Source organism: Flavobacterium sp. GNP008 (assembly GCF_056428965.1).
The window spans coordinates 173,015-403,700 of the sequence record NZ_JBWJVL010000003.1; the positions used below are offsets into that span (position 1 = coordinate 173,015).

Consider the following 230,686-nt stretch of genomic DNA (forward strand, 5'->3'; position numbering starts at 1 on the left):
AGATTTAGGGTTCAATCCCTTGACTGATACGTTAATCAATGAAAATGGCGAAGAAGTAAAATTAGACGCGCCAACAGGAAATGAATTGCCTCCAAAAGGATTTGATGCTGAAGATCCAGGTTTTCAAGCACCAGCCGAAGATGGTTCAGGTGTTCAAATTGCGGTTAGCGAAACTTCAGAAAGACTACAATTATTAGCTCCGTTCTTGCCTTGGGATGGAAAAAACATCACAGGGGCTAAATTGCTTATCAAAGCATTCGGAAAATGTACTACAGATCACATCTCTATGGCTGGACCATGGTTGCGTTTCCGTGGGCATTTAGATAATATTTCTAATAATATGTTGATTGGTGCGATCAATGCATTCAACCAAAAACCAAATACAGTTAAAAATCAGCTGAATGGTACTTACGATGCAGTTCCTGCTGTAGCACGTGCTTACAAAGCAGCTGGCGTTCCTTCAATTGTGGTAGGGGATCATAACTATGGTGAAGGGTCTTCTCGTGAGCATGCCGCTATGGAACCTCGTTTCTTAGGTGTGAAAGCAGTATTGGTAAAATCATTTGCTCGTATCCACGAAACAAACCTTAAAAAACAAGGTCTTTTAGGATTGACATTTGCTACTGAAGCCGACTACGATAAAATTCAAGAAGATGATACTATCAACTTTACTGATTTGGTTAATTTTGCTCCAGGAAAACCATTAACATTAGAATTTGTTCACGCGGATGGTACTTCAGATATTATCTTAGCAAACCATACCTACAACGAAGGGCAGATTGGTTGGTTCATAGCTGGCTCCGCATTAAACTTAATTGCTGCTGCTGGAAAAGCATAAGTACATTAAATAAATAACTATACTCAAAACTCTCAGGGCAACTTGAGAGTTTTTTTGATTTATTTTCAATTTATCTCAAGAGCTACTTACAGCTGACCGTTTCAAGCTTTTCATAGCATTACCTTTTTTATAAGAAAGATAGGCGCTTCTTTCAGTTGCTCTTTGTTTCATTAAAAAGTGACTAATTTAGCTTCTAAAGGCTTTTTACGTGCATCAGGGCAAAGAAAAAAAAGACGAATTGTAGTCTTATCTGGAAATAATTATGAATAAATAGTTAGTCTATAAACAATCTTTTTTAATATATAAAAATAGTAAAAAATCAAAAAAAAGTCATATTTCCCTTTAAACAACGTTAAAATTGAAAAAAAATAGTTGTTTTCTGATATTATAGTTTAAATTAGCAAATAAGAAAAATAAAATTATAAGCGAGCTTTTTTGATTTTTAGTACAAATCAGTTCTCGAATTAATAATTTACTTTCTGCGCAAGAAGAAAATAAAGTTGACTTGCGTTACTGTTCAAATTGCTTTTACAATAAGAACAAAAAATCAGCAAAAAATTAAATAGCACACATTTTTCCCTCTTTTTATTAAAGAGACTAGGATCTTTTATACTTTTTTGAAAGGAAAGTGTCAAAAAAAACCGAAGCGAGATTTAATAATTATATCCCGAAATCGCTTTGAATAATACAATGGGGTAATTAATTTGAAACAAATGAATATGAGGTTAAGGGCAACAGTAACATTAACATTAGTTTTTTTAAATAGTATCGTTCTTTTTTCACAAGAAAAAATCACAAAGCATACCATAGTAAAAGGGGAAACGATATCAAGTATCGCGGAGCAGTATCAAGTTAAGCAAAGCTCCATCTTTAAATTAAATCCTAGTGCCAAGAATCTTTTAAAACTTAATTCCGTTTTATTAATTCCTACTACTTCTGCAAAGAATACTGTCTCTTCAAACAAGGTTGCTAACAATCATTCCAATAAAGAACACGAAGTACAACCTAAAGAAACACTTTACGGAATCGCAAAAAAATATGGAATCTCTGCTAAAGAATTAAGTCAGTTCAATCCAACACTAGCATCATCGGAATTAAAAATTGGTCAAAAAATAATGATTCCTAATAGCGCAATTTCACTTGAAACAGCGAGCATGTTACCAAAAAAAGAAATCGCTGTTTTACCTCAATTAAGCGAAACAATCACTACTGGTTCTGTTTCCGAAACCTTTATTTGGGAAGTATTGCCAAAAGAAACGAAGTATTCTATCACCAAAAAATTTGGAATTACAATCAAGGAATTTGATCAAGCCAATCCAAGTTTAGGCCTCAAGACCCTTAGAGTAGGTCAGAAAATCAATGTTCCTGGAACTCCTTTAGTAAGCGTTGAGACAGGATTAGTTTCTCAAGATAATAAGGAGTTATCTAAAGTGATACTAAAAAGTGATCCGCCACTTCAAACCAGTATATCAAAATTAAAAGAAGTTGTAGTTTTAGAATCTGTTTCGGATTTATCAAAAACGGATAATAGTTTAGTTTTTCAAACGGAATCAATTGAAAACAAGGCCTTACAGATTATTCTTCGAGAAGTGTTACCTAAAGAAACTAAATATGGTATTGCAAAACAATATGGTATTACGGTTCAAGAATTAGAGCAACAAAACCCAGAGGTCAAAAATAGACTTCCCGTAGGATATAAATTGAATATTCGTGCGGGTAATTTGACTAATGAAAATAAAGTTGTTCTCAACGAAGAACTTCGAAATGATAATACTGTTACCACTGCTAAAATTGATTTTAATAGTTCCGTACAACCTACTTTTAGCCATGAATTTTTAGATCAGTTAATAGAACGTGCATCAGAAAATATTGGATCACGGTATCGCACGGGGGGAACTACAAAATCCGGATTTGATTGCTCTGGTTTAATGTGTACTACTTTTGGCGCATTCGATATAAAATTACCAAGGACATCTCGTGAACAATCTAGTATAGGAACTAAAATTAATACAGAAGAAGCTCAAAAAGGCGATTTAATTTTCTTTAAGACTAACGGTAGAAGTCAAATTAATCATGTAGGAATGGTAGTTGAGGTGTGTGAAGGTGAAATTAAATTCATTCATTCCTCGGTGAGTAATGGAGTTATTATTTCCTCAACAAAAGAAAAATACTATGAGAAAAATTTCTCGCAGATAAATAGGGTTTTACAGTAAGATGTAATACACTTTATCGAAACGGCTCCATGTTTGGGGCTTTTTTTGTGCCTTTTTAAATATTGATTTCTCCTTCATTATTGTTAAGTAAATTGGCACCTGTTACTACGGATGCAGCCATTTTTAGAAAATTTATCATTTTGCTATCATCAGTATCCCAATAGTAAGCACTGGATGGTATTACTTTTATTAGAGAAACATTGGGATCAGACTTCCCTTCTTGGAACCATATATTTACTACAGGAGTCCATAGTTTATCAATATTTTCTCGTTCGGTATTGATTTTTGCCTCGCCATTTACAACCATATAACTTCCAATTCCTGGATGTGCAAAAAATAATTGTACTACAGCGTCTTGTTCTATTTCTTTATTTTTATCACTGCCTTTCTCGCTAAAAAACCAAATGTTTCCTTCTTCACATACTTTTACGGCACTCATTGGTCTAGTAGTTGCACCATCATTGGTTTTCAGATTAGTACAAAAAAGGCATGTATTAATTTCCTCGACCAGAGTTTTAAGTTTTTCAATTCCTTCACTGGTATGCTTGCTTGTTGTAGTACTCATGATTGTAGATTTTATTTGGATAAAACAATGGTAAACTTAAAGTACAAAGTTGAGCAATAAATAAGAAGTAGACATTACACAATTCCATGTAAGAGTTTCAATTTTCACACATCTGATAATTAGACGGTTATTGTTTTTTATATAAAAGATACTTCTTGATATAAGATACTTACAGATAAGGATTAATCTAAATATTAGTATTACTTTTCTAGACTATTTATTTCAATCCAATATCCATCAGGATCCTGAATGTAGATTTGTTTGATACCATCTGCTCGAACAGTAATTTTGTCAAGTGTCCCCGGCCAGTCAGAATATGTAATGTTCTGGTTGTTTAATACTTTTATTAGCGTATCAAAATTAGTAGTTTTAAAAGCCAGATGAACCGCTTTATTTAGGGCAACAGGTTCTTTAATGGTAGAGACAAGATGCAATTCTTTACCTTCACCTAATGACATCCATCGAATGCCTTCTTTTTTTGTTAGGTTAGTGATTTCTGAAAGTTTTAATACGTTTTTGTAAAAAGTAACAGAACGATCTAAATCTTTAACTGAAAGTGCCATGTGATCTAACTTTAAAGTAAATGAATCTTGATTTTGTGACCAAATTGTGCTCGAACAAATAAAGGTAAGTAGGATTGATAGTAAATAGGGAATTCTCATAAGCTTTAGTTTTTATGTTTTGTGTTCAATAATTTTATCTAAAAGATAATGTTTAAGAATATTTATTCTCTAATAAAATTAGCCTTCTATAAGGACGCTATTTATTATTTTGATCCAAGCCTTTTTATCGCCAATATTCGTATTTATAGCTATACTATTGTTGTTATATGGTTTATAGGTGTTTATATTCTCGCGGGAGAAAAGCCCAATTGTTGGCTTTAAGGCGGAACTGGCCAAATGCATAATGCCACTATCGGCGCCAATAAAAATTTCAGTATTGGCAATTACAGCTGCAATTTCACGAATGTCTTTACTGTAAAAGGAAGGTGCTTTAAATCCAATTTGTGAAATGTTTTCAACTGGTAAAACTTCAATAATATTGTAATTTGGGTATTCTGTTTTTAAGAGGTCATAAAATTCTTCCCACCAAGTTTCTGAATAGCATTTGTCATCCGTGGCAAAAGTGAAAATAGAAATTGTCTTACTGTCATTTTTTACTATATTTTGCACTATTTCTTGGCCTTGAGCAATTTCAGAGGGCCTTAGCTTAAGGTCTAGTGATGGAACTGGATTGGCATTATTTTCATATCCTAATTGGATCAGGAAATTCCTAAATTCATACACTGGATATTTTGCAATGTGCTCATAATCGGTGTGTTTTAATTGCATTTTATCATCAACTTCTCCGAAAAATTTGTATTTTGCATCTGCAAATTGTGCCGATAATCGTCCTGAGGAGGAGTTCTTATCTACGTTGATAACAATGTCATATTTTTGCTTTTTGATTTTTATCCAAACCTTAAAATAATCAATTAAGTTTTTGAAAGGTTTTTTAGGAAGTGCAATGATGTGATTTATGTTTGCATAATTTTCAAATACAATTGGAGCTAAACCTCCTTTTACAAACAAATCAATTTTACAGTCCGGAAAAGTAGAAATTACATCTTGTACCAGTGGAGTAATAAGCAGTAAATTTCCCAGTCTATGATTGGGTCTGGATATTAAAACCCTTTTAATTTCGATTTTTTGAGCTAAATCTATTTTCTGATTCTTTTGTGAACTGCCAATATTTTTGGTCAAGGCATGGGTTGCAATTCTCCTGTAAACATTTATTTGTTGTAAAATACTCATGCTTTTGAAATATTATGGGGTATTGAATTCTTATTTAGTTAAAATTAATTAAGGGTGTGAATATTCATTCAAAAAAAACTCAAAATAATCAATCGCCACCCAATAGGTACTGTCTTCTTGACAAATGTACAATTTAGATGGAATCATTCTGCTTATACCATAAAATAAAAAGCCGCGAAGTATCGATTTAGATCCTATTTGAAGTTCGCTTTATCCAAAAGGGAAATGTGGATACAGTCGATTTGGTATGAGATCAAATCAAATTCTGCCAGCTAGTACTTTTTTCATTATTTAAATTTCACATAATATAGAATTAATGTAAATTAGCTTTATATGCCCTAAAAAAAGCACGATTTTTAAGCTGTCAGAATATATTTTGCAATCTTTGAACTCAAAAAATAAAAAGTATTATGAGTAAGACTAAACTAACAATCAATCGCAACGGTTCTATAAAAATAGAAGGTGATTTCGAAATAACAGACTGCGAAGGAAAAACATACGGATTAGAGGGTAGAACGGCTTTGGGTCTTTGCCGTTGCGGATTGTCAGTAAACAAACCTTTTTGTGATGGTTCACATCGCAATGGTTTTGAGCATGAATCAGCTGCATTTGACTTGCCACCAGTAAAAACGAAGTAATATCATTTTGTAATTCGATTAAACAAGAAAAGCTAGATCCGTAAAGATGTAGCTTTTTTGTTTTATACGCGTTTTTATAAAATTTTATCTCAATGCTTTTTCAAACTACTTATAATCGCCATAACATCTTGATCGCCCAATCCTTCTTGTTGTGCTGCAGCATAACTGTCGTACAAAGGATGTATCAATGGGGAATCGAGTCCGGCCTCTTTGGCCAGTCTTAAATCTTTGACTAAATGTTTCAAAGCAAATGCTGCCGGATAGGAATCGTTCAAAATAGAAGGTGTTTTGATATTCGTAATTCCGTTGCCACATGCGCCTTGATTGATGATGTTGAGCATGTCTTCTTTGCTTACGCCGTTTTTCTCGGCAAATAAAACCGTTTCGGCTACTCCTTGAAGGTTCAATCCTAATAGGTAATTGATGGCTAATTTAGCTGAACTCGCCACGCCAGGCCCGCCTACGTGAATCGCAATTTTACCCAAAACGTCAAATATGGGTTTGGCTACTTCGTAATCTTCATTCGAAGCGCCCACGAGAATAACCAAAGTTCCGTCTTGTGCCGGTTTTACACTTCCAGAAACGGGAGCATCTATAAAATGTACCTGATGTTGGTTGCAAATGGTGTTTAAATAACGCGAGGTTTCCGGAGCAACCGTACTCATATTGATGATGGTTTTTCCAGGATTAGTTTTAGACAATAAACCAGTTGGTCCTTCAAAAACTTCTTTGACAGCTGCGTCATTGGATAACATGGTCAAAACTACGTCACAGGTTTCCATTAGTTCTTGTAAACTGCTTGCTGATTTTGCTCCTGCAGCCAGTAATGGGGCTTCTTTATCTTTGGTGCGATTGAAAACGGATACTTCAAAACCTGCTTTGAGTAGATTCATCACCATTGGGTTTCCCATGTTGCCAAGGCCAGTCCATCCTAATTTTAATGTATTCATAATTTTTAGTGCTAAATGATACGTTTCCTGTTTTGGTGTTAAAGCTATACTAACATCAGGAAAGCGACACTAAAGTACGTTTAATTTCTGGGAAAGAAACATAAAATTGCGAGTCGAACGGATTATTAACATCCAAGCGAACGGGTTTTATAAATTCAGGTATTCCTAAAGTAAATTTAGAAGTTTAGAGAGTGCGATTCCTGTAGCGACCCCAATTAGCATCCAAAAATATCTTTGTTTTTTGTCTATTTTTACAAATTGTTCCTGGAGTAATTCACCATTTTCTTTCAATTCAAGTTTGATTTCTTTTTTGTCGAATTGTTTGTATTTGGATTCTAATATTAAATCTCTGGCGTGTAGTTTTATTTCATGGGTAATTCCAGAAAAAGAAAACTTTTTAGAAATTATTTTTCCATTCAGTAAAACACTTTCAATTCCAAAAATAGAATTCCAGAATTCTATTTTATTCGAGTCAATGTTGAATTCAGCGTATTTCATTTTGTTTTGATGTTTATATAATGTTGTGTAATATGCTTTTTTTAAATCAAATTAAGCTCTGTTTTCGGTCTGCCAGATCATCCATAATGCAAAACCAATACGATAGCGCGGATTTGCAATCCGTGCCCGTAACGAATATCAAAATATTTCTAATATAAGTACTTCTAATTCACTTTCTAAACTGGCATAATTTCTGGCGGAACTAAAATAATAATCTTCTGGTACAGAAACTATTTTATCTTTAACGGGGTTGTTATGGATGTATTCTACTTTTTCTTTGATAAACGAATTGCTAAATATATGTTCTGCATGATAACCATCTTGCCATACTTTATAGTGTTGTTCTTTTTTTAAATGTTCACATGATTTTTTAAAATAATCCAACAGCCATTCTCTTCTGCTTTCTGGTTCCTCTTTTATTGTTTGTATTATTTTTTTGGAAGTAAACTTTTTAAAATCCCGAATTATGTCAGATAAAATGAAATCATTTGTTGCTTTACAAAATAAATGTAAATGACTACTCATTAAACAATACGCATAAATTTCTAAACCTTTATGTGCTTGGCAATGTTTTAAAGAATCGGTTATGATAAATTTTTGATTTGGTCTAGTAAATATATCAACCCAACCTACAGTGGTTATTGTGATAAAAAAAGCTTCTTCTGTAGTTGTGGCTTTGTATTTAGTAGACATCGTTTTTTTTAATTTTATGGGAGAATTTAATTTATTTAGCGAATCTCTGGAACACCCAATATATTAGTTACACTTCTAATTTTTAAATTGTTTTATTCTCTTTGTGGGCACGGATTGCAAATCCGCGCTATCGTTGTCCGAAAATTAGATATCCGCGCTATCGGGGTTTTTACTTTTCGTGCTTAATAAAATCACCATTTTCATCAAATAAATAATTTCGTTTTCCTTCTTCTAATTCTTTCAAAACTTTATCTCGATTTTCTACGTCTCCAATCATTGGCTCAACATAATATTTCAAAAATTGGCCTGGTGATACAAATCGTTTTTCCTCGTCTAGTAAATATAGAGTTTCTGGAACAGTTGCTTTTATTCGATATTCACCTTGATAAGTTATTACAGATTTATATACTGGCCTTTCTTTTAAACTTAAATTTATAAAGTTTAAATGAGCAACTATTTCTCTTAATTGAAAAGGGGATAATGGTGCATTAATCCTTTTTATTTGCTCCATAAAAATTGTAGAACTTGCACAAGAATCGTTTAACACTGATATAATAGTGAATTCCCCCAATTGCAACATTATGGCTTTTCCAGCTTGACTATCAATAAAGTCAAAGCCACCAAATCTATCAACTACCATAGCTGGTAGAATAAATATTGTTCCATAAACGTTACTATCTATTTTTGCCTTGGTGTAGTGACTCCTTGCAACACAATGAATATGATGAATATCTTCCCAATAATAGTCATCGGATAAAAATCCAGCATTAATTCTAGTGTCTCTTTCTGCGAGTAATAATTTGTCTTTCAAATGAGTTTTTAGAAATATTAGACTCAACCATTTAAATAAAAAATGAACAATTTTTGGATCTTTATTTATTTCTGTGACAATATCATTATAGGATTTACCCAATAATTCACTGATCGGTTCTTCATAAGTTTTACCTAATTCAGAATTACAGTCCTTACAACAAGGAACTTTATACTGACTATACTTGAACTTAGAGCCGTTTGGCAAGGTTACGTATTCCTTATGAAGTTTGTGCTTTCTTAAAATCCAATCGGGAATAATGTGTTCATCATTAAATTCTTTAGAGTCTGGTTTTGCTCCACAAATGAAGCAACAATCACCATTAGCTATATCATCTAAAAAATGCTTAAGACCAAAGAAAACAATTTCTCCTTTTCCGTTTATTATCGTTTTACTTATGTTCGGTTCTTTTTCCAAATTCTTTTCGGTTCTGTTTTAAAATTCTGGCAACTAGTATATAGGCGAAACAAACCTTCGTATATACACCCAAAATCAGGTAGATTGTCGCTATTGATTTTCTTTTTTATATTTCTCAAATATATTCAATTTTTCTTACAATTTTCCTTAAAAAGATAAACGTTTAGTTATTGCGGTTTGCGTGAGGGAGTGAAGCGGCATCCTTTATTTTCTTTCTTTAAGAAAATAAAGATACAGCGTACCGCCCGCCCCAAAGTGGCGAGGAGGAACGACAAATCCACTGAAGGGTCACGCCCAAATGAACAATCGGTTTATTAATTCTCACGCTATACTCTTGTCTCTTGTTTCTATATTCTTCAGTCTAAACTTCTCACTTTTATCCTCCCTTTTATGAAATTTCCAAAAAAAGTATATCTTTAGCCAACAAAAAACCAAAAAGTCACTTTATGGAAGACCAAAAACCAGACGATTTTAAAAGAGAATTAGGATTACTCGACGGAACCATGCTTGTGGTGGGTTCTATGATAGGTTCCGGGATATTTATTGTCAGCTCCGATATGGTTCGCCAGTTGGGATCAGCTGGTTGGTTGATTGCTATGTGGGTGCTCACGGGTACCATTACGGTGATTGCCGCCGTGAGTTATGGCGAGTTGAGCGCGATGTTTCCTAAAGCGGGGGGTCAATATGTGTACATCAAGGAAGCTTACGGGAAACTGGTGGGTTTCTTGTACGGTTGGAGTTTCTTTGCCGTGATTCAAACGGGTACCATTGCTGCCGTGGGTGTGGCTTTTGCTAAATTTGCCGCCTATTTGTATGCACCTTTAAGTGATAAAAATATTTTATGCGAGATCGGGGATTTCAAACTCAATGCGGCTCAGATTGTTTCTATTTTTACGATTATTTTGCTGAGTTACATCAACAGTCGTGGGGTGAAAAACTCGAAGATTTTACAAACAGTTCTAACGGTTATCAAAATTTTATCGTTGGCAGGTTTGATTATTTTTGGTTTTATGGCTGCCAAAGCGGAAGTTTGGGATGCGAACTGGACGAATGCTTGGACGTCACAAACACTGAATGTAGACACGGGTTCGTGGTTGCCCATCAGCGGAACGGCTTTGATATCTGGAATTTCGGCAGCCTTAGTGGGTTCAATGTTTTCTAGTGTGGCTTGGGAAGGAGTAACTTTTATCGCTGGCGAAATAAAAAATCCAAAACGCAACGTAGGATTGAGCTTGTTCTTAGGTACCTTAATCGTGAGTGTGATTTATATTTTAGCTAATATTATGTATTTGGCGGTAGTGCCATTGTATGAAATTGCTACGGCAGAATCGGATCGTGTCGCTGTTGTGGCTTCGCAAAGTATTTTTGGTTCAGTCGGAACATTGATTATTGCTGTGATGATTATGATTTCGACTTTTGCCTGCAACAACGGATTGATTATGGCGGGAGCCAGAGTATATTATACGATGGCGCAAGACGGTGTTTTCTTCAAGAAAGCGGCTGAATTGAATCATGCCAGTGTTCCGGCTTGGTCTATCTGGGCGCAGTGTATCTGGGCTTCGGCGTTGTGTCTTACGGGAAAATACGGAGATTTATTGGATTTTGTGGTTATCATCGTTTTGATATTTTACATACTTACTATCTTGGGAATATTTATTCTGCGCAAGAAAATGCCAAATGCCGAAAGACCATATAAAGCTTTTGGATATCCATTTTTGCCAGGATTATACCTTATTATTGCCTCGGCAATTTGTATTGCTTTGTTGTATACAAAAACCAGTACAAGTGGATGGGGAGTTTTGATAATGTTGATTGGGATACCGGTGTATTATTTGACAAAAGCTAAGGAGTAGTTTTTAAGTTATGAGTTATTAATTATGAATTTATGGCTTTATTATATCATTTATGAATTCAAAATAGTCGAACCTAAAGGAACTTATATTCCTTATATGTTTAAAAAGACTCGTAATTAATTTATGTTCAAGATTTTTTTAAAATCAGTGAAAATCCCCTTAATTTGTGTTCCAATAGGGTAGAATAAAACCTAAAACAAAAAAATCCGTCTCGTTTTATAACGCGACGGATTTTTTATTTAATCCAGGTTGGGCTGCTGTTAATACAATCTAAAACTAAAACTAAAAATTACAACTACTTGCAACCCATAACCTGTAAGCTGTATGCTAGTAGTACGTGAATCGTCTTACTTTGGCAATGTATTTTGCTAATCGGATGACTTGGTGGCTGTAGCCGTACTCATTGTCGTACCAAATGTATAGTACGATATTTTTTCCATCGGCAGAAACGATTGTGGCATTACTGTCATAAATAGCAGGAGCTGAGGTTCCTACAATATCCGAAGAAACCAATTCGTTATTCAAAGAATATTTGATTTGCTCTACTAATTCGCCTTCCAAGGCATATTTTTTCATGATAGCATTGATCTCTAAGAGCGAAGTTTCTCTCGATACTTCAAGATTCAAGACCACCAAAGAACCGTTAGGAACCGGCACCCGAATCGCATTGGAAGTTAATTTCCCGGCAAGGCTTGGTAATGCTTTTGCAACTGCGCTTCCTGCACCCGTTTCGGTAATGACCATGTTTAATGCGGCTGCTCTTCCGCGACGGTATTTTTTGTGCATATTATCCACAAGATTCTGGTCGTTCGTGTAGGCATGTATGGTTTCCAAATGTCCTTTGACAACACCCAAAGTATCTTCAACAACTTTCAGGATTGGTGTGATTGCATTGGTTGTGCAGGATGCTGCCGAAAAGATGTTAATTTCGTCTGGATTGTATTCATTTTGGTTTACACCATGAACAATATTAGGAACTCCTTTTCCAGGAGCTGTAAGCAAAACTTTATCTACACCTTTAGAAACTAAATGCCGGCTCAAGGCTTCGTGTGTTGTAAAGGCACCAGTATTGTCAATGACTAAGGCTCTATCAATACCAAAATGGGTATAATCTATTTCTTCTGGAGCATTTGCCGTGATGATGTGAACGGTAGTTCCATTGATAATCAGAGCATTGTTTTCAGGATCAGCCGTTACAGATCCTTGAAAATCACCGTGAATAGAATCATAACGCAACAAGGAGGCTCTTTTTTCAAGTGTGGTAGCGTCATTTTTGTCACGGGTCACAATTGCTCGCAACCGCAATTGACTTCCTTTTCCAGTCTTAGACATTAATTCGCGGGCTAATAAGCGTCCTATACGTCCAAAACCATACAGCACAACATCTTTCGGATGAATTTCCTCTGAGTTTTTGGCGTTTTTTAATTTGTCTATCACAAAATATTTAGCATCAGGATATTTATCCTCTTCTAAACCATATTCATACGTAAGTTTACCAATGTCGAGTTTTGCGGGTGGTAAATTCAATTCTAAAATAGCTTTTGCAATTTTAACCGAATCAAACACAGAAATGGGTTTGCCTACAAACTCGGCCGCATATTCATGCAGGTTGATAATGTCACTGACATTTCTATCAATTAATTGATTTCGGAATAAAACCATTTCTATGGATTTATCATACCATAAATCGCTGATTATTTTAATCAGTTTTACTCCTGCACGTCGCCTGTCGGCCTGAAAAGAAACTTCCTTTTCGTATAAAGTTGTGATTGCCATGTTGAAAATTTAATGAAAATAAGTAATTGTATTTTTTAAAATTTGCGCAAAAATACCCATTTCAATCGATTTCGTAACGCATTTTGCGATTTATTTATAAAATAAAAAAGCCACCTTGTTTTTTCAAGATGGCTTTGATTTTTAAAATTAGAGTAACTTATAGGATTACGCGAAGTACCTCCCCATTTTTAGTGATCATTTCGATACGTACCGTTTGATTTTCCTCTTTTTTGTTCAAAAGTTTAGCGACTGTTTCAATATCTGTCGCTTTTACATTGTCAATGCTCAGGATGATGTTTCCTCTTAACTCAGCATCATATTGTTTTAAATTTTCAGCAGTGATGGATTTGATTTTTACCCCATAATCAATTTTGAATTTCTTTTTGTCAGCAGCATCAATGTTCTCTAATTCAATTCCTTTAAATTCCGTACTAAAAAATTCATTTTTGCTTAAAATTACAGGAATCATTTTTGTCTTCCCTGCTCTAATATAAGTAACTTGAACTTTATCATTTGGTCTTTTAGTATTGATATATCCGGAAAGATCAGCAAAAGTAGCTACGTTTTGTTCGTCTAGTTTGATAATGATATCTCCTTTAGTAAGACCTGATTTTTCCGCACCGGAATGTTGGGTAACCTTATTTATATAGAATCCTTGGGTTTGGGAAATTCCCAATTCTTTCGAGGCAGTTCCGTTTAACTCGCCCCCCTCAACACCCAAAATTCCGCGTTGAACATTACCAAATTCCATAAGGTCTTCGATGATTTTTCGCGCAATATTCGAAGGTACGGCAAACGAATACCCTACATAAGAACCTGTCATGGAGGAAATCATGGTGTTGATGCCTATTAATTCTCCCCTTGTGTTAACCAAGGCACCACCACTGTTTCCTGGGTTTACGGCAGCATCTGTTTGTATAAAAGACTGTATTCCACTAGTGTCTAAGTCTCGGGCCTTTGCCGAAACAATTCCTGCAGTTACTGTTGAAGTCAGATTATAGGGATTTCCAACAGCCAAAACCCATTCGCCGACTTTCACCGAATCAGAATTGGCAAAAATGGTGTACGGTAACTTTTCCTCTGTATCAATTTTCAACAAAGCAATATCCATTTTAGAATCGGTACCGATAAGTTTTGCCTGATATGATTTTTTGTTGTTTAAGGTAATTTCAATTTCAGAGGCCCCTTTGATTACGTGATTGTTCGTTACGATATAGCCATCTTCAGAAATAATGACTCCGGAACCGGTTCCCACTTGTTCTTGGGATTGCCCCCCTTTGTACCCATAAAAATATTCTAGCATAGGATTGGTTATGGTTCTGCGGGAAACGTTTTTAACATGCACAACCGTATGGATTGTTTTCTCTGCAGCTTCAGTAAAATCAATAACTTCTGCTGACAATCCTACTTTTTTACCGTAGGAATCAGATGCTACTGTCACCGCCGAACTTTTTTCATTAGAAAAATATCCATTGGTGTCAAAGAATACTTTGTAAGCACCTAGTGTTACCACTCCGCTTAATAAAGAAACCAAAAAAAGAGTTGAAAATTTTTTCATAATAAAGTTTGTTTTTATGATATCCACATGTAAAAATAAAACTAAATTGCTTTTTTAAAATACTCTTTAACGCTCTTTAACAATGATTAACATTTCATTAATAGTTCGTACTTTTGTTGGACTTAATTATAACTATAATGCTACTAGAATTTTATAAATACCAGGGAACGGGGAATGATTTTGTAATGGTGGATAACCGTTTGGGTTTTTTTCCAAAAGAAAATACGAAGCGCATTGCGCATTTATGTGACAGACGCTTTGGTATAGGTGGCGATGGGCTTATTTTATTAGAAAATGACGCAGAAACTGACTTTAAAATGGTCTATTACAATTCTGATGGCAATCAAAGTTCCATGTGTGGTAACGGTGGCAGGTGTTTAGTGGCTTTCGCCAAAAAGCTGAACGTAATTCAAAACAACACTACTTTTATCGCAACAGATGGTGTGCACCACGCTACAATTACGGAGGATGGATTAGTTTCGCTACAAATGATTGATGTTGCTGAGGTAAAAGTGAGTGACGATCATGTGTTTCTGAATACTGGTTCGCCACATCATGTGCAGCTGGTGGATGATTTAGAAAATTATAACATTAAGAAAAACGGAGCAGCGATTCGATACGGTGATTTATATGGAGAAGTAGGTAGTAACATTAATTTTGTCAAACAAATTGACGATACCACTTTTTCGCTCAGAACCTATGAACGAGGCGTAGAGGACGAAACGCTTTCATGCGGAACAGGAGCCACAGCAGTGGCTATTGCAATGAATGTCTTAGGAAAAACAAAGGCCTCTTCGATCGACTTAAATGTTGAAGGTGGAAAATTAGTCGTTTCTTTTGATAAAAAAGAAGGGCAATTTACCCGAATTTTTCTGAAAGGACCAGCAGAATTTGTATTTAAAGGGACTATTGATCTATAAATAATATTCCAAATAAAATGAAAACATTAAATGGGGATTCAATCTATATCCGCGCATTAGAACCCAATGATTTAGAGTTTGTTTATGGGATTGAAAACGATCAGAGCATTTGGGAAGTCAGCAATACTCATACACCTTACAGCCGGTTTTTAGTCAAGCAATATTTAGAAAATGCCCATCAGGATATTTATGAAGCCAAGCAATTGCGATTGGCGATTTGTCAGGATCAGGATTTTCCTGCCTTGGGTCTAATCGATTTATTTGATTTTGATCCCAAGAATAATAGGGCTGGTGTTGGTATTGTTATTCAAGCGAAAGAAAATAGAAAACAGAATATTGGGTCAGAAGCATTGGAGCTATTAATACAATATGCTTTTTACAATCTTAATTTACATCAATTGTATGCAAATATAGGTACCGAAAATGAAGCAAGTAAAGCTCTTTTTACTAAATTTGGATTCGAATTGATCGGTGTAAAAAAAGAGTGGACCTTTGTAAATGGTAAATACAAAGACGAAGCGATTTTTCAATTGATTAATACTGAATTTTAAACGCTTTAGTTTTGATTCACGACCCTTTCAAAAACAAATAAGACACAAAGAATAGTTGTGTGCTATACCTATAAAAAAATAACACTTATGAATATTAAGAAAATTATCACAATCGTATCAGTAGTTTTGATAACTATATTAATGATTTACGGATTGGTTATTTTACGCCAGATCTTTTCTTCGAATACAAAATTTTCGGAAAAAGAAGTCTTTATTTTTATTCCAACAGACGCTAAATACGAGGAGGTCAAAAAAATAGTGGCACCATATATTGAGAATTTAGAACGTTTTGAAATGGTAGCTAATAAAAGAGGCTATATTGATAATGTTATACCAGGTCGTTTTTTATTCAAAAAAGGAATGAATAGTTATGAATTGGTAAAAACATTGCGACTTAATTCACCGGTAAAACTGGCATTCAACAACCAGGAACGTATAGAAAATTTAGCAGGGCGAGTTGGCTCTCAGATTGAAGCGGATAGTTTATCCTTATTGACTACATTCAAAGATTCTATTTTCTTACAGGAAAATGGTTTTAATGAGGAAAACATTTTAGCGATGTTTATCCCAAATACCTATGAGATTTATTGGAATACAACAGCTGAAAAATTCCGAGATAAAATGATTAAGGAATATCGTAATTTTTGGAATAAGGAAAGAGTAGCAAAAGCTCAAAAACAAGGACTCACTCCAATTGATGCAACAATTTTAGCTTCGATAGTTCACAAAGAGTCAGTAAAAAAAGACGAAAGACCTAGAATAGCCGGGGTATATTTGAATCGTTTGAGAGCTGGAATGCCACTTCAAGCTGATCCAACCGTTATTTACGCTATAAAAAAGAAAGCAGATGATTTTGATCAAGTGATTAAAAGAGTTTTCTATAATGATTTAACCATGGCGCATCCATATAACACGTATATGAATTTAGGACTTCCTCCAGGGCCTATTGCAATGCCCGATATCACAGCATTAGAAGCCGTTTTGAATCCTGAGAAGAATAATTTTATTTATTTCTGTGCCAGTGTGGAACGTTTTGGGTACCACGAATTTGCGGCTACTTTGGAAGAGCACAATAAAAACGCAAAAAAATATTCAGATTGGATCAACAGCCAAGGTGTGAAAAGATAGTGTTGAGAGTAAAAAAATTAGTTCTATTTTTATTCTTGTTTGGATTTCAAATTGGCTATTCACAAAATAAAGTAGAACGTTTTCTGAAACCTTCGGACTCTTTAAATAAAAAAAGGCAAAACGGAGTTGCTGTTGCTGAAGCAGTGCTTTTTGCAGGGACTTTGATAGGTTTAAACCAACTTTGGTATGCGGATTATCCCAAATCTGATTTTCATTTTATAAACGATAACTCAGATTGGCTTCAAATGGATAAAGCAGGACATGTGTTTTCGTCGTATCATTTAGGACGGTTTGGTGCTGAGATGCTAAAGTGGAGCGGTACTAGTGAAAAAAATCAATTGCTTTACGGTTCAGGTCTAGGTTTCGCATTTCTTACAGCTGTTGAGGTATTGGATGGTTATTCTTCTGAATGGGGAGCTTCGCCCGGAGATATTATTGCGAATGCATCTGGAACCGCACTTTACGTTTCCCAAGAATTAATATGGAAGGAACAGCGTATTATTCCAAAGTTTTCTTTCCACACCACACCCTATGCAAGATACAGACCCGAAGTATTAGGGAGTTCAGTATCAGAGCAAATTTTGAAGGATTATAACGGTCAGACATATTGGTTGTCAGTTAATCTGCATTCTTTTGCTAAAGAGTCAATAGTACCAAAATGGCTCAATTTAGCGATAGGGTACGGAGGCGAAGGAATGGTTACTGCAAGCAAAGGGAACACCCATCCATTCTTGGCGATGAGTCCCGAGCGATTTAGACAATTTTACTTAAGCATTGATGTCGATTTGACTAAAATTAAGACCAATTCTTCTTTATTAAAGACTGTCTTTTCTGTTTTTAATACCGTTAAAATTCCTGCACCAACAATTGAATTTGTGCGTTTTAACGATGTAAAATACCACTTCATCTATTTTTAGAAAAGTTTAACTAACTGATTATCAGCATTATTATTTTTATTGTATCTTTGCCCGTAGAAATTTCACAACGGGACAGCGTTTGAAGAAAAACAATTTATGATAAAGAAATGGTATTTTTATACAAGTTTGACTGTAATAACAGTTTTTTTGAGCTCAGGTTTTAGACCTTTTAATTTAGAAACCAACCCATGGTTTCTTATCAATGAAGAAGATGGAACACACTACTTATATCCATCAGAAGAACAAGGCGAATACACGAATTTGAATATCCCTTTTACTGGAAATTTCTTTATAGGCTTTAAAGAGGCTATAGGTTATAGAGAATCGGAAAGTAAATATAAAAAAATCAATTCTCTGGGCTATATGGGAAAATACCAGTTTGGTATTGAAACATTAAAATCAGTTGGAATATCCAATCGCTCCGCTTTCTTGAACAGTCCAGAACTACAAGAAAAAGCATTTTTGGCTCTTTTAGCGAAGAATAAATGGGAGCTAAAAAAAGAAATCGAAAAATACGAGGGTACTATTTTAAATGGAATTCAGATAACGGAGTCTGGAATATTAGCTGCTGCGCATCTTGGAGGTGCAGGATCCGTAAAAAAATACTTTAAAAATAAAGGTCAACGTAATTTTAGAGATGCTTATGGCAGTTCTTTAAGAAGCTACATGAAAATGTTTGGGGGCTATGATACTTCTTTTATTGTGGCGGATATCAATGCAAAAGTTAATAATAAATAATTTATTTTACATAATATAAAAAATAGGCTGTCAAAACATTTTGGCAGCCTATTTTTATTAAAATTAGATTATTTTTCTTTTAGAATTTGTCCATCAGGACGTACCACTAGTTTCATGGTCTCTTTATCTTTTTTAATTTTAATGTTGTATTGTTTTTTGATGATGTCTCCATCTTCCTGTGTATAAAGAAAACTATCATTTACAATAGACCATCCAGGATAAGTTCTGTAAATAGAATAGATAACTTCACTAGGTAGTTTTACGTTTTTAAAATTCTCAACTACACGAACTAATTTTCCGTTTTCATTATAAGTTGCTGTTAAAGATCCGTTTTTCACTTCCATTACTACTAGGTATTCTTCAAAACCTTCCGCATCTTTTCCTAAATCATAAGCAATGAATTTTTCTTCAACCATTTTAACTCTTTGATCTGGATTATTATCGGGTATATAAACGGAAAAATCAGATCCAACTCTTTTAATTACCACTCCGGGTAACTCTTCAATTTTAATTTTACCTTTTTCAGTTTCTTGGGAATAGGACATTATTGTAAAACTTAAAAAAAGTAAAATGATAAATGATTTCATAATATTTAGTTTTAAATTAATAAATAAATAAAGCATATCATTTTATTAATAGAATAACCTAAAAATCAGTATTATAAAAGGCCTATAATTTAGTAAATAAAAAATATGCTTATGTAAATTTAGCAATTTTATGAAGTTATTACCGTTAATGCATCCATTATTTTATGTTAATAATAGGAGCTAAATGATCTTTTTTTTAATAGGAATATTATATTTTAAATTGAATTATATAAAAAAAACACCAACCTTTTGATTGATGTTTTAAATTATAAAGTCAAGTTATTTATACCGTGTTTTATTCAAAAGTTTCCATTAAAATTTCTAATATTTTAATAGCAGCCTCACTTATTTTTGTACCCGGTCCAAATACAGCTACGGCGCCAGCATCAAATAAAAACTGATAATCCTGTGCTGGAATCACCCCTCCCACAACCACCATGATGTCTTCGCGTCCATATCTTTTAAGTTCTTCAATTACCTGTGGGACAAGCGTTTTATGTCCTGCAGCAAGTGATGAAACACCAAGAATATGGACGTCATTTTCAATAGCTTGTTTGGCAGCCTCAGCTGGGGTCTGAAACAGTGGGCCAATGTCAACATCAAAACCTACATCCGCATACCCAGTTGCCACAACTTTAGCGCCACGATCGTGGCCGTCCTGACCCATTTTAGCAATCATAATTCGAGGTCTGCGACCTTCTTTTTTAGCAAATTCATCTGCTAATAGTTTTGCTTTTTCAAAACTTTTGTCGTCTTTTATTTCTTTACTATACACACCGCTAAAGGATTTAATTTGTGCTTTGTATCTTCCAAAAACCGTTTCCAGTGCATCACTGATTTCTCCTAATGTAGTTCTGTTTCTGGCAGCTTCAACAGCAATTTCAAGTAAATTACCCTCGCCGGTTTGAGCACAAAGGATTAGTTTTTTTAGAGAATTTTGTACTTTTTCCGAATCTCTGCTTGCTTTAATTTGGTCTAATTGTTCCAATTGCTGTTTGCGAACCATTTGATTATCCACATCGAGAATCTGCAAGGGGTCTTCTTTTTCCAATCGGTATTGATTGACTCCTACAATAATATCCTGGCCACTGTCTATTCTTGCTTGTTTTCTGGCTGCGGCTTCTTCGATTCGTAGTTTTGGAATTCCGGATTCAATGGCTTTGGTCATACCGCCCAATTCTTCCACTTCTTCGATAAGTTTCCACGCATTTTGGGCAATCTCATTGGTTAAGCTTTCTACATAATAACTCCCAGCCCAAGGATCTACTGTTTTAGTGATTTTAGTTTCCTCTTGCAAATACAGTTGCGTATTTCTAGCAATTCTTGCAGAGAAATCTGTGGGTAAAGCAATAGCTTCATCCAAGGCATTAGTATGTAAAGATTGCGTTCCGCCAAATGCAGCTGCAGCGGCTTCTATGCAAGTTCGTGCCACATTATTGAAAGGATCTTGCTCTGTTAAACTCCAACCTGAAGTTTGGCAGTGAGTGCGCAAGGCTAATGATTTATCATCTTTTGGTTCGAATTGTTTGACCAGTTTTGCCCAAATCATTCTTCCGGCGCGCATTTTAGCAATTTCCATAAAATGGTTCATACCTATTGCCCAGAAAAAGGATAATCTGGGGGCGAATTCATCAATCTTCATTCCGGTTGCTAAACCCGTCCTGATGTATTCCAGTCCATCTGCAAGCGTATAGGCCAACTCAATATCAGCAGTAGCTCCAGCTTCTTGCATGTGATAACCCGAAATCGAAATGGAGTTGAACTTAGGCATTTTTTTGCTGGTGAATTCAAAAATATCAGCAATTATTTTCATCGAAGGTGTTGGTGGGTAAATATAGGTATTACGCACCATGAACTCTTTCAGAATGTCATTTTGTATCGTTCCGGAAAGTAATTCGGGTTTAACGCCTTGTTCTTCGGCAGCGACAATATAGAAAGCCATAATGGGCAAAACGGCGCCATTCATGGTCATGGAAACAGACATTTCGTCCAGTGGAATTTGGTCGAATAATACTTTCATGTCTTCTATTGAGTCAATCGCAACTCCCGCTTTCCCTACATCACCCACTACACGTTCGTGATCGGAGTCATATCCACGGTGTGTAGGCAAATCAAAAGCTATGGAAAGTCCTTTTTGACCTGCAGCAAGATTTCTTCTGTAAAAAGCATTGCTTTCTTCGGCAGTCGAAAATCCGGCATATTGACGCACGGTCCATGGTCGGCGCACATACATTGTTGCGTAAGGTCCACGCAAATTAGGTGCAAAACCAGCTCCAAAATCAAGATGGGTAAGATTCTGGATGTCTTGTGCGGAATAGGTTGGTTTTAGTTCGATTCCTTCGGCTGTTATAAATGGAGTAGTCACAGAACTATCATCCGCTATTTTGAACGTTGTGCTTTCTAATTTTATATGTTGTAAATCTTTTCTTTTCATTTCTTTAGTACCAAATTACACGAATTCTAATGGTTTTTTTATTTTGATTAGTCGAAACCTCTGAATATTATTCTAGACCAAGCCGTTCCTGCTCTATTTTTTCTGCTAGACGTTTTTCGATTATTGGTGTAATCAAGGTTTTTCTTGGTTTGACTTTTACAAAAGGGAACAGTTCTAAATCGTGTTTCATCTTATCCTGTTTGTTGGGATGTTTGTTGGTTCCTAATAAAATTTCTTTACCAGAATCAAATAATTCTTGTGCCGTATCAGCACTTTCCTGAATTTTTCTTTTGATGATTCCATCATTAAGCTGTTTAAGAAAGCCCCCATTTGCCTCGATATCTTTGAATAAAGCCAACGATTTCTCGGCTAATTGGTTAGTGATATTTTCTATATAATAACTGCCGTCAGCCGGATTATTGACTTTGTCAAAATAACTTTCATTTTTGAGAATTAATAGTTGATTTCGAGCAATTCGATCCCCAAATTCATTGTCTTTATGATAGAGCGAATCGTATGGTAAATTGGCAATAGCATTTGCTCCACCAATAATAGCACTCATGCATTCAGTAGTGGTGCGCAACATGTTTACATTGTAATCATACAGTGTTTTGTTTCGTTTTGTAGGCGAAACAATGATGTTGCAATCTAAGTTGTGATTGTATTCTTTGGCAATCAGATTAAAAAGTAATCGCAAAGCGCGCAGTTTTGCAATTTCAAAAAAGTAATTTGTCCCAACGGCAACTTCAAAAACAATCGGTTGATGAACAGCCTCAATTCGGTTGAAATATTCATTGGCATGCCCTAGACTATAGGCGATTTGCTGTACCATAGTAGCACCCGCATTTTGATATAAAGCGGCATTGATACTCAATAAAGAAAGAGTTGCCGTTTCTTTTGAAAGTAAATCCAGTGTTTCAAAATTATTTTTTTCTTTGGTTACAAACCAATTCCCGTCTTTGGCCAACTGTCCAATAGGATCCAGACTGCAGAAAATGGTAGTATTGTTTTTCTTTGCAAAGGCATCAATTTTTTTGACGAAATCGATTGAAATAAATCCCAGATTAAAATATACACTGACATTTTCTAAAGGTAATTTCTCAAGTAGGTAGGTAATGTCAATTGTTTCGTTTTCTATTGAAAACCGAAGGCTGTCTGCACCACGACTCAATGTGTCTAGGGCTCTTTCGATAGATTTGTCAACATCATAAACAAATATATTTTGGCAAATTCTGAATTGAGTTGCTTGCGTAGGCATCGGAAAAGTTTTGGTAAATTCATCTTTATGATAAAAAGGTTTTACCTGAATGTCTTCGGGTGAATTCCAAACTACCGTTTCATTATAATCGGCTCCACTGAGTTCAAATTGGATTTTTTGTTTCCATTGTTTGGAAGAAATGGGATTAAAATCATCGAAAAGATTTGTTGTCATTTTGTTTGTGGTTTTCCTAGTTCCAGCTTCGCCAAAGGGAAGTGAGCAGGAACAGGGTGTTGTATTTCAATAATTACTATAAATTGTACATTCCCTTCCTTTTAGGAAGGGTTGGGGATGTGATTTTATTTTTCAATAGTGTCGCCTTCAAATTCAATGATATAAATATCTTCACTATCTTTTTTCATATAGTATTTTTCGCGGGCGTATTTTTCTATTTGCTCTGAATTTTTTAATTGCTTGATATTCTCCTGATCCTTTTTTATTTCCTGTTTATAATAAGTAGCATTCTCTTCTAAATTTTCGATCTGTTTGTCTAAAACACGATGGCCAAAATAGGAATAGTTATCCAAAAAAATCATCCAAGTACAAAAAAACAACAGAACCCAAACGTATTTGTTACTCAATAATTTAAACCAAGATTTATCTTTATACGGATTTGTCATTTTATTTTTTTTAGCCCCGATTAAAGTGAAAATGCTTTGAGTGATGATGACGAAGGAAGATTCACCAACTTAAAGATTGAAACGGAAAGCGGGAAATAGCTTCAAATAATTAGTACGCTAAAATTACAATTAAATTATAGAATTTTTTGATTTATTACGGCACGTACCACATCAATCGCTACAGTGTTGTATTTGTCGTTTGGTATAATAATATCTGCAAATGCTTTAGTGGGTTCTATAAATTGTTCATGCATTGGCTTTAATGTTGTTTGGTATCGGTTGATTACTTCATGCATATCTCGACCACGTTCAGTGATATCGCGTTTCATACGGCGGATTAATCGTTCGTCAGAATCAGCATGAACGTATATTTTTACGTCAAATAATTCTCTTAATTCTGGATTTGCCAAGATTAAGATCCCTTCTACAATCATCACTTTTCTTGGATGTGTAAAAACAGTATCGTCTGTTCTGTTATGTGTTACAAAGGAATAAACAGGCTGATGAATGTTGTTTCCATCTTTTAATTCTTTAAGATGAGCGACCAATAACTCAAAATCAATGGCTCTTGGATGATCAAAATTTATCAACGCTCTCTCATCAAATGAAAGTCCATGGTTTTCTTTGTAATACGAATCCTGAGAGATGATTCCAACTTCAGTTTCTGGTAATTCATTCATAATTTGATGTACAACGGTTGTTTTTCCGCTTCCTGTACCACCTGCAATTCCTATAATGAGCATAAATTTTTTGTTATGTTTTTATCTGAACAAAAATAGGAATTTATTCGAGAGCAGTTTTTCTTTTTCTAACAAATATTGCTAATTTATTATATTTTTTGGACAGTAGTGATTGCCATTTTTTCTATCTTTATTTTTTAAAAATAATAATAAGCGGTGTATTCCCAAATAAATAAAAATATAAGCAGGTACGTCACTTTTACCCCAGAAGAATTAGCCCTGTTCCATTCTTTGTTGGAGTACAAAACCGTTCCGAAAAAAACTATTTTACTGCACGAAGGGGAGAATTGTAATTTTGAAGCCTTTGTGGTCAAGGGGTGTGTCCGGAAATATTATATTGATGCCAATGGCTTTGAGGTTATTCTTCAATTTGCTATAGAGAATGCTTGGGTCAGTGATATTTCTTTTAGCATTTATGAAGAGAAACCAAGTAGAGTATATATTGAAACCTTAGAGGATTGCGAGTTTTTTATGTTTAATCCTGAAAGTAAAGAATCCTTATTTATTCAAGCACCCAAGTTTGAACGTGCTTTTCGTATCTTGATGCAACGAAGCCTAGCGGCTACCCAAGATCGTTTGTTTAATACTATTTCTAAAACTGCCACTGAAAAATATTTAGAATTTTTAGAAAAATATCCAGCGCTTTCTCAGCGTGTTACCCAACATTACATCGCCTCTTATCTAGGAATTTCAGCTGAGTTTCTTAGCAAAATAAGAACCAAGATAGCCAAACACTAAATTTTCGTTATTTTTAATTTCTTGTCCTAGTTCAATGTAAGCGGGTTTTTTTTGAGCCAACTTTGTACTCTATTAATTAAGAAAATGACAATGGAAAATTCAAACAAAATAAAAGAGGAAGGATTAACTCATACCGTTTTACATAAAGCCAATACAAGAGGTCATGCCAATCACGGATGGCTAGAATCGTATCATACCTTTAGTTTCGCAAATTACCAAAATCCAGAGCGTATGAACTTTGGAGTATTACGTGTTTTGAATGATGACCGAGTAAATCAGGGAATGGGTTTTGGAAAACATCCGCATGATAACATGGAAATTATTTCGATACCGTTAGATGGAGATTTAGAACATCAGGACAGTATGGGGAATACAACTGTAATCAAACAAGGCGATATTCAAGTTATGAGTGCTGGTACCGGAATTTTTCATAGTGAATACAATAAAAATAAAGACCAGTTGGTTAAATTTTTGCAGATATGGATTTATCCAAATCAGAAAAATGTGACACCCCGTTATGATCAACTTACTTTGGATCTAGATGACCGTCACAATAGACTACAGCAAATTTTATCCCCAAATCCTGAAGACGAAGGGGTTTGGATTCATCAAGACGCTTGGTTTCATATTGGGAAATTCGATAACGATTTTTCTACTTTGTATGAATTGAAAAAATCAGGAAACGGAATTTATGCTTTTGTTTTAAAAGGAGATTTCACCATAGGCAAAATCGATTTAAAGGAACGTGACGGATTAGGAATTTGGGATACCAGTACTATTAAAATTATTGCTAATTCAGCCGATGCCGAAATCTTATTGATGGAAGTGCCAATGAAATTATAATCAAATAAATTAATAATAGAAATAACTAATAATAAATAAGAATACTATGTCATCAACAAAATGGGTAATTGACCCGACACACTCAGAAATTGGTTTTAAAGTGAAACACATGATGTTCACCAATGTTTCCGGTAAGTTTTCAAAATTCGATGCAACAATTGAAACCGAAGATACTAATTTTGAAAATGCAAAAATTGAATTCACTGGAGCGATTGATTCCATAACAACAGGGAATGCAGATAGAGATACTCATTTATTGAGTCCGGATTTTTTTGATGCAGCACAATTTCCTGAAATAAAATTTAGCGCTACTTCATTTACTAAAATCAAGGAGGGAGAATATCAATTGGTTGGCGATTTAACCCTACACGGTGTTACAAAATCAGTAAAATTAGCCACAGAATATGGTGGGTTATTGAAAGATCCTTGGGGAAATACTAAAATGGCACTAGCATTAGAAGGGAAAATTAACAGAAAAGATTGGGGATTAAACTGGAATTCAGCTCTTGAAGCTGGAGGTGTCTTAGTTAGTGATGAAGTTCGATTGAATATTGAATTGCAATTTATCAAACAATAAATTTTAGAAATAATAAAAGCATGGCTTAAAAATCATTTTTGAGTCATGCTTTGCTGTAAATGAAGGACGATGAAAACCATAAATATTTTATACATAGGAAGACATCTTGAAATTTCAGCAACTGTGGTCCGATTAATAAATGCGACTGATACTTGGTTTGGAGTAGGGGTACTGAATGATGAGGAGGCTAAGGGAATTTTTCTAAAAAATAATTTCTCCATAGTATTATTAGGCTCTGGAATTGAAGATGAAAGTGAAACTAATTTGTGTGATTTTTTCAAAAAACAAAATCCTAATATTATAATAGTTCAACATTACGGTGGCGGAAGTGGTCTGCTAAAAAGTGAAATTTTAGTTGCCTTGGACTGTAATAAGACATAAAAAGTTATTTTTAAACCATACGGAAATTAGGAAAAAGCACCTAATTTTTCTTAATTTCCGAATGGTTTAATTTTTAAAAATGATTATGTAAAAACAAAAAGTAGAGCTAATTAAAAACTTATTTGTTCTTTTTTGCCTTAATCATCATCTCTAATTGATCCCAAAGTTCTTCTGGGATTGCTTCCAAAATATTAAATTGCCCTGCTCCTTTCAACCACTCACCTCCATCAATCACTACAACTTCACCATTGACATAAGCGGAGAAATCAGAAACTAAATAAGCCGCTAAATTGGCTAATTCCTGATGGTCACCCACCCGTTTTAACGGTACTTTTTTAGCCATGTCAAATTTTTCTGCTAAATCTCCAGGCAACAATCGGTCCCAAGCCCCTTTAGTAGGGAATGGTCCGGGTGCAATCGCATTTGAACGAATTCCGTATTTTGCCCATTCAACAGCAAGGCTTCGGGTCATGGCCAAAACTCCAGCTTTTGCAGTGGCGCTAGGCACTACATAGGCAGAGCCAGTCCAGGCATAAGTTGTCACAATATTCAAAATGGTAGATGATTTTTGTTTAGTGTCAATCCAGTGTTTTCCAAAAGCAAGTGTGCAGTTTTTGGTGCCTTTTAAAACAATATCAATCACAGTATCAAAAGCATTAGCAGATAATCTTTCGGTCGGAGAAATGAAATTTCCTGCAGCATTATTTAGTAAAACATCTACTTTTCCAAAAGCTTTCAAAACTTCTTGCAGCATGTTTTCTACTTCTTCGTAATGACGTACATCACATTGAATCGGAAGACAAGTTCCGCCTGTTTCCGTTTCCAGTTCTGAAGCTGTATTTTTAAGCTTTTCTAAATCTCTGGAAGTGATGGCAACTTGCGCGCCCAATTCTAAGAAATATTTAGTCATAGCTTTTCCTAAACCACTTCCTCCTCCAGTTACTACTATCACTTTGCCTTGAAGTGCATCGTCACGTAACATTTTATCGGTATAATTCATAGTCTGATTTTTTTAATGTAAATGTAATAAAATAAATAGTATGCGTGCATAATAAAAAATTAAAAGCAATATTTTTATATGGCGCACAGTCTTTTAGCAGCTTCTTCCAGTGTTGCATTGTCTTTGGCAAAACAAAAGCGAATTAAATTGAGGTCTTTGCCATCTGCATAAAAAGTAGAGATAGGAATTGCGGCCACACCGTGTTCCTTTATTAACCGTTTGCAAAAATCAATATCATTCTCCTTTGATATGTTTGCATAACAAACTACCTGAAAGTAAGTTCCTTCACAAGGCAGTAGTGTAAAGCGGCTATCCTTTAATAATTTTCGGAAATAGTCTCTTTTTTCTTGATATAATTCTCCAATTTTATCAATGGATACTATGTCTAGATAGTCACTGATGGCAACCTGACAAATACTATTGACACTAAAAACTAGAAATTGATGTACTTTTTTAATTTCTGTCATAAGGTGTTCAGGTGCTACGAGATAGCCGATTTTCCATCCCGTTACATGGAAGGATTTTCCAAATGAAGATACCATAATACAGCGATGTAATATTTTTCCCCGAGTATGAGCTGAAATGTATTTTTGCTCGAAAGTGATGTGTTCATATACTTCATCTGATAGCACTACAATTTTAGAATATTTATCTAAAAGAACTTCCAATGCTTCAAAATCGGATTCACTTAGGATTTTTCCTGTAGGATTGTGCGGATTATTAATGATAATCATGCGGGTTTTGGGTGTGCAGGCTTGTTCTATAATTCCCCAATTTGGGGTGTAATCATCGTTTAATGCTACTCGAATCGGATGTGCGTTGCATAACAAAATAGGTGCTTCATAACAATCATAACTAGGGTCTAGAATAAGTACTTCCTCATTGGTTTGCACTAAAGCTAGAATAGTCGTAAAAATTCCTTGTGTGGCACCAGCTGTGATCAATAGCTCAGTTTCAGGTAGAACGCTCCTGTGGTATGAATGATTAATGAGTGTTGCAATTTTTGATAAAAGAGGCGGATATCCTGACATGGGAAGGTACTGGTGTGCATTTTTTGTAGCAAGAATGGAGACTAAATTTGTAAGCCTTTCGTCAACAGGAAAATTTGGAAAACCTTGTGACAGGTTAATAGCATTATACTCAGCTGCCATTTTTGACATGATAGTAAAAATACTCGTGCTGATATTTGGAAGTTTACTCATAATAAATGAACATAGATTGCTTCATAAATGTACTGTTTTTTACTGGAATTGTTTTTTAAAAGGAAAAGTTACAAAAATGATAGTTGATTACGATTGGTTATTATTTTTCTATGTGCAAAAAAGCCACCATAATGGTGGCTCTTTATAAATAAATTATTAAAGTTTAATTTTGACTAACAATTTCTCCTTTTGGAGTGACTACTAATTTGCGATTTTCTTTGTCTTTTTTTATTCGGATATTATATTCCTTTTTGATGATATCACCTTCTTTTTGAGAATACAAATATTTATCATTTACAATTTGCCAACCGGGGAATGCTTTATAAATAGAATAGATGACACTATTTGGTAATTTTATATTTTTATAATTCTCAACAACACTTGTTAGTTTTCCATTTTCATTATAAGTGGCAGTCAACGACCCTTTCTTGGTTTCCATAATAACTAAATAATTTTCGAAACCTTCAAAGTCTCTTCCTAAATCATAGGCTATGAACTTGTCTTCAATAGCTCTTACATTTGGATCGGGATTTCTATCTGGCAAGTATACAGAGAAATCCTTTCCTGCGCTTTTAATAACAACTGCGGGCAGTTCTTCCATTTTAATATTTCCTTGCCCAGATCCACTTATCTTTTCCTGTGCTAAGGATGCTGTAGTTATACTTAGAAAAAGTAAAACGAATTGATATGCTTTCATGACATTTTGCTTTAATTTATAATTTAATACACTTTTAGTAATGATTAAATAAATTCAGCAAGGCTTGTTTTTTTCTCCCCCTTTTATTTTATGAGTTATTTAAATCATTAGACTTAAAAACAGTAGTAGTTTTAGATTTTAAATTTATATTTAAAAAATGATTTTTGGGACAAGTAAAATTACCTCTTTTTAAGAAATAGGTGGGTTAATTTTTTTGTAAATAGTGTTAATTTAACAGGGCATTCTAAAGGCTTTTTTAGCAGGAAAATCCATTTCAATAGCTATTATGGGAGATCTGTAGAGATGTGTTTTAGAACAAAGTGCTTTGCAAGTGTTTGTATTCCTGTATTTTGGTGTAAATTATAAAAATAAAAAACTGACTTTTAGAATTTAAAAGTCAGTGTCGGGGTATTATTTAAAGGGAAATAGGAAGTGTAGGTATAAATCTAAATAGAATTAATGCATTTTATGTATAATAAAGATAGTTGGACGATTGTGTAAATCTACTTTTACTTTTTTCCAATCATTGGCTTTCATAGTTTTGATATATTCTGAAGGTAAAGTGATATCAGTTGCAATACAAAGATGAGTTGTAGGATTAAGAGCTTGTAAAATATCCTCCAGCATTTTATTGTTCCTATAAGGTGTTTCTATAAAAATTTGAGATTGGTTTTTGTCGTGAGATAATTTTTCAAGATTTTTCAGTGCTGTTTTCTTTTCTGCTTTTTCAATAGGTAAATACCCATTAAAGGTAAAGCTTTGTCCGTTCATTCCAGAAGCCATCATAGCCAAAAGGATTGAAGAAGGACCTACTAAAGGAATAACTTGAATTCCTTTTTCGTGGGCTAATTTTACAATTACTGCACCAGGATCAGCTACTCCAGGGCAGCCTGCCTCACTCATTAAACCGATGTTGTGACCTTCTAATAAGGGTTTAATAAAGTCTAAGTGTTCTTTGGTCTCGGTGTGTTTATTTAATACAAAAAGTTTTAGCTCCGATTGTTTTTTTTCAGGATGCACCCCTTTAATAGATTTACGCGCTGTTTTTTCATTTTCAACAATATAATAATCAATAAAATCAATGCTTCTTTTTATGGTTTGGGGTAAAACATCCATCGGGTCACTATCGCCTAAAGTAGTTGGAATTAAATAGAGTTTACCTAAAAAAGTACTTGTTTTCATTGTTTTATAATTGCATTTTAAAGTAGAATGTATCTTAAAATTATTTCTTTAAAATTAAGGATTGAAAAATTATTGGTGCTTGGCTATTAATTTTTTAGCAATTACTTCGCAAACTTCATCCAGCATGTTATAAACAATTTCGAATCCATTGGGCAAACCAAAATAGGGATCAGGGACGTCTACTTTTTCATCTGGAAATAATTCATTCAGAATAAGTTGCACTTTTTCTTTTTGTTCCTGACTTTTTGCCAACTGAATTACATCGTCATAATTAGAATTATCCATTACATAGATATAGTCAAACGAATCAAAATCAGTCGTGCTGAACTGTCTTCCTTTTTGATCAGAAATACTGATTTTGTTTTTTTTTGCTACAGCAATAGAACGGTCATCCGGTGTATGGCCAACGTGCCAAGAACCAGTTCCTGCTGAATCCACTTTGAACTTATTTTTGGGGAGCTTTGAGGCTAATATACCTTCGGCCAATGGAGACCGACAAATATTGCCTAGACAAACCATTAAAATTTTTATGGGCATAATGCTTTTATAGCGTTAATTTTTTATTGATATCTTCAACAAATTTTTTGAATTGTTTGTCAGTAGCAACTAAATTGTCAACGGTTTTACAAGCATGTAATACGGTAGCGTGATCACGATCTCCAATTTGAGAGCCTATATTAGCCAAAGATGCTTTTGTGAACTTCTTTGCAAAAAACATTGCCAACTGTCTGGCTTGAACTACGTGTCTTTTTCTGGTTTTTGATTGAAGTGTTTCTAAATCCAATTGGAAATAATCCGATACAATTTTTTGAATATAATCGATAGAAATTTCTCGTTTTACATTTTTCACAAATTTCTCCACGACACTTTTAGCAAGTTCTAGGGTAACTTCTTTTTTATTAAATGAAGATTGCGCAATCAGGGAAATAATTGCTCCTTCTAATTCTCTAACATTCGATTTAATATTTCGTGCAACGTATTCGATGATCTCTTCTGGAATTTCCACACCATCTCGGTACAAAATATTTTTTAGAATAGAAATTCTAGTTTCATAATCTGGTTGATGCAATTCAGCTGACAATCCCCATTTGAAACGAGATAACAAACGTTGTTCAATATCTTGCATGTCAACAGGCGCTTTGTCAGAGGTCAAGATGACCTGTTTGCCGTTTTGATGGAGATAATTAAAAATATGAAAAAATACATCTTGAGTTCCTGATTTTCCAGAAAGAAATTGAACGTCATCAATAATTAAGACATCAATTAACTGATAGAAATGTATAAAATCATTTCGATTATTCTTCTTAACGGAATCTATATACTGTTGTGTAAAAATCTCAGCAGAGATGTATAAAACGGTTTTTTCAGGATGTTTGTCTTTTATTTCTACACCAATGGCATGTGCCAAGTGTGTTTTTCCAAGGCCAACTCCACCAAAAATTAATAACGGATTAAAAGAAGTTCCCCCCGGTTTATTAGCAACTGCCATCCCTGCCGAACGGGCCAGTCTATTGGAGTCACCTTCTAAAAAATTATCAAAACTATAATTAGCATTCAGTTGAGATTCAATCTTTAAATTCCGAATTCCAGGAATTACAAAAGGATTTCGTAATTCAGGGTTTAAATTTTTAAAGGGAGCGTCTACTTCTTGGGGCTTCATAGGAACTCTATTGGCGCTTGGCAACTGTTCTGTAAACGGTTGTTTATTGCCATAAGTATTTTCCATTCTGATTTTATAAAGTAACTTAGCGTTTTTTCCAAGTTCTTTGGTCAAGGCCACTTTTAATAGTTTTACATAGTGTTCTTCTAACCATTCATAGAAAAATTTACTTGGAACTTGAATATATAATGCGTTATCGGTAAGTTCAACTGATTTGATTGGTTCAAACCAAGTTTTATAGGCTTGGTCTTGGATGTTGTCTTTTATAAAAGACAAGCAGTTTTCCCATACTGATTGAGCAGTTTTGTTCATATATTCTATTAAATTGTTTTTTATTGGTAATTGTTATCTTACTAAAAAAAAGATGTTTTATTATTATTTATCGGGGTAACAAATATGTGAACAAATTTCTGTAAAAAAAAATATATAGGGTAATAATTTCACGAATTATTGTTGTAAGGAGCTTTTAAAATTTAAATTTTTAATACATAATTAATGAAAGATCATCAAATTGAAGTGAGGGTTAGGTACTCAGAAACAGATCAAATGGGCGTTGTATATCATGGGAATTATATCCCCTATTTTGAAATAGGAAGAGTGGAATGGCTAAGAAACAAAGGGGTTTCGTATAAAAGTATGGAAGAAAACGGGATTGCGCTTCCTATTGTTTCGATGAATATAAATTATAAAAAATCAGCTCGGTATGATGAGTTGCTCACCGTACATACAATTTTCAAAAGTCAGAGTTCTGTGAAGATAGAATTTGATTGTGCTATATATAATGAATCAGATGAGTTATTAACAACTGCCCAATTTATTTTGGTTTTTGTGTCCTTAAAAACAGGTCGTCCTACTGCGCCACCGGATTATATTTTAGAATTGTTAAAAACAATAGAATAAATTGTAAAAGGAGCAATTTTATATTGGAATTAGAGTCGTTTTATATCGATTTCAAACATCAAATTAAAAATGTCGAATACCATTTCGGCATTTTTTTTTCGGGTTTTTATCTCAATTATGCCCATAGGAAGCATAGTGATTTCATTTATGGTCATGTGTTGAGATACAATATTCAATCTCTTTTCCTTAATAACCCGCATTACTTTATTCATATTAGTGTAATCAAAGGAGATCGTAAAGCGAATATCTATGGTTTTTTCAACAATCTGACTTGTTTCTAGTACCATTTGGGCGGTAGTTTTATAAGCGGAAATTAATCCACCAACGCCTAATTTGATTCCGCCAAAAACCCTAACAACTACCAGTAATATATTGGTAACTGTGAAGGATTGAATTTGCCCATATATTGGCATCCCTGCACTATTGCTTGGTTCTCCGTCGTCATTTGCTCTGTAGGTGATGGCATCGACGCCAATTTGGTATGCATAGCAAAAATGTCCGGCATTAGGGTGTTGTTTACGTAAAACTTCAAGGAGTGGTTTTACTTCTTCCTCGGAGTGAATGGGAAAGGCATATCCATAAAATTTGCTGTTTTTTTCTTTATATAGAAGTGCCTCCGTAGGAAATTCAATGGTATTGTAAGTATCTTTCAATTTGAATTTTAAAAATGGGAAGGGAGTTTATACCTTACGTGGATTTTAGATTAATTTTTTGTCTAAGAGATGAATTACATCTTCTTTTCCAACTTGTAAATTCCAAACCTCAAAGCCTAAAGCCAGAGCAGCATCAGTATTTTCTTTTTTGTCATCAATAAATAACGTGCGCTTTGGTGACAAATCATGGTTGTTTATCAAATGATTGAAAATTTCAGGATTTGGTTTTCTGATGCCAAGTTCGAATGAAAAATAGACTTTTTCAAAACATTGATAAAAATCTCGGTAAAACGATATCCCGTTTTTTTGCTCAAAAGTTTCGATATGGATAGCATCAGTATTAGACAATAAAAACAAGCGGTATTTTCCGGAAAGCAATTGAAGGAATTCCAACCGGTATAAAGGAAAGTCCAAAAGAATGGCATTCCAGGCGGCTAATATTTGTTTAATACTGGCCGTTGGGATGTATTTTTGAATCCCAAAAAGGAAATTTTCGCGAGAGATTTGCCCCGTTTCAAACTGCAAGTTCAATAGGTCTAAATCTTCATTCCATTCCTTTAAGCCTAATTTTTCAAAAGCATTTACAGTGGCTTGTTTATCTAAATTGATAAAAATATCTCCAAAATCAAAAATTATTGCATTAATCATGGTTTCTAGAAATTATAAGTTCGTCAGCACCAAGTATGTGTTTTTTAAACTGTTTTTTTATAAGAATTGGCGCGTTGATTCCTTTTTTAAATTGGATGTCTCCAATGAATATTCGGGCTTCATCCCAAAGATTGGCATTGATAAAAGTGTCTAATGTTTGTCTTCCACCTTCAATAATAACAGATTGAATCTGATGCTCATACAGCAATTGGATTATTTGTATGGCTAAGTTATTTTGAAAGTCAATTGTTTCAAAGATACTATTTTCTTTTTCAACAAGAGTTTTATATTTAGAAAATAGGATAGTTTTAACTTGATTGTCAAGGATGTGGCTATCTTTTGGGATGCGATTATTTTGATCTAAAAGCACACGGATGGGATCGCTTCCAAACCAGTCGCGTGCGTTTAATTTTGGATTATCATCAATGGCAGTTTGAGTTCCTATCAAAATGGCTTGTTCTTCAGTGCGCCATTTGTGTACCAATTGTCTGGAATACGCATTGGTAATCCAAACAGGTTTTTTTTCTGTTTTCTGCTCTGGGGCTATGAATCCATCTTGACTTTCGGCCCATTTCAATATAATGTAGGGTCTTTTCTTTTGGTGGTAGGTAAAAAAACGTTTGTTCAGTTCGTTACACTCTGCTTCCAAAACACCAACGGTAACCTCAAGTCCAGCTTCTAGCAATTTTTTGATCCCATTTCCAGCTACTTGTATGTTGGGATCCACCGTTCCGATAACCACATTTGGAATTTTATTTTGGATAATCAAATTGCAACACGGAGGTGTTTTTCCAAAATGGCTGCACGGTTCTAAACTAACGTAAATTGTTGCTTTAGTTAGCAATGATTTGTCTTTTACCGCATGGATGGCATTTACTTCAGCATGTGATTCTCCTGCTTTTTTATGCCAGCCTTCGCCAATGATTGTGTCATTATAAACAATAACACAACCTACTAGTGGATTTGGATAGGTTGTCCCTAATCCGTTTTTAGCCAATTCAAGGCAACGGTTCATGTATTTTTGATGTATTTTCACATTGTAAAAGTAGTAATTTTTGAGTTTAAGATTTTGTTTTAAAAACTTCTAAAAATAATAGTAAACAATTTCTATTTTTGCAACTGTAATTATATTTAAAGAAAAATGGAAAACTTCGTAATTAGAAAAATAAATAAAGAAGACAATCAAGAAGTTGCTCAATTAATTCGAGCTATTTTTGATGAAATGGATATACCAAAAGTAGGTACAGCTTATGAAGATCCGTATTTGGATTTAATGTATGAAGAGTACAATAAGCCCCGATCTGTTTATTATGTAGTAGAAAACAATGGAAAAATTGTTGGAGCTGCAGGGATTGCTCCGCTCGCGAATGAAGCAGTAACCATTTGTGAATTGCAAAAAATGTATTTTCTTCCTGAAACTCGTGGAATTGGACTAGGTTCAGAAATGATGGAGGTGTGTTTGCAAAGTGCTAAAAGCTTTGGTTTTGAAAAGTGTTATTTAGAAACGATGCCATTTATGCTAGATGCTCAAAAACTGTATAAAAAAGTAGGTTTTGAAAACATTTCTAATCCTATGGGCAGCACAGGTCATACAAGCTGTCCGATATGGATGTTAAAAGAGTTATAAGTTTTGACTAATCAATGGATTGTTGTTTCATAGATTCAATTACCGAGTAAAATGAAAATAAAAGAATACAGAAGGTTTTTTATTGAGGAACTTACGTCAGTTTATGAGGCGGGAGAAGCAGAAAGTTTTTTCTATTTGATTTTAGAAGACAAACACCACTTGAAACGTATTGATTTAGCTTTGAACCCTGATTTGTTTTTTTCAGAAGTAGATATTGCGGGTTGGGATTTAATTTTAGTAGCATTAAAACAGGAAATTCCGATACAATATTTGTTAGGGAAAACTAATTTTTATGGTTTGGATTTCCAAGTCAATTCAGATGTTTTGATTCCAAGGCCGGAAACCGAAGAACTAGTTGATTGGATTTTAGAAAGTCAAAAGTCGAAAGTCGGAAGTCAAAAGATCCGTATTTTGGATGTTGGAACAGGAAGTGGCTGTATCGCCATTTCATTGGCAAAAAATCTTCCAAATGCCACTATTTTTGCAATTGATGTTTCTGAAAAGGCTTTGGCTACAGCCAAAATAAATGCGGAAAATAATTCTGTAACGGTTACTTTTATCAATCAAAACATTCTTGAAACGGAAGATTTAAGGCAACAATTTGATATTATTGTTTCTAATCCGCCCTATGTTCGAAATCTGGAAAAAGAGGAAATTAAGAAAAATGTTTTAGATCATGAACCGCATCTAGCCCTTTTTGTAGAAGACAATGACGCATTGATTTTTTATAAAAAAATAGCCGAATTAGCACAAAAAAACCTACCCAAAAACGGACTGTTGTATTTTGAAATCAATCAATATTTAGGGAAAGAAATGATTGATTTACTCGAAAAAATGAACTTTAAAAACATCGAATTGAAAAAAGACATCTATGGTAATGACAGGATGATTAAAGGAAGTGTATAGGAAACAGTTCCAGTATCAATTGCTTATAAATTGAAAACGGTTTTACTTTTTATGCCTAAAGAGTAAATTATTCGTATCGTAATGCTTCTATAGGATCAAGTACTGCAGCTTTTACAGCAGGATACAAACCGGACGCGATTGCTACAATAAAACTTGTGATAAAAGCCGCCATAATGGCTCCCCAAGGTATTACAAATACAAAATTCATTGCGGTAGCGATTCCAAATCCAATTAGAATTCCAAAAATAATTCCTACGAGGCCCCCTAATTGACCAATAAGTAATGTTTCGATAAAAAACTGAAAAGCAATTGTGGTTTTCTTTGCTCCCAATGCTTTTCTGACTCCGATTTCTCGAGTGCGTTCTGTAACCGAAACAATCATAATGTTCATCAATGCAATAGAAGATCCCAATACGGTTATAATACCGATTAGCCATGAGGCTAAGCCTAGATATTTTGTAATTCCTAAAATCCTGTTAATAAGATCATCACTTCGGACCACACCAAAATTATTGTCTTCTACAGGACTTAATTTCCGGACCCTTCGCATGGTGCTGTTTGCGTTGTCAATGGCTTGATCAAGCAACTCTTTTTTGCCTGCCATGACGCTCACAGTATAGTTAATATTAGGTGCGGTAAATAATGAGCGCGCTAATTGAATAGGGATTAAAACCCTTAAATCTTGACTGTTGCCAAAAGTGGATCCTTTCTCTTTCAAAACACCAATAACTTTGAATTTAGCGCCCCGGATAGAAATTATTTTATCAATTGGGTTTACATCTTTCAACAGACCTTTTTGAAAATCAGAACCGACTACGCATACATAAGCGTTATTATCAATATCAAATCCTGTAAAATTACGTCCAGCGCTGGTTTCCAATCCGGAATTGGTCATGAAATATTCATCGACGCCTACAATTGAATTCTCGGGATCTGTTTTGGTAGCTTCATATTTTACTTCGGCTGCTGATGTTGCCGTAAAAGAAAGAGAGGTTTCTGTAAAAGGATATTTGTATTTATTTTTGAAAGCCACAGCTTCAGGATAAGAAATAATCGGATTTATTACTTCGCGTTCACTGCCTCCACGATTTCGCGTGGTGTTTTCATATTGCTTGATGTTAAAAGTATTGGCTCCCATGGATGCGAAATCAGAGGATATTGTATTTTCAAGAGCTGAAACAACGGTAAGGATACTAACTAAAGCCGTAATCCCAATAGCGATAATCATCACTGTAAGAACCGTTCGCAACAATTGCGTTCTAATAGAACCTAATGCAATCCGAATATTTTCTTTGAATAATTTTAACATCATGTAAGTTTGACACGAAAATACAATTTTTGTTACAAATTTTCTTCAGGTAAAAACTATTTTAATTTGGCGGCTTTTTTTTGGGGCGCTTTTTCAAGCTTCCAGATACAAACGAAGTTCACTGAACTCAAATAAAAATAAAAAATACGTGAAGTAATCGCTCCGTAAAAATAAGTTGTTTTTCAGTTACCTAAAAGGAGCTTGCTCTGGTCGCTCTTTCCGGCAAGAAAATACTATTATTTTTTACGTCCCTTTTTCCACTATAATCGGGTTTAGGCACCGGAGAATAAAATGCTAAAATTTGTAAACAGAATAATTTTAAAAATAAGATATTTGCAAAGAATTAATTTTTGGAAATTTTTCAACACTTCCAAAATCGTAACATCCAATAATCATATAATGGCATCAAAACCGAGCATTCCTAAGGGTACCAGAGATTTTTCACCAACAGAGGTGGCAAAGCGGCAATACATCATTCAAATTATAAAAAGTAATTTTGAGAAATTTGGTTTTCAACCCATAGAAACGCCTTCCTTCGAAAACTCCGAAACTTTAATGGGGAAATATGGGGAAGAGGGCGATCGTTTGATTTTTAAAATATTAAATTCCGGGGATTATTTAGCAAAAGCCAATGCAACACATCTTGAAAACAAAGACAGTACAAAACTGACAGCAAGTATTTCAGAGAAAGCCTTGCGGTATGACTTAACCGTTCCGTTTGCTCGTTATGTGGTACAGCATCAAAATGATATAGAGTTTCCATTTAAAAGATACCAAATTCAACCCGTTTGGAGAGCTGACCGACCTCAAAAAGGGCGTTTCAGAGAATTTTTTCAATGTGATGCTGATGTTGTGGGATCAAAATCATTGTGGCAGGAGGTAGAATTAGTACAGTTGTACGACACTGTTTTTTCGGCTTTGGGTTTAAAAGGAGTAACAATCAAAATCAATAATAGAAAAATTTTGTCCGGTATTGCAGAAGTAATTGGTGCATCCGATAAATTAATAGATTTCACAGTAGCACTGGATAAGCTGGATAAAATAGGGGAAGAAGGTGTCAAAAAAGAAATGATCGAGAAAGGCATTTCGGAAGAAGCGATCTCAAAAGTGCAGCCATTATTTAATTTCACAGGAACGATTTCGGAGAAAATAACCCAGCTTTCAATTTTGCTTGCGGAATCTCAGGAAGGGATGAAGGGCGTAGAAGAATTGCGTTTTATTTGTGAGAATGTGATGAATCTAGGATTAAACAATTCGATTTTAGACTTGGATGTGACCTTAGCAAGAGGATTGAATTATTACACAGGCGCTATTTTTGAAGTGGCTCCGCCAAAATCAGTCGCCATGGGCTCCATTGGTGGAGGCGGACGCTACGATGATTTGACTGGTATTTTTGGACTCAAAAACATGAGTGGTGTAGGAATTTCTTTTGGATTGGATCGAATTTATCTGGTTGTCGAAGAATTAGATTTATTTCCGGACACAGTAACAGCAACCTCCAGCGCATTGTTTATTAATTATGGAAACGCAGAAGCTTTTTACGGGTTACAGGCCATCCAAAAATTACGAGATTCAGGTGTAAAAGTAGAATTATATCCAGATAATGTAAAGGTAGCTAAACAATTCCAGCATGCTGATAAGCGAGGAATTCCTTTTGCGGTGCTAATTGGAGAACAGGAAATGGAATCAAATATGTTCTCTCTTAAAAATCTAGGTACAGGCGAACAGCTGTTACTGGATTTTGAAGGTTTAAAACGGGCATTGTTGCAGTCTTAAAAATTTGTAAATATAAAAAAAGCTTCATTTTTCAAAACGAAGCTTTTTTTAATATACGGTAATAGTGAATTAATAATTGTTTGGAATAATATTTTTAATCTTTACTTAGAAATACTTTTCTAAAGAAAGGTTTAACAAAGCTAAAGAAACAATATCAAGATAATCTTAAAATAATCTTAAAATTTTATGTTGTTAGGAGTTATATTGAAAAGAAAAGTGAAATCAGTAAAAAGATGACAATTTGACATTTTGAAAGAATTGGCAGTACTTTTGCAATCCATAGAAAAGAATAAAAATGAAGTTTAAGAATATTTTTAAAAACACTAGTAATATGACTACTGAAAATACAGAAATTGATCAAGAAATAGATGATGTGACATTAGAGAATAATGCCAATGGAGAGCAAATCATTATTGAGGAATTAAGTCTGGAAGAGCAATTGACTCAAGACTTAGCCAAAGAGAAAGACAAGTATTTACGATTATTTGCTGAATTTGAAAATTATAAAAGAAGAACTTCTAAGGAGCGTATAGAATTGTTTAAGACTGCAAATCAAGAAGTTTTATTAGCAATGTTACCTGTTTTAGATGATTTTGACAGAGCTATAGTAGAAATTAGCAAATCCGATGATGAACTTCTTTTAAAAGGTGTAGAGCTTATTCATGAGAAATTAAAAAACACTTTAGTTTCTAAAGGATTAGAGCAAGTTGAGGTTAATGCTGGAGATGCATTTGATGCTGATTTTGCTGAAGCAATTACTCAAATTCCGGCGCCTTCAGAAAAAATGAAAGGTAAAATTGTAGATGTTCTTGAAAAAGGATACAAATTGGGGGATAAAATCATTCGTTTTCCAAAAGTTGTTTTAGGGCAATAAATAGGATCTTGAATTAATAATGTCTTTGATATTACGCCTAGAGATGCGCTGCTGTGTGACTCTACAAAAGAAAAAATAAAAATGAAAAAAGATTTTTACGAAATATTAGGCATTTCAAAAAATGCAGATGCTGCTGAAATTAAAAAAGCATATCGAAAAAACGCGCTACAGTTTCATCCTGACAAAAATCCTGGAGACAAATCGGCAGAAGATAAATTTAAATTAGCTGCTGAAGCGTATGAAGTACTGAGTGATCCGCAAAAGAAAGCTAAATATGATCAATATGGGCATCAAGCTTTTGATGGTTCTGGAGGATTTGGCGGTGGTGGTCACGGCGGAATGAATATGGATGACATTTTTAGTCAGTTTGGGGATATTTTCGGAGGCGGTTTTGGTGGTTTTAGTGGCGGCGGCGGAGCTCGTCGTGCTAAAGGAAGTAATCTTCGTATAAAAGTAAAATTAACATTGGAAGAAATTGCCAATGGTGTTGAGAAAAAAGTAAAAGTAAAACGTAAGGTTCAAGCGCCTGGAGTTACCTATAAAACGTGTGCTACCTGTAACGGCCAAGGTCAGGTAATGCGCGTAACCAATACTATTTTGGGTAGAATGCAATCTGCTTCTACTTGTCCTACTTGTAGTGGTTCAGGTCAAATATTAGATAAAAAACCAGCAGAAGCCGATTCACAGGGAATGATTCTTGAAGATGAAACCGTTTCAATAAAAATACCTGCAGGAGTTGTTGACGGTATGCAATTGAAAGTTTCTAATAAAGGGAATGATGCTCCAGGAAATAGTATTCCGGGAGATTTAATTGTTGCAATTGAAGAATTAGAGCATGAATTTTTGAAACGTGAAGGAGAGAATCTCCATTACGATTTATACATCAGTTTTGCCGAGGCTGTTCTTGGAATTTCAAAAGATATTGAAGCTATTAACGGTAAAGTGAGGATTAAGCTGGAAGAAGGAATTCAATCCGGTAAAATTCTCAGATTAAAAGGAAAAGGAATTCCGAGTATTAATGGATATGGAAACGGAGATTTACTGGTTCATGTAAATGTTTGGACACCAAAAACATTGAACAAAGACCAAAAGCAGTTTTTTGAAAAAAATCTTACGGATGAGAATTTTATTCCAAATCCGGAGAAATCTGACAAATCCTTTTTCGAGAAAGTAAAAGATATGTTTTCGTAAATTTTTTAGACACTCTTTATTGCGTTTAAACCAGATGATACCTAAGCCATTTTAATATGGTATTTAAAATTTAATCCCCATTCTTGCTAAACAAGGATGGGTTTTTTATGTAATAATTCTAAGGATATCGGTACTTATTATTTACTTTTACCCCAATTAAAAATCCAGCATGAGTAACATACTTGAAGTTAATAAAGTAGTCAAGCAATATGGTGATTATGTAGCACTTAATGGTGTTTCATTAGCTGTTCCTAAAGGGAGTATCTACGGACTTTTAGGTCCAAATGGTGCAGGAAAAACATCACTAATACGGATAATAAACCAAATTACATTGCCAGATAGTGGAGAAATTATTCTGGATGGTGAAAAACTGCAACCCAAGCATGTTCAATACATAGGATATTTACCAGAAGAACGGGGCTTGTATAATACAATGAAAGTAGGCGAGCAATGTTTGTATCTGGCTCAAATGAAAGGACTTTCAAAGGCTGAGGCCAAAAAACAACTGGAATACTGGTTTGAAAGGCTTGAGATTCAAGGGTGGTGGAACAAGAAAATTCAAGAACTCTCTAAAGGGATGGCTCAGAAAATTCAATTTGTAGTGTGTGTGTTGCATAAGCCAAAATTATTGATTTTTGACGAACCCTTTTCCGGTTTTGATCCTGTAAATGCCAATATTATAAAAGATGAAATTCTGGCACTGAGAGAAGATGGCGCTACTATAATTTTTTCGACTCACCGAATGGAAAGTGTTGAAGAATTGTGTGACCATATTGCGTTAATTCACAAATCAAATAAGTTGATAGAAGGAAAGTTAAGTGATGTTAAAAGAGAGTTTAAAACTAATAGTTTTGAAGTGGGTATCTTGTCTGATAATGTTGAGGGTTTGATGTATGCGATTACGCAAAAATTCACTGTTGGCCCCGCTAATTTTAAATCACTCAACAACGAATTAAAACTGGAAATTCACCTTGGGACTGCTTCGCCAAATGATTTATTACACGTCCTAACACAACGCGGACAGGTAACGCACTTTGTAGAAAAAATACCAAGTGTAAACGATATTTTTATTAGAACAGTAACACAATAGATATTTCGATATTCAAAAAATCTAAGAATTCAATAAATCAATAATCGAAAATAAAATAAATGAGTATCATATCATTAATCATAAAAAGAGAATTTATTGCTAAGGTGCGTAATAAATCTTTTATCGTTATGACCTTTTTAAGTCCGTTGCTATTTGTAGGACTTGCGGCATTTGTGGGGTACTTGAGTTCGATGAAGGCGGATACGAAACGAATCGCTATTCACGATGAATCCGGTTTATTTGTAGAAGAATTTACAGCTAAAAATGATGAAAAAGCAGAATGCAAATACCTAAATTTATCTCTCATCGATTTAAAATTTTTGAAAGACAGCATCACTAACGAAAGCTATGAAGGGCTGTTATACATTCCAAAATTAGAAAACATAAAGGATTTTGAAAATAAAATACAATTCATTTCAAATAACAGTCCCAGTATTTCATTTATAGAAAATGTTCAGGAGGTGATTGCAGGAAAGCTTACTAAAATTAACCTTGTACAAGCCAATTTAGATACTTTAGCCATTAATAAGGCTCAAGCCAAAGTGAATATTAATTTGGCCAAAGCATCGGGAGAAGAAAGTATAAAAGGGCTTAACGAAATCAAAATAGGGATTGGAGGTGCTTTTGGGTATCTCATTATGATGTTTATTATCATTTATGGCAATATGGTAATGCGAAGCGTCATAGAAGAAAAAACCAGCCGAATTGTAGAGATAATCATTTCTTCGGTAAAACCATTTCAATTAATGATGGGCAAGATTATAGGGACAGCGTTAGCGGGATTGCTACAATTCTTTATTTGGGCAATAATCGGATTATCATTAATGTTTGCTGCTTCGGTATTTTTTGGTGTAAATGTGGGCCCAACAGCTAGAATTTCACCGGAGTTAATGCAAGCTGCACAACAAGAAATGACCGGAACCGCACAAATGTATATTAGGGAGTTATGGAATTTGCCTATTGCAAGCATATTGATCGGATTTGTGATTTATTTCATAGGTGGATATTTTCTATATAGTTCCTTTTACGCAGCCATTGGTGCCGCAGTTGATAACCAAACCGATTCGCAACAATTTCTATTACCCATTATCATGCCCTTAATGTTGAGTGTTTATATTGGTTTTTTTACCGTTATAAATGATCCTCACGGTACAATTGCCGTCATCTTCTCCATGATTCCGCTTACCTCACCAATTGTAATGCTAATGCGTATTCCGTTTGGCGTACCTTTGTGGCAAATTACCATTTCAGTGGCATTATTATTTTGTACTTTCTTTTCGGTAGTTTGGTTTGCCGCAAAAATATACCGGATAGGAATTTTGATGTATGGTAAAAAACCAACCTGGAAGGAAATGTACCGATGGTTAAAATATTAATAGAACTTTAATTGTTTAGTTGGTTGACCCATTAGACAATTTATCCATTAAACAAAAAATTAAATGAGTAAAATACTTATCATAGAAGATGAAGCTGCAATTCGAAGAGTATTAACCAAAATACTTTCCGAAGAAAACGATACCTATCAAGTTGAAGAAGCGGAAGATGGTGTTACAGGTTTTGAAAAAATTAAAAACAATGATTACGATTTGGTTTTGTGCGATATCAAAATGCCAAAAATGGATGGAGTAGAATTACTAGAGGCCGTCAAAAAAATCAAACCTGAAATTCCTATGGTTATGATCTCCGGTCATGGTGATATGGAAACGGCTATCAATACGATGCGTTTGGGGGCGTTTGATTACATCTCAAAGCCACCGGATTTAAACCGATTGTTGAATACGGTACGCAACGCTTTAGACAAAAAACAACTTGTAGTAGAGAATAAAATTCTGAAGAAAAAAGTCAGTAAAAACTATGAAATGATTGGCGAAAGCGATGCTATTAATCACATTAAAGTGATGATTGAAAAAGTTGCTCAAACTGAAGCCAGAGTTTTGATTACAGGGCCAAACGGAACTGGAAAAGAGCTTGTAGCCCATCAACTTCACGAGAAAAGTGAAAGAGCAAATTATCCATTAATCGAAGTGAATTGTGCTGCAATTCCGTCAGAATTGATAGAAAGTGAATTATTCGGTCACGTAAAAGGAGCGTTTACATCGGCGGTGAAAGACCGCGCAGGAAAATTTGAAGCGGCTGATAAAGGAACTATTTTCTTAGATGAAATTGGTGACATGAGCCTTTCGGCACAAGCCAAAGTATTACGAGCTTTACAGGAAAGTATGATTACCAGAGTGGGAGCGGATAAAGACATTAAAGTGGATGTTCGTGTCGTTGCTGCAACCAATAAAGATTTAAAAGTAGAAATTGCAGAGGGACGTTTTCGGGAAGATTTGTACCACCGTTTGGCTGTGATCTTAATAAAAGTCCCATCGTTGAATGATAGGCGTAATGATATACCAATGTTGATTTCGCATTTTTCTGAAAAAATTGCTTCCGAGCAAGGAAATGCAATCAAACGATTTTCAAAAGATGCTGTTCGTCTTTTACAAGAATACGATTGGACGGGTAATATTCGGGAACTGCGAAATGTAGTAGAACGCTTGATTATTCTTGGCGGAAGCGAAATTTCCGAGAATGATGTGAAGTTATTCGCATCGAAATAATTAAATAATTTAAAGATTAAATAATTTAAAAATTAGTGGAGTTCTCTTTTAATTTTTGAATATTTAAATCTTTCAATCTAAAATAAATGAAACTAAAAAAAATAAACGAAGCGTTACAAGAAGCCTTAATTGAAAATGGTTTAAAAGACGCCAATGCCATGCAAAAAGAAACCTTTTCAACAATGAAAAGCGGTTCGGATTGTATTGTTATTGCACCAAAAGGAAGCGGGAAATCGACTACAATAGTATTAAATGTAATTCAGCAATTGGTTCGAGAAGGGGAAGAATCACCTCGGGCTTTGATAATCGTTGAAGATAAAGCCAAAGTACTGGAAATGGAAGACCTTTTCGAGAAGTTTGGAAAATACACAGATTTAAGAGTATATGGTGTGCATGACAAAGGAGATATGGAATATGATAAAAATTATATTTCAACTGGAATTGATGTGTTGATTGGAACTCCGAATAAATTAAGTGAAATGTTTACTACAGCCGGTTTTAATGTAAACCGATTAAAAATGTTTATTTTGGATGATGCAGATCCAATTTTGAAGTTGCGTCATGAAACTAAAATCATGCGTATTTCAAATAGCATCACTAAAACGCAACGTATCATTTTCTCAGAACAATTCACCGAGCGAATAGAAATTCTTGCTGAAAAAATGCTGGTAGAGCCTTTTGAATTCGATTTTGATGCAGATGAAGAGGATGCAGAAAATTTTGAACTTGAGACTGGAGATGAGTTCGAAGAGCAAGAAGGAGATGAAGAAAATGGTACTAAATAATTAAATAAAGACAAGATGGGATTAATGAAAGTGTTTTCGGGAAGTGAAATTTTAGCTTTAGCATTGCAACAGAGAATTGAAGCAATTGGAGTAGATACCGTTTTAAAAAATAACATACAATCAGCTCGATTAGGAGGTTTTGGAAATTCAGATTTAGCAGTAGAATTGTTTGTTCAAGAAACTGAGTTTTCAAAAGTGAATCCAGTTATTGAAGAATTCAGAATGAGTATTTAAAAGCATTCACAATAAAAAACAGAATGAAATATAAAATGTTAGTTTTGGACATGGACGACACTTTGTTGACCGATGACCATATCATTTCAAACGAGAATAAAGAAATGTTGTTTAAGGCCCAAGAGCTGGGAGTTTATGTTATTTTGGCATCTGGAAGACCAACACCTGCAATGATTGCTTACGCCAAAGAATTGCAATTGGATAATTCCTATATGATATCGTATAACGGCGCTGTTATAACGGATTTAAAAGAAGATAAAATCATTTTTGAGCAAACGTTAACCCAAGAACAAATTCATGATTTGTATGATTACAGTTTAAAAAACAAGACCCATATTATCACGTACCTTGACGGGAAGATTGTGAGTGAGACGGATTCAGAATACATTGAAATCGAAAAAAACATCACCGGTTTAGAGCATAATAAAGTACTTAGTTTTAAAGCAGAGGTTAAATCAGCAGCTATAAAATGTATTTTATTGGAAGCCCCAGACTATCTCAAAGAAGTAGAAAAAGACTTGAAAGCAGCCATGCCGCATCTCAGCGTATGCATGTCAAAACCCTTCTTTCTGGAAGTAGCACAAAACGGAATTGATAAAGGAGCCAGCATTAAGTTTCTAGCCGAAAAACTGAACATTCTTCAAAGCGAAATTATAGCTGTTGGCAACGCAGGAAATGATTTAACCATGATTGAATATGCTGGATTGGGGGTTTGGGTTGATAATGTAGATCCTGAATTAAGGGATAAAGGAGATGTGATAGTAGGCTCAAATAATGATCACGGTGTGGCTGAGGTGGTGAGGCGATTTATTCTCAACTAAGATTTTTTCTTAGGAGGTTTGCAATTTTTACAAAAATCTGGATATTCTTGTATTCTTTTAAGTACATCTGTTCGAATTTCTAATAGCTTTTTCTCGTTTTGACCAAGGTCAGTTATTTTTGATGTAATGGCATGTTCTTCAGTATATTTTTTTTCAATGTCATTATAGATAAGTTGTAAAAAACTGGCGTCAGAAAAGGTACCTTTTCGATCGTAAATCTCTTTTCGCAATTTACGTGCGTAGAGTTCAGACAAATCAAATTCATATTGAGCAAAATTCATTAAATAGTTTGCTGTAGTAGTATCAGTTGCAATAATTGATGCCGCATCACGCTTGAATGTAGAATTCACTTTAGAATTAAAATTTTTAGTAAACATAAACTCAATATTGCTCATTTGGAACGCAAAATCAAGACTTGAAGCAGTATGAATACTATTGATTTTTACATTCCCAATTTGAGTAGCACTAGATTGAAAGTCCGAAACTTGCAATTGGTATTTACCATCCCATTCAATAGTATTTTGAGCATTTATCTGAACTGTAATTAAAAGAAACGTAATTATAAATATTTTTTTCATTTTTTAAAGTCTAATTATTTACATACAAGAGGCTAATATATAGAAAATTATTGATTTCGTTTTCCAAAATATTGTGCGTAAATTTGCACTCTCAATTTTTTGACAACGATTTCATTAATTGAGTTATCTTATGGAAAATAGAAAAAAAGTTGCTTTTTATACGCTTGGTTGCAAACTGAATTTTTCGGAAACTTCTACAATTGCCCGTAATTTACAAGACGAGGGTTTTGATCGGGTAGATTTTGAAGAAGTCGCTGATATGTATGTGATTAATACCTGTTCGGTTACGGAAAATGCAGACAAACAGTTCAAGCAAGTCGTGCGAAAAGCAATGAAATTGAATGATAAAGCATTTGTCGCGGCAGTAGGTTGTTATGCGCAATTGAAACCGGAAGAATTAGCAGCCGTTGATGGTGTAGATTTAGTTCTTGGTGCAACAGAGAAATTTAAATTGGCGGATTATATCAATGATTTGTCCAAAAACGATATGGGCGAAGTACATTCTTGCGAGATTTCGGAAGCGGATTTTTATGTGGGAAGTTATTCGATAGGAGATAGAACCCGTGCTTTCTTGAAAGTGCAGGACGGTTGCGATTATAAATGTACCTATTGTACCATTCCATTAGCAAGAGGAATTTCGAGAAGTGATGAGCTGGAAAATGTGCTCAAAAATGCTAAAGATATTTCTGCTCAAAATATCAAAGAAATTGTTCTTACCGGTGTAAATATTGGAGATTACGGAAAAGGGGAATTTGGAAATAAAAAACACGAACATACCTTCTTAGAATTAGTTCAGGAATTAGACAAAGTACAAGGAATCGAAAGATTGCGAATTTCTTCAATTGAACCAAATTTATTGAAAAATGAAACGATCGAATTTGTATCAAAAAGCAGGACTTTTGTACCACATTTTCATATTCCGTTGCAATCCGGTAGTAATGATATTTTGAAATTAATGAAGCGTCGTTACCAACGTGAAATATATACGGAACGGGTAAATAAAATACGGGAAGTAATGCCGCACGCTTGTATTGGTGTGGATGTGATTGTTGGTTTTCCTGGTGAAACGGATGAGCACTTTTTAGAAACCTATCATTTCTTGAATGATATGGATATTTCGTATTTACATGTTTTCACGTATTCAGAACGTGATAATACCGAAGCGGCAGTAATGGAAGGTGTTGTTCCTGGAAATGTTCGGGCAAAACGTAGCAAAATGTTGCGCGGATTGTCCGTTAAAAAACGCCGTGCTTTTTACGAAAGCCAATTGGGTACAAACAGAACTGTTCTATTTGAAAGTGAAAATAAAGAAGGATACATTCATGGTTTTACCGAAAACTATGTGAAAGTAAAGACGCCTTGGAATCCAGAATTAGTAAATACATTACACGAAATCAATTTGACTAAAATTGATGAAGACGGAAGTGTGCGAATGGATTTTGTAAAGACTATGGTTTAAGTTTTTTTTACCATATTAGTCATGTAAGATTTTAAACCATTAAGATATTAAGGGAAAGCTTAATCTCTCAATGGTTTTTTATTAGATATTGGTGATTCGACTTTAAGACTTTTGACCTTCAACCATTACTATGGATTCGTAGACCAAATACTACTGTTTTTGATGAAAACGCGTCGGTTTAGTTTGAGTTGCGCGATGATTAATTCGGCCATATCTTCGGCTTGCATGACTTTTTCCGGATTTCCATCAGTCAGTTTTAAATCTTTGGCCATTTCAGTGGCAACTGTGCTTGGTGTTAATGCCGTGACACGAATATTATGTTTACGCACTTCTTGCATTAAGGATTCCGTTAATCCTAAAACAGCAAATTTAGAAGCACTGTAGGCACTTGTTAACGCATTTCCGCTTAATCCGGCTGTTGAAGAAATATTAATGATATCACCCATTTGTCTTTCGATCATATTGGGTAATACGGCGCGGGTTACATAATAGGTTCCCATCAGGTTTACCTGAATGATGCGTTCCCAATCGGTTGGTTCTAATTCTAAAAATTTACCAAAAGCCGCTATTCCGGCATTGTTAATTAAAATATCAATAGATCCAAATTCGGCCAATGCTTTAGCAACTGCGGCGTTCACTGAATTAATATCGGCAACATCAGCGGTTATTGCCAGCGCTTTTACTCTTAAAGAGCGTACTTTTGCAGCGACGCTGTCAATCTCTTCTTGTGTTCTGGCAACCAAAATCACATTCACACCTTCTTTGGCTAAGGCCAAAGCTATGGCTTTTCCAATGCCTTTTCCAGCTCCCGTAATCAGGGCATTTTTATTTTTTAAGTCTGTCATTTTATCAATTATTGGGAAGCCAATTATAAGGCTTCGTTTACTGTAAAAGTACCTCGTTTTATATTTGAAATCTATTTTGGGTTTCTATTTAATTTAAATTTAACGTTATGGTATTTTGAATGAAACGATTATTTTTAATCTAGGAGACTCTTTTTTAAATCCAAAGTCAATTTGTAAATGTCTGTTTCTAAAACTTCGGTGTCTTTGTCTTCACAAAGTAGGAACTCGATTTTTTCTTTTGAATGTGTAAATACAGTTAATCCTTCAAATTTATGGGTACTGCTAATTTTTTGGGTGAAATCGATTTTCATGGTTTTGAGGTTAATTCTCCCTATAAGGCTTCCTAAAACTTCGCCATCATCGTAAGTAGATGCAGTATCTTCGGCTGTTGCCAAAAAATAAATGCTATCATCGACTAAAACACCATCGGTAAAACTACTGCGTACTCCTTTTATTTTAGGGAGTTTGTAGTTGTTTGAGAGAATACTAAAATCGTTGGTCAGATTTTCTCCTTGAATAGTGAAAATAACATTTTTATTGGCACTTCCGTTGCCACGATTCAATAACAACCAGTTTTCACCATTATAAATTGCACCTTCGATGTTGAAATCTTGGGGTTTAACATCGCCAAAACTTTGCATTACGGCATATAAATTGGAAAGATCTGTTGTAGTATTCATTTTTTTATCTTGGGTATCAAGTTGCACCATGGCGTTTCTTTTTTTGGTTGAACCAGAACCAAAAACATACAGCTTATCTTCAAAATGGGCGATTGCCTCAAAATCAGGTTTTTCTTTTTTTAGAATATTTTCGGATGGATTTTCAATTAGAGCATGGCGCTTTAAATCATTCGAATTCATATGATACGCATAAAGGTACCCACTGTTATCTCCAATGATGTAAAGGGAATCCTCTTTGTAAATAAGTCCTGATGCGGAACCAATGCCAATGATTTGAAATAATAATTCGAGTGTAAATTTTTCCATTATTTTTTATGTAAACGAATGCCTAGCCCAGATAGTAGTAGAAATCCTTTTGTTATTTTTTTTTAAAATAATAAAAGATTGCAACGAATAGCTGGAAAATGCTCCTGAAATTCATCAGGATTAATCCTCATTATTTGTTATATTTGAGTTCGCTAAGATAAATTATTTGATATGAAGTCTATAAATCCCGACGATTTTAAAGTGATTGGCAAAATTAATTTGGCCAATATGGCTACTAACCTTTTTAATGGGAATAGTAACGATGAAAAGGAAGATAAATTAGATAAAGTTCAAGTGAAATTGAGTGAAATACAAGACGTGATGTATGCACACAATCGGTATGGAGTTTTGATTTGTCTGCAAGGGATGGATACATCAGGCAAGGATAGTTTGATTCGGGAAGTTTTTAAGGAATTCAATTCCCGTGGAGTGGTAGTACATAGTTTTAAAACGCCAAATTCGAATGAATTAGAGCATGATTACTTGTGGCGGCATTATTTAGTTTTACCTGAAAAAGGAAAATTTACGGTTTTTAATCGATCACATTATGAAAATGTTTTGGTTACTCGAGTGCATCCGGAATATTTGTTAAAGGAAAATTTACCTGAAATTGAAAATATAGCGGCTGTTACGCCCCAGTTTTGGGAAAATAGAATGGAACAAATCAATAATTTTGAAAAGCACATTACACAAAATGGGATTATCATGCTGAAATTCTTTTTGCACTTAAGTAAAGAGGAGCAACGGAAACGCTTGTTGCGTCGCTTAGAAGAACAAAAGCACAATTGGAAATTCTCTACAGGTGATTTGAAAGAGCGAGAACGTTGGGATGATTATATGCATTGTTATGAAGAAGCAATTAATAAAACATCGACTGATTATGCGCCATGGTTTGTGATTCCTGCAGATGATAAGGAGATGGCGCGCTATATTGTAGCCAAAATTATTTGGGAAGAAATGCGAAAACATGCGGACATTCAAGAACCAAAAATGGACGATAGTATTAAAGCAAATATTGAAATGTATAAGGAGATGCTTAAGAAGGAAAAGTAGTTTATAACACCTCTTGGGGCAAGGTTAATTAAAGTTTACTATTGTATTAATATAAAGTTACTACGTAAATTTATTGTTTTTTTAAGCAAAAAAACGCTCAAATTGTTAATTTTTTCTTAATAATTTATTCGTTTAAAGTTAAAACTCAGTGCATTTCTTTGCAATGAATTTAAAACTATTAACCAAAATGAAAAAAATTATTCTACCAATGTTGTTTTTAGCATCACTAATTTCTTGTGAAAGTGATTCTAAATCTTCAAATGAGACTACAAGTGTAGTTTTAGCCAATCAATCACTCACACCAGTATTATTAAAAAAACAAGCGGGATTTGAAGGTTTATCGCTTTTTTCATTGATCACATCAGATGATGTTTTAGCGGGAAGCCCAAATTTTGTTTTTGGAGGTTCAGCCGATGGATCAGGATTATTGAAAAATGCGGATGGAACATTTACTTTTTTGGTAAATCATGAAGATAACTTTGCCGTGTCAAGAGTCACTTTTGATAAAACATTTAAACCAACAAAAGGGGAGTATTTATTGAATTCTAATGGAGGAACTTGGAGGTTGTGTGGAGCCACTATGGCTACTGTTGCTGAGCATGGTTTTGGTCCTTTGTATTTGACATGTGGAGAGTCTGGTGAAGAATCTCGTACACATGCCGTAAATCCTTTTGGAGATGTGGGTTCTGCTTCTGTTTCAAAAGAATTACCAGGTCTAGGACGACTAAGTGCTGAAAATGCATTACCATTGAAGGCAACTGCTTTTACTGGGAAAACGGTTGTAGTTATTGGTGATGATGACTCAGGGACTAATGGGGGCCAGGTATTTATGTATGTCTCCAATACAGTTGGAGATTTAGCGAATGGTGCTTTGTATATGATGAAAAGAACGGATGACAACCAAAGAGAGAAAGATATGGTTGCAAACCAAACGTATAATGTGTCTTTCGTAAAAATTGATAATCATACTACAATGACTGGAGCGGCAATAAATGCATCTGTCAATTCCTTGAAAGCATTAAAGTTTGGTAGAGTTGAGGATCTAGATTATAAAAAAGGGAGTGATGCCGGAGCAAGAGAAATATATTTTAACGTTACTGGACAAAATACAACAGGTTCAAATGCAGATGGTTCCAGAACTAAATATGGCAGAGTTTATAAGTTAAATCTAGATGCTAATAATCCGTTAATTGGAACTTTACAAGTGATTCTTGATGGCGATGATCGAACAGGAATTGCAGGAAAATTTCAAAATCCAGATAATATTTGTGTGACAAAGAACTATGTTTATGTTCAGGAAGATGCAAACGGTTATGGTGACGAAACACATGATGCTTATATTTATCAATACAATATGGCAACAAAACAATTGAAGGTAGTTGTTGAATTAGACCATCGTCGTACTGAGATTGATGCTGCTAAGTATAATGTTGGTGGAGTTAGTAAATTTGGAGACTGGGAGTATGGAGCGATGATTGATGTGTCAGAGGAGTTAGGAATTGAAGATACTTTTTTATTGAGTGTTCAGCCTCATACTTGGAGAGGAACAAAATATAAAGGTGTCGATGGAGGAACCAATCGTCCCAATGAAGATCAGGCAAGTCAAATCGTATTAATCAAAGGATTAGCACGATAGTTAACCCAATTACAATAGTTACAAATATCCACGGTTTCTTATTGGGAACCGTGGATATTGTTTTTAAATTTATTAAAGTTTATCATGAAAAAGAGTTGTATTTTATTGGTTCTAATTATATTGATTTCTTGTCAGAAAGCAGTACCAAAGCATGAATCTGTAAATGATTTATTTAAATCAGATATCCTGAAAGTTATAGATAACGTTTCTAAGCTAGAGCACTTAATTCAATCGAATACTTCAACGCCTAAACTTCAGCAACAATTTCTGGATGCTCATGCCAGTTATAAACAAGTAGAAATGATCAGTGAATATTATTTTCCGGTTGTTTCCAAAGCTATCAACGGTCCCGCCTTGTCTGAATTTGAAGAAAATGATGGAAAGACTTTGCCTCCAGAAGGATTTCAAGTGATTGAAGAATTCATTTTTCCAGTTTATAATTCCCAAACTAAAGGGAGTTTATTGAAAGAAATAGGCATTCTTTCTGCTAATTTAAAGCGGCTGGACAAAGTGTCTCAAACGAATGAATTAACAGATTCACATGTTTTTGACGCAATGCGATTAGAAGTATTTAGAATCATAACCTTGGGAATAACAGGCTTTGATTCCCCAATTGCTCAAAATTCTATCTCAGAAGCGATTTCAACATTAGAAAGTATTGAGCAATACCATACAATTTATGTTGGCGATTCAAGCGATAAGACATCTCTATTGGTTTTGAAAATCATTGGAAACGGAAAGAAGTATCTAAAAAAAAGTAATAAGTTCAATGAATTTAATCGGGCTGTTTTTATTCGAGAAATTGCCAATCCTTTGAGTAAGGCTTTATATAAAAGTCAGGGGAATTTAAAAATTCCTTTCATAAAAGAAACAAGAGGTTTAAGATCTACTGCACAAACACTTTTTGATGAAAAAGCTTTTGATGTTGAGGCTTTTTCAGCATTCCCAGATTACAAAACAACCTCTGAAAAAATAGAATTGGGGAGATTGTTGTTTAATGATCCTGTTTTATCTGGAGATAATTCTCGTTCGTGTGCTTCGTGTCATCATATTGAAAAAGCGTTTACAGATGGTTTGGAGAAATCAGTTTCCTTAGATGGTAACTCTCTGGTTAAAAGGAATACGCCTACACTTACTCATATTGCCTTTCAACGTTCATTTTTTTTAGATTCCAGAGTTAGTTATCTGGAAGATCAGGCAGTAGCAGTAATAACTAATGAAAATGAAATGCACGGCTCTTTAGAAAAATCAGTTATAGCTTTAAAAAAGAATGTTAATTACAATGCAAAGTTCTTAAAGGCATTTCCTAAAACAGGAATAGATGAATTTGCTATAAAAAATGCATTGGCTTCCTACATAAGATCATTGAGTACTTATGATTCAAAATTTGATGGTTTTATGCGAGGAGAAGAGAAATTTGATTTAGATGAGATTGCTGGATTTAATCTCTTTACTGGAAAAGCAAAATGCGCGACCTGTCATTTTATCCCATTAACAAACGGAACGGTACCACCAAGTTTTATGAAATCGGAAAGTGAAGTATTAGGTGTTCCTGATAAGAATAAAAAACTGGATGCTGATTTGGGAAAATTTGAATTAACAAAAGCGTCAATTCATAGAAATTCATTCAAAACACCTACTTTACGAAATGTTGAATTGACAGCCCCATACATGCACAATGGTGTTTTTAAAACACTAGAGGAAGTCATTGATTTTTATAATGATGGCGGTGGAAACGGATTAGGTTTTAATTTGCAGAATCAAACTTTACCCGAGGACAAATTAAAGCTGACTGACAAGGAAAAAAAACAACTTATAGCTTTTATGAAAAGCTTAACGGATAAAAAGTATTCCCAATATTAAACAAAAAATGCGCTGAATTTCAGCGCATTTTTCTTAACTAATTCAATATTTTTTTACAATTGAAAACCATAAGCTAAACGTACACCTACTTGTCCAACTCCTCTTCCAAGAGAACCGTTACTGTTTAAACGATCAAAATGATTATAGTGAGTATAGTTCAAAGAAATATCTATGTATTTCGTAGCATAACCTATACTTGGAGATAATAATAAAGAAGTTTTGTCTCTAGTATTGTCTACATTACTTACTGCAAATGCTGCACCAGCTTCTCCCATAACGTAAAATTGATCTTCCCAAATAAAAGCTTTGAAACCCGCTTTAGCTGGAATAATACCTAAATCTTTTCCTTCTGTTTGACCAGGAAACGCATCAGCTTTACTTACAAATAAATTAGTGTAACCTGTAGTCAACGTCAAAGAGTATCTTTGTGATAAATCATATTGTCCTCTTACATCTGCACCAAGTGATAATTTGTAAGGATCATTAGTTGAGTACCCTGCATTTGCACCAAATCCTAAACGGAATCCTTGATCGTAATTTGTAACATCTTTCGCTTCTTTTGTTTCTTGTGCTTCAACATTGCTTGCAAACATTATTGATATTGCTACTACCAACACAGTTTTAATTTTTCTTGTAATTCTCATAATTCTACTATTTTAATTAATTGTTTTTGTCGTTGCTTGTATTAGTTTGAAAACGACTTTACAAATGTATAGCCCGCATCAGGCTGTTTTGTTATACAATTGTTTGGTTTTGTTACAGAATTCCTTGTTATGTGTAAATAAGTATTAAAAAAAAGACTGTTATATATGCAATAGTATGAATACAATTGAAAGCTTCTAATTATATTTGCCATCAAAAAAGTAAAAGTGAATTTATCTCAGTACTTCAAAGAGTTCTCCTATAATATTAAATTAGCCTATCCAGTAATTTTAGGAATGTTAGGGCATACTTTAATAGGGATAGTCGATAATTTTATGGTCGGTAAACTGGGGTCGACAGAGTTAGCGGCTGTTTCGTTAGGCAATAGCTTTATATTTATTGCTTTGTCTTTAGGGATAGGTTTTTCTACGGCAATTACTCCGTTAGTTGCCGAAGCTGATGCCGAAAAGGACAATCAAAAAATCCGCACTACTTTTCATCACGGACTACTTTTATGTACGGTTTTAGGGGTAGCATTATTTATTATGACAGTGTTATCAAAACAGATCATGTATCTGATGCACCAGCCTAAGGATGTGGTTGATATGGCTGCTCCATATATTGATTGGGTTGCTTTCTCATTAATTCCAGTAATTATCTATCAAGGATACAAACAATTTGCTGATGGATTAGCTAAAACAAAATACTCAATGTATGCTATTTTTATGGCTAACGTAGTGCATATTTTTTTTAATTATGTGTTGATTTATGGAATTTGGTTTTTTCCGAAATTAGGAATTTTGGGAGCGGCATTGGGGACAGTTTTATCAAGAATTATGATGGTAGTCTTTATGCATTATCTAATGAAAAGTAATTCGGACATGAAGAAATATTTCAAGAATTTCAGCTTTAAAGAAATACAAAAATCAATTTTAAAAAAAATAATCAATCTTGGTTTGCCTTCGGCAATGCAAATGTTGTTTGAAGTAGCATTGTTTACAGCTGCAATATGGCTATCGGGTTCATTGGGAAAAAATAGCCAGGCTGCCAATCAAATTGCTTTAATTCTGGCATCTTCAACGTTTATGGTAGCGATGGGTTTGAGCGTTACTGCCATGATTAGGGTAAGCCATACAAAAGGAATGAACGATTATAAAAACTTGATTGTTGTGGCGCGTTCTATTTTTCTGTTAGCCATCATATTGGAAACTTTCTTTGCGATAATTTTTGTGGTATTTCATAATTTTTTGCCACATTTGTTCTTGAATATGAGTGATCCTGGTCAAATGATTGATAATCAAGAAATTATCATTATATCTTCAAAATTGCTTCTGATTGCAGCTATTTTTCAAATTTCGGATGGAATTCAAGTAGTTGTTTTGGGGGCTTTACGTGGTTTACAAGATGTAAAAGTTCCAATGTATATTACCTTTGTGGCGTATTGGATTATTGGTTTTCCTATTTCGTATTATTTAGGGGAATACACCAATTTGAAGGCAGTTGGAATTTGGATAGGACTTTTGGCAGGTTTAACCGCCGCCGCTATATTTTTGTATATTCGCTTTGCGAGATTAACAAAAAAGTTAGTGTTACAAAACGAAAAGAGATAAAACAATAAATACTTAATTATAATATTCATGGAATTACCAAAATTTTTACTAGGCGACAATACTGATTTCCCCGAAGATATTTTTATCATACATTTAGATTATCCTAGATTTATTATTAATCTTAAAGATGATGAGGTAGAGTTTATGGAAGAAGCTGAGGACCTTGACGAAGCAGAATTAAATGCTGAAATGGAAGGATTAATTGTTCTTGCTAATGAGTTTTATGACCGAGAAATCAAACTTTACGAAGAATAAATTTATTGTTTAAAATACTTTTCTAATAATGACTGAGCGGCTGCAAAGGGTGAAATTTCATCATTTTGTACCGCTTTTTTGGTTGAATCCAATGATTTTTGAATTTCCGGATTGCTGTAGAAATTGGTTTTCAATTGCTCGTTGATGGTCTCCAGCATCCAATATTGATTTTGTTCTTTTCGTTTTTCAAAGAAATAATTATTGCCTTTTGTCAACTCCAGAAATTTTTGAATGGTTTCCCAAACATCGGGTATCCCGTCCTGTGTAATAGCACTACAAGTAGCAGTTGTGGGGGTCCATCCTGATTTTTTTGCTGGGAAAAGATGCAAAGCTCTATTGAACTCTAGCTTGGCTAAATTTGCTTTTCTAACATTGTCTCCATCCGCTTTATTGATGATAATAGTATCCGCCATTTCCATGATGCCCCGTTTAATGCCTTGCAATTCATCACCGGCACCAGAAATTTTTAATAAAAGAAAAAAATCAACCATACTGTGAACGGCAGTTTCACTTTGGCCTACGCCAACGGTTTCAATAATGATGGTATCAAAACCAGCAGCCTCACAAAGCGTGATGGTTTCGCGGGTTTTTCTAGCCACACCTCCCAATGTTTCCCCGGAAGGCGAGGGGCGTATAAAAGCATTCTTGTCTTTAACTAATTCTTCCATTCGGGTTTTATCACCTAAAATGCTGCCATGCGAAATCGTACTGCTAGGGTCAACGGCAAGTACCGCTACTTTTTTACCTAAACTAGTCAAGTGTTTTCCAAAAGCTTCAATAAAGGTGCTTTTCCCAACACCTGGAACTCCCGTTATTCCTATTCTTATAGATTTGTTAGCATAGGGTAAGCAAGTATTTATAACGTCGGTGGCTTTAGTCAAATGATTTACATTCGTACTCTCCACTAAAGTAATCGCACGACTCAGCGCAGTTATATTTCCCTTTTTAATTCCTTCAACGAGTTCTTTTGCTGTAGGTTGTATTCTTCTAAAGTGCTGAATTTGTTCAACAACAACCGAACTGATAATTTCTGGAGGAGAAATACCAGGTTTTTCGTTAAGGGCAGAATGTTTTGATTTTTTATTGGACAAAGCAATTTATTTGAAAAGTAAAATTAATAAAAACTATTTTGAATTGACAGTCATTCTCTTAAAATGTCATTTACCTTATTATTGTTAATTTCGTACTGCTAATATATCACAAATTTTATATTTTTTGAATTCAGTTTATAAATCATTAGTCAATATCTTTGCCGTATTATGACCAACTTTATTATAATCTTCATTTTTTTATTTCTCGGTATTATACTCCAGAATATAAAAGGGTTTCCTGTAACTATTTATAAGTTATTAAATAAAATTGTTATTTATATCTGCCTTCCAGCTTTGGCGCTGTATTACATTCCAAAAATAAAATGGAGTCCTGAATTATTATTCCCAATTGGTGTTGCTTGGATAGGATTTATTGTTTCCTTTCTTCTTTTTAGTTTTTTAGGAAATAGACTTGGATGGTCCAAAAAACTTATTGGTTGTTTAATTTTAACAGCCGGATTGGGAAATACTTCCTTTTTAGGTTTTCCAATAATTGAGGCATTATATGGAGAAGAAGGACTAAAGACAGCTATTTTAGTGGATCAGCCTGGTTCTTTTGTAGTGCTTTCCACATTAGGAATCCTTGTGGCAACTTTATATTCCAGCGGCAATCCTAATGGTTTTCAAATCGCTAAGAAGATTGTTCTCTTTCCACCATTTATAACTTTTTTGATAGCCTGTTTGATGAATGTTTTTAAAGTTGATTTTCAGGATTACATTCAGTTTTTATTACAGAAAATGGGAAGTGGTGTGACACCTTTAGCTTTGCTTTCGGTTGGTTTACAACTGCGTTTTGATCGAAAAAGTAAGCATTGGAAGTTTTTAGGACTTGGACTACTGTATAAATTAATATTGACTCCTGCTCTCATTTACCTGTTGTATGTCGTAATTTTGCAACAGCATTCCAAAATTATTCAGGTTGCCATATTGGAGTCAGCAATGGCGCCTATGATTACTGCTTGTATTTTAGCGTCTACTCACGGTTTAAAACCCCGTTTAAGCAGTATGATGATTGGGTTTGGCATACCATTGTCTTTTTTAACTTTGTTGTTTTGGTATTATGTGGTTCAGTTTATTTAAGTTTTTTTATAACGAACCAATAATTATTAATTTAGTTTTTTAAATATGAATTCATCTCTTGATAGTGTATCAAAAACGGATACAACTCCTATTGTGCAGCAAACCGTTTATTCTGTATTGTTTTCCATTGCATTTGCCCATTTATTGAATGATTTATTACAAGCCGTAATTCCGGCAGCCTATCCTATTTTAAAAGAAAATTTCAATTTAACCTTTACACAAATTGGATTGATCACCTTAGCATATCAATTAGCGGCTTCCATATTACAGCCTTTAGTTGGTTTGTATACTGATAAAAGACCCAAGCCATTTTCTCAAATTTTTGGGATGTTATTTACTATGTCGGGAATAGTATTTCTATCCTATGCATCTAGTTTTTCTATGATTATAATTTCAGTTATTTTGGTTGGGATTGGTTCTTCGATTTTTCATCCTGAAGCTTCCCGAATCTCTTTTTTGGCATCTGGAGGAAAACGGGGCTTGGCACAATCTATTTTCCAGCTGGGAGGCAATGCTGGGACTGCAATAGGACCTTTACTTGTGGCATTAATTGTAGTTCCTAATTCACAATATTACATCATCTGGTTTGTGGTGGTTGCTATTATCGGACTGATTGTTTTGAGTAGAATTGCGTTGTGGTACCAAAACCATTTAAGTTTAAGAAGTGCCAAAAAAGCCGTAATCGATTTGCCTAATTTATCCCAAAAAAAGATTATAATCTCCGTGGGGATTTTGTTGGTTTTGATATTTTCAAAATTCTTTTACATGGCCAGTATGTCCAGTTATTTTACGTTTTATCTAATTGAAAAATTTGGATTGTCGGTTCAGGAAGCACAATTTCATTTGGTTTTATTTTTGGCTTCTTGTGCTATTGGAACTTTAATAGGTGGGCCGTTAGGGGATAAATTTGGAAGAAAATATGTGATTTGGTTTTCAGTCTTGGGAGCAGCACCTTTTACTTTATTGTTGCCGCATGTGGATTTATTTTGGACAGGCGTTTTATCTGTCGTAATTGGAATCATAATCTCCTCTGCATTTCCGGCAATCTTGGTTTATGCACAAGAATTATTGCCGAAAAAACTAGGAATGGTTTCTGGTCTTTTCTATGGTTTTGCCTTTGGAATGGGTGGTTTGGGATCGGCTTTATTGGGAAATCTTGCTGATCATACTAGTATTACTTATGTGTATTATCTTTGCGCTTATTTGCCGTTAATAGGGATTGTTGGCTTGTTTTTGCCTAATTTAAAAAAGAAATAATACAATTAACAAATCAAGATTTCAAAAAATAATTTATAGTTTTATAAATTTTTATGATAAATCGGTACTATTCTTAGTCTTAAAATAAGCAGTAATTATTTATGAGTCTCATACATTATGTTTGTAATTGATGCGTTAAAAAATATTTTTAATTTTTAAACGGATCACTTATCTTAAAGTTTAAGCATAATTAGTTTTATTTAAAAGAAGGGTATCGAATTCATTTTAAATGTAATTATTTAAAACAGTTTAGTTAATTAATAGAAATGTATTTCTATTTGAATACTTTTCTAACCCTTCTTTAGATCATTAATTCATTTGTACCGTAATGGGAAGATTATATGCAGTACGGACAGCTTTTCCGTCAATCATTCCTGGAGACCATTTCGTTTTTAGAGATTTTAGTACTCGAACCGCTTCTTTGCCTAACCCATAACCAGGATCTTTTTTTACTTGGATATCTGTCATGCTTCCATCTCTCTCAATTACAAAAGAAACAAATACCCGAATAGAACCGCTACCTTCGATTTCTTGTTTTTCAAAATTAGTACCTACAAAATTATAGAATTTAGTAATTCCTCCAGGAAATTCAGGAAGCTTATCCAAAGAAATACTATTAACAATCGTATTTTCGGTATCGATGGTATTGGTGGTTCCTATATTGGTGCTTGAAGAAGGGGAGGTGTTTACTACAACTGTAGTTGTGCCATCAGTAGTTGTAAATTTTGCAATAGTGTTATCTGTGTTTTTTGCACTATCTGGATTCACTTGTGACGCTTGTACTATAATTGGATTTACGAGTTGGTCATTTTTAAAAGGTATTTTTGTAATTTGTTTCTTTATTTCGGGCAATAATTTTTTTGGGGTTTCTTCAAGTTGATTTGGCACTATATCAGATAATTGAACTATAGTATTTTTAAATTCAGGTATTTCGATTGTAGTACTGCTATCTTGTCCAAAATAATTAATTAGTGCAGGAATACTAAAAATCGTAGCAGAAAATAAAAGGCCCATAAAAAGTGCCTTTAAGCAAATTTTAGTGCTTTCCTGACGCAATTGATACGCTCCATATTCTTTGTTTCTGTCTTGAAATACAAGGTTGATCCAACAAGTTTCATAAAGGCTTAATTTTGACATAATTAAAGGATTTAAGGTTAAGTAGCAGTTAAATCATAAGCAGAGGATATTTTATATTAAAAAATAGTGCTGGAATTGTAGTATATAAATTTAGTATTTATTTTCAACTAAATTAGAATTTTTTTATTTATTTAGTTGATATGTTGGTAAATTAATATTTATACCCTTATTTTTAAGTTAATTTATAAATAAAAACGCATCCATGTTAATGGATGCGTTTTGCAATAAGTTTTATAACGCTTTAAATTATTTAGAAAGCATATTTAAATCCAATTTGTATTTGAAATGGGTTTCCGGAAAGGGTGGGAAGCCCGGCATTATTGACTCTGTAATTAAATTGACGTCTTGTATTGTCAAATCCAGGAACTGCAGCTGTTGTTCCAGAGGCAGGTGTGCCTAAAGCATACAAGGACTGGCTTCCAAGGGATTTATTTACGCCCCATTCTTTATTTAATAAATTGGCAACATTAAATATGTCGGCAGTGAATTCTAAAAATTGTTTTTTATACAAAGTAACTTTTTTACTAATTCTTACATCAACAAGTCCGTAAAACTCATTTATTCCTCCGTTTCTTTCTGCTAATTTACCAGAGTATTTATTGATATAATTTTTTAAACTTTGGCTTGCATTAGGATTATCAAGTATGGTTTGTAAACCTGTTTTGATGTTTTGAGGGACACTTGGATTATTGATGTCAAAAATGTAGGCTAAATCATTTGAAGCTGTAACAAAATCTGCATTCGTATTTCCTCCTGATAATAAACTGTATCGTGTACCACCTATACCGGAATATCGAACACCTACATTAAACCCATAAAATGACGGCAGGGTTCCGTAAAAGACAACTTTATGACGGAAATGATTGTCAGAATAACTCATTTTGCTTAAGTCTCTAGGGTCATCTTCAACAGGTAATACCAAAGTTGCAGTATTGGCTACATTTCCATTAAAAGAAGTATTGTCCTTCGTTTCATTCAAGGTGTAACTCGCGGATATTTCGCCATCTTTAAAATAGCGGTATGTGGCATCCATGACTAGTGCAAATTGATTGACTTTACCTTCGCTGTTTAATTCCAAAACCCGCCCTAATTTATTACTTAATCGTCCTTGCATCCAATCTCCAGCCCCATTTGCAGGAATGGAACTGGCGGGTACAAATACACCACGGTCTCCTTCATTGGCCAAAGTGAAAAATGGATTCGCTACCATATTTCGGTCTACATATACATAATTGTTGCGACCCAAAGTAGCATAACCGGCTATTCCTGCTTTTAATTTTTCAGTAAAAAAATGGGAATACGAAACATTAGCCTTATAAACTACCGGTACTTTAGCAGTAGTTCCTGTAAAATTAATAGTTGGCAATTGAAAAGCATCCAAAGTGGGAATACTAGCATAATTGTTTCTATAATCTATAAAATTGGGCATAGGGACATTTGGTGATCTTACATCTACCGTAGCGGTATGATTTCCATCAAAATATAAATTATTGATGATTGCATAATTATTCAAATCAGATGCAAAGATTCCGGCTCCTAAGCGTATATAATCCTTATGGTTTTCATTTACATCCCACGACAATTGTACTCTGGGTTGCAGGATTGCTGACTGTAGTTTATTATCCGTACGAATGCCTAATTCATCAAAAACCAATTGGTTAAATGTAGCCGACGGATATTTAGCATAATCAAATCTTAAACCTAGTGTCAAGTCTAAGCCAACTGCTATTTTAGTTTGTAATTGACCGTAAAGACCAGCATTTAGAATATTGGATGTTACTGTAGGATCGCTTACTAATGGTACTTCTCTGAAGTAACGGTAAGGGGTTTGGTTATCAAAATTAGCAATGCTATTGAAATGGAAACGTCCATTAACTTCGCTTCCATATAAAGATTTTGAATTGGTGTGCATTAAATCAAAACCAAAAGTATATTTAATCTTATCCGTATTAAAATATAGATTATCAACGATTTGGAAAACATTATTAGAGAATTTTTCTTGTGCAAATCGATGACCACCAATTTGGATATTGGTGGTTCGCACAGCACCATTAATTGTAGAAGCAACGTTTTCTACAATAGCGCGGGGAATGTTGTAGGAAGGCAGTTGGTCGCCGGGACTGCTATCTTGAAAGGTATACAGGTGTTGTATTTTTAGCTCATTAGTAACTCTTGTGTTTACTTTGGTTCGTAAAGAAGCCAGAATACTATTGTCAATACTTAAATCATCTCCAGTTGACTCAAATAAATTGATGGCAGTATTGTCTTGAAGACCTAGTTTATTATTGTCATACGTAAAATTATTGCGAACAGTCAATAAATTATTATTGTTTATTTGCCAGTCAATACGAGCAAAGGCCGCATCAGAATTTCGTTTTTTCTCAAAAGAACCGTATTGAGGGGATCTGGAAACGCCATATTTATTTTGGGCTATTGTTACAAAATTATCAAGAGTGGCCCTTGTTACATTAAAACGTAATTCGTCCTCTGGGGATTGAACATCCGCAATGATTAGAGGTCGTAAATCTTGTTGATGGTCCCAGGCAACAAAGAAGTGCAATTTGTCTTTAATGATTGGTCCACCCAGAGTGAAGCCGTATTGTGTTGTAGAAAAATCATTTTGACGCCTGTTTCCTCTAATGTCATACGGACTAGACAGCCAATCCGCACGATTGTAAGCAAACATACTTCCTGTAAGGTCGTTTGTACCGGATTTAGTCACTGCACTTACGGTTCCACCGCCACTTCGGCCATAGCTTACGTCATATTGATTGGTGACCACCTTGAATTCTCTAACAGCCTCAATAGATATAGAGTATGGAGCACCGCTTCGGCTAGTTGTTGCTCCTGCTGAAGTTGGATTTTTAGCATTCATTCCGTCCAGCGTGTAATTGGTTGAAGAGGCTAATTGTCCTGAAATATTTCCTCCTCGTGTTAAAGGAGATAGATCCATCAAACTGGTAAAGTTTCTACCATTTACGGGTAATGCATTAATTAGTTTTGCGGTTACTGCTGTTGCAGCTCCTAAATTCCCAGTTTTGTTTTTTAAACCTCTGCCAACTACTTCAACCACTTCAAGGTTTTGCATTTCGTCTTGCATCAGTATTTCAATATTTATTAAATCACCTTGATTTAAAGTATAACCAGAACGTTGTTGTAAGCCATATCCTGAAGCGGTAACGCTTATTGTGTACGGTCCACCTAGTGGGAGTTCTTTAAAAGTAAAAACTCCTTTAAAATTTGATAATGAATTGGTTTTAAATCCGGTTGACTCATTTCGTATTTGAACCATTGCATCTTTAAGTGGCTCAGTGTTAGTGCCTGAAATAGTACCAGAGATAGATGCTTGAGTTGTTTGGGCAAAATTCGTATTGCCCACTGAAATAGTCAGCGCAATAGAAAATAAAAATAGTTTGAGTTGTTTCATGAATACTTTTTTTTGTTTTTTAATGCTGACAAAGGAATTGACTTATTAAAAAAAGAGGGTTATTTAAACAATAACTGTAAAATACTTTTGTGTTAAAAAAAAGTTATAAATGGGATGATCTAAGGGCTGTTTTTGTGATATTGTTAATAAAATAATATTTATGAGCCGTATTTTAATATTTATAAAAAGCGCATTTTTTTATAAAAAAACTTAAATTAAAAAATATAAAAGAGACTTTTTTTTTAGAATATATTTTTTATTTGGTAATAATTAGATGATAATTTATTTGTCAAGAAGTCTAATATATAGATATAAAACTGCAATAATTTAATCCATCCTTAATATATGGGTTCCTGTTAAAAACTACTTTTACGATATACTTCAAACAAAAATTATGAAATACACGAAACTAGTACTGGCTTCCTTATTAGCCTTGTTTTTTTTAAATTGTTCCTCAAACAAGTTTGTGGTCTGTGGGCATAGAGGAGCGATGGGGCATGCCACAGAGAATACATTAGCATCCATAAAAAAAGGAATTGAATTGAAAGCGGATATGCTAGAAATCGATGTTTTTAAAATTAAAACAGGCGAACTGGTGGTTTTTCACGATGATGATTTGGATCGCCTCACCAATGCAAAAGGAAAAATTGAAGATTACACTTTTGATGATTTAAGAAAGGTTCTGGTAGCTGGGAAACATCAAATCCCAACACTGCAAGAAGTGATAGCGGTTATCGATAAAAAGGCAGTCCTTAATATTGAATTAAAAGGGACTAATACTGCGACTGATACCTATAGAATAATAGAAGAATACAAGAAAAAAGGTTGGAGTAATAAGGATTTCTTTATTTCTAGTTTTCGTATTGGGGAATTACAAACCATGCGATCTTTAAGTAAGGAAATAGCGATTGGTTTACTTACGTATAAAGAGCCTATTGAAAGTATTATTAAAATAGGAAAGGAACTTAATGCGCAAGCAATTAATCCGTATTATAAGACTTTAACTGCTGAAAATGTTGCCGTAATGAAGGCGAATGATTTTAAAATTTATCCTTGGACGGTGAATGAACCTCTGGATATTAAGGATTTACAGGAACTTAAAGTAAACGGAATTATTACGGATTATCCAGAGAGAATTGTAAGATAGTCCTAGAATATATAGCATCTTTTAAAGCGATCTGAAGTTATTTTGGATCGTTTTTTTATTTTATACAATATGATTTTTTGAAATTTATCGTCTGCTTTGAATGATTTCTGCTAATAATTTTTTAGCGCGAAGCAATTTAACTTTTACATTACTTAAGGGTTCATTCATTTTATTTGCGATTTCCTGATAACTCATTTCCTGAAAATACCGCAACTGAATAACTTCTTGATAATGAGGTTTTAGTTCTTTAATAAACCGTAATAATTGCGAAAGATTTTGTTCGGTAATTAATTCGTCTTCTGCAGATGGGGTAGTGTCGGCTATGTTGTAGGCTTGATGGTCTTCCTCATCGGTAATTTCGATAAAAAGACTCGATTTTTTTTTTCGCAGTACATCGATATGTACGTTTTTTGCAATGGCGATGAGCCAAGTATTAAACTGAAATTCAGAGTTGTAAGTAGCTAGTTTGTCAAAAGCTTTCGAGAATGTTTCAATAGTAATGTCCTCGGCATTGGTTTCATTTTCGGTACGTTTTAGCATAAAACCATACACTTCATTCCAGTAATAATTCAATAGAAAAGTAAAGGCAGCCTGATCGCCTTGTTTCGCTTTTTCTATTTGTGTGTTTATTTCCAATGTACCGGTTTTGAGAATGTATTTGTAATAAATATATTGATTTGGGTTAATATTAAAACCAATTCAATTATTGGATACCAATATACAACATCTTTTTCTTTTAATTTAGCTGCCGAAAATCCGATTACAATCCAAGCAATAAGGTATCTAAGCGCAATTAAAATCAATACTAAAATCCATTGGTATTGAAAAGACAGCAATACAATGGGCAGCACTATAAAGAGCAATTGGGAACAATAGAATGTACCTAACTGTAACTTATCGAAAGGTTTGTAATAATTTGCCGTAGCTACGTGTCTTCTTTTCTGTATCAACCAGTCTTTGTAGGTAGTTTTAGGTTTAGAAAGCGTTACGCTTTCTGTTGTGTAGGCAATAGTGGTGTTTTTAGCTTTGGCGGCTTGATTTATAAATAAATCATCATCGCCTGAACGAATTTGCATGTGCTCTATAAATCCATTTACATTGAAAAATTCTTCCTTCTTGTAGGCTAAATTTCTTCCTACACCCATGTACGGATGTCCTATTTTTGCCCAAGAAAAATATTGAATTGCGGTAAGCAATGTCTCAAAACGAATTAGTTTATTGAGGAAGGAATTAGCAATTTTTTCATATTTTCCATATCCCAAAACAATTGTTTTTTGCATCGTAAACTGGGAACTCATAGCGGTAATCCAATCTTTGGAAGTAGGATAACAATCGGCATCAGTGAAAAGTAAATACTCTTTTTTGGCTGCTTTTATACCTAAAGTCAACGCGTATTTTTTATTTCCCCAAAAAGCTTCGTTATTTTTTACTTTTACCAGACGAATATTTGGATATTGTTTTTCAAAACCTTCAAAAATTGCCAATGTGGTATCACTTGATGCGTCATCAATCAGGACAATTTCAAAATCAGGGTAGTTTTGTTCTGCAAGTAGCGGAATGAAATTTATAGCATTTTCTTCTTCATTTTTGGCACAAACGATAACTGAAATGGGAATTTTTTTGGGTGTTATTTTTTGTGTTTTTGCGAAAGCAAATTTCCCAAAAACGCCTAAATAATATAAAATTTGAACAGCAACAATAAAGATAAAAATGTAAAAGATTAGTATAAGCATTTGAGTTTAGTGAGTTTTTATTTCCGAAATTTTAGGAGAGTGCGAAGGTATGAATACAATTGCCAATTGTAAATTATAAAGTATGAATTTTGAAAGAATCTATATTGGACATTTCTTCATCTCATTTGCAACAGCTATTGACTGATTGTTATTGCTTTTTTCTAGCTCTGATACAATTTTTTTATAATTTTTAGCATCACGATTTTGCGACATTTTTCTAGTGGCTTGTATTTCAGTGATTTCAATTTCAAACGCTACAATGCCGCGGCTTTGTAACATGGTTTTTTTTGATAAATTTTCTACTCGAACTGGATTTTCAGAATTTAGCTCGTATTTATCAACTAATTTTTTTAAGGATTCGATGACGGCATCTCCTTCAATAATTTTTACTTTTCCATATACATGTATGGCTATATAGTTCCATGTAGGTACATTTTCATGATCGTACCATGAAGACGAAATATAGGAATGAGGTCCAGAGAATACTGCTAAAACTTGATCACTGTCAGTAAAACCATTCCATTGAGGGTTTTCTTTAGAAATATGTCCACATAAAATGTCTTTACCAGCTGTATTGGTCTCTAATTCCAATGGGATATGTGTTGCGCACAATTTTCCATGAGTTTGATTGATTAAGATACCAAAGCTGTTTTCTTGTAAAAATTTTTTGATTTCTTCTTGATTTTCGTTTTTGTAAATTTCTGGAATGAACATGTTTATTAGGAATTAAAATTTTTGAATCTATAATTAAATTACATTTACTTCGGCTTCAATATGAATGCCAAAAGTTTTGAAAATTGTCTCTTGAATATTTTTAGAAACATTCAAAATTTCCTGTCCTGTGGCATTGCCATAATTCACTAATACCAATGCTTGGTTTTTATGGATTCCGGCATCACCAAATCGTTTACCTTTGAAACCAGCCTGTTCAATCAGCCATCCCGCTGGAACTTTGACTTCAGTTTCTGAAATGTCATAATATTTTATTGCTGGAAATGCTTGCTTAATTTTCTCAAAGTCTGATTTAAGCAGAATAGGATTTTTAAAAAAACTCCCGCTGTTTCCCAACACTGCCGGATCGGGTAATTTACTTTGTCGAATGGCAATTACAGCATTGCTAACATCTTTTAACGTAGGATTTAAAATGTTATTTTGGGTTAATTCGGTCGAAATATCTCCGTAAGAAATGTTGATTTTATGGTTCTTTTTAGTCAATTTATAAACTACGGAGGTAATAATGTATTGATCTTTAACTTCGTTTTTAAAAACGCTTTCTCTGTAGCCAAAATGGCATTCTTCCTTTGTAAATGTCCTTATTTGCTGATTTTCTATAGTCATTGCCTCACAGGAAATAAAGGTGTCTTTTATTTCGGTTCCGTACGCTCCGATGTTTTGCACTGGTGTAGTGCCAACATTTCCAGGAATGAGTGACATGTTTTCTAATCCGCCAAAATTTTGAAGTACAGTCCAAAGCACAAATTCATGCCAGTTTTCGCCAGCTTGACTTTCGATCCAGACAAAATCATCATTTTGATCAATTATTTTTTTTCCTTTCAAATCAATATGGATTACAAGCGCCTCGACGTCTTTAGTCAATAGCATATTGCTTCCACCTCCTAAAATAAATTTTTTATGAGATTTATTTTCTTGTAAAATAGTTTTCAAATCTTCATTTGAATGAACGGCGACAAACTGTTTTGCTTTGGCTTCAATGCCAAAAGTGTTGTATTTTTTTAGTGAAAAATCATGTAGTATTTCCATAAAAGAGAGTGCTTTTGTATTATTTACTCGTAGGTTCAAAAGTAAGTATTAAAATTTGGTTGCATACGTTTTCATCCAAATATGCATCATAAATAAGGGCATAATGTAAGGAATCATTCGAGAGTCTCCTTTGAGTGAATTCAGTACAAGTTTCTGTATTTTGATGTGTTCAAAATAAGGCATTTGAAACAGATCACTTTTCGAAAAAGAGTCTAGTTCATCTTTAAAGGCATGACTTTTAGTAATGTAATCTCCCCAAGGAGCACTCAGACCAACTTTTTTGAATTCTAGGATTTCTGTAGGCAAACGCTTTTCCATTGCTTTTTTTAGAATGAACTTGCTTTTTTTTCCAGTAAAGAGCCATTTATCGTCCAAGGATCCTAATCCAACAATTAATCTCGGGTCTAAGAACGGTTCCCTGCACTCAATGGAAGCACCCATCGTACACCGGTCATTCCGGTCAAGGAGTGAGCATAAATAAGTGTGTTGATCAAAATAAAGAGCCTGTCTGCGCAGGTTATTGGGATATAAAGATTTTGCTTCTTTATAAATTTGTTTTCTGTATTCGTTTTTTGGTTGTGAATTAATTCCGAAAGTTTTCGCAATATCATTTGGATAGATGTTAGAGCCATTATAAATGACTAAATCGGATTCACTATTGATTTGAGCGTAGCGTATTAATTTTTCGTATCTCGGGGTTTTTGTAAAAAGATCTATAGTACCAATCATTTTTATTGCATGCAATAATGATGGATATTGTAAGGTTTTGTATCGCACATATCCTCCCATTAATTCGTCAGCTCCTTCACCAGAAAGTAATACTTTTACTGAGGGTTTTGCCATTTGAGAAACCGCTAAAAGATGCGGTTCGTTCAAATGCATTATGGGTTCATCTTGAAAATAAGTCGACCGTATTAATTGATCGTAAAGGTTGTTGTCTTCTAATTTTAGGGTTTGAAATCCATAGTTGCATTTCTCCGCCATCCTTTTAGCCAAATGGGCTTCGTTATGTTCTTTCTCTTTGAAACCAATATTAAAAGTTTGTATGTCTTTGTAATTTTGGTGGTATAAGGAAGCTAAAATGGAGGAAGAATCGAGTCCGCCACTCAATAAAACTCCTACGGGGACATCACTTACCATTCGCATTTTAACAGAATCATCAAAAGTTTCCCGGAACCATTCAATCGGATTTTTAATTTCGGTTTGATTCTGTATTTCTCTTTTTAAATCCCACCATTTTTCAGTTGTGACTTTTCCATCTTCATGAATAGTCATGATGTGTCCCGGCAATACCTTTTTTATGTTCTGATATAAAGTGTTTTCACCGGCAACAAATCGGTTAAAAATATATTCTTCCAGTCCGTCCTGTGCCATTTTAAATGGAACTCCAGCAGTAAAAAGTGCTTTTTGTTCTGATGCAAAATAGAACGTTTCATTGAAAAAAGAATAATACAAGGGTTTTACACCCATTCTGTCCCGAACCACAGTCAGTTTTTTTTGTTCTTTGTCCCAAATGGCAAAGGCAAACATCCCGTTGAGGCGGTTTAGCATTTTTAAACCGTGTAATTGAAATAATTTCATCAGAACTTCAGTGTCAGAATTAGTTCTGATATCAAATCCCTTGTTTTTTAGTTCAGGATAAAATTCTTTAAAATTGTAAATTTCACCATTATAAACCATAATATACCTTCCGTTTTCTGAAAGAAAAGGTTGGTGGCCTGCTAATGAAACATCCAGAATTGAGAGTCTTCGGTGTCCAAAACCGATGTTGTTTTCTATAAATAATCCCTTGTCATCGGGGCCTCGATGTTCCAGTGAATCCCGCATCTTAGTAAGTATGCGCTCGTCAACTTTTCTTTGCAATTGTAAATGCAAGATTCCATTAATTCCACACATTATTAATGAGAGAGATTTGAGTTAATTAATTGATGGTATTTCTGTGCTATTATTTTCATATTGATGCTGTAATTTGTTTTTTCCTCAACAAGTCTTCTGTTTTTAAAAACGGCACGTTTACGATGTTCAGAATTTTCGAAGGACCAAATTAACTCTTGAGCTAATTTTCTAGAATCATTTAAAGGAATCAGTAAACCATTATCACGGTGTTTTATCCAACTTTGATTCCCTGGAATATCACTTACGATGGGATAACAATTTGTTGCCATAGCTTCAAATAAGGATGCCGAAACTCCTTCGGTTATTGGCATACTAATGTAAATGTTACACTGTTGCAGTAGCTTTGGTAATGCAGTATTAGGGATTCTTCCTGTAAAGATAACTTTCTCTTCAATCCCTAATTTCTCAGCTAAACTCTTGAGTTTGCAAAGTTGGCTACCATCTCCTATAATTGTAAGTACGAAATCTATTTCTTTTTGGTTTAAAATAGCAAATGCTTTTAAAATAATATCATGTCGGTATTCCGGTAACAAAGAACGCGTGACTATAGCAGAAATTTTTTCTGGATTGGCATTGTTTTTATCTTCAAATTTTGCCAGATCAATTCCTTTAGGCAACACTAAAACCTTCTTCATATCAACTTTGGCGTCGATCATAGAAAAAGTCATCACAGGACCCCAAGCATGAATTAAAGTAGCTTTTTGAAAAGCATAATTTTGAATAATTCTTTTTAGAGGTAGTAAAATTGAATTTTCAGGCCATAAATCGGTAATTCCTTGTTGCGCAATTGCTACGGGTTTTATGCCTGATAATGCAGCAAGAAAACCGTAACTGGTTGTTCTTTCGGCAATAACCATGTCTGGTTGTTGAGCTTTTATTATTTTTCTAATTTTAAAAACAGCTAATTTAAATTCGAAAATCCTTAAGATTCGGTTCCGAATACCGGTGTTGGGCGTTTTTAATTCCCAAGTGATGATTTCGAAATCACCAAATTCTTTGAGTCCGTTTATCCAGGTGATGGCATCGGCTCTGTAGGCTTCTCCAAGAAAAAGTATTTTCTTTTTTTTCATTATAATCACTCCGAAGTTAAAGCTCGATTTATGAAATCGTTCAGCGGTTTTAACGCAATTAGTTTTTCACTTATGATTGCTACGAAATCTTTTTTAGAAACGGAAGAAATATCAATTTTCTGCGAGGATTCAAAACTTTTCAATTTTAATAATTCAATTGCTGGATGCTCTTTTTCGTAACCCCTTGGCGGGTTTTTCAACATGTTTTTTTCATTGCGATCAAAATCGTTAAATTCCTCTTTAAATTTTTTTTCATTTAGAATAACTTCTAAATCATCATAGAAATAAGCAATTTCTTTACGCATTTTTTTTAAGTCATCTGCTTCCGGACAGTACAATCCTCCGGCAATAAAACTACCTCCTTTTTCTAAATGGATGTAATACCCCGAGCGATTCTGACCTTTTGCACCAGAAGAAAGCCAAATGCCCAAGTGTGATTTGTAAGGCGTCTTGTCCTTTGAAAAACGGATATCGCGGTTAATTCTAAAAGTACAATTTTTTACTTCAAGCATTTCCAGCGAGGGATCTAGTGGTTTCATAGAGTCCAGTAAAGCACTAACTAATTGCTGGTAGTCTTGCTTAAAGGATTCGTACCGTTTTTTATTCTCTAAAAACCAATCTCGATTATTGTTGGCTTTTAAATCCTCCATAAATTGCAGTGTGTCTTTTGAAAGCATCTTGATTTATTGTATTTGTTTTTTTAATTCCTCTTCTTTTATAAAACCGGAATGCTTCCATTTAACTTCTTTATTCTCGTACAATAATAATGTCGGGAGTTCGCTGATTTTCATTTCGGAAATCAAAGTTTTGTTTTCGTCAGCATTCAATCGAATAATAGTAACTTCATCTGATAAATCTTGTTGCATTTTCAAAAGGTACGGCGTCATTTTTTTACACGGGGCGCACCATTCAGCATAAAAATTAATCAATATTTTTTTGTCAGTGTCTACTAATTTGTTGTATTCCAGTACAGTCATTCCTATAATTTTGCTAGTGGGTTTAGATAATCCAGCAGCATCCCATTTTAATATTCCGCCTTGTAACTGATAAATTGTTGTAAACCCAAGTTCTTTCATTTTTTGAACGGCACTTTGGCTTCTTCCTCCGCTTTTACAATATACAAAAACGGGTTTTGTTTTATCTAGTTTTGCTGTGCTGGCTACAAAATGATCCCCTAGCCAATTTATATTTACGGCTTTATCAATATGGTCTGAATGAAATTCTTCTGGAGTTCGTACATCCAGAATTTGTGGATTCGACGTAGCCCCAATTTTTTCAGCAAAAGCTTTTGCATCGATCGTTTTGTTGTCTTTCGAAGTTTGTCCGGTACAGGATAAAACAACAAAAGGTAAGAGTAAGAGGAATATTTGATTAAGTTTCATTGAATTTTAATTTGGAGAGGCTAAATTAAGTGATTTTTCAATTTTTTGAATGGTATAATTATTAAATTAAAGTTATAAGTTGAAAATTTTATAGGTTTGATGTGTCGATTTTACAATTGCTTCAGTTCGTTCAGGATGCGTGTCAGAAATAAAAAGTTGTCCAAAAGTATCGCTATTGACCATTTCGATTATTTTAGCCACACGACTTTCGTCTAGTTTATCAAATACGTCATCAAACAGTAAAATTGGTTTTACACCACTTTGTTTTTTTAAAAACTCGAATTGTGCTAATTTTAAAGCGATCAAATAGGATTTTTGTTGCCCTTGAGAGCCAAATTTCTTTATAGGATGTTGATCAATTTCAAAGGCTAAATCGTCTTTGTGAATCCCTACACTGGTATAATGTAGGGCTCTGTCTTTGTTAATGTTTTCTTGTAAAAGTAGCAACAACTCTTTTTCGAATAAATGGCTTTCATAGACGAGTTGAACGGTTTCCTGAGAACCTGTTATGGCTTGATGGTGGCTGTTGAAAATAGGGATAAATGCTTCAATAAATTCTTTTCTTTTTTCGAAAATATAATTTCCAAAACCGTTGAGCTGCTCATTATATATGGACAACGTATCGTTTTCGAAAACATGATTTAATGCAAAATATTTCAATAAAGCATTGCGCTGACTCATTACTTTTTGGTATTGAATGAGTTGCTGTAAGTATTGAGAATCCAGCTGTGAAATGACGCTGTCCATAAATTTTCTTCTGGTTTCGCTGCCTTCCACAATTAAATCTCTGTCTGCTGGAGAAATAATAACCAAAGGAATAAACCCAATATGGTCCGAGAATTTATCATACGCTTTACCGTTTCGTTTTAATATTTTTTTCTGGCCTTTCTTGAGACTGCAGACAATTTGTTCAGTCCTGTTATTCTTCTCAAATTCAGCATCAATCACAAAAAATTCCTCTCCGTGTTTAATATTCTGAACGGCTAACGGATTAAAATAGCTTTTTCCATACGATAGATGGTAGATTGCATCGAGTACATTGGTTTTGCCAATACCGTTTTTACCTACGAAACAATTTATTTTACTGTCAAATTCAAAATTAGCTTCTGAGAAATTCTTGTAATTGAATAATGAAATTTTTTTTAAATACATGGGTAAGGCTTGCTGGTATTGAGAACTTTGCTGTTTTTGGACGCGTTTTTCAAAGAGGGTGCAAATTATTGAAAAATATTGATATAAAGGCCTTTTCCAATTTTTCTGTGGCAATTATTTTGCCATTCGAAAGAAAGAATCAGGCAGGATATTTTTTTTGAATATAAAAGCATATTTTTTGCGTGGGTTTGAATAAAAATTTTATTTTTGCGATTCACTAAATTAAATTGAAATGGCTACTTACAGTAAAAGAGGATATAAAGCACCAAAAGAAAAAGAAGTAAAAGAAGCAGGAGTTGAAGCAGTAGTTATTGATGAAAAAGACAGCACAACTGCGGAGGTTTTTTCAAAATTAGATGAAACCGCTTCAATAACGGAGGATTGGGTTGCTAAAAACCAAAAAATTATTATTGGATTAGTTGCCGCTGCTGCCTTATTTACTATTGGTTATTTAGCATATCAAAGATTTATTGCTGCACCACAACAAGACGAAGCTGCTAATGAAATGTTTGTTGCACAACAAAATTTTCAAAAAGCAACTGACGGAATAGCAAGTGACTCGTTGTATAAATTGTCTTTGAATGGTTCAGAAGGAAAGTTTGGATTCTTGAAAATTGCTGATGAATATTCAGGAACTGATGCGGGTAATTTAGCTAATTATTATGCGGGTATTGCATATTTGAACACAGGTAAATATACTGAAGCGATTGCGTATTTGAGTAAGTTTAAATCAGATGATATTGTTTTAGGTGCTTTGGCAAAAGGAGCAATGGGAGATGCTTATTCTCAAAAAAATCAGCCAAAAGAGGCTTTAGACAGTTATGTGAAAGCTGCAGAATCAAATAAAAATGATTTTACAACGCCACGTTTCTTATTGAAAGCCGGAAAGACAGCTTTGACCTTAGGGAATAAAACGGACGCATTGAAATATTTTACAACTATCAAAGAAAATTATGAAGCTACTCCAGAAGGTGCTTCCATAGATGTTTTGATAGGATTGGCACAAGAATAAATAGTGATATGAGATTGTAGATTTTAAATTTGAAAATTCTATCTTTAATGATGCAATAAAACGTGCAATCTAAAACTAAAATCAAATGGCTACCGAAAATAAAAATTTATCTGAATACGACAGAAATAGTGTTCCCAATGCTAAAAAATTCCGTTTTGGTATTGTAGTTGCGGAGTGGAATGAAGCCATAACGGAAGGTCTATTTAATGGGGCGTTTCAAACATTATTAGAAAACGAAGTTCCATCTGGACAAATTATTCGTTGGAATGTTCCAGGGAGTTTTGAGCTTGTATATGGCGCTAAAAAAATGCTGCAAACTCAAAATGTCGATGCTGTAATTGTTATTGGCTGTGTGATTCAAGGTCAAACAAAACATTTTGATTTTGTATGTGAAGGGGTAACACAAGGAATTAAAGATTTGAACGTTCAAACAGATGTTCCAGTTATATTTTGTGTACTTACGGACAATACGATGCAACAGTCCATAGACAGGAGTGGAGGAATTCACGGAAATAAAGGTACTGAAGCGGCTATTGCAGCCATAAAAATGGCATACATCCGTCAACAATCTTCATTGTCACATCAAATAGATAATCAGCATTTATTATCTTCAGGTGCTATCCAGTTAGAAGAAGGATTTCCTTTAGAATTAAAAGAATAGATATTTTATTTTATTTTTAATGTATATGTAAAAACCTACCCCATTGGAGTAGGTTTTTTTTATGGGTTTTCTAAAAGATTTATAGGAGATTTTATGTACGAATCTTGTTTCGAAAGTAAGATGCAATGATAAACGGTGTAAACTGTTTTATGAATTACAAATTATACCAATGAATTATGCGTGCGCATGAGCTGCATTCAAATTGATATCAGATAAAGCAATCTCGGTTAAGGATACATCTGCTTTTTTCTCTTCTTCAAGAGTTTTAGCTAATAAAGTAGCTGCTTTGTTTTCGCCAAGTGTCAATGCGTAAGCACGTAAAGTGCCGTAAGTAGCAATTTCGTAATGTTCTACTTTTTGAGCTGCTGCAATAATTGCTGCATCACGTACTACACCTAACTCGGTTTCTTCCATAATCCCATCGGCTTCTTTGAGTAGACCTTCCATTGCATCACATTTTTTGCCAACGGCTTTCAGACCTAAAGATTCAAATACTTTTTCTAAACGAGTTACGTGCTCCTCTGTTTCTTTTAAATGATTTTCAAAGGCATGTATTAGTTTTGAAGAAGTAGCATTTTTTGCCATTTTAGGAATGGCTTTTGTAAGTGCATGTTCCGCCCAAAAGATATCTTTTAATCCGTCTTCAAAAAAATCTCTTAAACCTTGTGCAGCATCTGGTTTTGCTTTTACAGCTCCTTTTTTAGGGTCTACTTTTGTGTCTTCTTGTTTTTCATTGGTCGTTTTCATAATAAATATTTTTAATAGTTAACTTGTTTGAAATAACAAATTTAAGTTTTAAACAGGTATAGGGATTATATAATTTTGTTAAAAATTTTCAAAATTAACACTTCATGTACTTGTTTATCAGTTATTTATGACTTAGTCTTAATTTGCTTTTCTGTGCTTGATTTAGAATTAAAAAGAGGAGATTTATGTTTACTATATTTTCTAGACTGTAATAGATCTTGCGAGTTGGGACGGGTTGTAATCATTCTTACTATGACATGCTTAATCAAATTATCACGTTGTGAATTTTTGTTTTTAAAAAGCATATTAATAATAAAACCCACTAGAAATTCATTAAATTTGTAGTTCTTGGTTTTTAAAAACGATAAACCATAAACTTTAAACCTAAATTTTTTAATGTCGAGTATAATTCAATTACTTCCTGATCACGTTGCCAATCAAATTGCTGCAGGAGAAGTGGTGCAAAGACCTGCCTCCGTTGTCAAAGAATTGCTTGAAAATGCAGTAGATGCTAGGGCAACAGATATTAAATTAATTATCAAAGATGCTGGGAAAGCTTTGGTACATGTAATCGATAATGGTTTAGGAATGAGTGTTACGGATGCCCGCTTGTGTTTTGAACGTCATGCCACCTCTAAAATTCGTAAAGCGGAAGATTTATTCTCCTTGCATACTAAAGGATTTCGGGGTGAAGCATTGGCTTCTATTGCCGCGATAGCTCATGTAGAAATGAAAACTAAGCAGGATCAGCAGGAACTCGGAAATCATATAATTATTGAAGGAAGTAAGTTTGTGTCGCAAGCCGTAGCTGTTTTACCTAAAGGTACTTCATTTGCAGTGAAAAACTTATTTTTTAATATTCCGGCGCGACGTAATTTTCTGAAATCAGATACGGTGGAATATCGTCATATTATCGATGAATTTCAACGTGTGGCTTTGGCTCATCCAAAAATACATTTTACGTTTTATCACAATGGTAGTGAAATGTTCAATTTGCCACCATCTACTTTACGACAACGAATTGTTACTATTTTCTCAGGTAAAACGAATGAGAAATTAGTCCCGGTTCAGGAAGAAACCGAAATAGTAGCGATTCAAGGATTTGTTAGCAAACCTGAATTTGCCAAAAAAAATCGTGGAGAACAGTTTTTCTTTGTTAATGATCGTTTTATAAAAAGCGGTTATTTACATCATGCGGTTATGGCAGCGTATGATGGAATCTTGAAAGATGGTGCGCAACCCAGTTATTTTCTCTATTTATCGGTGCCTCCTAATACTATTGACATCAATATTCATCCCACTAAAACGGAGATCAAGTTTGATGATGAACATGCGTTATATGCTATTTTAAGAGCTTCAATCAAGCATAGTTTGGGGCAGTTTAATGTAGCTCCGATTTTAGATTTTGAACGGGATTCGAATTTGGATACACCCTACCATTATAAAGATTTAGAAGGAGCCACACCGACTATTCAGGTTGATGGAAATTTTAATCCTTTCTCTGATGATAAACCCAATAAGCATTTTTTGAATTATAAGAAACCAGAATCAACCGCTAATTGGGAGAGTCTATATGTAGGGTTGAAACAAGATACGGATGAAATTGGGCAGGTTTTTTTTGAAAATGAAGAGGTGACTTCCTCTTTATTTAATGACGAAGAGGTTGAGCATTCCGTTCATAAAACCTATCAAATTCATAAGAAATACATTGTCTCATCGATCAAATCAGGAATGGTAATTGTCGATCAGCAGCGGGCGCATCAACGTGTTTTATATGAACAATTTTTGATAAACATGACAGTGCAGCAAGCGTCGAGCCAACAGCTGTTGTTCCCGTTGAACTTGTTTTTTTCATCTGTCGAAATGGAGCTCATCGCTGAATTGCAACTTTCCCTTAGGAACACCGGATTTGTTTTTGAAGAAAATAATGCAGACCATATTGTTATTTCAGGAATTCCAGTCAATAGTACCGAAAGTGAAGTTTCATTGGTTTTAGAACAATTATTGAGCGACTTACAGGATGGGATACCAGAAAGTAGTTTCAGTCAAAACGACACCATTGCTAAATCAATGGCCAAAAGTTTAGCGGTAAAAACAGGAACACACCTTACCGAAAAAGAACAGGAAAATTTGGTGAATGGACTTTTTGCCTGTAAAGATCCCAATGTTTCCCCATTTCAAAAACCCACTTTCATCACCATGCGTGTAGAAGATTTAGATAAAAAATTTGCAATATGAGAACCGTAACTGAAACAGTAAAACAATTAATTATTATCAATGTATTGTTTTTTGTAGGAACACTTATTATAAAAGAACCAGCCTATAAAATACTGGCTTTGTATTTCCCTGAGAACCCTGATTTTCAATTGTGGCAACCAGTAACACACATGTTTATGCATGGTGGCTTTATGCATATTTTTTTCAATATGTTTGCCTTGTATTCTTTTGGATCAGCATTAGAACAAATATGGGGTAGTAAAAAATTCTTATTTTTCTATATTTCTTGTGGATTAGGCGCTGCTTTGTTGCACACCGGTGTCAATTATTACTATTTTCAAGAGAGTTTGAATACTTTAATCGCTAATGGATTTCCCAAACAAGAAGTTTTACAAGTTTTAAACGAAGGGAAAATTAATACGAGATGGCAGGAAATTCTATCTGTTTCTGATTTTCAGAATTTTACAAGTGCCTACATGGGAACTGCAGTAGGTGCTTCGGGAGCTATTTATGGAACGATTGTGGCATTTGCTTTTATGTTTCCCAATGCTGAATTGGCTTTGATGTTTATTCCTGTGCCGATAAAAGCCAAATATTTTGTTCCCGGTTTAGTATTAATTGATTTGTACCTGGGGATTTCTGGAAAGTCTATTTTTGGAGGTGGCGGAATAGCTCATTTTGCACACGTTGGGGGTGCTTTGTTTGGTTTTATTATCATGTGGTACTGGAAGAAAAATCAGTTTAATAAAAATCGTTGGAATTAAAACTGTAACTCTTTAAAGTAGTTGTAGCCAAATTACAGATTTTAAATTATAATTAAAGTATGAATATAATTGATGACGTGAAAGTACAATACAAGATCGGAGGCATCGTGACTCAGCTAATCTTTTGGAATGTAGCTTTATTTGTTCTTCCATGGTTGTTTTTTGCACTTTTATCCGTGTTGGGTGTCAACATTGATTACATTCATTATGTGAGTTTGTCATCTAATCCGGCACATTTGCTTTGGAAACCGTGGTCATTGCTTTCATATGCTTTTTTTCATGGTGGAATTATGCATATTATTTTTAATATGATTGTTCTGAACTTTTCAGGCAGGTTGTTTATGACATTTTTTACCGCTAAGCAATTGTTAGGTTTGTACATATTGAGTGCCATTTTTGCAGGAATTAGTTATATGCTGGTATTTTATGTTTTAAATATTAGTGCTCCAATTGTGGGAGCATCTGCAGCGATTATGGCTATTTTAGTTGCAACTACTACCTATTATCCTCTAATGGATCTTCGATTACTGATTATTGGAAATGTCAAGTTATGGCATATAACTGCCGTAATTATTATTATTGATTTAATGCAATTGCGTTCCGAAAATATGGGCGGGCATATTTCTCATCTTGCTGGAGCTTTATTCGGTTTTATTTTTATTAAATTGCTTAAAAACGGAACTGATTTAAGTATTATAATTTCTCGGATTTTTGATTTTTTTGTTAATCTATTCAAAAAAAATAAAACAACACCATTTAGAAAAATACACAAAAATTATAGTAAACCAGTTGAAAAAACGACGTCTCGAATAATTGCAAAAGACAAATCACAACAACAAATTGATGAAATTTTAGATAAAATTAGTCAGTCCGGTTATGATAGCCTTACGAAACAAGAAAAAGAATTTTTATTTAAAGTAGGGAAGTAAGTTGAGAATCAGTTTGTGTTTTGTCAAAATCAAAAATGTATAAAATGAAAAATCTTTCATGGTTTAATAAAGGGATGTTTTTTTTTAATATACTCCTTACTTTTTTAACTTTTATTGCTTATGTTTTGCCTTTCTTGGCGCCAAAGTCATTTCCTTTCTTATCAGTTTTGACACTTTTCATGCCGCTTTTCTTTGTTTTTAATGCCTTGTTTTTTTTATATTGGACACTACAGTTCAAAAAACAACTAATGGTTTCGGGTTTGGTGTTATTAATAGGAATTACATTTATAAATAAATTTTATAAGTTTTCGTCTCCTAAGTTTTCTAAAGAAGAGAAAGATTTTACCGTAATGAGTTATAATGTACGTTTGTTAAATGTATTTAAATGGATCGATAGAGATGATGTACCTTCAGATATTCTCGATTTTGTTAACGAAAAAAATCCAGATATACTGTGTATGCAAGAGTATTCTTCTTCAGCTAATATTGATTTAAAGATATATCCGCATCGGTATATTTTTACTGATGGAAACCAAATTAAAACCGGTCAGGCAATTTTTTCTAAATTTCCAATCATTAATCAAGGAAATATTATTTTTCCTAATTCCAGTAATAATGTAGTTTTTGCAGATATAAAGAAAGGGAAAGATATTATCAGAGTGTACAATATGCATTTGCAGTCTATAAAAATCTCTCCAGATGTTAATGAGATAGATGAAAATATCGATGCTATCAATCAGCAGAAATCACAAATGCTTTTCATCAGAATTAGTAAAGCTTTTAAGCAACAACAGCAACAAGCGGAGCTGTTTAAAGAGCATAAAATGAAATGTACTTATCCGATCATAATTTGTGGGGATATGAACAACAGTGCGTTTTCCTATGTGTATAGAAGTATTAAAGGGAATATGAAAGATAGTTTTGAAGAGGCCGGTACTGGTTTTGGAGAAACCTATAAATTTAGGTATTATCCTGCTCGAATTGATTACATTTTTGCGGATGAAAAAATGACGGTTAAAAAATTCGAACATTTTTCCAGTTTTGTAAACTCCGATCATTTTCCTATCATGGCAAGATTGACGTACGAGTAAAAATCGATTGCTTTATACGAGAATCAATTTTTGTGCTCGCAGGTAATCTAATGCATATTTACCTTCATTAAACAACACATCCAGAACGCTAAGATTATTGATAAAACCATGTTTATCATCAAAAACCTGGATGTAATTTTCAAATTTAGAAAGGTCTTTTTTTCCGTTTACCAGATTTCTGAAGTCGGAGGTCGCAGTTGGTTCTATTTCATGAAAATATTCGGTGGTAGTTTTGTAATCGATTTTCATTCGAAGACATTTCGATAAAATTGTTAATGCTTCAAAATTTAGGTCCAACAAAAAGGTGTATTTTTTTTCAAAAATTGGTCGTATATCGTCTTCGAAAAACTCAAAAAAAGGAGAGCTTCTATAAGCAGCTTCCAGTGATTTGAAATGTTGTTTTTGCCAGTCAAATTCGGTTTCAATTCTAATGTTTTTCGTTTTCTGATGGCTTTCTTTTGAATGTTTTACCGGAATATTTAATAGTTGAATCCCATTGGGACTATAAATATAAGCACGATTGCGATTGGTTTGTTTTTGGAAATTATCTTCTATTTCAAAGGTAATACTATCTGCCTGTGCCATAGCTGCGAAATGGCTTATCGATGGAAAATAGGTGGGATGGAGGAGAATATTCATATTGTCTAAAGTTTTTAAAGTCATAAAGTCCAAAGTCATAAAGCTGGATTAAATAGCAACTTTATGACTTTAGACCTTGAAACTTTTGACTAATTTTTTGCCTCTTTTCTTTTTTTCCAAAAATATTCTCCAACGAAGAAAATTACTAGTCCAAGAAGAAATAATTTGAAATACGATTGAGGTTGACCTTCTCCACTAACTGTGGTGAAAACTCTGTTCCATCTTACTTTATTTATTCCTTTGCCATTTGGATCTATACTCAACCATATAAAAATAGGTTTTCCAACGATATGATTTTCAGGAACAAATCCCCAATAACGACTGTCTTCAGAGTTGTGACGGTTGTCACCCATCATCCAATAATAGTTTTGCTTGAAAGTGTAAGTAACTGCAACCTTACCATTTATTCTAATTTCTGAACCGTTTACTTTTAAATCATTATTTTCATAATCAGTAATAATTGCTTTGTAAAACGGTAATGTTTCGGTAGTTAAACCAACCGTTTTTCCTTGTTCTGGAATGTAAATGGGACCGTAATTATCCCGGTTCCATTTGTTGATGTGTGGGAAGACCCCGTTGTCAGTATCTCTGGAAATTTGTCTGATAACAGCAGTAATACCTGGTGTGTTTTTTAATCGTTCCGCTCCTGCTTCGGTTAAGGCACTCATGAAAATCGTATCTCTTTTTGTCTGATCCATAAAGCCAGCAGGATCCGTTATATCTAGATCTTTAAATAAAGATTCAAAATCGATAGGAGTTTTTTCATCTACAGCTACTTTATATGAAAATTGCGGTTTGGCACGCTCTGGTAATTGCAACAATTTACCATTTATATACACAATGCCGTCTTTTATAGATAAATTATCTCCAGGAATCCCAACGCATCTTTTTACGTAATTCGATTTTTTGTCCACGGGTTTATAAGCACGTCTTTTTGAAGTATCGAAAAATTTATAAACGGTATCTACCGGCCAGTTAAAAACGACTATATCTGTGCGATCTATATTTTGAATTCCGGGTAATCGCATATAAGGCAATTGTGGCCAGATCAGATATGATTTGCTTTTTGTCAAAGGAATAGAGTCATGGACCATGGGCAATGCTATAGTGGTCATGGGTACTCGGGCTCCATAATTCATTTTGCTTACAAATAAAAAGTCACCTACCAATAATGATTTTTCTAATGAAGAAGTAGGAATAGTATATGGCTGAATTAAATAGGTATGCACTATTGTAGCTACAACAACTGCAAAAAGTAACGAACTAATAGTATCTGCCGTTTTGCTGTTAGGGCTTAAACTTCTATCCGCTATATAATTTAATTTTTGGGTATAATTAACGTAATAAATGTAAAACCCAAGGGTTATTAGTACTAAAAAAGTATCTAATCTAGATCGCTGTCCAAAACTTCGCAATGTTTCTACCCAGATGACCGGAAAGATAATCAAATTGATAATTGGAATAAACAATAGTATAGTCCACCACGTAGGACGACCTATTATTTTCATCAAAACAATTGCGTTGTAAACGGGAACAGCAGCTTCCCAGCGTTTTCTGCCGGCACTTTCATATAATTTCCAGGTTCCTAAAAAGTGAACTAGTTGTAAAAGCAGAAAGAATATAAACCATTGGTATGTAGACATAATATGTTTATTTTTTGATCAGTTATTTGTTTAGTAGGAATTAGAAAGTGGCATGATTTCTATAAATCTATTTGTTTAATTTGAAAGTTCTAATACATCTTTCATTGTAAAAATCCCTCGTTTTCCAGCAATCCATTCTGCAGCAATGATAGCGCCAAGGGCAAAACCTTCCCGGTTGTGTGCAGTATGTTTAATTTCTATGGCATCTACAGATGAATTATACGTTACGCTATGTGTACCAGGAACAGTTCCAATTCTTTTGGCTTCAATGTGAATTTGCGTAGTTAATTTAGAATCGCTCGTGTGGTGAGCTTCCGGTTTTTCTAGTGTCCAGTTGGTGTACGAACTGTTTTCTATAATACCTCTTGCCAATGAAATGGCAGTACCACTAGGAGCATCGAGTTTTTGAGTATGATGAATTTCTTCCATTTCTACTTTGTAATTGTCAAATTTTGACATGATTTTCGCCAAATATTCATTGACTTCAAAGAATATATTTACACCTAAACTAAAGTTAGAACTGGAGATTAATGCTCCTTTTTTTTCATTGCAAAGAGCCACCATTTCATCATAAGAGTCCAACCATCCTGTTGTTCCAGAAATTACGGGTACATTGGCATGGAAACAACTTGAAATATTACTGACAGCAGCAGTTGGAACACTGAAATCTATTGCGACATCAGCTGTTGAAAGGCCCTCAAAAGTGTTGTTTTTATCTTTTCTCAAAACGATTTCATGACCTCTTTCTAGTGCAATTTTTTCAATTACCTGACCCATTTTACCGTATCCTAAAAGCGCAATTTTCATTTGTTTATTTTTTAAATTTTGAATAATTAACAATTCCTGCCAGCAAAAGACCTATTAAAATTCCAGCAATGAATCCAGAAAAAAAATTATTCATTCGAATAGGATCCAGCACTTTAATTGCGGAATAATTTACTAAAGTGACTAACAACAAAACGGTCGTGATGATAAAAAAATATTTCTTCCCAATCTTATTAAGTAATGACATAATGAGCTGTTTTGTATTTAAGCTTCTAGAAACTATAATTAAATGTTAGTCCTACATTCGTCTTTAATGTTACATCGTTTGGATAAAGAACCGGTCTTACCGATAAGTTTTCATCTACATTAAATTGGATTAATGCTGCATCTACATTTGCATCTAGTATATTTAATGCATAAAAAGCAAGTGTAACCAAAGCGGATAAATCACGATTGCGTTGGTAGAATTTTTGTCCAGCGATTAATCGATTGTTATCGAGAAATGCTAAGTCATCTGTAACATAACCTTCTAACCGACTTTTATAAGCATCTCTGTATTGATGGTATTTCCTATTGTTATCAATATAAAAATAAATGCTAGTTCCTAATGCTCCGTATACGAGGGGTATTTTCCAGTATTTTTTATTGTAAGCCTGACCTAAACCTGGTAATACAGCCGAATAAAAAGCGGCTTTTGCCGGAGTCAGAGGATCTATATCATTTGATTTCAAAGTGTCTTTGGCGATTAACACCGCAGCTGTTTCTGCTTGTGCAAAAACAGTTGTGTTGCTTACCATAAAAAGGAATAGCCCGATGAAAAGGATTTTAGTCACTATTCGTTTATTAATTTAACAATTCTGTTGAAATCTTCTTCTGAGTGGAATGGAATTGTAATTTTTCCTTTACCATTTCCAGCTACTTTTACATCAACTTTAGTCCCAAAATAATTTGTAAAGGTGCTTTTTTGAGAATCGGCAATTTCAAATGAAGTTGTTTTTGGTTTTCCTGCAGGTTTTGGTTTTAAACTTTCCTGATAATTTTTGACTAGCGCTTCGGTATCGCGTACGGATAAATTTTGACTTACAATTTTCTGATAGATATCCGTTTGTATGTCTTGGTCTTCAATATTGATTATGGCGCGACCATGCCCCATACTGATGAAGCCATCACGAATTCCAGTTTGGATTATCGGATCTAATTTCAAAAGTCGCAAGTAATTAGCAATCGTAGAGCGTTTCTTTCCTACACGTTCGCTCATTTGCTCCTGAGTCAATTGAATTTCATCAATTAAACGTTGGTAGGAAAGTGCAATCTCAATTGGATCTAAATCATGGCGTTGGATATTTTCCACCAAAGCCATAACTAAGGACTCATTGTCATTTGCAATGCGTATGTAAGCAGGAACTGTCTTCAAACCAACAAGAGTGGATGCACGAAGACGACGCTCACCTGAGATTAATTGGTATTTATTGAAATCTAATTTACGGACAGTAATAGGTTGAATTACCCCTAATTCTTTGATAGAAGTTGCTAATTCTCTCAATGATTCTTCATTGAAATTGCTCCTGGGCTGAAATGGATTTATTTCGATTGCCTCAATTTCAAGCTCAATAATATTTCCTACCACTTTATCGGCATTTTTATCAGCAACGGATTTTATGTCGTTTTCCGGATCTTTTAATAATGCAGATAATCCTCTTCCTAATGCTTGTTTTTTAAGTGCTTTTGCCATAAAACTATTTACTGTTTTTCTTTATAACTTCTTGAGCTAGATGCAAGTAATTGGTAGCTCCTTTGCTTGTTGCATCGTAATTTATGATGCTTTCGCCAAAACTTGGCGCTTCACTCAATTTTACATTTCTCTGAATAATAGTTTCAAAAACCATGTCGTTAAAATGTTTCTGAACCTCTTCCACCACTTGGTTTGATAGACGTAAACGGGAATCAAACATGGTCAATAATAATCCTTCGATGTCTAAATCTGGATTGTGAATTTTTTGGATGCTTTTTATAGTATTTAGCAGCTTCCCCAAGCCTTCCAGTGCAAAATATTCACATTGAATAGGAATAATGACTGAGTCAGCAGCGGTCAATGCATTTAAGGTAAGTAATCCGAGTGATGGGGCACAATCAATTATAATATAATCATACTCATCTTTGACACTTTCCAGTGCTTTTTTAAGCATATACTCCCTGTTTTCTTTATCGACTAACTCGATTTCAATAGCAACAAGATCAATATGCGATGGAATTACGTCCACATTTATGGCCGAACATTTTATTATAGCTTCTTTTGGGGTATTGCTATGTTCTAGAATTTGATATGTTCCTATTTCAACAGATTCAACATCAATTCCCAATCCTGATGATGCATTTGCTTGTGGATCAGCATCAATAAGCAACACTTTCTTTTCTAAAACTCCTAATGAAGCAGCAAGATTAACTGATGTTGTAGTCTTTCCTACTCCTCCTTTTTGATTAGCAATCGCGATGATTTTGCCCATTTATTTTTCTAAATTTTGAACCGTAAAAATACAATTATTTATGGTTTCTAAAAATCTATTTTGTTAACATTCGTTAAAGCTTGATTCCTTGCCTTTTGACAGATTTTCATTTTAACACCGGTATGCTTTTCTTTAACCCTTTTTGCAATTCGTTTCATTCTCAGTATTTCAGGTATTGAACACAATCTTTTTCTTTAGTCTATAAATTGATTTGCTTTTGATAACCTGTGCATCTAGAAAAAACAGACTAGCGAGTCTATAATTAACTGTAAGGTAAGCTGATAGAGCGTAAGATTATGAGTTGTATTTTACTGATGCGATCAAAGAGATATAATAAAGGTATCCTGTAGGCTTTAACTAAACTGAAATCGTTATGTTTACATAAGCAAGTGTTAAAGACACAAAAAATGAGGCTTTAGTTATAAAAGTCAGATTTATTTTCTTTTTCAAGTGTTACTTCCAAGGGGAATGCTTATCAGTAAAAAGGAGTTTGCGGGTTAATTTCAACAATGAGATTTTATGAAATAAATATTCCAATTTCTTAATAATATTTAAAACAGAACTGAAGTATTAAGGTCAGTTATTGGAAACTAATTTTTAAGTTTTGAAAGAGAGTTCTTTATTAAATATCTATAGAATCAATGTTTTTAGTAATTAATTTGACAAAATAGTGAGCAAGATGAAAATTGGATTAGTAGGATTTGGAAAAACAGGTAGAGCCGTAGCTTCGGTAATACTTCAAAATAAAGAATTTTCTCTGGAATGGGTGTTGCGTAAAAGTACACTTTTAGAACACCGATCTGTGTCTGAATTCTTAGGTCTGGATGCTAAGGAGGCTGGTTTAATTTATTCGACTTCCAGTATTTCTATGAAAGAACTTTTAGATACACATTCGGTGGATCTTATAATTGATTTTTCTTCAGAACAAGGCATATACACCTATGGATTATTAGCCGCTGAGCGAGAGATTAAAATTCTTTCAGCTATCTCGCATTATAAACCTAAAGAAATAAAGGTACTTCATGAATTGGCACAAAAAACCACTGTTTTTTGGTCTCCAAATATTACTTTAGGGGTTAATTTTTTACTTTTTGCGGCTAAATTTTTAAAAAAAATAGCCCCTTGGGTAGATATTGAAATCAATGAAGAGCATTTTAAACTAAAAGAAGGGACTTCAGGAACTGCAATAAAAATTGCCGAGGCTTTAGATGTTGAGAAAGAAAATATAAATTCAGTTAGGGCAGGAGGAATTGTGGGAAAGCACGAAATAATTTTTGGATTTCCATTTCAAACCGTTCGACTCATACATGAATCTATTTCTAGAGAAGCATTTGGGAGTGGCGTTATTTTTGTTGCTGAAAATTTAAAAAATAAGAATAAAGGATTTTATAATTTTGAAGATATTTTACAACCTTATTTTACAGCTTAGATTGAATACTCAAAGACAATTTAAGATTCGTATTAAGGTTTTTAGATTGCGATTATAAAATATTTCACATAAAAAAAGCTGAACCATACAGTTCAGCTTTTGTCGGGGTGGCAGGATTCGAACCTGCGGCCTCCTGCTCCCAAAGCAGGCGCGATAACCGAGCTACGCTACACCCCGTAATTCTGCTGCAAAGATAGAATTATTTTTTATTTGAGCAAATCAAAAATAGAAATAGGAGAATATTATTTCGGGATAGGTAAAAATGATGTTTTTTTAGTCAAAATTTTTATTAAAAAACTACATTTGCACTATCAAAAAAATATAACAAATCGTACTATGTCTGATACTATCGAAAAAATTAAATGTCTTATTATCGGTTCTGGTCCAGCAGGATATACTGCAGCAATTTATGCCGCCAGAGCAAATATGAATCCTGTTTTATACCAAGGGATGCAGCCTGGAGGCCAGCTGACTACAACTAATGAAGTAGAAAATTGGCCTGGAAATCCTGAAGGGATAACTGGTCCAGAAATGATGGTGGGGTTGCAAGCGCAAGCACAACGTTTTGGTACTGATGTACGTGATGGTTGGGCTACCAAGGTAGATTTTTCAGGGGATATTCATAAAGTTTGGATTAATGGTACTAAAGAATTGCATTGCGAAACCGTAATTATTTCGACGGGAGCAACTGCTAAATATTTAGGATTACCATCAGAGCAACACTACTTAAAAATAGGTGGTGGCGTTTCAGCATGTGCCGTTTGTGATGGTTTTTTCTATAGAAATCAAGAAGTGGTAATCGTGGGAGCTGGAGATTCTGCTTGTGAAGAGGCTCATTACCTGTCTAAACTTTGTAAAAAAGTAACAATGTTGGTGCGTAGTGAAAAATTCAGAGCGTCAAAAATTATGGAGGAACGCGTTCGTAAAACAGAGAATATTATGATATTAATGAATCACGATACTGTAGAAGTTTTAGGAGACGAACAAGTGGTAACAGGCGTAAAAGCTTTGAATAAAACTACCAATGAAGTTTTTGATATCGAAGCTACTGGTTTCTTTGTTGCTATTGGGCACAAACCCAATACAGATATTTTCAAAGACTACATCACATTAAATGAAACAGGATATATCATCAATATTCCCGGAACTTCAAAAACAAATGTTGATGGCGTTTTTGTAGCAGGTGATGCAGCGGATCATGTGTATCGTCAAGCAATTACTGCCGCAGGAACAGGTTGTATGGCCGCGCTTGATGCTGAACGATACTTAGCGGCTAAAGAATAAGTAGAATCTGGAAGTTTCAATATAAAAAAGTCCCAATTTGTAAAAATTGGGACTTTTTCTTTAGGAGTATTTGAAGGCTACTTTTTTTTTGGTTCTGACTTCCATTTGGAGAGGATTTTCTATTTCAATCTTTTGCTTAATTTTGCTTCATCGGCAAATTTTCGTATTTCTATTTTTGGGGAACCTAAAAGTTGGATTTCAGATCTCTCACCCGCATCAATAATTACCGCTGTTTCGGTAAATAAACTACACTTTGTATCACTTTCGGTTGTTATATCAGCATTTTTTGTGGTAAACTTACTTCCGATAAATGAGGCATTGTTGTCCAGCCGAATTGAAGTATTAGCGGCATTCCCTTCTAGATTAGCATTTGATTTTTGATACATATCCACTTTCAAATCAATAGTGGTTATTAATGCCTTAAGAGATGAATTTTCACTTAACTCGATAGTGGTGTTTTCGGATTTTAGATTGAGTTCTATTTTCGATTTTTCGTCAGCTTGTAGTAAGAAATTCGTCGCATTTACATTCAAAAATAATTGAGAAGCATCATGGGCTTTAACTGTAATAGTATTTAATAAAAGTTCCTGTATTGCAGTAACAGTTGATTCATTTTTTGCAGTAATTAGATTTAAATCATTGGTGTATGTTACCCTTACTACCATTTTTTTATAATTGATGGCTTGTTTAGTGGTATAAATGCGCAATATATGATCGCTTAAATCCAAAGAAACAATACTTTGCAGGTTTTCATCCGTTTCAATTTTTAGTTCTGCTTTTTCTCCTCTTTCTAAATGTACCTCGATATTGTCTTCAACTAGTAATGCCGCAAAATTTCCAATTTCTCTTTGCTCAACAGTGACTGTTTTTGATCCTTTTATTTTTTCTTTTTTCTGTGCCAAGAGTACTGTGGTTGATAAAAAGAATAGGAGTATAAAAGTATATTTTTTCATAATGATTTGGATTAGAGTCTTTACAAATATAAAAAAATCATCCACTTATGATGGATGATTTTTTAAATTTCAAAAAAAATGTTTCTTATTCTCGATTGATACTTCCTCCAGAATTAGTGTTTTTCTGAATTGTTTTTGGCTGTATATCGTAATTAATGTTTCCTCCGCTCGATGCCTCTGCAATTAAACTAACAATAGGATGAACATTTATCGTAGCTCCACTAGAAACATCTGCAGTTACTTCATTGGCCAATAAATACTCTGCTTTGATTTCACTTCCGCTTGATGCACTAGTTTTAATCTGTAATGCTTTTCCATTGACAGTGATACTGCTACCGCTGCTACTATCACAGGTAATGTTATCGGACTCAATATTAATGTCCATCGAGGCAGCACTCGATGTATTTAGTTTGATATGTTCCCCTTTTAATATATTGTTGCTTGTAATTGTTGAACCGCTTGTAGCTTCTAATTCATGAATAACAGGCATTTTTACGGTTACTTTTTTTGATTTCATGTTGGTAAACGAATTTTTATCACAAGAAATTATAAGAGTTCCATTTTTAACTGTGGTACTGATGTGTTTTTGTAAATTATCATCAGCTTCAACCACTATTTCAGTTTTATCTGATTGCTCAATAACAAGATCTATGGCATTATTGACTTCTATACTTTTGAAATCACCGTCAACAACGCGTCTCTCCGTGGTTACATTGCCGCTTCCTTCTATTGAATTTAAATTAATAGAATGGTTGCATGATGCTAACAACAAAGCGGTTAATACAACCAGAATAAATTTAGTAATTAATGTGATGATTTTTAACATGATTAATTCGTTTTAATGATTATCCCGTCTTTATTTATTTTTAATCCTTTATTCCTTCCATTCGATTTTACAGAGTCTTTCTGAATAGAGACTCCATCGTTATTAATAGTAACAGTTACATCAGTACTATCGTTTAGGGTGTCGCTATTTACATCATTATATTCGTTTTCATCAGCGGGACAATTTAAACATTTTATTTGAGAATTTTCAACTTTGTAAATGTAATTATCTGAACTGTAGTGTAAATTGAAGTATTCGTCATCTGATCGGTCGTAGTTTTGTACACTTGAATCAGCTTTTAGTAACAATCCTTCTGGTGCAAATAATGTTATTTCTATTTCTTGATCTCTATATTTATTTTTTAAATCGCTCAGTAAATAATTATCTAAAATTAGTTGATTGCCCTTTATTGTATAACTGTATTTAATTTGTTCTGCTCTTCGTTTGGCTTCAGATAACGATTTTCCTTTTGCTTCTTTTTCAATTTGAATGTAAGGTAGTTTCTCATCCGTCTTTTCTATTCTAAAACTAACTTGATTGGAATAAATAACATCATTTCCAGTAGAATCCTGAGTTACCATAAAATCATTACGATCTTCAACATTTTTAGCAAAATAATCATTGTGTTTAAATTTGATAAAAAGAGTGTCATTTGGATTCAAACTAATAGTTTCTTTTTTAACCACTCTTCCATCTACAGCAAATGCACTAGCTTGTTTTATTCCTATTGCAATTGCTAATGAAACGGCAATTAGCCAAAGTGCAAAAAGTGTATATTTTGCAATATTTCCAATAGATTTCATATTAGGAGCTAAAAGTTTAAAACCTAATAATGCTAGAAAAAAGAATGGGATGCCAACGGCAAAGAACATTAAAAGTCCAAAAGCCCATATTGGATAATCTGTAAAATTCCCTGCTTCTATAAAACCTTGCCATGGAAAATCAATAAAAGCACCTGAGCCTAGGGTAAAAATTCCAATTAAAAGGAAAAATAGTACAGTTACTCCCCCAAGTATTAAAAGTACTCCTAAGAACTTTGCAAAAATCTTGAAAATTGTCATGATAAAGTCTCCAAAAGAACTTCCGATTTTTCCTGCACCTGTTTTTATTTGGGTACCATATTTATCATAATCGGCATTTTTTATCTTATCCGAAACATTTTCAAATTCCTCCCGTACTTTTTTTTCAATGTTGGAGATCGTAACCGGTTCTCCCGTCATTTCTAATTTCTCAGTAGTCGTTATGGCTTCTGGAGTTACAATCCAAAGAATGATATAGGCTACTATTCCTGTTCCAAATCCAGCAAAAACTAATAAAATAAGTACAATTCTGATCCATACGGCATCAATCCCAAAGTAATGACCCAAGCCTGATGAAACACCACCAATCATTCCTTTTTCTTTATCACGGTATAATTTTTTTGTTCTTCTGGTTGTGTTGCTGCTGTAGGTATTTGTTCCTTTCAACTCATCTTCAATGATGTAATCTTCTGGTTGTCCCATTACTGCAATCACTTCATCTACATCTTTCAAACCAATAACATATTTATCCGTTTTTTGCTTTTCGTTCAACAATTCTGAAACACGCATTTCGATATCTTTTATGATCTCATCATGTCCAGATGAATTGGATAAAGAACGTTTTATAGCGTCAAAATAGCGTGTCAATTTTTGGTATGCATCTTCATCTATGTGAAAGAACATTCCGCCTAGGTTTATATTTACAGTTTTGTTCATGACTATTGTTTTTGGTTGGTTATTAGGTTTACGGCATCCGACAATTCTGTCCAAGTACCATTTAATTCATTTAAAAAAGTTTGTCCAATTTCTGTCAGGCCGTAATATTTTCTTGGTGGTCCTGAAGTTGATTCTTCCCAACGGTAGTTGAGTAATCCATCATTCTTTAAGCGCGTTAGCAGTGGATAAATGGTTCCTTCTACAACTAATAATTTTGCGTTTTTCAATGTGTCTAATATTTCCGATGTGTAGGCATCTTTTTCTTTTAAAACGGATAAGATGCAAAACTCGAGAACACCTTTACGCATCTGGGCTTTTGTGTTTTCAATGTTCATAATTTCTTTTTTTTGATTTTGTGTTGATTAAACTGTTCATTTTTTGATTGATGATGATTATTGATGAATCCTTTTTGAGCAAGAATGCAATCGCTCTCTATTAGGCATTTTTTTGGAGCTTATTCCTGCTTTCCATTTCAATCTTTTTATTTTTAAAGAAAAAATAAAAAAGGATTTCTATTGTAATCAGGGCTATTGGGGTAGCTTTATTTAGTACGGTTGCTGTCTCTAATCTAGTATTGCTGTTGTTATTTTATAAAAGGAATCGTAATCGGATACGTGTATTTTTCTCCGTTTGATGTTTTGATGGAAGCATAAATAATCAAAAAGAATTCAGCCACTTTCAAAAGTCCAAAAATTAACACACTAATTATTCCAACGGTTAATATTCCAATATTATCCCCAAAATTAAAATTTGAAAATGTGAATTCATGATCATTTACGAGTGTGTCAAAGGGAATGTTTTTAAACACAGAAATGATAAAGGAAGGAATTGCAATCATTAGTAATACTAAAGAGTACAATAATAAACTTAATTGAAAATTCAGTACTTGTTTTCCGTGGTGATCCACAAATTCTGATTCTTCTTTTTTAGAAGTCCAAAGAATTATTGGAAAAATATAATTTCCAAAAGGGATAAAATATTGAGTTAATGTACTCAAATGGGTAAAAGTAGCGACGTTTTTTTCAGTAGTTGTTTCCATGATTAAAAGTATATAGTAATTTCTTATGCAAATATATATCTAAAAGACAGTATCTTGTTACGCATAGTACCAAATATTAACACAATATTAACAAATTAATTTTATATGTATGCATACTATTTTTTTGTATTTTAGCAAAAAACCTAAGGTTAATGAACCAACAAGGTTTTAAAATCCCAATAATAATGAAGGATAACGCCGCTATTTTCCTTTAAAAATCAGCTACTTATGAAACTTACCACATCTAAACTTAACAAATTTTTATTTTTCAAATTACCTTCGGCATTTATCTGTGGTGTACGTGTTAAAACCATAGATGAAAACAAATGTGTGGTAGCTGTAAAACACCGTTGGATCAACCAAAATCCATTTAATTCCATGTATTTTGCTGTTCAAGCAATGGCAGCAGAGCTTTCTACAGGAGCTTTGGTAATGTTTCAAATTCAAAGTAGTGGAAGAAAAATCTCTATGTTGGTGGCGAACAATAAAGGAAATTTCACTAAAAAAGCGACTGGTATAATTACGTTTACTTGTAATGATGGCCATTTAATAGAAAAGGCAATTCACGAAACCATTACCACTGGCGCAGGACAAACATTTTGGATGAAATCAATAGGAATAGATGAAAAAGGAATACAAGTTTCCGAAATGGACTTTGAATGGAGTGTGAGGGTCAAATAAAAATACCCTTTATTTCTATCTAATACAGGTTCGAATAAAAAACGCCTCTAAATTTAGAGGCGTTTTGTAGTATATATTTAAATAAAAATGGTTTAAATTAACATTTTTTTCCACTTGTTTTAGCCATAGTGGCGTCACATTTTTTTCCTTCACCCTTGCATTTTGCTTTACATTTTTCAAGTTCTGCTGCAGTCATTCCTTTTGAATTGGAGTCTTTTTTTGCACAACAAGCTTCTTTTGTTGTTTTTTCTTTAGCGACAGTTTTCACTTCTTGTGCACTAAGATTTACGCTAAGGAATGCAAATGCTACAAATGTTAGTATTCTTCTCATTTTATAAATTTTAATATTGGTTTCTTTTTAATTGGGATAACATTCAAATATAAATAATATTTTCACTCAATTTCAATATTCATAGCACTATTTAATTGTATTTAATTATTTTTAGAAATAAAGGATTATTTAATAATTATTTTTTTGCTGAGAACTCCAGTCGAGGTTTTTAGTTTTACTATATATACTCCAGAACTCATTTTTTTGAGGGGAAGTTGAATGTCCTGTTGGTCTTGATTTTTTAAATCCCAACTGGCTACAGCTTGTCCAAGAATATTGAATAAAGTAATTTCCTGAAGTGTCGTATCTACTATTTTGTTGTTAATCATTAGCGCATCCCTATTTTGGGAATGCAGAATTATAATGTCGTTACCACTATTGATTTTTTCACTTACTCCTAGTGTTTTATCTTTGAAACGCAATGAAAAACGGGTATGAAACTCTCCTTTTGGAATATTAATTTCAAAAATTTGATTCCTGATATTATGATATATTTTAGTTTCGTCATCATATATAAAAATGGGTTGATTGGATTCAAAATTTTCTAAATCGTCAATTAAAAATTTCACTAGTCCTTCACGATCTGTTTTTATGCCAATAGGGTAGGAGGATTCCAGATCAAAATATCCTTCGCCTTGTATTACCAGCTGATCAGATCCGTTTAAGAAATACATATCATTTGGGTAATTATCCAGAATAAAACCGTCATAGCCGTAATCAACCGCGCTAGTGGCTTTTTCTTGCATAAATGCCAACAAAACTTGTCGATGGAAATTAGTGCTAGAATTGAATCCCAAACGAATTCTTTTTAAGGTGTCTTTTTGTACGAGATCACTGTTATTAGTATTCCATGTGTTTTTGTCTTTGCCTTTAGGTTTAATTTTGAAAAGAGTATTTGATGTTGCATCAGTTTCTCTCTGAAATGCACGTTGACTATTTTTAAAAATAACTGTTCCGCCACCACCTGTTTTTCCATACACAAAGAAACCCTGTCCTACTGGAATATGTTGCTTTGGAATTTTATTGCTTAATCCTACACCACTAATCATTCCAGGGACAACAGGCGGTAATCCACCAGATAAATTAAGCACAGCATACCCTCCCAAATATTCTTTTAAAACATGTGAATTGTTGTTTGAGGAATGCTCCCAGAAATAGATGGTCCCGTCCAGACCATTATCCTGAATTCTATCAACGGAGTTAAGGTTATCATTTATAAAAGCATATGCATCTATTGCTGATGGATATGGATTTCCGGTGAGTAATAATTGATCAGCGCTTACCGTATTAGTGAGTATAGTTCCATTATTTGGTTTCCCTATGAAGGTGTAATTTTGAGTTCCAGAGAGCGCTCCGCTTCCTTTTAAGGTAAACCCTTGACCTACCCGTAATGCACTTGTTTCATTTATTTGAATCCAATTTGCGTAAGCGCTGGCATTATTATCAAATTTATAAAGCCAATAGCGCGCCATGCTCACGGGACTTGTTGGGGCACCGTTGTATCCACTAACCCAAGTTATACTTGCTGGGGTTGCAGGATTAGTCCCATCTCTAAATACCCCATTTACGGTATAATTAGTGTTATTGGCTGCAGTATTGATAGGACTTACCGGTGCACTCCAATAATTGTAATTGTACAAGTTGGATTGCCCTTGTTGATCTCTTTCTATATAACCCGCACTGGTTACATCTAAATCACTTTCAGTAGTTTGCACTAATTGCGCCATTCCTGTTAGATCTATAATACCATCTAATTTTAGATACCAGTCATTTTGTAATTTGGTATTGTTATTCATTACGATTTTTTTTCCGGAATCTACCACCATGCCCAAATCAATGTTATTGGCCGTTTCGGTAATATCATGTTGCACCTTTACAATAGACCAGTCATTCTCCATGGTGTCATTTCCTCGGATTTCTTTTGAAGGGCTATTGACTGCTGTTGCAAAACTACCAGTTCGTTCCGTTAAAAAAGGCAATGGAGCTTGTTGAAGATAAATGTTTTTATGATTGTAGATTTTTGTTCCGCTGACATCAATTGTAGGAGTTGTCAAATCATCAATGATATCATCTTTATAGTTGTCCATTCTGTAATAACGAAGCAGATTGGCAAAAGGCAAGGAAGCAGGAGATGTAGCAATGTTTTTAGGAACTATTGTGCCTCCAACTTCTGATCCAGTATCCTGAATTTCCTGATAAACCATTCTTTGCAACTGAGAATCAGTTAGGGCAACATTAAAAACACGTATTTCATCTATTTTGCCTTTAAAATATTTAGTATTTGCAACTGGATTTTTTCCTAAAGTGAGAACTGAAGGATCTGATGCGATGGTTCCGCTTGTTGCTTGTGTGGCCACTAAAGTTCCGTTTAAATACAGTTTCAAATTAGTGCCATCATACACAGTACCTACATTATACCATTGGGAAGTATTGAGCGCTGTAGCAAAAGTTACAGTAGCACCATTTACAACCGCTTCTAGTTTTTTAGCAGCAGTGACGCGGATTTGAAATTTATCCTGGCCCACAATAACTCCTTCTGTTGAAAAAGCAGCATTCAAATTAATCCATGCCATTAAGGAAGCATTGGTCAAACCACCCAGAATTGAAGTGCTTTGGCCATAATCATTTCGGCCGTCAAAATCAAGAAGTAATTTGGTGTGTAAATCCCTTGGAGAGCCAAAATAAGCAGTATTAGTATCAAAAGCATCTAAAATTCCATCTTTATCGATATCAGTTGTCCCGTCAATAATACCATCGTTATTAGTATCTAAAGTTTTATAATCATAAATTAACAGAGTATTGGCGATATCAAATGTCAGATCGTTAGATTTTACATCAATATAATTAGGAATCCCATCATTATCGGTATCTAAAAGATAATTTAAGAAAGGAGCAATTGTACTTCCCTGTCCTAAATTCCCTAATTGATTGATTCCTGTTCCATAATCATAAATATCTAATATTCCGTCACCAAAAAGTTCGTTGATTCCGTTTCCATCTGTATCTTTAACTCTAAAAGTTTCCGTATCTAATCCATTTCCGGTTCCATCACCATTACTATCCCCATCGCCGTTGACAAAACCCGGAAGTGCATTTGAATTTCCTGCTCCCGATTCATCTACATCAAAAACGCTATCATTATCACTGTCTAAATCCAAATAATTGGGAGTTCCATCACCATCAGAATCAAGAGTAGTTAAAGCAGCAATTGATTCGGCACTATCATGGAGTCCATTACCGTTGGCATCAACCCAAGCCATATCTATTTTGCCTTTACCATTGCTTAAATTCCCTAAACCTACTTCAATGACGTCTTCAATACCATCATTATCAGCATCCAAATCAAATACATCGGCAACACCATCATAGTCTAAATCACACAGAGTTTGTGAAATTAGAATGTCATCTAGTGCAAGGTCATTACCGCTGCCGCCAGGAGCATTATTTTTGAAACGAATAGTAAAAGCATTTACATTTCCTAAATTAACACTAGTGGTGAATTGTTTCCATACACCTTGACTGCAACTATTGTCAGTAATACTTCCTGAACATCTTCCTATATCTCCTGTATTGAAAGAGGTAATAAAATTGTTTGATAAATCATAAAATTCAACTGTGACATTGGGTAAAATAGTGTTGGGAAAAGTGGATGGCGCCAGTATATTTAATACCCAAAAACTATACGTTATTGGTAAGTTTGATAAAACGCCTGTTATAGTAGTTTCATAGAATACCCCAGGAGTGAAGCTGGCATTAAAAACTGCCATTCTTCCGTTAGTATCTCCTGTAGTATGATCTTCTCCATTATACCATGCTAAATCGCCATGTATGTTGTCAGGATCGCTTGCTGTTGTTCCAGTTATCTTACTAACAACACAATATTCCCCATCATCCAATATTTTTGAGGATTGTGAAGGACATGCAGCAGTATTAGTACCCACAATTCCATCTTCATAACAATAGGTAGTTGTTGCATTATAGGCAGCAGTAAAGTTTGAAGTTCTACCTCCTGTGCCAAAGGTTTCGTTTAGAAATTTATAATTGACTTTATTAGCACTTCTAGATGTACAATTTAGTTCTTCAGTTACATCTTTAATTCCATCATTATCATCATCAATGTCTATATTGTCCATAATTCCATCGCCATCACTGTCAAAAAAAGATTCAATACCGCTTCCTTGAATCGTAAATGTATATGGATTCTCATTTGAATCAGTATTAGATATTGAGATAACGGCTGTTTTTGTACCAACTGTAGGCGTGTTAAATGCGACTACAAATGAAGTGGTGCTTCCAGCGGCTATCGTTGTACTTGGAGGTGTTGTGATTGTGAAATTACTTGCGTTTGTTCCAGAGAAAGAAATAGTACCAATTGTCAATGCTGAACCACCTGTATTTTGAATGGTAAAAGTTCGGGTTATAGTAGAGGATGCTATTTGTGTATTTCCAAAATCACTCCAATTAGCTATATTAGGTGATGAGTTGCCATTCGAAATAGAGATGGAATTTCCTTTAATATCTATTTCTGGTTCTACCGGAGTAATTATTATTTGTCCTGTTGCACCAATACCACCATTTTGCGCACTCGTAGCTAAAAAAGCACCACCACCACCACCGCCTGGAGAATTACCATTTGAGCCTACTCCACCCATGGCTAATATTGATCCATCACCACCACTTCCACCATTTATGGGGGCTGCACCACCGTTTGGGCTGGTTCCGTTATTTCCAGGGGTATTATTTCCAGCAGATGATCCGCCACCGCCACCAAGCATCGTTGTACCATTTCCGCCATTTCCACCATTATACTTCAAATCTCCTATAGAGCCAGTTATTGCGCCACCAAGTGCACCATTTGACATGTTATTCGATACACTTTTACCTCCTTTTGCAAGAACAGTAGTATTTGTTGAAAACCAAGAATCACCACCATCAGCGGTTGTAGTACTTCCTAAACCTACTGTTACGTCATAAGTGGTTCCTGGTACTACAGTAACTACTTTTTTAGCAAAAGCACCGCCGCCGCCGCCGCCAACCCCACCTGTTGAAGTTGCTCTTCCACCTTTTCCACCGCCGCCCCAAGCTTGAATTGTTATGCTGGTTACGCCAGATGGAGCAGTATAAGTTCCTGATGTAGTATAGGTTTGCGAATGGATAAAAAAGGAAATAAAAAAAAGGCAAACTATAAAAAATAGTTTTTTATTTATTAAAATAATGTTCTTCATAATTTAATGACTGTATTTAATTATGGTTGAGGCTTTTGTTTAAAAATGACAAAAAGAAGGGTCCTAAAGGTTTTCTAATTATTCAAAATTAGATTTATTTTTCAAATTAACCTGTTTAAGTGCAAATAAAGACGATAATTAACATAATTATTTAAATAATGTAAGTTTAATTTTAATTAATACATGAAATTATTTTTAATGTATATAGTTTTAAATAAGGTTGACTAATTGATTCCCATTACTGAATATGCTTTAGTCTATTCGATTTTGTATATTGTCGATGTATATTCCATTTAGTTCTCCACCACTGCAGGTTATCTGGCTAATTTGAAATGATATTTGGTAATTCATTACATCAAACAAGTCTTTTTAGCTACCTAATCTTTGTTAGTAATAATTCCTTTCAAATGTGTTTACTTATTTCGTGAAATTTGTATGACAAAAGTGATTGATTAGGGAAGTTTAAGGGATGTATTTATTACTTAGATCGTTTGTATATCCAAAATCATATAGAAACAACAACTATTATCTGAATCATGATAATGTAAATAAAAATATTTTTTGAGGATTAAATCGTATCACTAGCTGTAAAAAGAATTAAGAAACTAAGGTGTTTTGATAAGATTTCTTATTCTAATTCCTCACTTCCGAAAATCATTATAGATAATTGAAGAATATTTTAAACATAAAAAAACCCTAACATATTGATGTTAGGGTTTTTGCTTTGGTAGCGAGACCGAGATTTGAACTCGGGACCTCAGGGTTATGAATCCTGCGCTCTAACCGACTGAGCTATCTCGCCATAAATAGGAATCTTTAACTATCCCTGAATGCGGGTGCAAATATAAAAATAATATTACAGCTTACAAGTATATTTTTAATAAAAAAAAATATTTTTAAAAACGCTTTTTTTTTGTAGTTATATTCTATATATTTCCGAAAAATTAAATGTAGCTCATGGATCAAAAAGTACGTTACGAAATCGAATTCCCTATCAATTCATCGCCTCAATTGTTGTATCAATATATATCGACTCCATCAGGTTTGTCTGAATGGTTTGCTGACAATGTAAATTCAAGAGGTGAATTTTTTACTTTTATTTGGAATGACTCCGAAGAAAAAGCTAGATTAGCTTCTAAGAAAACAGGAGAAAAAGTAAAATTTAAATGGGTAGATGGAAATAATAAAGATACGGAGTACTTTTTTGAATTGCATATTTTAGTCGATGAGCTTACCAAAGATGTCTCTTTAATGGTAGTCGATTTTGCAGATAAAGACGAGGTGGATGAAGCCACACTATTGTGGGAAAATCAAATTTCGGATCTGAAACATCTTATAGGTTCTGTGTAGAAAATCATATTTTATAACTTATATTTGCCCTGAATAAAATTTAGGGCTTTTTTTATGATTAATTTTAATGGGACTATTGTGTCTGAGGATGGCAATATATTGTCACAAAACCGTGCTTTTTTGTTTGGTGATGGAGTTTTTGAAACAGTTAAAATAATAAACGATAAAATTCTTTTTCTGGAAGATCATTATTTTAGATTAATGTCTTCCATGCGCGTGGTAAGAATGGAAATACCCATGAATTTCACAATGGAATACCTGGAGGAACAAATACTTTCTTTAGTAACAAAAAAGGCAATATCTAATTCCTCTCGAGCCAGAATTACAGTGTATAGGAATGATGGAGGTTATTATTTACCACAAAAAAATACGGTGTCTTTTTTGATTCATGCTGTAGCGCTTGAAAACACATTTTATTCTATCGAAAAAAAGGAGTATGAAGTAGATTTATATAAAGATTTTTATATTACTAAACAATTGCTTTCTTCCATCAAAACGACTAATAAAATCATTAATATAACGGGAAGTATTTTTGCAAGTGAAAACAGCTTAGACAATTGTTTATTGTTAAATGACAGTAAGAATGTGGTTGAAGCATTGCAAGGAAATATTTTCCTGGTTTTGGGAAATAAATTGATTACACCGCCAGTTTCTGAAGGATGTCTTAATGGGGTTATGAGGAAACAGATTTTAAATCTTGCTAAAAACATAGAAAATTTAGAAGTTGTTGAGGAAGTAATCTCTCCTTTCGAACTTCAAAAAGCAGATGAATTATTTGTAACAAATGTTATTAAAGGAATTCAGCCAATCACTCAATATCGCAAAAAAACATTCGCAACAAACATTTCCTTACAACTGTTAGAGAAGCTTAATGAAATGATAAAGATTGCTTAGTTCAAGTATGGATTTTCTGGTGCATTTGACCAGATCAGGTATTCGCCACCTAATTCCATAATTTGTTCTTTCCAAAAATGAGTTGCTGATTTTCCTATTATTTTATTCTCATAGCTATTTGCAGTAATAATCCAAGAGTGGCTTTTCATTTCGCTTTCTAGTTGATTTTCATGCCAGCCAGTGTATCCCAAAAAGAATCGAATGTTATCTTTGCTTATCTCTCCTTTATTGATGAGTTCTTTAGTAGATTCAAAATCACCACCCCAATAAATTCCATTCGATATCTCAATACTATTGGGAATCAGTTCTGGAATATTGTGAATAAAATATAGATTGTCTTGTTCTACTGGCCCACCATTATAGATTTTAAACCGCGCATCAATATCAGGTATCAAATCGTGAATGGTATATTTCAAAGGTTTATTAATTATAAAACCAACGGATCCCTCTTCGGTATAGTCAGCTAGTAAAATTACCGATCTATTGAATGATAAATCCCCAATTATCGTAGGCTCTGCAATAAGCAAATATCCTTTTTTTAATTTATCTGTTATCATCGGATTAGAATTTTTAATAAATTTAAGTTTTTTATTATAATAGTCCCAAATAAAATCGTTGAAACACATAAAAAAACCTTCCAGTTGGAAGGTTTTGATTATATAAGGGGGACTAAAATTAGTTTACCGCTCCTTCTAATTCTGCACCTGCTTTAAATTTTACTACATTCTTAGCAGCGATTTGTATAGTCTTCCCAGTTTGAGGATTTCTACCGTCTCTAGCTGCTCTAGCAGAAACAGACCATGATCCGAAACCTACTAAAGATACTCTTCCACCTTTTTTCAAAGTACCTCCTACGTTTCCTAAAAATGACTCTAAAGCTAATTTTGCAGCAGCTTTTGTAATTCCTGCATCAGCAGCGATAGCATCGATTAATTCTGATTTGTTCATAATAAATAGTTATTAATTGTGGTTAAAATAAATTGTTAATACACAAATTTAGTAGGAAATACGTTCCTTGCAAGCGTTTTATGTTAATTTAGCTTGATTTGTTAATAACTTATTTTTTTTGTTGATAAATCAATAGTAATATCTGATTAAAGTTTATAATTACCCGTTTTTGTTGGTGTTAATAGGCTTTTGCCTCATTTGAAAAAGTAATTCCATTCAGTAATTCAGGCGTGCTCATTTTCTTTTTGCCGGGAAACTGTAATTGGAGTATTTGAATAAATCCATTTTTTACAGCAATCTTCATTTCTTTTTTGGTACAAATCAAACTGCCGATTGTGTAATTATGCTCTTCAGAAAGGATCTTGGATTCATATATTTTCACATTCCATTCTTCGTTTTTGTCTGCAAAAAAGCACCAAGCAGCAGGGTAAGGACTTAAGCCTCGTATCAAATTGTTTATTGTCAAAGCTGATTTTGTCCAATCTATTTTGCAATTCTCTTTATTTAGCTTGTAGGCCGTTTTAATATCAGCATCATCTTCTTGGATAGTTGTTGTTACGTTTCCTTTTTCGATCTTCTCCAAAGTGTCAATAACGGTCTTACTTCCCAATTCCATTAAGCGATCGTGCAAGTGTCCTGCATTTTCGGTTTTATCAATTGGAATTTCGGAACTTAAAATCATGGCGCCGGTGTCAATTTTATCATCTAAAAAAAAAGTAGTTACTCCTGTTTTTGTTTCACCGTTTATGATGGCCCAATTTATAGGTGCTGCACCACGATAGTTTGGCAGTAAAGATGCATGAAGATTAAAAGTGCCTAAGGATGGCATTTCCCAAACTACTTTTGGTAGCATTCTAAAAGCAACAACAATTTGTAAAGTTGCATTCAAAGATTTTAATTCTGATAAAAAAGTCTCGTCTTTTAAATTTAAAGGCTGTAATAAAGTAAGATTATTAGTTAGTGCATATTCTTTTACTGCTGAGTATTTTAATTTTTGTCCACGACCTGCAGGTTTGTCTGCAGCGGTAATAACGCCTACAACTTCATAGTTGTTCTGGATTATAGTATCTAAAATTCCTACAGCAAATTCTGGAGTTCCCATAAAAACAATTCGTAATTTTTCCATTATAATTTTAAAGTATATTTATTATTTGGTTGTACCAAAATTGTATTGTTTTCTAATAAATCTTGAAGTACAAAGATAACATTGTCCTGACTATTTTTAGTTTTGGTTTGAATGTCTCTTGAGCTTAAATCTTCGGTTTGCAATAAAGCAATTATTTCTTCCGCAAGTAGGGCGATGTCTTTATTCTTAATTTTATTGGTAATGCAAAACGAACAAATACCACAGTCAACAGTCGTTTTTTCTCCAAAATAATTTAAAATCAATTTATTTTTGCAAACCTTTTTGGAATTGATGTACTGAATAACGGATTGTAATTGCGCTATTTTTAATTGATTTTGATTTTCTAAATGTTTTGAAACCCGATTAATGGTTCTTTCATCTTCTCGTACTTCATTGAATAATAAAGTGGCGTCATTATTTTTAGAATGGTATTCTATAATTTTTTTTTCTTTTAATTTATGTAAAACAGTCTGTATTTCGGTTTCCTTGTGATTTGATTTTTTAGCAATCAATTGTACGTTGAAAGCAGTTTGCATTTCATAAATTCCCGGATACGTGCGTAATATGGCTAAAATAATTTCCTCATCATTCGGATTTAAACTCATATACCGGAGTACTTCTTTGGAAGGTATAAGAAATTGTAAGGTGATTTTTTCTGAAAATTCTTGGGAAAGATTAATAATTCCTTGCCGATCTAAAAACTGCATGGCATTGTAGGTTTTTAAAGTGGGGAATTCATATTTTGAACAAAAACGGTGCAAATTGAATGTAAACTGTTCGTTGATACCTTCTCCGTAGGCAATTTGAAAATAATTGCATAACTTGATATACATTACATTTAGAAATTTTTTGTCAGGAAGGATATTTATAAATTGGTTTTCTACCTGAATCCTGTCGGAAGGGCTTGTAAGTACTATTGCAAAGGCTCTTTCTCCATTTCTTCCGGCACGTCCGGCTTCTTGATAATAGTTCTCCATGTTTTCGGGGAGTTGAATATGGATTACCGTTTTTACATTGGCTTTGTCAATTCCCATTCCAAAAGCATTAGTTGCCACAATAACTTGTACGTCCTCCTTCATCCAGGATTCCATGTTTTTATCTTTTTCTTTGTACGAAAGTCCGCCGTGATAATAGGTTGCTTTGTATCCCAACGAATTCAGTTGGGAAGATATATCTACACACGATTTTCTGTTACGTACATAAATTATGGAGGGTTGCGGGTTTTTCTTCAAAATCTGTTCTATTCGGAAAAGTTTATCCTCGACTTCAAAAACCATATACGCAATATTTTCTCTAGCAAATGATTTTTCGAAAACCTGTGGTTTATGCAATCCTAATTCACTGATAATATCCTTTCTGACTCTTGGAGTTGCCGTAGCTGTTAACGCTAAGAAAGGTACTTTTGGAAAATGTTTCTTTAGTTCTGAAATTTTCAAATAAGCGGGACGAAAATCATGCCCCCATTGGGACACACAATGCGCTTCATCAATTGTGATTAAATTAATAGGGAGATTTTTTATTCGCTCTAAAATCCAATCGGATTGGAGTCGTTCTGGTGATAAATAAAGGAATTTATAATTTCCGAACTGGCAATTGTCCAGTAAATCAATCATTTCTTCGGATCTGATACCTCCCGTTAAGGCGATGGCTTTGATATTTCGCTTTTGCAAATTAGCGACTTGGTCTTTCATTAACGCTACCAGAGGGGAAATAACGAGGCAAATCCCTTCTTTCATCATGGCCGGAATCTGGAAACATACTGATTTTCCTCCACCCGTTGGCATTAACGCAAAGGTATCTTGATCACTTAAAACGGAGTTGATAATTTCGTTTTGTAGCGATCTAAATTTGTCGTGTTGCCAATATTTTTGAAGAATAGCTACCGCTTCTTGCATAGATTTTAGGTTTCATTTTGTAGATAACATCCCAAATCGTAAATCCTAAAGTTGCAATTTATTTAGAAATTTCATCTAAGATAAAAAGAATTCGGTTATCAAGTGTATCTTTAGGTACTTCGATGAGTTCATAACCATAATTTTGATAGGTTTCGGTAAGGTGGTTGTAGATAAGTTTAGCTTGTTCAAAGTTTTCATAACGTTCTTGATCACTTATGTATATTTCCTCCCATGGCGGAAGCAAGAAGATTTTTGAATATAAATGTTCGCGACAGGCTACATCAAAAGTGGCTGGATAACTATCACCAATGTAATGCATATAAGCTAAAACATCTGGAATACCTCTGTCGATAAATACGACATTATGAGGTTCTTTTGAAGCGTTTTGAAATTGTTTTTTTCTCCCTTCCAGAAGTAATTCACTGAATAACAATGGTTTTTCTAAAAATAATTGTTCTATTCCTTGTTTCTTTGCCTCTAATGTGACTTCCCGAGAAATTTCCGGATAGCAACAATATCCGCTAGCGATCAATCCGTCGATGATTGTTGTTTTACCTGTTCCGGGACCGCCAATGATAACTATGATTTCTTTCTGCACCTTTAAAAAATAAGGGGCAAATTTACTTAAACTTATTGGGATTTGAAAAAATGATTGCGCTTAAAATAAGAATAGACAAAAAATCATAATTCAAAATTCATAATTTACGTTTGAAACCGTATATTTGCCCTTATTTTTAAATAGAAAATGGATAAGAAGACGGAAGAATTTTATGATAGATTAAAAGTTGAGTTGGATATGAGTAATACATGGCCAGCGGAATACTTATTTAAATTTATTGTACCAACAGAAAGTGATAATGTAGAACGTGTTGAGTTGGCTTTTGATTGCATGGGTGCGGTTATAAAAACTACTAAATCCAAGACAGGGAAGTTTACCAGTATATCTGTTGATGTCACCGTAAAAGATGCCCAAGAAATAGTAGATAAATACCTAGAAGTTTCTACCATAAAAGGGATTATTTCCCTTTAGATATAAAATAAAGTTTTGAGGCAATAGGTTCGAATGGTTCTAATGTTCGAAAAAAAGCCATAAAAATCAAAAAGATACATTCGAATATGAACTCAAAATATATTAAAGAAAACTCAAACGATGTGGTGCATCACTTGGAATATAATGCTGAGCGATCGCATTTGATTATTCCAGAATATGGGCGCCATTTGCAAAAATTAATAGATCAGGCAACTAAAATCGAAGATGATGTAGAACGCAATAAAGCTGCAAAATACATTATTCAGGTAATGGGGAGTTTGAATCCTCATTTGCGCGATGTTCCTGATTTTCAACATAAATTGTGGGATCAGCTTTTTATTATGTCTGATTTTAAATTAGTTGCCGATTCACCGTATCCTATTCCATCACGTGAAGTACTGCAATTAAAACCGGATGTTTTAAAATACCCCCAAAATTTTCCGAAATACAGGTATTATGGCAACAACATAAAATACATGATTGATGTAGCCAATAAATGGGAAGATGGTGAGATGAAAAGTGCTTTGGTAAAAGTAATTGCCAATCACATGAAAAAATCCTATTTGAGTTGGAATAAAGATACTGTTAAGGATGATGTTATATTCGAACATTTATTTGAACTATCCGATGGTAAATTAAACTTGATTCAAAGTACGGAAGAGTTATTAAATACCACTGATTTATTAAGAACCAATAAACGTGTTTCTAATAAAATTTTGCCGGTTGGTCAACCAAAAATTCTTAGCAATAAGAGTGCAAAAACTGGAAAGCCAAACCCAATTCACAAAAACCAAAATAGAAAACCTTTGTAAGTAAGTTATAAAATAGGCATTATAAGTTGTGAATTTTTTTAATAGTAACTTTTAGCGCGTAACTTTTTAACTCAAAATTAAATAATTTATAACTGTAAAAAATGGGAATTTTCAAAATAGAAGGAGGCATTAGTCTTAAGGGAGAGATCACGCCACAAGGGGCTAAAAATGAGGCATTACAAATCTTATGTGCCGTTCTGTTAACTCCTGAAAAAGTGATTATCAATAATATTCCTGATATTATTGATATCAATAAACTAATTACGCTTTTAGGAAATTTAGGGGTAAAAATCCAAAAAACGGGATCAGGCTCTTATACTTTTCAAGCAGATGAAGTAAACATACAGTATCTGGAAACAGAAGCATTCAAGAAAGAAGGCGGTTCCCTGCGAGGTTCTATTATGATTGTTGGACCACTTTTGGCCCGATTTGGTAAAGGTTATATCCCAAAACCAGGGGGTGATAAGATAGGTCGCAGAAGATTAGATACCCATTTTGAGGGTTTTATAAATTTGGGTGCTAAATTCCGTTACAACAGAGAAGACCATTTTTATGGTGTAGAAGCTCCTAAAGGATTAAAAGGAGCTGATATGTTACTGGATGAAGCATCGGTAACTGGAACGGCTAATATTGTTATGGCAGCGGTTTTAGCTAAAGGTAAAACAACAGTTTATAATGCTGCTTGCGAGCCTTACTTGCAACAATTATGTAAGATGTTGAACTCGATGGGAGCAAAAATTACAGGGGTAGGATCTAATTTATTGACTATTGAAGGGGTTGAAAGTTTAGGCGGTTGTGAGCATAAAATTCTTCCGGACATGATTGAAATTGGAAGTTGGATTGGTCTGGCTGCAATGACAAAATCAGAAATTACTATAAAAGATGTTAGCTGGGATAATCTGGGTGTTATTCCTAACACGTTTAGAAAATTAGGAATCACTTTAGAACGACGTGGTGATGATATCTACATTCCCGCTCATGTTGATGGGTATGAAGTAAAAACGGATATCGACGGTTCTATTTTAACGATTGCCGATGCGCCTTGGCCTGGATTCACTCCGGATTTATTGAGCATTGTTCTAGTGGTCGCTACACAAGCAAGAGGTGATGTTTTGATCCATCAAAAGATGTTTGAAAGTAGATTGTTTTTTGTCGATAAACTGATTGACATGGGGGCTAAAATCATGCTTTGTGATCCACACCGTGCCGTTGTTATGGGACACGATTTCAAATCGCAACTCAAAGCAACAACAATGTCATCACCAGATATTCGTGCGGGAATCTCTTTATTGATTGCGGCACTTTCTGCAAAAGGAACCAGTACCATTCAAAATATAGAACAAATTGATAGAGGATACGAGCGTATTGACGAACGATTGAGAGCTATTGGTGCCAATATTGTGCGCGCATAATTAACATAAATCATTAAAAATTTCGTTTAAGTAAGCCAGAAAGGATTTGAATCTAATATTCAATTCGGTTTACTTAAACGATTTTACTTTTATTTCACCTTTAAACAAAGCGCATGTCTAGCGAACAAACGGCAATCAAAGCAACTTATTTTAGTATTATTGGAAATACTTGTTTAGCTATTATCAAAGGTTTGGCAGGTTTTTTTGGAAATTCGTATGCCTTAATAGCAGATGCCATTGAATCTACTACTGATATTTTTGCCTCTTTTTTAGTGTTGTTTGGAATCAAATATTCCAACAGGCCAGCAGATAAAAATCACCCTTACGGACATGGTAGAGCAGAACCATTGATTACTTTTTTGGTTGTAGGTTTTTTAATTACTTCGGCTACGATCATTGCTTATGAAAGTGTTATTAATATCGGAACACCACATCAATTGCCAAAACCATGGACTTTAATCGTTCTGGGTGCCATAATTATTTGGAAGGAATATTCTTTTCGATTGGTGATGAAAAGAAGTATTCAAACCAATAGTTCATCACTAAAAGCAGATGCTTGGCACCACCGTAGTGATGCAATAACCTCTGTTGCGGCATTTCTTGGGATTTCAATCGCTTTGGTTTTAGGAAATGGATATGAGTCGGCTGATGATTGGGCGGCACTTTTTGCGTCAGGTTTTATTCTGTACAATAGCTATCAAATATTTAGACCGGCTTTAGGGGAGATAATGGATGAACATTTATACGATGATTTGATAGACCAAATTAGATTGATCTCCCTTCAAGTTGACGGGATAATCGATACGGAAAAATGTTTCATCCGAAAAGCTGGGATGCAATATCACGTGGATTTACACGCTAGGGTGGATTCAAATATTACGGTAAAAGAAGGACACGATCTGGCACATAAACTGAAAGATACGTTGCGGGAGGAAATCCCCGAATTAGGACACGTGTTGATTCATGTAGAACCAAATGATTAATCAGGACAGTTCCATAAAAATTGAGAAAGGTACCGGAAATGTTTCCGGTGCCTTTTTTAATTTGGTTTTAAAATTTCAGTCGAAAATTTACTCTAATATATTTAAAAACTTTAGTCCAAAAATGATACCGTCACCTTGAAACCCATTTTGGTAGGAACGAACATAATCAACACGGAGCATTTTAAATTTGCCAAAACCTAAATTGTCTAAACCCAAGGTAATTTCAGTATAGGGTTTGTTATTGGGTGTTGAAAGTGCATGAGCACCCAAAATCAATGTTGATTTTAGTTTGTTCAACAAAGGGATCTTATTCATGATATACCCTTTGTCGTTATATTCGGTATGAGCCTCGAGATAACGGTCATTTGTACTGTTAGAATAGTACGGCAGTAAGTTAAATACGTTCAAATAACGCGCTGTTTGTCCTATGTGCGTTTGATTGCCATTGAAATGTTTGTAATCCATAAATGCAATATTATCTGCATTGAGAAATTTTCCTGCTTTTAGATTCAAACCTAAAACGCCTTTGTTTGCTAATGTTAGGTCATACGTTAATCGGGTGTTGAAATGGTCAAACTCATATTTCTGTTCATTGGCTGCAAATGCTTTCTCGTAGCCTAAATAAAGCGTGGGGTATTTTTCATTTCGAATGTTAAATTTTCCGTCAGGGCGGGAAGAATACTTGTTTCCAAAATTGATTTTCGCATACAAATTAGCTTTCGTTAGATGGTGTTTTTCAAAAGCAGGTGTACTATAATCATCTGCTGCCAAAGGATTATTGGAGGTGTATACATCATTTTTGTTAAACAAAGAGAAATTAGTGTTGTTGAACAATGGTTTGCGTTGTTGGTATTCTATTCTTCCACCCAGATTTACTCCATTTGCAATATCTTGACTGTAGCCTATGGCTAACGATTCTAGATTATACAACTTCATAAAATTGTTCTTGAATGCCAGTGAACTTACTGTGTTTATAATTTTGCTTATGGGTTCGCTCGGATTAAATTGCTTGACGGAACTTCCGCCTGTAATATTTAAAGTGGCATAATCCTGATTGTTGAACCGATGGATAAATTGTCCGGAAACACGCAAACGGTCTTCAGCAAAACCATAATTTAGTTTGGCACTTAAGGAAGTGTATATTCCTTTGTTTTCCTGATTTTTCCAATTTGTAAATCTAAAACCAGAATCAAAATTATATCCTTGCACGGTATTAAAACTTAACGAACCAAGGTTTAGTAAACCTTCATAGCTGAGGCTGTATTTTTCTTTACTATTCTTGTAGGTGTAACCAGTTAGTACCTTTAATGGTTTGAATTTGTTTCCTTTTGCATCTACTGAGTCCAAGTATTTTTCGGAATTTCGTACCTTGAAAATACTGTCTTTTCTAATGTAATCCGTGCTTTCTTCTATTGTTAACGGAATGGGCCTGTTGTTGTTCCAAAAAAGACTGTCTTTTTTATTGGCATTAATTTCGATACGCGTAATTTCATTGGTAAAAGTCTTGGGAGCAAAAGCATTTATAAATTCATAGTTGCTGTATACGTAATTGTATTTACCGGTAAATTGTATTCCAAAAGCACCTGCAGTGATTTCAAGACTCTGAGTATTCTTGGCCCAAATTTTATTACTGTTGTTATAGCTAAAGTTTTGTTGTAAGGTCATTACATCAACAAATTCCTCTTTCATTCGATACCCTTTTATATCCAAATTAACGGCATAAATGGCCCATGAATCTTCTACAATATAAATATACCCTTCAAAAACGGGTTCGCTATCGCGTTTTGGGATCACTTTTATTTTGTTAATCATATTTTTATTCTCGTCAAAAAATGTACTTTCTAAGGAGTAGTTGTAGTAATTGAAAGCGTTGTTTGCTACTGGGGAAATCATTGCTACACCAAAATCGATAGAGTTGTCATAGAAATCATAGAATGAAGATCTGGCCGTATTGTAGCTATAGCCATTATCCCTGCCACTTACTTTAGAGGCGGTAACTACCTCTTTTAAATTGTTGGGTTTTTCAAATGCTATTTTCGAAAAGGTTTCTGATAAAGAAATAATACCGGTTCCTGTAGAATCTAAAGAGCCATTGAGATCCCCAATTTTTTGGCCTAATATTTTTTTTGGTGCATTTTTTAGTTTAAAAATACCTCTTGAATAAAAATCAGCGTTGAATCGATTTGTTTTTTCGGTATTTTTTTTCCTGCTAGTAATAGCATTTTTTATAATTGCTACCGCTGGATTTATTTTTTTATTGATGATTACTTCATTCAATGAGTAACTTTCTTCAATCATTTTTATATTTAACAAATAGGGAAGTTTGTCAGTTTGTATTACTATTTTTTGGGTTTTAAACCCTAAAAACTGAAAGACAACCGTCGGTTTTTCTTTTTTCTTTAAAGTGAATTCATAATTACCTTGTTCGTTTGAAGTGGTGCCATTATAAGAATCTTCTTGGAAGATAGTTACAAAGGGCAAGGCATTCCCTTTTTCGTCCGAAATGGTTCCTTTTAATTGTGCTGTACTGACAAGCGAGACCAATAAAAATAATAGTAAAAAGTGTTTTTCCATGAAAGTTTTTTCTTTCACAAAAATAAAAGAAGTTTAAAAAGACCGTATTAAATATTTGTTAAACATTTATAGGGATGAATATTATAGCTAAAAACTATAGAAAAGACTGTATTGCTAACTCGTAACTTTTTAATCCAAAGCCCAAAATAACACCTCTGGCATTTCCTGAAATATAAGATTGATGTCTAAAACTTTCACGAGAAAACGTATTCGAAATATGGACTTCAACCACTGGAGTGGTAACAGCTTTCACTGCATCTCCAATACCTATAGAAGTGTGTGTATATGCGCCAGCATTTATGATAATGCCATCGGATGAAAAACCAACTTCTTGAATTTTATCTATCAATTCACCCTCAATATTACTTTGAAAATAAGAAAATTTCACAAATGGGAATTTTAATTGTAAAGTACTATAATATTCTTCAAAAGTTTCGCTTCCATAAACCGCAGGTTCCCGTTTGCCTATAAGATTAAGGTTTGGGCCATTAATAATACTGATTTTCATAATTACTGTTTTTGTAAAAATAAAAAAACCGTTCCAATTTATAGAACGGTTTTGATAAATTTAATTTTTATTATTCTTAGAATGTGAATCCTGCTGAAATTTGTAGTACTGAATTTTTAACTTCGGCTTCTTTTGAAGCTTCAGTAAGTCCTAATACATAGCGACCTTGTAGAAAAATGTTTTTAGTAACATTTAGAGTTAATCCACCTGCTACTCCAAATTCAAACGTTTCTGCATTTTTAACATCAAATTCGTTTCTCTCACTCAATAAGAAAGATGCTTGTGGTCCAAGATCTAAACTAACGGTTTTGTTAAAATGTATTTTTGCTAAAACCGGAATGGATAAATATCCCAATTCATTTTTGAATTCTTCAAAAGCATTTTTATACGTTGCTCCTTGTGTCGAATATAATAATTCGGGTTGTATAGAAAAACCATCTGTTAATTTAAGTTCAGCCACTAAACCAGCATGATAACTGGTAATTGCATCCGTGTTATAATTGTCACTGTTCACGGTAATATTGCTTCCTGATTGATTTGCGTAATTTAAACCACCTTTAAAGCCAAACTTGACTAATTGTGCTTGCATATCTACTGATACGGCAAGTAGTACTACTGCTACTAGAATTATTCTTTTCATAATTTGTTTTTTTAATGTTAATTAGTATTAATTGAAATGGGACTTTTACTTAAAACTATTTTGTTAGATAATTATTGTTAAGCGTTTTCTTATTTTACATTAACCAAAAATTGGTCCAAAACAGTGCTAAATTAATATTTATTGTTCTTTTTTACAACATTTTAAGGTTTTAAGTATTTTTTATAGGTGTAAGATAATGATGTACAGCAAGTTGATGTTTGTTGAATGCCGGGGCAGTTTATTGTTTTTTATAATAATATTAGAGTCTTTTATTTAAAAAATTATTTTTTAAATAAATAAACAACTTATTATTTTTTCATATCAGTCAATTATCTTAATAAAAATAATTTCATTTTAATATTAGATCTTTCGGGATCGTTTAAAATGTTAATAACTTGTATCGGTAGGAATGGAATTATTTTAAAATTAGTATACTTTTATGAAGATATTAATTTGGAATCATAAAAAATGAAAAAACGTATTTTCTTAGTATTAATTGCTTTTGCTTGTTTTAGTAGCTATGCCCAAAAGGAGGGTGGTTTTAGAGTAGGTCTTGATTTAGGTGTGGTTCCTTCAAATGGCGGAGGAGGCTTACTCTTATCTTTAGAACCTAAATATAACATTAAAGACAATATGAATATAGGTTTAAGAATGGGTCTTGCAGCAATTGTGCGTGATGTCAAACAAAGCAATGGCCAGGTTGACAGTGCAAAACTTTCGGCAAACAGTTCTTTTGTTGGAACCTATGATTATTATTTCAGTACTTCAGGCAAGTCTTTTGTTCCTTATATCGGCGGGGGTGCTGGTTACTATGCGATTGGTAATGTTGAATTTGATGAATCTGATGTTAATTCCGGTACTCAATTGCAGCCAGAAACTAGTGGTGTTTTTGGAGGTTTAGTTCGGGCAGGTTTTGAATGGGGGAAATTCCGAATGGGTTTAGAGTATAATTTAATGCCTGATACCAGCTTACAAGATACTAATGGAGTTGATCAAGGAACTGTGGCGAATTCTTATTTAGGAATTCATTTAGGCTTTTATTTAGGTGGTGGAAAATGGAGAAAATAATTATTTTATAAAATAATAGTTTAAGACCACTCATTGTAGTGGTTTTTTTATGCTTAAAAAGTGTTACTTTGTGGTTATGGATTGGATCTCATATATTAAAAAGTATCAATCGTATTTAAAAATAGAACGCGGTTTGTCTAAGAATACTATTGAAAATTACTCGTATGATATAGAACGGTTGTGTCTTTTTTTGGCAACAAATGGTATTGAAGTTTCGCCAATAGAAATTCAAGAAGAGACGTTGCAACAATTTATATACAGTGTTTCAAAAGAAGTAAATCCTCGCTCACAAGCCAGAATTATTTCAGGACTTAAAAGTTTTTTCACCTATTTGATATTTGAAGATTATCGAACGGACAATCCATTGGAGCTTATTGAAACTCCTAAAACTGGTCGAAAACTTCCCGATACTTTATCGGTTAAGGAGATTGACAATCTTATTGATGCGATTGACTTAACCACAAATGAAGGGGAACGCAATCGGGCAATGCTCGAAACACTATATGGTTGTGGGCTTCGGGTTTCCGAATTAGTAACTTTAAAAATTTCTGATTTATTTTTTGAGGAGGGATTTATTAAAATTACAGGAAAAGGAAACAAACAACGTTTTGTGCCCATAAGTGAATTTACTCAAAAATACATCCTGATTTATCGCAATACCATACGAACTCATCTGAGCATTCAAAAAGGTTATGAAGATACCTTGTTTTTAAACAGAAGGGGAAAAGAGTTGACTCGGGCAATGATTTTTACTATTATTAAAAACTTAGCGGTGAAAATTGAATTGAATAAAAATATCAGCCCACATACGTTGCGGCATTCATTCGCTACACATCTTCTTGAAAATGGGGCTGATTTACGTTCCATACAATTGATGCTAGGGCATGAATCAATTACTACAACAGAAATATATGTTCACCTGGATCGCAAATTTTTGACTCAGGTGATCAACACTTTTCATCCCAGAAAAAGTTTAGATGTTTAATAGTAAGATCTAATAAGAATAAAAAAAAGACGTATCGATTATTACATCAAGACGTCTTTTTTATTTTTTAGAAATTACGAAGTTTTATTTAGCAATATTTACAGCTCTTGTTTCACGAATTACAGTTACTTTAACTTGTCCTGGATAAGTCATCTCTGTTTGAATTTTTTGTGAAATATCAAAAGATAAGTTAGCTGCATTTTCATCTGAAACTTTCTCACTCTCCACAATTACACGAAGTTCTCTACCAGCTTGAATGGCATAGGCGTTTTTTACACCTGTGAATCCATATGCTACTTCTTCAAGATCTTTCAAACGTTGAATATATGAATCCAATACTTGTCTTCTTGCTCCTGGTCTTGCTCCTGAAATGGCATCACAAACTTGAATAATAGGGGATAATAATGATTTCATTTCGATCTCATCGTGATGCGCTCCAATAGCATTACACACTTCTTCTTTTTCACCGTATTTCTCGGCCCATTGCATTCCTAATAATGCGTGGGGCAAATCACTTTCGGCGTCTGGGACTTTACCAATATCGTGTAATAAACCAGCTCTTTTAGCTAGTTTTACGTTTAAGCCAAGTTCAGCAGCCATGATTCCACAAAGTTTAGAAACTTCACGGGAGTGTTGCAGCAAATTTTGTCCATATGAGGAACGGTATTTCATGCGTCCTACTACTTTAATCAATTCAGGATGTAGCCCGTGAATTCCTAAATCGATAACAGTACGTTTACCCACTTCTATAATTTCATCATCAATTTGCTTAGCAGTTTTTGCCACTACTTCTTCAATACGAGCCGGGTGAATTCTTCCGTCAGTGACTAATTTGTGTAAAGCCAAACGGGCAATTTCTCTTCGGACAGGATCAAAACAAGAAAGTATAATCGCTTCCGGCGTATCATCTACAATGATTTCTACTCCAGTGGCGGCCTCTAATGCACGGATATTTCTACCTTCACGACCAATGATTCTACCTTTAACGTCATCTGATTCAATGTTAAAAACCGAAACACAGTTTTCTACTGCTTCTTCAGTTCCAACTCTTTGAATAGTATTGATTATGATTTTTTTAGCCTCTTGTTGCGCTGTTAATTTAGCTTCTTCGATGGTGTCTTGTATGTGAGACATTGCTTTGCTTTTGGCTTCCGCTTTTAAACCTTCCACCAACTGATTTTTAGCTTCTTCTGCTGATAAACCAGAGATTACCTCTAATTGTTGCAATTGACTTTTGTGAAGCTTGTCAACTTCAGCTTGTTTTTTATCTAAATTCTCAATTTTAGTAGTAAATTCTACTGTTTTAGTTTCAAAATCATCATTTACTTTTTTAGCTTTTGATAATTCGTTTGAAATTTGAGATTCTTTATCACGTACTCTTTTTTCTATTTCAGCAACTTTTTTGTCACGAGATAAAATAACCTGTTCATGTTCTGATTTTAATTCAATAAATTTCTCTTTTGCTTGAAGAATTTTATCTTTCTTTATATTCTCGGCTTCCAAATTAGCATCTTTCAAAATCGACGCGGCCTCTTTTTTTGCATTTTTAATTAAATTGGAAATATTGCTTTTTTCTATCAGTTTTGCGATACCAAAACCCGCTACAATACCTATAATTCCTGAAATAATAATCGTTAATATGTTGTCCATGTTTGTTAAAATTTATATATAAAAAAGCCTACATTAGAGTGATTGAATAAACTCGAAAAGACAAGTTTTGAGCTAACTCACTGTTCAAGTTTCCTCGCCGAAGCGTGGCATGCTTTAGTAGTGATGATTTGCTCATTCTAAATTGTTAGTGTTGAGTTTACCAAATATGAACTAATGTAGGCAGTATCTTAGTTTTTGTAAAGAACGTTTATTTGTCGAGATATTGATCTAAAACCGCATTGATTTTTTTAATTCTTTCGATGGTTGCTTCTCCATCTATAGCATTATCAATTTGTTTTTGTTCTGTTTGTGAGGCAAATTGTAAGGCACACATTGCCAATACGTCTTGTTTGTCACGAACCGCATAATTTTCCTCAAATTGCTTTATCATCGTATCAATTTTTTTTGAGGCGCTTCTTAGCCCTTCTTCCTGAGAGAGATCAACCGTTAATGGATACACCCTGTCTGCTATTGATATTTTAATTTTAAGCTTTTCGTCCATATCTTTATTAATCTGATAGCTGAGCTATGCAATAATCGATTTCGCGAATTAATGAATTTATTTTAAGCTTTGTATCTCTTTTATTGTCGTCACTGCCTAGTAATGTATTTGCAATTTTGAGTGTATCATACTGCGTTTTCAGCGCTTCAATCTGTTGTGACTGAGTTTGTATAATTGACGCAGTTTTTGTTAATTCATCTTTTAAATCTTGATTATTTTTCTCTAAACTTTTCATTTTAATAAAAAGTTTTTCGACTTTATTTTCAAGAGTATCAATAATTTCTGCTATAACACTCATTATATATACAATTCATTACATAATCATACAAAGTTAGTATTCCTTTTTAATTTTGCAATATTTTATTATTTTTTTTGCATTAAATTAATTAAATAGCAGTTGTACAAATGGTTAAGAACGGCTTTCTATAGTGCTGTTTGGAATACTTTTTTTATCTTAGCAAAAATGTAAACAATGAAATCCTACCTATATTTATTATTTTTTTGCACCTCAGTTTTTGCCCAAGTTGAGTATCCAAAAGATTATTTTAGATCTCCGTTAGATATTCCAATACAATTGTCCGGGAATTTTGGAGAATTGCGGCCCAATCATTTCCACGCTGGTTTTGATTTGAGGACCCAACAAAAAGAGGGATTAAAAGTATTCGCTGTCGCAGACGGGTATGTTTCAAGAATAAAGATTTCTACTTTTGGTAACGGAAAAACAATTTACATCAATCATCCTAATGGATTTACATCGGTATACGGTCATTTAAAATTAGCGAATGATGTTATAGAAAAATACCTCAAGGCGATCCATTATAAAGAGCAATCATTTGAAATTGAAATGTTTTTAAAGCCAGATGAAATGGTCGTGAAAAAAGGGGAAGTAATTGCATTTTCTGGCAATACAGGCTCTTCCGAAGGGCCACACTTGCACTTTGAATTTAGGGATACTAAAACTGAGTTCGTGATCAACCCGATGCTTTTTGGATATAATAAATTTTTAAAAGACACAAAAAAACCAATTATTTCAGGTGTTTATGTATATCCCTTAAATTCAAAAACTACGGTGAACCATTCGAAACGACCTTTGGTATTGAATGTTTCCTTACAAAAAGACGGAACTTATCTTTCAGAGAAAGTAGTAGCCAATGGTGTAATAGGTTTTGGGATTTCGGCTTATGACATGGATGATGTTTCGTTTAATAATAACGGGATCTATAAAGTACAAACCTTTTATAATGGAAAGCCAAATTTCGGATACGAATTCAATACCTATTCATTTGACGACATGCGCTACATCAATGCGCTGATTGATTATTCGAGATATAAAAAAATGCAACAACGGGTTCAGAAACTTTTCATGAAAAATCCTTACAATTTGAGCTTTATTAAGGCTGATGAAAACAAAGGAGTTTTACCTGTATCTCCAAATGTAGCATCGTTGTATCGCATTGAGGTTTCAGATTTTTTTGGAAATAAAAAAATGATAACCATTCCTATTCAATATGATTTGTTACCCACAATTATAAGCCAGGAACCTCTTAAGTCAAATTATTTTGTTAATGCTAATAAAGACAGCAATTTTGCTTTAGCGAATATGTCAGTTTTCTTTCCTGCAGGAACTTTTTACGAAGATTTTGATTTGAATTTTGATGTAAAAAATGACACGCTCTTTCTACATGATGATACAGTTCCAGCACATACTAATTTCATTATCTCAATTGAAGATAGTACAGCTACGGAAGCTCAAAGAGAAAAAATGTTTATCGGTAGAATTGAAGGAAAAAAAATAAATTACAACTCAACGTATAGAAAAGACAATGTATTCAGTACGAAGGTTAAAATTTTAGGAAAATACGCTCTGATTTCAGACACTGTAGCTCCTAGAATAAGTATGGTGGTACCTGTTGAAGGAAAATGGTTGAGTGGGCAAAAGACAATTCAGCTTTCTGTATACGATGACTTGTCAGGAATCAAATCATACAACGGTTATTTGAATGGAAAATGGATTCTATTAGAATATGATAATAAAACCAGAAAACTAACTCATTATTTTAGTGATGGTATGGCAGCTGAAGGGCGCAATGATTTAAAAGTGGTTGTAATTGATAACGTAGGAAATTCAACTACCTTTAATACTCATTTTTTTAGAAATCAAAAAAAATAAAATCAGTTGAGTACTAATAAAATATTTTTTATTTTCTTTTTTTTCTTGGTGAACCTAAATTTATGGTCCCAAACCGCTAGAATAAGAGGAGTTGTTTTGGACAGGAATAATCAGCCAGTAGAAAACGTGAATGTTTCTTACCCAGGTTTTGGTACTCGCACCAATCAAAATGGTTTTTACGATATAAAAGTTCCTGTGAACCAAAAGGTAATACTCGTTTTTACACATGTAGCGTTGAAAAAAATAACGATAACTTTTACTTTGGGTTCTGATGAGCAAAAAGAGTTTAATCCTGTGATGAGTGATCAGGACGAACAGATGGGTGAAGTGATTGTGACCTCTAGTAACAAAAAGCGTATTCAAGGTATAACTACAATTGAACCGGAAGTTCTTCGAAAAATTCCCGGTGCAAATGCTGGTGTCGAAAATATTTTAAAAACCTTACCCGGAGTAAATTCGAATAATGAATTGAGTACACAATACGCCGTGCGTGGTGGGAATTATGATGAAAATTTGGTTTATGTGAATGAAATCGAAGTCTATCGTCCGTTTCTGATTCGGTCAGGACAACAAGAAGGATTGAGTTTTACCAATACGAATTTGGTTCAAAATGTAGATTTCTCGGCGGGAGGTTTTCAAGCTAAATTTGGTGATAAATTGTCATCGGTTTTAGATATTACCTATCGTAAGCCGATTAAATTTGGAGCTAGTATGGAAGCGAGTTTTCTTGGCGGAAGCCTCTCGCTTGATGTGGTTTCCAAGAATAAAAAATGGTCTGCTGTTACGGGAGTTCGATACCGAAACAACAGCCTTTTGGTAAAAAGCCAAGAGACACAAACAAATTTCACTCCATCCTTTGCCGATATTCAAACCAATATAAATTATCAGGCTTCAGCGAAATGGCAATGGAGTTTTTTGGGGAATATTTCTCAAAATAAATACCAATATCAGCCGTTATCACGGCAAACTAATTTTGGAACCATAGATAATCCTATGGCACTTACTGTTTTTTATGAAGGTCAGGAAAAGGATAAATACGATACGTATTTTGGCGCCTTAAAAACAACATTCAACGTTTCTGATACTTTTACTTTAAAATTTATCGGTTCAGTTTTTCATACTTTAGAGCAAGAGTATTTTGATATTTTCGCGCAATATCGTTTAGGCGAAGTCGATTCCAGTATTGGATCAGCAACTTTTGGGGAAGTGGCTTTCACAAGGGGTATTGGTTCTCAGCTCAATCATGCCAGAAATGATTTGGATGCCTTAATTGTAAATACGGAGATAAAAGGATTCCACGATTGGAAAGAAAATCAATTTGAATGGGGAATAAAATATACACGAGAATCCATTCGCGACAGAATAATAGAGTGGGAGGTAATTGATTCGGCTGGTTTTTCATTGAATCCACCAATTATTGATTTGCCTAAAAAGGACCAGCCGTATTTGCCTTATACTGGACCGCTTGTTCCGTATCAAAATATCCGGGCGACTAATTTTAACTCCATAAATAGATTTTCAGGATACGGTCAATGGAGTTTGAAATCGAATATTGGTTCGAGTGAAGTTTGGTATAATGCCGGCGTGCGCTTGCACAATTGGGAAGTTATAGGGGCTACAATATCCGGAAAATCCCAAATTACTGTTAGTCCCAGAGCACAATTTGCCATAAAACCAAATTGGGAGAAAGATATGGTGTTTAGACTTTCGGGAGGATTGTACCATCAACCGCCATTTTATAGAGAAATGAGAGCTGCTGATGGAATGCTGCAACCCAATACCAAAGCGCAACAGTCTGTACATTTAGTTTTTGGGAATGATTATAGTTTTAAGATGTGGAAGCGTCCTTTTAAACTCGTATCAGAACTATATTATAAATCATTGACAGATGTAAATACGTATACCATTGACAATGTTCGCATACGTTACGCAGCTAACAATAATGCAACTGCGTATGCGCAAGGATTAGATGTTCGATTGAATGGGGAGTTTGTTCCGGGAACAGAATCGTGGTTTAGTTTTGGTTATTTGAAAACAGAGGAAAATAGTAATGATAAAGGGTATATTGCCAGACCTACGGATCAAAGATTAAAATTTGGGCTTTTGTTTCAAGATTACATGCCTAATATTCCAAGTATAAAATTGTACTTGAACTTGGTCTACAACACAGGATTGCCAGGAGGTTCTCCATCGTACGCAGATCCTTATTTATACCAAAACCGCTTGAATGATTACCGCCGTGTAGATGTTGGTTTCTCCAAAGTTTTTATTGATAACACTACAGTAAAAAAGAATATGGGTTGGTTCAAAGATTTTAAAGAGTTGGCCATAGGTTTGGAGATTTTTAATCTTTTTGACAATCAAAATGCCATCACCAATACCTGGGTTCGCGATGTATATTCGAAAAATCAATATGCGATTCCGAATTATATGACAACGCGGGTTTTTAATGTGAAATTGACGGCTAAGTTGTAACAAGAAATTAATGAAATTTTTAAATCGAATACTATAAATTAGATAAATCAATTACTGAATACCATTACCATTTTTTAAAAATGATTACATTTGAATTTTAAAGTACATTAACATGAAAAAATTACATATCACACTAATAGGAATAGCAGTTTTGCTTTTAGCAAGTTGTAAAGAAGAGATAGAAAAACCGAAAGTGTCTTACGATAGAAACAATAGAGCAAGGGAACTTGCTAGAGCCGATTCTTCTCAAATACAAATTGCTGATTTGCCCCTTCAAATGGAAGGTACAGATTATTTGCTTCATCCGGTTGCGGATTTAAGCATTCGTGAAAAAGGCATCAAAGCACGGTATGGGTCTTCGAGTGTAAATGATTTGAGTTTTACTATTTCTAATTATGGAGAATTTGAAATTACTGGTTTTTTACAGAATATAAAATTTCAAAAAATCGATTCGGATTCCATCAGAAAATTGACAGACAAACCCGTTTTGATTCAAACAGCAACGTATTTGAAGTCAGTTGCTGATAGAACCAATAACCAAATTATGGTGTATACGATGGTTGATATGGATACTAATAAGGATGGAAAATTAGATACGAGTGATATAAAAGCGTTGTATTTAAGTGAAATTAGTGGCAAGAAGTTCACAAAGATGTCGTCAGATTTTCAGGAATTGATCGATTGGAAATTGATAGGTTCCAGAAATCGTTTGTACTTCAGAACCGTTGAGGACACTAATAAAAACGGTGAATTTGATAAAAAGGATGTGGTGAATTATTACTATATTGATTTGTCTAATAAAGAATGGAAAATAATTGGTTATGAGCCGGTTTAGAAGCAATTTTTCTAAATTAATATATCACTTTCTAAGTCGGATTTTTCAATCGTAAAATCAAAACCCAGTTGTTTCACTAATTGGATAACGAGATTTTTATACCAATTTTCGGATTTGGGATGAATGTATATTTTTTCAATCAATTGATTGATGTTTACATTAATTTTTAATCCTTCATTAATTTTGATGTCGCTTTCACCAATGTCTGATATGATGCGGACTTCACCTTCGTATTGAAAGCTTTTTCGTTTGAATAAAAAAGGAAAAAATAGATCATCAAACGGAATGTGTTCTTTTTTGTAATCGATGTAATTTACTTCTCCAATATATTGATTGAAACTGGTTTCAGGAATAAGCGATTCTTGCAAACGTCCAATAGTGGACTGAATAGCTAAACCCTCACTGTTTTGCGTAAAAATTTGCCACATTGCGAAGGATTCGTATTCATTGATATGCCAACTGCTGATGGCTACTTTTTCGCGATGTGTTTTATAGTAGTTTAAAAAGTCAGGATTGTCAATGGAGAGTTTTTTTATCTCTTCAAAAGTAGGTTCACTAAAGGTACCTTCATATTGATCTTCAAACTTATCAGATCGGGACATGAATAGCTTTTCTGACATCAACAAGTCCAGGAACTTAGACAAATCAAGATACTTCCAAACAACCGTGTTTGGGTCTTTTGGAAGTTTTATGTTGGGATTGTTGATGTACATTTATTTTAAGAATAAAATTATTTTAAGATTTTTGTTCCTCAAGAAAATATTCATTTAAAACTGCTATCGCAGGGTATCATTCAAAGGATTGCATGGTAACCAATTTATTGTAAGTGCCATTTAATGCAATTAGTTCGTCGTGCTTTCCTTGCTCCACTATCTTTCCTTTTTGCATCACCACAATCAAATCTGCTTTTTGAATTGTAGAAAGGCGGTGCGCAATGACAATTGAGGTTCTGTTTTGCATCATGTTTTCTAGAGCTACTTGCACGAACTTTTCGCTTTCGGTGTCCAATGCTGATGTAGCTTCATCGAGAATCATAATTGGAGGGTTTTTTAAAACGGCTCTTGCAATAGACAATCGTTGTTTTTGCCCACCAGAAAGTTTGTTTCCGCTGTCACCAATGTTCGTGTGAATTCCTAAGGGTAAATCTTTGACAAACTCATAAGCATTGGCAATTTTTAACGCTTCGATAATTTCTTCATCTGTAGCTTCTAATTTTCCCAATGCAACATTTGCTTTGATCGTGTCATTAAATAATATACTGTCTTGTGTAACTAGACCCATCAAGCCTCGAAGCGATTTCAAACTGAAATCTTTGATGTTCACTCCGTCAATGGTGATTTCGCCTTCGCTAGTGTCATAAAAACGGGTCAGCAAATTGGCGATGGTGCTTTTTCCGCTCCCGGATTGTCCAACAAGAGCCACCGTTTGTCCTTTTTTGACCACAAGCGTAAAGTCTTTCAAAACATTTTCTTTTTCGTATTTAAAGTTAATGTTTTTGAGGGTTATGTTCGAATCAAAAGTATTTTTTTCGAGCGCATTTTCTTTTGAAGTAATTTCATTTTCAACTTCTAAAACTTCAAAAACCCGTTCTGCGGCAGCTAAACCATTTTTCACGGCATAAGATGCTTTAGAAATGGCTTTGGCAGGAGTTAAAATATTGAATGCCAAGGTAAGAAAAACAATAAAAGCCGCGCCTTCAAGGGTTTTGTCAATTAATACTAAGTTTCCACCATACCATAATAACGCAGCTATTGTAGTGATTCCTAAAAACTCACTCAATGGTGTTGCCAAATTATTTTTATCGCCTATACTATTTGATAAATGCAACAATCGGGTTACCGAATCGTTGAATCTGTTTTTAAAATTAGGTTCTGCATTATAGCTTTTAATCACTTTCAAACCGCCCAAACTTTCATCTACTATTGAAATCAGAAATCCACTTTCTTTTTGTGCCTGTAAGGATTGTGCTCTCAAGTTTTTAGCGATTTTTGAAATGATAAATCCCGAAATTGGAATAAAAACTAAAACAAAAAACGTTAGTTCTACGCTTATAAAAAACATGGTTACTATTGCAAATACGATCGTTAATGGTTCTTTTACGATCAGTTCCAGTATCGAAAAAAAGGAATTTTGAACTTCGTTGACATCACCAAGCATTCGCGCCATTATGTCCCCTTTTCTTTTCTCTGTATAGTAGGATATAGGTAATTCAATGATTTTATCATACATTGATTTTCGTAAATCGCGTAATACGCCATTTTTGAGGTGCATGATGTGATGGGAAGCAAGGTAATTGAATAAATTTTTGAATAAAAAAGTGATGATTACCAAAGAAACGACAAGTAAGAGGGCAAACTGAGGACTATTATCTTTTGTTAATTCGGTTATTTTAAAATACAAAAGATCAGTTCCATAATCTTTTATATTTCCAATTCCGGTATATATTGGCTCTTTTTCAATTGTTTTGACTTTACCAAAAAGTACTTGAAGTACCGGGAGCAGTGTCAACATAGAAATTGTGCTGAACAACGCATATAGAACGTTGTACACCACATTCCAGATGATATGAGTTTTGTACGGTTTAGTAAAAGGAATTAATTTTATTAAATTTCTGTCCATTAGTTCAATTGCATTGCAATAATAATATTTTTAATTTTTTCGTTTAACACGGTTTCCAGTTCCTGAAAATCTTCTACAGCATTCAATTCAGTATTTACACTTATGTAAAATTTTATTTTTGGTTCCGTTCCGCTAGGTCTTGCACATATTTTTGATCCGTCTTCCGTGTAATAAATCAATACGTTCGATTTTGGAATATTCATTTTAGTTTCCTCATCCGTAAGCAAATTTTTCGCTATCGATGATTGGTAATCTTCTAACATAATCACTCGTTGTCCGTTGATTTCTTTCATTGGATTCTCTCTCATGTCAATCATCATCTGATTGATTTCCTGTAAACCATCCATTCCTTTTTTAGTCAACGAAACTAAGTGTTCTTTGTAAAAACCGTTGTCAACATACAGTTGTAGTAATTCCTTGTAAACCGTACTTCCTTTGGCTTTGGCTTGAGCTGCAAGTTCGCAAATCAATAAAGTAGCAGCAACAGCATCTTTATCCCTTACGGCATCACCTACCATATAACCAAAACTTTCTTCACCACCACCAATGAATTCCAACTCAGGAAAATCTTTAATCATTTTAGCAATCCATTTGAAACCAGTCAAACCCACTTTACATTCTACATCGTAGTTTGTCGCTAATTCCATCATCATAGGAGTAGAAACGATTGTAGAACCTACAAATTGTTTTCCGTTGATTTTTCCTGCTTTTTTCCATTGTTCCAATAAAAAGGCAGTCATCAAAATCATGGTTTGATTTCCGTTAAGCAACGTCATTTTGCCTTCGTTATCTCTAACAGCAACTCCCAAACGGTCACAATCAGGATCAGTCCCAATAACAATATCCGAATTCATTTTGTCTGCCAAAGCCAAAGCCATTGTCAGTGCTTCGGGCTCCTCCGGATTTGGAGATTTAACGGTTGGGAAATCACCATTTGGCACTCTTTGTTCTTCAACAATATTCACGTTAGGATAACCCGCTTGCGATAAGGTGTCAGGAACTAAGGTTATGGAAGTCCCATGCAAAGAGGTGAAAACAATATTCAGATTTTTTTTGGCGTCAGCCGAAGTTCCAAAGCTGGCATTTTCGATAGTCGATTTGATAAAAGCTTCATCCACTTCGGTATCAATATAATGTATCAAGTCTTCATTGGCAGTAAACTTGATTTGATTGTAATTTAAATTTTCGATAACAGAGATGATTCCCTCATCTTCCGGTGGTACAATTTGTCCACCATCTTGCCAATATACTTTGTACCCGTTATATTCAGGTGGATTGTGAGAGGCTGTAAGAACAATTCCGCATTGACAACCTAAATGTTTCACCGCAAATGACAATTCTGGTGTAGGTCTCAATTCCGAAAATAAATACACTTCAATTCCGTTAGCCGAGAAAACATCCGCAACTAATTTGGCCAGCGTATTGCTATTATGACGACAATCGTAAGCAATAACCGCTTTCAAAGGCTGGTTAGGAAAAGCAGTATGCAAGTAATCCGAAAGTCCCTGTGTGCTTTTTCCAAGCGTATATTTATTGATGCGGTTGTTTCCTACTCCCATAACACCGCGCATTCCGCCAGTTCCAAATTCAAGATTTTTATAAAAGCTTTCTTCCAGTTCTTTAGGTGATGTAGTCATCAGTTCCTTGATAGCTTCCTGTGTAACGGTGTCAAATGTTGGCGTAAGCCACTCATTTACTGCATCCAAAATATTTTGTTTGATGTCCATTCTACTTTTTTTTAGTTTCTAAATTCGTAATTAAAATTTAAACACAGTTTTTTATTTTTAGGAGCTATATCCTGCTATTCGCTGTATCTTTTTCTTTTTTTAAAGAAAAAAAAGAAAAAGGATGCCGCTGTTATCAGGGCTAGTAATTAGTTACACAAGAAAAATTGTCTTTTCATTTAGTTTTAGTTAAAACTATAAAAAATTAACCTCACTTGACACTTTATAGCGCTCTTCATTGTTTTTTGTTCGTAAAATTATTTCGCCAAGAAACCCTGCTAAAAATAATTGTGTTCCCAAAATCATTGTGGTAAGAGCAATGTAAAACCAAGGATTACTCGTAACCAAACTATAGCGCATGTCATTGTACATGTGGTATAGTTTAGAAATTCCAATGTATCCGGCAAGCATAAATCCGATGATAAACATCAACGATCCCATAGCACCAAATAAATGCATCGGTCTTTTTCCAAAACGGGAAAGAAACCAAATGGTAATTAAATCCAGAAAACCATTAATGAAACGTTCCATACCAAATTTGGTTTCACCATATTTTCGCGCTTGATGCTGCACTACTTTTTCGCCGATTTTTCCAAAACCAGCATTTTTTGCCAAAACTGGAATGTATCGGTGCATTTCACCTGAAACTTCAATGTTTTTTACCACAATATTTTTGTAGGCTTTCAGTCCACAATTGAAATCATTCAATTCCACTCCCGAAGTTTTTCTGGCAGCCCAATTGAATAATTTAGACGGCAAGTTTTTTGCCACCACGGAATCGTAGCGTTTCTTTTTCCATCCGGAAACCAAATCATAGTTGCCAGTGGTAATCATGTCGTACAGTCCCGGGATTTCCTCTGGGCTGTCTTGCAAGTCGGCATCCATAGTGATAATAACATCGCCTTTCGCTTTTGCAAAACCAGCATGCAACGCTTGTGATTTCCCGAAATTTTTCATGAAACGAACGCCTTTTACATGGGGATTTTCATTAGCAAATCCTTCGATAATAGTCCATGAATTATCGGTACTACCATCATCCAGAAAAATGATTTCGTACGTATAATTATGAGATTGCATCACTTTGAAGATCCAGTTGTATAGTTCATTAAGCGATTCCTCTTCATTAAGAAGCGGTATGAGTATTGATAAATTCATTACTATTTATTCTTGTGTAGATTTGCTTTTGAAGAATGCTGCTAAAATTAATCCGAAAATAGAACTGAAAACAATACTAAAGACAGAACCTTTAAGTAACTCTAAAGTAGAATAAGGATTGTTTTCTTTTAATTTGGCTATAGCTTCATTAATTGCTGATGCTGGTGTACCAAATTTTTGAAGCATGTTGACCGTATATTTAATCATTAATTCATTTAAAGTTTCTTTAGCAGAAGGGTCAATAAAGTTGAATAAAAGAACATTAAAAAAAGTAGAAATTAAAATACCGATAAGAGTAGCGATAAAATAGGTAGTAAAAGCATCTTTAAAAGTAAAAACATTTTGAAGGTCTTTTTTTGTTTTTGTCAGTAATACTATTCCTATTACCAAGTAAGTAACAATGCTCAAAGCTCCAATCCACCATGAAGTAAAGAGGTTTAAATCAATAGCATATATAGTTGCTGTAATTAATGCAGAAACAATTCCAATTATTACTCCAAAAGTAATTCCGTTTCTTTTAATGATTTCATTTACCATTGTTATAGTTTTTAGGATTAGACCACAAATATAACAATTCCCAATATATTCGTAGCTAAAAATCGCTTTTTACGATTATATAAAAAAAGTGTTGCAAAGATTTGATTATTGGAAAAAAATTGTAAATTTGCAAACTCAAAATAATATTGTAAAACAAAAAGTTATAATGCGTTTATACCTTTTCTGTTAGAAGAAAAGCTTCAAGACAAGTTATAATTAACAAATAAAAAAGATTAACAAGATGAAAAAAGGAATTCACCCAGAAAATTACAGATTAGTTGCATTTAAAGACATGTCAAATGACGAAGTTTTTATTACTAAATCTACTGCAGATACAAGAGAAACATTAACAGTTGACGGTGTTGAATACCCAGTTGTAAAAATGGAGATCTCTAGAACTTCTCACCCTTTTTACACAGGTAAATCTAAACTTATCGATACTGCAGGACGTATTGATAAATTCAAAACTAAGTACGCTAAACACGCTAAATAATAAAAGCTTGTTTTTAAATACAATTAAGCCTTCCTTTTGGGAGGCTTTTTTATTTTTATCTATTTGAAAACGTTGTAACTTTGGGGTTAAGAATATTAAATGGGAATTGTTATAATTAATTTTCGATGAATCAAATAACTAAATAAACAGTTTTTATGAATTACATACTTTTTGACGGACCTGCTAGAAATGCCTTATTGCCTTTTACTTTCACACGTCCAGTTGCAGATATTCTTATTGGTATCATGACGATTCGTCAAAAGTGGGAAATGCGTCTGGGCTCTACTACAACTACGTTGACAGAGGACTATTTATCAGAGAAATTTCCAATGGTAGAATTAGAGCAAAATGTAATGATAAACGCTTCCTTTCTTCCTAATGATTTATTAGTAGAGATGGTTGGCAATCTGGAACCCAATCAGGCTATTTTTAAAGGGGAGGAAGTGATTGCTTTCTATACTAATGAAGAGCAGGAAGAAGTAGATTTTGATACCTATGAAATTATTGAATATACTACTGATTGCTTAACAGTTCAAAACACTTGGGATATTTTTTCTAAAAATGATGCCGCTATTCGGGAAGATTTTGAATTCTTGACCGAAGACAGAACTTCACAGCCTATTCCTAAAAGTGTCAATGTAATTGCACCTGAAAATATATTTATTGAAGAAGGGGCAAAGTTGGAGTTTGTTACTTTAAATGCTTCAATGGGGCCAATATATATAGGCAAGGATTCAGAAATTATGGAAGGTTCAGTCATTAGAGGTCCTTTTGCTTTGTGTGAAAATGCATCGGTAAAGATGGCATCAAAAATATATGGCGCCACAACAGTAGGGCCGCATTCTAGAGTTGGAGGCGAAGTTAATAACTCTGTATTATTTGGGTATTCTAATAAAGGGCATGATGGGTTTTTAGGAAATTCGGTACTTGGCGAATGGTGTAATATTGGAGCCGACAGTAATAATTCGAATCTAAAAAATAATTACGAAGAAGTAAAATTGTGGAGCTATGAAACCGAGGGATTTGCTAAAACCGGACTTCAGTTTTGCGGTTTAATGATGGGAGACCACAGCAAGTGCGGTATTAACACCATGTTCAATACGGGAACAGTAGTAGGAGTGAGTGCTAATATTTTTGGTAGCGGATTTCCCCGCAATTTTGTGCCTAGTTTTTCTTGGGGTGGTGCTTCTGGCTTTACTACCTACATCACCAAGAAAGCTTTTGAAACGGCAAGATTAGTAATGAGCCGTCGAAACGTAGATTTCGATGAAAGAGAGGCTGCAATTCTTGAACACATTTTTGAGGAATCTAAAAAGTGGAGAAAAGAATAACACATCAATTTTCACATGATATAAAAGCCTCTTGTGGGGCTTTTTTGTTTTAAATACATTATTTTTTGGCTGTTTATTGATAAGCGTACACTAACGAGCCGTCTTTTATCAAATCAATTAGGGTGGTGGCATTGATATCTGGAACAGAAAAACAGCCCAAGCTAAATTTACTGTACATTCTTTTTGACGAATGGACTACGATGTTTCTTTTCAAAGCATTTGAGTTTTTATCGCTTTCCAACCCGTTTAGTTTTAAAGAATAACCCCAAGCGCCTTTGTAAGTTTGTAAAGTAACATAACAGCCTAGTGAGGTTGCGTTGCTTCCCACCGTATTGCTAAATGATTTAGGTGTTAGTCCGGTTCCTGATCCAGAGCCATGGTCGACATTGCTAATGAGCAAGACCTTGCTATTTTTTAAGTCGATGACATAAAGCCTTGCTTCCTCTATTGACTTAGAAAAATCAATTAGTGTAATAATATTTTTATTCTTGGCTTTAAAACCCCATTTAGTTTGTATTTCGGTTGCCTTTTTTACAATTTCGGCGTTGTCTTGAGCTGCTATGCAATTGAAAATGCATAGAAAAAGTAGCGTAATAATTTTTTTCATGAACTGATTTTTAAAATTTCCTTTAGGCCCAAACTTTAAGTTTATAGTTTTAATAGTGTTGTTTTACAATATGAATTTCCTGTTTTCATGGGGCTTAAACGCGGATTGATATCGGGTTCACGATTCAGGGGTTTGTTGTTTTTCTAAGATTTTTTTTATAAAGAAATAGATTTTTAAAATCACGTAAGTAACTGTTAATCAGATTACAAAACTATAAAAAATATTGACGTTTTTCTAATAAATTTTTATTTTTTTAATTAAAATTGTTATATACTATTTCAATTGTTCAACTACTGAATTAAACTATATTTGCACTTTCAAAAAAAATGTTCGATTGCGAAACATAAAGTACAACTTTTGAACATTAACTTTAAACTAAAATAATGATTACAGTTAACGATATTTCTGTACAGTTTGGTGGTACGACACTTTTTAGCGATGTTTCTTTTGCTATAAACGAAAATGATAAAATTGCCTTGATGGGTAAAAATGGAGCAGGAAAATCGACACTGCTAAAAATTATAGCAGGGCAAAGCAAGCCTTCAACAGGTAATATTTCGGCACCAAAAGATGCTGTTGTAGCTTATTTGCCTCAGCATTTATTGACTACAGATGGCGCAACGGTGATGGAAGAAACCTCTAAAGCTTTTGGAGAAGTTTTTGGAATGAAAGCTGAAATCGATGAAATCAATGAGCAATTGACGATTCGTACTGATTATGAAAGCGATGCTTACATGAAACTAATTGAAAGAGTTTCTGACTTAAGTGAGAAATTCTATGCGATAGAAGAAGTAAATTATGAAGCCGAAGTCGAGAAAATCCTGATTGGTTTGGGATTTGTTCGCGAAGATTTTTGTCGTCAAACTTCAGAATTTTCGGGAGGCTGGAGAATGCGGATAGAATTAGCCAAAATTCTTTTGCAAAAACCAGACTTAATTTTACTGGATGAACCTACCAACCACATGGATATTGAAAGTATTCAGTGGCTAGAAGATTTCTTGATTAATTCTGCCAAAGCGGTTGTGGTGATTTCTCATGATAAAGCTTTCGTAGATAATATTACCAATCGTACGATAGAGGTAACAATGGGAAGAATTTATGATTACAAAGCCAAATATTCTCATTATCTGGAACTTAGGAAAGACAGAAGAATTCATCAGCAAAAAGCCTATGATGAGCAACAACGAATGATTGCCGATAACCGGACTTTTATCGATCGTTTTAAAGGAACATTTTCTAAAACGGACGCCGTTCAGTCTCGTGTTAAGATGTTAGAAAAGCTCGTTATTGTTCAGGTTGATGAGGTTGATACCTCGGCATTGAAGCTAAAATTTCCACCTGCCGCACGTTCGGGACAGTATCCGGTTATTGTTAAGGATTTATCAAAGTCGTATGGCGATCATGTGGTTTTTTCGAATGCGAATATGGTTATTGAAAGAGGTGAAAAAGTAGCTTTCGTGGGCAAAAATGGGGAAGGCAAATCGACAATGATTAAAGCCATTATGAAAGAAATTGAAATTAATGGTGGAAGTTTAGAAATTGGTCATAACGCACAAATTGGTTATTTTGCTCAAAATCAAGCTTCATTGTTGAACGAAAATGCTACAATTTTTGAAACTATTGATGATATTGCTGTAGGTGATGTTCGAACTAAAATTAAAGACATTTTAGGCGCTTTTATGTTTCAAGGTGATGACGTTACCAAAAAAGTAAAAGTGCTTTCCGGGGGTGAGAAAACGCGGTTGGCAATGATAAAATTATTGTTAGAACCAGTGAATTTATTGATTCTGGATGAGCCTTCAAATCACTTGGATATGAAAACCAAAGACATTATCAAAGATGCACTACGAGATTTTGATGGAACTTTAATCTTGGTTTCACACGATAGAGATTTCTTAGACGGATTAGCGACTAAGGTTTTTGAATTTGGGAACAAAAGAGTAGTAGAACACTTTGAAGATATTGCCGGTTTCTTAGCTCACAAAAAAATGGACAGTATGAAAGAAATAGAAAAATAATCCTTGGATTGTTTATAAAAACTAAAAAAGAGGCTGTATTTTAAATACAGCCTCTTTTTAATTACAGTCTGATTCCCGGAGGAAGTAATTCTTTGTAAACAGGATTTTTTTTGAAAAACAGAACTATTTTAGGTAGAATTGGCACAACCTTAAATTTTCGTTCTATCGCAATTTCCATAATGTTTTTTAGAAAATTTGAAACGAATTCTTCATCTTCGAATGATTCAGGGACATTTATTTTTGTTAAAAATATTTTCTTCTCCTGAAACGAATATTCAACAGTAACTAATCCTTGATTGACAGTAGTCTCAAATTGTCTTGCAAAAGTATTGTCTTTGATTTCCATGGTCATCGCTGTATCCATAATAATTAATTCTTTTTGATTGGTATTTCTACCAAAAATATTTTTGATTTGGGAATAAAATAAATTTTAAATGCATATAAAATATATTATTTCCATGGCATCTCTTGCCTTCAAAATGGAATAGTTACCCTCTATTTTCGCCGTTTATCAAAACGTTGAAACGCCGTTCTAGGAATTTTAATCTTCTATATCAAATGGATATTAGTATCGAATATTCCTAAATGAAAAAAGGGTTTCTGGTAGACCTAAACTAGGTTACTATCATTTTTATCATTTGACTAAGTAGTGTTTACAAAGGTATTGATTTGATTTTCAATATCAAACGATTTGTAGTCGTATCTTGGTGTTGTGTTTTGGGACTAAAGATGCAATCCTGCTTAAACTAGTTTTTGTTTTCCAAATAGGCATTCGCTTAGGAATGTTCCTCTCTAGGATTCTGTAAAGATTATTAGGACTTATTAAAATTAATTACGCTATCATTTTCCATACTTTTATTGTGCTTTAGATCTGTGCTTCATAAAGAATTTTTTGTATTAGTTTGTCTTTCAAAACCGGTTACCTCAGTTGTATTGTTGTCATTTTTAGTGTTTAGTATTCCAAATTTTAAACCGTCCGAATTCAAATACTTGCCGAAAGAAAAAGGGAAATTAGTTTAGGCCAATTAAATTTAGTAGAGCTCCTTTTGTATGATTCCAATAGTTGAGCAGTCATAAATTATTGGTAATATAAAGTGAGTAATTGAATGGTTTTCAATAAAAAAAATTATTTTTATAAAAAATTAGCCCTAAAGAGTGAAGTTTTGATGTAATTTTTTTAAATAGTTATGAGTAGAATTCCGGTTTATCTAATGCCAGGTTTGGCTTCAAGTAGTGCTATTTTTGAGCGGATTGTGCTCCCTGAAGCGGTGTTTCAAATTCATTTATTAGAATGGGAGATTCCACTGGATGATGAATCCTTGATGAATTATGCAGAGAGAATTTCATCCAAAATAAAGCATGAAAATCCAGTTTTGATTGGGGTTTCTTTTGGGGGAATCTTAGTCCAGGAAATGGCTAAATATGTGAAAGCACGAAAGGTCATTATTATTTCGAGTGTAAAATGCAATGCTGAATTTCCGCGAAGATTAAAAATTGCTAAAACCACCAAAGCGTATAAATTAATTCCCATGAGTTTGTTTGCAAATATTGAAAGCTTGGCTAAATTTTCTTTTGGAGAAAAAGTGAATCAGCGACTCAAGCTGTATGAAAAATTTCTTTCGGTTCGGGATATTGGCTATTTGAATTGGGCGGTTGAACAAGTCATTTTATGGGATAGAAATGTTATTGATGAAGAAGTAATTCACATTCATGGAGATGCAGACGATGTTTTTCCGATTAAATATATCAAGAATTGTATCGTTGTAAAAGGCGGGACACACATTATGATTCTAAACAAATATAAATGGTTGAATGAAAACTTACCATCTCTAATATTAGGAGTAAAAAAAGAAGCCAAAGTGTTTTTGTAACTACGAAAAAAAATAAGAAAAGATGAAGCCTATTTATAAAGTTATTCTGATCCTTACTGTAATTTTTGCGAGTGGGATATTCATTTTTGCAACAACCAACGATGCGAAAGTAAAAGAAGCCAAAGAAGCAATTGTTTATAGTTTTCCTGTAAAATTGGATTTTGCAGGAGAAGCAACACCCTTAACGATATCAGATGTTAAAGAACGATTTGATCGGGAATTGCTGGTGAATGTGAATTTACACGCTTCCACTATTTTGGCTATAAAAAGAGCCAATCGTGCTTTTCCTGTCATTGAACCAATTTTGAAAAAGAATGGTATTCCGGATGATTTTAAATATCTGGCAGTTATAGAAAGTGGATTAGTCAATGTAGTTTCGCCAGCTGGAGCAAGAGGGATTTGGCAATTTATGCCAGAGACAGCAAAAGAACGCGGTATGGAAGTCGGTGAAAATGTGGATCAGCGTTATGATTTGGAGAAATCAACTCAAGCAGCTTGTAGTTATTTTTTGAGTGCTAAAGGGAAGTTTGGTAATTGGACTTTGGCAGCAGCCTCCTATAATGGAGGAATGACGGGAATAAACAAGCAAATTGGGATTCAAAAAGTATCTGATTATTATGACTTACTGCTTACTGAAGAAACGTCCCGTTATGTTTTTAGAATTTTGGCGTTGAAAGAAATTATGGAAAATCCTATAAAATATGGGTTTACAATACTTCCAGAAGATCGGTATGAAATTTTGCCTACTAGAAAAATCGAAATTGACAGTTCCATTACGGACTTGGCAGCATTTGCCAAAGGTCAGGGAATTAACTACAAGATTTTGAAAATACACAATCCTTGGCTCAGGGAAACAAAATTGCTGAATGATACTGGTAAAAAATACCAAATCGAAATTCCGTTAAAAGGATATTAACTGTTTTTTTTTGAACAATATAAGGGGTTTAAGAAAACATAAGTGACATAAAAACTAAAATCTTTAAGTGGTTAAATAAACTTATATTTTATACGGTTGTTAAAACAAAGGGGAGTCTGTTTGCACTTATAATAATTCATATTAAATTAAATAAAAAAGGGTCAAATGTGTATCATTTGACCCTTTTTTAATAGTAGAATAAATTATATTTTTTTCATTTGATCTTTCATCATCGTAATCTGATCTTTCAACATATTCTGTTTGTCTAATTTTTTGGCTTCATTCAATAGGGATGTAGCTTCTAATTTTCGGCGGCGAGTCATGGCAACTCCGGCTAAATTTAATTTGGCTACCGCTAAATCCATGTCCATTGATAATCCTAACTCAATTGCTTTTTTGAAATATTTTTCTGCTTGATTGATATTCGTTTGCGAAAGCATGATTCCGTGCAGGTAATTAAAATAGCCTTGTTGTTTTTGTATCAAAGCCGTTTCAGGGTTTTTAATATAAGCCAGCCATTTTTTAGCTCCTTCAAAATCTTGTTTTCGTAGTTTTAAGAAGGCCAATAAGATGAATTCGTTTTTGAAGTAAAGGAAAATAGGAATTGCACTTAATATAAGAAGGAAAATTCCGTTACCAATGTTACTTTCTGTAAATTGCCAAATGCCAGTAACGATAATAAGTCCGGCGATAATAAGTTTAATATTTCTGTGAAACATAGTGTGTTTATTTTAAGATCACAAATATAGTAAAATGAATTGAAAATATTTTTACAAAACTACTTGTGAGAAAAAAAAGTCTTTGTATATTTGCACTCGGTTTTAGAATAACAGTTATTCAAAAATAGGAAGACATATAAATAAGATTTTAAAGATACAAAGCAATGAGCAAAAGAACGTTTCAACCATCGAAAAGAAAAAGAAGAAATAAGCACGGATTTATGGACAGAATGGCTTCTGCAAATGGAAGAAAAGTTCTTGCGCGTAGAAGAGCTAAAGGAAGACATAAATTGACTGTTTCTTGCGAACCAAGACACAAAAAATAATGTTTCTATAAACATAAATAAGGCGTTACTTTTTTTAGTATCGCCTTTTTTTATACCTATTCGTTAAAAAAAGAATAAGATTAAAGGTGAAGGGTTTAAAGTAGAATAACTTTGATCTTTGTAAAAAATAACTACACAACACAAATACATCCAATGCCAAAAGATACTTCCATAAAATCAGTTTTAATAATAGGTTCAGGTCCTATTGTTATTGGTCAGGCTTGCGAATTTGATTATGCAGGGTCACAATCTGCTCGATCTATTCGTGAAGAAGGAATTGAAGTGATTCTAATCAACTCGAATCCGGCAACGATTATGACCGACCCTACTATGGCCGATCATGTTTACTTGAAGCCACTGACTACAAAATCAATAATTGAAATCCTTAAAGCACATCCTCAAATTGATGCCGTTTTGCCTACAATGGGCGGGCAAACCGCTTTGAACTTGTGTCTGGAAGCTGATGAAAAAGGGATTTGGGCAGATTTTGGAGTTAAATTAATCGGTGTTGATGTAAACGCAATTAATATTACCGAAGACCGTGAGCAGTTCAAACAATTGCTTAAAAAAATTGGTGTACCATCTGCTCCTGCAGAAATATGTACTTCTTATCTTAGAGGAAAAGAAATTGCTCAGGAATTTGGTTTTCCTTTAGTAATCCGTCCCTCTTTTACTTTAGGTGGAACCGGAGCTGCTATCGTTTATAAAAAAGAAGATTTTGATGAACTTTTAACTAGAGGTTTAGAAGCATCACCCATTCACGAAGTCTTAATTGATAAAGCTTTGATGGGTTGGAAAGAATACGAATTGGAACTTTTGAGAGATAAAAATGACAATGTGGTGATTATCTGTTCTATTGAAAATATGGATCCAATGGGAATACATACCGGAGATTCCATCACTGTTGCGCCTGCCATGACTTTGTCAGACACGACTTTTCAAAGAATGCGTGATTATGCCATCTTGATGATGCGTAGCATCGGAAATTTTGCTGGAGGTTGTAACGTGCAGTTTGCTGTTTCTCCTGACGATAGGGAAGACATTGTAGCGATTGAAATCAATCCTCGTGTGTCTCGTTCTTCGGCTTTAGCATCTAAAGCAACGGGGTATCCTATTGCAAAAATTGCTTCTAAATTGGCTTTGGGATATAACTTGGACGAGTTGCAAAATCAAATTACCAAATCGACTTCGGCTTTATTCGAACCAACTTTGGATTATGTGATTGTAAAAATTCCTCGTTGGAACTTTGATAAATTTGAAGGAGCTGACCGAACTTTAGGGCTTCAAATGAAATCCGTTGGGGAAGTAATGGGAATTGGTCGTTCGTTCCAAGAAGCATTGCACAAAGCGACTCAATCATTAGAAATCAAAAGAAATGGTTTGGGTGCTGACGGAAAAGGATACACGAATTACGAACAAATTATCGAGAAACTGACTTTTGCAAGTTGGGATCGTGTTTTTGTGATTTATGATGCTATCGCGATGGGGATTCCGTTGAGCCGCATTCATGAAATCACTAAAATTGATATGTGGTTCTTGAAACAATACGAAGAACTGTATACGTTAGAAAAAGAAATCTCAAACTATAAAGTAGATTCATTGCCAAGAGAGTTGTTGTTGGAAGCAAAGCAAAAAGGGTTCGCCGACAGACAAATTGCGCACATGGTAGGTTGCCTGGAAAGCCAGGTGCACACCTTGCGTACTACAATGAACATCAATCGTGTGTTTAAATTAGTAGATACTTGTGCGGCCGAATTCAAGGCGAAAACGCCTTACTATTACTCAACTTTTGAAGCCGAAATTGAAAAAGCAGATGGAACTCGTTACGTTGATAACGAAAGTGTTGTTACAGATAAAAAGAAAATAATCGTTCTTGGGTCAGGCCCAAATAGAATTGGACAAGGAATCGAATTTGATTATTCTTGTGTTCACGGTGTGCTTGCCGCCAAAGAATGTGGTTACGAAACGATTATGATCAACTGTAATCCAGAAACAGTTTCGACTGATTTTGATACAGCTGATAAATTGTATTTCGAACCGGTTTTTTGGGAACATATTTACGATATTATTCAACATGAGAAACCGGAAGGCGTTATCGTACAATTAGGTGGGCAAACGGCCTTGAAATTGGCCGAAAAACTGTCTAAATACGGTATTAAAATTATAGGAACTAGTTTTGATGCTTTGGATTTAGCCGAAGACAGAGGCCGTTTCTCTGAACTTTTAACTGATTTAAAAATTCCTTTCCCACAATTTGGGATTGCAGAAACAGCTGATGAAGCATCTGCTTTGGCTGATGTTTTAGACTTTCCATTATTGATTCGTCCTTCTTATGTGTTGGGTGGTCAGGGGATGAAGATTGTAATCAACAAGCAAGAATTAGAGGAGCACGTGATCAATTTATTGAAAACGATTCCAGGTAATAAATTGCTTTTAGACCATTATTTGGATGGTGCAATTGAAGCCGAAGCCGATGCGATTTGCGATGGGGAGAATGTGTACATCATAGGAATTATGGAGCACATCGAACCTTGTGGAGTGCACTCTGGAGATAGTAACGCCACTTTACCACCGTTTAACTTAGGTGAATTTGTAATGCAACAAATAAAAGACCATACCAAAAATATTGCATTGGCTCTGAGAACCGTTGGTTTAATCAACATTCAGTTTGCGATAAAAGATGATATCGTTTACATCATTGAAGCAAATCCTAGAGCGTCTCGTACGGTTCCATTTATTGCGAAAGCATATGGAGAACCTTATGTGAACTATGCGACTAAAGTAATGCTAGGTCACAATAAAGTAACCGACTTTACTTTCAACCCACAGTTGAAAGGATACGCAATCAAACAACCGGTTTTCTCTTTCAGCAAATTCCATAATGTGAACAAAGCATTAGGACCAGAAATGAAATCAACAGGAGAGAGCATCTTGTTTATTGATGACTTGAAAGACGATCAATTCTACGAATTGTACTCTAGAAGAAAAATGTATTTGAGTAAATAGAAACTTGAATTTGTTATAGTGAAAAAGCCCCGATTGGGGCTTTTTTTGTGGAGTAATGTTTGATAGTTATTAGTTTAGGATTAGATGTGTACAGCGTTCCCGATGAACATATCGGAGAGCGGGTTTTTTTTTTGTGGGTAGATTCGCTAATAAATACCTGTTTACTCAATAGCGCAGATTAGCAATCCGTGCCCGTAAATAATATCAAAATAATTTTAATAAAACCACCTCTAATCCACTCTCGAAACTAGCATGATTTCTCGCTGAATCATTCTCTTTGTGGGAACGGATTGCAAATCCGCTATCGTTATCCAAAAAATTAGATATCCGCGCGGTCTGGTTCGTGCGCTAGCGGGGAAAATATCTCATATCTTATTTTCATGATGATTTTTTATAAAAGCAAACAAGGACATAGAGTTAATAAAAGATGTCGCTAAAAAAAGTTATTTGAGCTTTAAAATTTTCCTTATTTTGATACTATATATTTTCTTAAATCAGAGGTTAGAATATCATTTAATTCCTTTTTATTACTGGCTGCACTTTCAATAAAAGCAAATCCAAATACAGGATATTTATTTATATCTAATTCTCTAATTACTATCGGTTTTTCAAAATCTTTAGCAAGATCTGAATAGTTAAATCCTAAAATATCCGAAGGGATTATTCCCGAATTATTATCCAAAACAATGACACTAAATGTTTTATTCTCTTTTCCTTTAAATATAGTATCCCAGTCTGGTTTTTTGTTTTCACAAAAGCATTTGTATTCATTAAATCCTAAAGTTACTCCTAGAAGGTCGGCCGTGGTGCAAAATCCACCAAAGCGTAAAGGGTTTACTTCGATGGGGATTATTTTCCCATTTTCATCTATGCGGACTTCTGCATGAGCTGGGAAATTCTTTAAATGTAACTCTTTACCAATTTTACTTAAAAAACATTCAAGATCAATTTTATACTTTTCAATGATTGCTTTGGATGTTGAATAAACCCGATCACTCGTGTCTGTTCCGGATGAAAAGAGGTGGTGTAAAACGTTTAACACAACAGCATCTCCATTATTGTCGTAATAATAATCGATTGCATATTCTTCTCCACGAATAAATTCTTCAATAATAAAATTACTTGTGTTTAATACATTTTCAGGAAATATACTTTTAAGTTTATCCGGTTGTAACTCACTTTTAGCTTTTATCCAGTCTTTCTCATTTTCTACTATATGAACTCCTATGCTAAAGAAACCAACAGCAGGTTTAATTACAAAAGGGAACCGAATTTCATCATCGGACAATCGTTGGATTTCATCAATACTTATTTGCTTGAAATAAAAGTCGGGAAACAGCTCTTTTATAAGTTCTCTAAACTTTACTTTATTTTTTAAAACTTGTAATTGACTTGATAATTCACTTTCTCCATATAATTGATCGATCCAAGCTAATGCGTTCTCTGAATTGCTATAAAGAGAAATTTCTGGATTATTTTTTAGTAAAGCGATTGCTTCCTCTTCGGCTATCCATGCCAAAGAATCATCTTTTACCAATTCTTTTGCTACTTTGGTTGCAATTATTTTATAATTATTATCTTTTATTGTTTTGATAAGAAAATCGGAAACAAATGGCTTGTCTATTAAGAACATAATAGTTAGTTTTTTTTACTTTTTTATTTCAATAGTTAAAGCAGGACGTTTGGCACTTTCAGCAACTCTCCATCCGGTTTCATAGATCCACTTTGTCATCTTAGTCAGTTTTAGATAGTCAATTTTATCTGGGCTATCGAAAGGAGTATGGTAGTCAGGGTGTAATAAGGTGGTGAAAAATATTGCAGGAACATTAGCTTGAGCATAGGGAAGATGATCGCTTCGGAAGTACCAATTCTCTGGGTGATCTGCAGCATCCCAAGAAGTATCTACTTTGAAGTTAGCAATACTTTTATTAGCTGCTAAAGTGATAGCTACAAGGTCAGAAGAATTAAGATGAGGTTCTGTTACGCCTAATAGCGCCGCAGAATCAGATGCATTGCGTCCTATCATATCGCCATTTAAAACAGCAACTATGGAGGGCAGTTTAACGGTGGGATGGCTAACAAAATAGCGAGAACCCAATAAACCTCTTTCCTCGGATCCGTGCCACACAAATAAAGCCGATCGCTTAGCGGGTTGTGCACTCCATGCATTCCCTATTGCAAGCATCGCTACAGTTACTGATGCATTATCATCAGCACCGTTCCAGATAGGATCACCGTTAACAGCAGGTCCTACTCCGTCATGGTCCTGGTGACCGCTGAATAAAACATATTCCTCTTTCAGTTTAGGATCAGTTCCATCAACCTTTGCAATAACATTAATAGAAGGATAGTCAAAATTCTCTACCTTCAAATTAGTTTTTAAATAAGCGCCTTGTTTAGAAAATATATTCTTTAACTGTTTACTTGCCAATATAATTGGTACCGTAGCTGCAGTAGAGGATTCAGTACCTTCAATTCCATAACTTCCTTCTTGATAATGAAATCCCGTAAACGAAATAAGTGATTCTACAGTATCATCAGCAATAAAAATGATAGCAGTAACACCGCGGCTGAGGAGTTCTTTTCCCTGCTGGTTCATGGCAGAAGCGGTATAACGGTATTGCCAGAGGCTCACCCAGTCTTGAATAATGGGGGTTGGAGGCATAATATTCATAGCTACAATTTTACCTTTCAGATCGACAGTATTATCCGGTATTTTGTCCAACCAAACTATGGATCCTTCTAGGGTAGTGTCAACCAAATTAGTTGGCCAAATCTCTTTCCAAAGATCAAGTGCTTTACCATTTACACTAACAGCACTACTATTGGCCACACGGCTGCGATTCAGATTAAAGAATTGGAAGTAGGTTCCATCTTCGCCTGCAGGTTTAAGGCCAGCTTCACGGGCCTTTTGAGCCACCCAAACAGAAGCTCGCATTTCGCCAAGTTCTCCTCCTCTTCGTCCCCGAAAGGCGTCACCCGCCAGTTCATATAAATCATCTTTTAGATCTTGCTGCTTAATTTTATCTATTTGTGGTGCTGTGCTTTGCGCAAAAAGCGAAGTGGAAATAAATAATATTAAAAGAAGAATTTGTTTGGATTTCATAAGGTTTATTTTTAAAAATTGAAAAGTTTAAAATCGTAAAGGATCTGTAAGTATTGGCAGCCCGTCTGTAATCGCTATTGAATATCCCAGCCTTTCCAAATGTATAGATAATCTTTTATTACAAATCATCAAAATGACTTTTTATTTGCTGAATACTTTTAGTACTTCATTGACTATGAGTTTTTCTACTATTACGCTCTAATAATTTCCGAATATAACGTAAATCCGTTTCGTTTACTAAGAAATGTGTCGCATAACGATTCTATTTGGAACTTTATTTTGTACCCTAGTTTCTTAACCGTTTATGAGTAGCATTAAGGTCATCGCTCATACCTAAACCTTCTTTTGTTAGTAATAAATATAGATTCCGATTTTTTTTTTGCAATTACTGCCAACGTCAGTTCTCCCGCAGGATCGGGATTTTAGACCATTATTTAAATGGAGCAATTGAAGCCGAAGCGGATGCAATTTGTGACGGAGAAAATGTGTACATCATAGGGATTATGGAGCACATGGAACCATGAGGATTACACTCTGGAGACAGTAACGCCACTTTGCCACCGTTTAACTTAGGTGAGTTTGTAATGCAACAAATAAAAGACCATACGAAAAATATTGTGTTGGCTTTGAGAACCGTTGGTTTAATCAACATTCAGTTTGCGATAAAAGACGATATCGTTTACATCATCGAAGCGAATCCCAGAGCATCCCGTACGGTTCCATTTATTGCAAAAGCATACGGAGAACCTTATGTGAACTATGCGACCAAAGTAATGCTAGGTCACAATAAAGTAACCGACTTTACCTTCAACCCACAGCTAAAAGGATACGCTATTAAACAACCGGTTTTCTCTTTCAGCAAGTTCCATAATATAAATAAAGCATTAGGTCCAGAAATGAAATCAACCGGAGAAAGCATCTTGTTTATTGACGACTTAAAAGACGATCAATTCTACGAGTTGTACTCCAGAAGAAAAATGTATTTGAGTAAATAATGTCTTGACTTTATCATACAAAAAGCCCCAATCGGGGCTTTTTGTATGATAAAGTGTTTCGTTTTATTCAAAGTTATTTTTAGCCTCCAGTTTTACAGGCGTTGGGTATATTTTACGTTATTATTCGATGCTAGGTATAAAAATTGGATAGTGGCAATGAAAGAACACAATTATTTGAGTTCATTTATATTTTTAAATCTAGTGCTGATAAAGACTGTAGTTAGTGATACTATTTTTTCTTTCACGGGAGAAACTAGGAATCTTTTGTTTATTTTTACCAACTTACAAAAAGAAATTCTATGACAAATATACTTCCGTTTTTACTGATTTTCATTGTTGCGTTGGCTATTGGAATTTTCCTTGGTAAACTTATTTTCTCTGCTAGATTCCAGTCAGAAAAAATAAGTTTAGAAGAGAAATTGATTGCTTTCTCAAATCAATTTGATCAGCTAAAAGAGCAAATTAGTGTGGACAAAAGTATCGTTGAAAAACAAATACTCGTTTCTAATATGGAGAAAGAAACCATCCGTAACGAAAAAGACAGTCTAGCCATCCAGCTTTCTAAAAAAGAAGTCGATTTTGAGAATCTTTGGGAACGCAATAAAGAGCAAAAAGAGGAGGTAGAAAAATTACAAGAAAAATTCACAAAAGAATTCGAGAATCTCGCAAATAAAATTTTAGAAGAAAAGTCGAATAAATTTACGGAACAAAATAAGGAAAATATGAAGAACATTCTGTCGCCTTTGCAGGATAAAATTCAATTATTTGAAAAGAAAGTAGAAGATACCCATAAAGAAAGTATTGATTATCATGCTGCTTTACGGCAACAAATAGTAGGCCTACGGGAGATGAATATTCAAATGAGTAAAGAAACGATTAACCTGACGAAAGCTTTGAAAGGGGATAGTAAGATGCAGGGGAATTGGGGAGAATTAGTTTTGGAACGTGTTCTTGAAAAATCAGGATTAGAGAAAGGACGTGAATACGATGTGCAGCAGGCCTTTACTACTGAAGACGGAAATCGTGTTTTTCCTGATGTGGTTATTAATTTGCCTGATGGTAAAAAAATGATTGTCGATTCTAAAGTTTCTTTAACAGCTTATGAAAAGTACATCAATGAGGAAGACGATAGTTTAAAAAGCAGTTATTTGAAAGAACACGTAAGTTCTATTAAACGTCACGTAGAGCAATTAGGTAATAAAAATTACCATGATTTATATCAAATAGAAAGTCCGGATTTTGTATTGCTTTTTATCCCAATAGAACCCGCATTTGCGATGGCGCTTAATGAGGATACCAGCCTTTATAACAAAGCATTCGAAAAGAATATTGTAATTGTTACTCCCGCTACACTATTGGCTACTTTACGCACAATAGATAGTATGTGGACGAATCAAAAACAGCAGGAAAATGCGTTAGAAATTGCAAGACAGGCAGGGGCTTTGTATGATAAATTTGAAGGATTTGTTGCCGATTTGATCAAAATTGGTAAGAAAATAGATGAAAGTAAAATAGAATACAGTGGCGCTATGAACAAGCTTGTAGAAGGAAAAGGAAATCTGATTGTAAGTGTCGAAAAATTGAAAAAAATGGGAGCAAAAGCAAAGAAAGCTCTTCCGGAAAGTATCTTGAATCGAGCAGAAAAAGATGAAAACCAGTTTTTAAATTAAATAAAAAATGAGAAAATTTTTAATAGGTGTTACGGTAATAATAGTATTGTCAGTTGTAGGTTATTTTACTTTTTTATACAATGCGACTTACAGTGAAGGAGTACGTTCAGGCGAATTGATAAAAGTGAGTAACAAAGGAGTTGCTTTCAAAACATGGGAAGGAGAAATTAGTCAGGGAATTTCTGGCGCACAAATTTTTGCTTTTTCAGTATTGGATAGCGAGGAGAAAGTTATCGCTGATCTTAAAGAAATGGAAGGACAGTATGTTCAGGTGAGTTATGTGGAACGTTATAGAACATTTCCATGGTGGGGCGATACACGCTATTTTATTACTAGTGTGAAAAAAGTAAATTCTCCTTTTAAAATAAAATAAATGAATAGAATCTTCAAAACAGTCGCTTCGTCAGATATCAGTATTTCAGAATTGATGTTGCCGTCTCATACAAATTTCAGTGGGAAGATTCACGGAGGTTATATTTTGTCTTTACTCGATCAGATTGCATTTGCCTGTGCCTCTAAATTTTCAGGGAATTATTGTGTAACCGCCTCTGTGGATACCGTAAACTTCCTGAAACCTATTGAAGTTGGTGAACTGGTAATAATGAAAGCAAGTGTCAATTATGTTGGTAAAAGCTCTATGATTATCGGGATTCGGGTTGAAGCGGAGAATATCCAAACGGGTAAAATAAAACATTGTAATTCTTCTTACTTTACCATGGTTGCTAAAGACGGTGCAGGAAAAAGTATGTTGGTTCCTGGATTGATTTTATCGAATAGTAATGATGTTCGTCGTTTTTGTAATTGCATCAAACAAATTGCCTTAAAAAAGGAAAAAGACCTCCATGAAGAAGAGTTCGATTATACTTCAAAAGAATCCTTAGAAAGTTTAAAAAAATACAATATCAAGTTGCAACTATAATGAGGATTAAGTAGTAGTAATGTACTTTCTCAAAAGCATCATCTAAGAAAATTCAGCAATGAATTTTTTTCGTTTTTTATGATAAAATAAAGATGAAAAATAACTAATTTCCTTATTTTTCAGGGGGATAATGCTTTTATTTCTTCACTTTTTTTTGTAACTTTAAGTAATTTAATTCATAAATCGTTATGAAAAAAATTGCTCAAATACTGCTTCTCATTATTGCAAATGCACTGTCAGCACAAGAAAAAATGGTATCTTATGTAGGAATTACAAATTTTGAGGCTTCCATACCTTTATTTGAAGAAGTGAAAGCAATAAATGAAAAAACAACCTGTATTTTGATAACTAAAACGGGTGAAATTGCTTGTTGGATAACCATCAAAGATTTTAAGTTTAAAAGAGATTTGATGCAAGATCATTTTAATAAAAACTATATGGAAAGCAATCGTTTCCCTAGAGCCGTGTTTAAAGGTAAAATTGAAAAATTTGATTTAAAAAACCTTAATTTAGACGGAACCCAGTATCAAATTAATGGAAAAATAACCATACGGGGACGAACTAAAAAAATAGTGATCAATGGGAATCTTAAAAAAGTGAACACAGGAATTGAACTCTATTCCGCATTTCTTTTAAATACAGATGATTTTAATATTGAAATTCCTTTTATAGTACGTAGCAAAATATCAAAAGAAGTAAGCACTCAAATTATTTGTGTCTTACAATAATTCTATTTTGTTAAACAATCTTTCAGTGCGTCTTCTAGGTTTTTAAATTTAAATTTGAAACCGGCTTGTTCAATTTTATCAGAAGAAATTCTCCGACCTGTCAATACTATTTTTGCCATTTCCCCCATTGCGAACTGCAAGACAAATGTAGGGACATTAGGCAACCAAATTGAGTATCCGAAAAGACGCGCTAATGTTTTAGAAAAAATAGTATTTGTTGTATTGTCATTTACTGCTGCATTATAAGGGCCTGCCATTTCAGCAGAAACAATGGCTTGAAGGTATATATTGCATAGATCTTCTACATGAATCCAAGGCATGTATTGCTTACCAGAGCCCAGTGCAGCGCCTAATCTATACTGAAACAAAGGAATCAGTTTCTTTAGAAAACCGTCATTTTTTCCTAGAACTAATCCTGTTCGGATTTTAACGGTGCGAATGTTTAAGTTTTCGATAAGATCCAAAGAGTTTTCCCACTTTTGACAGGTATATCCAAGGAAATCATTTGCAGGAGCCATATCCTCAGTACAAATTTCTGGACCATTGACAGCACCATATATACCTACAGCTGAGGCAGAAATAAAAGCATCAAGCTTTTTATGATGTTTTTTTAATACGGTGTATATAAGGTATGATGATTTTTCCCGACTGTCGATAATAGCTGCTTTTCGTTTAGCAGTCCATCTTTTTTCCGCAATATTCTCTCCTGCAAGATGAATTATATAATCTGCATTTAAAACGGCATCTTCCTCTATAGTCTGATTAGGCACATCCCACTTATAATAGAAAACGTCTTCTTTATTCTCTTTTTCACTTCTACTCAAGATAGAAACTGAGTATCCTTTTGCAATCAATAAACGCATTAAATGTTTACCGATAAATCCAGATCCGCCGCTTATTAAAATATTTTTTTTCATAATAGTGTAAAGCTAATGATTTATGCTGACATAAAATTATATTAAATTTTGTTTAACTATATTAAAATATAGTTAAACATTCACTATCTTTATACCCTAATTTGAAACACATCAAAAATGGCTACTAAAAAAACAACAATAACAAAAGACAAAATAGTTTCGATGTATATGGATTATGTACTTGATCATAGTGAAAAACCAAAATCAGTATATCATTTTACCAAAATCAATAATTTTACAGAAACGGAATTTTATGCTTTTTTTGGAACAATTGAAAGCATTGAAAAAGAAATTTTTAAAATGTTTATTGAGAAAACCGTAGACTTATTAAATAAAAACAAAGAGTACGAGATGTATGATATGAAAAGTAAGATGTTAAGTTTTTACTTTACTTTCTTTGAAATATTGACTGCTAATAGGAGTTATGTGGTGCTTATCTTGAAAGAGCATAACAATCAGTTGAAAAAATTAATGCAACTTTCTGGTCTGAGAAATAGTTTTAAAAATTTCTTGACAGAAATTATTTCAGATGATTTTAGAACGCAGCAAGAGAAGCTTCAAAATTTTCAAGAAAAAACCTTTCAAGAAGCGTCATGGATACAACTTTTATTGACCTTGAAATTCTGGTTGGATGATTCATCTCCTGCATTTGAGAAAACAGATATTTACATTGAAAAATCAGTAAAAGTAACTTTCGAATTAATGAATATCGCCCCAATTGACAGCTTAATCGACTTTGGAAAATTCATTTTCAAAGAAAAAATATACAACAAGTAATGAAAACCATAGACTACATTCCTACATCAAAAATTGAAAGAGCCACAAAACTAGTACAAACTGGGGCTAAAGTTGGCGTAAATTATCTCAAATATTATGGTGAAAAGATGGTTAATTCTGATTTAACACGTGATAAATTGAATGAAGACAATGCTGAGGATATTTATGATGGATTGAAAAGTTTGAAAGGCAGTGCTTTAAAAGTAGCGCAGATGCTAAGTATGGATAAAAGCTTTTTGCCACAGGCGTATGTAGAAAAATTCTCATTGTCTCAGTTTTCTGTTCCACCACTTTCGGCGCCATTAGTGTTAAAAACATTTAAAACAAATTTTGGAAAAACACCGTATGAGATTTTTGACGAATTCAATGCAACCTCGTTAAATGCGGCTAGCATTGGGCAAGTGCATGTTGCGATGAAAGATGGGAAAAAATTAGCAGTGAAAATTCAATATCCTGGAGTGGCAAATAGCATCTCATCTGATTTAGCCATGGTTAAACCTATTGCCATTAGAATGTTTAACCTGAAAGGAAAAGATTCTGATAAATATTTTAAAGAGGTCGAAGACAAGTTAATCGAGGAAACTAATTATTTATTGGAATTGAAACAAAGTCAAGAGGTAGTAGAATCATGCAAAAAAATTGAAAATCTACTTTTCCCCATTTACTATCCTAAATATTCTTCAGAGAAAATTATTACTATGGACTGGATGACGGGAATTCATCTCTCAGAGTTCACTAAGAAAAATAGAGATCAGGACGTTGCCAATAGTGTTGGTCAAGCTTTATGGGATTTCTATATGTATCAAATACATATTTTGAAAAAAGTACATGCTGATCCTCATCCCGGGAATTTCTTGGTTAACGATAAAAATCAGTTAGTAGCATTGGATTTTGGTTGTATGAAACAAATTCCTAATGATTTTTACACACCATATTTTGAATTAATTGATAAAAAAGTTATTAATGATCCCAAAATGTTTAATGCTAAACTATTTGAATTGGAAATTCTGAGAAATGACGATTCTAATGAAGAAATACTATATTTCACTGAGATGTTCCATGATTTGTTGTCCTTATTTACAAAACCTTTTCAAGAGGAAACCTTTGATTTTTCAGATGAAACTTTTTTTGAAAGTATTGCACAGTTAGGGGAACGTTTTTCAAAAGATACTAATCTCAGAAAAATGAATGGGAATCGAGGTTCTAAACATTTTATTTATATGAACAGAACTTTTTTTGGATTATATAATTTGATGTTCGATTTAAAAGCAAGTATACTCGTTAATCAATATGAGAAATACAACTAATGAAAAAACAAAACCTGCCCTCAAAAATGTGTTTGGTTTGCAACCGGCCATTTAGTTGGCGGAAAAAATGGGAAAAAGTTTGGGATGAAGTTAAATATTGTAGTGAAAAATGCAGAAGAAACAAAAAGGATTAGTTTGGTTTAGGAATGATTTGAGAGTCCATGATAACGCCTCATTAACCAATGCTATGTTTGAAAATGACAGCGTAATTGCGGTGTATTGTTTTGATCCAAGACATTTTGAGCAAACCAGTTTCGGTTTTAAAAAAACAGAAAAATTTCGGGCCAAATTTCTTATTGAATCAGTTACAGCTTTAAAAGAAAATCTAGAAAAATTGAATATTCCGTTTTTGGTTTATTACGGTAAACCAGAAGATTGTATTCCGGAAATAATTACTTCAAATGCTATTAATTCTGTGTACCTGCAAGAAGAATGGACCAGTGAAGAGCTAAAAGTATTTGAACGAACACAAGCAAAAGTTTCTCCTTTAATAGCTTTCAAGGCGAGTTACAACCAGTTCTTATTTCATCCTGAAGATATTCCATTTGCGATTGAATCAATTCCAAATGTTTTTACACAATTCAGGAATCAGTGTGAAAAATTGACGAAAGTCAAACCTGAATTTAAACTTGAAGCGTTGTCTAAAGAAAATTGGTCACTAAATGGAACTGCAATTCCTACAATGCAAACATTGGGATTTATTGATTTTGAAATGGATTCGAGAACGGCTTTCCCTTTTCACGGCGGTGAAGATACCGCAATGCAAAGACTGTCACATTATTTTTGGGAAACCAAAAAATTGAGCGTCTATAAATTGACCCGTAACGGATTGATTGGAGCGGATTTTAGTTCGAAATTTTCTCCTTGGTTGGCAAACGGTTGTATATCGGCTAAAACAATTTATTGGGAAATTATTAAATACGAGCAAGAAGTCGATAAAAATGATTCGACGTATTGGTTGGTTTTTGAATTAATTTGGAGGGATTATTTTAAATATGTTTCGATGAAAAACGGGAACTCTATTTTTAAAATTGGAGGGATTTTAGATAAAAATTACGATTGGAAAACTAACCAGTCAGCTATAAATAATTGGATAAAAGGGACTACAGAAGAACCTTTTGTTAATGCTAATATGGTAGAGCTGTTAGAAACGGGGTGGATGAGCAACAGGGGAAGACAAAATGTAGCCTCTTATTTTGCTAAAAATTTATTGTTAGACTGGCGCATAGGAGCAGCGTATTTTGAAGCGATGCTAGTTGATTATGATGTGCACAGTAATTATGGTAATTGGATGTATGTTTCGGGAGTTGGAAACGATCCAAGAGATCGAAAATTCAATATTAAGACACAAGCTGCTAATTACGATGGACATTCAAAGTTCCAGAAATTATGGTTGCAACAACAATTATTTTAAAAATTTGATGAATACAAATAAAAAACATATCAATATTGTTTGGTTTAAAAGAGACCTTCGTTTGCAAGATAACGAAGCAATTTTTAATGCCACAAAAACTGGCACACCTACACTATTGCTTTATGTATTCGAAAAATCGTTAGAGAACGATTCGCATTACAACAAAAGGCATTGGAACTTTATCAAGCAATCCCTTGTAGACATAAATAAACGATTAGAATACTCCAACACCCATGTTTTAAGTGTGTCGTCTGAAGTATTACAGGTATTCAATACGATTCAAGAAACCTATAAAATAGATTCTGTTTTTTCACATCAGGAAACTGGTTTAAAAATCACTTACGAAAGAGATAAAACATTTAAAAGATTTTGCAAGAATAATCAAATTAATTGGGTTGAAAATATTAATAATGGTATTTTTAGAGCTCTAAGAAATAGAACAAGTTGGGTTTCTAATTGGGAAAAATACATGAATGAGCCACCATTTATTTTTGATTCCAAGCCAGAAAATTTTCTTGATATTCAAGCAATAACCGAACTCGAAAAAGTATTAGAAAAAACAAGTCTAGTAACTTTTCCTGATGCTGTTTTTCAAAAAGGCGGTATTACAATGGCGGGGAAGTATTTAGAATCCTTCTTTGAAGAGCGCTATCATAATTACAGTTCACATATTTCAAAACCATTATTGGCAAGAAGAAGTTGCAGTAGATTATCACCTTATATTGCTTGGGGAAATTTATCCTCCAGACAAGTTTTGCAAAAAGCGGCAACCTTTAGACTGACGTGTACCAATAAAAAACAAATAGATTCTTTTGTTTCCAGACTGACTTGGCAAGCTCACTTCGTCCAAAAATTTGAAATGGAAGAAATTATGGAATTTGAAAGTGTGAATAAAGGGTTTCATTCTTTAAAAAAGAAAGTCAATGAAAATTATATCGAAGCATGGAAAACCGGACAAACGGGTTTTCCATTAATTGACGCTTCGATGCGTTGCTTGAACGAAACGGGTTATTTGAACTTTAGAATGCGGGCAATGTTAGTTTCGTTTTTTACACATAATTTATGGCAGCCATGGCAGGAAGCCACGCAACATTTATCACAAATGTTTTTGGATTTTGAACCTGGAATTCATTTTCCGCAATTGCAAATGCAGGCTGGTGAAACTGGAATTAATATGTTGCGTATTTATAATCCAATAAAAAACAGCTACGAACACGATCCGGAGGGTGAATTTATAAAAAAATGGGTACCGGAATTGAGTGAATTACCAAGGGCATTTGTCCATGAACCATATAAAATGACGTATTTAGACCAGAAGTTTAATGATTTTGAAGTTGGAGTTAATTATCCAAAACCAATTATAAACATGGAACGAACACGAAAATTTGCAAGTGATTTTTTATGGAACATGAAAAAAAATCCGTTAGTAAAAGAGGAAAGTTCCCGCATCCTAAAGTTGCATACAATGGCTGATATTGGCGATAGCGAATAATGCTTCAATAATAATTTAAGAATCAATAGTAATTTCAATTAAAAATAAATTCCATGACTATAAAAACAGCGCTTACCGATATAGACAAAGATCGTATCATTGAAATGGCATGGGAGGACCGAACCACTTTTGATGCCATCTTATTGCAATTTGGATTAAAAGAACAAGAGGTGATTGACTTAATGCGCACCGAAATGAAACCCTCTAGTTTTAGAATGTGGCGTGAAAGAGTTCAGGGTCGAAAAACAAAGCATGAAAAATTAAGAGATTTTCGTGAAGGACGTTTTAAATGCACGATGCAAAGACAGATTAATAATAATAAGATTTCTAAGCGTTAAAAGCAGTACTGAGTGTATAGTCAACAGTTAAAATAACATAATAAAATGAAAAACATAGTAATCATTGGTGGTAGCAAAGGAATTGGGAATGCCATTTTGGTGCAACAATTAGAAACAAATTTGGTGTACAACATTAGCAGAAATGCACCGGATAGTACACATCCCAATTTGAAACATTTTCCTATAGATGTTTTACAGGATACGCTCCCAGATATAGAGAATATAGATACGATAATTTACTGCCCCGGTTCCATCAATTTGAAACCAATTGGTAGCCTTAGCATTGATGATTTTAGAAATGATTTTGAAATTAATGTTATTGGCGCTGTAAAAGTTATCCAAAAGTATTTACCTGTTCTCAAGAAAGGCACAGATCCTTCAATAATTTTGTTTAGTACAGTGGCCGCAAAATTAGGTATGCCGTTTCATGCAAGTATCGCTACAGCAAAAGCGGGCGTAGAAGGTCTTGTGAAATCTCTTGGGGCAGAATTAGCAGCTGTAATAAGAATAAATGCAATTGCCCCTACCATTACAGAAACAACCTTATCAGCCGGTATTTTGAGAAACGATAGAATGAAAGAAAATATGGTAGAGCGCCATCCAATGAAAGGGTATTTAAAGCCCGAAGAAGTGGCAAATATGGCAAATTTCCTAATCTCAGAAAATGCCAAATCTATTTCAGGTCAGGTGTTCGAAATGGATTACGGAATAGTGACCTTTAAAATCTAATAAATAATATTTAAAACTGAAAGACAGCATATAATGATAAAAGAAATGAAAAGTTACGAGAAAATTGAACAATACGACACAGAAATAACAGCCTCTTTAGCGGATAATTATAAATCTATAATATACAATTTAGGTGAAGATGTAACCCGAGAAGGTCTGGAAAAAACACCGGAACGTGTAGCTAAGGCGATGCAATATTTGACCCATGGTTATGGATTAGATCCTTTGGAGATCCTTAAATCGGCAATGTTTACTGAGGATCACCAACAAATGATTGTTGTTAAAGATATTGAAGTGTACTCCATGTGTGAGCATCATATGTTGCCTTTTTTTGGAAAAGCCCATGTAGCTTACATTCCAAATGGCAAAATTGTAGGTTTAAGTAAAATTCCTAGAGTGGTGGATGCTTTTGCCAGAAGAATGCAAGTACAAGAACGGTTGACAGACCAAATTAAGAATTGCATTCAAGAAGCTCTTAACCCACTTGGTGTTGCTGTAGTAATTGAAGCACAGCATATGTGCATGCAAATGCGAGGCATTCAAAAACAAAATTCAGTCACTACGACATCCTCTTTTACGGGTGCTTTTGAGAAAGATAAAACAAGAAAAGAATTTATAAGTTTAGTGTCTAATAAATTGAGTTAATTTAAAAAAATAATTAACTAAGAAAACATATTAAAAATGTCATAAGGGCGCAAAGACACAAAGAAATACTTTAGAAATTAAAGTTATAAATTCAGTGCCTTTGCGCTTTTAAAAAAAAAATAAACGATGAAAATTCTCTTAACAGGTGCAACAGGTTATATCGGAAAGCGACTTTTACCCATGCTGGTACAACAAGGACACGATGTGATTTGCTGCGTGAGAGATAAAAATAGGTTTTATTGTCCTGTAGAATTTCAAAAAAATGTGACTGTGATAGAAGTTGATTTTCTGAAACAAGAAACAGTAACAGTTATTCCAAATGAAATTGATGCGGCTTATTACTTAATGCATTCCATGTCAGGATCTTCAGATAATTTTGATGAGTTAGAAAGTCTTTCTGCGCGGAATTTCGTACAGCGATTAAATGAAACAAAAGCGAAACAAGTCATTTATTTAAGTGGAATTGTAAATGATAAATCCTTATCGAAGCACTTATCTTCCAGAAAAAAAGTAGAAGAAATTTTAAACACAGGGACTTTTGCCACAACCACCCTCAGAGCAGGAATTATTGTTGGATCCGGGAGTGCTTCATTTGAAATCATTCGGGATTTAGTCAATAAACTTCCTATTATGATTGCTCCTAAATGGCTCAATACTAAGTGCCAACCAATTGCGATTCCAGATGTACTCGATTTTCTATCCAAATCATTATTAAATCCGGTTACTTACAATCAGAGTTTTGATATTGGTGGTCCTGATATTTTAACGTACAAGGAAATGCTTTTGGGTTATGCAGCAGCTAAGAATTTAAAAAGATGGATTTTTACGGTTCCTATAATGACTCCAAAATTATCGTCGTATTGGCTGTATTTTGTCACTTCAACATCATATAAACTCGCCTCAGCATTGGTTAGTAGCATGAAAGTTGAAGTAGTTTGCAAAAATCATAAAATCAATGAATTATTGCAACTGCAACCCATGACTTATAAGCAAGCGCTTTCCAGAGCTCTGATAAAAGTAGACGAAGACAAAGTAGCTTCCAGCTGGAAAGATTCCTTAATCAGTGGGCGTTTTAATAGCAATATGTCAGAGTATTTAAAAGTTCCTAAAAAAGATTGTTACATCGATAGACGAAAAATGGAAATCATAGACCGTGATTTTACAATTAGTAGAATATGGTCCATTGGTGGAGATACGGGTTGGTATTATGGGGATTGGTTATGGGATTTACGCGGTTTTATCGACAAATTATACGGTGGTGTAGGTTCTAGAAGAGGAAGAACTAACCGACACGATATTCATTCTGGAGATGCGTTAGATTTTTGGCGTGTTTTACATGCCAATAAAGAAGAGGGGAAACTAATTTTATTTGCCGAAATGAAATTGCCAGGGGAGGCATGGTTAGAATTTAAAATTATCAACAATACTCTTTATCAATCTGCGACATTCAGACCTAGAGGTTTTTTAGGTAAATTATATTGGTATTCTGTTTTACCTTTTCATGGTTTTATTTTTGAGGGAATGCTGAAGAAATTGATTAAATAATTGTTGATATTTTTAAATTGTTTTAATCAATTTAATTTGGTTGTAGTTTTGATTACTAAATTTTTACAGAATAAAATTTTTACTCATTTGAAATAAAAAACAGATGCGTTTTAAATTAGATTGGTACATTTAATTTGAATTTTTTGGGTTTATTTACTTTAAAATCTCAGAAGTTGCTTCTAAACAAAGGCCTGTTTTTAGGAGAATATGAATTAAATTCACCACTTAAATGAGCTTACTTTTCTTAGATGTTGATTTTTTTTAAGATTATTTCAAAATCCCCGCTTTGTATGTAGCAATTGCCCTATCTCGAGCCATAGCATGGTCTACCATAGGTTTTCCATATCCTAGATCAAATTCTTTGATCCATTTGCGGATATAAAGTGCTTTTTCGTCGAATTTTTTTTGTTGAATCTCCGGATTGAAAACGCGAAAATAAGGAGCTGCATCGCAACCGGTTCCTGCTGCCCATTGCCAATTCCCTACATTAGCAGACAATTCATAATCCAATAATTTTTCTGCAAAATAGGCTTCACCCCACTGCCATTGAATCAATAAATGTTTGCATAAAAAGCTTGCCACTACCATTCGGACTCTGTTGTGCATGTATCCAGTTTCGTTCAATTGTCGCATTCCGGCGTCAACCATGGGATAACCGGTAGTTCCAGAGCACCATCGTTTAAAATCATCTTCATTATTGCGCCACTCAATTCCGTCATACGCCGATTTGAAGTTTTGGGTAACGACTTTTGGGAAACTAAATAAGATTTGCATGAAGAATTCTCTCCAAATTAATTCACTCAAAAAGACATCGTTTTTATGAAATGCCCAATTCACCAGTTTTCGAATACTAACGGTTCCAAAACGCAAATGTGGTGAAAGATAGGAGGTTTTGTCCAAAGCCGGAAAATCTCTTATCTCTTGGTAATTTGCAATAAATTTTAAATTATGAGATTTTACTCTTACACTACTTTGCTCGAAACCGATTTCTTTCAAAGATGGAAAAACAAAGTCACTTTTATAAAAATTAGAAAAGAAATTAGTAGCATCGTATTCTTGAACGGGTTGTAATGACTTATATTTTTCTAACCATTTGTTTTTAAACGGTGTATATACGGTGTAAGACAATCCATCCGCTTTTGTAATTTCTTTTTCTTCAAAAATAACTTGGTCTTTGAAAGAATAGGAAATAGTGGTATTAGCTTCTAAAAGCTCACAAATAACAGTGTCACGTGCGATGGCATAGGGCTCGTAATCTTTGTTGAAGAAGACTTCCTTTATGTCAAACTCTTGTATCAGCGCGGTCCAAACATCCACGGTTTTTCCTTTTTTGACTAAAACGGAACTACCAATTTCCTGTAATTGTGTATTTATTTTTGATAAGGATTCGTGGATAAATCCAACCCGAGCATCATTTTTGACTAAATTGTCTAAAATCGAGTCATCAAAAATGAACAATGGAATCACCGGATATTTAGATTGTAAAGCATGAAATAATCCAATATTATCTTCTAAACGCAAATCACGCCTGAACCAAAAAAAAGATACTTGTTGTTTATTCATTATTTTGCATTAAACATTTCGTCAACTTTAACGACACGGTAGGAAAAAATGGATTTTAATTTATTTTTAACCACTAGTGTATTCATGATTCGCCCTAAAAAACCAAGTGGTAATCCATAATGAACAATATCAGTCATTTTTGTGCCATCTTCTGTAGCCTCAAAAAAATGTTTATGGTGCCAAAAACTATAGGGTCCAAAACGCTGCTCGTCTATAAAATAACTATTTTCTTTAACAAACGTGATTTCAGTCATCCAAGATAAATTTAAACCAAAAAGAGGTGTCACTTTATATTGAATTATTTGTCCGGCATACATTGATTTATTATCAAAATCGGTGATTTGAAAACCCATCCCTTCGGGTGTGATTTTTTGAAGGTTTTTTGGATTCGAAAAGAAAGCCCAGCATTGTTCTACAGTTGCATTGACATGTTGGATGGTTTCTTGTTTGTAAATTTTCATAGTAGTGTATTGAGAGAATATTCTTGTAGAGTAATTTAGCTTACTGGATAAATAATACTGGAACTCTTTTTAAATCTTGCTTTTTGGCTAGGTATAAAAACCTAATATATAGCCCGACCCACTATTTGTTTGAGTCACACCTAAATTAAACGTTATATTTTATAATACTTGAAAGGAACAAATAACATCCCAAAACATTCTCCGTGTTCTTTTCCTAAATGTTTATGGTGTACTTTGTGTGCTTTACGAAGTCCTATTAAATATTTGTTTTGGGTATTTTTGAACCATTTGAAACGTTGGTGTATTAAAACATCGTGAATCATAAAATAACACATGCCGTAAAACATAATTCCAAGTCCTAAGAAAAATTTATAATTTAAACCTCCTTGAACTCCAAAGTAAAATAAAGCAATACTTGGAATAGCGAAAATCACGAAAAATATATCATTCCGTTCAAAAACATTCGCATATTTTGGTTGGTGGTGATCCGCATGAAAATACCACATTGAACCGTGCATGACGAATTTATGGGTACACCAAGTCACACATTCCATTATTAAAAAAGTACCTAAAAAAATCAAAAAAAATATCATTTTATTCTATATTTAATTAAAAAATCCTTCAAAACTAGCTATAATTAAACCAACTTTAATTTATACGACACAAAAGATTTTGCCAATAATCCGGCTTTTGTATAGTTAGAGACTCGAATTCGGGCGTTCCCAATTTCAGCACAAGGAGTATTTTCTAACTTTTTTAGTAATTTCTTATAATACACAAAAGCAGTATATACTCCAAATTTTGCTTCAATAGGTAACTTTATAATTCCTTGATAGGCTATTCTAAAATCTTCTTCAATTTCATTAATTATTGCCGTCTTTGCATTTTCATCGAAGGAATTCAAATCTACTCCAGGGAAATAGTTACGATTTAATACTAAATTGTCGTCTTTGAGATCGCGAAGAAAATTTACCTTTTGAAAAGCTGATCCCAACCGCATGGCTTCCTCTTTGAGCTGGTCGTATCTTTTAATATCACCATTTACAAAAACTTTTAGACACATTAATCCCACTACATCTGCTGAACCATAAATGTAAGCGTCATAGTCCTCTTTACTATCATAATCAGATTTGATTAAATCTAATTTCATACTCCTTAAAAAAGCCTGAATCAGTTCATCAGAGATATTATATTTCTTCACCGTTTGCTGGAAAGAGTTTAAGATAGGGTTTAAACTTATGCCTCTTTCAATCGCCTTGTAATATTCCTCTTCAAATTCGATTATTAAATCTTCCTTATCGAACCCATGGAAGGTGTCTACGATTTCATCCGCAAAACGAACAAATCCATAAATACTGTAGATGGCATTTCTTATACTGGGCGATAGCATGTATACAGCCATAGAAAAAGAAGTACTGTAGTTTTTAGTAACTAATTTGCTACATTTAAAAGATACATCGTCAAATAATTGCTTCATAATTATTGTTCTGAAAATTGTTTATTAATTAACTCTGATACTAATTTTCCAGAAATTAATGCTGGTGGAACTCCAGGTCCCGGAACAGTCAATTGTCCTGTAAAATACAAGTTCTTGACTTTCTTACTCTTCAACTTTGGTCTCAAGAAAGCGGTTTGTAATATGGTATTAGCCATACCATAAGCATTTCCTTTGTACGAATTATATTCTGAGACAAAATCATTTTTACAAAATGATTGTTTAAATATAATATTATTTTTAATGCTTTGGTTTGTTAATTTCTCAAAACGATTCATTATTTTTTCAAAATATTCTTCTCTTAGGGCATCAGTATCAGTAATTCCAGGAGCCAATGGCACTAAGAAAAAACCAGATTCCATTCCTTCAGGAGCTGCAGTTTTATCAGTAATCGAGGGGAAATTTGCATAAAACAAAGGCTCGTTGGGCCACTTAGGCTCATCGTAAATATCTTTTGCATGTTGATTAAAATCTACATCGAAAAAAAGCGCATGATGTGAAATATTATCAATTTTCTTATTAAAGCCAACATAAAATAATAATGAGGATGGAGCAAAAACTCTGCTTTCCCAATATTTTTCAGAATAGGCTCGATGTTCTTGATCTAATAATGTTTCTGTGTGATGGTAATCTGCACCACTCAGAATCAAGTCCGAAATAACAACCTCACCATTTACCTCAATCCCTCTAGCCGTATTATTTTCAACTATAATTTTATTAATGTTTGAATTTGTATGAAATTTAACTCCCAGTTCTTTGGCTAAATTTTCCATTGCTCGTACCACATCGAACATTCCTGTTTTTGGGTGCCAAGTTCCAAGTCCAAAATCGGCGTAATTCATAAAACTATAAAACGAAGGAGTATCGGATGGTTTAGCTCCAAGAAATAAAACCGGAAATTCCAGAATTTGGATTAACCTTTCATTTTTAAATTTCTTACGAACATCTTTACTAATGTTGCTAAAAAATTGACCTATTTTCAAAGTAGTTTCAACAGTGATCAGCTCCAAAGGAGAAACGCCAGGTCGGTACACTAAATCTTTAATTGCTATATCATAATTGCTTTTAGCTTTAGCCATAAATTCATTCAGGATTTGTCCGCTTCCCTTTTCAATAGCTTCAAAAGCAAGTGTAATATCCGTCAAATTATCGGCTATCGTAATAAAATCATCTATTCCATAATATACTCTGTAGGCAGGAGATAGTTTTATCAATTCATAATAATCAGTTGTTTTTTTACCAAAATCAGCAAAAAAACGATCGAATACATCTGGCATCCAATACCAACTTGGACCCATATCAAAAGTAAAGCCATCTCTTTTTAGTTGTCTTGCTCTTCCACCGATTGTTGCATTTTTTTCATATACGGTTACGTCATGTCCGCTTTGTGCTAAATAGCAAGATGCTGCTAAGGCGGAAAATCCAGAGCCTATGATTGTGACTTTTTTATTTTTTTTCATTTGTTTAGCAAATATACAAAATGTTTAAACAGATTACACTAAATTTCATCTACTAATTCAGAAATGGAATTGAAAATTGATATATTGTCAGAAAGTCCTTCTTTGTTAATAAACTCAACCATTCGTCCAATATACCATAACTTTGTAGTTTCATCTATCAATTCGTCACTCATTTTTTGTATGTAACCATCTAGATTGTCTCTTTCCGGTTGCACAGTTAGATAGGATACAAAAATAATAGAATCGAAATGCTTTTTTAAATCCTTAAGGTTATCAATTGGCATACTTTCGCCTAAATAAATGGTTTTGTAGCCATGTAATAAAATCTCATAATTTAAATACATCAATCCTAATTCATGAATCTCATTCATAGGAAGAGAGAGTACGAAAACTTTATCTACTTTAGTTTGCTTTAAAACTTGTAGTTTTTCGGTATTTATCAATAATTTTTGCTTTATTAAATAACTAATAAAGTGCTCGTGGGCTGGAGTAATTGTGTCCGATTGCCATAACAAGCCCAATTCATTCATCAATGGGATAAAAACTTGATGGAATATTTCTTTAAAAGATTTCTCAGCTATTAACCAATTATAAGTATTAAAAAATAGCTCTTGATCAAAATTCATCATTGCCATTTTAAGCTCACTTATTGCGTGACTTTTAGCTGTTTTGCTTGAAATTATTTCTCGGACTAAAGACGGAATTTTTTCTTGTGGATAAGTTGCTATTTTTGAAATTTTATAGCCATAATCATGTAACAATGTTATATTTAACAGCTTTTGAAGACTTACTAAATCATACAATCTAATATTAGTATCAGTACGCATGGGTTCTAAAATGTTGTATCTTTTCTCCCAAATCCGTATGGTATGCGCTTTTATTCCTGAAAGATTTTCAAGATCTTTTATGCTGAACACGTTTTTAATATTGTTTATCATTTATTAAAATTTAATAAACAAATGTAAAATAAATTTAATTAAAAAACCCTTTAAAAGTTTCAAATAGTTTATAAATCATTTTTTTAGTCTAAAGTGACATTGTTAAAGGTATTTAATTTATCCAAATTGAGTATCGTTTTTGAATTATCAGTACTTCTAGCGTACATGGGTTCAAATTTTGCACCATAAATTACCTCATCAAAAGTATACGAAGTACGAATTGCAACTGTATTACTAAACATATCATCAAAAGTTTTTACAAAGACTAAGATTTCACCATGAATCGTTTCAAAATCTTTTTTGGTTAAGTTATAAAGAGGGCTAACTTCTGTTATGGGATGTACTAAAGTCCAACTCAGGGTAAGAGCATTTATTCGCGCTAATTCTAATTCTAACGAATAAAACTTATTAGTTTTTGTACCGTTTTCTTCCACACTCATTCCTAAAGTCATTATGGCTTCAGCATCCGTAAAATTAGTGTTCTTAAATGGCGTAATTCGAATCATTAAACCCGTGATTTCTCCATAAGGTGAAATCAATGCATTGTGAGAAAACTTTAAGAAGGCCGTTGGTTTACTAAATCTACCAAAAAACAAACCTGTTGCAATTGCAAAACTCAATAATCCAAATAAGGCTTCAGCAGCAGAAACCATGCTGGCTAGAAACCCTGAAGGGCTTATGTGCCCATAGCCTACAGTAGTAAATGTTTGAGCACTAAAAAAATAAGCCTGACCAAACTTTACTAAATTAGATCCAGAAGGATGTATACCATCTAAATGCTCAATTCCTATACTGTAATAAATGGAAGCAAAAACAAAATTAATTCCAATATAAAAGGATAAAATAATAAGCATAAATTTCCAAGCAGGCATATCAATCATTGTATGATACCAACTAATCCTATGCAAAACATGCATTCCTTTTTTCTCTACATTTGCCGTTCCATTTTTATTCACAAAACGACCACCATAACTATTCGGGTTTGTTCCAAAACCAGTATTAGTATCTGTCTTTGCTCTCGAATTTATATTTTTCATTCCTGTTATTGCTATCAATTAATTATCTAGTAAAAATAACAAAAACCTTTAATAAAAAAGAAGTGATTTTACTGTTCATTTTTTTTAAAAATTAGACAAAACTAATTGCATACGTTTATGCTTTATTCGTAAATTTTTTGTTTAAAATTCATCTATACATAAATTTTAAAGTGCTATAAATCAGTATATTTACAAAATATTATATGCAAAAAATGAGTATGCATCACGAAATATTTAAAGATAGAATAGAGGCAGGTTTATTACTATCCGAAAAATTAAAAAAATATCAGGGTACAAATAGTGTTATTCTCGCGGTTCCTCGTGGTGGTGTTCCTTTGGGATATATAATTGCAAATACCTTACGACTTCCTCTGGATATTGTACTTGCCAAAAAAATAGGACATCCTAATAACAAAGAATTTGCTATCGGTGCTATCTCCGTAGATTCTATGATTATTGACGAGTATCCTGATGTTCCTAAAGAGTATGTAAATAATGAAATCATTAGAATAAGAAAATTACTCCAAGAGCAATACGAACGGTATAGGGGGAACCGAAAACGAATTGCTATTGAGAATAAATGTATAATTCTAGTTGATGATGGTATTGCTACCGGTAATACCTTGCTCGCTAGTATAATAATGCTAAGAAAAAAAAATCCCGCAAAAATAATCGTTGCTGTACCGGTTTTGCCTTATGATGTGGTATCTGTGATTGAGAAAAATGCTGATGAATGTATCTATTTGATAGCGTCTAAATATTTTAAAGGGGTTGGTAGTTTTTATAAAGAATTCAATCAGGTGAGTGACGATGAAGTAATTCAGATGCTGAGCCTTTCTAATGGAATTGAATAATATTGGAGTATAATTTTGGCCTAATAAAAATTAAATTTTACAAAATCGCGATAGGGATTCTTTGATTATTATCCCAAAAGATAATACGACAGAGCAATTTTTTCGAGAGAAGGGTTAAACTAACGGATGAATTTGGAGTAAATTGTATTTTAATTCCAATGTCATTGAAGAAAAAAATCAATACACCTCGAAGTCTTATTATTGATACTTTTTTAAGGGGTTATAAAGAGCTGTTTTTTTAAGATAGCAATTATACTATATTTTGTTTAGTGAAGCACAAGTGTCGTAAAATTGGATTACTGTTAATACAAAAGCAGTTGCTTTTTTGCCTAAATTAGTGGAATCAAATAAATGCTATGAAAAAACTAACCAAAGAAGATATTAGTCAGGAAGTGTTTGACTTGTATGATGATTATGCCCATAACAAAATTGAAAGAAGACAATTCGTCGAGAAACTATCGTTGTTTGCGGTAGGAACGCTTACGCTTCCCTCGTTGCTCAGCTTTATGACACCAAACTATATAGATTCTATTTTAATAAAATTGGATGATCCAAGGTTGATATCAGAGTTTATTACCTACAATTCTCCTAAAGGTGGTGGAATAATTAAAGGACTGTTATCCCAACCTACCAGTACCAAAAAAAAATTACCTGGAATTATTGTTGTGCATGAAAACCGCGGGCTGAATCCTTATATTGAAGATGTAGGACGAAGAGCGGCTATTGAGGGATTCATTACTCTGGCTCCAGATGCGTTATCTCCTCTGGGCGGTTATCCTGGGAATGATGATGCAGGAAGAGAATTACAAAAAAAGCGTACTCGTGAAGAAATGCTTGAAGATTTTATTGCAGCCTACAAATTTCTTAAATCCCATAAAGATTGTAATGGACATATTGGTGTTGTAGGATTTTGTTTTGGCGGTTGGATTGCTAATTTGATGGCAGTCAAAATTCCAGATTTATGCGCAGCAGTACCTTATTACGGGGGACAACCTACTGCTGATGAAGCGGAAAAAATTAAGACTCCCATTCTGGCGCATTATGCCGGTTTAGATACGCGAGTTAATGAAGGCTGGCCAGCTTTTGAAGCTGTGCTTATGAAAAACAAAGTTGAACATACCGCTTATTTCTATCTGGGAGTTAATCATGGTTTTCACAATAATACAACTCCCAGATACGATGAAAAAGCCGCTACATTATCATGGTCTAGGACTATTGGTTTTTTTAAAGAGAACTTAAAAAAGAAATAGTTTCAATTCTAATAGTAAAAAAGTCTCCTTAAAGATTTTTTAGGAATCAAATATTAATTTTCTTAAAGAAAATATTTTATAATTAAAAAAGTTTACAGAACTATTTATTATACTTTAAATTAATTTTCACCGATAAATTCAAAATATCAGTTATAAAAATTTAAACATGAAGAATGCTAATCTTCTAATTAAGACTTTTTTTTCTTATTGGAAGATTGAAAATTAAAATTGATACTTAGTCATCTAGTGTTATATTCCCTCTGTTTTCTTTGTTGTCTGGGTGTTCATTGGGGTAACGGTTGGGAATTATATCTGAGTTGTGGTCTTTATTCTCAATCATTTTTTTTGCTTGCTCTTCGGGGACCTTCGCAGTTTCAGAACTTAATTTTTCAGCAATACTACCTTCATTTTGTTCTAAAGTTCCGTCAATATTTCGTGCCCTTTTGACAATTTTTTGATTTCCATCGGTATCAGTTTCTACTTCTGATTTCAGATGCGGTACTTCCGGATTTGCATTTTCAGCTAGGTTTTCGCCGCTAAATCCCTCGTTTATATTTTGCTTATTGTTTGTCTTTTTTGAACCTAAATTGTTGTTTTCCATATTCTTAAATTTTAATTGAAAAATGGTATTTCATTTAAAATTACATCATTTTAGCAAATTAACAGAAGTATTTAACATAGCTTTTGGATTATGCCGATAAATGTTACATACAACTATTTTAAATGCAGCTAAAACAAAGGTATCTTTGCTGAAATTATAATACTATTCAATGTCTCATTCACACTTCATCATTCATAAGCCTTACGGGTATCTGAGTCAGTTTATTTATGAATTGAAAAGAAAAAAGAAACTGCTGGGGGAATTGTATGATTTTCCTAAAGGAACAATGGCAATAGGCCGTCTTGACGAGGATTCTGAAGGGTTATTGTTGTTAACCACAGACGGAATGGTGAGCGAAATTATTAGAAGTAAAAAAATAGATAAGGAATACTATGTTCAAGTTGATGGGATGATTAATCAGAAAGCAATTGAAGAATTGCAAGAAGGGGTTGAAATAGGTTTTAACGGGACAAAATACAGAACAAAGCCCTGTAAAGCTTCATTGCTTGATGAAATTCCTGCTTTTGGAATTAGAGGGAAAAAAATAAGGGATGAACGGCACGGACCAACTTCTTGGGCTTCCATTACAGTCAACGAAGGGAAGTTTCGCCAAGTAAGGAAAATGACGGCAGCTGTTGGTTTTCCTACTCTGCGCTTGGTTCGTGTTCGAATAGGGAATATACAGCTGAAGGATTTGCAAGCTGGAGAAGTCAAAAAAGTAGAAAATTTTCACATAGAAGTTTAAATGGTTGGAAGTAATTTTTCAATCTTTTAATTTTTCAATCATTTAATAAAGTATAAAATGTTGAACATTGTTTTAGTAGAACCTGAGATTCCAAATAATACCGGTAATATAGGTCGATTGTGCGTAGGTACGGAGAGTAGGCTGCATTTAATCCATCCCTTTGGGTTTGTTATTAATGATAAAAATCTAAAACGTTCTGGTTTGGACTATTGGGTGCATCTTGATGTGACAGAATATCAAAATATAGCTGAATGGAAAGCACAAATTCCAGATTTATCCCGGGTTTTCTTGATGAGTTCCAATGCTGAAAAATCATATTTGGAGAATGATTTTCAAGATGGTGACTGGTTGGTTTTTGGAAAAGAAAGTAAAGGTTTGAGTCAAGCTGTCTTAATGGAATTTCCCAATCATCTGACAATTCCAATGTCATCGCTAATTAGAAGTTATAATATTGCAAATTCGGTGGCTTTTGTTATTGGCGAAGCAAAGAGGCAAATAACAAGTAAAAGGTAAATTGTGAATTTTATATTCTAAAAACACAACCTTTTTTTATGGTTGAAATTTCATATATTTGAGAAGGTAATTCCAGATTTAATTGAATTTTTCCTTTTTTTAAAACGTATTCTATGATTGATAAAGTTCTCCTTAGAAGTGCCATTTTCAAACATTTAGATGGGTTAGTTACAGCACCTGTAGCGCATGAATTGTATAAAAAGGGAATACTGTCTTATATTCTTGATCGGAAGGAGGCGACACTTGCCGAACTTAGCTCATATTTCAAAGCGAATGAAGGGTATCTCAACGTGGGTTTGCGTGTTTTGTGTTCCCAAGGATTCATGGATTATGATATTAATAGCAGTACTGATCAAATAAAATTTAGCATAAACAATAAAAGCGCTGCAGCTTTCTCACTGTTTCATTTGTATACAGATGTAGTTGATTTATTGCATTTTTCGATGCAATTTCACCCTCGCTTGTTCGAAGATGCTCCTTTTGAACGCTTGCGTATTATTTTTGAAAAATACAAGAAAAATTACGAAATTTCTTTTTCTGATGATCCGTTGGTGAATTCTATTCAGCATCAGATTTTAACGCATATTGAAGGATGTTTGGTAGGTCCTACCTTAGTTCGTCTTGGCATGAGTGGCATGTTTCACAAATACTTTATGGAACTTTCCTTCCGTCCGGAAGAATTTCATAAGTCCCCTGAAAATTTCAAAATAATTCTCGATTTCTTTGTTCATTTGGGTTGGTTTACCCAAAAAAAAGGCAATTATCAGTTTACTGAAAAAGGCTTATTTTTTGCCAAAAGGGCTTCTGCTTATGGCGTGACGGTTTCTTATTTGCCTACTTTCAGTAAAATGGAAGAATTGCTTTTTGGCAACCCAAACATGCTACGAATCGTAGCGGAGGGAGAAGATGAAATTCATGTAGACCGGGAAATGAATGTTTGGGGCAGCGGAGGCGCACATGACACGTATTTTAAAATTGTGGATGAGATTATTATTAAATTATTTAATTTACCCATAGAAGATCAGCCCAAAGGAATTCTGGATATGGGTTGTGGCAATGGAGCATTTATTGAACATATTTATAATGTAATTGAGAGACAAACTTTGCGAGGAAAAATGCTGGATGACCATCCTTTATTCCTTGTTGGTGCCGATTATAATCAGGCGGCGTTAAAAGTAACCCGGGCTAATTTAATCAAAGCAGATATTTGGGCCAAAGTAATTTGGGGCGATATAGGTCAGCCGGATTTGTTGGCCAATGATTTACTGGAAAATTATAATATTAATTTAAAAGATTTACTCAATGTAAGAACCTTTCTAGACCACAACCGCATTTGGGAAATGCCTAAACAGGTAACCAAAACGAGAGTCAGTCATTCTACAGGAGCATTTTCACACAGGGGAGAGCGAATCAATAATAATTTGGTTGAGGATAATTTATTAGAACATTTTAAAAAATGGTCTCCGTATGTTCGTAAATTTGGGTTGTTAATAATTGAATTGCACACCATTGCTCCAAGCCTGACTGCCGCTAATCTAGGTAGAACTGCCGCAACAGCTTATGATGCCACACATGGTTTTTCAGATCAATATATAGTAGAAATTTCTGTTTTGCATAAAGTAGCTGCAGAAGCAGGGCTGTACGCTGATGCTAATTTTTTTAGAAGATTTCCGGATGCTGCTTTTGCAACAGTTAGTATTAATTTGTTGAAGGGCGTTTAAAAAACAGTATTTAAATAATTGTAAACTTTCCTTTTTCTGCATCGAAAACAATATGCTCGTCTTTGAATAAGGTATTGAAACTTCCCTTTGAAATGAAATGACATGGTTGATCTTGTTGAACAGTATCGGGTGTCATTATAATCATTTCGTCACTCAATTGTATGGCCATATCAATATCATGGGTTGAAAATAAAATGCATTTTCCTGTTTCGTGTGTCAGTTTTTTTAGTAATTTAAAAAGGGATACTTTGTGCAGTAGGTCAAGATGGGTAGTGGGTTCATCTAATATTATTAAAGGCGTATCTTGTGATAAAGCACGGGCTACAAGAACTTTTTGCAATTGTCCGTCACTGATTTCATAATGTTTTTTAGCGGCTAAGTGACTAATTTGAGTGAGTTGCATTGCTTCATTTATTTTTACAATATCTATATCTGTAAGTTTTCCGATCCAATTGGTATAAGGTTGTCTGCCCAGCGCGATGAGTTCAAAAACAGTCAGATTGCTTGGCGGTAATTTTTCGGTTAAAACAACACTTAAGTTTTGTGCTAATGTCAAAGCGTTTAATTCGTGAATGTTTTTTCCATTCAGAGAAACAGTTCCAGAGATTGTTTTTTGGATACCAGTTATTGTCCGGAGAAGTGTTGATTTTCCAATTCCATTTGCACCTATAACCGCTATCAATTTTCCTCTTTCTAAAGATAAATCAATTCCCGAAGAAACAATAGTGGTTCCTTTTTTATCAGTATAACCGATGCTGATTTGTGTAGCCTGTAAGATGATCTTATTTTCCATTATCCCATCATTTTACGTTTCCTAATTAATAGCCAAATGACAATAGGCGCGCCAAAAATGGAGGTCACCGCATTTATCGGTAATGTGATATCACTCCCAGGAACTTGTGAAATGCTATCGCATACCAACATTATTATAGCGCCAAAAAGGATGGTACTCCAAAACAAAATACTGTGATTACTAGTTTGAAAAACCAATTTTGCGATATGTGGTACAGCTAATCCTACAAAAGCAATGGGACCAGCAAATGCAGTGATACTACCTGCTAAAATACTAGTGGCAAAAATGATGATCAGTCTCGTTTTTTTATAATCTAGCCCCAGGCTTTTGGCATAATTTTCTCCTAGAAGCAACGAATTTAATGGCTTAATACTGAACAGGCTTAACAATAAACCAATCGTTACGCAAAGGGATAAAAGGGTAAGGGAAGTCCATGATAAATCACCAAGATTTCCCAAGGACCAAAAAGTGAATTTCTGCAATTGTTCAGCGGTACTAAAATACGTAAGCGTTCCAACAATGGCACTCGTTAAGCTACCAAACATTAGTCCAACAATTAAAATAGCCATAGTGTCACGCAAGCGATGAGAAACGGCCAGAACGGCTAGTAAAACTAAAAAACTACCCAAGCTTGATGCCAAAATAATTCCATAAGAAGAAAGTAAAATGGTCGCAATAAACGGAGGTAGAAAAGCAGCGCCTAAAATAACCATTGCTACTCCTAAGCTCGCACCTGAACTTAATCCCAGAACATAAGGCCCTGCCAATGGATTTCGAAATAAGGTTTGCATTAATAATCCGCTGATTGACAGGCCTATTCCAACAAGTATCGCAGCAATAGCTTTGGGTAAGCGGTAATTGATAATGATATATTGCCAGGTTTCTTTGCTGGCATTTCCTCCTAAAAGGCTATTGAAAACATCTTTTAAAGGAATAGAAACCGATCCCAAACTGATGTTAACTAAAAACAAGAAAACAACTCCGATGGTTAGGAATATAAAAAGAACAGTATTTCGGTTGGTATCAGTCAATTTATTCTAATTTCTGAAAGAAAAAAAGTTTGTGATTGGGTAATAATTCGGGATGGAAAATTTTAATTAAATCTTTCAATACCCAGTCGGGGCGGGTAGGAGACCATTCAAAATATAAAATACCCCCTTTAGCACCTTTATTTATTCCGTACGAATATACTTTTTTATTTTTAAACGAAGTGAATTCACTGTAATGGGGATTGCTGTCGCTCATTTGTTTTAATGAAGAAAAATCGCCAGGAGCAATCCAATAGTCAGCATTTTGTGCTTTTTCTAAAATGATTTCAAAGGGTAATGGTAAACTACCCGTTCCTTTGGTTTGCGCCCATAAATAATTTGATTGTGCATCCTTTAGAAATAGAGAAGCCCAACTCTCGCCTTGTGGTACGTACCATTGATCCTGAAACATAGCACCGCTAAGTACAGTAGGTTTTGAAACTGCCTTTTTGACTAAGACTAATGTGTTTTTATATTCTGTTTCTATTTTGGAAAAAACGGAATTTGCTTTAGTATTTAAACCATACAAAACACCAAAAAATTTAATCCATTCCGCTTTTCCTAACGGTGATTGTTCGGTCCAATCCCCATTTATCATGACCTTTAATCCACTTTTTTGGAGGTTGTCTAAAGTGGGATTGCTGTTGTTTAAACCAAAACTAACAATTAAATCTGGAGCCATGTCTATAAGGACTTCGGTGTTTAATGTCTCGTTAGTGCCTACTTCTCTTACTTTTCCTATGTCAATTCGTTTGCGTGTTTTTTCTGAAGAAATATAATCAGTATTAGGAAATCCAACCAGCGTATTTTCTACGCCTAGCATTTCTAGTGCTGGAATATGGGTGGTTGAGGTTACAACTATTGATTTTAAAGGAATTGGAATTACTGTAAATCGTTTTAAACTGTCCGGAATAATACCATTTTTTTCTTGTAAAATATAAGTAAAATTTTCTTTGGCTTCAGGCCAAGGGTTAGTGATTTTTACGATTGCATAGCCCTTGTATCTGTAAATTTCTAATCCTTTAGCATATTGAATTTCATTCCTAATAGTTACCATTGCAGTATTAGAAGCATTGCTGTTTTGTTTACATCCGCTAAAGGAAATGACAAATAGAAAAAGCGTGAAATTTAAAAAAAATGATTTCATAAAAGTATTTTCAAGAGCTACAAAGGTATATTTAATCCTTTTTAAAAATCAAATTTTATTTTTTATTCCAATCATAAAGTTATATTTGCACCCGTATTGAGGTTGCTGTTTTGTTTTTTCAGAATAGCATTAAAAGGGAATCAGGTGAAAGATTATAGATTTGAGAATTAAAGTTTTAGGAGTTGAATCCTAAAGGATGAATTTTAAATCATGAATTAAAATCCTGTGCTGTACCCGCAACTGTAAGCTATAAAGCTTGTTGTTATCTACAAACCACTGTTCGCTTTAACGAATGGGAAGGTAAACAACAAGACGCAAGCCAGGAGACCTGCCTAGTACATCGAGTATCAAACTTTCGGGAAAAAAGGTTTGGGTATGGGTAATTCTATGCTTTTCTCCCACTTTTTAGTCATGTAACAGTAAAAAATACCTGTTGCGAAATGTTAATTAAATGAACAAAAAAATCGTTCGTATTAGTGCGTTGTGCGTACTAATGTCAACCTGTGCTTTTGCGCAACAAAATGAAGTTATCTCCACGCAAGATGAGTTGAGCGAAGTGGTAGTTTCAGACTCGAAATTTGCTTTAGCGAAAGAAAAATCTGGAAAAGTAATTACTAAAATTACAGCTGAAGATTTAAAAAACAAAGCAGGGCAAAGCATTGCAACCATCCTGAGTACCGTTGCAGGTCTAGAAATTAATGGGAACCAGAGTGCAGCCGGTAAAAATTTAGGATACTACATTCGTGGAGGGAAAAACAATCAAGTTCTTATTCTTATCGATGGAATTCCAGTGAATGATGCTTCAGGAATTAGTTTTGAGTATGATTTGCGTTTGCTTCCAGTGGAGCAGGTAGAAAGTATTGAGATTATGAAAGGAGCTGCCAGTACTCTTTATGGGTCTGGAGCGGCTACAGGTGTCATAAATATTACTTTGAAAAAATCGGGTAAGAAAGCAATTGAGGGAAATGCGTATGTAAATATCGGGACTAATAATACTGCGACGACCAACAAAACTACCGCTCAAAATTTTAATCAAGGTTTTTCAGTAAACGGAAATGCAAATAAAGTGAATTATTTTGCGTCTTTAAACAGTACCGAAGTTAGCGGAATTTCTCAGATTGCCCCTGTCAATCCAAAAGATAATTATGAAGAAGATCGTTTTTCCAGGATCAATTATTTGGCTAAACTAGGGTACAAAGCAACTGATAAATTGACCTTGGATTTCTTTGGAAATTATGATAAAATCAGTTTAGATTATGATGCTTCTTTTGATAATACTGGTACAAATGATACCAATTTAAATTCTACAGACTCAGAGCAATTTCGTTTTGGTTTTCTGCCAAAATATAAATATAATAAGGGAGAATTTGTTATGAATGCCAGTTTTAACAAAATTGTCCGTACCTATAATGATTTTGATTTTTACGCTAACAAAGCTGGATTTTCTCAGTACGAGTCCCGAAGTGTCAACGCGGATGCCTTCAATAAATACGAAGTTGCAGATTCTTTTTTCTTTGTTGCTGGGGCACAATACCAGTTCCATGACATGAATAGCGAAACGCCTTACGGAGGAATTATGAAGGAAGCTACTAAATTTAATATGATTGATCCTTATGTGACGGGAGTTTTTACCTCCGATTTTGGGTTGAATTTGAATGCTGGGGCACGTTTGAATATTCACAGTCAATATGGTAACCAATTAGTTTATAATGTAAATCCATCGTATGATTTCCAATCGATTCCATTGAAAATTTTAGCTTCTTATAGTACAGCGTTTGTTACGCCAAGTTTGTATCAATTGTATTCAGAATATGGAAATGGGGATTTGACACCGGAGAAAAATAGTACGATAGAAGCCGGTTTTGAAACACAGTTATTTGATAAAAGAATTAAACTGAATGCAGTAGGCTTTTATCGGGAACAAACCAATTTTATAGGATTCTATTTTGATCCAATAACTTTTGATTCTAATTATATCAATATAGATGGTATGAATAAGGCAAAAGGAGTAGAAACAGAAGTCTCTTTTGCCTTGAGCAAAAATATTAATTGGAATTCAAATTATACTTTTACACAAGTAGATCAAGCACTGGATCGATTGATTCCAAAACATAAAGTGAATTCAGCTGTTGATTTTCAAATCAATGACAGGTTGTTTTTTAATGTAAATTATCAATATGTGCATAGTAGAAACGATGCTTTTTTTGATGGAAATACGTTCACTACAAAGAAGATCGTTTTAGGTTCTTATCAACTTGTAAACTCATCTGTTCGTTACGAATTGATAAAAAACAGACTGTCTCTTTTTGGGGCGGTAAGTAATATTTTGAACGCTGATTTTGTTGAAAATGTTGGGTACAGTACTTTGGGGAGAAATTTTAAATTAGGAATGAATATTAAATTATAACGAGTCTCATTACTTAAAGCAAAAAAAGGAAGCCTCACTAAGAGACTTCCTTTTTTTTACACTACAATTGTTTTATTCTAAAGCTTTCAAAAGCCTTTCTGGAGCTTTTTCAAGATACATTTGATTTTGGATTCCTTTGATTGATTTTGCATCTTTAAAAAATTCAAAATCTTTTCCTTGACTTTGTTTCAACACTCTGGAGGTTCCGGTTATTTTTCCAATTGCAGTACTCAATAAAGGTTCAGTAGTATCGCCAAGTATTCCAAGGGTACTCAACGTTTCTTTTAACAAAAAGTCAGGTTGTAACCCACCGAAATAATCACCAAACCCAACTGAGTTGACAATTTTTAATACAATAGGTTGCATGGCATATCTGTGATTTGGGTTTCTGTTCTCAGATCCAAAACTAGGAGAGTCATAAAGGGTAACAGAACCTACATTTTTCCCCACGGTTACATCACCAATTTGTACCACGTTAATGTGTGGTTCTAATCCATTAATTACCAGTTCGCTTGCCGATGCGGAGCTTGCGGTAGTCAAAATATAAACTTTGCTCATATTCAAACTATTAATAGATGTAGTTCCAATTTTGTCAGTGAAATAATTAAATAAAGCGGCAGGATTCTCAGCTTCGAAATACGCATTAATCTTAGCATTCCATTGTTGTTTTGCAAAAACTTTCCCTTTAAATTGTCCGGTTATCATACTCGCCAGTCGTGTAGCAGTTTGCACTGATCCTCCACCATTGTACCTTAAATCTAAAACTAAGTCGGTCACTCCTTGTGACTTTAGAGAAGCAAAAGCTTCGTTTAATTCGCTATCGTAATTTGCATAAAAACCATTATACATTAAATAGCCAATTTTATGAGAACCAGACGTAATAACTTTGTTGATTAGTATAGGATTTTCAGACAGTACGGTTTTGGTTAGCAAAACTGTTTTTCCATTCTGCACAATTGTGGTTCCGTTATATTCGGCAAGATTTAGCGTATAACTTTCGTTAGTGCCAAAAAGTAACGACTCATAGTTACTAATGGTGAGTTGTGTGCCATTTACAGCAGTAAAAAAATCACCGCGTTTTATGTTTTTAGTTGAAGCATCTGAATTTGCTATAATATAACGTACATAACCAAATACTTCTGTAGTACTCCCCGGTTTATAACTTAAACCAAAATCGACACCATTATTTTTAGTAGTTCCTTGAAGTGTACCTTCGAGCTCTAAATAATCACTTACAATCCAACTGAACCGATCAATGGAGCGATTAACTCTCAAAGCATTAAAAAGATCCTCTGGAACAGGGTATCCTTTTAAAAAAGTGTTTAACGCAGTTTGGTCCGCAAAACGATCATCTGCTAAGTTAGGGACTTCAGCTTGCCATAAATAATATTGGTTCATACCTTTCCATATAAAATCTTGGATGTCTAAACTAGCAGGAGGCGCAATATCATCATTATCTTGACAGCCTTGAAAAGATAAAGTTGCAATGAATAATAAAAGTGTAAATTTGAATGTGGTTCTCATAGTGTTGTTTTAATACTTAATTAACGTAAAAATACTAACTTTAGTTTTATTTTATAATTTATGTTGCAAAAATAAATTTGAATCGTCTTGATTGTATAACCAGTTTAATACTTAACTTTTATGAACCAAAATGAGTTTGTGCTGCTTGTGGCTCCTTTTAAAGACAAAGTCTTCAGATTAGCGAAACGATTGTTGGTAAGTACAGAGGAAGCTGAAGATGCTACTCAAGAGGTTTTTGTAAAATTATGGAGTAAAAATGGTAGTTTGACTGGATTCACGAGTGTTGAAGCATTTGCGATGACGATGACTAAAAATTATTGTTTGGATCAATTAAAATCCAAAAGGGCTGGAAATCTTAAAATAGTGCATACTAATTATGCGGATTCCGAACCTGCATTAGATAAAAAATTAGAAGATAACGATAGTTTAAATTGGGTGGAAAGAAGTATCAGTCTATTACCAGAGCAGCAGCGTATCATTATTCAACTTCGCGATATAGAGGAATACGAGTTTGAGGAAATGGCAAAAATGTTAGATATGAAGGAGAGTGCCATTAGGGTGGCGCTTTCAAGAGGACGAAAAACTATACGGGAATACATGATAAATACACACAATTATGGAATTATATAAAGTAGAACAGTTGTTAGAGAAATATTTTGATGGAGAAACAACTATTCAGGAGGAGAGAGATTTACAAGATTATTTTTTATCGGAAGATGTTGCTCCTCATTTAGCAGCATATAAGTTATTATTTGAACATTTTGCAGCTACCAGAGCGCAGCAGTTTGAACAAGAAATGCTTCCATTTGAAGGACAGCGTATTCCACATAGAGATAGAAAACAAAATGTAGTATGGCTTTCTATTGCAGCTTCAGTAGTTATATTGTTAGGAGTAGGAAGCTATGTGTTTTATAATTCGGAATCTGTAGTAAGTCAAAGTAAAGATTTAGGAACGTATGATGATCCGAAAGTAGCTTTAAAAGCAACACAAAAGGCATTGTCTTTATTATCTAATAAAGTAAATGTTGGCATAGAAACGGTTCAGTATATAGAGGAATATGAAATCACTAAAAATAAAGTGTTCATAAACACGGAACGTAAATCAGGAGGTATTTAACTGCTTTTTGAAAATAATTGAAAAATAAAACCACTAGAATTAATTTTAAACAATGCTAAATAAATTAAAAATGAAATCAATCAATCCCAATTCAAGTTTGTGCACAGCAATAGAGCAGCACAATAACAACACAACCTTAATCTCAGGTAAAAAGATTTTACTCACTTTGCTTTTTGTCTTAATTTCCAGTCCGTTTTTTGCGCAAGCAGCTTTCGATAAATTCGATGGTCAAGATGATGTAACTTCGATCATTGTCAATAAAAAAATGTTCGACTTAATGAGTAAAGTGAAAGTAGATGCTTCGGATAAAGAAATGCAGCAATATTTAAGCCTAATAAAAAAACTTGATAATCTAAAAGTGTTTACCACAAAAAGTACTCGAGTGGAAGGCGAAATGAAATTAGTTGCAGACAAGTACATCAAATCAGCAGGTTTAGAAGAGTTGATGCGTGTGAATGAGAATGGAAGAAACATAAAAATTTTGGTTAAATCAGGTGCTTCAGATTCCCAAATTAGAGAGTTGCTGATGTTTATTGAGGGAGCTAAAAATGATGATACAGTTCTCATGTCATTGACGGGTAATTTCGATTTGAATGAAATTTCAGTTCTAACTGATAAAATGAGAATTCCTGGAGGCGATGACTTGAAGAAAGCAACTAAAGGAAAAAAGTAACATGAAAATAATTTATGGAATTACGCTGCTGTTTAGTTTGTTCCTGATCAGTTGCAGCTCAGAGCCAACTTTGCAAAAGTATTTTGTAGAAAATACCGAAAACAAAAATTTTGTAGCCCTTGATGTTTCTCCTAGTATTTTGAATGTTGATAAGACAAAATTATCAGTAGCCCAAACCGATGCTTTGAAATCGTTTGATAAAATGAATATCCTTGCTTTTAAAGTGAATAATAATAACAAGGCAGAATTTGAAATGGAACGCGCCAAAGTTAATTTGATTTTGAAAGATAAAAAGTATCAGCAATTGATGAAATTTGGTTCTGGAAAGGAAGGTGCTTCGGTAAGTTTTGTAGGCACGGATGAACACATTGAGGAATTTATATTGTATGCCAATAAAAAAGAAAACGGTTTTGCTGTTGTCCGGATTTTGGGTAAAAACATGAATCCAACTACTATTATGACCCTGATGAGTATGTTGCAGCAGTCAAACATCGATTTAGAACAATTGAAACCGTTACAGCAATTAATCAAATAAACGGTTTTGTAAATATTAAAAAAGCGTCTTGATAATTTCAAGACGCTTTTTTATTTAACCTAAATTTTAGAAAATTATCGTTAAAAAATTATTTACAAAACATTTTTTTATTTTTAATAGCGCTCTGACTGCCTAATTGGATTGCTTTTGTAAAATCGGCACAAGCATTTTTCTTGTTTTGTGCATGAAAATTAGAAAGACCTCTCAAATTATAGGCAATGTAATCCTTTGCATTTAAGCCAATGGATATAGTGCAATCTTCAATAGTACTCTTGTAATCCTTGGCTTTATAGTTTATATCTGCTCTTGTAGTGTATGCATCGCCTTTTTTGGGATCTATTTTAATCGTTGTGTTTGCATCGGCTAGAGCACCTTTAATATCGCCTAATTTTTGTTTCAAAAGTGCTCTGTTTAAGTATGCTTCCGCAAACATAGGATCCACTTTAATTGCTTTGGTGTAATCATCAATGGCTCCTTTAATATTTCCGGCTTCAGCTTTCTTTAATGCTTTGTCAAATAGATCATATGCGATTGGGTTTTGGCTCCATCCAGCTAGGGAACTTAATAATAATAAGAGAAGAATTAATTTTTTCATAAAAATTTAAGGTTTGAAATGGGGGAATTTATTTAATAATTAAAGGTATTTACCAGATAAAGGTACAATACTTTTTTATTTATTTAAATAACGAACAGGAATGGAATTTATTTTAAAGAAGGTTTTTAAATACTTAAATGAGTTGTTTCTGTTATGGATTTAAAAGTTAGATTTTAAAAAAAAGATTTAATAACGTTAGATTAAAGGTCTATTATTCTTGTAGGACAAATGTTTTTTATAAAGGGATTCAGTCTAAAAAATCACTAAAAGTTGGTATTGTCAAATCTTTTTAATAGCTATAAATTTGTCATAACGAAGATTTTTATTTTATTACGATTATCTAACGATTACTTTTCTGGAGATGAAAAAGACAGGGCAACACAAACAAAACAACAAATTGGTTAGGGCAAAAAATAATACGGTGTTTTTCTATATAGGTTCTTTTCTGGTATTAACAGCAAGCTTGGCTGTTTGTACTTTGTTAGGAATGTTTTTTTTAAACACTTTAAAAAATGTTTTTTAAAAATTGAAACAGGATGTTTATTACTAATTAATTATATGTTGTAAGCTAACCGTTTTTTATAATTGTTTAAAATAATTTTAGTCTATTTTATATAAGATTTGGAGAAATCAGCAAATTAAAACTCTTTCAGTTTATTAAAAAGAGTCCGGTTTTTATATTTTTTATTGGTCTGCAAAGTTAAGAGTTATTGATAATTTTGCTAAAATTGAAGTGCCTATTTTTGCTAAATTCTAGTTTTTAAAATTTGAAGAGACTGATAGTAGTTTCTAAAAAGAATAGATGTATCAGACATTTAGAGCATTTTAATAGGGCCACTTAAATTTTATAAGAATAGGATTTTTTGTTGTTTACTTAATTTGTTCAGGTAAGTTTATATTTTTTTCAAAAAATAGCACTGACTTCTGGCTAAATATCTCATAGTAAAATAGTTGTTGTTTAGTACTTTTTTAAATTATTTCGTGGTACTTGCTTCGAACTATGCCGAGTGAATGAAAATATATCAAAACAATCCTACAAAACAACTGAAATGGTAATAAATAAAGATAGTGGACTTTTAATTATTTTGCTTTAAGAACTTTATTAATTGTTGAGTTGCCTTTCCTCTGTGGCTGATTTTATTTTTTATTTCTAATGATAATTGAGCAAAAGTTTCAGAAAAGCCCTCTGGTTGGAAAACGGGATCATATCCAAACCCTTGATTCCCTATTTTTTCTATAGTGATTTCCCCGCGAGCAATTCCAGTAAAATGATACTGCTGGCCTTTTAAATTCAGTGTAATTACCGTTTTAAATTGTGCCTTTCTATTACTTTTATCTGATAGAGCCGCCAGTAATTTATTCATGTTGTCAACAGTATTACGTTGTTCCCCAGCATATCGAGCAGAATAAACACCTGGTTCTCCATGCAAAGAATCTACCTCAAGTCCAGTGTCATCTGCAAAGCAGTCGTACCCGTACTTTTCAGTAACATAATTGGCTTTTTGAATTGCATTACCTTCAATGGTATTTTGTGTTTCTGGAATTTCTTCAAAACAGCCGATACTTTCCAAACTTAAAATAGTTATCGATGCAGGAAGCATACTTTGTAATTCCAGGATTTTATTTTTGTTGTTGGAAGCGAATACGAGTTGCATTTTTTTAATTTTAATTTTCAAATATACATTTTCTAAATAGCAAGAATCGTTATTGTTACTTTTTTATTTGTAAGGTTTTATATTCGAATAATAATTAAGGAGAATTTAGTGTTTGAATTACTATTTCACAAGTAATAAATTAAAGTTAAAATACTGTTATTCAATATAATATAATTTTTTTAATTGTATATTTGAATGTTGTTTTGATTAATCAATTGAATATTTCACCAATCTAGGATGATACTATTCAGATAGTCAATTATACTGAACGGTAAAGTTGATAATGATGAATCAAAATGAACAATTGGAGGTCTTTAATAGACCTCCTTTTTTTATGATTTGTAACAGAAGTTTTTTAAATGAATTAAAATCGAATATTTCGCCATAATAATACAAACAAAAAAATCTATTAATTTATGTTCTTAAGATGTTATTTTTGGGTGTTAATTTATAGTTAAATAGCTATTTAATAATGGTTTATACTCGTATCTTTGAGTATGGTTTTGGTTTATTGTTGAATATATCCATCTGTAAGGAGAAGAGTATTTTTTAGTCAGAGTTGTCGCAAGATTTAAACTGATAACAACACACCAAAGTCCATATCAGGAGGCCCTTTAAAAAGGCCTCCTTTTTTTATAATTTTCAAACAGAATTATGAATCAAATTGTTTTTTATTATTTAGGGATAGATTTAAAAATTTAATAGGAACGATTGCATTATTCTTTAAGTTTTTAAAAAGCAATTGTTTTAAAAAAGAAATAAAAATACGTCTGTTAATTATTGGTTAAAATGATGTAAATTAAGTGTTTATGATTTATTAATTGTATCTTTGAGTATGGTTTTGGTTTATTGTTGAATATATCCATCTGTAAAGAGAAGAGTATTTTTTAGTTAGATGTGTCGTAAGATATAGACTGATAACAACACACCAAAGTCCATATTAGGAGGCCCTTTAAAAAGGCCTCCTTTTTTTTGATAAACTTCTAAGTAAAAAATATTTAAATTTGTCAAATAATTTTGGATACAAAAAGATATTATTAGCTATGCTAATAGCTTGTCATTCTTTTATTTACTAGATACTGCACCAGCAAGCATACAATAGAATTATAAAAAAAATAGTTCTTGGGATGTAAATTTTATTGTCTACCATTGAAACTAAATTTTTCTCTCATTATAAAGTCTTTTCACATAAAATATGCTGTAAATACGGAACGTTTGTGCATTTAAAATGATATATTTGAAAAACAATCTTTTAGTTTAAAATATATATTTTTTTAAAAACTAAAACATTGTTTTTAACGTACATACTATGTTACTTAATTATAATTTATTAAACATGAGTCAAGAAATATACAAACAGATTTGTGCTAGCTTGAAATTGTTATTCTTCATTTTGTTTTTTTCAAACTCTTACTCACAATATATCTTTAGAAACGATACAATACTTCAAGAAGTTTCTTTACATAAGTTTACCACAATCACTGATGTAGGTCAAAGGAATTTAGATATTAAATATGTGATTGCTAATTATAGTCTATTGAAACCTTTTAAACTTAAAACAGAAAGTGATGATTTAGGTTTTACTAAAAATAATTTTTGGTCAAAAACAGAACTTATCAATCCTACAAATCAAGCATTAAGTTATTATTTAGAAACCGCTAGACCTATAACTGATTTAGTTGAATTGTATAGTGTTGACGGGAAAACTGGAGCAATTACTAAAGAAGTAAGTGGTGATGCTATGAAATACTCTGAACGTAGTTTTGATAACCGTAAAACTATTTTTAAAATTAAAATAGCGCCAAAATCCAGCCAGCAATTATATTTACATTTAAAAAGTGACGGAGAAGTAATTAAAATGCCTGTAATGTTGTATTCATCTGAAAGTTTTATAAAGATGATTTCCAACGAGCAATTGTTTTTTGGATTTTTTTATGGAATATTGACAATTGTTTCCATTATTTACTTTTTTTTCTATTTTGCTTTACGTGAAAAAACATTTTTGTATTATAGCTTATATGTTGTTTTTATAGGGTTAATGCAATTCTCATTAGATGGTTATTTTTACGAGTTAGTTACGCCGCAGGGAGGTTGGTTTTCTCTTCGTGCAGTATTATTTTTTGCAATGATGGCTGGTTTTTTATTGGGTAAATACAGTGAAGTTTTCTTAAATATTAAAAAATATAATAAAACAATTTATATCCTTTTTAATATCGTTTATTTTTTAGCTTTCTTGTTAATTGTCTGTATACTTTTAGTTCCATCAGCTCTAGCAATAAGTTATCCATTGGCAAACGTGCTTGGATTATTGATTCTTATTCTAATCATTTCCTCTGTGATTTATCTGTATTACAAGAACAAATATGTTGATGGTTTTTTTACTATTGGTATTTTCTTTTTAATTCTTGGTTTTGGGATCTTCATTCTCAATAATTTTGGTCAAGTTCCTAGTTCATTTTTAACTGAAAATAGTTCTAAATTAGGTACAGGTATGGAAGTTATTTTTCTTTCACTTTCGATGGCAAACTTAATTCGGAATCTTAAAAACGAAAAAAATGAACTCAATCGCTTGGCTTTAGTTCGATCCGAAGAAATGAATGATTTAAAATCGTATTTTTTATCAAATATCAGTCATGAATTGAGAACGCCGCTCAACGCTATTATGAATTTAATTGATTCTATTTCTAATGAAGTACAGGATGATAAAATCAGGAAAAATTGCCAAATCATAAAATATTCTTCTCACAGTTTACTAAGTTCTGTAAATGATATTTTAGATTTTTCTAAAATCGAAAAAGGGGAATTAAAGCTGGAAAAAAATCAATTTGATCCGGTGCAGGTTTTTGAAAACCTAAAGAATAATGCCACTAACATTGCTTCAGAAAAAGGATTGCGATTTGAGTTTTCTAAATCAGATACAATTCCTGATTTTTTAATTGGAGATGTTAACAGATTGAATCAGATTATTAATAATGTTTTGAATAATGCCATTAAATTTACTTCTTCCGGTTTTGTAAAATTTGACATTGATTCGGAACTAAAGTCTGGTAATAAAGTGCGTTTGATTTTAACAGTATCGGACTCCGGAGTTGGAATTTCGAAGGATAAAATTGAAAGTATTTTTGATTCATTTTCTCAAAATAAAATCGATAACAAGCGAAAATTTGGCGGACTGGGTTTGGGTCTTTATATAGTGAAGACTTTAGTCGATATGCAAAATGGTACAATTGAAATGAATAGTAAAATCAATGAAGGAACAACTTGCATTATTACATTGGAATTTGATGTCTCAACCGAGCAGAAAAAAACAGAAACTTTTGCTACAGTAGTTGCTGAGGATTTAGGAGGCAAGTGCATATTAGTAGTTGAGGATAATCCCATTAATCAAATGGTGATAAAAATGATTACTAAAAAATGGTTGAATACGACTGTTGTCTTTGCAAATAATGGACAGGAAGCTTTGGAAGCATTTAAGACCAATCAATTTGATATAGTATTAATGGATTTGCAAATGCCCATAATGGACGGTTATGAAGCAACAATTGCCATTAGAAATGGGGAAGCAGGAGCACATAATAAAAACATTCCCATTGTAGCAGTAACGGCTGATGTTATGGAAACTACAAAAGATCGTGTAAAGGAAATAGGGATGAATGATTATCTGTCTAAACCAATTAAGAAAGAAACGTTATACGAGGCTGTCAAAAAGTTAGTTTAACTAAATCGTAATCGAACATAAACGTGTTTTATACCTTTTTTGTCAGAATCTCTTTCATCTATTTCCAGAATATCAGTTAGTGACTTTAACATTGGCGTAAGTTTAGAAAAGCCATAGTTTCTTGGATCGAATTCTGGTTTTTTCTTTACAATGAGATTGCCAACATCTCCAAGAAATGCCCAACCACTGTCATCTGCGATATCCTCTATTGTTGACTCTATCAATTCGATGGTATGTAAATCGACTTTGTTTAAACTTTTTGGTGGTGCTTTCTTAGCATCAGTCGTAGTTCTTTTAGGTAGTTTCTTTTTAATGGCGCCATCTAAAACTTCGATGTAAATAAATCGATCACAAGCAACAATAAAAGAATTTGGAGTTTTCTGTTCTCCAATTCCAATGACTTTCATTCCGGACTCTCGAAGTCTAATAGCCAAACGTGTAAAATCAGAATCACTTGAAACAATACAAAAACCATCGACTTTGTCTGAATACAACAAATCCATGGCGTCAATAATCATTGCTGAATCTGACGAATTTTTTCCCACCGTGTAACTATATTGTTGAATAGGAGTAATAGCGTGCTCTAGTAATACACTTTTCCAACCTCCCGCATTAGGTTTTGTCCAATCGGCATAAATACGTTTTGTCGTGGGAGTACCAAATTTAGCAATTTCTTCCATCATTCCTTTTACATTACTATAGGGAACATTGTCTGCATCAATGAGAACGGCCAATTTTAATTCTTTTGTATCTTGTGACATAAATTTAAAGTTGAAAAATGTATTCAAATATACAAAGTTTACCGCTTAAAACGAATTTTTAGCTCTGATCAAAACGACATCTTTTTGTGCGATTTTTTGTTCAGTAGCAAAAAGGTAGTATAGATCATTACATAGGTAAAAATGTTGATTAGTAGAAAGCCTGAAAAATAAATTTGCTTTCGAGACCATTATAAAGTTTAAATAATTATTTTTGCAACTTCTTAAAATTAAAATATTACTTGACATATTATGGTAAAAGATTTATTCGAAAGGATTCAAAACAATAAAGGACCATTAGGAAAATGGGCTTCGCAAGCAGAAGGTTATTTTGTTTTTCCTAAATTGGAAGGTGAATTGGGTCCAAGAATGCAGTTTGGTGGAAAAGATATTTTGAATTGGAGTTTGAATGACTATTTAGGTCTTGCTAATCATCCGGAAGTGCGTCAGGCCGATACGGAAGCAGCGGCACAATATGGAGCAGCATACCCTATGGGAGCACGAATGATGAGTGGACATACTAAATATCATGAGCAATTAGAGAGTGAATTGGCGGCTTTTGTAATGAAAGAATCGGCATATTTATTGAATTTTGGCTACCAAGGAATCATGTCAACAATTGATGCACTGGTAACTAAAAATGATGTGATTGTATACGATGTTGATGCTCATGCTTGTATCATTGATGGGGTTCGTTTGCACATGGGCAAACGATTTACATACCGTCATAATGATCTTGCAAGTATGGAAAAAAACTTGGAACGTGCTACAAAATTAGCTGAAGTAACTGGAGGAGGTATTCTTTTTATTACAGAAGGCGTTTTTGGAATGCGTGGACAACAAGGAAAATTGAAGGAAATTGTTGCCATGAAAGAAAGATATAATTTTCGTTTGTTGGTTGATGATGCACATGGTTTTGGAACACTTGGAAAAACTGGTGCAGGGGCAGGCGAGGAGCAAGATTGTCAGGATGGAATAGATATTTATTTCTCAACGTTTGCAAAATCAATGGCAAATATTGGTGCTTTTATTGCCGCAGATAAAGATATTATTGATTATTTAAAATATAATTTACGTTCTCAAATGTTTGCCAAAGCATTACCAATGATTCAAACGATTGGTTCTTTGAAACGATTGGAATTGTTGCGCAACCATCCCGAGTTGAAAGATAAACTTTGGGAAAATGTAAATGCATTGCAAAACGGATTGAAAAAACGTAATTTTAACATTGGAGACACTAATACTTGTGTAACTCCAGTATATCTGGAAGGAAGTGTGCCAGAAGCAATGATTATGGTAAACGACTTGAGAGAAAATTACGGAATTTTCTTATCGATTGTGATTTATCCTGTGATTCCAAAAGGAATTATTTTGTTAAGAATGATTCCTACTACTTCTCATACTTTATCAGATGTTGAGGAAACACTAACAGCATTTGAAGCCATTCGTGAAAAATTAGAAAATGGTACTTACAAAGAAATAGCGAGCAGAACTACAGTTGATCTAGATGCTTAATTAAGTGTCAAAGTTCTTATATATAAAACCATCAACTCAGTATTGATGGTTTTTTTTTGAATTTTATTATCTGAAGAAGTAGTATATTTATAAAAACTAAAATTAAAAATGTATGAAAAAAGTAATTTTATTGAGTCTGGTTTTTATGAGTGTTTTTGTTTCCTGTAAAAACGAAAAGGAAAAAGTTTCCGTGGAATCAGAAAAAAGTGTTACTGAAAAGTCAGTATCTTTAGAATGTTACCGTGCAATTCTTAAAAAAGACACTGTTTCATTAACTTTAAATATAAAAAACGGTGTGCTTCTCTCTGGGAATTTAAGCTATAATTTTTATGAAAAAGATAAAAGCAATGGAACATTAATAGGAGAAATAAAAGGAGATACGCTATTTGCAAATTATACTTTTATGTCAGAAGGTATTAGTACGGTTCGCCAAGTAGCTTTCTTGAAACAAGGGGATGCTTATATTGAAGGTTTTGGGGATGTTATTGATGATAACAAAGGAAAGGTAATTTTTAAAGATACAAAACAATTAAATTTTGATAGCAATTTAGTTCTGTCAAAAGTAAATTGTCAGAAGTAAATTTTATTCTAAAATTATAAGATTATCAACATGTGAAACTAATAAAACAATTCGTTTTTTTAGACTGTACCAAAAAAGTTAGATACTATTGGGTGTATTCTAAAAAACGAATTATTTTAATTTTATTAAGACTTACATTCTGACAGGGAAAGTTACAATTCTGTCCTGTAAGTACATCGCCGTTTGTGAATTTGAGGATCAAAATGTTTCCATAAATTGATGCTGGCGGCGTTATCAACTAATTCAGGAGTCCTGAAACAATTTATAATACCTTTTTCTCTAAAAGTCTCGTAATATTCTTTAAATATAATCGCTGTAACAGCTTTGTTTTGGTATTCTGGTAGTACACCAATAAGGTAGAAAATGACATCTTTACTCTGTTTTTTTGCTTTGAGCAAATGAAGGAATCCAAATGGGAATAATTTTCCTTTTGCCTTTTGTATCGCTTCCGAGAAGGAAGGCATCACAATACTGAAAGCAACTATATTATGATCTTTGTCTTCAACAAATTTGATAAATTCAGGATTGATAAAACTGATGTATTTTTTCTTGAAATATTCTTTTTGCGTGTCTGATATAGCTACAAATGAAGATAATGAAGCATAAGATTTATTGAATAAATCAAACATTTTATCCACATGGGGCATTACTTCTTTAGTGGTTTTAAAATTAAGCGGGCTTAATTGATACCTTCTTTTTACCAAATCATTCGCTTTTTCGAAAAATTCAGGCTTTACGTTTACAAAAGGGAATTTACTTTCTATATATTCCTTTTCTTTAACATAACCCAATTTTTCAAAATGCGATGCATAATAGGGATGATTGTACCAGGTAATCATCGTTCCTATTTCGTCAAAGCCTTCTGTCATGACTCCTACTTTATCTAGATTTGAAAATCCCATAGGGCCTTCCACATATTCTAAATTATTTTTGCGCCCTAATTCATACACTTTTTCTAAAAGTGCTTTGGTTACTTCAATGTCATCAATTGCATCAAACCAACCAAAACGAACTTTCATTTTTTGTTGGTCTTTTACTTCACTCCAATTGATGATAGCAGTGATTCTACCAACTATTTTGTCATTTTTTTTAGCAACATAAAAATACGCTTCTGCAGTTTCAAAAGCTGGATTTTTAGTCTTATCAAATCCTTCAAGTTCGTCTGCAATTAATGGAGGAACCCAGTTTTTATTGTTTTTATACAGGGAAAAAGGAAATTTAATAAAATCAGTTAATTCCCTTTTTGTTTTTGCTTCTAGTATTGTAATCATTCTGTTTTTTGAAATGCTATGTTTATCCTTTTTTTGTTTTTTTTGCTCTTTTCTCTGCTTTCTTTCCAGAGTCACCTGAATCGATGTCCATTCTTACTTCTTGATAGTTAGCGTCATAACGCCAGGAAAAGCCAATCCCGCCATAAAGTGCCGATGGGGTGTCTTTTAAACTGGTACTTATAGAGGCGTCAATTTGTATGTCTTTGTTTAATAAATAAGCGGCGCCTCCACGAATAATTGCATCGCTGTAAAAATCACTTTTAAAACCTTGGTTTTCTACAAACCCGGACCATTTATCGCTAAAACCTCGGGTCAAAGTAAGTACATAGCCGTAACTTGGAAAATCAGTAGTTACATAATCAGCAATTATATTTGTTACAAAAACCCATCTTCCGTCACCCAAATGGTTCTGGGTTATGATTATTATTTTTGGAGATATACTAGATTCTGCAGAAAAGGAATACGGATTATCTGCCATGGTGAAATTTGCTCCAGCAAATACAGAAACTGCTGGAATTAGTTGGTGCCAGTTGAAAGCTCGATTGGCTTTCCAACTGTAAATATTAACCTTTTTTTCGTAATTTTTAAAAGGATCATAAATCAAATACTTAGCGCCCAAAATGGTTTGCTTGAAATCAGCACGTTTTGAAATATTAAAGAGAGTGTTGTAGGTCTCGTTTTGATATTGTATATCGGCAATCAATTCTAACTTTTCCATAAACAATCCCCACCGTAATGTGGCATCAATGCCAAAACCATTAGCATTATAATTTAATAGACTATGCTTTTGTTTGATACCATACACACCTGTTTCAATCTGGATAACTGATTTTCCAACTGCAAAAGCCGACATGGTTTCCCCTGGTCTGTTCGAGTTGATCTGATCTGTATGTTGGCCATAATGAACGCACGGAATCATTAAAAGGGCCGCAGCAATTAAGATTTTGATTTTAGACATATTATTTTGAGATTAAAAAGTAACAACGCTTTTCAAATGTACTATATTTTATTATTTATTTAAGAGAGATATTTTAATTTTGAGCGCTTGATTTATTATTTTTGAAAAAAATTTCACTCATATGCAAACAGCTTCATTTGTTGGTTTTATAAAAGCACTATTTTATATGATTGCTTTTTACTATATTTTCAGGTTTTTGGCAAAATTATTTTTGCCTTTATTGGTTAAAAAGGTAGTAGAAAAAGCAGGCGAAAACATGCAGAAGCAACAGCAATATGCGCAAGATAATACTTGGAAAAAAACACAAAGTAAGGACGAAGTAATTTACAATACAGCAAATACTAAAAACCCACGCGAAACCAAAATAGTGGGAGATTATGTTGATTACGAAGAAATAGATTAAATTTGTCGGTATTAACAAGTTTTTTACTCTAATCCAAACTTTTTTAAATTGAAAATAATAAATAAGTTCTATCCGCACGCTCTTGCCATACTTGGTTTTGTTATCGTTTCTTTACTTTATTTTTATCCTGTATTGCAAGAAAAACAAATATTTCAATCAGATATTGTGCAATATACCGGAATGGCTAAAGAGCAAAATGACTTTAGAGCCTCAGACAATATAGAGCCTTATTGGACTAATTCAGCCTTTGGCGGTATGCCTACGTACCAGTTAGGAGCAAAATATCCGCATGACTATATTGGAGTTCTTGATGATGCTTTGCGGTTTTTACCGCGGCCTGCAGATTATTTGTTCTTATATTTTCTAGGTTTTTATGGCTTGATGCTGGTGCTGAAGATAGATCCTTTAAAAGCTTTTTTTGGGGCATTAGCCTTTGGATTGTCCACTTATTTGATTATTATTCTTGGAGTGGGGCATAATGCAAAGGCACATGCGATTGCTTATATGCCACTCGTTATTGCTGGATTTATTTTAGTGTTTCAAAAAAAATATATTTTGGGAGGTTTGATAACACTCTTTGCCACCGCATTAGAAATTAATGCGAATCACTTCCAAATGACCTATTATTTATTAATTTTCTTGCTGATACTATCGGGATATTTTATCTACCAGTTAATCAAACAAAAGCAATATAAATCGTTAATGTATTCCTTTGTAATTTTAGCAGTGGCAGGTGTTTTTGCTATAGGAGCCAATGCGACTAATTTATTGGCAACAGCCGAATATGCAGATTTTAGTACACGTGGAAAAAGTGAATTGAGTTATAATCCTGATGGCTCTAAGAACACTACTGATAGTGCACTGACTCATGATTACATCACGGAATATAGTTATGGAATTACCGAAAGTTTCAATCTGATTGCACCACGACTTTTTGGTGGTTCAAATAATGAGGCTGTTGGAAAAGACAGCAATATGTATGAATTCATGATTGGTCAGGGTGTGCCGGAAGATCAGGCAACAGATTTTGTTTCTGGAATGCCAACCTATTGGGGTGACCAACCTATTGTTGCAGCGCCTGCGTACATAGGCATAGTTGTTTTCTTTCTAGGAATTTTAGCCTTATTCATCGATAAAAGAAAAATAAAATATGTGTTCCTTTCGGGAGCTGTTGTAGCATTAGTACTTTCATGGGGAAAGAATTTCCCAGTATTGACGGACTTTTTCATTGATTATGTTCCAATGTATAATAAATTCAGAGCCGTTTCCTCGATACAAGTTATCCTTGAATTATGTTTACCTGTTTTGGCAATTATGGGATTACAGTCTTTCTTTCAACTGGATAAAAAAATGCAATGGAAAGCGTTGTATGAAACTGCAATTTTAAGTCTTGGGGTTATTGTAATCTTGTTCTTGAGTAAAAGCATGTTCAGTTTTTCGGGAGGAAACGATGCTTATTTTCAAGAAACGTATGGTCCGGACTTTGTGAATGCACTCAAGCAGGACCGAATGAGTTTGTATAGCGCTGATTTATTGCGTTCTGGTTTTTTTATCTTAATAACTGCAGGCGCTTTATGGTTGTCTATTAAAGACAGATTTGCCCAGAATACAACAATTATAATCGTAGGATTATTAATGATTTCTGATTTATTTTTTGTAGATAAAAATTATGTTTCAGGAAAAGATTTTGTTAGCAGAAGCGAAGTGGAAGTTCCTTTTCAGGAATCTCCTTCAGATGTTGAGATTTTAAAAGATACAACTCATTACCGAGTATTTGAAGTTTCAGGGAATTTATCAAGTGCCAGAGCTTCTTATTTTCATAAATCCATTGGTGGTTATAGCGCCGTAAAACCAAGGAGAATGCAACAGTTATTCGATTATCAAATTGCGAATAACAATATGGAAATTCTGGATATGCTAGATGTTAAATATGTAATTCAAACGAATAAAGAAGGCAAAGAATTTCCAACTTCAAATCCAAATGCTAACGGGAATGCCTGGTTTGTTAGTCAAGTAAAATTCGTCAATTCTGCAGATGAAGAGATGAAAGCGTTGGATGGTTTAGATTCTAAAAATGTAGCGGTAGTGAACGAGAAAGAGTTTAAAATTAAAAAGATGGCTTTTGCCAAAGACAGTTTAGCAATCATAACTTTAGAAAATTACAAACCCAATTATTTGAAATACAATTCAGAAAACGCAAACGAAGGTTTAGCTGTTTTCTCCGAAATGTATTATGGAAAAGGTTGGAATGCTTATTTAGATGGCAAAAGTGTAAATCACATTAGAGTGGATTACGTTTTAAGAGGATTACAAATTCCCCCAGGGAAACACACGATAGAATTCAAATTTGAGCCACAAGTTGTAAAAACCGGAAGCACAATAACGTTGATTAGTTCCATAGGAATGCTGTTACTTTTGATTGGTGGGATTTATTTTGAAAGGAAAAAAGCGAACTAATTAGATAGATACGCACTGTAGCGATGCACTGCAAGTGCGTCTCTACTAAAATAAAAAAATTAAATTGAAACCAGAATTCAAGAAGATTTTAATAATTACCTATTATTGGCCACCGGCTGGAGGACCAGGTGTTCAACGTTGGCTTAAGTTTGTCAAGTACTTGCCTGATTTTGGCATTCAGCCTATCGTTTATATTCCGGAGAATCCAACGTATCCTATTGTTGATCAAAACTTGGTTAAAGAAGTTTCTGACAAAGCGATTATTCTGAAACAGAAGATTTTTGAACCGTACCAACTGGCATCTTTTCTTTCGAAAAACAAAATCAAAAAAATCAGTTCAGGAATTATTCCAAATCAAAAAAAACAGTCTTTTCTGGATAAAACTTTTCTCTGGATTCGGGGTAATCTTTTTATTCCTGATGCGCGCGTTTTTTGGGTAAAACCATCGGTTGCTTATTTGGAAAAATACATTGTTGAAAATAATATTGACACCATTGTTACTTCCGGACCACCACACAGTCTGCATCTTATTGGATTGGAATTAAAACAAAAATTAGATTTAAAATGGTTTGCTGATTTTCGGGATCCGTGGACGACCATTGGTTATCACAAATCATTACGACTGTCCAGTTTTGCTGCCAAAAAACACAAAGCATTAGAATATCAAGTTTTGAATACAGCCGATACGATTATCGTAACGAGTAAAACCACCAAAACTGAATTTCAAGCGATTACAAATAAACCAATTGTGGTAATTACCAATGGGTATGATACGGAGCAAGTCGAAAAACAAGCGTTGGATACTAAATTTAGTTTGGCGCACATTGGTTCTTTTCTTTCAGAAAGAAATCCTCTGATTTTATGGGAGAGTTTGGTCGAATTAATTCATGAGATTCCAGAGTTCAAATCGCATGTAGAAATTAAACTAATCGGAGCAGTCAGTCAGGAAGTTTTGGAAACGATTTCTCAATTCGGGTTAAACACCTATTTGAATAATTTGGGGTATGTTTCGCATACAGATGCGATCGCACACCAAAGAAAATCACAGGTTTTGTTGCTTATTGAAATTAATTCCGAAGACACTAAAAGTATTATCCCGGGAAAATTATTTGAATATATGGTTTCTAATAGACCTATAGTTGCGATTGGTCCCAACGGCTCTGATTTTGCAGAAATTATTACCAATACAAACACTGGTGTATTCTTTGATTATTCAGAGAAGATGAAACTTAAAAGTGTGATTTTGAACTTTTATAATCAATTTTTAGAAGGAAAATTGCAATCTAATGCTGTAGGTTTACAGCAATATTCCAGAAGAAACCTAACCAAAGAGTTAGCAGGACTGATCAAATAAAAGCTGGATTTCCAGTAACCTTAAACCTTAAATTTTAAACTCCTAAAATGGGAATAGTATTAAATCAATCTTTAAAGAATACAATAATTACCTATTTTGGTTTTGGTATTGGGGCAATAAACACACTTTACTTATATCCTATTTTCCTCGGTGCTACCTATTACGCGGTAACGGGTTATATTCTTTCCTGCGCAAATGTTATTATGCCATTATTTGCTATAGGAATGCAAAATACTTTAGTGAAATTTTATTCTCAATACGAATCTGACGAGGAAAGATCCCAGTTTTTATCGTTTACGGTATTGTTTCCTTTGCTTTTGTGTATTCCGTTAGTGTTGATTGGTTTGGTTTTCTTTGATGACATTTTATTTTTTGTAACTAAAAAAAACCCTGTAGTTAACGATTTTATTTGGCTAATTCCATTTATTGGATTGTGTATGGCTTACTTTGAAATTTTTTATGCTTGGGCCAGAGTTCACATGCATTCAGTTTTTGGAAATTTTGTTAAAGAGGTTGGATTAAGGTTGTTTTCTTTATTTGCGCTTATTGGAGTATACTATAAATGGATAACTGTTGTAGAATTTGTGTATGTAACCGCAGGAATATATCTTTTGGCACTTGTGATAACGATGACTTATGCTTTTTATATAAAAAAGCCTAAATTTCAATTTACTAAACCGCACAATGTAAAAGGCATAATAGAGTATACTTTTTATATCATTTTATCAGGAAGTGTAGCAAATTTATTGTTGGATGGCGATAAAATTATGCTCAATCAATATATGATCATTGAAAATATAGCCTATTATTCCGTTGCTACTTATATAGCTTTAGTGATATCGGTTCCAAGTAGAGCGATGCATCAAATTGTTTATCCAATTACTGCCAGGCTGATGCATGAAAATAAATTTGAAGAACTCAATGATTTGTATAAAAAAACGTCTATTAATCTACAAGTTGTAGGTGGTTTTGTGATGTTGGGTATTTTTGTGAATATCAATCAACTGTACGAAATGGTTCCAAAAGAATACAGTGGGGGTATTTTGGTTGTTTTTATGATTGGAATTTCAAAATATTTTGATTTGATTTTAGGGAATAATAATGCTATTATTTTTAACACAAAATATTACAGAGCAGTATTGTTTCTTGGGGTATTTCTGGTTCTTTTAACCATTGCACTAAATATGGTTTTTATTCCATTGTATGGCATCATAGGATCTGCTTTTGCTACTTTATTATCAATTACTTTGTATAGTGTAGCTAAATTGCTTTTTGTAGTCAAGCGTTTGCATTTATATCCTTTCACAAATCAAACGATGTATTCTCTTGGGATTACATTTGTATTATTTCTATTGTTTTATTTCTGGGAATTTCCTTTTGATCCCATACTCAATATCGTTTTAAAATCTATTTTGGTTACCATTTTATACATCTATATTAATTACAAATTTGTGATTTCTGTTGAAATTAATCAGGTAATTAAATTCGTTCTGAAAAGATTTAAATAGGTACTATTTTCTTTAAAAGGACTTTAATAAAAGGCTGTAGAAGGTTAGTGATATTTTTTATATTAAAATATCACTAAAAGTGGGTATTGTAAAAGTCTTGATTTGCTATTAATTTTGTCAAAATTGTTGTTGTCAGTTATTACCGCAATAAATCCGAATAAATTACAGTAAGACATATGAGTAGCTATAAAAATAAAAGTGAGGAGAATTTAATTAAATTTTCAACTGTTTTAGAAGATAAAACCAATAAAGGATTTATAGTTTTAGAACGAAATGACAAACTACCTTATGCTATTTTATTAAAAAGGAAAAAAGAGGTAAATCATATTTTTAATTTTTTTGTCTTTTGTGTTACACTTGGACTTTGGTCCGTAGTTTGGATTTATATTGCGCAAGTTTCTTCCAAAGCTAAAAAAATACTGATAGCAATTGATGAAGATGGAAATACTTTTGAGGAGAAATGTTATATGGGATAAACTGCTATAGTTTATCTTTTAAATAATGACCGGTAACAGATGCTTTTATTTTTGACACCTGTTCTGGAGTTCCTACTGCTAATAATTTACCACCATTTTCTCCTCCCTCAGGTCCCAGATCAATAATCCAATCCGCGCATTTAATTAAATCAAGGTTATGTTCAATAACAATAATCGAATGTCCTTTGTCAATCAATGCATCAAAGGATGCTAATAATTTTTTGATATCATGAAAATGCAATCCCGTGGTAGGTTCATCAAAAACAAATAAAGCTTTGTCTTTTGTAGCCCCTTTTACTAAAAAGGATGCCAGTTTTATACGTTGGGCTTCACCTCCGGATAGAGTAGAAGAGGATTGACCTAATTGAACATAACCCAGACCTACATCTTGCAAAGGCTGTAATTTTTGAGTTATTTTAGGTTGTTTATTAGTATTGAAAAAAGCAATAGCATCGTCTATGGTCATCGTGAGAATATCATGAATATTTTTACTTTCAAATGCTACTTCCAGTACTTCTTTCTTGAATCGCTTCCCGTTGCAAGTTTCACAAGGCAATTGAACATCAGCCATAAAAACCATTTCTACGTTGATAGCACCTTCCCCTTTGCAAGTTTCACATCTCCCCCCATCAACATTAAAAGAAAAATGTTTGGCTTGATAGCCTCTAATCGTTGATAGTTTTTGTTTAGCATACAATTCGCGGATATCGTCATAAGCCTTAATATAGGTTACAGGATTAGAACGGGAACTTCTTCCTATAGGGTTTTGATCTACATATTCGATGTGTTTTATTTGAGAAAATGAACCGGACATCTCACTGAACTGGCCTGCTTTTTCCCCAACATTCTCCAGTTTTTTTTGCATTGCTGGGAACAAAATTTTCTTCACTAAAGTACTTTTTCCGCTTCCTGACACACCAGTAATTACAGTTAACACATCTAAAGGAAAGGTCACATCTATATTTTGAAGATTATTCTCTCGAGCTCCTTTTATATCAATAAAGTTCTTGAAAAGTCTTCTTTTTTTAGGAACACTAATTTCTAAATCTCCATTGAGATACTTCGCGGTTAGTGAAGTAGATTTTAGGATTTCAGCATAGGTTCCCTGAGCGACTAAATGTCCTCCAAAAGTTCCTGCTTCCGGACCAATATCAATAATCATATCGGCAGCTTTCATAATATCTTCATCGTGTTCTACAACAATCACGGTGTTTCCTAAATCACGCAGGGAGAGCAATACTTTTATCAAGCGCTCGGTGTCTTTTGGGTGTAAACCAATGCTGGGTTCATCTAGGATATACATTGATCCCACTAAGCTGCTTCCTAATGAAGTAGCTAAGTTGATGCGTTGTGATTCCCCTCCAGAAAGTGTTGCAGAATTTCTGTTTAAAGTCAGGTAATCTAAACCTACTTCGGTTAAAAACGATAGACGGTTGTTGATTTCCACTATTAATCGCTTCGCAATTTGCTTTTCATAAACATCTAAATCTATATTTTTGAAAAAGGCAACTAGATGTTTAATCGGTAAATCAACTAAATCCGAAACCGTCTTGGAGTTAATTTTTACGTAAGAAGCTTCTATTCTTAAACGTTTTCCTTTACAAGCATGGCATTTAGTTTTGCCACGATAACGCGAAAGCATCACACGATTTTGTATTTTATAATTTTTTTCTTCCAGTTCTTTAAAGAAATCATTCAACCCTTGAAAGTAGCTATTTCCATTCCAAATTAATTCTTTCTGATCTTCAGATAATTCATAATAGGGTTTGTGAATAGGAAAGTCAAATTTATAGGCTTTGTTGACCAATTCATCTCTAAACCAGCTCATGCTTTCGCCACGCCAGGGGAAAATAGCATTTTCATAAACGGATAATGTGGTGTTTGGCACCACCAGTTCAGCATCAATACCAATAATATTTCCATATCCTTCACAGACCGGACAGGCTCCATACGGATTGTTGAAACTGAACAAATGAACGTTGGGTTCTAAAAAGGTCAGTCCGTCCAACTCAAAATTATTGGAATAGGAAAATTTTTTATCGGAATTTAATTCCTGTAAATGGCAGATTCCTTTTCCTTCAAAAAAAGCAGTTTGTACCGCATCAGCCAATCGATTATAGAATTCTTCTTCCTCTTTAACTACAATTCTGTCTATGATCAGAAAAAGATCTTTTTTTTCAAGTGAATCTGGTAAATCATCCAAACGCACCATTTCATTATTTACCAAAATCCGGGCAAAACCCTGTTGCAAAAGTACTTTTAATTTGTCTTCCAGTTTTCTTCCTTCTTCTAAGTGTATCGGAGCAAGGAGCAACCATTTGCTATCAAGTTCAAAACTTTTTACATCAGTAACCACATCAGTAACCGTGTTTTTTTTGACTTCACGACCAGAAACAGGGGAATAGGTTCTTCCAATTCGGGCAAATAGTAATTTTATATAATCGTATATTTCGGTTGAAGTTCCTACTGTAGAACGCGCATTGGTGGTATTTACCTTTTGTTCAATAGCGATTGCAGGAGCAATTCCTTTGATGTATTCCACTTTGGGTTTATCCAATCTTCCCAGAAATTGTCTTGCATAGGACGATAAACTTTCCACATATCGGCGTTGTCCTTCGGCATATAATGTATCGAAAGCCAAACTTGATTTTCCAGAACCCGAAAGACCCGTGATGACCACTAATTTATTTCGTGGGATCGCTACATCTACATTTTTCAAGTTATGTACTTGAGCGCCTTTAATGATGATATTTTTCTTCGGATCTAATTTTGAAAGGTCAACTTGCATAAAATGATAATTTTCACAAAAGTAATCAATTTTCGATTGAGTAAAAGGATTGAACAAGTCACAAATAATGCTTAAAAACTCGGCGAATGAATGTTTTTTTATTTGACTTTTATATTTTCTTTTTATAATTCATTTAGAATCAGTATTTGGTTTTATATTTTAAGAATTTAATTACAGAAATTATTATTTTTTTTCGGCGGCATACTATTTGTATTGTAAATGTGTAAAAAGTATAAAATTTTTAACAAATTATAAGTTTGATATGTTAATTTTTATTAATTTTATTTGCTTGTTAAAATAATAATTTGTTAAATTTGAAAACTTAAATAATCTATAAATACTTTAGCCTATACTTAAAAACTACTTTTTAGAGAAAAATCTCCAATTTTAATTAAAAACTAAAAAGTATTATTATGGTTAATATACAAATCCCAGACGCGTCATTAGTTAAGGAATATGTGGCCGGTAATGAGGATGCCTTAGCTAAACTAATAAAAAGGCATGAATCAAAAATTTATGGATTTATTTATTCCAAAATTCCAGACAGGGAGACTACTAACGATATATTTCAAGATACATTTATCAAAGTTATTAATACCTTGAAATCAAACTCATATAATGAAGAAGGTAAATTCTTGCCTTGGGTGATGCGAATTTCTCATAATCTAGTTATTGATCATTACCGAAAGACTAAAAAAATGCCAATGTTTAGAGAAACGGAGGAGTTTTCTATTTTTTCGATTATGTCTGATGATTCTCTGACTATTGAAAATAAAATAATATCAGAACAAGTCGAGATGGATTTAAAGAAATTAATTGAGGGACTTCCCGCTGATCAAAAAGAAGTATTAGTAATGAGAATGTATCAGGACATGAGTTTCAAAGAAATTTCTGAATCTACAGGTGTAAGTATTAATACAGCTTTAGGAAGAATGCGTTATGCTTTGATGAATTTGAGAAAAGTAATTGATAAACACCAAATTGTTTTAACTAATTAACAATATCTTGAAACTAGCTGCGTTGTAATAATAAACGAATATTTATTATTTTTATGGCAAAAACTTACTCAAAAAAACCGTTAGTTTCTCAAACAATGAAACCAAATAAAGAGACAATTTCTTTTTTATTAAGCTACTCCAAGGCGTTGAGCATAATAAAAATTGACAATAGAAGTTTCGAAATTATATCGAATTAAGCTTTCTTTGATTAAGATAAAATCAGCTTAATATTTAAATTTGATATTATTAAGCTTAAAATCCCCCTATTTCTAATGAAAATAGAGGGATTTTGCATTTGTGATCTGTTTATTTTTTATAATACGATTCGAGAACCGTTTTTCTTCCAATGGTTTTCGTGATAAGGTCATTTTCTAAATTCCAACCACGAGCAGGTGAATATTGCCTTCCATACCAAATAATCTGAAGGTGCAGATCGTTCCAGATTTCCTCAGGAAAAATGCGTTTGGCATCTTTTTCAGTTTGCACCACATTTTTTCCATTGGTTAAATTCCACCGGTACATTAAACGATGAATATGTGTATCAACAGGGAAAGCAGGTACTCCAAAAGCTTGTGACATTACTACACTAGCCGTTTTATGCCCTACAGCTGGTAATTCCTCCAGAAACTCAAAACTTTGAGGGACCTTTCCGCTATGTTTGTCAATTAAGATATGTGATAAACCATGAATTCCTTTTGATTTCATTGGCGATAGACCGCATGGACGAATGATTTCTTTAATTTCCTCAACAGACATTTTTATCATATCGTAAGGATTGTCAGCTTTCGCAAAAAGTAGCGGTGTAATTTGGTTCACCCGAACATCTGTGCATTGTGCTGATAATAACACGGCAATCAACAATGTGTAAGGATCCTTATGGTCTAAGGGAATAGGTATTGTTGGGTATAACTCTTTTAACGTATTTATAACAAACGTTACACGTTCTTGTTTATTCATTATTCACTAAATTTGAGTTGTAAAGAAAAACAATTTCATTGGCAATAGCAAAATTCAATTTCGATTCAAATAAATAAAATATGTAAATAATGACAACATTAAAAAAAGGTGATAAAGCCCCTAATTTCTCAGCTCTTGATCAAGATGGAAAAACACATCAATTAGCAGATTATACAGGTAAAAAATTAGTCGTATTCTTTTACCCAAAAGCAAGTACTCCAGGATGTACAGCTGAAGCCTGTGATTTAAGAGATAATTATGAACAATTTCAAGCTAATAATTATCAACTTCTGGGCGTTAGTGCTGATGCGCAAAAAAAACAAGCTAAATTCAAAGAAAAATATGATTTTCCTTTTCCACTACTTGCAGATGAAGATAAATCAGTTATTCAAGCCTTTGGAGTTTGGGGTCCCAAAAAATTCATGGGTAAAGAATATGATGGTATTCACAGAACGACTTTTGTGATCGATGAAAAGGGAGTTATTGAGGAGGTGATTTCAGATGTAAAAACAAAAGCGCATGCCGCTCAAATATTAAAATAAAAGATAGAAAATTAAAAGAAAAAGCCAAGAAACAAGATCGCGATGTAATCTTATTTCTTGGCTTTTTTGTGGAAACACTATTTAATTTCCTTTAGTACTTTATTGGGATCAAAACCAAAAAGTCTGTGCTCCTTAATTATTTCTGCAATACCAGAAGGAAGCATTATTTCCCAACCTGGTTTTCCTTGATTAATCATATTGAGCACTTCTCTTGAGAAGACTTCTAGGATTTCAGGATCATAATCATCAATATCGACTACTTTTCCATTAAATTTAAAGAATTTGTATAATTCTTTCATTCTGGGATGCACTTTTAAATTTTCGGAGGTGATAATTTCTCCATTTTCTCCTATCATTGGATATAGAAATACTTTCATATCTCGATAGAACAATTTTCCAAAAGCTTCTAAAATGCCACCACTAAGATGACGGTAATATTTCTCATCAAAAATATCCACTAAATTATTTACGCCCATGGCAAGACCCATTCTGGCCTTGGTATAATTAGCGAAATATTCTACAACTTTATAATATTCCTGAAAGTTTGAAATCATTACTGTTTGTCCTAATGAACACAGTAATTCGGCCCGATCCATAAAATCTCTTTCATCGATTTCACCGTCAGAGCGCAAGTTTGATAACGTAATTTCAAAAATTACAAGGGTATTTTGAGCATTTACTTTATTTTCGTTTAGAAACATTTTCAATGATTTCTCATACATGTCCATGTTTACTTTGGTAACGGGACGAAAACTACCTCTAAAAGCAAGAATATTTTTCTTGTATAAAATAGCTGCAGGAAGAATGTTTTTACCTTCAGGATTAAACATTACCGCATCAGTCATTCCATTTTTTACCAATTGTAAACTCATTAAGCGATTATCTACATCGGCAAAACGTGGTCCTGAAAAATTTATAGTATCTATTTCTAATTGATCTTTATCTAAATGGTCATACAAATAACGTAACAATCGTTTGGGATCATTGTATTTGTAATACGCACCATAAATTAAATTAACTCCCAGGATTCCAAGTGTTTCTTGTTGTAACCGAACGTCAGTCTCTTTAAACCGTATGTGAATAATAATTTCGTTGTAATCCTCATCGGGTTCAATTTGGTAACTTATTCCAACCCATCCATGTCCCTTGAATTGTTTAGCAAAATCTATAGTAGCAACAGTATTAGCATAGCTAAAAAACATTTTGTTAGGATGTTTTTCCCTGCTCAAGCGTTTTTCTATTAAATTTACTTCATGAGACAGCATTTTTTTTAGTCGGCTTTCAGTTACGTATCGGCCGTCTTCTTCAATACCATATACGGCATCACTAAAATCTTTATCATAAGCTGACATCGCTTTTGCGATTGTTCCAGAAGACCCTCCAGATCTAAAAAAATGTCTTACAGTTTCCTGTCCTGCTCCAATTTCTGCGAAAGTCCCGTAAATATTTTCATTCAAATTGATACGGAGTGCTTTATCTTTAATTGAAGGGATTTGTTCAATGATTTTATCACCTTTTAATCTTATTTCTGTATCCATTTTCTTTTAATATGGCTAATATGTTGCAAAGTTAATGAAATAGGTTTCTAATGAAAGGTAATTAACCCTATTTTTGTAAATAAAATCAAGAACGTTGAAGGTATATTTTTTAGGGACTGGCACGTCACAAGGCATTCCAGTTATTGGGAGCAATCATCCAGTATGTAAAAGCACTGATTCTAAAGATAAAAGGCTAAGAGTTTCAGTTTGGATATCTTGGGAGAATTATTCTTTAGTTATTGATTGCGGACCTGATTTTAGACAACAAATGTTATCCTCAAATTGCCAGAAAGTGGATGCTATTTTATTTACTCATGAACATTCAGATCATACTGCGGGAATAGATGATATCCGTCCGTTTAATTTTAGGCAAGGGGACCTGCCAATTTATGCCCATGATCGAGTAATAAAGAATCTGAAAAGAAGGTTTGAGTACGTTTTTGAAACCATAAATAAATACCCCGGAGCACCGTCTGTACAAACTATAGAAGTTTTCAATAACGAACCGTTTTGTATTGGTAATAAAACTGTAATTCCTGTTAATGTAATGCACGGAAATCTTCAGGTTTTTGGCTATAGAATCGAGGATTTTGCTTATTTAACTGATGTGAAAACTATTGCGGATAGTGAAATTGCAAAGCTAAAAAAGCTAAAGGTATTGGTAATAAATGCTTTACGCGAAGAGCCTCATGATACACATTTCAATTTGAAAGAAGCGTTAGATTTTATAACTTTGGTACAGCCGGATATTACTTATCTAACCCACATTAGTCATATAATGGGATATCACGAAGAAGTTCAAAAAAATCTTCCAAGAAATGTTTTTCTGGCTTACGATAATTTAGAAATTACCATTTAATTCAATTAAAATGAAAAAATCATTATTCCTTTACCTAACTATTCTTGCTGTACTTTCTACTGTTTTTACTTATATGTTTTTGAGTAAAGAAGTAGCTTTTGAACAAAAACGGTATGATAAAACAACCAAAAAATTAAGAGACAGTCTTGCTTTAGTTTCAAATCAGTTAGTTGATGCTAACTATTTTTCTTTGGAAAAAAATGAGAACGCCCAAAATTATTTTGAGTCGGGAAATACAAGTAAAATAATACAATACGAAAAATTAATACCTTTTGTTACGGAAAAATTATTGGACTTTAATTCAAATCCTAAAGGGAATCCTTATACAGGTCAAGATCAGATAGGAGCTAATAAATTTATTATTAATAAGGTCAAAATTCTAAACCACCGATGGATTATCGCTGACTATAGTAATAGTGAAATATGGGGTGAAGTTTTGTTAAAGTATTTTGTAAATGAGGATGAAAGCATCACATTTGAAGTAAATCAGTCGTTATTGTATCAGAAGTAAGTGTCTTCTCACAGTATTGAGTTGCATCAGTACTCGATACTGCGAGCGTAAACTAGAGACTATTTTTCAAGAAGCCAACTTTTGAAATCATAAAAATTTTGAGGAGCGACTCCGTGGCCTATTGGATATTCTTTATAGATATGGTTTATAGATAAATTTTTCAATATCTCAGGCGTTTTTCTGGCCCATTCTACAGGGATCACTTGGTCTACAGTACCGTGTGAAGCAAATATTTTCAGGGCAGTAAAGTTATTTTTAAGGTAATCATCAGTTACTATCTCTAAATTTAAATAGCCGCTCATAGCCACTACTTTTTGAATTTTTTCTGGGTAAGAAAGTGCAACTGCATAACTCAAAATGGATCCTTGGCTGAAACCAACTAAAGCAATTTGTGTTGCATCTATTGGATAATTAGCAATTAATTCATCAATAAATCCAGCAATTACGTCTCTTGAAATTTTGGCTTGTTCGTGATCTGAAAATTTGTTTTCATCTGCATCAAAGTTTATTGCATACCATGCATAACTACCATATTGTAAATTATAGGGAGCTCGAGCTGAGATGATATAGTATTCCTCTGGTAGCTCTTCTGCAAAAGAAAATAGGTCTTCTTCGTTGCTACCGTATCCATGTAATAAAAGGATAAGGGGATTTTTATCTAATTTTATTTTAGGTTCTCGTATTTTATATTCTAAAGATAAATTCATGTAATTATGATATGTTTATGAGCCATTTTTGAAAATAAGTTCCCAATAAAGGAACGGGTTTTGTTTCTCCTTTAATAGCACTGGTGATGCCATATGACCACAAAACAAATACAAAAATCCACATTGGAGCAGAAATCAGTAAGCTGTCAAAATTACTAATGATTAGTCCTAGTGATATAAAAGTCAAAGTGAGTCCTAATCCTTGTCGAATGTGAAAGGAAGCAAACGCATTTTTGTCTTCGGAGTTCATAGACATAGCTATAAATACGCCAATGCCAAAAATATAACTTGTAATGGCGGCAGTTTTTCCAGACTCTGAATTATTATTATTATTATTATTATTATTATTCATTTTTTTATACTAAAATTAATTTTCCTTGATTCACAACTCCGTACACTTTCCCTTTTATTTCTGTTTCCAAAAACGCTGAGTTTTTAGATTTTGATAGAATTGATGCTTTGCTAAAAATACCTTTTGGTTCTGGATTGAACAAGGTCATATTTGCTTTTGAACCTTCATTAATGATATGTACATCAATTCCAAATCTAGATTTTCCAGCAGTCAATTTCTCAATTACTGTTTCTAATGGCAATATGGTCATCAAAGCACCAAAAGCACTTTCCATTCCAATCGTTCCATTCTTGGCACCATCAAATTCCATTTTCTTGTGTTCAATATCTATCGGATTATGGTCAGATGTAATCATGTCTATTGTTCCGTCTTTTAGGCCTTTTAGCAATGCTTTTCTATCCGTTTCAGTTCTAAGTGGTGGCGAAACTTTGTAGCGGGTATCAAAACCTTCCAGTTTTTCATCCGTTAAAACTAAATGATGTACCGCTACACTGCAGGTTACATTCAATCCATTAGCTTTAGCTTCTTTAATTAATTGGACTGATTTTTTAGTCGAAATCGTAGGAATGTGTAGTTTTCCTCCCGTATATTCTAATAGAAATAAATTTCTTGCGATTTGTAATTCTTCAGCAAGATTTGGAATTCCTTTCAAACCTAATCGGGTAGATACAGCGCCTTCATTTGCCACTCCGTTTCCTTTAATATTTTCGTCTTGGGAAAAAGCAAGAAGCAATCCATCAAAATCCTGAACGTATTGTAAGGCGATTTTTAGCAAATTGGCATTGTTCAGACTCTTATTATAATCTCCAAAAGCGACTGCTCCGGATTTTTTCATATCATACAATTCTGCCATGTCTTTTCCTTCGCTTTCTTTGCTTAAAGCACCTATAGGATACAGTTGAGTTGCAAATCCTATAGCTTTGTTTAAAACAAAATTTACTTGGGATTGATTATCAATGATAGGGAAGGAGTGGGGTTGTAATGCGATTGCAGTAAAGCCACTTTTGGCAGCAACATTAAGTCCGTTTGCTATGGTTTCTCGGTCTTCAAACCCGGGTTCTCCAAGTGAAACGCTACTGTCAAACCACCCTTGTGAAATATGTAAATTATCAAGTTTTACTTCTTCCGCTTTTTCTGGATTTGGGAGTGAAGTTCCAATTTTTTTTATAAAACCATCAACAATTAAAAGATCTACTGTCTTATTATGAAAGGGACTTTTCGAATCGATAATTTTAGCACCTCTGATGATTAATTTCATATGTAGATAATATTTGTTTTTTTAATGGAATATGGAATTCGCATAGTTGCATTAACTTTTACGACCAAATTGCGGTCATGCTCATTTCATATTGATTTTTTAAGTAATTGAACTTAGTTGTTTACTTTACAAACCGTATGATTAACATTTCGGTTATTATAAATATCAGGGCAAAGATAACAAACCATTTCCAAATTTGATTATCAGTTCTGTCAGTTTGTAGCGTGTCAAAAAATGATTGTATCGATTCTATTGTTTTATAATTTGAAAGGCTATTTTGATTAGCTACTGCCAAATCACTTTCGGTTCTATTGTAATTGAAACTGATGTTTTCGATCCATTCTTTTTTATTGTAAACACTGAAATTTCCGGCTTGTTTCGGATAATCGTTGAAGGTCATTTTGACTTTATTTTTCAGAATTTGTTGGATAGGGATAAATTGTTCTTCCAAGCCTTTTACAGTTAATATAGCGTCATTGTTTAGTGACGCTTCTGTCATGTGCGGATTGTTATTTCCAATTGTTAAAGCATTTACGCCATTGTTTTGATTGTTCATCGCCATCTTGTAAAATGTAGGCACAATTAATGGAGATTGTTGGAAATTTGAATTTTCGATGTTGATAGGAGCTGCAAAAACAGTAACCGCTGAAACCGAACTTGCTATCGAAGCCAAGAAAACGCTTTGGTCCTGATAAGACAAAGCAGCTGAGCTGGAGCTGGATATTGCATAGGATTTTTTTGTTTTTGGATACTGAAAATTAGTCACTTTGTTTTCAAAAACACTACTGAATATAGGATGATTGAAGTTGATTGTAGTAATTAATTTTTCTATTTTTTCTAAACAATTGAAGGAGAGGTTTCCAAAATTCCCCACAAAAGAATTCATATTTGTAATTGAACTTATTGCCGAAGGGATCACAATTAAATTGCCGCCTTTTTCTACAAAAGACTTTAAAGTGGTCGTCAAAGCTTGCGGAATTTCATCCAATTCATTTAAAACAATCGCATCTTGTTCTTCCAGGGTATTGTAGTCCAATGCACTTAAATTATAATTATTGAAATTGAATTCTTGATTGGTGTATATTCGGGAAAGAAAGTTGCTTTTCGTTTTTTCTCCTATGCTGATAACATTAGTTTTCTTTATTTTTGAAATACTAAAATACAACGTGTTGTCGTAACTTAAACCATTGTCTACAATAGAAAAATAGCCATGAAAGGCTTGTTTTGGTATCGTAAAGTTGATGTTTTTTTTCTTTTTTTCTAATGTTACTATTGTCTTTGCAATGAGCTTGTTCTCATTGTATAACGAAATAGGAATCGGGTTAAAATTATCTCCATAACCGGATATTTGGACACTGATTTCATAAAAAGTTTCTAGTGTTTTATTGATGAAAACGCTGTCAATGGAAACATTGTTTTTTTGTTCTGCTTTAGGAATTATAAATAAAGGAGAATCAGTTGCATTACTATTTTTTAGTTGATTTTCATCAAGACCTACAGCATCTGTAATGATAAGAATATCTTTTTTAAAAGCCGATTTATGCGCTTTTATTTTGGATATTATATTGTCTAATTGGAAAGGAGTGGCACTGTATTTTAGATTTTGCAATGCACTACGCACTAACTTTATATCCGTGTTCCAATAATTTTCGGAATTGGTGAGTAAAGAGAAATTGACATTTTCAGGAGTTTCTTCGAGGAGTTCCTGAACGGCTCTTTTTAGTAATTGTCCTTTTTTGCCTTTGGCTTGCATACTGAATGAATTATCCAAAATAATATACAACTCATTGTTTGCATTTTTACTGTCTTTTGACTCAAAAAAAGGCTGAGCAAATGCTATAATAATACAAGATAACAATAATAAACGACAGGTTAGAAGCAACCATTTTTTGAGTTTAGAGCTTTTTCTGGTTTGAATCGAAAGTGCCTTTAAGAAACGAACATTAGTGAAATATTCTTTCTTGAAACGGCGCAATTGAAATAAATGAACCAAAACAGGAACAATCAACAAGAATAGAAAGTATAAAATTTCGGGATGTTTAAAATACATTCTAAGGTTGAGTTTACTGCACTAGATTTTATTTTCAATGGAGTTCATTGAATTTAGTGAGTCAAAAATACAAATTTGTTGACAGTTTTTTATGAAGTTGTTATAATTTTTTAAAGGAATAAACAATTGACATCCATTATGAATATAATGCGTATTTTAGCTCTTCAATACCATTTAACTTATGAAAAATATATATACAATTCTTCTTTCTATTATTGCTTTAACCACAATACAAGCTCAAAAAAACAAGTATAATTTATTGATTGGAACCTATACAAAAGGTTGCGAAAGTAAAGGAATTTATGTGTATGATTTTGATTCAAAGACAGGTGATTTTAGTTTTAAAAATGCTACTGAAAAAGTCGTGAATCCAAGTTATTTGACAGTTTCAAAAGACAATAACTTTATATATTCGGTAAATGAAAACGGAGCGGCAAGTACGGTAAGTTCTTTTAGTTACAATCCATCAAGTGGAAAACTTAACTTAATTAACAAACAAAGCTCAAAAGGTGTGAATCCTTGTTACATTATAAATGATAATAAGAATGTGATAGTTGCCAATTATTCTGGGGGAAATATTTCCGTTTTTGGTAAAAATAACGACGGAAGTCTAGACGAAGCAAAACAAGTTATTCAACATTATGGAAAGGGAATTAATGTGCAAAGACAGGAAGGTCCACATGCGCACATGGTATATTTCTCTCCTGACAAAAAGTTTGTTTTGTCTAACGATTTAGGAAATGATAAAGTATATTCATATGCCTATAATCCGGATGCTATAAGTACTGTTTTAGAATTAAGAGACAGTGTCGCAGTAAAATCTGGAAGTGGACCAAGGCATTTAACGTTTAGTAAGGATGGGAAAATTGTTTATTTATTGCAAGAATTAAACGGAGGGCTAAGCGTATTTAGTTATTCCGAGGGAATCTTAAAAAAGATTGATGAAACTACTATTTTACCTAAAGACTTCAAAGGGTCTTTCAGTGCTGCAGATATACATATTTCGCCGGATGGGAAGTTTTTATATGCTTCTAATCGCGGAGAGGCAAATAACATTACCATTTTTAAAATTCTAAAAAGTGGAAAATTAGTATTGAAAGAACAAACCAGTACCTTAGGTAAAGGACCTAGAAATTTTGCAATTGATCCAACTGGAAATTTTCTTTTGGTAGCACATCAATATACAAATGATATTGTAATATTTAAAAGAAATAAAAAAACGGGTGCTCTAGAAAATACAGGAAAAAAAATCGCTTTGTGTTCTCCGGTTTGTCTGGTTTTTACAAAGTATTAAAATAGAGCCATACTAATATTCAGAAAAAAAAGGCTAAAATGAATTTCATTTTAGCCTTTTCTACAATTATTTATTCTTGTCTTTCCTCTTTTTATCTCTTGTTTTTAGCATGTTTCTATTTACAGAACCATGTGTTTTTTTCTTGGTTACGCCAGGTCCGCCCAGATTGACTTTTTTATTCTTTTTACTTTTCTCTTGAAAAGCACCATCTCCGTCAAGTTTCTGTTTTTTCATCATAAACTTAATCGGTTGCCTGTCTTTTTCAGGTTCGATTAATTTTGAGGAAACTTCAACGGTCTCCGGGAAGGGTTCAATTACTAATTCCATATTCATCAGTACTTCTACCTCCACTTTTGATTCTTCTTCACGAGGTGCAATAAGACTTATGGCAGTTCCTGTAGCATCTGCACGACCGGTTCTACCAATTCTGTGCATATATAATTCAGGCATTTCAGGCATTTCAAAATTGATAACATGAGTAATGTTGGAAATATCCAAACCTCTGGCCATAATATCAGTGGTAATTAAACCACGTAAATTTCCTTCTTGAAAAGAGGCCATCGTGCTCAAACGATAATTTTGAGATTTATTAGAGTGAATTACTCCAAACTGCCCTTCAAAATCTTCCTCAATTCGTTCGTGAACCATATCAGAAATTTTCTTATTGTTAACAAATACTAGAACACGGCTCATGTCTTCGTTGTTTTGTAATAAGTATTTAAGCAGGTTTATCTTTGTATTAAAATTGGGAACCTTATAACTAATTTGTTTGATGTTCTCTAATGGTGTTCCTGATGCCGAAAGCGTCACTTCTTCAGGATAGTCAAAATAGTCATTCAAAATAGCATCTACTTCATCTGTCATCGTTGCAGAGAAAAGAATATTTTGACGTTTTTTTGGCATCATCGCCAGAATAGATGTCAGTTGAGTTCTGAAACCTAAATTCAGCATTTCATCAAACTCATCGATTACCAATTTTTGCATTTCTTCAAAACGAATTACATTGTCTAGCGTTAAATCCATGATTCTTCCTGGAGTCCCCACTAGTATGTCACAACCTGCGTAAACAGATTTCTTTTGCGTATTGATATTGACACCACCAAAAATTCCAATAGTTCTAACCGACATGTATTTAGTCAGTTTTTCAACTTCTTCGACTACTTGAACTACAAGTTCACGTGTAGGAACCAGAATTACTATTTTTGGGGTATGGCCGGGAGTAAATTTATATAATTTTAACAAAGGTAATAGATAAGCAAAAGTTTTACCAGTTCCCGTTTGAGCGATTCCCATCATATCTCTTCCTGACATTATCACAGAAAATGTTTTTTCCTGAATAGGAGTAGGTGTAGTAAACCCCAAATCATCTATCGCTTTTTGTACGGATTTAGGAAGATTGAATTGCTCAAAAGTAGTCATTTGCTTAAATTTTTTGCAAAGATAGTCTTTTTGAAAGTAATGCTATAAAATCAATAGATTTCAGGCTCCTTTTTAGAATTTTAATTCGACTAATTGTTTAATAATCGTTTCACTCGCAGTAATAATTCGTTTGGATTAAACGGTTTTGAAATAAAATCATCAGCACCAAGTTTAAAAGCTTCACTTACAGAATTTTCTTCTTCGCCCAAAGAAGATAAAGCAATTATAGCCATTTTTTCAAATTGTCCTTTGACAAAACTGATTATTTCCAGTCCTGATTTATAGGGTAGCAACAAGTCAGTAATTACCATGTCAGGATTTATTGTAGGCAATTGTTCAATAGCACTTAGTCCGTCTCTAATTACGGTTATCTGATATCCTTCTTTTGTGAGTATGAAAGTAAGGATTTTAATCATTAATTCATCATCCTCAATAATCAGTATTTTTTTGTCGCTATTCATTTTTAAATTTTTATTTGTTGTAAAGCTCAATTTCATCAATCATTACCATTGGTTTTTTATTCTTTCGTTTTCTCCAAATTGGTAAGTCTTCTTGATTTTGTACCACCAATTTTATTTTTTCAAAAGTATTAAAACGATCATCAGTAATCTCTAGTTCATTACTTTTCACCTCAAAATCTTCTATTAAATCTATATTTTTTTTCTCAGATATAAAGACCCATTCTTCATTTTTATATCCAAATAGGGTCACTTTTTGAGGAATAAAAATCCAATTTCGTTGGTTGTCTAAAAAGTGAATTCGAATATGATTAAAGTTTAATTTTTTTGTTATTAATTCTATTTCAGGATTAATACCATACCATCCAATCCAATTTATATTATAATCGGTATGGCCTTTAATTCCATCAACAAGGCCCGGGCCTCCTTTGCCAAAGAATTCTGGCGCAGGTGTTGTAAGGAAATTGACTTGTATTTTTTCTCCAAGATGTTTTGCCGTATTTTTTGTGATTTCTAGCCAATTTTTATAATATTTCTCTGGAGACAATCCATCTTCACTGAGTTCATAAATTCCAAATTCATGACAAGCTTTAGCAAAATTCAGTACTCGTTCACTGAGTCCGGGTTTGACTACTAACATTCCATTTTTATTAACGATGAACATTCCATGCTGTTCTTGTCCGTAAAATTTAGATTGTTCAAAGTATACATATTCCAAGGCCAGACGTAATTTTTCTATTCTGGAATTTAAAATGGGGTCTTGATTTATAGCTACCGAAGCTTTGTCCAATAATTGGTCATACTGATCCATTGCCACAGGAGATAGAAAGGTATTTCTGCTTTGAATTGGACCGGAATAGATGTCTAAAGTACGATTAAATTTTTCTTGATTTTTAGTCAAAAGATTTAAATAATCTTTGATGTTTGCTGCAGCATTGCCGTAAAATCCTCTTAAAAAGTCATCCGTAGCTCCTTTAATATCTGTTTCAGTATTCCATAATAATTTAGCTAACAGATACTGTCTTAATTCCGAAAAGTCTCCCGGCACATCTGCATATCCTTGCACAAATAACCCTGTCACATCATTTTTTTGGAAAAGTTTATAATTATCGGAAAACGTATGTAAGTTAGGAAAAGGCGACAAATAGTTTGAGAACTGTACGGTGTAATCCCATAAGTATAAATTCGAAGCCGTTTTGCCCCAATTCTGTAATATTTTTAAAAATGGTTTATTTTGGCTGTCTTTTTGGATTGATTTTCCGCGATTCAATTCAATTGGACAAAATAGAGTATAAATATTAGGCTGTATTTTTATATTGTTGGGTGGTTTGAAAGTATGTTGATAGGCCAGAGTTGCTATTTTTGTTTTTGGAAAATGTTTTGCAATTTTATTCAAAAAGTAGTACAAAGAACCTTGAGGACCTCCGTGTTTTTCATTTAATAATTTGCATTGGTTACATTCACAGTAAACTGTTTCATCATTTTGGCTGACTGATATAAATGAAGTATTAGGATTTTTTTCAATAATTTGAGACATATTCTCTATAACATGAGTAACCACAGCTTCATTACTCATACAAAGTGATTCAGGTCTTCGACTGCCTTCATACAGGGCAAAAAACTCAGGATTAGTTTTAAAAAATTCTTTTGGGGGCAAAAGTGTATGAAACGAGTGCCCCCAAATACTAAAATCGTTTATATGCCAATCTAATTTGTGCCAATCTCTAAAATCAGCATCGTAAGCATCTGGATAGAAGAGTACTCGGTATTCAAAAGAAGGTGTATAGGCTTGCTCTTTATTTTTTGGATAAACGACCTCTTTCAATTTTGGGACATACATTTCTTTTGCTGTAAATTTTCGGAATCCCCAAATTTCTAACAATGTATAAACGGCATAGCGTAAATTTTTTTCATTGGATGCAGTTAAAAAAATATCTGCAGTATTACTTTTGATACTAAAACTATTTTTATTTTTTTTGTTTTCTGAATTTGTAATTGTGAGATGAATGGTACCTGTCGTTTTCTTCTTAGGCTCATTAGTTTCAATTAAAAAGGGATTAGAAAAACTTTGATCCAAATATTTTTTTAAGATTTTTGCTGTGGGACTTGCATTTTCATCCAGGATATGAATGACATTTTCAGAACCTGGTTTATTCTCCATGACGATATTAGGTTGTGACATTATTTTAAAGTTAAAAACAACTAAAAAAAATAGTACGTACATTAAGGTCAGTCGTTTATTAAGCATAATCTAGAATTTATATTGCAACATTATTGATAATTCCAATTCGTTTTGCGTTAAGTTTTTGACATATTCTTGTTCATTATAGGTAAATTGAATGCCTGTTATATAATGATTATTTAACATTTTATAATATCCTGCGCCTATCCTGTACGAATCCAGCGAGATTCTTTCTCTAAATTGCCCTAAAGTAGTTCTCTCCTCTGGGGAAGAGCCGTAACCAGAGATTAAAGTTACATAATCAAAACGAGTATCGAAATAATAGCGTATTGTTAAAGTAACTGCGGGAAAAATATTGTCATTATCACTTTGAATAAACGTCCTTAAATTGACCCAATAGGAGTCGATATATTTTCCCAAACCGAGAGCTACGGTTTTAAATTCAGTATCTGTTGTTTTTAAATATCGAATTCCAACATCTCCTTCCCAACCTTTTTTAAAATTCTGATAGAAGGAATACCCCAATCTTAATTTTGGAAACACGAGGTCTTTGCTATACGCTCCGTTTATATAAGAATAATTATTTTTTCCGGTAAAAAAATAGGACTCGGCTTCATATTGAATTCCATTTGCAATACTTTGCCCGGAAGACAAGCGATCGGCATAATTTATCCGGCCTATTAAGGAGCCCCATTGCCGTTCTCTTATGTATTGGAAACTTAATAAATGCCACGGACCATAGCCCTTTCGATCAAAAGTGGTGTAGCCATAATTGATTCCCATTCGATCTGTTTTTAATTTTGATTCCAATTGAAAAATGAGTTGCGTTATTGCATTATCATTCGGATTTTTTAATTGCAATATTTTTAAATATTCATATTCTTTCTTTCTGTCTTTTTGTAATTGAAATACAGTTAATTTTTTTTGTTCAAATGTATCATCTTCAGGATGTAATACAATTGCTTGATCAATTATAATTTCTGCCTCTTTGTATTTTTTTTCTTCTAATTCCAGGTTTATAAGATAGTTGAGCGCTTCTCGGTTCAGTGTGCTCTTTTCGATATAATATTTGTAATAATACCTAGCACTGTCATTTTTCTTTACTAAATCATAATTTCTGCCTAGTAGCAAATAATAATCTAAATAAGTAGGCGCAATTTTTTTTCCCAAGAGAGCCCTTTCAATATTTTTTTCATAGTTCTTATTATTTTGCATGTCTTTTACTATAACAGAAAGAAGGCTGTCGGAGTCTATTTTTTGTCCAAGTACAGTCTCATTAGATAAAAGTAATAAAATAATAAAAAAATAGACCGTATTAAAAATTTTACTCTTAATCATGATGTAACTTTTTGAGTATTTGTGAATCCTTTTCTAATCATTACCCCCCATTTTTGTTCAGTTTGTCTAAAAAAGAACCAATATCCTTTCAAGGAGGCATATACATTCAACGGATGGTAAACAAATGGTTCGATTGCGGCCATAAAAATTAAAACCATTAATTCCTTATGATTAGCATAGCTCTTGTATAATAAATCATCTATTAAAATAGAAATTAGGGTAATCAATAAATAAAATACATAAACAAATATACCTACAGTAGCAAGGTATTCGATATTTAGAGATTTATTATAAATGCTTATAATTAGAGCTATTACACCTAAAAATTCTATAATGGGTACCAAAAATTCGAATACAAAGAAAAAAGGTAAAATCAAGAACGCAGTTTTACCATATTTAGGGTTAAAAAACATTTTTCGATGTAGGTATAATGTTTGAATTAATCCCCTGGCCCAGCGCGTTCGTTGTCGTATTAGCACTTTTCTTGTTTCAGGGACTTCAGTCCAACAGAGCGATTCCGGAATGTACTTAATTAAAAATTTTTGGTTTTTTTCATGCATGTATTTTCGCATCCGGGTGATGAGTTCCATATCTTCTCCTAATGATTTATGCCAATACCCTCCAACTTTTATGGCTATTTCTTTATCAAACATTCCAAGACCGCCAGAAACTAAAAGTAAACCATTAATTTGGCTCCAAGCCATTCTACCAAAAAGAAAAGAACGCACATATTCTAATTCTTGAAATCTTGGATACCAATCTTTAGGGAAATGTACTTTATATAAAAAGCCATCTTTTATTTCGCACGAATTTGAAATTCGAATACCTGCACCTGTTGCAATAACGCGAGTTTCATTTTCCATAAATGGCTTAGCTAATTTAAGGATGGTATCTCTTTTAAGAATACAGTCCACATCAGTACATAAAAACAAAGGATAGCGTGAGGAATTAATTCCTGCATTAGAGCCATCTGCTTTACTTTTCCCATTTTCTTTATCAACAACCATCAGTTTAGAGTATATTGGATTGGTTGATTTATAGTGTCCTCGTACGGGTTTAGTTATGATTTTTTCTTGGTAATAAAAATCTATTTTAACCAATTCAAATTCAGTTATTAATTTTATCAAAGTATCATCTGTACTGCCGTCGTTGACAATAATAATTTCATATTTTGGATAAGTTAATGATAGCAATGATTTTACATTATAAACAATACTGACTCCTTCATTAAAAGCTGGAGCCACAATTGAAACGCCTAACAAATGATTTGACCTAGTAAGAATATCTTCAGAAATATACTTTTGATGTCTTATGTGTTTTAGTATTGCATAATAGGAAAGAATAGACAAGAAAATGTAAAATACAACATAGGTAAGAGAAAAGAATGAAATAAAAATTTCATAAAGTTCAATAATTTGATGTGTTAAATAGTGTATCATTATAAGTATATTTCTCTAACATGATGAATCATTTTTGTAGTATCATAATCTTTGGCGGACAGAAAATCCAATTGAGCTTTATCTATTTCATTTAAGCATTCAACCGCTTTTAATTTTATGTCCTTATTAGTTTCCTTTTGGATTTCCTTTTCTAAAAAAGGAATTATACTCTCGTCGCCGATTACTTTTAAAGCATCTAAAATTTCTAATCTAATTTCTGAGGATGCATTATCAAATAGATGGATCAATTCGTCTTTTGCTTCAGTCAGGAAGAGTTCTTTGATAGCCATAATGGCCTCCTTTTTTAGTGAATCATCATCACTCTGAATAAATGTTATAATTTCTTTGGCTTTATGTCTATAATTATGAAAAGTCATAATTTTTAAACCTAATTTAGTAACTGAAGCATTATTAGTTTCAATCCATTGATCAATATTTTTTGGGAGAGGAATTTTTTTATCATGAAGAATATCCATTATTTTTATCATGTTTAAATGTGAAATGGCAGAGGACAATTCTGTAAAACTTTCCATGTGATTTTCTGATAATGAGATGTAAGCCATATTAGCATTTGACCGAATCACATTATTAGGATGCTTTAAATACGGTTTTATAAAAGCGCTGCCTTTTTTATAGTCTAAAGCTTGGAAATGATAAAAACCCTCACATTTGTAAAAACTTCTAAAATCCCGTATTAGTCCTGCAGAATATTTATCTAAGTGTAATGCTTGATAAAAAATGTTAATTTGATCCGATGCTTTTCCTTTTAAACTTTGTTTAAATCGTATCATATCATTAATAATCATTTCCTTGCACCAGGTTTTATGCAGTGGAATTTCTTTTTTAAAAAGATATAGTTTTTTTCTAAATGTTTTCTCATCAGGTTTTGATAGAATCATTTCGGTCAAAAAAATCTCAGCTTTATTGCTTATGGATTCTCTCAACGGTTTGGTATATTCATAACGAATTCGTTTTAGTAATAAAACAAATGTCAGTAATAAAGTTAATATTAAAAGGAAGGGGATGATATAATACTTTAGATACGAAATAAATAAATCCATGATTATCAATGTTTTATAATATAATATTACAAATAATGAAAAGGGGAAAAAAATATTTTCGATGTATTACTTATATATCCTTCAAAACACTTAATCGGAACAATACAGAAACTTATTTTTTAGAATTCGATTTCTTAGTTTTTTATCAGATTATTATGGTTTTTAGATTAATGCATTCCTTTAATTTTTTAACAATTAAGCAGTCTTACCTATAAAGTAACAGGAGATTTTTTACTTTTTGGTTAGCTGATTTTAGATTTGATATAAATGAAAATCCTTCTTTAATTAGAGTTAAAGAAGGATTTTGAAATTTAAATTATTAACGGTGAAACGGGATCTGTTATTTAAATTTTAGTTCCCATGACAGAGCAACGGAATAAATCCAAAAATAATTTCCTTGATCGAATATTATTTCTTGGTGAGATACTCCAAACTGTGTACCCCAAGCATTTTGGTTATTTGATGAGGTGAAATAATAGCCAATATTAATCCTTTGAGCCTGTAAGTCTACAAATTTAGCCGCATTTTCATTAGTATTGAACTGATTTATCTCTGGGGAGAATCCTACACTAGCAGCTATTCCAATATAATTGTCAGCATCACTACCATATTTCCGGTAAGTTAATGTTCCAGATTTACTAGTGCCTGTTGCTCCGGGAGTAAAATAAGGACGAAAAGAGATGTAGCTATTTCCAGTATACCAGCCAAGAGATCCTGTATAAATATTTGTTGTAGTACTGTACTTAAGAGTTCTGAATCCTAAGGAAACTTCAAAACTTTTAGGGAGTGATTTAAACAATTCGGCTCCATATTTAATATCAGGAAAGAGAAAAGTATTCGCTACACCAACATTTACATAAGCATATAAACCTTTTGCAATTTTTGGGTATAAATCCACTTCATATTGCATTCCATTTTCGTTAAATCGTCTATTAAAGTTGACTCTTGCTATGATACTACCATACTTAGTTTGTCGCCTGTACATTAATGCATAATATTGCATTGGATCAAAAACATCAGAATAAATGTCTACCGATGAGGTGATACCTATAGCATTTCGGCTCAGCCCATTATTGATACTTGATTTATAATCTTTGGCTTTTTGATCTTCTGGATTTTTATTCAATAGTAATTGAATTGTGCTTAATGCTTCTAATGTATTATTGGTGTTTTCTTGTGCGCTCGCTTTCAAATACAATAACTCGGAGTCGTTTGGGAACGTTTTCAAAGCATTATTTGCCATATCAAGAGCAGCATACGGCATTTCTCCCCACAGTTCGTTTTTGATAGCTGCTATCCAGGTGTTTTTATTTTCTTTGTCTTTTTGTAAAATATAATCAAACTCTTTTCTTGCTTTCTTATATTCACCGTCCCAGGAATAAGTAGTTCCTAAAAAAGAGCGAATGTCATGGTAATCCGGATAGCTGGTCAAAATAAATAATAAGGTATCCTGCGCCTGTTTACGTTGTTGATTAAACGCTAAGTTGCGTGCTTTTTCAAAAGAAGCATCTGGATCACCATCAAATTTAATTTGTTGTCCAGACATTTGAAATGCAGCAAAAAACACCACCAGAAAAGTCAGTTTTATATCTATTTTTGAAATCATTTTTTTAAGGATTTTTTAAAATTTGAGTATTCTGTATTAGTAGGATATATTTTTATAAGACTGTCAATAATTCTATTCGAATCTTTAGCATTATTCATTCTGTTGTATGCTTGTGCCAGTTTATAGCCTAATTCAGCATCAGTTATTTGATTGCTTAAAGCTTTTTGACCAATTTTGACAGCTTTTTTATTTTGCCCAGACCACCAATAGACATCCATTAATGCTAAATAGGAATCGCCATAAAATGGGGTTCTGTTTGTAACTTCAAGTAGTTCTATTTCTGCATTTTTATAATCACCATCCCAGGCTAACGTCCTGCCTTTTAGTGTCCTTACATCGCCATAATTGGGGAGGTCATTTAGAATATAATTGCATAATAATCTCGAATTTTCACGGTCTTTTTTAAATGCTAAATCTCGGGCTAATAAAAAAATCTGATCACGATCTAATCCCTTAGTTAACTTTTTGATTGTGGAAAGTTGCTGTTGGGTAAACTCATAAACTGGTTTTTTAAAGCTTGTTGCTACACTTGTAATTTTATTTTTTGTGGTTAAATAAGCATTCAATCTTTTAAAATCAGTAAAAGAATTACTAATAACTTCTATCTGATCACTATCAGTTTGACTAATATTTAAATTTTCATCAATTTTGAACATTATACCATCTGAATAAAAATACTCCTTATAAATATAGTCATTGATGCTACCTTTATATCGCATCAATGGAATACTATGAATATTTCTAAAAGCTCTTACCGTATCCAGTCCTTGACCAAGCCAAGTCGTTTTTTCTAATTTATTGAATTTGTAATTATTAGTTAAAAAAGAAACTAAACTTGGCGTTACGTCACTATGTGAAGAAATAGATTTAAATTTTGCTGTTTTCTTTAACATAGGGCTATAGATATAAAAAGGAACATGAAAACGCGACAAATTATCTTTCTGAGGGACTGGAATCAAGCGGTGGTCCCCTGTAATTATAAAAATAGTATTTGCATAATCGGGTCTTTTAGCATAGGCTTTCATGAAATTTTGAATAGAATTATCTGTGTAAAGCAGACAGGCAAAAATGTCTTTGTATTCATCTATCTTATTTTTCTCTAAGTATGGTTTAGTTTTTATAATACGCTCTACTTTCTCTAAGTATACTTTTTTAGAAGGGAAATCAAATGGTTCATGATTAGTAAGCGTCATTATAATATCTAACCGGGGTTGTTTATTATCTTTTATCTCAGATAATGTTTTACGATATATTTCTGCATCAGGATAGCCCCATGAAAACCCACCAGAATTTTCTTTTGTTTTTATATAACCGGGTCCAAATTTATTAATATCTATAATTTTATCTATTCCATTGTATTCTAAGAAATTACTTTTTCTGTCAAAACTAGATTCATCACCACAGAAGTAATTGGTGGCGTAACCATTTGATTTAAGTATACTAATTAATGAATTGTGTTTAGGTAATGGATTTAATTCCATAAATCCATTTTGTCCAAACGGCAACGAACCAATTAAAGAAGGCAGTGCCCCAAATGTCCGTCCAGCATTACTAACAAAATTCTCCCAGTAAAGCGATTTTGACGTTAAGGAGTCGAGATAAGGTGTAAATCCTTTATACTCACCATCATCAATAAAATCACTACCAAGTCCTTCAACAATAATAAAAACGACATTAGGCTTCTCTTCACCAATGTTGAAAAATGGAGCCAATACATCTTTAGTGTTTTTTGAAGCTTGTTCTAAAGGGTATTCTTTTTTAAAGGATAGGCTTCCTTGAGATGCTAAAGCGTTGTCATTTTTAGCTCTTATAATATCACTGAATAAAAAATTTAATTTGTTCTGTAATGCAGGTTTATTACGGGTGTTAATGAATAAATGTAAACTTCCAAAAAGGAGTACTGCTAAAAGTAAAATTTTCGGATTGATTTTTTCTCCATACGAATGGAACAGCCAATTCAGCCCCAAATAAATAATGGGTACTACAATAAAAGGCAAAATCAAAAGGAAGGATAGTGATAAAGATGCGGTAACAGTAGTGTACATGTCACTCCAAGAATATCCTAAAAGATCAGCTCCAAGATTGATGTGAGTGGTAAGGCTATATCCTATTAAACCAAGTTGAATGATGACGATAATGGAAAATAAGATTCGAATAACAATTATCCCTAACGTTTTTTTTATGTATTTTAAGATCAGGTACAATGGGAAAAATAATAATCCGATTAGAGTTCCGGTAAAAAAATCATTTATTACTTTATAAGTAAATGCTTGTAAATCGAATGTTTTAAATATTTCAATTAAGCTTAATAAGCAAAAAATAAGTATTAATGAAACCGTTGAATAAATGTATTCTAAACTGTTTTTATAAGTAAATTTCATTTTCATTTATCTGTAATTGTATAGTTTTATGCTTTAGTCATTCCCTTTCGAGTCATTTCTCCCCATTTCTTTTTTTTGTTAAAGTAGTAATCGATGTTGCCTCGAATTGCCGCATATAAAATGAAAGGATGGTTCACAAATGGTTCTAAAAAAGCAATGACTAATAAGCGAATACCAGTACCTTTCTTTTTATACTGGTGATACGTTAATTCCTCTGTAATTATAGCAATTAAAGAAAAGAAAACGGTAAATAAATAGGCTAAAATAATAAATGCAAATGAATAATCCCATCGTACTTGATTATATACAATAAGAATTCCAAAATAGATCAAACCGGTAACTTCAATTACGGGAGCCAGTCTTTCAAAAAAGAACCAATAGGGATAACTTAGTAATCCAAGGGCTTTATATTTTGGATTAAAGCCAATTTTTCTATGTTTTCTCAATGTTTCTATGGTGCCTCTTGTCCATCTGTTTCTTTGTGAAATGAATATTTTATAACTATCAGGCGCCTCGGTCCAACACAGAGGATCGGGAATATAGGCTACATTATATTTTTTTTTCTGTTCTTCCATGTACCCTCTCATCCTTACCACCAGCTCCATATCTTCTCCTACCGTATTAGTATCATAACCACCTACCTTTATGGCAATTTTTTTATCAAATAAACCAAAAGCCCCTGATATTACTAACAAACCATTAAGCCTGCTCCAAGCCATCCTTCCTAATAAAAATGCCCGAATGTACTCGAGAATCTGTCCTTGCTCTAGTAATTTTTTAGGGAAATTGACATCATGTAATTTACCCTCTTTTACGATACAGGAATTTGAAATCCGTATTACTCCACCTGCCGCTATTACTCTTCCATCGGTTGTTTCAAGAAAGGGTTTAATCATTTTTTGAAGGGAATCTTCTAGGAGCAAACAATCTACATCAATACAAGCAACGTATTTGCTGTTGCTTATGTTAAGTCCCATATTCAATGCATCCGCTTTTCCTCCATTTTCTTTATCAACAATAATTAGCTTCTCAAATGCAGGATTTGTTGATTTGTAGATACCCTTTCTAAGGGGTTTAGTTTGTATTTGTTCGTTGATTAGATAATCAATAGGAATCAAATCATAAACACTAATAAGTTTTTCTAAACTATCGTCTTTACTTCCGTCGTTTATTATGATTACATCATAGTTCACATAATGGCTTGACAATAAAGAGCGAACATTTTCAACAATATTTAAGCTTTCATTATAGGCTGGCGCTATAATTGAAATTGAAGGTGAAATATTTGAAGACAATATTTCTTTGTAATTCACAAAGCTATTTTTCCTCATATACTCTACTGTTTCTATGGCTGAAATAATTGCGAGTATAAGATAGGACCCAATTGCTGTAAAGCTATAAATGAAAAATAAATAATGAATGATTTGAATTATAATTTGTAAAGTACTTCCTTCCATAATTAATTGTTTTCTATAAAATTTATAATTCTTAGAAATTGAGGATCAGAAGATTCTAACTTAAGTATATTAAATTTTTCGTTATTTAGAACCTTTAAAATTCTTAATACAGACACTTTAATTTCGAATATTTCGTTATGTATATAGTCCATTAAAAATGATTCATCACTACTTTCGTAAAGATTTCCCATCATTTTAAAAAAAGCAATTTGCTCCTCTTGACTTCGTTTTTGGATGTTATATTTCAGAATTTCTTTGGCTTCGAAAGCGTTTAAATAGTTTAAAACATTAATTGATTCTAATCTTATTTTTTTATTAACATGATGCAACAAATATAGAAGTTCATCTTTTACCTCAAACTGGTTGTAAATTTTTGCCAGTTTTAAGGCAAAAATGATGACAGAATCATTTGGGGAATTTAACCAAAATTTTATATTTGATATATTTTGATTTTCTAATCTTTGAAGTACTTCCAGTAATTGAATCTGATCCCATTCAGAAAGCTGTGTTTCTAGTATGTCTAAAAAATTAAGTCCTTCAAAATAGAATAAACTCACCATATACAATTGCATTTCTTTCCTAACTTCTCGCTTCGGGTGGTTTATGTGAATAATAACTTGATTGTGGGCTTCCTTAACATGAAATTGTTTTAATTCTCGGATACCTTTTGCTATTATGTACCATTTTTTACTGCTTAATTTAGATAAAGTATAATTTATAAGCCCCGTTTGAAAATAAAGTTTTTGAATAGCTTCTGCAATTTCGCCAGAAATTTCATTTTTTAACTTTAACAAGACTGCAATTAAAATTTTTCTTTTGAAAGGATCTTTTATAGATTCTTTTAATTGATCAATAATCATTTGTTGTTCTGAACTAATATCATCATCACCATCTTCATTTCCAGAATACAAATAGGAGATGAGATGAGATTCGTATTCATTTTCATATTCAGCAGTTATCCGCTCTTTTTTTCTCAAATATTTTCTTAAATATTTTAAATAAAGAACCAAAGGAATAATTATTATAATAAAAAAACCACTTACAATCCATGCTACTTGGATGATAGGCGGTGATTCTTTCAAATAATCAATGAAATAGTACTTCGTATTCATATAACAACCAAGTGATAATTTATTTTTATTATTAACGCAATAGTCGTTTAACTCTAATTACTAATTCATTTGGACTTAATGGTTTACTCATAAAATCAGTAGCGCCTAAATCAAATGCTTTAAGAACGATTTCCTCTTGCCCAGCTGATGAAAAAACGATTATAGGTGTTTGCATATTCAATTTGTTTCTTACATAGCTAATTACCTCTAATCCGCTTATGAAAGGCATCATGATATCAGTCAAAACTAATTCTGGATTCCATTCTTCAATTAATTCAATAGCTTCTTTTCCATTTACTGCGGTAATAATTTTATACCCTTCTTTTTCCAGTCTGAATTTAAGCAATGTCAAAAAAATTGAATTATCTTCTGCTAGTACAATTTTTTTAACATCACTCATAGTGCTTTAATTTTGGTGAAAATGTAAATAATATGCTTGACAGAATCAAAGTATATGTGTTTATAAGCCCAGTCATTATATTTTCTATTTTTTATAAATATTTTTTTTATCATGAATTGAATCTATAATTTATTTCTATTTGTAGGTCCATTATATCATTTATTGTTATTCTACAATCAAACTACAAAGTATTATTTTAGTTTACGTAATTTTTTTAATACCAGTTTTACTTTTCATTATATTATTTGATGTAAAACTTATTTTTTTGTTAAAGTATTATTATTAATACACAAATAGTATGCCTCTCTGATTCTATTTTAGTTGTACTATTTAGTTTTTAGGTTGATCTTTTCAAAAATTACTTTTAAAAAATGACTTGTTACAAAATACATTTTTATTACAAAGTTACTGTTTGTAAGATGAAATAATATCTTTATCAAGAGAATAGATAAAAGAGAACTATAGTTTGTAAAATTATTAATTAAAGAGTTGCGTAATCTGAAAATATCAAAAGGACCTTAAGAGTCTTCAGTGTGTTTTTTAAATAAATTTTGTCGCCAAAAAAATTTAAGTTCTTCCGAATATATATTTGTGCTGATATCATTCCACAGCAAAAAACATAAATTGATTGTTACGTTTTTGTTGAATAAAAATTGGTTTTTTATTACCTCATATGCCATAAATAAAAGTGGTATTATTGTAGTATAATTAAAAGTTAAATATATAAATAATATTTAACTTTTGACAGTTTTAAAAACCTTCAAATATACCTAATCCAAAAAGGGCAAAATCATATTTAACCGGATCAAAACAATCGAATGTACGAAGTTTTAAGTCCAGTTCAGATAGAGCTTTTCCGTCATTTTGTTTTCTTGTTAGGATTCCTAATTTTCGAGCAACATTTCCGGAATGTACATCTAAGGGACACGATAATGCAGCTGGCGAAATACTTTTCCAGATGCCTAAATCGACTCCTTTATTGTCCTGCCGTACCATCCAGCGTAAGAACATGTTAATTCGTTTGGCTGCAGAATTGTTGTTTGGATCTGAAATGTGCTTCTCAGTTCTATGTGGATGCGGAATTTCGAAAAATATTTTTTTGAATTCATGAATACTTTTCTGCATCGAATGCATTTCCTGATGTTTGCTGAATACGGCTTCTAAGCCACCGTGGTTGGAGTATATGTGTTGTAAGCTTTTAATAAAACTGGCAAAATCAATTGCATTGAACGTGCGGTGTACAAATGGTTCCAGTCGTTCCAAATCATTTTCGGTATGCGACATTACAAAATCATAAGGTGCATTCCCCATCAAATCAATGATTTTATGGGAATTTTTGATTATCATTTTACGATTTCCCCATGCTATTGTTGCGCTTA

Annotated in this window: 210 protein-coding genes, 2 tRNA genes, 1 pseudogene and 1 riboswitch (2 of these 214 cut by a window edge); of the genes and pseudogenes, 98 read left to right on the forward strand and 115 right to left on the reverse strand. The window is 33.5% G+C overall.

Annotated elements, in window-relative coordinates; translation table 11 throughout:
- Together AC0608_RS10180 and AC0608_RS10185 are read left to right on the forward strand one after the other, a co-directional pair.
- Window positions 1-838 carry the end of an aconitate hydratase gene (locus tag AC0608_RS10180; protein WP_417960958.1) on the forward strand. Its footprint begins 1,430 nt before the window's first position, so only the last 838 of its 2,268 coding nucleotides appear in the window; its start codon lies beyond the left edge, outside the window; it ends in the stop codon at window positions 836-838.
- Window positions 839-1,551: 713 nt separating this feature from the next.
- Window positions 1,552-3,051: a LysM peptidoglycan-binding domain-containing protein gene (locus AC0608_RS10185; RefSeq protein WP_478288985.1), complete on the forward strand. Its 1,500-nt coding sequence runs from the start codon at window positions 1,552-1,554 to the stop codon at window positions 3,049-3,051.
- 55 nt (window positions 3,052-3,106) lie between these two features.
- Here the strand turns inward: AC0608_RS10185 and AC0608_RS10190 are convergent, their stop codons facing one another.
- The 3 genes from AC0608_RS10190 to AC0608_RS10200 all read right to left on the reverse strand — a co-directional run bounded on the left by AC0608_RS10190 (window position 3,107) and on the right by AC0608_RS10200 (window position 5,409).
- Window positions 3,107-3,616 (reverse strand): pyridoxamine 5'-phosphate oxidase family protein, encoded by a 510-nt coding sequence (locus AC0608_RS10190; RefSeq protein WP_478288986.1) that lies wholly within the window; start codon window positions 3,614-3,616, stop codon window positions 3,107-3,109.
- A 200-nt stretch (window positions 3,617-3,816) separates the two neighbouring features.
- Complete coding sequence (locus AC0608_RS10195; protein WP_478288987.1) at window positions 3,817-4,278, reverse strand: VOC family protein; 462 nt, start codon at window positions 4,276-4,278, stop codon at window positions 3,817-3,819.
- Between the two features lie 78 nt (window positions 4,279-4,356).
- On the reverse strand, window positions 4,357-5,409 hold the full coding sequence (locus AC0608_RS10200; protein ID WP_478288988.1) for a glycosyltransferase family 9 protein: 1,053 nt from the start codon (window positions 5,407-5,409) through the stop codon (window positions 4,357-4,359).
- Between the two features lie 410 nt (window positions 5,410-5,819).
- Here AC0608_RS10200 and AC0608_RS10205 point away from each other — a divergent pair, with 410 nt between their 5' ends.
- On the forward strand, window positions 5,820-6,047 hold the full coding sequence (locus tag AC0608_RS10205) for a CDGSH iron-sulfur domain-containing protein (protein WP_132065763.1): 228 nt from the start codon (window positions 5,820-5,822) through the stop codon (window positions 6,045-6,047).
- An 89-nt stretch (window positions 6,048-6,136) separates the two neighbouring features.
- On the opposite strand, the gene AC0608_RS10210 is transcribed toward AC0608_RS10205, so the two are convergent.
- The 4 genes from AC0608_RS10210 to AC0608_RS10225 all read right to left on the reverse strand — a co-directional run bounded on the left by AC0608_RS10210 (window position 6,137) and on the right by AC0608_RS10225 (window position 9,416).
- Window positions 6,137-6,997: an NAD(P)-dependent oxidoreductase gene (locus tag AC0608_RS10210; RefSeq protein WP_478288989.1), complete on the reverse strand. Its 861-nt coding sequence runs from the start codon at window positions 6,995-6,997 to the stop codon at window positions 6,137-6,139.
- Between the two features lie 165 nt (window positions 6,998-7,162).
- Window positions 7,163-7,495: a hypothetical protein gene (locus AC0608_RS10215; RefSeq protein ID WP_417960946.1), complete on the reverse strand. Its 333-nt coding sequence runs from the start codon at window positions 7,493-7,495 to the stop codon at window positions 7,163-7,165.
- Window positions 7,496-7,633: 138 nt separating this feature from the next.
- On the reverse strand, window positions 7,634-8,188 hold the full coding sequence (locus AC0608_RS10220; protein WP_478288990.1) for an REP-associated tyrosine transposase: 555 nt from the start codon (window positions 8,186-8,188) through the stop codon (window positions 7,634-7,636).
- 169 nt (window positions 8,189-8,357) lie between these two features.
- Complete coding sequence (locus AC0608_RS10225) at window positions 8,358-9,416, reverse strand: hypothetical protein (protein WP_478288991.1); 1,059 nt, start codon at window positions 9,414-9,416, stop codon at window positions 8,358-8,360.
- A 446-nt stretch (window positions 9,417-9,862) separates the two neighbouring features.
- On the opposite strand from AC0608_RS10225, the gene AC0608_RS10230 reads away from it, so the two are divergent.
- The gene (locus tag AC0608_RS10230) at window positions 9,863-11,269 is read left to right on the forward strand and encodes an APC family permease (RefSeq protein ID WP_478288992.1); all 1,407 of its coding nucleotides are present in this window, start codon (window positions 9,863-9,865) and stop codon (window positions 11,267-11,269) included.
- Window positions 11,270-11,596: 327 nt separating this feature from the next.
- On the opposite strand, the gene AC0608_RS10235 is transcribed toward AC0608_RS10230, so the two are convergent.
- Together AC0608_RS10235 and AC0608_RS10240 are read right to left on the reverse strand one after the other, a co-directional pair.
- Window positions 11,597-13,045 carry a glyceraldehyde-3-phosphate dehydrogenase gene (locus AC0608_RS10235; RefSeq protein WP_417960936.1) on the reverse strand — a complete coding sequence of 483 codons (1,449 nt, stop codon included), beginning with the start codon at window positions 13,043-13,045 and terminating at the stop codon, window positions 11,597-11,599.
- A 157-nt stretch (window positions 13,046-13,202) separates the two neighbouring features.
- A complete protein-coding gene (locus AC0608_RS10240; protein ID WP_478288993.1) occupies window positions 13,203-14,603 on the reverse strand; it encodes a trypsin-like peptidase domain-containing protein in 1,401 nt (466 codons plus the stop codon).
- A gap of 137 nt (window positions 14,604-14,740) precedes the next feature.
- Between AC0608_RS10240 and dapF the strand changes: the two genes are divergently transcribed.
- The 5 genes from dapF (at window position 14,741) to AC0608_RS10265 (ending at window position 18,857) form a co-directional block, all read left to right on the forward strand.
- Window positions 14,741-15,523 carry a diaminopimelate epimerase gene (dapF, locus tag AC0608_RS10245; protein ID WP_478288994.1) on the forward strand — a complete coding sequence of 261 codons (783 nt, stop codon included), beginning with the start codon at window positions 14,741-14,743 and terminating at the stop codon, window positions 15,521-15,523.
- Between the two features lie 17 nt (window positions 15,524-15,540).
- Window positions 15,541-16,074, forward strand: coding sequence for a GNAT family N-acetyltransferase (locus AC0608_RS10250; RefSeq protein WP_478288995.1), 534 nt, complete (start codon window positions 15,541-15,543; stop codon window positions 16,072-16,074).
- A gap of 87 nt (window positions 16,075-16,161) precedes the next feature.
- Window positions 16,162-17,202: an endolytic transglycosylase MltG gene (mltG, locus tag AC0608_RS10255; protein WP_417990301.1), complete on the forward strand. Its 1,041-nt coding sequence runs from the start codon at window positions 16,162-16,164 to the stop codon at window positions 17,200-17,202.
- A gap of 2 nt (window positions 17,203-17,204) precedes the next feature.
- On the forward strand, window positions 17,205-18,119 hold the full coding sequence (locus AC0608_RS10260; protein WP_478288996.1) for a DUF2279 domain-containing protein: 915 nt from the start codon (window positions 17,205-17,207) through the stop codon (window positions 18,117-18,119).
- Between the two features lie 96 nt (window positions 18,120-18,215).
- A complete protein-coding gene (locus tag AC0608_RS10265) occupies window positions 18,216-18,857 on the forward strand; it encodes a peptidoglycan-binding protein LysM (RefSeq protein ID WP_417960923.1) in 642 nt (213 codons plus the stop codon).
- A gap of 68 nt (window positions 18,858-18,925) precedes the next feature.
- Here AC0608_RS10265 and AC0608_RS10270 read toward each other — a convergent pair whose 3' ends face one another.
- The 5 genes from AC0608_RS10270 to udk all read right to left on the reverse strand — a co-directional run bounded on the left by AC0608_RS10270 (window position 18,926) and on the right by udk (window position 24,499).
- The gene (locus AC0608_RS10270; protein WP_417960921.1) at window positions 18,926-19,444 is read right to left on the reverse strand and encodes a hypothetical protein; all 519 of its coding nucleotides are present in this window, start codon (window positions 19,442-19,444) and stop codon (window positions 18,926-18,928) included.
- 295 nt (window positions 19,445-19,739) lie between these two features.
- Window positions 19,740-21,878 carry a methylmalonyl-CoA mutase gene (gene scpA, locus AC0608_RS10275; RefSeq protein ID WP_478288997.1) on the reverse strand — a complete coding sequence of 713 codons (2,139 nt, stop codon included), beginning with the start codon at window positions 21,876-21,878 and terminating at the stop codon, window positions 19,740-19,742.
- A 67-nt stretch (window positions 21,879-21,945) separates the two neighbouring features.
- Entirely contained in the window at window positions 21,946-23,310 is a 1,365-nt protein-coding gene (locus AC0608_RS10280; protein WP_478288998.1) for a methylmalonyl-CoA mutase subunit beta, read from the reverse strand.
- 125 nt (window positions 23,311-23,435) lie between these two features.
- Entirely contained in the window at window positions 23,436-23,756 is a 321-nt protein-coding gene (locus tag AC0608_RS10285) for an FtsB family cell division protein (protein WP_417960915.1), read from the reverse strand.
- Between the two features lie 134 nt (window positions 23,757-23,890).
- Window positions 23,891-24,499 carry a uridine kinase gene (udk, locus tag AC0608_RS10290; protein WP_478288999.1) on the reverse strand — a complete coding sequence of 203 codons (609 nt, stop codon included), beginning with the start codon at window positions 24,497-24,499 and terminating at the stop codon, window positions 23,891-23,893.
- 153 nt (window positions 24,500-24,652) lie between these two features.
- Between udk and AC0608_RS10295 the strand changes: the two genes are divergently transcribed.
- The 4 genes from AC0608_RS10295 (at window position 24,653) to AC0608_RS10310 (ending at window position 27,035) form a co-directional block, all read left to right on the forward strand.
- Window positions 24,653-25,234: a Crp/Fnr family transcriptional regulator gene (locus tag AC0608_RS10295; RefSeq protein ID WP_478289000.1), complete on the forward strand. Its 582-nt coding sequence runs from the start codon at window positions 24,653-24,655 to the stop codon at window positions 25,232-25,234.
- Between the two features lie 90 nt (window positions 25,235-25,324).
- On the forward strand, window positions 25,325-26,077 hold the full coding sequence (locus tag AC0608_RS10300; protein ID WP_478289001.1) for a pirin family protein: 753 nt from the start codon (window positions 25,325-25,327) through the stop codon (window positions 26,075-26,077).
- A 46-nt stretch (window positions 26,078-26,123) separates the two neighbouring features.
- Window positions 26,124-26,654 (forward strand): YceI family protein, encoded by a 531-nt coding sequence (locus tag AC0608_RS10305; RefSeq protein WP_478289002.1) that lies wholly within the window; start codon window positions 26,124-26,126, stop codon window positions 26,652-26,654.
- Between the two features lie 69 nt (window positions 26,655-26,723).
- On the forward strand, window positions 26,724-27,035 hold the full coding sequence (locus AC0608_RS10310; RefSeq protein ID WP_478289003.1) for a response regulator: 312 nt from the start codon (window positions 26,724-26,726) through the stop codon (window positions 27,033-27,035).
- A 118-nt stretch (window positions 27,036-27,153) separates the two neighbouring features.
- On the opposite strand, the gene AC0608_RS10315 is transcribed toward AC0608_RS10310, so the two are convergent.
- From AC0608_RS10315 to dnaA, 6 genes are all read right to left on the reverse strand, one after another.
- Complete coding sequence (locus tag AC0608_RS10315; protein ID WP_417990297.1) at window positions 27,154-28,035, reverse strand: SDR family oxidoreductase; 882 nt, start codon at window positions 28,033-28,035, stop codon at window positions 27,154-27,156.
- 74 nt (window positions 28,036-28,109) lie between these two features.
- Entirely contained in the window at window positions 28,110-29,237 is a 1,128-nt protein-coding gene (locus AC0608_RS10320) for a methionine aminotransferase (RefSeq protein WP_478289004.1), read from the reverse strand.
- A gap of 163 nt (window positions 29,238-29,400) precedes the next feature.
- Window positions 29,401-29,934: a hypothetical protein gene (locus AC0608_RS10325; protein WP_417960898.1), complete on the reverse strand. Its 534-nt coding sequence runs from the start codon at window positions 29,932-29,934 to the stop codon at window positions 29,401-29,403.
- 456 nt (window positions 29,935-30,390) lie between these two features.
- On the reverse strand, window positions 30,391-31,116 hold the full coding sequence (locus AC0608_RS10330; RefSeq protein WP_417960896.1) for an SAM-dependent methyltransferase: 726 nt from the start codon (window positions 31,114-31,116) through the stop codon (window positions 30,391-30,393).
- Window positions 31,117-31,185: 69 nt separating this feature from the next.
- Window positions 31,186-31,653: a low molecular weight protein-tyrosine-phosphatase gene (locus AC0608_RS10335; RefSeq protein WP_417960894.1), complete on the reverse strand. Its 468-nt coding sequence runs from the start codon at window positions 31,651-31,653 to the stop codon at window positions 31,186-31,188.
- Between the two features lie 7 nt (window positions 31,654-31,660).
- Window positions 31,661-33,088 (reverse strand): chromosomal replication initiator protein DnaA, encoded by a 1,428-nt coding sequence (gene dnaA / locus AC0608_RS10340; RefSeq protein ID WP_417960892.1) that lies wholly within the window; start codon window positions 33,086-33,088, stop codon window positions 31,661-31,663.
- Window positions 33,089-33,271: 183 nt separating this feature from the next.
- On the opposite strand from dnaA, the gene AC0608_RS10345 reads away from it, so the two are divergent.
- A complete protein-coding gene (locus AC0608_RS10345) occupies window positions 33,272-33,676 on the forward strand; it encodes an acyl-CoA thioesterase (protein ID WP_478289005.1) in 405 nt (134 codons plus the stop codon).
- Window positions 33,677-33,705: 29 nt separating this feature from the next.
- On the opposite strand, the gene AC0608_RS10350 is transcribed toward AC0608_RS10345, so the two are convergent.
- From AC0608_RS10350 to ribD, 3 genes are read right to left on the reverse strand one after another with little or no spacing between them, the layout of a single operon-like run.
- Window positions 33,706-34,329: an IMPACT family protein gene (locus AC0608_RS10350; protein WP_478289006.1), complete on the reverse strand. Its 624-nt coding sequence runs from the start codon at window positions 34,327-34,329 to the stop codon at window positions 33,706-33,708.
- Between the two features lie 45 nt (window positions 34,330-34,374).
- Window positions 34,375-34,977 (reverse strand): HAD family hydrolase, encoded by a 603-nt coding sequence (locus tag AC0608_RS10355; protein WP_417960886.1) that lies wholly within the window; start codon window positions 34,975-34,977, stop codon window positions 34,375-34,377.
- Window positions 34,970-36,013 carry a bifunctional diaminohydroxyphosphoribosylaminopyrimidine deaminase/5-amino-6-(5-phosphoribosylamino)uracil reductase RibD gene (ribD, locus tag AC0608_RS10360; protein ID WP_478289007.1) on the reverse strand — a complete coding sequence of 348 codons (1,044 nt, stop codon included), beginning with the start codon at window positions 36,011-36,013 and terminating at the stop codon, window positions 34,970-34,972. The genes AC0608_RS10355 and ribD overlap by 8 nt, the downstream gene beginning before the upstream one ends.
- Before the next feature lie 105 nt (window positions 36,014-36,118).
- Here ribD and AC0608_RS10365 point away from each other — a divergent pair, with 105 nt between their 5' ends.
- Complete coding sequence (locus AC0608_RS10365) at window positions 36,119-36,604, forward strand: GNAT family N-acetyltransferase (protein ID WP_478289008.1); 486 nt, start codon at window positions 36,119-36,121, stop codon at window positions 36,602-36,604.
- Between the two features lie 51 nt (window positions 36,605-36,655).
- Window positions 36,656-37,510 (forward strand): peptide chain release factor N(5)-glutamine methyltransferase, encoded by an 855-nt coding sequence (gene prmC / locus AC0608_RS10370; RefSeq protein WP_478289009.1) that lies wholly within the window; start codon window positions 36,656-36,658, stop codon window positions 37,508-37,510.
- Window positions 37,511-37,577: 67 nt separating this feature from the next.
- On the opposite strand, the gene AC0608_RS10375 is transcribed toward prmC, so the two are convergent.
- Complete coding sequence (locus AC0608_RS10375) at window positions 37,578-38,822, reverse strand: ABC transporter permease (RefSeq protein WP_478289010.1); 1,245 nt, start codon at window positions 38,820-38,822, stop codon at window positions 37,578-37,580.
- Window positions 38,823-39,218: 396 nt separating this feature from the next.
- Here AC0608_RS10375 and hisS point away from each other — a divergent pair, with 396 nt between their 5' ends.
- The 9 genes from hisS to AC0608_RS10420 all read left to right on the forward strand — a co-directional run bounded on the left by hisS (window position 39,219) and on the right by AC0608_RS10420 (window position 48,193).
- Window positions 39,219-40,595: a histidine--tRNA ligase gene (gene hisS / locus AC0608_RS10380; protein WP_417960876.1), complete on the forward strand. Its 1,377-nt coding sequence runs from the start codon at window positions 39,219-39,221 to the stop codon at window positions 40,593-40,595.
- A gap of 295 nt (window positions 40,596-40,890) precedes the next feature.
- On the forward strand, window positions 40,891-41,469 hold the full coding sequence (locus AC0608_RS10385) for a nucleotide exchange factor GrpE (RefSeq protein ID WP_417960874.1): 579 nt from the start codon (window positions 40,891-40,893) through the stop codon (window positions 41,467-41,469).
- 81 nt (window positions 41,470-41,550) lie between these two features.
- Window positions 41,551-42,660, forward strand: a complete 1,110-nt coding sequence (gene dnaJ, locus AC0608_RS10390; RefSeq protein WP_478289011.1) for a molecular chaperone DnaJ — start codon at window positions 41,551-41,553, stop codon at window positions 42,658-42,660.
- 169 nt (window positions 42,661-42,829) lie between these two features.
- Entirely contained in the window at window positions 42,830-43,750 is a 921-nt protein-coding gene (locus tag AC0608_RS10395) for an ABC transporter ATP-binding protein (RefSeq protein ID WP_417960870.1), read from the forward strand.
- A gap of 59 nt (window positions 43,751-43,809) precedes the next feature.
- A complete protein-coding gene (locus tag AC0608_RS10400; RefSeq protein ID WP_417960868.1) occupies window positions 43,810-45,126 on the forward strand; it encodes an ABC transporter permease in 1,317 nt (438 codons plus the stop codon).
- A gap of 63 nt (window positions 45,127-45,189) precedes the next feature.
- Window positions 45,190-46,353, forward strand: a complete 1,164-nt coding sequence (locus AC0608_RS10405) for a sigma-54-dependent transcriptional regulator (RefSeq protein ID WP_417960866.1) — start codon at window positions 45,190-45,192, stop codon at window positions 46,351-46,353.
- Window positions 46,354-46,439: 86 nt separating this feature from the next.
- Complete coding sequence (locus AC0608_RS10410; RefSeq protein WP_478289012.1) at window positions 46,440-47,138, forward strand: DEAD/DEAH box helicase; 699 nt, start codon at window positions 46,440-46,442, stop codon at window positions 47,136-47,138.
- Window positions 47,139-47,153: 15 nt separating this feature from the next.
- Window positions 47,154-47,372 carry a DUF2007 domain-containing protein gene (locus AC0608_RS10415; protein WP_291249006.1) on the forward strand — a complete coding sequence of 73 codons (219 nt, stop codon included), beginning with the start codon at window positions 47,154-47,156 and terminating at the stop codon, window positions 47,370-47,372.
- Window positions 47,373-47,395: 23 nt separating this feature from the next.
- Window positions 47,396-48,193, forward strand: coding sequence for a Cof-type HAD-IIB family hydrolase (locus tag AC0608_RS10420; RefSeq protein WP_478289013.1), 798 nt, complete (start codon window positions 47,396-47,398; stop codon window positions 48,191-48,193).
- Here the strand turns inward: AC0608_RS10420 and AC0608_RS10425 are convergent.
- The gene (locus AC0608_RS10425; RefSeq protein ID WP_478289014.1) at window positions 48,190-48,771 is read right to left on the reverse strand and encodes a hypothetical protein; all 582 of its coding nucleotides are present in this window, start codon (window positions 48,769-48,771) and stop codon (window positions 48,190-48,192) included. The genes AC0608_RS10420 and AC0608_RS10425 overlap by 4 nt on opposite strands.
- 130 nt (window positions 48,772-48,901) lie before the next feature.
- Here AC0608_RS10425 and mtaB point away from each other — a divergent pair, with 130 nt between their 5' ends.
- Window positions 48,902-50,230 (forward strand): tRNA (N(6)-L-threonylcarbamoyladenosine(37)-C(2))-methylthiotransferase MtaB, encoded by a 1,329-nt coding sequence (gene mtaB / locus AC0608_RS10430; protein WP_478289015.1) that lies wholly within the window; start codon window positions 48,902-48,904, stop codon window positions 50,228-50,230.
- A gap of 128 nt (window positions 50,231-50,358) precedes the next feature.
- On the opposite strand, the gene AC0608_RS10435 is transcribed toward mtaB, so the two are convergent.
- Window positions 50,359-51,075: a 3-ketoacyl-ACP reductase gene (locus AC0608_RS10435; RefSeq protein ID WP_417960856.1), complete on the reverse strand. Its 717-nt coding sequence runs from the start codon at window positions 51,073-51,075 to the stop codon at window positions 50,359-50,361.
- 134 nt (window positions 51,076-51,209) lie between these two features.
- Window positions 51,210-52,061, reverse strand: a complete 852-nt coding sequence (locus tag AC0608_RS10440) for a DUF6929 family protein (RefSeq protein WP_478289016.1) — start codon at window positions 52,059-52,061, stop codon at window positions 51,210-51,212.
- Window positions 52,062-52,232: 171 nt separating this feature from the next.
- On the opposite strand from AC0608_RS10440, the gene AC0608_RS10445 reads away from it, so the two are divergent.
- The 3 genes from AC0608_RS10445 to AC0608_RS10455 all read left to right on the forward strand — a co-directional run bounded on the left by AC0608_RS10445 (window position 52,233) and on the right by AC0608_RS10455 (window position 56,613).
- A complete protein-coding gene (locus AC0608_RS10445; RefSeq protein WP_417990290.1) occupies window positions 52,233-53,114 on the forward strand; it encodes a PPK2 family polyphosphate kinase in 882 nt (293 codons plus the stop codon).
- A 187-nt stretch (window positions 53,115-53,301) separates the two neighbouring features.
- Window positions 53,302-54,750 carry a PhoX family protein gene (locus AC0608_RS10450; RefSeq protein ID WP_417990289.1) on the forward strand — a complete coding sequence of 483 codons (1,449 nt, stop codon included), beginning with the start codon at window positions 53,302-53,304 and terminating at the stop codon, window positions 54,748-54,750.
- Between the two features lie 84 nt (window positions 54,751-54,834).
- Window positions 54,835-56,613, forward strand: coding sequence for a cytochrome-c peroxidase (locus AC0608_RS10455; RefSeq protein ID WP_478289017.1), 1,779 nt, complete (start codon window positions 54,835-54,837; stop codon window positions 56,611-56,613).
- 53 nt (window positions 56,614-56,666) lie between these two features.
- Here AC0608_RS10455 and AC0608_RS10460 read toward each other — a convergent pair whose 3' ends face one another.
- Window positions 56,667-57,257, reverse strand: a complete 591-nt coding sequence (locus AC0608_RS10460) for a hypothetical protein (protein WP_417960846.1) — start codon at window positions 57,255-57,257, stop codon at window positions 56,667-56,669.
- A gap of 225 nt (window positions 57,258-57,482) precedes the next feature.
- On the opposite strand from AC0608_RS10460, the gene AC0608_RS10465 reads away from it, so the two are divergent.
- Window positions 57,483-58,865, forward strand: coding sequence for an MATE family efflux transporter (locus AC0608_RS10465; RefSeq protein WP_478289018.1), 1,383 nt, complete (start codon window positions 57,483-57,485; stop codon window positions 58,863-58,865).
- Between the two features lie 27 nt (window positions 58,866-58,892).
- On the forward strand, window positions 58,893-59,120 hold the full coding sequence (locus AC0608_RS10470) for a DUF8828 family protein (protein WP_091204000.1): 228 nt from the start codon (window positions 58,893-58,895) through the stop codon (window positions 59,118-59,120).
- A gap of 2 nt (window positions 59,121-59,122) precedes the next feature.
- Here AC0608_RS10470 and meaB read toward each other — a convergent pair whose 3' ends face one another.
- The gene (gene meaB / locus AC0608_RS10475; RefSeq protein ID WP_478289019.1) at window positions 59,123-60,211 is read right to left on the reverse strand and encodes a methylmalonyl Co-A mutase-associated GTPase MeaB; all 1,089 of its coding nucleotides are present in this window, start codon (window positions 60,209-60,211) and stop codon (window positions 59,123-59,125) included.
- Window positions 60,212-60,379: 168 nt separating this feature from the next.
- Between meaB and AC0608_RS10480 the strand changes: the two genes are divergently transcribed.
- Both AC0608_RS10480 and AC0608_RS10485 read left to right on the forward strand, forming a co-directional pair.
- Window positions 60,380-61,291: an AEC family transporter gene (locus AC0608_RS10480; protein ID WP_417990286.1), complete on the forward strand. Its 912-nt coding sequence runs from the start codon at window positions 60,380-60,382 to the stop codon at window positions 61,289-61,291.
- Between the two features lie 45 nt (window positions 61,292-61,336).
- Window positions 61,337-62,548, forward strand: a complete 1,212-nt coding sequence (locus tag AC0608_RS10485; RefSeq protein ID WP_478289020.1) for an MFS transporter — start codon at window positions 61,337-61,339, stop codon at window positions 62,546-62,548.
- Between the two features lie 309 nt (window positions 62,549-62,857).
- Here the strand turns inward: AC0608_RS10485 and AC0608_RS10490 are convergent, their stop codons facing one another.
- Together AC0608_RS10490 and AC0608_RS10495 are read right to left on the reverse strand one after the other, a co-directional pair.
- Complete coding sequence (locus AC0608_RS10490; protein WP_478289021.1) at window positions 62,858-63,685, reverse strand: energy transducer TonB; 828 nt, start codon at window positions 63,683-63,685, stop codon at window positions 62,858-62,860.
- A gap of 250 nt (window positions 63,686-63,935) precedes the next feature.
- Entirely contained in the window at window positions 63,936-67,112 is a 3,177-nt protein-coding gene (locus AC0608_RS10495) for a TonB-dependent receptor (protein ID WP_478289022.1), read from the reverse strand.
- Window positions 67,113-67,506: 394 nt separating this feature from the next.
- Here AC0608_RS10495 and AC0608_RS10500 point away from each other — a divergent pair, with 394 nt between their 5' ends.
- The gene (locus AC0608_RS10500; RefSeq protein WP_478289023.1) at window positions 67,507-68,259 is read left to right on the forward strand and encodes a glycerophosphodiester phosphodiesterase; all 753 of its coding nucleotides are present in this window, start codon (window positions 67,507-67,509) and stop codon (window positions 68,257-68,259) included.
- Window positions 68,260-68,343: 84 nt separating this feature from the next.
- Here AC0608_RS10500 and AC0608_RS10505 read toward each other — a convergent pair whose 3' ends face one another.
- The 9 genes from AC0608_RS10505 to recF all read right to left on the reverse strand — a co-directional run bounded on the left by AC0608_RS10505 (window position 68,344) and on the right by recF (window position 77,253).
- Window positions 68,344-68,895, reverse strand: a complete 552-nt coding sequence (locus tag AC0608_RS10505; protein ID WP_417960709.1) for an RNA polymerase sigma factor — start codon at window positions 68,893-68,895, stop codon at window positions 68,344-68,346.
- Entirely contained in the window at window positions 68,886-69,992 is a 1,107-nt protein-coding gene (locus tag AC0608_RS10510) for a glycosyltransferase (protein WP_478289024.1), read from the reverse strand. The genes AC0608_RS10505 and AC0608_RS10510 overlap by 10 nt, the downstream gene beginning before the upstream one ends.
- Before the next feature lie 99 nt (window positions 69,993-70,091).
- Window positions 70,092-70,706, reverse strand: a complete 615-nt coding sequence (locus AC0608_RS10515) for an FMN-binding negative transcriptional regulator (RefSeq protein WP_417990256.1) — start codon at window positions 70,704-70,706, stop codon at window positions 70,092-70,094.
- A 33-nt stretch (window positions 70,707-70,739) separates the two neighbouring features.
- Window positions 70,740-71,753 carry a UDP-N-acetylmuramate dehydrogenase gene (gene murB, locus AC0608_RS10520; protein ID WP_478289025.1) on the reverse strand — a complete coding sequence of 338 codons (1,014 nt, stop codon included), beginning with the start codon at window positions 71,751-71,753 and terminating at the stop codon, window positions 70,740-70,742.
- A 48-nt stretch (window positions 71,754-71,801) separates the two neighbouring features.
- Window positions 71,802-73,649 carry an asparagine synthase (glutamine-hydrolyzing) gene (gene asnB, locus AC0608_RS10525; protein WP_478289026.1) on the reverse strand — a complete coding sequence of 616 codons (1,848 nt, stop codon included), beginning with the start codon at window positions 73,647-73,649 and terminating at the stop codon, window positions 71,802-71,804.
- 2 nt (window positions 73,650-73,651) lie between these two features.
- Entirely contained in the window at window positions 73,652-74,719 is a 1,068-nt protein-coding gene (locus AC0608_RS10530; protein ID WP_478289027.1) for a glycosyltransferase family 4 protein, read from the reverse strand.
- Window positions 74,720-74,724: 5 nt separating this feature from the next.
- Window positions 74,725-75,396 (reverse strand): DUF2461 domain-containing protein, encoded by a 672-nt coding sequence (locus tag AC0608_RS10535; protein ID WP_417960697.1) that lies wholly within the window; start codon window positions 75,394-75,396, stop codon window positions 74,725-74,727.
- Between the two features lie 6 nt (window positions 75,397-75,402).
- Window positions 75,403-76,101, reverse strand: coding sequence for a thioredoxin domain-containing protein (locus tag AC0608_RS10540; protein WP_417960695.1), 699 nt, complete (start codon window positions 76,099-76,101; stop codon window positions 75,403-75,405).
- A 72-nt stretch (window positions 76,102-76,173) separates the two neighbouring features.
- The gene (recF, locus tag AC0608_RS10545; RefSeq protein WP_478289028.1) at window positions 76,174-77,253 is read right to left on the reverse strand and encodes a DNA replication/repair protein RecF; all 1,080 of its coding nucleotides are present in this window, start codon (window positions 77,251-77,253) and stop codon (window positions 76,174-76,176) included.
- A 232-nt stretch (window positions 77,254-77,485) separates the two neighbouring features.
- Here recF and AC0608_RS10550 point away from each other — a divergent pair, with 232 nt between their 5' ends.
- Together AC0608_RS10550 and ribH are read left to right on the forward strand one after the other, a co-directional pair.
- On the forward strand, window positions 77,486-78,265 hold the full coding sequence (locus tag AC0608_RS10550) for a tetratricopeptide repeat protein (protein ID WP_478289029.1): 780 nt from the start codon (window positions 77,486-77,488) through the stop codon (window positions 78,263-78,265).
- Between the two features lie 85 nt (window positions 78,266-78,350).
- Window positions 78,351-78,926, forward strand: a complete 576-nt coding sequence (ribH, locus tag AC0608_RS10555; RefSeq protein ID WP_478289030.1) for a 6,7-dimethyl-8-ribityllumazine synthase — start codon at window positions 78,351-78,353, stop codon at window positions 78,924-78,926.
- Window positions 78,927-79,100: 174 nt separating this feature from the next.
- Here ribH and AC0608_RS10560 read toward each other — a convergent pair whose 3' ends face one another.
- Window positions 79,101-79,673 (reverse strand): YciE/YciF ferroxidase family protein, encoded by a 573-nt coding sequence (locus AC0608_RS10560; protein ID WP_478289031.1) that lies wholly within the window; start codon window positions 79,671-79,673, stop codon window positions 79,101-79,103.
- A 396-nt stretch (window positions 79,674-80,069) separates the two neighbouring features.
- On the opposite strand from AC0608_RS10560, the gene mutL reads away from it, so the two are divergent.
- The 4 genes from mutL to AC0608_RS10580 are packed head-to-tail and all read left to right on the forward strand — an operon-like array spanning window position 80,070 to window position 84,674.
- Entirely contained in the window at window positions 80,070-81,911 is a 1,842-nt protein-coding gene (gene mutL / locus AC0608_RS10565; protein WP_478289032.1) for a DNA mismatch repair endonuclease MutL, read from the forward strand.
- On the forward strand, window positions 81,908-82,654 hold the full coding sequence (locus tag AC0608_RS10570; protein WP_478289033.1) for a rhomboid family intramembrane serine protease: 747 nt from the start codon (window positions 81,908-81,910) through the stop codon (window positions 82,652-82,654). The genes mutL and AC0608_RS10570 overlap by 4 nt, the downstream gene beginning before the upstream one ends.
- A 59-nt stretch (window positions 82,655-82,713) precedes the next feature.
- Window positions 82,714-83,583, forward strand: a complete 870-nt coding sequence (locus AC0608_RS10575; RefSeq protein ID WP_478289034.1) for a rhomboid family intramembrane serine protease — start codon at window positions 82,714-82,716, stop codon at window positions 83,581-83,583.
- 44 nt (window positions 83,584-83,627) lie between these two features.
- Window positions 83,628-84,674: an endonuclease/exonuclease/phosphatase family protein gene (locus AC0608_RS10580; protein ID WP_478289035.1), complete on the forward strand. Its 1,047-nt coding sequence runs from the start codon at window positions 83,628-83,630 to the stop codon at window positions 84,672-84,674.
- 12 nt (window positions 84,675-84,686) lie between these two features.
- Here the strand turns inward: AC0608_RS10580 and AC0608_RS10585 are convergent, their stop codons facing one another.
- From AC0608_RS10585 to AC0608_RS10615, 7 genes are all read right to left on the reverse strand, one after another.
- On the reverse strand, window positions 84,687-85,313 hold the full coding sequence (locus AC0608_RS10585) for a WbqC family protein (RefSeq protein WP_417960677.1): 627 nt from the start codon (window positions 85,311-85,313) through the stop codon (window positions 84,687-84,689).
- 89 nt (window positions 85,314-85,402) lie between these two features.
- Entirely contained in the window at window positions 85,403-86,956 is a 1,554-nt protein-coding gene (gene lepB, locus AC0608_RS10590; protein ID WP_417960675.1) for a signal peptidase I, read from the reverse strand.
- Window positions 86,957-87,031: 75 nt separating this feature from the next.
- Window positions 87,032-87,763: a 4-hydroxy-tetrahydrodipicolinate reductase gene (dapB, locus tag AC0608_RS10595; RefSeq protein WP_478289036.1), complete on the reverse strand. Its 732-nt coding sequence runs from the start codon at window positions 87,761-87,763 to the stop codon at window positions 87,032-87,034.
- A gap of 4 nt (window positions 87,764-87,767) precedes the next feature.
- Window positions 87,768-87,968: a hypothetical protein gene (locus AC0608_RS10600; protein ID WP_478289037.1), complete on the reverse strand. Its 201-nt coding sequence runs from the start codon at window positions 87,966-87,968 to the stop codon at window positions 87,768-87,770.
- A 25-nt stretch (window positions 87,969-87,993) separates the two neighbouring features.
- Window positions 87,994-88,554: a DUF5683 domain-containing protein gene (locus AC0608_RS10605; RefSeq protein WP_478289038.1), complete on the reverse strand. Its 561-nt coding sequence runs from the start codon at window positions 88,552-88,554 to the stop codon at window positions 87,994-87,996.
- The gene (locus AC0608_RS10610; RefSeq protein ID WP_478289039.1) at window positions 88,554-89,453 is read right to left on the reverse strand and encodes a ParB/RepB/Spo0J family partition protein; all 900 of its coding nucleotides are present in this window, start codon (window positions 89,451-89,453) and stop codon (window positions 88,554-88,556) included. Before AC0608_RS10610 ends, AC0608_RS10605 begins: the two co-directional genes overlap by 1 nt.
- A gap of 4 nt (window positions 89,454-89,457) precedes the next feature.
- Window positions 89,458-90,225, reverse strand: coding sequence for a ParA family protein (locus AC0608_RS10615; protein WP_417990252.1), 768 nt, complete (start codon window positions 90,223-90,225; stop codon window positions 89,458-89,460).
- Window positions 90,226-90,904: 679 nt separating this feature from the next.
- Between AC0608_RS10615 and AC0608_RS10620 the strand changes: the two genes are divergently transcribed.
- Window positions 90,905-91,654, forward strand: coding sequence for a 4-hydroxy-tetrahydrodipicolinate reductase (locus tag AC0608_RS10620; protein ID WP_478289040.1), 750 nt, complete (start codon window positions 90,905-90,907; stop codon window positions 91,652-91,654).
- A gap of 102 nt (window positions 91,655-91,756) precedes the next feature.
- On the opposite strand, the gene AC0608_RS10625 is transcribed toward AC0608_RS10620, so the two are convergent.
- A tRNA-Pro gene (locus AC0608_RS10625) sits at window positions 91,757-91,831 on the reverse strand.
- A gap of 159 nt (window positions 91,832-91,990) precedes the next feature.
- On the opposite strand from AC0608_RS10625, the gene trxB reads away from it, so the two are divergent.
- The gene (gene trxB, locus AC0608_RS10630) at window positions 91,991-92,938 is read left to right on the forward strand and encodes a thioredoxin-disulfide reductase (protein WP_478289041.1); all 948 of its coding nucleotides are present in this window, start codon (window positions 91,991-91,993) and stop codon (window positions 92,936-92,938) included.
- A gap of 119 nt (window positions 92,939-93,057) precedes the next feature.
- Here trxB and AC0608_RS10635 read toward each other — a convergent pair whose 3' ends face one another.
- From AC0608_RS10635 to AC0608_RS10655, 5 genes are all read right to left on the reverse strand, one after another.
- Window positions 93,058-93,891, reverse strand: a complete 834-nt coding sequence (locus AC0608_RS10635; RefSeq protein WP_478289042.1) for a GIN domain-containing protein — start codon at window positions 93,889-93,891, stop codon at window positions 93,058-93,060.
- 85 nt (window positions 93,892-93,976) lie between these two features.
- On the reverse strand, window positions 93,977-94,717 hold the full coding sequence (locus tag AC0608_RS10640) for a head GIN domain-containing protein (RefSeq protein WP_417960657.1): 741 nt from the start codon (window positions 94,715-94,717) through the stop codon (window positions 93,977-93,979).
- Between the two features lie 2 nt (window positions 94,718-94,719).
- Window positions 94,720-96,453, reverse strand: coding sequence for a PspC domain-containing protein (locus AC0608_RS10645; RefSeq protein WP_478289043.1), 1,734 nt, complete (start codon window positions 96,451-96,453; stop codon window positions 94,720-94,722).
- Between the two features lie 2 nt (window positions 96,454-96,455).
- On the reverse strand, window positions 96,456-96,788 hold the full coding sequence (locus tag AC0608_RS10650; protein WP_091205948.1) for a PadR family transcriptional regulator: 333 nt from the start codon (window positions 96,786-96,788) through the stop codon (window positions 96,456-96,458).
- 248 nt (window positions 96,789-97,036) lie between these two features.
- Window positions 97,037-97,492 (reverse strand): DUF4870 domain-containing protein, encoded by a 456-nt coding sequence (locus tag AC0608_RS10655; protein ID WP_478289044.1) that lies wholly within the window; start codon window positions 97,490-97,492, stop codon window positions 97,037-97,039.
- Between the two features lie 228 nt (window positions 97,493-97,720).
- On the opposite strand from AC0608_RS10655, the gene AC0608_RS10660 reads away from it, so the two are divergent.
- Entirely contained in the window at window positions 97,721-98,173 is a 453-nt protein-coding gene (locus AC0608_RS10660; protein ID WP_478289045.1) for a DUF4442 domain-containing protein, read from the forward strand.
- 97 nt (window positions 98,174-98,270) lie between these two features.
- Here AC0608_RS10660 and AC0608_RS10665 read toward each other — a convergent pair whose 3' ends face one another.
- The 3 genes from AC0608_RS10665 to AC0608_RS10675 all read right to left on the reverse strand — a co-directional run bounded on the left by AC0608_RS10665 (window position 98,271) and on the right by AC0608_RS10675 (window position 104,531).
- Entirely contained in the window at window positions 98,271-98,504 is a 234-nt protein-coding gene (locus AC0608_RS10665) for a hypothetical protein (RefSeq protein WP_478289046.1), read from the reverse strand.
- 125 nt (window positions 98,505-98,629) lie between these two features.
- Window positions 98,630-103,729: a DUF8693 domain-containing protein gene (locus tag AC0608_RS10670; RefSeq protein ID WP_478289047.1), complete on the reverse strand. Its 5,100-nt coding sequence runs from the start codon at window positions 103,727-103,729 to the stop codon at window positions 98,630-98,632.
- 725 nt (window positions 103,730-104,454) lie between these two features.
- A tRNA-Met gene (locus AC0608_RS10675) sits at window positions 104,455-104,531 on the reverse strand.
- Between the two features lie 155 nt (window positions 104,532-104,686).
- On the opposite strand from AC0608_RS10675, the gene AC0608_RS10680 reads away from it, so the two are divergent.
- Both AC0608_RS10680 and AC0608_RS10685 read left to right on the forward strand, forming a co-directional pair.
- The gene (locus AC0608_RS10680; RefSeq protein WP_417960645.1) at window positions 104,687-105,079 is read left to right on the forward strand and encodes an START-like domain-containing protein; all 393 of its coding nucleotides are present in this window, start codon (window positions 104,687-104,689) and stop codon (window positions 105,077-105,079) included.
- Window positions 105,080-105,133: 54 nt separating this feature from the next.
- Window positions 105,134-105,973, forward strand: coding sequence for an aminotransferase class IV (locus AC0608_RS10685; RefSeq protein WP_478289048.1), 840 nt, complete (start codon window positions 105,134-105,136; stop codon window positions 105,971-105,973).
- Here the strand turns inward: AC0608_RS10685 and AC0608_RS10690 are convergent.
- The 5 genes from AC0608_RS10690 to AC0608_RS10710 all read right to left on the reverse strand — a co-directional run bounded on the left by AC0608_RS10690 (window position 105,970) and on the right by AC0608_RS10710 (window position 110,540).
- A complete protein-coding gene (locus AC0608_RS10690) occupies window positions 105,970-106,530 on the reverse strand; it encodes a YqgE/AlgH family protein (RefSeq protein WP_417960642.1) in 561 nt (186 codons plus the stop codon). The genes AC0608_RS10685 and AC0608_RS10690 overlap by 4 nt on opposite strands.
- 118 nt (window positions 106,531-106,648) lie before the next feature.
- Window positions 106,649-106,921, reverse strand: coding sequence for an HU family DNA-binding protein (locus AC0608_RS10695; protein WP_073017033.1), 273 nt, complete (start codon window positions 106,919-106,921; stop codon window positions 106,649-106,651).
- 178 nt (window positions 106,922-107,099) lie between these two features.
- Entirely contained in the window at window positions 107,100-108,047 is a 948-nt protein-coding gene (gene fmt, locus AC0608_RS10700; RefSeq protein ID WP_478289049.1) for a methionyl-tRNA formyltransferase, read from the reverse strand.
- Window positions 108,047-109,942, reverse strand: coding sequence for a RecQ family ATP-dependent DNA helicase (locus tag AC0608_RS10705; protein ID WP_478289050.1), 1,896 nt, complete (start codon window positions 109,940-109,942; stop codon window positions 108,047-108,049). The genes fmt and AC0608_RS10705 overlap by 1 nt, the downstream gene beginning before the upstream one ends.
- 58 nt (window positions 109,943-110,000) lie before the next feature.
- Complete coding sequence (locus AC0608_RS10710; RefSeq protein WP_417960636.1) at window positions 110,001-110,540, reverse strand: AAA family ATPase; 540 nt, start codon at window positions 110,538-110,540, stop codon at window positions 110,001-110,003.
- Window positions 110,541-110,687: 147 nt separating this feature from the next.
- On the opposite strand from AC0608_RS10710, the gene AC0608_RS10715 reads away from it, so the two are divergent.
- From AC0608_RS10715 to AC0608_RS10730, 4 genes are all read left to right on the forward strand, one after another.
- Window positions 110,688-110,972 (forward strand): DUF493 family protein, encoded by a 285-nt coding sequence (locus AC0608_RS10715; RefSeq protein ID WP_478289051.1) that lies wholly within the window; start codon window positions 110,688-110,690, stop codon window positions 110,970-110,972.
- 86 nt (window positions 110,973-111,058) lie between these two features.
- On the forward strand, window positions 111,059-111,784 hold the full coding sequence (locus AC0608_RS10720; RefSeq protein ID WP_417960632.1) for a DUF4290 domain-containing protein: 726 nt from the start codon (window positions 111,059-111,061) through the stop codon (window positions 111,782-111,784).
- Between the two features lie 101 nt (window positions 111,785-111,885).
- The gene (murA, locus tag AC0608_RS10725) at window positions 111,886-113,196 is read left to right on the forward strand and encodes a UDP-N-acetylglucosamine 1-carboxyvinyltransferase (RefSeq protein ID WP_417960630.1); all 1,311 of its coding nucleotides are present in this window, start codon (window positions 111,886-111,888) and stop codon (window positions 113,194-113,196) included.
- Window positions 113,197-113,309: 113 nt separating this feature from the next.
- A complete protein-coding gene (locus AC0608_RS10730) occupies window positions 113,310-114,179 on the forward strand; it encodes a cation diffusion facilitator family transporter (RefSeq protein ID WP_417960628.1) in 870 nt (289 codons plus the stop codon).
- An 87-nt stretch (window positions 114,180-114,266) separates the two neighbouring features.
- Here the strand turns inward: AC0608_RS10730 and AC0608_RS10735 are convergent, their stop codons facing one another.
- From AC0608_RS10735 to AC0608_RS10745, 3 genes are all read right to left on the reverse strand, one after another.
- Window positions 114,267-116,753 (reverse strand): DUF5686 and carboxypeptidase regulatory-like domain-containing protein, encoded by a 2,487-nt coding sequence (locus AC0608_RS10735; protein WP_478289052.1) that lies wholly within the window; start codon window positions 116,751-116,753, stop codon window positions 114,267-114,269.
- 94 nt (window positions 116,754-116,847) lie between these two features.
- Window positions 116,848-117,261, reverse strand: a complete 414-nt coding sequence (locus AC0608_RS10740) for a type II 3-dehydroquinate dehydratase (protein ID WP_417960624.1) — start codon at window positions 117,259-117,261, stop codon at window positions 116,848-116,850.
- Between the two features lie 76 nt (window positions 117,262-117,337).
- Window positions 117,338-117,901, reverse strand: coding sequence for a porin family protein (locus tag AC0608_RS10745; RefSeq protein ID WP_478289053.1), 564 nt, complete (start codon window positions 117,899-117,901; stop codon window positions 117,338-117,340).
- Window positions 117,902-118,369: 468 nt separating this feature from the next.
- Between AC0608_RS10745 and AC0608_RS10750 the strand changes: the two genes are divergently transcribed.
- Both AC0608_RS10750 and xerD read left to right on the forward strand, forming a co-directional pair.
- Entirely contained in the window at window positions 118,370-118,969 is a 600-nt protein-coding gene (locus tag AC0608_RS10750) for a hypothetical protein (RefSeq protein ID WP_478289054.1), read from the forward strand.
- A 76-nt stretch (window positions 118,970-119,045) separates the two neighbouring features.
- A complete protein-coding gene (gene xerD / locus AC0608_RS10755) occupies window positions 119,046-119,954 on the forward strand; it encodes a site-specific tyrosine recombinase XerD (RefSeq protein ID WP_478289055.1) in 909 nt (302 codons plus the stop codon).
- Window positions 119,955-120,038: 84 nt separating this feature from the next.
- Here xerD and rny read toward each other — a convergent pair whose 3' ends face one another.
- The 3 genes from rny to AC0608_RS10770 form a co-directional block, all read right to left on the reverse strand.
- Window positions 120,039-121,604, reverse strand: a complete 1,566-nt coding sequence (gene rny, locus AC0608_RS10760) for a ribonuclease Y (protein ID WP_417960616.1) — start codon at window positions 121,602-121,604, stop codon at window positions 120,039-120,041.
- Window positions 121,605-121,812: 208 nt separating this feature from the next.
- On the reverse strand, window positions 121,813-122,106 hold the full coding sequence (locus AC0608_RS10765) for a cell division protein ZapA (protein WP_417960614.1): 294 nt from the start codon (window positions 122,104-122,106) through the stop codon (window positions 121,813-121,815).
- A gap of 7 nt (window positions 122,107-122,113) precedes the next feature.
- Window positions 122,114-122,404 carry a coiled-coil domain-containing protein gene (locus AC0608_RS10770; protein WP_417960612.1) on the reverse strand — a complete coding sequence of 97 codons (291 nt, stop codon included), beginning with the start codon at window positions 122,402-122,404 and terminating at the stop codon, window positions 122,114-122,116.
- A 174-nt stretch (window positions 122,405-122,578) separates the two neighbouring features.
- On the opposite strand from AC0608_RS10770, the gene AC0608_RS10775 reads away from it, so the two are divergent.
- From AC0608_RS10775 to AC0608_RS10785, 3 genes are all read left to right on the forward strand, one after another.
- Window positions 122,579-124,276: a M23 family metallopeptidase gene (locus tag AC0608_RS10775; protein WP_478289056.1), complete on the forward strand. Its 1,698-nt coding sequence runs from the start codon at window positions 122,579-122,581 to the stop codon at window positions 124,274-124,276.
- 6 nt (window positions 124,277-124,282) lie between these two features.
- Window positions 124,283-126,751 (forward strand): TonB-dependent receptor, encoded by a 2,469-nt coding sequence (locus AC0608_RS10780; RefSeq protein ID WP_478289057.1) that lies wholly within the window; start codon window positions 124,283-124,285, stop codon window positions 126,749-126,751.
- Window positions 126,752-126,863: 112 nt separating this feature from the next.
- Entirely contained in the window at window positions 126,864-127,586 is a 723-nt protein-coding gene (locus AC0608_RS10785) for a hypothetical protein (protein WP_478289058.1), read from the forward strand.
- An 11-nt stretch (window positions 127,587-127,597) separates the two neighbouring features.
- On the opposite strand, the gene AC0608_RS10790 is transcribed toward AC0608_RS10785, so the two are convergent.
- From AC0608_RS10790 to AC0608_RS10810, 5 genes are all read right to left on the reverse strand, one after another.
- Window positions 127,598-128,299 carry a hypothetical protein gene (locus tag AC0608_RS10790; RefSeq protein WP_417990241.1) on the reverse strand — a complete coding sequence of 234 codons (702 nt, stop codon included), beginning with the start codon at window positions 128,297-128,299 and terminating at the stop codon, window positions 127,598-127,600.
- 76 nt (window positions 128,300-128,375) lie between these two features.
- Window positions 128,376-130,205, reverse strand: coding sequence for an ABC transporter ATP-binding protein (locus tag AC0608_RS10795; protein ID WP_478289059.1), 1,830 nt, complete (start codon window positions 130,203-130,205; stop codon window positions 128,376-128,378).
- Window positions 130,205-131,932: a phospho-sugar mutase gene (locus tag AC0608_RS10800; protein ID WP_478289060.1), complete on the reverse strand. Its 1,728-nt coding sequence runs from the start codon at window positions 131,930-131,932 to the stop codon at window positions 130,205-130,207. Before AC0608_RS10800 ends, AC0608_RS10795 begins: the two co-directional genes overlap by 1 nt.
- Window positions 131,933-132,124: 192 nt before the next feature.
- Window positions 132,125-133,084, reverse strand: a complete 960-nt coding sequence (locus AC0608_RS10805) for a glycosyltransferase family 2 protein (RefSeq protein ID WP_478289061.1) — start codon at window positions 133,082-133,084, stop codon at window positions 132,125-132,127.
- Between the two features lie 6 nt (window positions 133,085-133,090).
- A complete protein-coding gene (locus AC0608_RS10810; protein ID WP_417960597.1) occupies window positions 133,091-133,621 on the reverse strand; it encodes a DUF4199 domain-containing protein in 531 nt (176 codons plus the stop codon).
- Between the two features lie 241 nt (window positions 133,622-133,862).
- Between AC0608_RS10810 and AC0608_RS10815 the strand changes: the two genes are divergently transcribed.
- Together AC0608_RS10815 and AC0608_RS10820 are read left to right on the forward strand one after the other, a co-directional pair.
- Entirely contained in the window at window positions 133,863-134,114 is a 252-nt protein-coding gene (locus AC0608_RS10815) for a type B 50S ribosomal protein L31 (RefSeq protein WP_066077760.1), read from the forward strand.
- Between the two features lie 155 nt (window positions 134,115-134,269).
- Entirely contained in the window at window positions 134,270-135,445 is a 1,176-nt protein-coding gene (locus AC0608_RS10820; protein WP_478289062.1) for a GlmU family protein, read from the forward strand.
- A gap of 73 nt (window positions 135,446-135,518) precedes the next feature.
- On the opposite strand, the gene AC0608_RS10825 is transcribed toward AC0608_RS10820, so the two are convergent.
- Entirely contained in the window at window positions 135,519-136,052 is a 534-nt protein-coding gene (locus AC0608_RS10825) for a murein L,D-transpeptidase catalytic domain family protein (protein ID WP_417960593.1), read from the reverse strand.
- Window positions 136,053-136,435: 383 nt separating this feature from the next.
- Here AC0608_RS10825 and AC0608_RS10830 point away from each other — a divergent pair, with 383 nt between their 5' ends.
- The gene (locus AC0608_RS10830; protein ID WP_478289063.1) at window positions 136,436-138,070 is read left to right on the forward strand and encodes an ABC-F family ATP-binding cassette domain-containing protein; all 1,635 of its coding nucleotides are present in this window, start codon (window positions 136,436-136,438) and stop codon (window positions 138,068-138,070) included.
- A gap of 61 nt (window positions 138,071-138,131) precedes the next feature.
- On the opposite strand, the gene AC0608_RS10835 is transcribed toward AC0608_RS10830, so the two are convergent.
- Window positions 138,132-138,416, reverse strand: coding sequence for a GNAT family N-acetyltransferase (locus AC0608_RS10835; protein WP_417961233.1), 285 nt, complete (start codon window positions 138,414-138,416; stop codon window positions 138,132-138,134).
- Window positions 138,417-139,257: 841 nt separating this feature from the next.
- On the opposite strand from AC0608_RS10835, the gene AC0608_RS10840 reads away from it, so the two are divergent.
- The gene (locus AC0608_RS10840; RefSeq protein ID WP_478289064.1) at window positions 139,258-139,941 is read left to right on the forward strand and encodes an alpha/beta fold hydrolase; all 684 of its coding nucleotides are present in this window, start codon (window positions 139,258-139,260) and stop codon (window positions 139,939-139,941) included.
- A gap of 22 nt (window positions 139,942-139,963) precedes the next feature.
- A complete protein-coding gene (locus AC0608_RS10845; RefSeq protein WP_417960587.1) occupies window positions 139,964-140,857 on the forward strand; it encodes a lytic transglycosylase domain-containing protein in 894 nt (297 codons plus the stop codon).
- A gap of 203 nt (window positions 140,858-141,060) precedes the next feature.
- Here AC0608_RS10845 and AC0608_RS10850 read toward each other — a convergent pair whose 3' ends face one another.
- On the reverse strand, window positions 141,061-141,576 hold the full coding sequence (locus tag AC0608_RS10850) for a DUF2892 domain-containing protein (protein WP_417960585.1): 516 nt from the start codon (window positions 141,574-141,576) through the stop codon (window positions 141,061-141,063).
- Between the two features lie 164 nt (window positions 141,577-141,740).
- Here AC0608_RS10850 and rpmH point away from each other — a divergent pair, with 164 nt between their 5' ends.
- Together rpmH and carB are read left to right on the forward strand one after the other, a co-directional pair.
- Window positions 141,741-141,902: a 50S ribosomal protein L34 gene (gene rpmH, locus AC0608_RS10855; RefSeq protein WP_007136275.1), complete on the forward strand. Its 162-nt coding sequence runs from the start codon at window positions 141,741-141,743 to the stop codon at window positions 141,900-141,902.
- A 153-nt stretch (window positions 141,903-142,055) separates the two neighbouring features.
- A complete protein-coding gene (gene carB / locus AC0608_RS10860) occupies window positions 142,056-144,908 on the forward strand; it encodes a carbamoyl-phosphate synthase large subunit (protein WP_417960583.1) in 2,853 nt (950 codons plus the stop codon).
- A 466-nt stretch (window positions 144,909-145,374) separates the two neighbouring features.
- On the opposite strand, the gene AC0608_RS10865 is transcribed toward carB, so the two are convergent.
- Both AC0608_RS10865 and AC0608_RS10870 read right to left on the reverse strand, forming a co-directional pair.
- A complete protein-coding gene (locus tag AC0608_RS10865; RefSeq protein WP_478289065.1) occupies window positions 145,375-146,541 on the reverse strand; it encodes an ATP-grasp domain-containing protein in 1,167 nt (388 codons plus the stop codon).
- Between the two features lie 15 nt (window positions 146,542-146,556).
- Window positions 146,557-147,846, reverse strand: a complete 1,290-nt coding sequence (locus AC0608_RS10870) for a M28 family peptidase (RefSeq protein ID WP_478289066.1) — start codon at window positions 147,844-147,846, stop codon at window positions 146,557-146,559.
- Between the two features lie 587 nt (window positions 147,847-148,433).
- On the opposite strand from AC0608_RS10870, the pseudogene AC0608_RS10875 reads away from it, so the two are divergent.
- The 5 genes and pseudogenes from AC0608_RS10875 to AC0608_RS10895 form a co-directional block, all read left to right on the forward strand.
- Window positions 148,434-149,009 (forward strand): annotated as a pseudogene (locus AC0608_RS10875) (ATP-binding protein); the annotation flags it as partial.
- 299 nt (window positions 149,010-149,308) lie between these two features.
- Window positions 149,309-150,679 carry a DNA recombination protein RmuC gene (locus AC0608_RS10880; protein ID WP_478289067.1) on the forward strand — a complete coding sequence of 457 codons (1,371 nt, stop codon included), beginning with the start codon at window positions 149,309-149,311 and terminating at the stop codon, window positions 150,677-150,679.
- A 7-nt stretch (window positions 150,680-150,686) separates the two neighbouring features.
- On the forward strand, window positions 150,687-151,052 hold the full coding sequence (locus tag AC0608_RS10885) for a 6-phosphogluconate dehydrogenase (RefSeq protein ID WP_417960575.1): 366 nt from the start codon (window positions 150,687-150,689) through the stop codon (window positions 151,050-151,052).
- Window positions 151,053-151,598: an acyl-CoA thioesterase gene (locus AC0608_RS10890; RefSeq protein ID WP_417960573.1), complete on the forward strand. Its 546-nt coding sequence runs from the start codon at window positions 151,053-151,055 to the stop codon at window positions 151,596-151,598. It abuts the gene before it with no gap.
- A gap of 188 nt (window positions 151,599-151,786) precedes the next feature.
- Entirely contained in the window at window positions 151,787-152,326 is a 540-nt protein-coding gene (locus AC0608_RS10895; RefSeq protein WP_417960571.1) for a YceI family protein, read from the forward strand.
- Between the two features lie 2 nt (window positions 152,327-152,328).
- Here AC0608_RS10895 and AC0608_RS10900 read toward each other — a convergent pair whose 3' ends face one another.
- A complete protein-coding gene (locus tag AC0608_RS10900; RefSeq protein WP_478289068.1) occupies window positions 152,329-153,243 on the reverse strand; it encodes a TIGR01777 family oxidoreductase in 915 nt (304 codons plus the stop codon).
- Between the two features lie 117 nt (window positions 153,244-153,360).
- Here AC0608_RS10900 and AC0608_RS10905 point away from each other — a divergent pair, with 117 nt between their 5' ends.
- The 9 genes from AC0608_RS10905 to AC0608_RS10945 all read left to right on the forward strand — a co-directional run bounded on the left by AC0608_RS10905 (window position 153,361) and on the right by AC0608_RS10945 (window position 161,490).
- A complete protein-coding gene (locus tag AC0608_RS10905) occupies window positions 153,361-154,020 on the forward strand; it encodes a TetR family transcriptional regulator C-terminal domain-containing protein (protein WP_417960567.1) in 660 nt (219 codons plus the stop codon).
- On the forward strand, window positions 154,020-155,327 hold the full coding sequence (locus tag AC0608_RS10910; RefSeq protein ID WP_478289069.1) for an ABC1 kinase family protein: 1,308 nt from the start codon (window positions 154,020-154,022) through the stop codon (window positions 155,325-155,327). The genes AC0608_RS10905 and AC0608_RS10910 overlap by 1 nt, the downstream gene beginning before the upstream one ends.
- Window positions 155,327-155,461 carry a DUF2256 domain-containing protein gene (locus AC0608_RS10915; protein ID WP_417960563.1) on the forward strand — a complete coding sequence of 45 codons (135 nt, stop codon included), beginning with the start codon at window positions 155,327-155,329 and terminating at the stop codon, window positions 155,459-155,461. The genes AC0608_RS10910 and AC0608_RS10915 overlap by 1 nt, the downstream gene beginning before the upstream one ends.
- Window positions 155,437-156,741, forward strand: coding sequence for a DASH family cryptochrome (locus tag AC0608_RS10920; RefSeq protein ID WP_478289070.1), 1,305 nt, complete (start codon window positions 155,437-155,439; stop codon window positions 156,739-156,741). The genes AC0608_RS10915 and AC0608_RS10920 overlap by 25 nt, the downstream gene beginning before the upstream one ends.
- Before the next feature lie 7 nt (window positions 156,742-156,748).
- Window positions 156,749-158,233 (forward strand): cryptochrome/deoxyribodipyrimidine photo-lyase family protein, encoded by a 1,485-nt coding sequence (locus AC0608_RS10925; RefSeq protein ID WP_478289071.1) that lies wholly within the window; start codon window positions 156,749-156,751, stop codon window positions 158,231-158,233.
- Window positions 158,234-158,286: 53 nt separating this feature from the next.
- Window positions 158,287-158,571: a TIGR03643 family protein gene (locus tag AC0608_RS10930; RefSeq protein ID WP_417960557.1), complete on the forward strand. Its 285-nt coding sequence runs from the start codon at window positions 158,287-158,289 to the stop codon at window positions 158,569-158,571.
- Window positions 158,572-158,616: 45 nt separating this feature from the next.
- Window positions 158,617-159,300 (forward strand): SDR family NAD(P)-dependent oxidoreductase, encoded by a 684-nt coding sequence (locus AC0608_RS10935; RefSeq protein ID WP_478289072.1) that lies wholly within the window; start codon window positions 158,617-158,619, stop codon window positions 159,298-159,300.
- A 45-nt stretch (window positions 159,301-159,345) separates the two neighbouring features.
- Window positions 159,346-159,945, forward strand: coding sequence for a GTP cyclohydrolase I FolE (gene folE / locus AC0608_RS10940; protein WP_478289073.1), 600 nt, complete (start codon window positions 159,346-159,348; stop codon window positions 159,943-159,945).
- A gap of 126 nt (window positions 159,946-160,071) precedes the next feature.
- Entirely contained in the window at window positions 160,072-161,490 is a 1,419-nt protein-coding gene (locus AC0608_RS10945) for an SDR family oxidoreductase (RefSeq protein ID WP_417960551.1), read from the forward strand.
- A gap of 267 nt (window positions 161,491-161,757) precedes the next feature.
- Here AC0608_RS10945 and AC0608_RS10950 read toward each other — a convergent pair whose 3' ends face one another.
- From AC0608_RS10950 to AC0608_RS10980, 7 genes are all read right to left on the reverse strand, one after another.
- On the reverse strand, window positions 161,758-163,053 hold the full coding sequence (locus AC0608_RS10950; RefSeq protein WP_478289074.1) for a cryptochrome/photolyase family protein: 1,296 nt from the start codon (window positions 163,051-163,053) through the stop codon (window positions 161,758-161,760).
- Window positions 163,053-163,514 carry an SRPBCC family protein gene (locus tag AC0608_RS10955; RefSeq protein ID WP_417960547.1) on the reverse strand — a complete coding sequence of 154 codons (462 nt, stop codon included), beginning with the start codon at window positions 163,512-163,514 and terminating at the stop codon, window positions 163,053-163,055. The genes AC0608_RS10950 and AC0608_RS10955 overlap by 1 nt, the downstream gene beginning before the upstream one ends.
- Before the next feature lie 152 nt (window positions 163,515-163,666).
- Window positions 163,667-164,107: a sterol desaturase family protein gene (locus tag AC0608_RS10960; protein WP_417960545.1), complete on the reverse strand. Its 441-nt coding sequence runs from the start codon at window positions 164,105-164,107 to the stop codon at window positions 163,667-163,669.
- 44 nt (window positions 164,108-164,151) lie between these two features.
- Window positions 164,152-164,991 (reverse strand): phytoene/squalene synthase family protein, encoded by an 840-nt coding sequence (locus AC0608_RS10965; protein WP_417960543.1) that lies wholly within the window; start codon window positions 164,989-164,991, stop codon window positions 164,152-164,154.
- Between the two features lie 2 nt (window positions 164,992-164,993).
- Window positions 164,994-166,469 carry a bifunctional phytoene desaturase/3,4-desaturase gene (crtID, locus tag AC0608_RS10970; protein WP_478289075.1) on the reverse strand — a complete coding sequence of 492 codons (1,476 nt, stop codon included), beginning with the start codon at window positions 166,467-166,469 and terminating at the stop codon, window positions 164,994-164,996.
- 38 nt (window positions 166,470-166,507) lie between these two features.
- Entirely contained in the window at window positions 166,508-167,407 is a 900-nt protein-coding gene (locus tag AC0608_RS10975) for a MerR family transcriptional regulator (protein WP_478289076.1), read from the reverse strand.
- A gap of 83 nt (window positions 167,408-167,490) precedes the next feature.
- The gene (locus AC0608_RS10980) at window positions 167,491-168,444 is read right to left on the reverse strand and encodes an ion channel (RefSeq protein WP_417960537.1); all 954 of its coding nucleotides are present in this window, start codon (window positions 168,442-168,444) and stop codon (window positions 167,491-167,493) included.
- 212 nt (window positions 168,445-168,656) lie between these two features.
- On the opposite strand from AC0608_RS10980, the gene AC0608_RS10985 reads away from it, so the two are divergent.
- A complete protein-coding gene (locus tag AC0608_RS10985) occupies window positions 168,657-169,298 on the forward strand; it encodes a phosphoribosyltransferase (protein ID WP_478289077.1) in 642 nt (213 codons plus the stop codon).
- A gap of 356 nt (window positions 169,299-169,654) precedes the next feature.
- A complete protein-coding gene (locus AC0608_RS10990; RefSeq protein ID WP_478289078.1) occupies window positions 169,655-170,548 on the forward strand; it encodes a dienelactone hydrolase family protein in 894 nt (297 codons plus the stop codon).
- A gap of 235 nt (window positions 170,549-170,783) precedes the next feature.
- Here the strand turns inward: AC0608_RS10990 and AC0608_RS10995 are convergent, their stop codons facing one another.
- On the reverse strand, window positions 170,784-171,149 hold the full coding sequence (locus AC0608_RS10995) for a hypothetical protein (RefSeq protein WP_478289079.1): 366 nt from the start codon (window positions 171,147-171,149) through the stop codon (window positions 170,784-170,786).
- A 169-nt stretch (window positions 171,150-171,318) separates the two neighbouring features.
- On the opposite strand from AC0608_RS10995, the gene AC0608_RS11000 reads away from it, so the two are divergent.
- The 3 genes from AC0608_RS11000 to AC0608_RS11010 all read left to right on the forward strand — a co-directional run bounded on the left by AC0608_RS11000 (window position 171,319) and on the right by AC0608_RS11010 (window position 174,128).
- The gene (locus tag AC0608_RS11000) at window positions 171,319-171,894 is read left to right on the forward strand and encodes a pseudouridine synthase (RefSeq protein ID WP_478289080.1); all 576 of its coding nucleotides are present in this window, start codon (window positions 171,319-171,321) and stop codon (window positions 171,892-171,894) included.
- A 57-nt stretch (window positions 171,895-171,951) separates the two neighbouring features.
- Window positions 171,952-172,407: a tRNA (cytidine(34)-2'-O)-methyltransferase gene (locus tag AC0608_RS11005; protein WP_478289081.1), complete on the forward strand. Its 456-nt coding sequence runs from the start codon at window positions 171,952-171,954 to the stop codon at window positions 172,405-172,407.
- A 113-nt stretch (window positions 172,408-172,520) separates the two neighbouring features.
- On the forward strand, window positions 172,521-174,128 hold the full coding sequence (locus AC0608_RS11010) for a class I SAM-dependent methyltransferase (RefSeq protein WP_478289082.1): 1,608 nt from the start codon (window positions 172,521-172,523) through the stop codon (window positions 174,126-174,128).
- A gap of 10 nt (window positions 174,129-174,138) precedes the next feature.
- Here AC0608_RS11010 and AC0608_RS11015 read toward each other — a convergent pair whose 3' ends face one another.
- The 3 genes from AC0608_RS11015 to AC0608_RS11025 are packed head-to-tail and all read right to left on the reverse strand — an operon-like array spanning window position 174,139 to window position 177,096.
- On the reverse strand, window positions 174,139-174,921 hold the full coding sequence (locus AC0608_RS11015; RefSeq protein ID WP_478289083.1) for an ABC transporter ATP-binding protein: 783 nt from the start codon (window positions 174,919-174,921) through the stop codon (window positions 174,139-174,141).
- The gene (locus AC0608_RS11020; RefSeq protein ID WP_417960521.1) at window positions 174,921-175,952 is read right to left on the reverse strand and encodes a FecCD family ABC transporter permease; all 1,032 of its coding nucleotides are present in this window, start codon (window positions 175,950-175,952) and stop codon (window positions 174,921-174,923) included. The genes AC0608_RS11015 and AC0608_RS11020 overlap by 1 nt, the downstream gene beginning before the upstream one ends.
- A gap of 1 nt (window position 175,953) precedes the next feature.
- Window positions 175,954-177,096, reverse strand: coding sequence for an ABC transporter substrate-binding protein (locus AC0608_RS11025; protein ID WP_417960518.1), 1,143 nt, complete (start codon window positions 177,094-177,096; stop codon window positions 175,954-175,956).
- An 82-nt stretch (window positions 177,097-177,178) separates the two neighbouring features.
- Window positions 177,179-177,446, forward strand: a riboswitch (cobalamin riboswitch).
- A gap of 101 nt (window positions 177,447-177,547) precedes the next feature.
- On the opposite strand from AC0608_RS11025, the gene AC0608_RS11030 reads away from it, so the two are divergent.
- Window positions 177,548-179,503, forward strand: a complete 1,956-nt coding sequence (locus tag AC0608_RS11030) for a TonB-dependent receptor plug domain-containing protein (RefSeq protein WP_478289084.1) — start codon at window positions 177,548-177,550, stop codon at window positions 179,501-179,503.
- A gap of 72 nt (window positions 179,504-179,575) precedes the next feature.
- Here the strand turns inward: AC0608_RS11030 and AC0608_RS11035 are convergent, their stop codons facing one another.
- Window positions 179,576-181,027, reverse strand: coding sequence for a GFO_1087 family putative carboxy terminal peptidase (locus tag AC0608_RS11035; protein WP_478289085.1), 1,452 nt, complete (start codon window positions 181,025-181,027; stop codon window positions 179,576-179,578).
- A gap of 120 nt (window positions 181,028-181,147) precedes the next feature.
- Between AC0608_RS11035 and AC0608_RS11040 the strand changes: the two genes are divergently transcribed.
- The 4 genes from AC0608_RS11040 to AC0608_RS11055 all read left to right on the forward strand — a co-directional run bounded on the left by AC0608_RS11040 (window position 181,148) and on the right by AC0608_RS11055 (window position 183,352).
- Window positions 181,148-181,657, forward strand: a complete 510-nt coding sequence (locus AC0608_RS11040) for a GFO_1088 family ECF-type sigma factor (protein WP_478289086.1) — start codon at window positions 181,148-181,150, stop codon at window positions 181,655-181,657.
- Entirely contained in the window at window positions 181,644-182,144 is a 501-nt protein-coding gene (locus AC0608_RS11045) for a PG0215 family putative anti-sigma factor (protein ID WP_478289087.1), read from the forward strand. The genes AC0608_RS11040 and AC0608_RS11045 overlap by 14 nt, the downstream gene beginning before the upstream one ends.
- A 70-nt stretch (window positions 182,145-182,214) precedes the next feature.
- Window positions 182,215-182,817 (forward strand): GFO_1090 family protein, encoded by a 603-nt coding sequence (locus tag AC0608_RS11050; protein WP_478289088.1) that lies wholly within the window; start codon window positions 182,215-182,217, stop codon window positions 182,815-182,817.
- A 1-nt stretch (window position 182,818) separates the two neighbouring features.
- Complete coding sequence (locus AC0608_RS11055) at window positions 182,819-183,352, forward strand: GFO_1091 family lipoprotein (RefSeq protein WP_478289089.1); 534 nt, start codon at window positions 182,819-182,821, stop codon at window positions 183,350-183,352.
- Window positions 183,353-183,440: 88 nt separating this feature from the next.
- On the opposite strand, the gene AC0608_RS11060 is transcribed toward AC0608_RS11055, so the two are convergent.
- On the reverse strand, window positions 183,441-183,947 hold the full coding sequence (locus tag AC0608_RS11060; protein WP_478289090.1) for a tetratricopeptide repeat protein: 507 nt from the start codon (window positions 183,945-183,947) through the stop codon (window positions 183,441-183,443).
- Between the two features lie 1,076 nt (window positions 183,948-185,023).
- Complete coding sequence (locus AC0608_RS11065) at window positions 185,024-185,602, reverse strand: non-canonical purine NTP diphosphatase (RefSeq protein WP_478289091.1); 579 nt, start codon at window positions 185,600-185,602, stop codon at window positions 185,024-185,026.
- A gap of 1,336 nt (window positions 185,603-186,938) precedes the next feature.
- Between AC0608_RS11065 and AC0608_RS11070 the strand changes: the two genes are divergently transcribed.
- On the forward strand, window positions 186,939-189,320 hold the full coding sequence (locus tag AC0608_RS11070; RefSeq protein WP_478289092.1) for a hybrid sensor histidine kinase/response regulator: 2,382 nt from the start codon (window positions 186,939-186,941) through the stop codon (window positions 189,318-189,320).
- Here AC0608_RS11070 and AC0608_RS11075 read toward each other — a convergent pair.
- Window positions 189,317-190,081: an NYN domain-containing protein gene (locus tag AC0608_RS11075; protein ID WP_417958233.1), complete on the reverse strand. Its 765-nt coding sequence runs from the start codon at window positions 190,079-190,081 to the stop codon at window positions 189,317-189,319. The two genes, AC0608_RS11070 and AC0608_RS11075, sit on opposite strands and share 4 nt — an antisense overlap.
- A 249-nt stretch (window positions 190,082-190,330) precedes the next feature.
- Here AC0608_RS11075 and capB point away from each other — a divergent pair, with 249 nt between their 5' ends.
- On the forward strand, window positions 190,331-191,593 hold the full coding sequence (gene capB / locus AC0608_RS11080; RefSeq protein WP_417958231.1) for a cysteate-C-fatty acyltransferase: 1,263 nt from the start codon (window positions 190,331-190,333) through the stop codon (window positions 191,591-191,593).
- A gap of 112 nt (window positions 191,594-191,705) precedes the next feature.
- A complete protein-coding gene (locus tag AC0608_RS11085; protein ID WP_478289093.1) occupies window positions 191,706-192,173 on the forward strand; it encodes a hypothetical protein in 468 nt (155 codons plus the stop codon).
- 152 nt (window positions 192,174-192,325) lie between these two features.
- On the opposite strand, the gene AC0608_RS11090 is transcribed toward AC0608_RS11085, so the two are convergent.
- Entirely contained in the window at window positions 192,326-193,444 is a 1,119-nt protein-coding gene (locus tag AC0608_RS11090; RefSeq protein WP_478289094.1) for a GTP cyclohydrolase, read from the reverse strand.
- Between the two features lie 22 nt (window positions 193,445-193,466).
- Window positions 193,467-194,402: a transporter gene (locus tag AC0608_RS11095; protein ID WP_478289095.1), complete on the reverse strand. Its 936-nt coding sequence runs from the start codon at window positions 194,400-194,402 to the stop codon at window positions 193,467-193,469.
- A gap of 121 nt (window positions 194,403-194,523) precedes the next feature.
- On the opposite strand from AC0608_RS11095, the gene AC0608_RS11100 reads away from it, so the two are divergent.
- The 5 genes from AC0608_RS11100 (at window position 194,524) to AC0608_RS11120 (ending at window position 200,600) form a co-directional block, all read left to right on the forward strand.
- Entirely contained in the window at window positions 194,524-194,805 is a 282-nt protein-coding gene (locus AC0608_RS11100; protein ID WP_417958223.1) for a DUF4834 family protein, read from the forward strand.
- Window positions 194,806-194,853: 48 nt separating this feature from the next.
- A complete protein-coding gene (locus AC0608_RS11105) occupies window positions 194,854-197,262 on the forward strand; it encodes a YfhO family protein (protein WP_478289096.1) in 2,409 nt (802 codons plus the stop codon).
- A gap of 64 nt (window positions 197,263-197,326) precedes the next feature.
- Window positions 197,327-198,616: a glycosyltransferase family 4 protein gene (locus AC0608_RS11110; protein ID WP_478289097.1), complete on the forward strand. Its 1,290-nt coding sequence runs from the start codon at window positions 197,327-197,329 to the stop codon at window positions 198,614-198,616.
- A 47-nt stretch (window positions 198,617-198,663) separates the two neighbouring features.
- A complete protein-coding gene (locus tag AC0608_RS11115) occupies window positions 198,664-200,124 on the forward strand; it encodes an oligosaccharide flippase family protein (RefSeq protein ID WP_478289098.1) in 1,461 nt (486 codons plus the stop codon).
- 176 nt (window positions 200,125-200,300) lie between these two features.
- The gene (locus tag AC0608_RS11120) at window positions 200,301-200,600 is read left to right on the forward strand and encodes a hypothetical protein (protein ID WP_478289099.1); all 300 of its coding nucleotides are present in this window, start codon (window positions 200,301-200,303) and stop codon (window positions 200,598-200,600) included.
- A gap of 4 nt (window positions 200,601-200,604) precedes the next feature.
- On the opposite strand, the gene uvrA is transcribed toward AC0608_RS11120, so the two are convergent.
- Entirely contained in the window at window positions 200,605-203,388 is a 2,784-nt protein-coding gene (uvrA, locus tag AC0608_RS11125; RefSeq protein ID WP_478289100.1) for an excinuclease ABC subunit UvrA, read from the reverse strand.
- 413 nt (window positions 203,389-203,801) lie between these two features.
- Between uvrA and AC0608_RS11130 the strand changes: the two genes are divergently transcribed.
- Entirely contained in the window at window positions 203,802-204,386 is a 585-nt protein-coding gene (locus AC0608_RS11130) for an RNA polymerase sigma factor (protein WP_478289101.1), read from the forward strand.
- A gap of 306 nt (window positions 204,387-204,692) precedes the next feature.
- On the opposite strand, the gene AC0608_RS11135 is transcribed toward AC0608_RS11130, so the two are convergent.
- Complete coding sequence (locus AC0608_RS11135) at window positions 204,693-205,343, reverse strand: endonuclease III domain-containing protein (protein WP_417958216.1); 651 nt, start codon at window positions 205,341-205,343, stop codon at window positions 204,693-204,695.
- 89 nt (window positions 205,344-205,432) lie between these two features.
- On the opposite strand from AC0608_RS11135, the gene bcp reads away from it, so the two are divergent.
- The gene (bcp, locus tag AC0608_RS11140; RefSeq protein ID WP_478289102.1) at window positions 205,433-205,885 is read left to right on the forward strand and encodes a thioredoxin-dependent thiol peroxidase; all 453 of its coding nucleotides are present in this window, start codon (window positions 205,433-205,435) and stop codon (window positions 205,883-205,885) included.
- Window positions 205,886-205,962: 77 nt separating this feature from the next.
- On the opposite strand, the gene AC0608_RS11145 is transcribed toward bcp, so the two are convergent.
- Complete coding sequence (locus AC0608_RS11145; RefSeq protein ID WP_417989392.1) at window positions 205,963-207,423, reverse strand: TonB-dependent receptor; 1,461 nt, start codon at window positions 207,421-207,423, stop codon at window positions 205,963-205,965.
- Between the two features lie 94 nt (window positions 207,424-207,517).
- Here AC0608_RS11145 and AC0608_RS11150 point away from each other — a divergent pair, with 94 nt between their 5' ends.
- Both AC0608_RS11150 and AC0608_RS11155 read left to right on the forward strand, forming a co-directional pair.
- Window positions 207,518-208,282, forward strand: a complete 765-nt coding sequence (locus AC0608_RS11150) for an MBL fold metallo-hydrolase (RefSeq protein ID WP_478289103.1) — start codon at window positions 207,518-207,520, stop codon at window positions 208,280-208,282.
- A gap of 10 nt (window positions 208,283-208,292) precedes the next feature.
- On the forward strand, window positions 208,293-208,793 hold the full coding sequence (locus AC0608_RS11155) for a hypothetical protein (RefSeq protein ID WP_478289104.1): 501 nt from the start codon (window positions 208,293-208,295) through the stop codon (window positions 208,791-208,793).
- Window positions 208,794-208,852: 59 nt separating this feature from the next.
- Here the strand turns inward: AC0608_RS11155 and AC0608_RS11160 are convergent, their stop codons facing one another.
- The 4 genes from AC0608_RS11160 to AC0608_RS11175 form a co-directional block, all read right to left on the reverse strand.
- Window positions 208,853-209,500 carry an alpha/beta hydrolase gene (locus tag AC0608_RS11160; protein ID WP_478289105.1) on the reverse strand — a complete coding sequence of 216 codons (648 nt, stop codon included), beginning with the start codon at window positions 209,498-209,500 and terminating at the stop codon, window positions 208,853-208,855.
- A 4-nt stretch (window positions 209,501-209,504) separates the two neighbouring features.
- Window positions 209,505-209,852, reverse strand: coding sequence for a hypothetical protein (locus AC0608_RS11165; protein ID WP_478289106.1), 348 nt, complete (start codon window positions 209,850-209,852; stop codon window positions 209,505-209,507).
- 4 nt (window positions 209,853-209,856) lie between these two features.
- Entirely contained in the window at window positions 209,857-211,110 is a 1,254-nt protein-coding gene (locus AC0608_RS11170; RefSeq protein WP_478289107.1) for a dihydroorotase, read from the reverse strand.
- Window positions 211,111-211,231: 121 nt separating this feature from the next.
- Window positions 211,232-213,160 carry a BatA domain-containing protein gene (locus AC0608_RS11175; RefSeq protein ID WP_478289108.1) on the reverse strand — a complete coding sequence of 643 codons (1,929 nt, stop codon included), beginning with the start codon at window positions 213,158-213,160 and terminating at the stop codon, window positions 211,232-211,234.
- Between the two features lie 181 nt (window positions 213,161-213,341).
- Between AC0608_RS11175 and AC0608_RS11180 the strand changes: the two genes are divergently transcribed.
- Window positions 213,342-214,454, forward strand: coding sequence for a lactonase family protein (locus tag AC0608_RS11180; protein ID WP_478289109.1), 1,113 nt, complete (start codon window positions 213,342-213,344; stop codon window positions 214,452-214,454).
- Between the two features lie 66 nt (window positions 214,455-214,520).
- On the opposite strand, the gene AC0608_RS11185 is transcribed toward AC0608_RS11180, so the two are convergent.
- The 12 genes from AC0608_RS11185 to AC0608_RS11240 form a co-directional block, all read right to left on the reverse strand.
- Entirely contained in the window at window positions 214,521-215,873 is a 1,353-nt protein-coding gene (locus AC0608_RS11185) for a DEAD/DEAH box helicase (protein WP_417958206.1), read from the reverse strand.
- Window positions 215,874-215,962: 89 nt separating this feature from the next.
- Entirely contained in the window at window positions 215,963-216,334 is a 372-nt protein-coding gene (locus AC0608_RS11190; protein ID WP_478289110.1) for a response regulator transcription factor, read from the reverse strand.
- A 10-nt stretch (window positions 216,335-216,344) separates the two neighbouring features.
- On the reverse strand, window positions 216,345-218,513 hold the full coding sequence (locus AC0608_RS11195; protein WP_478289111.1) for a glycoside hydrolase family 20 protein: 2,169 nt from the start codon (window positions 218,511-218,513) through the stop codon (window positions 216,345-216,347).
- A gap of 69 nt (window positions 218,514-218,582) precedes the next feature.
- Window positions 218,583-219,851, reverse strand: coding sequence for a YaiO family outer membrane beta-barrel protein (locus tag AC0608_RS11200; protein ID WP_478289112.1), 1,269 nt, complete (start codon window positions 219,849-219,851; stop codon window positions 218,583-218,585).
- Complete coding sequence (locus AC0608_RS11205; RefSeq protein ID WP_478289113.1) at window positions 219,848-221,290, reverse strand: glycosyltransferase family 2 protein; 1,443 nt, start codon at window positions 221,288-221,290, stop codon at window positions 219,848-219,850. Before AC0608_RS11205 ends, AC0608_RS11200 begins: the two co-directional genes overlap by 4 nt.
- Window positions 221,290-222,351, reverse strand: coding sequence for a HEAT repeat domain-containing protein (locus AC0608_RS11210; RefSeq protein WP_478289114.1), 1,062 nt, complete (start codon window positions 222,349-222,351; stop codon window positions 221,290-221,292). The genes AC0608_RS11205 and AC0608_RS11210 overlap by 1 nt, the downstream gene beginning before the upstream one ends.
- Window positions 222,352-222,691: 340 nt before the next feature.
- Window positions 222,692-223,957, reverse strand: a complete 1,266-nt coding sequence (locus AC0608_RS11215; protein ID WP_417958199.1) for a YaiO family outer membrane beta-barrel protein — start codon at window positions 223,955-223,957, stop codon at window positions 222,692-222,694.
- On the reverse strand, window positions 223,954-226,344 hold the full coding sequence (locus tag AC0608_RS11220) for a sulfatase-like hydrolase/transferase (RefSeq protein WP_478289115.1): 2,391 nt from the start codon (window positions 226,342-226,344) through the stop codon (window positions 223,954-223,956). Before AC0608_RS11220 ends, AC0608_RS11215 begins: the two co-directional genes overlap by 4 nt.
- A 20-nt stretch (window positions 226,345-226,364) precedes the next feature.
- Window positions 226,365-227,795 (reverse strand): glycosyltransferase family 2 protein, encoded by a 1,431-nt coding sequence (locus AC0608_RS11225; protein ID WP_417958197.1) that lies wholly within the window; start codon window positions 227,793-227,795, stop codon window positions 226,365-226,367.
- Window positions 227,796-227,797: 2 nt separating this feature from the next.
- Entirely contained in the window at window positions 227,798-228,907 is a 1,110-nt protein-coding gene (locus AC0608_RS11230; protein WP_478289116.1) for a hypothetical protein, read from the reverse strand.
- Between the two features lie 31 nt (window positions 228,908-228,938).
- Window positions 228,939-229,307: a response regulator transcription factor gene (locus AC0608_RS11235; RefSeq protein ID WP_478289117.1), complete on the reverse strand. Its 369-nt coding sequence runs from the start codon at window positions 229,305-229,307 to the stop codon at window positions 228,939-228,941.
- 750 nt (window positions 229,308-230,057) lie between these two features.
- Window positions 230,058-230,686: the 3' portion of a TIGR02757 family protein gene (locus AC0608_RS11240; protein ID WP_478289118.1), read on the reverse strand. It continues 136 nt past the right edge of the window; the window shows 629 of its 765 coding nt (coding positions 137-765); its start codon lies off the right edge, out of view — the gene reads right to left on this strand; the stop codon is at window positions 230,058-230,060.

Coding starts and splice junctions, on each gene's coding strand:
- AC0608_RS10185 (WP_478288985.1), top strand. CDS start 1,552: ATGAATATGAGGTTAAGGGCAACAGTAACATTAACATTAGTTTTTTTA.
- AC0608_RS10190 (WP_478288986.1), bottom strand. CDS start 3,616: ATGAGTACTACAACAAGCAAGCATACCAGTGAAGGAATTGAAAAACTT.
- AC0608_RS10195 (WP_478288987.1), bottom strand. CDS start 4,278: ATGAGAATTCCCTATTTACTATCAATCCTACTTACCTTTATTTGTTCG.
- AC0608_RS10200 (WP_478288988.1), bottom strand. CDS start 5,409: ATGAGTATTTTACAACAAATAAATGTTTACAGGAGAATTGCAACCCAT.
- AC0608_RS10205 (WP_132065763.1), top strand. CDS start 5,820: ATGAGTAAGACTAAACTAACAATCAATCGCAACGGTTCTATAAAAATA.
- AC0608_RS10210 (WP_478288989.1), bottom strand. CDS start 6,997: ATGAATACATTAAAATTAGGATGGACTGGCCTTGGCAACATGGGAAAC.
- AC0608_RS10215 (WP_417960946.1), bottom strand. CDS start 7,495: ATGAAATACGCTGAATTCAACATTGACTCGAATAAAATAGAATTCTGG.
- AC0608_RS10220 (WP_478288990.1), bottom strand. CDS start 8,188: ATGTCTACTAAATACAAAGCCACAACTACAGAAGAAGCTTTTTTTATC.
- AC0608_RS10230 (WP_478288992.1), top strand. CDS start 9,863: ATGGAAGACCAAAAACCAGACGATTTTAAAAGAGAATTAGGATTACTC.
- AC0608_RS10235 (WP_417960936.1), bottom strand. CDS start 13,045: ATGGCAATCACAACTTTATACGAAAAGGAAGTTTCTTTTCAGGCCGAC.
- AC0608_RS10240 (WP_478288993.1), bottom strand. CDS start 14,603: ATGAAAAAATTTTCAACTCTTTTTTTGGTTTCTTTATTAAGCGGAGTG.
- dapF (WP_478288994.1), top strand. CDS start 14,741: ATGCTACTAGAATTTTATAAATACCAGGGAACGGGGAATGATTTTGTA.
- AC0608_RS10250 (WP_478288995.1), top strand. CDS start 15,541: ATGAAAACATTAAATGGGGATTCAATCTATATCCGCGCATTAGAACCC.
- mltG (WP_417990301.1), top strand. CDS start 16,162: ATGAATATTAAGAAAATTATCACAATCGTATCAGTAGTTTTGATAACT.
- AC0608_RS10265 (WP_417960923.1), top strand. CDS start 18,216: ATGATAAAGAAATGGTATTTTTATACAAGTTTGACTGTAATAACAGTT.
- AC0608_RS10270 (WP_417960921.1), bottom strand. CDS start 19,444: ATGAAATCATTTATCATTTTACTTTTTTTAAGTTTTACAATAATGTCC.
- scpA (WP_478288997.1), bottom strand. CDS start 21,878: ATGAAAAGAAAAGATTTACAACATATAAAATTAGAAAGCACAACGTTC.
- AC0608_RS10280 (WP_478288998.1), bottom strand. CDS start 23,310: ATGACAACAAATCTTTTCGATGATTTTAATCCCATTTCTTCCAAACAA.
- AC0608_RS10285 (WP_417960915.1), bottom strand. CDS start 23,756: ATGACAAATCCGTATAAAGATAAATCTTGGTTTAAATTATTGAGTAAC.
- udk (WP_478288999.1), bottom strand. CDS start 24,499: ATGCTCATTATAGGAATTGCAGGTGGTACAGGAAGCGGAAAAACAACC.
- AC0608_RS10300 (WP_478289001.1), top strand. CDS start 25,325: ATGGAAAATTCAAACAAAATAAAAGAGGAAGGATTAACTCATACCGTT.
- AC0608_RS10305 (WP_478289002.1), top strand. CDS start 26,124: ATGTCATCAACAAAATGGGTAATTGACCCGACACACTCAGAAATTGGT.
- AC0608_RS10310 (WP_478289003.1), top strand. CDS start 26,724: ATGAAAACCATAAATATTTTATACATAGGAAGACATCTTGAAATTTCA.
- AC0608_RS10315 (WP_417990297.1), bottom strand. CDS start 28,035: ATGAATTATACCGATAAAATGTTACGTGACGATGCACTTCAAGGCAAA.
- AC0608_RS10320 (WP_478289004.1), bottom strand. CDS start 29,237: ATGAGTAAACTTCCAAATATCAGCACGAGTATTTTTACTATCATGTCA.
- AC0608_RS10325 (WP_417960898.1), bottom strand. CDS start 29,934: ATGAAAGCATATCAATTCGTTTTACTTTTTCTAAGTATAACTACAGCA.
- AC0608_RS10330 (WP_417960896.1), bottom strand. CDS start 31,116: ATGAAAACAAGTACTTTTTTAGGTAAACTCTATTTAATTCCAACTACT.
- AC0608_RS10335 (WP_417960894.1), bottom strand. CDS start 31,653: ATGCCCATAAAAATTTTAATGGTTTGTCTAGGCAATATTTGTCGGTCT.
- dnaA (WP_417960892.1), bottom strand. CDS start 33,088: ATGAACAAAACTGCTCAATCAGTATGGGAAAACTGCTTGTCTTTTATA.
- AC0608_RS10345 (WP_478289005.1), top strand. CDS start 33,272: ATGAAAGATCATCAAATTGAAGTGAGGGTTAGGTACTCAGAAACAGAT.
- AC0608_RS10355 (WP_417960886.1), bottom strand. CDS start 34,977: ATGATTAATGCAATAATTTTTGATTTTGGAGATATTTTTATCAATTTA.
- AC0608_RS10365 (WP_478289008.1), top strand. CDS start 36,119: ATGGAAAACTTCGTAATTAGAAAAATAAATAAAGAAGACAATCAAGAA.
- prmC (WP_478289009.1), top strand. CDS start 36,656: ATGAAAATAAAAGAATACAGAAGGTTTTTTATTGAGGAACTTACGTCA.
- AC0608_RS10375 (WP_478289010.1), bottom strand. CDS start 38,822: ATGATGTTAAAATTATTCAAAGAAAATATTCGGATTGCATTAGGTTCT.
- hisS (WP_417960876.1), top strand. CDS start 39,219: ATGGCATCAAAACCGAGCATTCCTAAGGGTACCAGAGATTTTTCACCA.
- AC0608_RS10385 (WP_417960874.1), top strand. CDS start 40,891: ATGAAGTTTAAGAATATTTTTAAAAACACTAGTAATATGACTACTGAA.
- dnaJ (WP_478289011.1), top strand. CDS start 41,551: ATGAAAAAAGATTTTTACGAAATATTAGGCATTTCAAAAAATGCAGAT.
- AC0608_RS10395 (WP_417960870.1), top strand. CDS start 42,830: ATGAGTAACATACTTGAAGTTAATAAAGTAGTCAAGCAATATGGTGAT.
- AC0608_RS10400 (WP_417960868.1), top strand. CDS start 43,810: ATGAGTATCATATCATTAATCATAAAAAGAGAATTTATTGCTAAGGTG.
- AC0608_RS10405 (WP_417960866.1), top strand. CDS start 45,190: ATGAGTAAAATACTTATCATAGAAGATGAAGCTGCAATTCGAAGAGTA.
- AC0608_RS10410 (WP_478289012.1), top strand. CDS start 46,440: ATGAAACTAAAAAAAATAAACGAAGCGTTACAAGAAGCCTTAATTGAA.
- AC0608_RS10415 (WP_291249006.1), top strand. CDS start 47,154: ATGGGATTAATGAAAGTGTTTTCGGGAAGTGAAATTTTAGCTTTAGCA.
- AC0608_RS10420 (WP_478289013.1), top strand. CDS start 47,396: ATGAAATATAAAATGTTAGTTTTGGACATGGACGACACTTTGTTGACC.
- AC0608_RS10425 (WP_478289014.1), bottom strand. CDS start 48,771: ATGAAAAAAATATTTATAATTACGTTTCTTTTAATTACAGTTCAGATA.
- mtaB (WP_478289015.1), top strand. CDS start 48,902: ATGGAAAATAGAAAAAAAGTTGCTTTTTATACGCTTGGTTGCAAACTG.
- AC0608_RS10435 (WP_417960856.1), bottom strand. CDS start 51,075: ATGACAGACTTAAAAAATAAAAATGCCCTGATTACGGGAGCTGGAAAA.
- AC0608_RS10440 (WP_478289016.1), bottom strand. CDS start 52,061: ATGGAAAAATTTACACTCGAATTATTATTTCAAATCATTGGCATTGGT.
- AC0608_RS10445 (WP_417990290.1), top strand. CDS start 52,233: ATGAAGTCTATAAATCCCGACGATTTTAAAGTGATTGGCAAAATTAAT.
- AC0608_RS10450 (WP_417990289.1), top strand. CDS start 53,302: ATGAAAAAAATTATTCTACCAATGTTGTTTTTAGCATCACTAATTTCT.
- AC0608_RS10455 (WP_478289017.1), top strand. CDS start 54,835: ATGAAAAAGAGTTGTATTTTATTGGTTCTAATTATATTGATTTCTTGT.
- AC0608_RS10460 (WP_417960846.1), bottom strand. CDS start 57,257: ATGAGAATTACAAGAAAAATTAAAACTGTGTTGGTAGTAGCAATATCA.
- AC0608_RS10470 (WP_091204000.1), top strand. CDS start 58,893: ATGGAATTACCAAAATTTTTACTAGGCGACAATACTGATTTCCCCGAA.
- AC0608_RS10480 (WP_417990286.1), top strand. CDS start 60,380: ATGACCAACTTTATTATAATCTTCATTTTTTTATTTCTCGGTATTATA.
- AC0608_RS10485 (WP_478289020.1), top strand. CDS start 61,337: ATGAATTCATCTCTTGATAGTGTATCAAAAACGGATACAACTCCTATT.
- AC0608_RS10490 (WP_478289021.1), bottom strand. CDS start 63,685: ATGTCAAAATTAAGCCTTTATGAAACTTGTTGGATCAACCTTGTATTT.
- AC0608_RS10495 (WP_478289022.1), bottom strand. CDS start 67,112: ATGAAACAACTCAAACTATTTTTATTTTCTATTGCGCTGACTATTTCA.
- AC0608_RS10500 (WP_478289023.1), top strand. CDS start 67,507: ATGAAATACACGAAACTAGTACTGGCTTCCTTATTAGCCTTGTTTTTT.
- AC0608_RS10510 (WP_478289024.1), bottom strand. CDS start 69,992: ATGCTTATACTAATCTTTTACATTTTTATCTTTATTGTTGCTGTTCAA.
- AC0608_RS10515 (WP_417990256.1), bottom strand. CDS start 70,706: ATGTTCATTCCAGAAATTTACAAAAACGAAAATCAAGAAGAAATCAAA.
- murB (WP_478289025.1), bottom strand. CDS start 71,753: ATGGAAATACTACATGATTTTTCACTAAAAAAATACAACACTTTTGGC.
- asnB (WP_478289026.1), bottom strand. CDS start 73,649: ATGTGTGGAATTAATGGAATCTTGCATTTACAATTGCAAAGAAAAGTT.
- AC0608_RS10530 (WP_478289027.1), bottom strand. CDS start 74,719: ATGAAAAAAAAGAAAATACTTTTTCTTGGAGAAGCCTACAGAGCCGAT.
- AC0608_RS10535 (WP_417960697.1), bottom strand. CDS start 75,396: ATGCTTTCAAAAGACACACTGCAATTTATGGAGGATTTAAAAGCCAAC.
- AC0608_RS10540 (WP_417960695.1), bottom strand. CDS start 76,101: ATGAAACTTAATCAAATATTCCTCTTACTCTTACCTTTTGTTGTTTTA.
- recF (WP_478289028.1), bottom strand. CDS start 77,253: ATGTATTTAAAAAAAATTTCATTATTCAATTACAAGAATTTCTCAGAA.
- AC0608_RS10550 (WP_478289029.1), top strand. CDS start 77,486: ATGGCTACTTACAGTAAAAGAGGATATAAAGCACCAAAAGAAAAAGAA.
- ribH (WP_478289030.1), top strand. CDS start 78,351: ATGGCTACCGAAAATAAAAATTTATCTGAATACGACAGAAATAGTGTT.
- AC0608_RS10560 (WP_478289031.1), bottom strand. CDS start 79,673: ATGAAAACGACCAATGAAAAACAAGAAGACACAAAAGTAGACCCTAAA.
- mutL (WP_478289032.1), top strand. CDS start 80,070: ATGTCGAGTATAATTCAATTACTTCCTGATCACGTTGCCAATCAAATT.
- AC0608_RS10570 (WP_478289033.1), top strand. CDS start 81,908: ATGAGAACCGTAACTGAAACAGTAAAACAATTAATTATTATCAATGTA.
- AC0608_RS10575 (WP_478289034.1), top strand. CDS start 82,714: ATGAATATAATTGATGACGTGAAAGTACAATACAAGATCGGAGGCATC.
- AC0608_RS10580 (WP_478289035.1), top strand. CDS start 83,628: ATGAAAAATCTTTCATGGTTTAATAAAGGGATGTTTTTTTTTAATATA.
- AC0608_RS10585 (WP_417960677.1), bottom strand. CDS start 85,313: ATGAATATTCTCCTCCATCCCACCTATTTTCCATCGATAAGCCATTTC.
- lepB (WP_417960675.1), bottom strand. CDS start 86,956: ATGTCTACATACCAATGGTTTATATTCTTTCTGCTTTTACAACTAGTT.
- dapB (WP_478289036.1), bottom strand. CDS start 87,763: ATGAAAATTGCGCTTTTAGGATACGGTAAAATGGGTCAGGTAATTGAA.
- AC0608_RS10600 (WP_478289037.1), bottom strand. CDS start 87,968: ATGTCATTACTTAATAAGATTGGGAAGAAATATTTTTTTATCATCACG.
- AC0608_RS10610 (WP_478289039.1), bottom strand. CDS start 89,453: ATGGCAAAAGCACTTAAAAAACAAGCATTAGGAAGAGGATTATCTGCA.
- AC0608_RS10615 (WP_417990252.1), bottom strand. CDS start 90,225: ATGGGCAAAATCATCGCGATTGCTAATCAAAAAGGAGGAGTAGGAAAG.
- AC0608_RS10620 (WP_478289040.1), top strand. CDS start 90,905: ATGAAAATTGGATTAGTAGGATTTGGAAAAACAGGTAGAGCCGTAGCT.
- trxB (WP_478289041.1), top strand. CDS start 91,991: ATGTCTGATACTATCGAAAAAATTAAATGTCTTATTATCGGTTCTGGT.
- AC0608_RS10635 (WP_478289042.1), bottom strand. CDS start 93,891: ATGAAAAAATATACTTTTATACTCCTATTCTTTTTATCAACCACAGTA.
- AC0608_RS10640 (WP_417960657.1), bottom strand. CDS start 94,717: ATGTTAAAAATCATCACATTAATTACTAAATTTATTCTGGTTGTATTA.
- AC0608_RS10645 (WP_478289043.1), bottom strand. CDS start 96,453: ATGAACAAAACTGTAAATATAAACCTAGGCGGAATGTTCTTTCACATA.
- AC0608_RS10650 (WP_091205948.1), bottom strand. CDS start 96,788: ATGAACATTGAAAACACAAAAGCCCAGATGCGTAAAGGTGTTCTCGAG.
- AC0608_RS10655 (WP_478289044.1), bottom strand. CDS start 97,492: ATGGAAACAACTACTGAAAAAAACGTCGCTACTTTTACCCATTTGAGT.
- AC0608_RS10660 (WP_478289045.1), top strand. CDS start 97,721: ATGAAACTTACCACATCTAAACTTAACAAATTTTTATTTTTCAAATTA.
- AC0608_RS10665 (WP_478289046.1), bottom strand. CDS start 98,504: ATGAGAAGAATACTAACATTTGTAGCATTTGCATTCCTTAGCGTAAAT.
- AC0608_RS10670 (WP_478289047.1), bottom strand. CDS start 103,729: ATGAAGAACATTATTTTAATAAATAAAAAACTATTTTTTATAGTTTGC.
- AC0608_RS10680 (WP_417960645.1), top strand. CDS start 104,687: ATGGATCAAAAAGTACGTTACGAAATCGAATTCCCTATCAATTCATCG.
- AC0608_RS10685 (WP_478289048.1), top strand. CDS start 105,134: ATGATTAATTTTAATGGGACTATTGTGTCTGAGGATGGCAATATATTG.
- AC0608_RS10690 (WP_417960642.1), bottom strand. CDS start 106,530: ATGATAACAGATAAATTAAAAAAAGGATATTTGCTTATTGCAGAGCCT.
- AC0608_RS10695 (WP_073017033.1), bottom strand. CDS start 106,921: ATGAACAAATCAGAATTAATCGATGCTATCGCTGCTGATGCAGGAATT.
- fmt (WP_478289049.1), bottom strand. CDS start 108,047: ATGGAAAAATTACGAATTGTTTTTATGGGAACTCCAGAATTTGCTGTA.
- AC0608_RS10705 (WP_478289050.1), bottom strand. CDS start 109,942: ATGCAAGAAGCGGTAGCTATTCTTCAAAAATATTGGCAACACGACAAA.
- AC0608_RS10715 (WP_478289051.1), top strand. CDS start 110,688: ATGGATAAGAAGACGGAAGAATTTTATGATAGATTAAAAGTTGAGTTG.
- AC0608_RS10720 (WP_417960632.1), top strand. CDS start 111,059: ATGAACTCAAAATATATTAAAGAAAACTCAAACGATGTGGTGCATCAC.
- murA (WP_417960630.1), top strand. CDS start 111,886: ATGGGAATTTTCAAAATAGAAGGAGGCATTAGTCTTAAGGGAGAGATC.
- AC0608_RS10730 (WP_417960628.1), top strand. CDS start 113,310: ATGTCTAGCGAACAAACGGCAATCAAAGCAACTTATTTTAGTATTATT.
- AC0608_RS10735 (WP_478289052.1), bottom strand. CDS start 116,753: ATGGAAAAACACTTTTTACTATTATTTTTATTGGTCTCGCTTGTCAGT.
- AC0608_RS10740 (WP_417960624.1), bottom strand. CDS start 117,261: ATGAAAATCAGTATTATTAATGGCCCAAACCTTAATCTTATAGGCAAA.
- AC0608_RS10745 (WP_478289053.1), bottom strand. CDS start 117,901: ATGAAAAGAATAATTCTAGTAGCAGTAGTACTACTTGCCGTATCAGTA.
- AC0608_RS10750 (WP_478289054.1), top strand. CDS start 118,370: ATGAAAAAACGTATTTTCTTAGTATTAATTGCTTTTGCTTGTTTTAGT.
- xerD (WP_478289055.1), top strand. CDS start 119,046: ATGGATTGGATCTCATATATTAAAAAGTATCAATCGTATTTAAAAATA.
- rny (WP_417960616.1), bottom strand. CDS start 121,604: ATGGACAACATATTAACGATTATTATTTCAGGAATTATAGGTATTGTA.
- AC0608_RS10765 (WP_417960614.1), bottom strand. CDS start 122,106: ATGGACGAAAAGCTTAAAATTAAAATATCAATAGCAGACAGGGTGTAT.
- AC0608_RS10770 (WP_417960612.1), bottom strand. CDS start 122,404: ATGAGTGTTATAGCAGAAATTATTGATACTCTTGAAAATAAAGTCGAA.
- AC0608_RS10775 (WP_478289056.1), top strand. CDS start 122,579: ATGAAATCCTACCTATATTTATTATTTTTTTGCACCTCAGTTTTTGCC.
- AC0608_RS10785 (WP_478289058.1), top strand. CDS start 126,864: ATGAAAAAATTACATATCACACTAATAGGAATAGCAGTTTTGCTTTTA.
- AC0608_RS10790 (WP_417990241.1), bottom strand. CDS start 128,299: ATGTACATCAACAATCCCAACATAAAACTTCCAAAAGACCCAAACACG.
- AC0608_RS10795 (WP_478289059.1), bottom strand. CDS start 130,205: ATGGACAGAAATTTAATAAAATTAATTCCTTTTACTAAACCGTACAAA.
- AC0608_RS10800 (WP_478289060.1), bottom strand. CDS start 131,932: ATGGACATCAAACAAAATATTTTGGATGCAGTAAATGAGTGGCTTACG.
- AC0608_RS10805 (WP_478289061.1), bottom strand. CDS start 133,084: ATGAATTTATCAATACTCATACCGCTTCTTAATGAAGAGGAATCGCTT.
- AC0608_RS10810 (WP_417960597.1), bottom strand. CDS start 133,621: ATGGTAAATGAAATCATTAAAAGAAACGGAATTACTTTTGGAGTAATA.
- AC0608_RS10815 (WP_066077760.1), top strand. CDS start 133,863: ATGAAAAAAGGAATTCACCCAGAAAATTACAGATTAGTTGCATTTAAA.
- AC0608_RS10820 (WP_478289062.1), top strand. CDS start 134,270: ATGAATTACATACTTTTTGACGGACCTGCTAGAAATGCCTTATTGCCT.
- AC0608_RS10825 (WP_417960593.1), bottom strand. CDS start 136,052: ATGAAAAAAATTATTACGCTACTTTTTCTATGCATTTTCAATTGCATA.
- AC0608_RS10830 (WP_478289063.1), top strand. CDS start 136,436: ATGATTACAGTTAACGATATTTCTGTACAGTTTGGTGGTACGACACTT.
- AC0608_RS10835 (WP_417961233.1), bottom strand. CDS start 138,416: ATGGAAATCAAAGACAATACTTTTGCAAGACAATTTGAGACTACTGTC.
- AC0608_RS10840 (WP_478289064.1), top strand. CDS start 139,258: ATGAGTAGAATTCCGGTTTATCTAATGCCAGGTTTGGCTTCAAGTAGT.
- AC0608_RS10845 (WP_417960587.1), top strand. CDS start 139,964: ATGAAGCCTATTTATAAAGTTATTCTGATCCTTACTGTAATTTTTGCG.
- AC0608_RS10850 (WP_417960585.1), bottom strand. CDS start 141,576: ATGTTTCACAGAAATATTAAACTTATTATCGCCGGACTTATTATCGTT.
- rpmH (WP_007136275.1), top strand. CDS start 141,741: ATGAGCAAAAGAACGTTTCAACCATCGAAAAGAAAAAGAAGAAATAAG.
- carB (WP_417960583.1), top strand. CDS start 142,056: ATGCCAAAAGATACTTCCATAAAATCAGTTTTAATAATAGGTTCAGGT.
- AC0608_RS10865 (WP_478289065.1), bottom strand. CDS start 146,541: ATGTTCTTAATAGACAAGCCATTTGTTTCCGATTTTCTTATCAAAACA.
- AC0608_RS10870 (WP_478289066.1), bottom strand. CDS start 147,846: ATGCGAGCTTCTGTTTGGGTGGCTCAAAAGGCCCGTGAAGCTGGCCTT.
- AC0608_RS10880 (WP_478289067.1), top strand. CDS start 149,309: ATGACAAATATACTTCCGTTTTTACTGATTTTCATTGTTGCGTTGGCT.
- AC0608_RS10885 (WP_417960575.1), top strand. CDS start 150,687: ATGAGAAAATTTTTAATAGGTGTTACGGTAATAATAGTATTGTCAGTT.
- AC0608_RS10890 (WP_417960573.1), top strand. CDS start 151,053: ATGAATAGAATCTTCAAAACAGTCGCTTCGTCAGATATCAGTATTTCA.
- AC0608_RS10895 (WP_417960571.1), top strand. CDS start 151,787: ATGAAAAAAATTGCTCAAATACTGCTTCTCATTATTGCAAATGCACTG.
- AC0608_RS10900 (WP_478289068.1), bottom strand. CDS start 153,243: ATGAAAAAAAATATTTTAATAAGCGGCGGATCTGGATTTATCGGTAAA.
- AC0608_RS10905 (WP_417960567.1), top strand. CDS start 153,361: ATGGCTACTAAAAAAACAACAATAACAAAAGACAAAATAGTTTCGATG.
- AC0608_RS10910 (WP_478289069.1), top strand. CDS start 154,020: ATGAAAACCATAGACTACATTCCTACATCAAAAATTGAAAGAGCCACA.
- AC0608_RS10915 (WP_417960563.1), top strand. CDS start 155,327: ATGAAAAAACAAAACCTGCCCTCAAAAATGTGTTTGGTTTGCAACCGG.
- AC0608_RS10920 (WP_478289070.1), top strand. CDS start 155,437: ATGCAGAAGAAACAAAAAGGATTAGTTTGGTTTAGGAATGATTTGAGA.
- AC0608_RS10925 (WP_478289071.1), top strand. CDS start 156,749: ATGAATACAAATAAAAAACATATCAATATTGTTTGGTTTAAAAGAGAC.
- AC0608_RS10930 (WP_417960557.1), top strand. CDS start 158,287: ATGACTATAAAAACAGCGCTTACCGATATAGACAAAGATCGTATCATT.
- AC0608_RS10935 (WP_478289072.1), top strand. CDS start 158,617: ATGAAAAACATAGTAATCATTGGTGGTAGCAAAGGAATTGGGAATGCC.
- folE (WP_478289073.1), top strand. CDS start 159,346: ATGAAAAGTTACGAGAAAATTGAACAATACGACACAGAAATAACAGCC.
- AC0608_RS10945 (WP_417960551.1), top strand. CDS start 160,072: ATGAAAATTCTCTTAACAGGTGCAACAGGTTATATCGGAAAGCGACTT.
- AC0608_RS10950 (WP_478289074.1), bottom strand. CDS start 163,053: ATGAATAAACAACAAGTATCTTTTTTTTGGTTCAGGCGTGATTTGCGT.
- AC0608_RS10955 (WP_417960547.1), bottom strand. CDS start 163,514: ATGAAAATTTACAAACAAGAAACCATCCAACATGTCAATGCAACTGTA.
- AC0608_RS10960 (WP_417960545.1), bottom strand. CDS start 164,107: ATGATATTTTTTTTGATTTTTTTAGGTACTTTTTTAATAATGGAATGT.
- AC0608_RS10965 (WP_417960543.1), bottom strand. CDS start 164,991: ATGAAGCAATTATTTGACGATGTATCTTTTAAATGTAGCAAATTAGTT.
- crtID (WP_478289075.1), bottom strand. CDS start 166,469: ATGAAAAAAAATAAAAAAGTCACAATCATAGGCTCTGGATTTTCCGCC.
- AC0608_RS10975 (WP_478289076.1), bottom strand. CDS start 167,407: ATGATAAACAATATTAAAAACGTGTTCAGCATAAAAGATCTTGAAAAT.
- AC0608_RS10980 (WP_417960537.1), bottom strand. CDS start 168,444: ATGAAAAATATAAATTCGAGAGCAAAGACAGATACTAATACTGGTTTT.
- AC0608_RS10985 (WP_478289077.1), top strand. CDS start 168,657: ATGAGTATGCATCACGAAATATTTAAAGATAGAATAGAGGCAGGTTTA.
- AC0608_RS10990 (WP_478289078.1), top strand. CDS start 169,655: ATGAAAAAACTAACCAAAGAAGATATTAGTCAGGAAGTGTTTGACTTG.
- AC0608_RS10995 (WP_478289079.1), bottom strand. CDS start 171,149: ATGGAAAACAACAATTTAGGTTCAAAAAAGACAAACAATAAGCAAAAT.
- AC0608_RS11000 (WP_478289080.1), top strand. CDS start 171,319: ATGTCTCATTCACACTTCATCATTCATAAGCCTTACGGGTATCTGAGT.
- AC0608_RS11005 (WP_478289081.1), top strand. CDS start 171,952: ATGTTGAACATTGTTTTAGTAGAACCTGAGATTCCAAATAATACCGGT.
- AC0608_RS11010 (WP_478289082.1), top strand. CDS start 172,521: ATGATTGATAAAGTTCTCCTTAGAAGTGCCATTTTCAAACATTTAGAT.
- AC0608_RS11015 (WP_478289083.1), bottom strand. CDS start 174,921: ATGGAAAATAAGATCATCTTACAGGCTACACAAATCAGCATCGGTTAT.
- AC0608_RS11025 (WP_417960518.1), bottom strand. CDS start 177,096: ATGAAATCATTTTTTTTAAATTTCACGCTTTTTCTATTTGTCATTTCC.
- AC0608_RS11030 (WP_478289084.1), top strand. CDS start 177,548: ATGAACAAAAAAATCGTTCGTATTAGTGCGTTGTGCGTACTAATGTCA.
- AC0608_RS11035 (WP_478289085.1), bottom strand. CDS start 181,027: ATGAGAACCACATTCAAATTTACACTTTTATTATTCATTGCAACTTTA.
- AC0608_RS11040 (WP_478289086.1), top strand. CDS start 181,148: ATGAACCAAAATGAGTTTGTGCTGCTTGTGGCTCCTTTTAAAGACAAA.
- AC0608_RS11045 (WP_478289087.1), top strand. CDS start 181,644: ATGGAATTATATAAAGTAGAACAGTTGTTAGAGAAATATTTTGATGGA.
- AC0608_RS11050 (WP_478289088.1), top strand. CDS start 182,215: ATGAAATCAATCAATCCCAATTCAAGTTTGTGCACAGCAATAGAGCAG.
- AC0608_RS11055 (WP_478289089.1), top strand. CDS start 182,819: ATGAAAATAATTTATGGAATTACGCTGCTGTTTAGTTTGTTCCTGATC.
- AC0608_RS11060 (WP_478289090.1), bottom strand. CDS start 183,947: ATGAAAAAATTAATTCTTCTCTTATTATTATTAAGTTCCCTAGCTGGA.
- AC0608_RS11065 (WP_478289091.1), bottom strand. CDS start 185,602: ATGCAACTCGTATTCGCTTCCAACAACAAAAATAAAATCCTGGAATTA.
- AC0608_RS11070 (WP_478289092.1), top strand. CDS start 186,939: ATGAGTCAAGAAATATACAAACAGATTTGTGCTAGCTTGAAATTGTTA.
- AC0608_RS11075 (WP_417958233.1), bottom strand. CDS start 190,081: ATGTCACAAGATACAAAAGAATTAAAATTGGCCGTTCTCATTGATGCA.
- capB (WP_417958231.1), top strand. CDS start 190,331: ATGGTAAAAGATTTATTCGAAAGGATTCAAAACAATAAAGGACCATTA.
- AC0608_RS11085 (WP_478289093.1), top strand. CDS start 191,706: ATGAAAAAAGTAATTTTATTGAGTCTGGTTTTTATGAGTGTTTTTGTT.
- AC0608_RS11090 (WP_478289094.1), bottom strand. CDS start 193,444: ATGATTACAATACTAGAAGCAAAAACAAAAAGGGAATTAACTGATTTT.
- AC0608_RS11095 (WP_478289095.1), bottom strand. CDS start 194,402: ATGTCTAAAATCAAAATCTTAATTGCTGCGGCCCTTTTAATGATTCCG.
- AC0608_RS11100 (WP_417958223.1), top strand. CDS start 194,524: ATGCAAACAGCTTCATTTGTTGGTTTTATAAAAGCACTATTTTATATG.
- AC0608_RS11115 (WP_478289098.1), top strand. CDS start 198,664: ATGGGAATAGTATTAAATCAATCTTTAAAGAATACAATAATTACCTAT.
- AC0608_RS11120 (WP_478289099.1), top strand. CDS start 200,301: ATGAGTAGCTATAAAAATAAAAGTGAGGAGAATTTAATTAAATTTTCA.
- uvrA (WP_478289100.1), bottom strand. CDS start 203,388: ATGCAAGTTGACCTTTCAAAATTAGATCCGAAGAAAAATATCATCATT.
- AC0608_RS11130 (WP_478289101.1), top strand. CDS start 203,802: ATGGTTAATATACAAATCCCAGACGCGTCATTAGTTAAGGAATATGTG.
- AC0608_RS11135 (WP_417958216.1), bottom strand. CDS start 205,343: ATGAATAAACAAGAACGTGTAACGTTTGTTATAAATACGTTAAAAGAG.
- bcp (WP_478289102.1), top strand. CDS start 205,433: ATGACAACATTAAAAAAAGGTGATAAAGCCCCTAATTTCTCAGCTCTT.
- AC0608_RS11145 (WP_417989392.1), bottom strand. CDS start 207,423: ATGGATACAGAAATAAGATTAAAAGGTGATAAAATCATTGAACAAATC.
- AC0608_RS11155 (WP_478289104.1), top strand. CDS start 208,293: ATGAAAAAATCATTATTCCTTTACCTAACTATTCTTGCTGTACTTTCT.
- AC0608_RS11160 (WP_478289105.1), bottom strand. CDS start 209,500: ATGAATTTATCTTTAGAATATAAAATACGAGAACCTAAAATAAAATTA.
- AC0608_RS11165 (WP_478289106.1), bottom strand. CDS start 209,852: ATGAATAATAATAATAATAATAATAATAATAATTCAGAGTCTGGAAAA.
- AC0608_RS11170 (WP_478289107.1), bottom strand. CDS start 211,110: ATGAAATTAATCATCAGAGGTGCTAAAATTATCGATTCGAAAAGTCCC.
- AC0608_RS11175 (WP_478289108.1), bottom strand. CDS start 213,160: ATGTATTTTAAACATCCCGAAATTTTATACTTTCTATTCTTGTTGATT.
- AC0608_RS11180 (WP_478289109.1), top strand. CDS start 213,342: ATGAAAAATATATATACAATTCTTCTTTCTATTATTGCTTTAACCACA.
- AC0608_RS11185 (WP_417958206.1), bottom strand. CDS start 215,873: ATGACTACTTTTGAGCAATTCAATCTTCCTAAATCCGTACAAAAAGCG.
- AC0608_RS11190 (WP_478289110.1), bottom strand. CDS start 216,334: ATGAATAGCGACAAAAAAATACTGATTATTGAGGATGATGAATTAATG.
- AC0608_RS11195 (WP_478289111.1), bottom strand. CDS start 218,513: ATGTCACAACCTAATATCGTCATGGAGAATAAACCAGGTTCTGAAAAT.
- AC0608_RS11200 (WP_478289112.1), bottom strand. CDS start 219,851: ATGATTAAGAGTAAAATTTTTAATACGGTCTATTTTTTTATTATTTTA.
- AC0608_RS11205 (WP_478289113.1), bottom strand. CDS start 221,290: ATGATACACTATTTAACACATCAAATTATTGAACTTTATGAAATTTTT.
- AC0608_RS11210 (WP_478289114.1), bottom strand. CDS start 222,351: ATGGATTTATTTATTTCGTATCTAAAGTATTATATCATCCCCTTCCTT.
- AC0608_RS11215 (WP_417958199.1), bottom strand. CDS start 223,957: ATGATTTCAAAAATAGATATAAAACTGACTTTTCTGGTGGTGTTTTTT.
- AC0608_RS11220 (WP_478289115.1), bottom strand. CDS start 226,344: ATGAAAATGAAATTTACTTATAAAAACAGTTTAGAATACATTTATTCA.
- AC0608_RS11225 (WP_417958197.1), bottom strand. CDS start 227,795: ATGGAAGGAAGTACTTTACAAATTATAATTCAAATCATTCATTATTTA.
- AC0608_RS11230 (WP_478289116.1), bottom strand. CDS start 228,907: ATGAATACGAAGTACTATTTCATTGATTATTTGAAAGAATCACCGCCT.
- AC0608_RS11235 (WP_478289117.1), bottom strand. CDS start 229,307: ATGAGTGATGTTAAAAAAATTGTACTAGCAGAAGATAATTCAATTTTT.